The sequence below is a fragment of the Staphylococcus nepalensis genome, assembly GCF_002442935.1.
GTDB classification, from domain to species: Bacteria; Bacillota; Bacilli; order Staphylococcales; family Staphylococcaceae; genus Staphylococcus; species Staphylococcus nepalensis.
In genome coordinates, this window is the sequence record NZ_CP017466.1 from 1,268,774 (window position 1) to 1,499,459 (window position 230,686).

218 protein-coding genes, 1 other RNA gene, 1 riboswitch and 4 other annotated features (2 of these 224 cut by a window edge) are annotated in these 230,686 nt (G+C 32.9%); of the genes, 195 read left to right on the forward strand and 24 right to left on the reverse strand.

The window, feature by feature from the left end; translation table 11 throughout:
• On the forward strand, positions 1 to 1,944 hold the 3' portion of the coding sequence (leuS, locus tag BJG89_RS06020; RefSeq protein ID WP_096809102.1) for a leucine--tRNA ligase. The gene continues 471 nt to the left of window position 1, outside the view; only the last 1,944 of its 2,415 coding nucleotides appear in the window; its start codon lies off the left edge, out of view; it ends in the stop codon at positions 1,942 to 1,944.
• A 21-nt stretch (positions 1,945 to 1,965) separates the two neighbouring features.
• Positions 1,966 to 2,277: a rhodanese-like domain-containing protein gene (locus BJG89_RS06025; RefSeq protein ID WP_096809103.1), complete on the forward strand. Its 312-nt coding sequence runs from the start codon at positions 1,966 to 1,968 to the stop codon at positions 2,275 to 2,277.
• A gap of 515 nt (positions 2,278 to 2,792) precedes the next feature.
• On the opposite strand, the gene BJG89_RS06030 is transcribed toward BJG89_RS06025, so the two are convergent.
• A complete protein-coding gene (locus tag BJG89_RS06030) occupies positions 2,793 to 4,052 on the reverse strand; it encodes a BaiN/RdsA family NAD(P)/FAD-dependent oxidoreductase (protein ID WP_096809105.1) in 1,260 nt (419 codons plus the stop codon).
• 129 nt (positions 4,053 to 4,181) lie between these two features.
• Between BJG89_RS06030 and BJG89_RS06035 the strand changes: the two genes are divergently transcribed.
• From BJG89_RS06035 to BJG89_RS06070, 8 genes are all read left to right on the forward strand, one after another.
• The gene (locus tag BJG89_RS06035) at positions 4,182 to 5,819 is read left to right on the forward strand and encodes a putative polysaccharide biosynthesis protein (RefSeq protein WP_096809107.1); all 1,638 of its coding nucleotides are present in this window, start codon (positions 4,182 to 4,184) and stop codon (positions 5,817 to 5,819) included.
• Entirely contained in the window at positions 5,816 to 6,517 is a 702-nt protein-coding gene (locus tag BJG89_RS06040) for a pseudouridine synthase (RefSeq protein ID WP_096809110.1), read from the forward strand. Before BJG89_RS06035 ends, BJG89_RS06040 begins: the two co-directional genes overlap by 4 nt.
• A 12-nt stretch (positions 6,518 to 6,529) precedes the next feature.
• The gene (locus BJG89_RS06045) at positions 6,530 to 6,931 is read left to right on the forward strand and encodes a YtxH domain-containing protein (RefSeq protein ID WP_096809112.1); all 402 of its coding nucleotides are present in this window, start codon (positions 6,530 to 6,532) and stop codon (positions 6,929 to 6,931) included.
• Positions 6,932 to 7,235: 304 nt separating this feature from the next.
• On the forward strand, positions 7,236 to 8,645 hold the full coding sequence (gene pepV / locus BJG89_RS06050) for a dipeptidase PepV (protein WP_096809114.1): 1,410 nt from the start codon (positions 7,236 to 7,238) through the stop codon (positions 8,643 to 8,645).
• A 2-nt stretch (positions 8,646 to 8,647) separates the two neighbouring features.
• Positions 8,648 to 9,493: a D-amino-acid transaminase gene (gene dat, locus BJG89_RS06055; protein WP_096809116.1), complete on the forward strand. Its 846-nt coding sequence runs from the start codon at positions 8,648 to 8,650 to the stop codon at positions 9,491 to 9,493.
• A 454-nt stretch (positions 9,494 to 9,947) separates the two neighbouring features.
• On the forward strand, positions 9,948 to 10,739 hold the full coding sequence (locus BJG89_RS06060; protein WP_096809118.1) for a phosphotransferase family protein: 792 nt from the start codon (positions 9,948 to 9,950) through the stop codon (positions 10,737 to 10,739).
• Between the two features lie 12 nt (positions 10,740 to 10,751).
• On the forward strand, positions 10,752 to 11,393 hold the full coding sequence (gene trmB, locus BJG89_RS06065; RefSeq protein ID WP_096809120.1) for a tRNA (guanosine(46)-N7)-methyltransferase TrmB: 642 nt from the start codon (positions 10,752 to 10,754) through the stop codon (positions 11,391 to 11,393).
• Positions 11,394 to 12,036: 643 nt separating this feature from the next.
• A complete protein-coding gene (locus BJG89_RS06070) occupies positions 12,037 to 12,864 on the forward strand; it encodes a YtnP family quorum-quenching lactonase (protein WP_174221768.1) in 828 nt (275 codons plus the stop codon).
• A gap of 175 nt (positions 12,865 to 13,039) precedes the next feature.
• Here the strand turns inward: BJG89_RS06070 and BJG89_RS06075 are convergent, their stop codons facing one another.
• Positions 13,040 to 13,357, reverse strand: a complete 318-nt coding sequence (locus BJG89_RS06075; protein ID WP_096809123.1) for a hypothetical protein — start codon at positions 13,355 to 13,357, stop codon at positions 13,040 to 13,042.
• 82 nt (positions 13,358 to 13,439) lie between these two features.
• Here BJG89_RS06075 and BJG89_RS06080 point away from each other — a divergent pair, with 82 nt between their 5' ends.
• The 10 genes from BJG89_RS06080 (at position 13,440) to ccpA (ending at position 26,516) form a co-directional block, all read left to right on the forward strand.
• A complete protein-coding gene (locus BJG89_RS06080) occupies positions 13,440 to 14,516 on the forward strand; it encodes a M42 family metallopeptidase (protein ID WP_096809125.1) in 1,077 nt (358 codons plus the stop codon).
• Positions 14,517 to 14,533: 17 nt separating this feature from the next.
• The gene (locus BJG89_RS06085; protein WP_096809128.1) at positions 14,534 to 14,842 is read left to right on the forward strand and encodes a thioredoxin family protein; all 309 of its coding nucleotides are present in this window, start codon (positions 14,534 to 14,536) and stop codon (positions 14,840 to 14,842) included.
• A gap of 128 nt (positions 14,843 to 14,970) precedes the next feature.
• Positions 14,971 to 15,834, forward strand: coding sequence for a DUF1444 domain-containing protein (locus tag BJG89_RS06090; RefSeq protein WP_096809129.1), 864 nt, complete (start codon positions 14,971 to 14,973; stop codon positions 15,832 to 15,834).
• Between the two features lie 13 nt (positions 15,835 to 15,847).
• Complete coding sequence (gene ytpR, locus BJG89_RS06095) at positions 15,848 to 16,447, forward strand: YtpR family tRNA-binding protein (protein ID WP_096809132.1); 600 nt, start codon at positions 15,848 to 15,850, stop codon at positions 16,445 to 16,447.
• Positions 16,448 to 16,464: 17 nt separating this feature from the next.
• Positions 16,465 to 20,166 (forward strand): DNA translocase FtsK, encoded by a 3,702-nt coding sequence (locus BJG89_RS06100; RefSeq protein ID WP_096809134.1) that lies wholly within the window; start codon positions 16,465 to 16,467, stop codon positions 20,164 to 20,166.
• Between the two features lie 23 nt (positions 20,167 to 20,189).
• The gene (gene murC, locus BJG89_RS06105) at positions 20,190 to 21,503 is read left to right on the forward strand and encodes a UDP-N-acetylmuramate--L-alanine ligase (protein WP_096809136.1); all 1,314 of its coding nucleotides are present in this window, start codon (positions 20,190 to 20,192) and stop codon (positions 21,501 to 21,503) included.
• Between the two features lie 70 nt (positions 21,504 to 21,573).
• On the forward strand, positions 21,574 to 22,065 hold the full coding sequence (locus BJG89_RS06110; RefSeq protein ID WP_096809138.1) for a DUF948 domain-containing protein: 492 nt from the start codon (positions 21,574 to 21,576) through the stop codon (positions 22,063 to 22,065).
• Between the two features lie 82 nt (positions 22,066 to 22,147).
• Entirely contained in the window at positions 22,148 to 23,368 is a 1,221-nt protein-coding gene (locus BJG89_RS06115) for a hypothetical protein (RefSeq protein WP_096809140.1), read from the forward strand.
• Between the two features lie 761 nt (positions 23,369 to 24,129).
• Entirely contained in the window at positions 24,130 to 25,221 is a 1,092-nt protein-coding gene (locus BJG89_RS06120) for a bifunctional 3-deoxy-7-phosphoheptulonate synthase/chorismate mutase (RefSeq protein ID WP_096809142.1), read from the forward strand.
• Between the two features lie 305 nt (positions 25,222 to 25,526).
• A complete protein-coding gene (ccpA, locus tag BJG89_RS06125; RefSeq protein ID WP_096809144.1) occupies positions 25,527 to 26,516 on the forward strand; it encodes a catabolite control protein A in 990 nt (329 codons plus the stop codon).
• A gap of 135 nt (positions 26,517 to 26,651) precedes the next feature.
• Here ccpA and BJG89_RS06130 read toward each other — a convergent pair whose 3' ends face one another.
• Together BJG89_RS06130 and BJG89_RS06135 are read right to left on the reverse strand one after the other, a co-directional pair.
• A complete protein-coding gene (locus tag BJG89_RS06130; RefSeq protein WP_096809145.1) occupies positions 26,652 to 27,806 on the reverse strand; it encodes an acetoin utilization protein AcuC in 1,155 nt (384 codons plus the stop codon).
• 17 nt (positions 27,807 to 27,823) lie between these two features.
• The gene (locus BJG89_RS06135; RefSeq protein ID WP_096809147.1) at positions 27,824 to 28,456 is read right to left on the reverse strand and encodes an N-acetyltransferase; all 633 of its coding nucleotides are present in this window, start codon (positions 28,454 to 28,456) and stop codon (positions 27,824 to 27,826) included.
• Positions 28,457 to 28,637: 181 nt separating this feature from the next.
• Between BJG89_RS06135 and acsA the strand changes: the two genes are divergently transcribed.
• Both acsA and BJG89_RS06145 read left to right on the forward strand, forming a co-directional pair.
• On the forward strand, positions 28,638 to 30,347 hold the full coding sequence (acsA, locus tag BJG89_RS06140) for an acetate--CoA ligase (RefSeq protein ID WP_096809149.1): 1,710 nt from the start codon (positions 28,638 to 28,640) through the stop codon (positions 30,345 to 30,347).
• A 310-nt stretch (positions 30,348 to 30,657) separates the two neighbouring features.
• Positions 30,658 to 32,325 (forward strand): formate--tetrahydrofolate ligase, encoded by a 1,668-nt coding sequence (locus BJG89_RS06145; RefSeq protein ID WP_096809150.1) that lies wholly within the window; start codon positions 30,658 to 30,660, stop codon positions 32,323 to 32,325.
• A 145-nt stretch (positions 32,326 to 32,470) separates the two neighbouring features.
• On the opposite strand, the gene BJG89_RS06150 is transcribed toward BJG89_RS06145, so the two are convergent.
• Complete coding sequence (locus BJG89_RS06150; RefSeq protein WP_096809152.1) at positions 32,471 to 33,382, reverse strand: biosynthetic peptidoglycan transglycosylase; 912 nt, start codon at positions 33,380 to 33,382, stop codon at positions 32,471 to 32,473.
• A gap of 395 nt (positions 33,383 to 33,777) precedes the next feature.
• Between BJG89_RS06150 and tyrS the strand changes: the two genes are divergently transcribed.
• Complete coding sequence (gene tyrS / locus BJG89_RS06155; RefSeq protein WP_096809155.1) at positions 33,778 to 35,040, forward strand: tyrosine--tRNA ligase; 1,263 nt, start codon at positions 33,778 to 33,780, stop codon at positions 35,038 to 35,040.
• Positions 35,041 to 35,314: 274 nt separating this feature from the next.
• On the opposite strand, the gene BJG89_RS06160 is transcribed toward tyrS, so the two are convergent.
• Complete coding sequence (locus BJG89_RS06160) at positions 35,315 to 36,601, reverse strand: S1C family serine protease (RefSeq protein WP_096809157.1); 1,287 nt, start codon at positions 36,599 to 36,601, stop codon at positions 35,315 to 35,317.
• Between the two features lie 166 nt (positions 36,602 to 36,767).
• Here BJG89_RS06160 and BJG89_RS06165 point away from each other — a divergent pair, with 166 nt between their 5' ends.
• From BJG89_RS06165 to BJG89_RS06175, 3 genes are all read left to right on the forward strand, one after another.
• A complete protein-coding gene (locus BJG89_RS06165; RefSeq protein ID WP_096809159.1) occupies positions 36,768 to 37,391 on the forward strand; it encodes a lysophospholipid acyltransferase family protein in 624 nt (207 codons plus the stop codon).
• Between the two features lie 173 nt (positions 37,392 to 37,564).
• The gene (nagE, locus tag BJG89_RS06170; protein ID WP_096811206.1) at positions 37,565 to 39,067 is read left to right on the forward strand and encodes an N-acetylglucosamine-specific PTS transporter subunit IIBC; all 1,503 of its coding nucleotides are present in this window, start codon (positions 37,565 to 37,567) and stop codon (positions 39,065 to 39,067) included.
• 221 nt (positions 39,068 to 39,288) lie between these two features.
• Positions 39,289 to 40,410: an HAD family hydrolase gene (locus BJG89_RS06175; RefSeq protein ID WP_096809160.1), complete on the forward strand. Its 1,122-nt coding sequence runs from the start codon at positions 39,289 to 39,291 to the stop codon at positions 40,408 to 40,410.
• 262 nt (positions 40,411 to 40,672) lie between these two features.
• Here the strand turns inward: BJG89_RS06175 and serA are convergent, their stop codons facing one another.
• The 3 genes from serA to BJG89_RS06190 form a co-directional block, all read right to left on the reverse strand.
• Complete coding sequence (gene serA / locus BJG89_RS06180) at positions 40,673 to 42,313, reverse strand: phosphoglycerate dehydrogenase (protein ID WP_096809161.1); 1,641 nt, start codon at positions 42,311 to 42,313, stop codon at positions 40,673 to 40,675.
• Entirely contained in the window at positions 42,306 to 43,466 is a 1,161-nt protein-coding gene (locus BJG89_RS06185) for a pyridoxal-phosphate-dependent aminotransferase family protein (protein WP_096809163.1), read from the reverse strand. Before BJG89_RS06185 ends, serA begins: the two co-directional genes overlap by 8 nt.
• Before the next feature lie 164 nt (positions 43,467 to 43,630).
• Positions 43,631 to 44,071 carry an SACOL1771 family peroxiredoxin gene (locus BJG89_RS06190; protein WP_096809165.1) on the reverse strand — a complete coding sequence of 147 codons (441 nt, stop codon included), beginning with the start codon at positions 44,069 to 44,071 and terminating at the stop codon, positions 43,631 to 43,633.
• A 78-nt stretch (positions 44,072 to 44,149) separates the two neighbouring features.
• Between BJG89_RS06190 and BJG89_RS06195 the strand changes: the two genes are divergently transcribed.
• Positions 44,150 to 44,893, forward strand: coding sequence for a glycerophosphodiester phosphodiesterase (locus BJG89_RS06195; protein WP_096809167.1), 744 nt, complete (start codon positions 44,150 to 44,152; stop codon positions 44,891 to 44,893).
• 195 nt (positions 44,894 to 45,088) lie between these two features.
• On the opposite strand, the gene BJG89_RS06200 is transcribed toward BJG89_RS06195, so the two are convergent.
• The 3 genes from BJG89_RS06200 to BJG89_RS06215 all read right to left on the reverse strand — a co-directional run bounded on the left by BJG89_RS06200 (position 45,089) and on the right by BJG89_RS06215 (position 47,278).
• The gene (locus BJG89_RS06200) at positions 45,089 to 45,610 is read right to left on the reverse strand and encodes a GNAT family N-acetyltransferase (RefSeq protein WP_096809168.1); all 522 of its coding nucleotides are present in this window, start codon (positions 45,608 to 45,610) and stop codon (positions 45,089 to 45,091) included.
• 361 nt (positions 45,611 to 45,971) lie between these two features.
• Entirely contained in the window at positions 45,972 to 46,574 is a 603-nt protein-coding gene (rpsD, locus tag BJG89_RS06205; RefSeq protein ID WP_096809170.1) for a 30S ribosomal protein S4, read from the reverse strand.
• A 239-nt stretch (positions 46,575 to 46,813) separates the two neighbouring features.
• Positions 46,814 to 47,278, reverse strand: coding sequence for a GAF domain-containing protein (locus tag BJG89_RS06215; RefSeq protein ID WP_096809173.1), 465 nt, complete (start codon positions 47,276 to 47,278; stop codon positions 46,814 to 46,816).
• A gap of 224 nt (positions 47,279 to 47,502) precedes the next feature.
• Between BJG89_RS06215 and ezrA the strand changes: the two genes are divergently transcribed.
• The 9 genes from ezrA to BJG89_RS06260 all read left to right on the forward strand — a co-directional run bounded on the left by ezrA (position 47,503) and on the right by BJG89_RS06260 (position 57,469).
• Positions 47,503 to 49,194 carry a septation ring formation regulator EzrA gene (ezrA, locus tag BJG89_RS06220; RefSeq protein WP_096809176.1) on the forward strand — a complete coding sequence of 564 codons (1,692 nt, stop codon included), beginning with the start codon at positions 47,503 to 47,505 and terminating at the stop codon, positions 49,192 to 49,194.
• Between the two features lie 336 nt (positions 49,195 to 49,530).
• Entirely contained in the window at positions 49,531 to 50,667 is a 1,137-nt protein-coding gene (locus tag BJG89_RS06225; protein WP_096809178.1) for a cysteine desulfurase family protein, read from the forward strand.
• Positions 50,664 to 51,887, forward strand: a complete 1,224-nt coding sequence (thiI, locus tag BJG89_RS06230) for a tRNA uracil 4-sulfurtransferase ThiI (protein ID WP_096809179.1) — start codon at positions 50,664 to 50,666, stop codon at positions 51,885 to 51,887. Before BJG89_RS06225 ends, thiI begins: the two co-directional genes overlap by 4 nt.
• Positions 51,888 to 51,962: 75 nt before the next feature.
• Positions 51,963 to 52,739, forward strand: coding sequence for a sulfite exporter TauE/SafE family protein (locus BJG89_RS06235; RefSeq protein ID WP_096809181.1), 777 nt, complete (start codon positions 51,963 to 51,965; stop codon positions 52,737 to 52,739).
• A 213-nt stretch (positions 52,740 to 52,952) separates the two neighbouring features.
• On the forward strand, positions 52,953 to 53,945 hold the full coding sequence (gene sppA / locus BJG89_RS06240; RefSeq protein WP_096809182.1) for a signal peptide peptidase SppA: 993 nt from the start codon (positions 52,953 to 52,955) through the stop codon (positions 53,943 to 53,945).
• A 9-nt stretch (positions 53,946 to 53,954) separates the two neighbouring features.
• On the forward strand, positions 53,955 to 54,506 hold the full coding sequence (locus BJG89_RS06245; protein WP_096809184.1) for an RDD family protein: 552 nt from the start codon (positions 53,955 to 53,957) through the stop codon (positions 54,504 to 54,506).
• A gap of 76 nt (positions 54,507 to 54,582) precedes the next feature.
• The gene (gene tpx, locus BJG89_RS06250) at positions 54,583 to 55,077 is read left to right on the forward strand and encodes a thiol peroxidase (protein ID WP_096809186.1); all 495 of its coding nucleotides are present in this window, start codon (positions 54,583 to 54,585) and stop codon (positions 55,075 to 55,077) included.
• A 158-nt stretch (positions 55,078 to 55,235) separates the two neighbouring features.
• Complete coding sequence (locus BJG89_RS06255; protein WP_096809188.1) at positions 55,236 to 56,183, forward strand: class I SAM-dependent methyltransferase; 948 nt, start codon at positions 55,236 to 55,238, stop codon at positions 56,181 to 56,183.
• Positions 56,184 to 56,269: 86 nt separating this feature from the next.
• Positions 56,270 to 57,469, forward strand: a complete 1,200-nt coding sequence (locus BJG89_RS06260) for an acetate kinase (RefSeq protein WP_096809191.1) — start codon at positions 56,270 to 56,272, stop codon at positions 57,467 to 57,469.
• A 407-nt stretch (positions 57,470 to 57,876) separates the two neighbouring features.
• Here BJG89_RS06260 and BJG89_RS06265 read toward each other — a convergent pair whose 3' ends face one another.
• Positions 57,877 to 59,055 carry an esterase-like activity of phytase family protein gene (locus BJG89_RS06265; protein ID WP_096809192.1) on the reverse strand — a complete coding sequence of 393 codons (1,179 nt, stop codon included), beginning with the start codon at positions 59,053 to 59,055 and terminating at the stop codon, positions 57,877 to 57,879.
• A gap of 227 nt (positions 59,056 to 59,282) precedes the next feature.
• Complete coding sequence (locus BJG89_RS06270) at positions 59,283 to 59,786, reverse strand: universal stress protein (protein WP_096809194.1); 504 nt, start codon at positions 59,784 to 59,786, stop codon at positions 59,283 to 59,285.
• A gap of 150 nt (positions 59,787 to 59,936) precedes the next feature.
• Here BJG89_RS06270 and ald point away from each other — a divergent pair, with 150 nt between their 5' ends.
• Positions 59,937 to 61,052: an alanine dehydrogenase gene (gene ald / locus BJG89_RS06275; protein ID WP_096809197.1), complete on the forward strand. Its 1,116-nt coding sequence runs from the start codon at positions 59,937 to 59,939 to the stop codon at positions 61,050 to 61,052.
• Positions 61,053 to 61,322: 270 nt separating this feature from the next.
• Here ald and BJG89_RS06280 read toward each other — a convergent pair whose 3' ends face one another.
• Entirely contained in the window at positions 61,323 to 61,952 is a 630-nt protein-coding gene (locus BJG89_RS06280) for a copper homeostasis protein CutC (RefSeq protein ID WP_096809198.1), read from the reverse strand.
• The gene (locus tag BJG89_RS06285; protein WP_096809200.1) at positions 61,949 to 63,001 is read right to left on the reverse strand and encodes a M24 family metallopeptidase; all 1,053 of its coding nucleotides are present in this window, start codon (positions 62,999 to 63,001) and stop codon (positions 61,949 to 61,951) included. Before BJG89_RS06285 ends, BJG89_RS06280 begins: the two co-directional genes overlap by 4 nt.
• A gap of 206 nt (positions 63,002 to 63,207) precedes the next feature.
• On the opposite strand from BJG89_RS06285, the gene BJG89_RS06290 reads away from it, so the two are divergent.
• Positions 63,208 to 63,897 carry a metal-dependent hydrolase gene (locus tag BJG89_RS06290; protein WP_096809202.1) on the forward strand — a complete coding sequence of 230 codons (690 nt, stop codon included), beginning with the start codon at positions 63,208 to 63,210 and terminating at the stop codon, positions 63,895 to 63,897.
• Between the two features lie 304 nt (positions 63,898 to 64,201).
• Here BJG89_RS06290 and BJG89_RS06295 read toward each other — a convergent pair whose 3' ends face one another.
• On the reverse strand, positions 64,202 to 64,615 hold the full coding sequence (locus tag BJG89_RS06295; RefSeq protein WP_096809204.1) for a universal stress protein: 414 nt from the start codon (positions 64,613 to 64,615) through the stop codon (positions 64,202 to 64,204).
• Positions 64,616 to 64,838: 223 nt separating this feature from the next.
• On the opposite strand from BJG89_RS06295, the gene BJG89_RS06300 reads away from it, so the two are divergent.
• The 8 genes from BJG89_RS06300 to pyk all read left to right on the forward strand — a co-directional run bounded on the left by BJG89_RS06300 (position 64,839) and on the right by pyk (position 76,828).
• On the forward strand, positions 64,839 to 66,131 hold the full coding sequence (locus tag BJG89_RS06300) for a DRTGG domain-containing protein (RefSeq protein ID WP_096809206.1): 1,293 nt from the start codon (positions 64,839 to 64,841) through the stop codon (positions 66,129 to 66,131).
• Between the two features lie 36 nt (positions 66,132 to 66,167).
• Positions 66,168 to 67,103 (forward strand): DHH family phosphoesterase, encoded by a 936-nt coding sequence (locus BJG89_RS06305; protein WP_096809208.1) that lies wholly within the window; start codon positions 66,168 to 66,170, stop codon positions 67,101 to 67,103.
• A 21-nt stretch (positions 67,104 to 67,124) separates the two neighbouring features.
• The gene (locus BJG89_RS06310; protein ID WP_096809210.1) at positions 67,125 to 70,328 is read left to right on the forward strand and encodes a DNA polymerase III subunit alpha; all 3,204 of its coding nucleotides are present in this window, start codon (positions 67,125 to 67,127) and stop codon (positions 70,326 to 70,328) included.
• Between the two features lie 237 nt (positions 70,329 to 70,565).
• Positions 70,566 to 71,798, forward strand: a complete 1,233-nt coding sequence (ystJ, locus tag BJG89_RS06315) for an NADP-dependent malic enzyme (RefSeq protein WP_096809212.1) — start codon at positions 70,566 to 70,568, stop codon at positions 71,796 to 71,798.
• Positions 71,799 to 71,874: 76 nt separating this feature from the next.
• Positions 71,875 to 72,741, forward strand: a complete 867-nt coding sequence (gene accD, locus BJG89_RS06320; protein ID WP_096809214.1) for an acetyl-CoA carboxylase, carboxyltransferase subunit beta — start codon at positions 71,875 to 71,877, stop codon at positions 72,739 to 72,741.
• Positions 72,734 to 73,678, forward strand: a complete 945-nt coding sequence (locus BJG89_RS06325) for an acetyl-CoA carboxylase carboxyltransferase subunit alpha (protein WP_096809216.1) — start codon at positions 72,734 to 72,736, stop codon at positions 73,676 to 73,678. Before accD ends, BJG89_RS06325 begins: the two co-directional genes overlap by 8 nt.
• A 400-nt stretch (positions 73,679 to 74,078) precedes the next feature.
• Positions 74,079 to 75,047, forward strand: coding sequence for a 6-phosphofructokinase (gene pfkA / locus BJG89_RS06330; RefSeq protein WP_096809218.1), 969 nt, complete (start codon positions 74,079 to 74,081; stop codon positions 75,045 to 75,047).
• A gap of 20 nt (positions 75,048 to 75,067) precedes the next feature.
• Positions 75,068 to 76,828 carry a pyruvate kinase gene (pyk, locus tag BJG89_RS06335; RefSeq protein ID WP_096809220.1) on the forward strand — a complete coding sequence of 587 codons (1,761 nt, stop codon included), beginning with the start codon at positions 75,068 to 75,070 and terminating at the stop codon, positions 76,826 to 76,828.
• 354 nt (positions 76,829 to 77,182) lie between these two features.
• On the opposite strand, the gene BJG89_RS06340 is transcribed toward pyk, so the two are convergent.
• Entirely contained in the window at positions 77,183 to 78,547 is a 1,365-nt protein-coding gene (locus BJG89_RS06340; RefSeq protein WP_096809222.1) for an amino acid permease, read from the reverse strand.
• A gap of 348 nt (positions 78,548 to 78,895) precedes the next feature.
• Between BJG89_RS06340 and BJG89_RS06345 the strand changes: the two genes are divergently transcribed.
• From BJG89_RS06345 to BJG89_RS06485, 29 genes are all read left to right on the forward strand, one after another.
• On the forward strand, positions 78,896 to 80,014 hold the full coding sequence (locus BJG89_RS06345; RefSeq protein ID WP_096809224.1) for a citrate synthase: 1,119 nt from the start codon (positions 78,896 to 78,898) through the stop codon (positions 80,012 to 80,014).
• 77 nt (positions 80,015 to 80,091) lie between these two features.
• Complete coding sequence (gene icd, locus BJG89_RS06350; protein ID WP_096809226.1) at positions 80,092 to 81,360, forward strand: NADP-dependent isocitrate dehydrogenase; 1,269 nt, start codon at positions 80,092 to 80,094, stop codon at positions 81,358 to 81,360.
• A gap of 413 nt (positions 81,361 to 81,773) precedes the next feature.
• Positions 81,774 to 82,484 (forward strand): response regulator transcription factor, encoded by a 711-nt coding sequence (locus tag BJG89_RS06355; protein WP_096809229.1) that lies wholly within the window; start codon positions 81,774 to 81,776, stop codon positions 82,482 to 82,484.
• Positions 82,484 to 84,172, forward strand: a complete 1,689-nt coding sequence (gene pnpS, locus BJG89_RS06360; RefSeq protein WP_096809231.1) for a two-component system histidine kinase PnpS — start codon at positions 82,484 to 82,486, stop codon at positions 84,170 to 84,172. Before BJG89_RS06355 ends, pnpS begins: the two co-directional genes overlap by 1 nt.
• A 199-nt stretch (positions 84,173 to 84,371) precedes the next feature.
• Entirely contained in the window at positions 84,372 to 84,848 is a 477-nt protein-coding gene (gene tnpA, locus BJG89_RS06365) for an IS200/IS605 family transposase (protein ID WP_039069888.1), read from the forward strand.
• 241 nt (positions 84,849 to 85,089) lie between these two features.
• Complete coding sequence (gene polA, locus BJG89_RS06370; protein WP_096809233.1) at positions 85,090 to 87,720, forward strand: DNA polymerase I; 2,631 nt, start codon at positions 85,090 to 85,092, stop codon at positions 87,718 to 87,720.
• 15 nt (positions 87,721 to 87,735) lie between these two features.
• Positions 87,736 to 88,608, forward strand: coding sequence for a bifunctional DNA-formamidopyrimidine glycosylase/DNA-(apurinic or apyrimidinic site) lyase (mutM, locus tag BJG89_RS06375; RefSeq protein ID WP_096809234.1), 873 nt, complete (start codon positions 87,736 to 87,738; stop codon positions 88,606 to 88,608).
• Between the two features lie 15 nt (positions 88,609 to 88,623).
• Positions 88,624 to 89,250: a dephospho-CoA kinase gene (gene coaE, locus BJG89_RS06380; RefSeq protein WP_096809236.1), complete on the forward strand. Its 627-nt coding sequence runs from the start codon at positions 88,624 to 88,626 to the stop codon at positions 89,248 to 89,250.
• 297 nt (positions 89,251 to 89,547) lie between these two features.
• Positions 89,548 to 90,573: a type I glyceraldehyde-3-phosphate dehydrogenase gene (gene gap, locus BJG89_RS06385; protein ID WP_096809238.1), complete on the forward strand. Its 1,026-nt coding sequence runs from the start codon at positions 89,548 to 89,550 to the stop codon at positions 90,571 to 90,573.
• Between the two features lie 263 nt (positions 90,574 to 90,836).
• Positions 90,837 to 91,307, forward strand: coding sequence for a transcriptional regulator NrdR (nrdR, locus tag BJG89_RS06390; RefSeq protein ID WP_096809240.1), 471 nt, complete (start codon positions 90,837 to 90,839; stop codon positions 91,305 to 91,307).
• Positions 91,308 to 92,699: a replicative helicase loading/DNA remodeling protein DnaB gene (locus BJG89_RS06395; RefSeq protein WP_096809242.1), complete on the forward strand. Its 1,392-nt coding sequence runs from the start codon at positions 91,308 to 91,310 to the stop codon at positions 92,697 to 92,699. It abuts the gene before it with no gap.
• Positions 92,700 to 92,702: 3 nt separating this feature from the next.
• On the forward strand, positions 92,703 to 93,626 hold the full coding sequence (gene dnaI, locus BJG89_RS06400; RefSeq protein WP_096809244.1) for a primosomal protein DnaI: 924 nt from the start codon (positions 92,703 to 92,705) through the stop codon (positions 93,624 to 93,626).
• A gap of 47 nt (positions 93,627 to 93,673) precedes the next feature.
• Positions 93,674 to 93,882, forward strand: a binding site (T-box leader).
• An 82-nt stretch (positions 93,883 to 93,964) separates the two neighbouring features.
• Positions 93,965 to 95,902: a threonine--tRNA ligase gene (gene thrS / locus BJG89_RS06405; protein WP_096809246.1), complete on the forward strand. Its 1,938-nt coding sequence runs from the start codon at positions 93,965 to 93,967 to the stop codon at positions 95,900 to 95,902.
• Positions 95,903 to 95,960: 58 nt separating this feature from the next.
• Positions 95,961 to 96,133, forward strand: a riboswitch (Lysine riboswitch).
• A gap of 212 nt (positions 96,134 to 96,345) precedes the next feature.
• Positions 96,346 to 97,833: an amino acid permease gene (locus BJG89_RS06410; protein ID WP_096809249.1), complete on the forward strand. Its 1,488-nt coding sequence runs from the start codon at positions 96,346 to 96,348 to the stop codon at positions 97,831 to 97,833.
• 64 nt (positions 97,834 to 97,897) lie between these two features.
• Positions 97,898 to 98,026: a sequence feature (ribosomal protein L20 leader region), on the forward strand.
• A 23-nt stretch (positions 98,027 to 98,049) separates the two neighbouring features.
• Positions 98,050 to 98,577 carry a translation initiation factor IF-3 gene (gene infC / locus BJG89_RS06415; RefSeq protein ID WP_096811207.1) on the forward strand — a complete coding sequence of 176 codons (528 nt, stop codon included), beginning with the start codon at positions 98,050 to 98,052 and terminating at the stop codon, positions 98,575 to 98,577.
• 28 nt (positions 98,578 to 98,605) lie between these two features.
• On the forward strand, positions 98,606 to 98,806 hold the full coding sequence (gene rpmI, locus BJG89_RS06420; protein WP_096809251.1) for a 50S ribosomal protein L35: 201 nt from the start codon (positions 98,606 to 98,608) through the stop codon (positions 98,804 to 98,806).
• A 66-nt stretch (positions 98,807 to 98,872) separates the two neighbouring features.
• A complete protein-coding gene (gene rplT, locus BJG89_RS06425) occupies positions 98,873 to 99,229 on the forward strand; it encodes a 50S ribosomal protein L20 (RefSeq protein ID WP_096809253.1) in 357 nt (118 codons plus the stop codon).
• A gap of 516 nt (positions 99,230 to 99,745) precedes the next feature.
• Positions 99,746 to 100,357: an NUDIX domain-containing protein gene (locus BJG89_RS06430; RefSeq protein WP_096809256.1), complete on the forward strand. Its 612-nt coding sequence runs from the start codon at positions 99,746 to 99,748 to the stop codon at positions 100,355 to 100,357.
• Positions 100,358 to 100,369: 12 nt separating this feature from the next.
• Entirely contained in the window at positions 100,370 to 101,293 is a 924-nt protein-coding gene (locus tag BJG89_RS06435) for a hypothetical protein (protein WP_096809258.1), read from the forward strand.
• A 183-nt stretch (positions 101,294 to 101,476) separates the two neighbouring features.
• Positions 101,477 to 102,787 (forward strand): trigger factor, encoded by a 1,311-nt coding sequence (gene tig / locus BJG89_RS06440; RefSeq protein WP_096809261.1) that lies wholly within the window; start codon positions 101,477 to 101,479, stop codon positions 102,785 to 102,787.
• A 186-nt stretch (positions 102,788 to 102,973) separates the two neighbouring features.
• Positions 102,974 to 104,236, forward strand: a complete 1,263-nt coding sequence (gene clpX / locus BJG89_RS06445; protein WP_096809263.1) for an ATP-dependent Clp protease ATP-binding subunit ClpX — start codon at positions 102,974 to 102,976, stop codon at positions 104,234 to 104,236.
• 272 nt (positions 104,237 to 104,508) lie between these two features.
• The gene (yihA, locus tag BJG89_RS06450) at positions 104,509 to 105,096 is read left to right on the forward strand and encodes a ribosome biogenesis GTP-binding protein YihA/YsxC (protein WP_096809265.1); all 588 of its coding nucleotides are present in this window, start codon (positions 104,509 to 104,511) and stop codon (positions 105,094 to 105,096) included.
• 159 nt (positions 105,097 to 105,255) lie between these two features.
• Positions 105,256 to 106,590 carry a glutamyl-tRNA reductase gene (gene hemA / locus BJG89_RS06455; protein ID WP_096809269.1) on the forward strand — a complete coding sequence of 445 codons (1,335 nt, stop codon included), beginning with the start codon at positions 105,256 to 105,258 and terminating at the stop codon, positions 106,588 to 106,590.
• A gap of 21 nt (positions 106,591 to 106,611) precedes the next feature.
• Entirely contained in the window at positions 106,612 to 107,448 is an 837-nt protein-coding gene (gene ccsA / locus BJG89_RS06460; RefSeq protein WP_096809272.1) for a cytochrome c biogenesis protein, read from the forward strand.
• A gap of 47 nt (positions 107,449 to 107,495) precedes the next feature.
• On the forward strand, positions 107,496 to 108,422 hold the full coding sequence (gene hemC, locus BJG89_RS06465; RefSeq protein WP_096809274.1) for a hydroxymethylbilane synthase: 927 nt from the start codon (positions 107,496 to 107,498) through the stop codon (positions 108,420 to 108,422).
• Between the two features lie 18 nt (positions 108,423 to 108,440).
• Positions 108,441 to 109,127, forward strand: coding sequence for a uroporphyrinogen-III synthase (locus BJG89_RS06470; RefSeq protein WP_096809276.1), 687 nt, complete (start codon positions 108,441 to 108,443; stop codon positions 109,125 to 109,127).
• On the forward strand, positions 109,117 to 110,094 hold the full coding sequence (gene hemB / locus BJG89_RS06475) for a porphobilinogen synthase (RefSeq protein ID WP_096811208.1): 978 nt from the start codon (positions 109,117 to 109,119) through the stop codon (positions 110,092 to 110,094). The genes BJG89_RS06470 and hemB overlap by 11 nt, the downstream gene beginning before the upstream one ends.
• A 13-nt stretch (positions 110,095 to 110,107) precedes the next feature.
• Positions 110,108 to 111,391 (forward strand): glutamate-1-semialdehyde 2,1-aminomutase, encoded by a 1,284-nt coding sequence (gene hemL, locus BJG89_RS06480; RefSeq protein ID WP_096809278.1) that lies wholly within the window; start codon positions 110,108 to 110,110, stop codon positions 111,389 to 111,391.
• A 210-nt stretch (positions 111,392 to 111,601) separates the two neighbouring features.
• Positions 111,602 to 112,684, forward strand: a complete 1,083-nt coding sequence (locus tag BJG89_RS06485; protein ID WP_096809280.1) for an AbrB family transcriptional regulator — start codon at positions 111,602 to 111,604, stop codon at positions 112,682 to 112,684.
• Between the two features lie 396 nt (positions 112,685 to 113,080).
• Here BJG89_RS06485 and BJG89_RS06490 read toward each other — a convergent pair whose 3' ends face one another.
• Positions 113,081 to 113,659: a DNA-3-methyladenine glycosylase I gene (locus BJG89_RS06490; RefSeq protein WP_096809282.1), complete on the reverse strand. Its 579-nt coding sequence runs from the start codon at positions 113,657 to 113,659 to the stop codon at positions 113,081 to 113,083.
• 61 nt (positions 113,660 to 113,720) lie between these two features.
• Positions 113,721 to 113,959, forward strand: a binding site (T-box leader).
• A 41-nt stretch (positions 113,960 to 114,000) separates the two neighbouring features.
• On the opposite strand from BJG89_RS06490, the gene BJG89_RS06495 reads away from it, so the two are divergent.
• The 14 genes from BJG89_RS06495 to BJG89_RS06550 all read left to right on the forward strand — a co-directional run bounded on the left by BJG89_RS06495 (position 114,001) and on the right by BJG89_RS06550 (position 126,446).
• Positions 114,001 to 116,631, forward strand: a complete 2,631-nt coding sequence (locus tag BJG89_RS06495) for a valine--tRNA ligase (protein ID WP_096809283.1) — start codon at positions 114,001 to 114,003, stop codon at positions 116,629 to 116,631.
• 11 nt (positions 116,632 to 116,642) lie between these two features.
• Positions 116,643 to 117,905: a bifunctional folylpolyglutamate synthase/dihydrofolate synthase gene (locus tag BJG89_RS06500; protein WP_096809284.1), complete on the forward strand. Its 1,263-nt coding sequence runs from the start codon at positions 116,643 to 116,645 to the stop codon at positions 117,903 to 117,905.
• A gap of 186 nt (positions 117,906 to 118,091) precedes the next feature.
• Positions 118,092 to 118,799 (forward strand): prepilin peptidase, encoded by a 708-nt coding sequence (locus BJG89_RS15045; RefSeq protein ID WP_096809285.1) that lies wholly within the window; start codon positions 118,092 to 118,094, stop codon positions 118,797 to 118,799.
• A gap of 179 nt (positions 118,800 to 118,978) precedes the next feature.
• Entirely contained in the window at positions 118,979 to 119,788 is an 810-nt protein-coding gene (locus BJG89_RS06510; protein WP_198401699.1) for an aldo/keto reductase, read from the forward strand.
• A 328-nt stretch (positions 119,789 to 120,116) separates the two neighbouring features.
• On the forward strand, positions 120,117 to 120,938 hold the full coding sequence (locus BJG89_RS06515; protein WP_096809289.1) for a squalene/phytoene synthase family protein: 822 nt from the start codon (positions 120,117 to 120,119) through the stop codon (positions 120,936 to 120,938).
• Between the two features lie 621 nt (positions 120,939 to 121,559).
• Entirely contained in the window at positions 121,560 to 121,700 is a 141-nt protein-coding gene (locus tag BJG89_RS14785; protein ID WP_096811209.1) for a DUF2089 family protein, read from the forward strand.
• Between the two features lie 95 nt (positions 121,701 to 121,795).
• Positions 121,796 to 122,092, forward strand: coding sequence for a hypothetical protein (locus tag BJG89_RS06525; RefSeq protein ID WP_096809290.1), 297 nt, complete (start codon positions 121,796 to 121,798; stop codon positions 122,090 to 122,092).
• Between the two features lie 339 nt (positions 122,093 to 122,431).
• A complete protein-coding gene (locus tag BJG89_RS06530) occupies positions 122,432 to 122,704 on the forward strand; it encodes a hypothetical protein (protein ID WP_125147425.1) in 273 nt (90 codons plus the stop codon).
• A 168-nt stretch (positions 122,705 to 122,872) separates the two neighbouring features.
• A complete protein-coding gene (locus BJG89_RS06535) occupies positions 122,873 to 123,733 on the forward strand; it encodes an AraC family transcriptional regulator (RefSeq protein WP_174221769.1) in 861 nt (286 codons plus the stop codon).
• A 36-nt stretch (positions 123,734 to 123,769) separates the two neighbouring features.
• Positions 123,770 to 123,988, forward strand: a complete 219-nt coding sequence (locus BJG89_RS14985; RefSeq protein WP_241966479.1) for a nucleotidyltransferase domain-containing protein — start codon at positions 123,770 to 123,772, stop codon at positions 123,986 to 123,988.
• 41 nt (positions 123,989 to 124,029) lie between these two features.
• Positions 124,030 to 124,449, forward strand: coding sequence for a DUF4037 domain-containing protein (locus BJG89_RS14990; RefSeq protein WP_335682194.1), 420 nt, complete (start codon positions 124,030 to 124,032; stop codon positions 124,447 to 124,449).
• Positions 124,446 to 124,589: a hypothetical protein gene (locus tag BJG89_RS14995; RefSeq protein WP_308669854.1), complete on the forward strand. Its 144-nt coding sequence runs from the start codon at positions 124,446 to 124,448 to the stop codon at positions 124,587 to 124,589. Before BJG89_RS14990 ends, BJG89_RS14995 begins: the two co-directional genes overlap by 4 nt.
• 784 nt (positions 124,590 to 125,373) lie before the next feature.
• Positions 125,374 to 126,051: a RadC family protein gene (gene radC / locus BJG89_RS06545; protein ID WP_096809294.1), complete on the forward strand. Its 678-nt coding sequence runs from the start codon at positions 125,374 to 125,376 to the stop codon at positions 126,049 to 126,051.
• 119 nt (positions 126,052 to 126,170) lie between these two features.
• Positions 126,171 to 126,446: a hypothetical protein gene (locus BJG89_RS06550; protein WP_096809296.1), complete on the forward strand. Its 276-nt coding sequence runs from the start codon at positions 126,171 to 126,173 to the stop codon at positions 126,444 to 126,446.
• Between the two features lie 53 nt (positions 126,447 to 126,499).
• On the opposite strand, the gene BJG89_RS06555 is transcribed toward BJG89_RS06550, so the two are convergent.
• The gene (locus BJG89_RS06555) at positions 126,500 to 126,679 is read right to left on the reverse strand and encodes a hypothetical protein (protein WP_096809298.1); all 180 of its coding nucleotides are present in this window, start codon (positions 126,677 to 126,679) and stop codon (positions 126,500 to 126,502) included.
• A 147-nt stretch (positions 126,680 to 126,826) separates the two neighbouring features.
• Here BJG89_RS06555 and BJG89_RS06560 point away from each other — a divergent pair, with 147 nt between their 5' ends.
• The 24 genes from BJG89_RS06560 (at position 126,827) to BJG89_RS06670 (ending at position 150,454) form a co-directional block, all read left to right on the forward strand.
• Positions 126,827 to 127,285 (forward strand): DUF4930 family protein, encoded by a 459-nt coding sequence (locus tag BJG89_RS06560; RefSeq protein ID WP_096809300.1) that lies wholly within the window; start codon positions 126,827 to 126,829, stop codon positions 127,283 to 127,285.
• A gap of 67 nt (positions 127,286 to 127,352) precedes the next feature.
• Positions 127,353 to 127,511, forward strand: coding sequence for a hypothetical protein (locus tag BJG89_RS14575; RefSeq protein ID WP_170006960.1), 159 nt, complete (start codon positions 127,353 to 127,355; stop codon positions 127,509 to 127,511).
• 483 nt (positions 127,512 to 127,994) lie between these two features.
• A complete protein-coding gene (gene mreC, locus BJG89_RS06565; RefSeq protein ID WP_096809302.1) occupies positions 127,995 to 128,837 on the forward strand; it encodes a rod shape-determining protein MreC in 843 nt (280 codons plus the stop codon).
• Positions 128,837 to 129,361 (forward strand): rod shape-determining protein MreD, encoded by a 525-nt coding sequence (gene mreD, locus BJG89_RS06570; RefSeq protein ID WP_096809304.1) that lies wholly within the window; start codon positions 128,837 to 128,839, stop codon positions 129,359 to 129,361. Before mreC ends, mreD begins: the two co-directional genes overlap by 1 nt.
• Before the next feature lie 29 nt (positions 129,362 to 129,390).
• Positions 129,391 to 129,464: a sequence feature (ribosomal protein L21 leader region), on the forward strand.
• Between the two features lie 12 nt (positions 129,465 to 129,476).
• On the forward strand, positions 129,477 to 129,785 hold the full coding sequence (gene rplU, locus BJG89_RS06575) for a 50S ribosomal protein L21 (protein WP_019468505.1): 309 nt from the start codon (positions 129,477 to 129,479) through the stop codon (positions 129,783 to 129,785).
• A 2-nt stretch (positions 129,786 to 129,787) separates the two neighbouring features.
• Positions 129,788 to 130,108, forward strand: coding sequence for a ribosomal-processing cysteine protease Prp (locus tag BJG89_RS06580; protein ID WP_096809306.1), 321 nt, complete (start codon positions 129,788 to 129,790; stop codon positions 130,106 to 130,108).
• A gap of 11 nt (positions 130,109 to 130,119) precedes the next feature.
• Positions 130,120 to 130,404 (forward strand): 50S ribosomal protein L27, encoded by a 285-nt coding sequence (gene rpmA, locus BJG89_RS06585; protein ID WP_042738496.1) that lies wholly within the window; start codon positions 130,120 to 130,122, stop codon positions 130,402 to 130,404.
• Positions 130,405 to 130,534: 130 nt separating this feature from the next.
• On the forward strand, positions 130,535 to 131,827 hold the full coding sequence (obgE, locus tag BJG89_RS06590; protein ID WP_096809308.1) for a GTPase ObgE: 1,293 nt from the start codon (positions 130,535 to 130,537) through the stop codon (positions 131,825 to 131,827).
• Positions 131,828 to 131,838: 11 nt separating this feature from the next.
• Positions 131,839 to 132,294: an ACT domain-containing protein gene (locus tag BJG89_RS06595; protein WP_096809309.1), complete on the forward strand. Its 456-nt coding sequence runs from the start codon at positions 131,839 to 131,841 to the stop codon at positions 132,292 to 132,294.
• A gap of 12 nt (positions 132,295 to 132,306) precedes the next feature.
• Positions 132,307 to 132,909, forward strand: a complete 603-nt coding sequence (gene ruvA, locus BJG89_RS06600) for a Holliday junction branch migration protein RuvA (protein WP_096809310.1) — start codon at positions 132,307 to 132,309, stop codon at positions 132,907 to 132,909.
• Between the two features lie 35 nt (positions 132,910 to 132,944).
• Positions 132,945 to 133,946 carry a Holliday junction branch migration DNA helicase RuvB gene (ruvB, locus tag BJG89_RS06605; protein ID WP_096809312.1) on the forward strand — a complete coding sequence of 334 codons (1,002 nt, stop codon included), beginning with the start codon at positions 132,945 to 132,947 and terminating at the stop codon, positions 133,944 to 133,946.
• Positions 133,947 to 133,948: 2 nt separating this feature from the next.
• A complete protein-coding gene (queA, locus tag BJG89_RS06610; RefSeq protein WP_096809314.1) occupies positions 133,949 to 134,974 on the forward strand; it encodes a tRNA preQ1(34) S-adenosylmethionine ribosyltransferase-isomerase QueA in 1,026 nt (341 codons plus the stop codon).
• A 20-nt stretch (positions 134,975 to 134,994) separates the two neighbouring features.
• A complete protein-coding gene (gene tgt, locus BJG89_RS06615; protein ID WP_096809316.1) occupies positions 134,995 to 136,134 on the forward strand; it encodes a tRNA guanosine(34) transglycosylase Tgt in 1,140 nt (379 codons plus the stop codon).
• An 18-nt stretch (positions 136,135 to 136,152) separates the two neighbouring features.
• The gene (yajC, locus tag BJG89_RS06620; RefSeq protein ID WP_019468514.1) at positions 136,153 to 136,413 is read left to right on the forward strand and encodes a preprotein translocase subunit YajC; all 261 of its coding nucleotides are present in this window, start codon (positions 136,153 to 136,155) and stop codon (positions 136,411 to 136,413) included.
• A 318-nt stretch (positions 136,414 to 136,731) separates the two neighbouring features.
• The gene (gene secDF / locus BJG89_RS06625; protein ID WP_096809318.1) at positions 136,732 to 139,008 is read left to right on the forward strand and encodes a protein translocase subunit SecDF; all 2,277 of its coding nucleotides are present in this window, start codon (positions 136,732 to 136,734) and stop codon (positions 139,006 to 139,008) included.
• Positions 139,009 to 139,238: 230 nt separating this feature from the next.
• Positions 139,239 to 141,515, forward strand: a complete 2,277-nt coding sequence (recJ, locus tag BJG89_RS06630; protein WP_096809320.1) for a single-stranded-DNA-specific exonuclease RecJ — start codon at positions 139,239 to 139,241, stop codon at positions 141,513 to 141,515.
• Between the two features lie 15 nt (positions 141,516 to 141,530).
• Entirely contained in the window at positions 141,531 to 142,049 is a 519-nt protein-coding gene (locus BJG89_RS06635) for an adenine phosphoribosyltransferase (protein ID WP_096809322.1), read from the forward strand.
• A 313-nt stretch (positions 142,050 to 142,362) separates the two neighbouring features.
• Positions 142,363 to 144,552, forward strand: a complete 2,190-nt coding sequence (locus BJG89_RS06640; RefSeq protein ID WP_096809324.1) for a RelA/SpoT family protein — start codon at positions 142,363 to 142,365, stop codon at positions 144,550 to 144,552.
• A gap of 13 nt (positions 144,553 to 144,565) precedes the next feature.
• Positions 144,566 to 145,018 (forward strand): D-aminoacyl-tRNA deacylase, encoded by a 453-nt coding sequence (gene dtd, locus BJG89_RS06645; protein WP_096809326.1) that lies wholly within the window; start codon positions 144,566 to 144,568, stop codon positions 145,016 to 145,018.
• Positions 145,015 to 145,890: an N-acetylmuramoyl-L-alanine amidase family protein gene (locus tag BJG89_RS06650; RefSeq protein WP_096809328.1), complete on the forward strand. Its 876-nt coding sequence runs from the start codon at positions 145,015 to 145,017 to the stop codon at positions 145,888 to 145,890. The genes dtd and BJG89_RS06650 overlap by 4 nt, the downstream gene beginning before the upstream one ends.
• A gap of 332 nt (positions 145,891 to 146,222) precedes the next feature.
• The gene (gene hisS, locus BJG89_RS06655) at positions 146,223 to 147,485 is read left to right on the forward strand and encodes a histidine--tRNA ligase (RefSeq protein ID WP_096809330.1); all 1,263 of its coding nucleotides are present in this window, start codon (positions 146,223 to 146,225) and stop codon (positions 147,483 to 147,485) included.
• A gap of 12 nt (positions 147,486 to 147,497) precedes the next feature.
• Complete coding sequence (gene aspS / locus BJG89_RS06660; RefSeq protein WP_096809332.1) at positions 147,498 to 149,264, forward strand: aspartate--tRNA ligase; 1,767 nt, start codon at positions 147,498 to 147,500, stop codon at positions 149,262 to 149,264.
• 65 nt (positions 149,265 to 149,329) lie between these two features.
• Positions 149,330 to 149,520: non-coding RNA, 6S RNA (gene ssrS, locus BJG89_RS06665), on the forward strand.
• 163 nt (positions 149,521 to 149,683) lie between these two features.
• Positions 149,684 to 150,454, forward strand: coding sequence for a tRNA threonylcarbamoyladenosine dehydratase (locus tag BJG89_RS06670; protein WP_096809333.1), 771 nt, complete (start codon positions 149,684 to 149,686; stop codon positions 150,452 to 150,454).
• A gap of 78 nt (positions 150,455 to 150,532) precedes the next feature.
• Here the strand turns inward: BJG89_RS06670 and BJG89_RS06675 are convergent, their stop codons facing one another.
• Positions 150,533 to 151,813, reverse strand: a complete 1,281-nt coding sequence (locus tag BJG89_RS06675; protein WP_170006942.1) for a replication-associated recombination protein A — start codon at positions 151,811 to 151,813, stop codon at positions 150,533 to 150,535.
• Positions 151,814 to 151,899: 86 nt separating this feature from the next.
• Here BJG89_RS06675 and cymR point away from each other — a divergent pair, with 86 nt between their 5' ends.
• From cymR to BJG89_RS14580, 3 genes are all read left to right on the forward strand, one after another.
• On the forward strand, positions 151,900 to 152,319 hold the full coding sequence (cymR, locus tag BJG89_RS06680; RefSeq protein ID WP_096809336.1) for a cysteine metabolism transcriptional regulator CymR: 420 nt from the start codon (positions 151,900 to 151,902) through the stop codon (positions 152,317 to 152,319).
• A gap of 133 nt (positions 152,320 to 152,452) precedes the next feature.
• On the forward strand, positions 152,453 to 152,635 hold the full coding sequence (locus BJG89_RS06685) for a CsbD family protein (RefSeq protein WP_096809338.1): 183 nt from the start codon (positions 152,453 to 152,455) through the stop codon (positions 152,633 to 152,635).
• Positions 152,636 to 152,671: 36 nt separating this feature from the next.
• Positions 152,672 to 152,848: a hypothetical protein gene (locus BJG89_RS14580; RefSeq protein ID WP_170006813.1), complete on the forward strand. Its 177-nt coding sequence runs from the start codon at positions 152,672 to 152,674 to the stop codon at positions 152,846 to 152,848.
• Positions 152,849 to 153,050: 202 nt separating this feature from the next.
• Here BJG89_RS14580 and BJG89_RS06690 read toward each other — a convergent pair whose 3' ends face one another.
• Positions 153,051 to 154,052 (reverse strand): LLM class flavin-dependent oxidoreductase, encoded by a 1,002-nt coding sequence (locus BJG89_RS06690; RefSeq protein WP_096809340.1) that lies wholly within the window; start codon positions 154,050 to 154,052, stop codon positions 153,051 to 153,053.
• Positions 154,053 to 154,339: 287 nt separating this feature from the next.
• Between BJG89_RS06690 and sal(E) the strand changes: the two genes are divergently transcribed.
• From sal(E) to holA, 33 genes are all read left to right on the forward strand, one after another.
• Positions 154,340 to 155,971 carry an ABC-F type ribosomal protection protein Sal(E) gene (gene sal(E) / locus BJG89_RS06695; protein WP_096809342.1) on the forward strand — a complete coding sequence of 544 codons (1,632 nt, stop codon included), beginning with the start codon at positions 154,340 to 154,342 and terminating at the stop codon, positions 155,969 to 155,971.
• Between the two features lie 60 nt (positions 155,972 to 156,031).
• The gene (locus tag BJG89_RS06700; protein ID WP_096809344.1) at positions 156,032 to 157,174 is read left to right on the forward strand and encodes a cysteine desulfurase family protein; all 1,143 of its coding nucleotides are present in this window, start codon (positions 156,032 to 156,034) and stop codon (positions 157,172 to 157,174) included.
• The gene (gene mnmA / locus BJG89_RS06705; protein WP_096809345.1) at positions 157,175 to 158,287 is read left to right on the forward strand and encodes a tRNA 2-thiouridine(34) synthase MnmA; all 1,113 of its coding nucleotides are present in this window, start codon (positions 157,175 to 157,177) and stop codon (positions 158,285 to 158,287) included.
• 191 nt (positions 158,288 to 158,478) lie between these two features.
• On the forward strand, positions 158,479 to 159,144 hold the full coding sequence (locus BJG89_RS06710) for a tetratricopeptide repeat protein (protein ID WP_096809347.1): 666 nt from the start codon (positions 158,479 to 158,481) through the stop codon (positions 159,142 to 159,144).
• Between the two features lie 4 nt (positions 159,145 to 159,148).
• Positions 159,149 to 161,536: an SF1B family DNA helicase RecD2 gene (gene recD2, locus BJG89_RS06715; RefSeq protein WP_096809350.1), complete on the forward strand. Its 2,388-nt coding sequence runs from the start codon at positions 159,149 to 159,151 to the stop codon at positions 161,534 to 161,536.
• Positions 161,537 to 161,878: 342 nt separating this feature from the next.
• Positions 161,879 to 164,509: an alanine--tRNA ligase gene (alaS, locus tag BJG89_RS06720; RefSeq protein ID WP_096809351.1), complete on the forward strand. Its 2,631-nt coding sequence runs from the start codon at positions 161,879 to 161,881 to the stop codon at positions 164,507 to 164,509.
• A 68-nt stretch (positions 164,510 to 164,577) separates the two neighbouring features.
• A complete protein-coding gene (locus BJG89_RS06725; RefSeq protein ID WP_096809354.1) occupies positions 164,578 to 164,838 on the forward strand; it encodes an IreB family regulatory phosphoprotein in 261 nt (86 codons plus the stop codon).
• 3 nt (positions 164,839 to 164,841) lie between these two features.
• On the forward strand, positions 164,842 to 165,270 hold the full coding sequence (gene ruvX / locus BJG89_RS06730; RefSeq protein ID WP_096809356.1) for a Holliday junction resolvase RuvX: 429 nt from the start codon (positions 164,842 to 164,844) through the stop codon (positions 165,268 to 165,270).
• A gap of 16 nt (positions 165,271 to 165,286) precedes the next feature.
• Positions 165,287 to 165,613: a DUF1292 domain-containing protein gene (locus BJG89_RS06735; protein WP_096809359.1), complete on the forward strand. Its 327-nt coding sequence runs from the start codon at positions 165,287 to 165,289 to the stop codon at positions 165,611 to 165,613.
• A 598-nt stretch (positions 165,614 to 166,211) separates the two neighbouring features.
• Positions 166,212 to 166,853: an O-methyltransferase gene (locus BJG89_RS06740; protein ID WP_096809361.1), complete on the forward strand. Its 642-nt coding sequence runs from the start codon at positions 166,212 to 166,214 to the stop codon at positions 166,851 to 166,853.
• Positions 166,850 to 167,773 carry a peptidase U32 family protein gene (locus BJG89_RS06745; RefSeq protein ID WP_096809364.1) on the forward strand — a complete coding sequence of 308 codons (924 nt, stop codon included), beginning with the start codon at positions 166,850 to 166,852 and terminating at the stop codon, positions 167,771 to 167,773. The genes BJG89_RS06740 and BJG89_RS06745 overlap by 4 nt, the downstream gene beginning before the upstream one ends.
• Positions 167,774 to 167,788: 15 nt before the next feature.
• A complete protein-coding gene (locus BJG89_RS06750) occupies positions 167,789 to 169,057 on the forward strand; it encodes a peptidase U32 family protein (RefSeq protein ID WP_096809366.1) in 1,269 nt (422 codons plus the stop codon).
• Positions 169,057 to 169,680: a uridine kinase gene (gene udk / locus BJG89_RS06755; RefSeq protein WP_096809368.1), complete on the forward strand. Its 624-nt coding sequence runs from the start codon at positions 169,057 to 169,059 to the stop codon at positions 169,678 to 169,680. Before BJG89_RS06750 ends, udk begins: the two co-directional genes overlap by 1 nt.
• Before the next feature lie 26 nt (positions 169,681 to 169,706).
• Positions 169,707 to 170,183, forward strand: a complete 477-nt coding sequence (greA, locus tag BJG89_RS06760; RefSeq protein ID WP_096809370.1) for a transcription elongation factor GreA — start codon at positions 169,707 to 169,709, stop codon at positions 170,181 to 170,183.
• 304 nt (positions 170,184 to 170,487) lie between these two features.
• Positions 170,488 to 171,219, forward strand: coding sequence for a 5-oxoprolinase subunit PxpB (gene pxpB / locus BJG89_RS06765; RefSeq protein WP_096809371.1), 732 nt, complete (start codon positions 170,488 to 170,490; stop codon positions 171,217 to 171,219).
• A complete protein-coding gene (locus BJG89_RS06770) occupies positions 171,209 to 172,216 on the forward strand; it encodes a 5-oxoprolinase subunit C family protein (RefSeq protein WP_096809372.1) in 1,008 nt (335 codons plus the stop codon). Before pxpB ends, BJG89_RS06770 begins: the two co-directional genes overlap by 11 nt.
• Positions 172,216 to 172,653 (forward strand): acetyl-CoA carboxylase biotin carboxyl carrier protein, encoded by a 438-nt coding sequence (locus BJG89_RS06775; protein ID WP_096809373.1) that lies wholly within the window; start codon positions 172,216 to 172,218, stop codon positions 172,651 to 172,653. Before BJG89_RS06770 ends, BJG89_RS06775 begins: the two co-directional genes overlap by 1 nt.
• 22 nt (positions 172,654 to 172,675) lie before the next feature.
• Positions 172,676 to 174,034: an acetyl-CoA carboxylase biotin carboxylase subunit gene (locus tag BJG89_RS06780; RefSeq protein WP_096809374.1), complete on the forward strand. Its 1,359-nt coding sequence runs from the start codon at positions 172,676 to 172,678 to the stop codon at positions 174,032 to 174,034.
• Positions 174,034 to 174,792 carry a 5-oxoprolinase subunit PxpA gene (pxpA, locus tag BJG89_RS06785; RefSeq protein WP_096809376.1) on the forward strand — a complete coding sequence of 253 codons (759 nt, stop codon included), beginning with the start codon at positions 174,034 to 174,036 and terminating at the stop codon, positions 174,790 to 174,792. The genes BJG89_RS06780 and pxpA overlap by 1 nt, the downstream gene beginning before the upstream one ends.
• A gap of 3 nt (positions 174,793 to 174,795) precedes the next feature.
• Complete coding sequence (locus BJG89_RS06790; protein WP_096809378.1) at positions 174,796 to 176,028, forward strand: NRAMP family divalent metal transporter; 1,233 nt, start codon at positions 174,796 to 174,798, stop codon at positions 176,026 to 176,028.
• Between the two features lie 295 nt (positions 176,029 to 176,323).
• Complete coding sequence (gene mtnN, locus BJG89_RS06795; RefSeq protein WP_096809380.1) at positions 176,324 to 177,010, forward strand: 5'-methylthioadenosine/S-adenosylhomocysteine nucleosidase; 687 nt, start codon at positions 176,324 to 176,326, stop codon at positions 177,008 to 177,010.
• Positions 177,011 to 177,025: 15 nt separating this feature from the next.
• Entirely contained in the window at positions 177,026 to 177,553 is a 528-nt protein-coding gene (locus BJG89_RS06800) for a YqeG family HAD IIIA-type phosphatase (protein ID WP_096809382.1), read from the forward strand.
• Positions 177,554 to 178,660, forward strand: a complete 1,107-nt coding sequence (gene yqeH, locus BJG89_RS06805) for a ribosome biogenesis GTPase YqeH (protein WP_096809383.1) — start codon at positions 177,554 to 177,556, stop codon at positions 178,658 to 178,660.
• A gap of 12 nt (positions 178,661 to 178,672) precedes the next feature.
• Positions 178,673 to 179,470, forward strand: coding sequence for a shikimate dehydrogenase (gene aroE, locus BJG89_RS06810; RefSeq protein ID WP_096809385.1), 798 nt, complete (start codon positions 178,673 to 178,675; stop codon positions 179,468 to 179,470).
• 11 nt (positions 179,471 to 179,481) lie between these two features.
• Positions 179,482 to 179,772 (forward strand): ribosome assembly RNA-binding protein YhbY, encoded by a 291-nt coding sequence (gene yhbY, locus BJG89_RS06815; protein ID WP_096809386.1) that lies wholly within the window; start codon positions 179,482 to 179,484, stop codon positions 179,770 to 179,772.
• Positions 179,772 to 180,347 (forward strand): nicotinate (nicotinamide) nucleotide adenylyltransferase, encoded by a 576-nt coding sequence (nadD, locus tag BJG89_RS06820; protein WP_096809388.1) that lies wholly within the window; start codon positions 179,772 to 179,774, stop codon positions 180,345 to 180,347. The genes yhbY and nadD overlap by 1 nt, the downstream gene beginning before the upstream one ends.
• Positions 180,334 to 180,918: a bis(5'-nucleosyl)-tetraphosphatase (symmetrical) YqeK gene (gene yqeK, locus BJG89_RS06825; RefSeq protein WP_096809390.1), complete on the forward strand. Its 585-nt coding sequence runs from the start codon at positions 180,334 to 180,336 to the stop codon at positions 180,916 to 180,918. Before nadD ends, yqeK begins: the two co-directional genes overlap by 14 nt.
• On the forward strand, positions 180,919 to 181,272 hold the full coding sequence (gene rsfS / locus BJG89_RS06830) for a ribosome silencing factor (RefSeq protein WP_096809391.1): 354 nt from the start codon (positions 180,919 to 180,921) through the stop codon (positions 181,270 to 181,272). It begins immediately after the preceding gene.
• A 2-nt stretch (positions 181,273 to 181,274) separates the two neighbouring features.
• On the forward strand, positions 181,275 to 181,994 hold the full coding sequence (locus tag BJG89_RS06835; RefSeq protein WP_096809393.1) for a class I SAM-dependent DNA methyltransferase: 720 nt from the start codon (positions 181,275 to 181,277) through the stop codon (positions 181,992 to 181,994).
• 48 nt (positions 181,995 to 182,042) lie between these two features.
• Positions 182,043 to 182,765, forward strand: a complete 723-nt coding sequence (locus BJG89_RS06840) for a helix-hairpin-helix domain-containing protein (protein ID WP_096809396.1) — start codon at positions 182,043 to 182,045, stop codon at positions 182,763 to 182,765.
• An 82-nt stretch (positions 182,766 to 182,847) separates the two neighbouring features.
• Positions 182,848 to 183,309: a ComE operon protein 2 gene (locus BJG89_RS06845; protein WP_096809397.1), complete on the forward strand. Its 462-nt coding sequence runs from the start codon at positions 182,848 to 182,850 to the stop codon at positions 183,307 to 183,309.
• Positions 183,310 to 183,404: 95 nt separating this feature from the next.
• Entirely contained in the window at positions 183,405 to 185,519 is a 2,115-nt protein-coding gene (locus tag BJG89_RS06850; RefSeq protein ID WP_232514219.1) for a DNA internalization-related competence protein ComEC/Rec2, read from the forward strand.
• Between the two features lie 67 nt (positions 185,520 to 185,586).
• A complete protein-coding gene (gene holA, locus BJG89_RS06855) occupies positions 185,587 to 186,561 on the forward strand; it encodes a DNA polymerase III subunit delta (protein ID WP_096809399.1) in 975 nt (324 codons plus the stop codon).
• A gap of 130 nt (positions 186,562 to 186,691) precedes the next feature.
• Here holA and rpsT read toward each other — a convergent pair whose 3' ends face one another.
• Complete coding sequence (rpsT, locus tag BJG89_RS06860) at positions 186,692 to 186,943, reverse strand: 30S ribosomal protein S20 (protein ID WP_096809402.1); 252 nt, start codon at positions 186,941 to 186,943, stop codon at positions 186,692 to 186,694.
• A 318-nt stretch (positions 186,944 to 187,261) separates the two neighbouring features.
• Here rpsT and lepA point away from each other — a divergent pair, with 318 nt between their 5' ends.
• The 19 genes from lepA (at position 187,262) to recO (ending at position 205,926) form a co-directional block, all read left to right on the forward strand.
• Complete coding sequence (gene lepA, locus BJG89_RS06865; protein WP_096809406.1) at positions 187,262 to 189,085, forward strand: translation elongation factor 4; 1,824 nt, start codon at positions 187,262 to 187,264, stop codon at positions 189,083 to 189,085.
• Between the two features lie 97 nt (positions 189,086 to 189,182).
• The gene (gene hemW, locus BJG89_RS06870; protein WP_096809410.1) at positions 189,183 to 190,307 is read left to right on the forward strand and encodes a radical SAM family heme chaperone HemW; all 1,125 of its coding nucleotides are present in this window, start codon (positions 189,183 to 189,185) and stop codon (positions 190,305 to 190,307) included.
• A 100-nt stretch (positions 190,308 to 190,407) separates the two neighbouring features.
• A complete protein-coding gene (gene hrcA, locus BJG89_RS06875; RefSeq protein ID WP_096809412.1) occupies positions 190,408 to 191,388 on the forward strand; it encodes a heat-inducible transcriptional repressor HrcA in 981 nt (326 codons plus the stop codon).
• Between the two features lie 26 nt (positions 191,389 to 191,414).
• Positions 191,415 to 192,041, forward strand: coding sequence for a nucleotide exchange factor GrpE (gene grpE, locus BJG89_RS06880; protein ID WP_096809415.1), 627 nt, complete (start codon positions 191,415 to 191,417; stop codon positions 192,039 to 192,041).
• Positions 192,042 to 192,092: 51 nt separating this feature from the next.
• On the forward strand, positions 192,093 to 193,937 hold the full coding sequence (gene dnaK / locus BJG89_RS06885) for a molecular chaperone DnaK (protein ID WP_096809418.1): 1,845 nt from the start codon (positions 192,093 to 192,095) through the stop codon (positions 193,935 to 193,937).
• 145 nt (positions 193,938 to 194,082) lie between these two features.
• Positions 194,083 to 195,213, forward strand: coding sequence for a molecular chaperone DnaJ (gene dnaJ, locus BJG89_RS06890; protein ID WP_096809421.1), 1,131 nt, complete (start codon positions 194,083 to 194,085; stop codon positions 195,211 to 195,213).
• A 3-nt stretch (positions 195,214 to 195,216) separates the two neighbouring features.
• The gene (gene prmA / locus BJG89_RS06895; RefSeq protein WP_096809424.1) at positions 195,217 to 196,155 is read left to right on the forward strand and encodes a 50S ribosomal protein L11 methyltransferase; all 939 of its coding nucleotides are present in this window, start codon (positions 195,217 to 195,219) and stop codon (positions 196,153 to 196,155) included.
• 3 nt (positions 196,156 to 196,158) lie between these two features.
• Positions 196,159 to 196,911: a 16S rRNA (uracil(1498)-N(3))-methyltransferase gene (locus BJG89_RS06900; RefSeq protein WP_096809426.1), complete on the forward strand. Its 753-nt coding sequence runs from the start codon at positions 196,159 to 196,161 to the stop codon at positions 196,909 to 196,911.
• 5 nt (positions 196,912 to 196,916) lie between these two features.
• Positions 196,917 to 198,266 carry a tRNA (N(6)-L-threonylcarbamoyladenosine(37)-C(2))-methylthiotransferase MtaB gene (gene mtaB / locus BJG89_RS06905; RefSeq protein ID WP_096809428.1) on the forward strand — a complete coding sequence of 450 codons (1,350 nt, stop codon included), beginning with the start codon at positions 196,917 to 196,919 and terminating at the stop codon, positions 198,264 to 198,266.
• 449 nt (positions 198,267 to 198,715) lie between these two features.
• The gene (rpsU, locus tag BJG89_RS06910) at positions 198,716 to 198,892 is read left to right on the forward strand and encodes a 30S ribosomal protein S21 (RefSeq protein WP_002483157.1); all 177 of its coding nucleotides are present in this window, start codon (positions 198,716 to 198,718) and stop codon (positions 198,890 to 198,892) included.
• Positions 198,893 to 199,145: 253 nt separating this feature from the next.
• Positions 199,146 to 199,847: an NfeD family protein gene (locus BJG89_RS06915; protein ID WP_096809432.1), complete on the forward strand. Its 702-nt coding sequence runs from the start codon at positions 199,146 to 199,148 to the stop codon at positions 199,845 to 199,847.
• A gap of 12 nt (positions 199,848 to 199,859) precedes the next feature.
• A complete protein-coding gene (floA, locus tag BJG89_RS06920) occupies positions 199,860 to 200,843 on the forward strand; it encodes a flotillin-like protein FloA (RefSeq protein ID WP_170006877.1) in 984 nt (327 codons plus the stop codon).
• Between the two features lie 14 nt (positions 200,844 to 200,857).
• The gene (locus BJG89_RS06925) at positions 200,858 to 201,514 is read left to right on the forward strand and encodes a hypothetical protein (protein ID WP_096809436.1); all 657 of its coding nucleotides are present in this window, start codon (positions 200,858 to 200,860) and stop codon (positions 201,512 to 201,514) included.
• A gap of 470 nt (positions 201,515 to 201,984) precedes the next feature.
• A complete protein-coding gene (locus BJG89_RS06930) occupies positions 201,985 to 202,932 on the forward strand; it encodes a PhoH family protein (protein ID WP_096809439.1) in 948 nt (315 codons plus the stop codon).
• Positions 202,933 to 203,394, forward strand: coding sequence for an rRNA maturation RNase YbeY (ybeY, locus tag BJG89_RS06935; protein ID WP_096809440.1), 462 nt, complete (start codon positions 202,933 to 202,935; stop codon positions 203,392 to 203,394).
• An 8-nt stretch (positions 203,395 to 203,402) separates the two neighbouring features.
• Positions 203,403 to 203,741, forward strand: coding sequence for a diacylglycerol kinase family protein (locus BJG89_RS06940; RefSeq protein ID WP_096809443.1), 339 nt, complete (start codon positions 203,403 to 203,405; stop codon positions 203,739 to 203,741).
• A 101-nt stretch (positions 203,742 to 203,842) separates the two neighbouring features.
• Complete coding sequence (gene cdd, locus BJG89_RS06945; protein WP_096809445.1) at positions 203,843 to 204,247, forward strand: cytidine deaminase; 405 nt, start codon at positions 203,843 to 203,845, stop codon at positions 204,245 to 204,247.
• Positions 204,247 to 205,146: a GTPase Era gene (era, locus tag BJG89_RS06950; RefSeq protein WP_096809448.1), complete on the forward strand. Its 900-nt coding sequence runs from the start codon at positions 204,247 to 204,249 to the stop codon at positions 205,144 to 205,146. Before cdd ends, era begins: the two co-directional genes overlap by 1 nt.
• Before the next feature lie 21 nt (positions 205,147 to 205,167).
• Positions 205,168 to 205,926 carry a DNA repair protein RecO gene (recO, locus tag BJG89_RS06955; RefSeq protein ID WP_096809450.1) on the forward strand — a complete coding sequence of 253 codons (759 nt, stop codon included), beginning with the start codon at positions 205,168 to 205,170 and terminating at the stop codon, positions 205,924 to 205,926.
• A 193-nt stretch (positions 205,927 to 206,119) separates the two neighbouring features.
• Here recO and BJG89_RS06960 read toward each other — a convergent pair whose 3' ends face one another.
• Positions 206,120 to 207,511 (reverse strand): glycine--tRNA ligase, encoded by a 1,392-nt coding sequence (locus BJG89_RS06960; protein ID WP_096809453.1) that lies wholly within the window; start codon positions 207,509 to 207,511, stop codon positions 206,120 to 206,122.
• A 345-nt stretch (positions 207,512 to 207,856) separates the two neighbouring features.
• Between BJG89_RS06960 and BJG89_RS06965 the strand changes: the two genes are divergently transcribed.
• From BJG89_RS06965 to BJG89_RS07100, 27 genes are all read left to right on the forward strand, one after another.
• Entirely contained in the window at positions 207,857 to 208,480 is a 624-nt protein-coding gene (locus tag BJG89_RS06965) for a transcriptional regulator CcpN (RefSeq protein WP_096809455.1), read from the forward strand.
• Positions 208,481 to 208,494: 14 nt separating this feature from the next.
• On the forward strand, positions 208,495 to 209,316 hold the full coding sequence (locus BJG89_RS06970; RefSeq protein ID WP_096809459.1) for a pyruvate, water dikinase regulatory protein: 822 nt from the start codon (positions 208,495 to 208,497) through the stop codon (positions 209,314 to 209,316).
• A 46-nt stretch (positions 209,317 to 209,362) separates the two neighbouring features.
• Positions 209,363 to 211,147 carry a DNA primase gene (gene dnaG / locus BJG89_RS06975; RefSeq protein WP_096809462.1) on the forward strand — a complete coding sequence of 595 codons (1,785 nt, stop codon included), beginning with the start codon at positions 209,363 to 209,365 and terminating at the stop codon, positions 211,145 to 211,147.
• A 136-nt stretch (positions 211,148 to 211,283) separates the two neighbouring features.
• Positions 211,284 to 212,390, forward strand: coding sequence for an RNA polymerase sigma factor RpoD (gene rpoD, locus BJG89_RS06980; RefSeq protein ID WP_096809465.1), 1,107 nt, complete (start codon positions 211,284 to 211,286; stop codon positions 212,388 to 212,390).
• Positions 212,391 to 212,456: 66 nt separating this feature from the next.
• Positions 212,457 to 213,134, forward strand: coding sequence for a tRNA (adenine(22)-N(1))-methyltransferase (locus BJG89_RS06985; RefSeq protein WP_096809468.1), 678 nt, complete (start codon positions 212,457 to 212,459; stop codon positions 213,132 to 213,134).
• Complete coding sequence (locus tag BJG89_RS06990; protein ID WP_096809471.1) at positions 213,135 to 214,238, forward strand: Nif3-like dinuclear metal center hexameric protein; 1,104 nt, start codon at positions 213,135 to 213,137, stop codon at positions 214,236 to 214,238.
• A 275-nt stretch (positions 214,239 to 214,513) separates the two neighbouring features.
• Positions 214,514 to 215,845 carry a DEAD/DEAH box helicase gene (locus BJG89_RS06995; protein WP_096809474.1) on the forward strand — a complete coding sequence of 444 codons (1,332 nt, stop codon included), beginning with the start codon at positions 214,514 to 214,516 and terminating at the stop codon, positions 215,843 to 215,845.
• A 20-nt stretch (positions 215,846 to 215,865) separates the two neighbouring features.
• On the forward strand, positions 215,866 to 216,756 hold the full coding sequence (locus BJG89_RS07000) for a deoxyribonuclease IV (RefSeq protein ID WP_096809476.1): 891 nt from the start codon (positions 215,866 to 215,868) through the stop codon (positions 216,754 to 216,756).
• Positions 216,757 to 216,910: 154 nt separating this feature from the next.
• Entirely contained in the window at positions 216,911 to 217,684 is a 774-nt protein-coding gene (locus BJG89_RS07005) for a metal ABC transporter ATP-binding protein (protein WP_096809479.1), read from the forward strand.
• The gene (locus BJG89_RS07010; RefSeq protein ID WP_096809481.1) at positions 217,681 to 218,544 is read left to right on the forward strand and encodes a metal ABC transporter permease; all 864 of its coding nucleotides are present in this window, start codon (positions 217,681 to 217,683) and stop codon (positions 218,542 to 218,544) included. The genes BJG89_RS07005 and BJG89_RS07010 overlap by 4 nt, the downstream gene beginning before the upstream one ends.
• Positions 218,531 to 218,947: a Fur family transcriptional regulator gene (locus tag BJG89_RS07015; protein WP_096809484.1), complete on the forward strand. Its 417-nt coding sequence runs from the start codon at positions 218,531 to 218,533 to the stop codon at positions 218,945 to 218,947. Before BJG89_RS07010 ends, BJG89_RS07015 begins: the two co-directional genes overlap by 14 nt.
• A 285-nt stretch (positions 218,948 to 219,232) precedes the next feature.
• A complete protein-coding gene (locus BJG89_RS07020) occupies positions 219,233 to 219,832 on the forward strand; it encodes a superoxide dismutase (protein WP_096809487.1) in 600 nt (199 codons plus the stop codon).
• Positions 219,833 to 219,952: 120 nt separating this feature from the next.
• On the forward strand, positions 219,953 to 222,004 hold the full coding sequence (locus tag BJG89_RS07025; protein WP_096809489.1) for a peptidoglycan D,D-transpeptidase FtsI family protein: 2,052 nt from the start codon (positions 219,953 to 219,955) through the stop codon (positions 222,002 to 222,004).
• Between the two features lie 129 nt (positions 222,005 to 222,133).
• The gene (gene rpmG / locus BJG89_RS07030) at positions 222,134 to 222,283 is read left to right on the forward strand and encodes a 50S ribosomal protein L33 (protein ID WP_019469354.1); all 150 of its coding nucleotides are present in this window, start codon (positions 222,134 to 222,136) and stop codon (positions 222,281 to 222,283) included.
• A gap of 143 nt (positions 222,284 to 222,426) precedes the next feature.
• Positions 222,427 to 222,969 carry a 5-formyltetrahydrofolate cyclo-ligase gene (locus BJG89_RS07035; RefSeq protein ID WP_096809492.1) on the forward strand — a complete coding sequence of 181 codons (543 nt, stop codon included), beginning with the start codon at positions 222,427 to 222,429 and terminating at the stop codon, positions 222,967 to 222,969.
• A gap of 11 nt (positions 222,970 to 222,980) precedes the next feature.
• Entirely contained in the window at positions 222,981 to 224,429 is a 1,449-nt protein-coding gene (locus BJG89_RS07040) for a rhomboid family intramembrane serine protease (RefSeq protein WP_096809494.1), read from the forward strand.
• On the forward strand, positions 224,416 to 224,622 hold the full coding sequence (locus BJG89_RS07045) for a YqgQ family protein (RefSeq protein WP_096809496.1): 207 nt from the start codon (positions 224,416 to 224,418) through the stop codon (positions 224,620 to 224,622). The genes BJG89_RS07040 and BJG89_RS07045 overlap by 14 nt, the downstream gene beginning before the upstream one ends.
• Positions 224,623 to 224,921: 299 nt before the next feature.
• Positions 224,922 to 225,908: a glucokinase gene (locus tag BJG89_RS07050; RefSeq protein WP_096809499.1), complete on the forward strand. Its 987-nt coding sequence runs from the start codon at positions 224,922 to 224,924 to the stop codon at positions 225,906 to 225,908.
• Entirely contained in the window at positions 225,908 to 226,234 is a 327-nt protein-coding gene (locus tag BJG89_RS07055; RefSeq protein WP_096809501.1) for an MTH1187 family thiamine-binding protein, read from the forward strand. The genes BJG89_RS07050 and BJG89_RS07055 overlap by 1 nt, the downstream gene beginning before the upstream one ends.
• Complete coding sequence (locus BJG89_RS07060) at positions 226,234 to 226,857, forward strand: MBL fold metallo-hydrolase (protein ID WP_096809503.1); 624 nt, start codon at positions 226,234 to 226,236, stop codon at positions 226,855 to 226,857. The genes BJG89_RS07055 and BJG89_RS07060 overlap by 1 nt, the downstream gene beginning before the upstream one ends.
• Before the next feature lie 61 nt (positions 226,858 to 226,918).
• Positions 226,919 to 227,893, forward strand: coding sequence for a competence type IV pilus ATPase ComGA (comGA, locus tag BJG89_RS07065; protein ID WP_096809505.1), 975 nt, complete (start codon positions 226,919 to 226,921; stop codon positions 227,891 to 227,893).
• Positions 227,865 to 228,932, forward strand: coding sequence for a competence type IV pilus assembly protein ComGB (gene comGB, locus BJG89_RS07070; RefSeq protein ID WP_229719007.1), 1,068 nt, complete (start codon positions 227,865 to 227,867; stop codon positions 228,930 to 228,932). The genes comGA and comGB overlap by 29 nt, the downstream gene beginning before the upstream one ends.
• Positions 228,933 to 228,952: 20 nt before the next feature.
• The gene (gene comGC, locus BJG89_RS07075; RefSeq protein WP_096809507.1) at positions 228,953 to 229,270 is read left to right on the forward strand and encodes a competence type IV pilus major pilin ComGC; all 318 of its coding nucleotides are present in this window, start codon (positions 228,953 to 228,955) and stop codon (positions 229,268 to 229,270) included.
• Positions 229,260 to 229,700 (forward strand): competence type IV pilus minor pilin ComGD, encoded by a 441-nt coding sequence (gene comGD, locus BJG89_RS07080; RefSeq protein ID WP_096809509.1) that lies wholly within the window; start codon positions 229,260 to 229,262, stop codon positions 229,698 to 229,700. The genes comGC and comGD overlap by 11 nt, the downstream gene beginning before the upstream one ends.
• Positions 229,681 to 229,974, forward strand: a complete 294-nt coding sequence (locus BJG89_RS07085; RefSeq protein ID WP_096809511.1) for a hypothetical protein — start codon at positions 229,681 to 229,683, stop codon at positions 229,972 to 229,974. The genes comGD and BJG89_RS07085 overlap by 20 nt, the downstream gene beginning before the upstream one ends.
• Positions 229,952 to 230,395 (forward strand): competence type IV pilus minor pilin ComGF, encoded by a 444-nt coding sequence (locus BJG89_RS07090; protein ID WP_096809514.1) that lies wholly within the window; start codon positions 229,952 to 229,954, stop codon positions 230,393 to 230,395. Before BJG89_RS07085 ends, BJG89_RS07090 begins: the two co-directional genes overlap by 23 nt.
• A gap of 177 nt (positions 230,396 to 230,572) precedes the next feature.
• Positions 230,573 to 230,686, forward strand: partial view of a shikimate kinase gene (locus BJG89_RS07100; RefSeq protein ID WP_174221779.1) — the 5' end (the start) only. It continues 381 nt past the right edge of the window; the window shows 114 of its 495 coding nt (coding positions 1–114); it begins with the start codon at positions 230,573 to 230,575; the stop codon falls past the right edge of the window.

Sequence of the window (230,686 nt, forward strand, 5' to 3'; positions counted from 1 at the left end):
TGTCCTGCGTTAGGCACTGTACTTTCAAATGAAGAAGTAATTGATGGTGTTTCTGAGCGAGGTGGGCACCCTGTATACAGGAGACCAATGAAGCAATGGGTATTAAGAATTACTGAATATGCAGATCGGTTACTTGAAGATTTAGAGGACTTAGACTGGCCAGAATCTTTAAAAGACATGCAACGTAATTGGATTGGGCGTTCAGAAGGGGCATCAGTATCATTCAATGTAGAAGATAGTAATGATCAAATTGAAGTATTTACCACACGTCCTGATACAATCTATGGTGCTACATTCTTAGTATTAAGTCCAGAACATCAGCTTGTAAATCAAATTACAACTTCAGAAAATCAAGAAAGTGTTGAAAAATATCAACAAGAAGCGGCAATGAAATCAGATTTAGAACGTACGGGTCTTGCTAAAGAAAAATCTGGTGTATTTACTGGAGCTTATGCAATCAACCCATTATCTGGTGAAAAAACACCAATTTGGATAGCAGATTATGTATTATCTTCGTACGGTACTGGCGCAGTGATGGCAGTGCCAAGTGGCGACCAAAGAGACTATGAGTTTGCAAAAGCCTTTGATTTACCAATTACAGAAGTCATTGAGGGTGGAGACTTATCTGAAGCAGCTTATGTTGGTGATGGGCCTCATGTTAATTCAGGTGAATTAAATGGATTATATAATAAAGAAGCAATCGAAAAAGCAATTGAATTGTTAGAACGAAATAATGCGGGTACAAGAAAAATAAACTATAAACTTAGAGATTGGTTGTTTAGCCGTCAACGTTATTGGGGCGAACCAATTCCAGTCATTCATTGGGAAGATGGTACGATGTCAACTGTACCTGAAGATGAATTACCTTTACTTTTACCGGAAACAGATGAAATTAAACCATCAGGAACTGGTGAATCACCGTTAGCTAATATTGATGACTTTGTTAATGTAATAGATGAGGAAACTGGCATGAGAGGTCGACGTGAAACCAATACAATGCCACAATGGGCAGGTAGTTGTTGGTACTATTTAAGATTTATTGATCCGGATAACGAACAAATGTTAGCTGACCCAGAAAAATTAAAACACTGGTTGCCAGTCGATTTATATATTGGCGGCGTAGAACATGCAGTGTTACACTTACTCTATGCAAGATTCTGGCATAAAGTACTGTATGATTTAGGCGTAGTGCCAACGAAAGAACCATTCCAAAAATTATTTAACCAAGGTATGATTCTTGGCGAAGGTAATGAAAAAATGAGTAAATCTAAAGGTAATGTTATTAATCCAGATGATATTATTAAATCTCACGGTGCAGATACATTACGACTATATGAAATGTTTATGGGGCCACTTGATGCTGCCATTGCATGGAGCGAAAAAGGTTTAGACGGCTCAAGACGTTTCTTAGATAGAGTTTGGAGACTTTTAGTTACAGAAGATGGTTTGATTTCTGATAAAGTAGTAAATACAAATAATAAAACTTTAGATAAAAGTTACCATCAAACTGTGAAAAAAGTTTCTGAAGACTTTGATACATTGAATTTTAATACAGCAATTAGTCAGTTGATGGTCTTTATCAACGATTGCTATAAAGTAGACGAAATATATAAACCTTACATTGAAGGATTTATCAAAATGTTAGCACCAATCGCACCACATATTGGTGAAGAATTATGGTCACGTTTAGGACATGAAGAAACAATTACTTACCAACCATGGCCTACATTTGATGAATCATTATTAGTTGACGATGAAGTTGAAATCGTCGTTCAAGTAAATGGTAAAGTTCGTGCTAAAATAGATGTACCTAAAGATGTATCAAAAGAAGAAATGGAAGAAATTGCGTTAGATAACGAAAATATCAAAGATGAAATTGAAGGCAAAGATATTAAAAAAGTAATTGCTGTACCTCAAAAACTTGTTAATATTGTTGCCAAATAACTTAAAAGGGGCGTTTATATTATGGAGACAATATCTGTAGATGAATTAAAATCAAAGATTTTAAATTCTAATCCTATTCAAATTATTGATGTGAGAACAGATGAAGAAACTGCGATGGGGGTTATTCCTGAAGCAGAAACAATTCCTATGGATCAAATTCCCGACAATTTAAATCACTTCAATTCAAATGATACGTATTATATTATTTGTAAAGCTGGTGGCAGAAGTGCACAAGTTGTTCAATATTTAGAGCGTAATGGCGTTCATGCGGTAAATGTTGAAGGTGGTATGGATGCTTGGGGAGATGAAGCTTTAGACATTAGAAGCATCTAGCTTTCCAGTCTTTTAATATTCGGATATACCCAATTTGTATTGCGTTTAATACATTGTTCGGTAAGCATAGGTGGATACGTTTTAACTCAATGTGGGTTCATTTAGGATCGTTAATTTTATATTTTAGTATTGTAATGTTGAAATGATGATTAATAAAAATCTCAATATAAATATACCAAGCCCCTCACTATTGCAATAGTGAGGGGCTTTTTTTAGATGTTGGGTTAGTCGCTTATCTATTTATTATAATGAGAATGCGATAAATACGTAAATAGCATCATGAGACCATTATTTATGATTGTCATTGCGGTATGAACAAAGAGGCTAACTACAAAATATACTGCTTCTCTATGTCGACTGATAACTAAAAAACAGGTAAATTTATAATAGCACTTAGATAAAAAAGTTAATCAATTTCAAAAAATATGCTTATATAAAATTTTATAATTTTAATGATCTTTGTTGATGAACAAACTAGGTTATTGTTCTATCTTTTTAATCATGTAGTTAAAGGTTTAAAGTTGAAACTTACTCGCATTAGTGCCTGATATATGACCAGTGACTAAGGCACTAGTAATATTGTAACCTCCAGTATAACCATGAATATCGAGTAGTTCGCCGCACATAAATAAACCTGGTACGTGTTTTGACATCATTGTTTTAGGCTCAATTTCTTTTAGTGAAACGCCACCGCCAGTTACAAAAGCTTTTTCAATTGATAGCGTACCGTTAACTGTAAAGGTAAATGCTTTAAATAAATTTACTAATTTGTTGAATTGTTCGTTTGAAATATGATGTGCAGTTAATTCCTCTGAAATATTTGCTAATTCTAACATATACAGTAAATAGCGTTCTTCGATAAGACCATGTAAACTATTTTTTACATATTTATCGGGTGTATCTTTTAACAATTTACGTATTTTAGCTTCAACTTGTGCTTGGCTCAAATCAGGAAAAACATCTATTTGCATTTTAATATTTTGCTGTTTTTGGTTTTTTTGCTCTTTATATACAAACTGGCTGCATCTTAATGCAGCAGGGCCACTTACCCCAAAATGAGTGAAGATCATATCCATTTGATGCGTAATACGTTTTTTTTCATTTTTTTTCAATACAGATAGTGCTACATTTTTTAAACTTAAGCCTTTTAATCTTCTGTCTTTGATAAATGGTTCAGGAGAAGTGATGGGCACTTCAGTTGGAAATAATTCTGTAATTGTATGGCCTAACTGTTTAGCGAATTTGTAACCATCTCCTGTTGACCCAGTCTTTGGAACGCTTGTGCCACCCGTAGCAATCACTAGGCTATGACTTTCAATTGTTTCTTGGTTATCAGTTGTTATTTTAAAAGTTTGTTTTTGTGTATGTTCGATACCATGTACAACCGTTTCTTGTTTTACAGTTACATTATTTTTTTCTATTGTATGGATCAAAGCATCTACAACATCTTGCGCTTTGTTAGATACTGGAAACATACGACCATGATCTTCTTCTTTTAAAGATACACCCCGGGATTCGAAAAAGTGAATAATAGATTCGTTATCAAATACGGAGAAAGGACTATATAAAAATTTTCCGTTTCCTGGTATATTTTTAATGATTTCTTCATATGGTAAGCGGTTGGTTACATTACACCGGCCGCCACCAGATATTTTTAATTTACGGCCGAGCCCTTTTTTCTTTTCAATGAGCAAGACTTTATTACTGTTTTGACTTGCTGCAGCAGCAGCCATTAAACCGCTAGGGCCGCCACCGATTATGATTGTTTGATACATTTTATTGCCTCGCTTTACTAAATAGTGTTATTTTATAGTTTATAGTAATATAGTTTTGAAAAAAAGTGGTTATAACGTTATTATTGAAGTTATGAGTGTAAAAATTTAATTTGAGATAGGAAGATCTGAATGAGTGAAAGTAAAGAATTAGTTAGGGGTACCTTTTTAATCACCCTTAGTATATTGATTACTAAAGTCTTGGGTGTATTATATATTATTCCATTCTATGCTATTATTGGTGGAGAAGAAAAATTGGCACCTTTTAACTATGCATATACGCCGTATAATATTGCTATTGCAGTTGCGACTGCTGGCGTACCATTAGCGGCATCTAAATATGTATCTAAGTATAATGCTTTAGGTGCATATAAAGTAAGTGAAAAGTTATATAAATCCAGTTTTATCGTTATGACCATTACAGGATTTATAGGATTTTTCATTTTATATTTATTAGCACCGACTATAGCAACAATCACGTTAGCAAATAAATCAGGCGCTAAAGGTGGTTGGTCAGTTGAAGACATTACTTGGATTATTAGAATTATCAGTATGGTTGTTATATTTATACCATTACTTGCGACATGGCGTGGCGTGTTCCAAGGTTATAAATCAATGGGCCCAACGGCAGTGTCGGAAGTTATTGAACAAATTGCACGTATTTTATTTATTTTAATTGGAAGTTATCTAGTGCTCAATGTCTTTAATGGCAGTGTTTTACAAGCCAATGGTATTGCGACATTTGCTGCAGCAATAGGTGCCGTAGCGGGTATTTTCACATTATGGTATTATTGGAAAAAAAGAAAACCTAATATTGAAAAGATGGTTGCAACGGATGTTTCAGGTATCAATGTATCATATGGAAAGATGTATAAAGAAATTATTTCATATAGTATTCCATTTGTTATTGTTAGCTTGAACTTTCCATTATTTAATTTAGTCGATCAATTTACACATAATGGCGCGTTAGATTTAGCAGGCGTACCTAGCCGTCTACATGACTATTTCTTTACAATTTTAAATATGACAACTAATAAAATAGTGATGATTCCAACGTCACTATCAGCTGGCTTTGCAGTAAGCTTAATTCCATTCATTACCAAAACATATGAATCAGGCGAGTTAAGTGAAATGCATAGACAAATTAGAACATCTTTAGGTGTTTTGATGTACATTACGGTGCCAGCAAGTTTAGGAATTATGGCTTTAGCATTACCATTATACACCGTGTTTTATAGTTATAATATAGATGGTAGTCAGTTATTATTCTACTATGCACCTGTGGCTATTTTGATTGGATTGTTAAGCGTAACCGCATCTATGCTACAAGGTATAGATAAACAGAAATTAACTGTATTTGTTATTTTAGTAGCAGTTGTCTTAAAGGTTGTTTTAAATACGCCGCTTATTATGGCATTCCACACGGCTGGCGCAATTTTAAGCACGGCGATTGCGTTACTATTTGCTGTTTTATGTAACTTTTATATACTTAAAAAATATGCAAATTTTGATTTTTCAGAGACATGGTTACACTTCTGTAAAATATTCTTATATGGTTTAATTATGATGGTTGCAGTCGAATTGTCATCATTTTTATTACAAATGTTTATTTCACCAGAAACTAAATTTGGTGCATTAAGTATTTTAATTATCAGTGTTATAATTGGTATGTTAGTTTACGGAGGTATCACGATGAAGACGAAATTAGCTGATCAATTTTTAGGTGAGATTCCTAATAAAGTTAGACGCAAATTAGGTATTATAAAATGAGAATAGATAAATTTTTAGCGAATATGGGCGTGGGTACGCGTACAGAAGTTAAACAATTATTAAAAAGCGGTAGCGTTTTTATTAATGAACAAAAAGAAAAATCACCCAAAAAACAAATTGACCCTAACAATGATATAATCAAAATAAATAATGAGATTATACAATATATAGATAAAGTTTATCTCATGCTGAATAAACCCAAAGGATATATTTCTGCGACAGCAGATAATCAACATCAAACAGTGATAGAATTAGTGAAATCTTATCAGTTTTTAGAAATTTTCCCAGTAGGTCGTCTCGATAAAGATACAGAAGGATTATTATTAATCACTAATGATGGTGCATTTAATCATGAACTTATGAGCCCTACAAAGCATGTTTCTAAAACGTACGAAGTTATTTCTGAAAAAAATATTACAAATAATGATATAAATTCATTCAAAATGGGTATTGAATTGAATGAGGGATTGGCGATGCCTGCAACTTTAGTGAAAAGTGATGAACCATACAAATCATTTGTCACAATTTATGAAGGAAGGTATCATCAAGTTAAGCGCATGTTTCATGCTATAGATAACGAAGTGCTTGCATTGAAACGTGTGAGCATTGGTGAGTTAAAACTTGATGAATCATTGGGTCCAGGTGAATATCGTCATCTAACGCAACAAGATTTTAAACAATTAGGATTAAATTTATAAAGAGGTGTTATTATGTCAAAATTACTAAAAGCAATTATAGGTGTCGGAGGAGCAGCTGCTGCAGTTGTGCTCTCTAAAAAAGAAAATAGAGATAAATTGAAAGATGAGTATAGCAAATACAAGTCAAATCCTGAATCATATAAACAAAACGCTAAAGATATCGCTAGCCAAATAAGTTCAAAAGCCGGGGAAACTTATAACGAAGTGAAACAAGACCCGAAAGGTTATGCGTCAAGAGTGAAACAAGATCCGAAAGGGTTTATAAATGAACAAAAAGACCGTTTTAAAGGCGTTAATGAAAAAGAAGAAGAACACGTAGAAGAAGCTAGATTTACGGATGAAGGTGCAGCAGATCCTTCAAACAATTTGCGTGTAGTTACAGAAGAAGAACTTAAAAATAATAAAAATAAATAATTGTTTATAAAATGTGTAGATTAAGCTACGGATAGACCCACATATTTCTAAAATGGTGGCGTTACCCCGCAAAGGTTAGAAATACTATCTTCATAAATGATTATATAAGCCTGGGACATTTTTATGTCTCAGGTTTTTTAATCTTAATACAGAGTATAAAACCATTCATATAGTGGTGTTTAACTGTTTTTCAATAATGATTACAGTTAAAAATTTTAAATATAAGTTACATCTCACTGTAGTTTCTATACTACTTCATGTAAAATATTAAATATATAAGTAATGAGAAGGAAGTTGATTCTAAATGTGGAAAGATAAAGTTAAAGCATACGAAGAACATATTATAGAAGATTTGAAAGGTTTATTATCTATTGAGAGTGTAAGAGATGATAACAAAGCTTCGTCTGATAATCCAGTCGGACCAGGACCGCGGAAAGCATTAGATTATATGTACCAAATTGCTGAGCGTGATGGATTTAATACACATGACGTAGACCATATTGCAGGTCGTATAGAATCCGGAAAAGGCGAAGATGTTATGGGTATTTTATGTCACGTAGACGTGGTACCAGCTGGCGATGGTTGGGATTCTAATCCATTCGAACCGGTTGTAACTGAGGATAAAGTTATCGCGAGAGGTACGCTTGATGATAAGGGGCCTACCATTGCTGCTTATTATGCAGTCAAAATATTAAATGATATGAAAGTAAACTGGAAAAAGCGTATACATATCATTATAGGTACGGATGAAGAATCAGATTGGCAATGTACAGATTGCTATTTCAAAACGGAAGAAATGCCTACATTAGGTTTTGCCCCTGATGCGGAATTCCCAGCTATCCACGGGGAAAAAGGTATTAGCACTTTCGATGTAGTACAAAATGAAAAAGCAGAAGATAAAGATGAGCCTGAATATGAATTAATTTCATTTACTTCTGGGCAACGTTACAACATGGTTCCTGATGAAGCAAATGCTAAATTAGCGGTTAAAGAAAATATGACAGATGTTATTCAAAATTTCGAACAATATTTATCTGAAAATCAAGTAGATGGTGAAAGCGTCGTTGATAGTGGTGTGTTAGTCCTTAAAACCTATGGTAAAGCAGTGCATGGTATGGATCCGTCTATTGGTGTGAACGCAGGATTGCACTTATTGAACTTCTTATCTAAGCTTGGTTTAGATAAAACAGCTGCCAACTTTACTCAATTTAGCGAACAATATCTATTTAATTCTCACTTTGGCGAAAAAATGGGGATGAAATTCCATACTGATGTGATGGGTGATGTTACAACTAATATTGGTATTATTTCTTACGATAACCAAAATGGAGGCAGATTTGGTATTAATTTAAGATACCCTCATGGTTTTGAATTTGAAGAAGCAATGACTCGATTTAAAGGTGAAATCGAAAAAAACGGTTTTTCTATTGAATTAGGTAAGAATCAAACACCTCACTATGTAGATAAAAATGATCCATTTGTACAAACATTAGTGAAAGCATACCGTAACCAAACAGGTGATCCAACAGAACCATACACTATTGGTGGCGGAACTTACGCACGTAATCTTGATAAAGGTGTTGCATTTGGTGCAATGTTTAACGATTCAGAAGATTTAATGCACCAAAAAAATGAATATATTACGAAAAAACAATTGTTTGATGCAACGAGTATTTATTTAGAAGCTTTATATACATTGTGCGTGGAGGAATAATTATGACTAAAGTATTGATTAACGAACATTTAGTAGATGAACAAGACGCAAGAGTCCCTTACAACGACAGAGGCTATGTTTTCGGCGATGGTATATATGAATATATCAGAACTTATAATAATAATATTTTTACTGCAAAACCACATTTTGAAAGACTGTTAAGAAGTGCTAAAGAGATTGGTTTAGATTTGAAATACAACGTAGATGAACTTACAGAATTAGTACAAGAATTATTAGCAGCTAACGGTGTAGTTAACGGTGGTGTATACATTCAAGTTACGCGTGGCGCTGCCCCAAGAGATCACGCGTTTCCAACGCCATCAGTAGAAGCCAATGTAATGGCATTTACAAAAACATATGAACGTCCATATAAACTATTAGAAGAAGGCATTAATGCTATAACAACAGAAGATATTCGTTGGTTGAGATGTGATATTAAAAGCTTGAATTTATTGGGTAATGTGCTAGCTAAAGAAAGCGCCGTTAAATATAATGCTCAAGAAGCTATCCAGCATCGTGGCGATATCGTTACTGAAGGGTCATCGAGTAATGTATATGCAATTAAAGGTGGGGAAATATACACGCATCCTGTAAATAACTATATATTAAATGGCATTACGCGAATGGTAATTAAAGATATTGCAGAAGCCAAAGGCATTCCATTTAATGAAGGCACTTTCACTGTGGATTTTTTAAGAAATGCGGATGAAATTATCGTATCAAGTACTTCAATTGAAGTAATGCCTGTAATTAAATTAGATGGTGAATTCGTAGGTGAGGGAAAAGTCGGCCCAATAACTAAATCATTACAAGAAGGATTTAACAGATACATTGATGCAGATAGTTAATATTTTCCAAAAAAGGAAATAAAATGTAACATCTATTGAAACTAAATTATGTTATAATGCTTACTGAGCCGATTAATAAAATTTCTGGAAATGTTCGTAGTAAAATGTGACTTTTTGTTTCTCATTATTGGTTGAAATAAACGTCTAAACATTATAAAATCTTTTATGAGACTTGAAATTGGTGTAAAAAATTTCATGAAAAAAAGCAAAGGAATTTTAAAAATTTCATGCTGTTTCGGGTAGATTTATGATATGATGATAAAGTTATAAAAATCCCAATACAGTATTTAATATTTAAATATACAAACTTAAATCTATGGGACAAAATGATGGTCATAACACGTGAGGCTATCATATATGATTTAAGTTTATAATTGTGTTAGAAAATGACTATATTTGGCTCTCGAAATTTGTTTTCTGGAGCCATTTTCTAATTGAAAGTGAGGTGAACGTGTTGGAGCAGTTTTATCAATTAGGATGGACACTTGATTCAGCAGGTGGCGCATCTGGCGAAGCTTATATGGCAGAGCAAGATGGACAGAAATTGTTTTTAAAACGAAATTCTAATCCATTTATTGCAGCTTTGTCTGCTGAAGGTATTGTACCAAAGCTCGTGTGGACGAAACGTATAGAAACAGGGGAAGTTGTAACAGCACAACATTGGAAAAACGGCAGAGAGCTAACTTTCGATGAAATGTATGAACAACGTGTCGCTAATTTGCTAAAAAAAATACATAGTTCAAAAACACTTTTGAATATGTTGAAACGTATGGAAATGAATCCTATTACACCCGATATTTTATTAAATAAAATTAACGCCTCATTATCTAGAGAAGTGTTAACGCATCATGTTATTCGTAAAGCATTGACATATTTAGAAGATCATATGCCTTGTCTTGATCCTAGGTTCTTTACGGTTGTTCACGGAGATGTTAACCATAACAACTGGTTGTTATCTGATCATGATGAATTATTTTTAGTTGATTGGGAAGGTGCAATGATTGCGGATCCAGCTATTGATTTAGGTATGCTGCTATACAATTACGTTCCTGAAAATAAATGGCCTCAATGGTTGAGAGATTATGGTACGAAAGATTCTATAGACTTACAAAAGAGAATGAAATGGTATACTGTTGTTCAGTCAATTGGAATGGTACAGTGGTACGAAGAACAAAAACGCTATAAAGATATGAATATGTGGTTGAAGTTCTTAAACGAAGTAATGAATAACAATGTATTTATATAAGGAGTTATCAAGATGAGAGTGCGTTACAAGCCGTGGGCTGAAGATTATTTAAAGTCGCATCCTAATATTGTAGATACGGATGGTAGCCATGCAGGACATATAAATGAATGGTTTGACAAAGATCAACCGATATATATAGAAATTGGTTCTGGCATGGGTCAATTTATTACAACGCTTGCTGCGCAAAGACCAGAAATTAATTTTATTTCTATGGAACGGGAAAAGAACGTTATGGTCAAAGTGTTAGATAAAGTGAGAGAGCAAAATTTAACCAATATTAAATTGATTTGTAATGATGCGATTGAATTAAATGAATACTTTAAAGATGAAGAAATCTCTCGTATTTATTTAAATTTCTCAGACCCTTGGCCCAAAAGAAGGCATACGAAGCGTAGATTGACTTACCATACATTTTTAGCGTTATATCAACAAGTGCTAAAAAAAGATGGAGAAATCCATTTTAAAACGGATAATAGAGGTTTATTTGCTTATAGTTTAGAAAGTATGTCCCAATTCGGAATGTATTTCACTAAAATAAATTTAAATTTACACCAAGAAGAAAAAGAAAATAATATTGAAACAGAATATGAGCGTAAATTTTCTGATAAAGGCTCAAGGATTTATAGAATGGAAGCTAAATTTCACAATAATTAAATTGTTTTTGTAAATCACTTTATGTAGTTAATCGCCAGTGTATAATATAATACTAAGATGAAATAAAGATGGAAATTTTTTATAAGATTTCATTATTTTATTTTTTTAAGGCTACTATTTTCATAAATGGGAAAGTAGCGCTTATAGATAACCAGAAACCCAATTTGGGTTTCTTTTTTTTATAAGATAAACTAAAGCAAGGGATGTAAGCGTCAGGCTTCCTTACATAAGTGTTATTGAGGTTTAAATGGAATACAAGCACTAAAACATTTACATAAGCACTAATACTGTTAAGAGGATTATATACGTTATGACTCAAGTCTAATTTAATAAATTAAAAAGTAACGCTTTAGCAGTAGTGCTTTAAGAACTGACTTTTAAAAAATAGTTTTCTAAAAAGTAGCGATTTTGAAGCAATAGTTCATTAGCGTACGTTTTAAAACGTATTGATAGCATAGTCATGTGACAACGATCTACGTCAAGTCCAAGAATTAACTTAGAGTATTTGTATCTGAGTTCATTTGTAGGTATGTACGATATTCATCTGTATGTGTGGATTTACAATTTTCATTATTTTACGAGGGAGTTGTATTATATTACTATATTAATAAATAGTATTTAAACAAAGAAACGAGGGATAATCTTGAAATTAGGCAATTTTAAAATGCATTACCTTAATGGCGGGATTACAAATATTGATGGGGGCGCAATGTTCGGCGTTGTACCTAAAGTTTTATGGACAAAAAAATATGAAATCAGCGAGGATAACCGTATTCCTTTACCAACACACCCAATTTTAATTCAAACGGAAGAATTTAATATTATTATTGATACAGGGATTGGTAAGGAAAAGCTTACTGACAAAGAACGCAAGATATTTGGTGTAAATTATGAAAGCCAAATTGAAGAAGATTTAAAATCATTTAATTTAGAGACACAAGATATTGATTATGTACTGATGACACATTTACATTTTGACCATGCTTCAGGTTTAACTGATAATGAAGGGCATGCTGTTTTTGAAAACGCCATTCATGTCATACAACAAGATGAGTGGCACGAGTTTAATAGCCCTAATATACGTAGTAAATCCACTTATTGGAAGAAAAATAATGGAGATTTCACGAAGAAATTAATTTTATTTGAAAATCAATTAGAAGTAGTAAGTGGCATTCATATTTATCATACTGGAGGCCATAGTTATGGTCATTCTATTATTACTATTGAAAGCAAAGGAGAAAAGGCAGTGCATATGGGAGATATTTTCCCAACTATTGCACACAAAAATCCATTATGGGTAACTGCTTATGATGATTATCCAATGCAGTCTATTAGAGAAAAGGAACGGATAATACCTAGATTCATCTTAGAGGATTATTGGTTCTTATATTATCATGATGTAAATTATTTCGCTGTGAAATTTAATCAAACTGAATCTAATGAAATAGCACAATATATTACTAGAAATTAAAATAAGGTTAAAGTTTAGAACATTTGAAATGAAACTATATCTGTTTTAAAGCATTGGTTTTGCTTTATGAATGACTTGAGCAGCGATATATTTTGTTTCATATCATTATTGTACTGCGATAGTTAATAGTTGTTTGCTATCGGGTACGTAAGATGTTCATAACTTTAACCTTCAATCATTTACACTCTATGATGTCGAGGACTTCTCCTGTTTTAGCATTTGCGTAAAAATCGTAATAAATGCGTTTGCCATTGTGAAGTGTAGTGACACCACCCTGAAAAGCTTCTAATTGGTCGTTAGCGTTTTTATACATAATCGTTTCGTTTAATATGTAAGAACCGACAACATTCATAAAATATGTTTTTACTTCAGAAACAATTTTCTCTGGATTTTGATGTTGTATTTGCTTTTGACGTTTATAAAAATAAATTGATCCAACAATAACTGCTAATGAAATAATTGTGATGAAGAACCAACTTTTTTTATTTAACATATTACAATCTACCCCCAATAAAGTCATATTTATAGTTTACCACAATGAAGATGATATAATAAATATTAAGGAGTGAGAGACATTGAGTATAGACAAAAATCAAACATTATCAAGAATGAAAAATTTAACAGAATTACATGGCGCACCTGGCTTTGAAGATGATGTGAAAACCTATTTAAAAAATGAAATGGCACCGTACGTAGATGAATTTGTTTATAATCGTATGGGCGGTTTTTATGGAGTGAAGCGATCCAAAGCTAAAGAACCTAAAAAAGTAATGGTTGCTGCTCATATGGATGAAGTTGGTTTTATGATAACTCATATTACAGATAACGGACTATTGCAATTCACAAACTTAGGTGGCGTTGCTACTGACATATGGCAAGGACAAAGATTAAAAGTGAAATCACGTACCAATGAAGAAATCGTTGGCATCGTTGCAAATATTCCAAAGCACTTTAGAACGGGTAATGAAGGTGCGCCGACGATAGAAGACTTATTATTAGATATCGGTTGTGAAAGTGAAACAGATGTAATAAATCGAGGTATTCAAATAGGGGATACCATTGTTCCTGAAACACCATTTACGCAATTATCTGAACATAGATTTGTAAGCAAGGCCTGGGATAATCGTTATGGTTGTTTAATTGGTTTAGAGTTATTAGAATTATTGAAAGATGTAGAATTAGATTTTGATTTATTTGTTGGAGCGAATGTACAGGAAGAAGTTGGATTAAGAGGAGCAAAAGCTTCCGCCGAATTAATAGATCCAGATATTGCATTTGTAGTTGATTGTTCTCCAGCAAATGATATGAAAGGAAAACAGCATCTTTCAGGAGAACTAGGTAAAGGTACTTTAATCCGTATCAAAGACGGCACGATGATACTCAAACCGACATTTAGAGATTACCTTATAGATTTAACAAAAAAATTTGATATTCCAAACCAATATTATATGTCTCCTGGCGGTACTGATGGCGGAGAAATACACAAAGCAAATATTGGTATTCCAACTGCAGTTATCGGTGTTTGTGCACGCTATATTCACAGTACGAACGCAGTGTTTGATTACCGTGATTATGACGCAGCGCGGAGACTGTTATTCCAATCAATTAAAAACTTAAATGATAAAATAATCGATACGCTACAATATAATTAATATTTAGGAGTGATTTAATGGAACAATTAGAAAATGAACAACAATTTGAAGAATTAAAAAAAGAACAAACTGTGTTTTTATTTACTGCAGACTGGTGTCCCGACTGTAAAGTGATTGAACCAGATCTCCCACAACTGGAAGCAAAATATACGAATTACAAATTTATATCTGTAGATAGAGATAAATTTATAGATATTTGTATTAATCATGGTATTATGGGCATTCCAAGTTTTCTAGTATATAAAGATAATAAACAAATTGGTAGCTATATTGGAAAAGAACGTAAATCAATTGAACAGATAGATGATTTTTTAGCTTCTTTATAAAAGATAAATCAAATCATATTGATTAAAGTGTACTCTAAAAAATATACCCTTAGAACTTACATTTTTTCTGTTCCTAAGGGTATATTTATTGTAAACTGTATTAAGACACGTAAATAGGAGTGTTAACGATGAATGTCTTTCAAATGAGAGATAAATTAAAAGATAGATTGAAACATCTAGACGTTAAGTTTAGTTTTAATCGTGATGAAGAGACGCTACGAGTTTCTAGAAATGATAATGGTAAAGGTGTAACTGTTAAAATTTCAACTATCGTAGCTAAATATAAAGAGCAAAAAGAAAATATAGTAGACGAAATCGTTTATTACGTTGAAGAAGCTATCGAACAAATGAAAGGGGAGGCTTTATCCGATTCAGACCATATTGAGATAATGCCTGTGCTCAGATCACCGAGTTTTGATAAAAAAGACAAATCTGGAAATGCATTTGTTATTGATAAACATACTGCAGAAACTAATATTTACTATGCAGTGGACTTAGGTAAATCTTACCGACTATTAGATGAAACTATGTTAGATAAATTGAATCTCACTAAACAACAAGTGAAAGAAATGGCTTTATTTAACGTTAGAAAGCTTGAAAATAATTATAAAACGGATGAAGTTAAAGGAAATATTTTCTATTTTATTAATTCAAATGATGGTTATGATGCAAGTAGAATTCTAAATACTACTTTTTTAAATGAAATTCAAACTCAATGTGAAGGTGAAATGCTAGTAGCAGTACCACACCAGGATGTGTTAATCATAGCTGATATTCGTAATAAAACAGGTTATGATGTTATGGCTCATTTAACCATGGAATTTTTCACGAAAGGTTTAGTGCCAATTACTTCACTTTCTCTAGCTTATGACAAAGGACATTTTGAACCTATATTTATATTAGGTAAAAACAATAAACAAAAAAGAAATCCTAACGTAATACAAAGGTTAGAGGCGACTAGAAAAAAATATGAGAATAAAGATAAGAAATAAGGAGTCAGTATAAATGAATTTATTTTATAATAAAGAATCTGTGGGAGATGTAGCTTTTTTACAAATTGAACCCACAACTGGTGAATTTACGTATGAAACAAAAGGAAACGTAGTAGAAATTCATCAAGGTAATCAAGTTGTTGGATATAATATATTTGACGCTTCAAATGTATCTAGTATATCTGGAAATGGCCATGTTCAATTAAATGAAACATTAATTAATGAACTACAGCAAGCTATTAAAAATGCAGGGTTTTCATTTGAATTAGAGACAGATTTATCACCAAAATTGGTTGTAGGTTATGTGGCAAACAAAGAAAAGCATCCTAATGCTGATAAGTTAAGTGTATTAAATGTAGACGTAGCTACAGAAAAATTACAAATTGTGTGTGGCGCGCCTAACGTTGAAGCGGGACAAAAGGTTGTAGTCGCAAAAGTTGGTGCAGTAATGCCAAATGGCATGGTAATCAAAGATGCAGAACTTCGTGGCGTTGCTTCAAGTGGTATGATTTGCTCTATGAAAGAATTGAATTTGCCAAACGCACCACAAGAAAAAGGTATTATGGTCTTGTCTGATGATTATAAAGTAGGACAAGCATTTTTTGAAGAATAAAAGGAGGTAATGTCCGAATGAGCTGGTTCGACAAATTATTTGGAGACGAAAATGATCCTAATAAAGATTATCTAAATAAAAGAAACCAACGACGTCAAAAGAATATGCAACAAGAACATAAAGACACATTACTTCCTCAAAACAACGATGTTTATGAGAGGCCGAAAGGGAAATTCAGATTTCCGATGCATGTTATAGAAGAAGAAAATAGATCTGATAGCGCTCATGAAGTATCGTCTGAAAAAGAAGCTAAAGATACTGAAAATATGTCTAACCATACATCATCATCTAACCAAAAACAACGAAGACGTAGACATATGTATAATGAAACAACTTCAGATGAGATGAAGCAGCCAGAAGCTTCTGAGCAATCAACGACACATGATGAAACGTACGATGAAACAAACAGTGAAACAAGAAGAGATAAGAGACAACATAATGGCAAGAGAACAAGAATCCAAACGGACGTTTTAGGCGTGAATGGAAAATCTTCAAAAAAACATGAACACTCTACGCCGCATTATCATAAAAGTGATTTTAAAGCGAGTGAAGTTCCTTCTGCTATTTTTGGTACTCAAAAGCCCCACCCTCTAGATAACGGGGTAATCAAACCCAAAAACAGCGAAGAAGACAATGAAATATTTAACAATGACAAAGATGTTCAAGAAGATAAAACATCAAGCCTCGAATCACAATATAATGAAGCCCAACAACAAAATGATGACGACCAGCTATATCAAGTTGATGATGAGCAACTATCTTCAATAGAAAACGAACCGTCACTACAGAACACGTCAGACCAGTATGAAGACACTACAGAATCAACGACGCAACCTCAAAAAAATAATACAATCAATATAGAAAACATTTATGCGTCTCAAATTGTAGAAGAAATTCGTAGAGAGCGTGAAAGAAAAGTACTTCAAAAACGTCAATTCAAGAAAGCTTTACAACAAAAACGTCAAGAAAATCAACAAAATGATGAAGATACAATTCAAAAAGCAATTGATGAAATGTATGCACAACAAGCCAAACATTATATTGGCGAAAGTTCGTTAGACGAAGAACAATCAAATGATATCTCGGATGTGGATGATTCTGAGGATATCTCTAGTGATAATTTGACTGAAAATAGTAGCCATAATGATCAAAATAACGCTTCAGAATTTAACTACCAAGAAATTGATTTAGATAACGTGAGTTCTGTACATAATATAGACAATAACCAAGTGTATGAGTCTTTAGATGAAACGGCCAATCCTACAGTTAATTTATCAGATGAACCAGAAATAACTGCAATGGATGTAAGCCAAGATGAAGCTGGTTCAGAAAATGAACAACAAAACACATCTTCTGAAGCAGAAAGCCATGTGCAACAAAACGCTTCAAATTTAACTGAAGTTGATGAAAATGTAGCAATTTCAGATGCAAGATACAGAGAATTATCTGAAGCTCAAAAAGATATGTCACAAAGTACAACTGATGTGGATAGTAAGCAAAATGAAGACGTTGAAAAAATGCCACAGACGCAAGATGAATTTTCAGATGATCCCTTTTCAACAAGTACAGCGCGTGACACTGACGATAATCAAAATAGTACATCTCTAACTGATGGATCATATTCAGAAAGCACACAAGATTCAAGTCAATTTAATTCAGAGGAGTATAATCTGTCAGATCAGGATATCAAAGCACCGTCTACAAAAGATAATGATATACAAACGACGAACAGTAGCCAAAATGAAGCGGATGATGCTCAAGTAACTGAATCTGTGCATGCCTTAAGTTCTAGTGAAAAATCAAGTCAACAAAGGAAAAAATCAGCCATAACAAAAGGCAGCAAACCGTTTAATGTTGTTATGACACCATCAGATAAAAAGCGTATGCTCGACGCTAAGAAAAAGCGCCATACAAATTACTCAAGTATGAGCCTTAGTGAAGACAACAAATACCAATCAGAAGACAATACGAATATAAAGGCACCGTCTAATACAGATAAATCATTGTCTTCACCTAAACAACAAGAAGATAATATATACTCAGATCAAAATGCCGAAGCACATTTTTATGATAACAATGAATCAACAATTTCAGATGCACAAGCGATATCATCTGATGATCAAATACATCAAATCAAAGATGATGCTCAACAAAAAAGAGACACAGCATACTCAAACTCAAGCCAAAGTGCTACGCAATCTCAAAATTCAGATAACCAAGAAGCGTTATCACAAAATAAATCGACGACAGATGATACACAGTCTGTAAATCAAGTTGACGATGACGTAGATACCTACCAGGGGACTAAGACAGCGATAAGAAAAGGTCCAAATATCAACCTTCCAAGTATTGACTTACTTGAAGAACCTAAGGCGCATGAAAAAGATAACCAATGGATTGAAGAAAAGAAACATGAATTAAATGAAGCTTTTTATTACTTTAACGTGCCAGCTGAAGTTCAAACAGTTACAGAAGGACCAAGTGTAACGCGTTTTGAATTATCTGTAGAAAAAGGAGTAAAAGTTTCTAGAATTACCAATTTACAGGATGATATCAAAATGGCGTTAGCAGCCAAAGATATACGTATTGAAGCGCCTATCCCAGGTACAAGTTTAGTAGGTATTGAAGTGCCAAACCAATCATCTACACCTGTTAATTTACGTTCCATTATAGAAGACACTACATTTAAAAATGCAGAATCTAAATTAACAGTTGCTATGGGGCTTCGAATTAATAATGAACCACTCGTTATGGATATAGCTAAAACACCTCATGCATTAATTGCAGGCGCAACGGGTTCTGGTAAATCAGTATCTATTAACAGTATTTTAATGTCATTGTTGTATAAAAATCATCCTGAAGAGTTAAGATTATTACTCATTGATCCTAAGATGGTAGAATTGGCGCCATATAATGGGTTGCCTCATTTAGTGTCGCCTGTGATTACTGATGTTAAAGCTGCTACTCAAAGTTTAAAATGGGCAGTAGAAGAAATGGAACGTCGTTACAAAGTATTTGCTAAATACCATGTGAGAAATATTACTGCTTTTAATAAAAAAGCGAATTATGAAGATAGAATGCCCAAAATAGTAATCGTTATTGATGAACTAGCAGATTTAATGATGATGGCACCACAAGAAGTAGAACAATCCATTGCGCGTATTGCTCAAAAAGCACGTGCATGTGGTATTCATATGCTTGTGGCTACGCAAAGACCTTCTGTAAATGTAATTACTGGCTTAATCAAAGCGAATATACCAACACGTATTGCTTTTATGGTTTCTTCAAGCGTAGATTCTCGTACCATTCTAGATAGTGGGGGAGCAGAACGTTTGCTAGGTTATGGCGATATGCTTTATTTAGGCAGCGGTATGAACAAACCTATACGTGTGCAGGGAACGTTTGTATCTGATGAAGAAATTGATGAGGTCGTTGATTTTATTAAACAACAGCGAGACCCTGATTATCTTTTTGAAGAAAAAGAATTATTGAAAAAAGTAGAAAGCCAACCGCAAGACGATTTATTCGAGGATGTTTGTCGATTTATGTTACAAGAAGGCCATATTTCTACTTCATTAATACAAAGACATTTCCAAATAGGATACAATCGAGCCGCTAGAATTGTGGATCAACTAGAACAATTAGGTTATGTTTCAGGAGCAAATGGTTCAAAACCTAGAGATGTATACATTACAGAGTCTGATTTGAATGAGAATTAATATAGAGATAAAGGAGTGTTACAATGACACATTTTCATTTTGTCGGCATTAAAGGCGCCGGTATGAGTTCATTAGCACAAATTATGCATGATCTTGGTCATAAAGTACAAGGATCAGATATAAAAAATTATGTTTTTACAGAAATAGCATTAAAAAACAAAGGTATAGAAATTTTACCATTTGATGCAGATAATATAAAAGAAGATATGGTCATTGTTCAAGGTAACGCCTTTCCTGATACACACGAAGAGGTAATAAGAGCGCATGATTTAAATTTAAAAGTTATTCGTTACCATGATTTTTTAGGACATGTTATCAAACAATACACTTCAGTTGCAGTTACAGGTGCGCATGGCAAAACTTCTACTACTGGGCTGTTATCACATGTTATGAATGGAGACAAAAAAACCTCATTCTTAATTGGTGATGGTACAGGCTTAGGTATACCGGCGAGTGATTACTTTGCTTTTGAAGCATGTGAATACCGTAGACACTTTTTAAGTTATCATCCAGACTATGCAATAATGACTAATATTGATTTTGATCATCCGGATTATTTTAAAGATGTTGATGACGTATTCAATGCTTTTCAAGAAATGGCACGCAATGTAAAAAAAGCGATTATTGCTTGGGGTGATGATACGCATCTGCGCAAATTAAAAGCAGATGTACCTATTTATTATTACGGTTTTTCTGAAAATGACGATATTTATGCAGATAATATACAATTCAGTGAAAAAGGCACACAATTTGATGTCTATATCGATAAAGTGTATTATGATTCTTTTTTATCACCGCAATTTGGTGATCATAATATTTTAAATGCGTTAGCTGTAATAGCGATCAGTTATTTGGAAGGCTTAAATGTTGCTAACATTAAAGAAGCACTAGAAACCTTCGGCGGTGTTAAACGCAGATTTAACGAAACCAAAGTTGGCCAACAAGTATTAGTTGATGATTATGCACACCATCCGAGAGAAATTAGTGCTACAATTGAAACAGCACGAAAAAAATATCCTACCAAGGAAGTTATAGCTGTTTTCCAACCGCATACTTTTAGTCGAACGCAAGCCTTTTTAGAGGAATTTGCAGCGTGTTTAAGTCTTGCTGATAAAACATTTTTATGTGAAATTTTTGGTTCAATAAGAGAAAATAATGGGGATTTAACGATTCAAGACTTAGTTAAAAGGATTGAAGGCGCCACGCTTATTGATGAAAGCACTGTAAATGTTTTAGAAGATTATAGTAATGCAGTTATTTTATTTATGGGTGCGGGCGATATTCAAAAAATCCAGCGTGCATACATGGAAAATATTGGTGTAACTACCTCATTTTAATATGTTTATGTTAAAATGATGGGGGTATTTATATTAAATAACAACATATGTTTTTTAGGAGGCGTTTTTAATGGAATGGATTTTACCTATAGCTGGAATCGTTGCAGCGATTGCATTTTTAATTTTATGTATTGGTATCGTTGTCGTATTAGTTTCAGTTAAGAAAAATTTAGATCACGTTGCAAAAACACTTGATGGCGTGGAAGGACAAATTCAAGGGATTACACGTGAATCTACAGACTTACTTCATAAAGCAAATCGCTTAACTGAAGATATTCAAGATAAATCAGATCGTTTAAACTCTGTCGTTGATGCAGTTAAAGGCATCGGGGATTCAGTTCAAACATTAAATGGTTCTGTTGATCGAGTTACAAATTCAATTACGCACAACATTTCTCAAAACGAAGATAAAATTTCTCAAGTGGTACAATGGTCAAATGTGGCAATGGAAGTTGCTGACAAATGGCAAAATAGAAAAAATCGTAGAGAAAGTGCAAAATACAAAACAAGTAGTGTCGCAAATGACGCAGATCACAGCTACACTACACGTGTTGACCATTAATCATTTATATACTTAAAAAACAAATGCACTTAAATGAGGTATAAACTTATTTAAGTGCATTTGTTATAGGAGGCATTCAATTATGAAGTACTATAACCGAGATGATTATGAAAGAAATTTAGAAAGTTATGAAGTAGAAGACTATTTTACTTCTGGGGCTAGAAACGTATTTGTCTATGGATTTATTGTAGGTGCAGTTATAGGTTCAACTGTTGGATTAATTTCTATTAGTAAATCACGTCAAAGTGATACATCTGTTCCAAAAGCTAATCAAAAATTTAAGTCAAACTTAGTTGAACAAACCGAAAATGAAAAAGCAGCAGCAGAACGTCAAGTTGCACAAATAAAGGATACAACAACTACACACAATGAATTAGATGCACAAAAAGTTGCAATTCAACAAGAAACTTCTGATCATAATTTAGCAGACACATCACCTCAAGCACAGGAGGAAATGAGTAAGCAGGAATCCATGAATGCAGCAGAGCAATTAAGCCACATCAATGAGCAAGCAGAACCAACTGAGCGTGAAATAGAAGCTCAAAAAGATGCGGTAAAAGAAGAAGCAGAAGATCATAATTTATCAGACGCTTCTACGATTTCATCATCTAAGAAAACATCGCGTAATAGTATCATATCACCTAACAATTTAGCAACTGTTGCTAAAGAGAAAAAGAAAATATTAAATAACAACACTCAAGTTTCAAAAAACACATCTGAATTAATAGCTGAAGAAGGCGTAAAATCTAATCCAAATCGTATAGTGCCTAATTTAGTTACTAAAAAAGAGACAAAAAAAGATGAAGATAACCATATCAAAGCAGCTGTTGCCGGCACTGTGACTGCATCCGGTTTAGCTATAGCAGCAAGTCAAAAACGTGATGCAATAGCTAAAAATCCAAAAGTAGCTAAAAATACAGCTGACCTTTTAAAACCTGAAACTTTAACATCGAAAGTAAATAATAATGTACCTAATTTAGTTACTAAAAAAATAGATAACGCAGTAGAATCTAGCAATAAAGTAGAAAATTCTGCAGACAAAGCTAAACAAACTACCAAAAATGCTAAGCCTCAAGCTGCAGAACAACGCGTTAAACAAACACACAATAGCGTATCTTTTAAAGATGGAATTATTGTTCACGATGAAGCTGAAAAAGGTATAAGTAATGAAGCTAAAATCGCTGATAACACTTCTGATTCTCAAACAGAAAATGAAACACCAACGTATTCTAAAAATAGATTACAAAGTAAGAAAACTGAAAAAGCTAAAAGTAAAATTGACAAACGAACGTTTAATGATTAAATGCTTTTATCGTTATGGAAAATATATAGAGCGGGATAACAAAACCTTTTAATAAATTGGTTTTTGTCCCGCTTTTTTCTATAATGGGCTGCTGATTATTAGCAAAATTAGAGGCTTTTAATATAAGTTATCATATTATTTTTTAGATAAACCATTAAGCTATATATCTAATATGGAGAGATTTGATGCTCCTATCGCATACCAAAGTAATAGGTGATAGTATTGTTATACTAAACAATGAGTCATGCAAGCCATGAAACCAAAGTTGTAAGATTTTGATTAGCTACTTTTTAAATTTATAAAATAATTACAATACAATTTAAATATATGTTATCTTCAAATCGCAATAAACCGGCAGTGCATGACTTTTTGATAAACTGCTGCGCATATTGAGATAAACTGGAAAATACTTATGCTATTGTTATATTTTAACTTTTGTAAATTGATAAGAATAAGAAAAGTGTCGTCAAAGTGGTATTTTGGTGTTACTGTTATTGATTTATTATAACAAATAGTGAAATATATCACTATTTAAGCTTGGAATTATTAATTTTAAGATAAATTTTTGTAATAGTGTAAAATACAACTAGTAAATAACAGAAAATTCAGTTATTATAAGACTTATTCACTTTTAAAGTGACTTTTTTGATAATCATACTTGAACTTATAAACAGTTATTGTTAGAATTACGTTTAATAAATATTTTATCGCTTTAAAGCAGAATAAAATATCGATTTAAAATTTTCATAGAGGTGACTAAAATGACAGACAAATTACAAGAATACAGAGACGAAATTGTTGGAATTAATGAACAGATATTAGACCTTTTATCTAAAAGAGGTAAGATTGCTCAAAAAATTGGTGAAGAAAAACGTAAGCAAGGTACAATGGTTTACGACCCTCAACGCGAAAAAGAAATGATTAATCAACTTTTAGATAAAAATGAAGGTCCATTTAATGATAATGTGATCAAACAATTATTCAAAGAAATTTTTAAAGCCTCTACTGACTTACAAAAATCAGAGAATGAAAAACATTTATATGTATCTAGAAAATTAAAACCTGAAGATACAATTGTTCAATTTGATAATGGCGGCATTATTGGAGATGGCAATAAATCATTTGTATTTGGTCCATGTTCAGTAGAATCTCAAGAACAAGTAGATACTGTTGCTGCCAATTTACAAGCCAAAGGTGAGAAATTCATTAGAGGCGGTGCATTTAAACCACGCACATCACCTTATGATTTCCAAGGACTAGGTGAAGAAGGACTTAAAATACTTAAAAATACAAAAGATAAATATAATCTAAATGTAATAAGTGAAATTGTTAATCCTGCAGATTTTGAAGTTGCAGATCAATACTTAGATGTGTTCCAAATCGGAGCCCGTAACATGCAAAACTTTGAATTATTAAAAGAAGCTGGACGCTCTAAAAAACCAGTTCTTTTAAAACGTGGTTTAGCTGCTACGATTGAAGAATTTATTTTCGCAGCTGAATATATTGCTTCTCAAGGTAATGAAAATATCATTTTATGTGAGCGTGGTATCCGTACATATGAAAAAGCTACTAGAAATACATTAGATATTTCTGCTGTACCTGTTTTAAAACAAGGCACACACTTACCAGTATTAGTAGATGTAACGCATAGTACAGGGCGCAAAGATATTATGCTACCAACAGCAAAAGCAGGTTTAGCAGTAGGTGCAGATGGTATTATGGCAGAAGTTCATCCAGATCCTTCGGTAGCACTTAGTGATAGTGGTCAACAAATGGATTTAAATGAATTTGAAAACTTCTATAACGAAATTAAGCCGTTAGCTGATATGTATAATAATAAACAATTAAAATAAAATCGCTGAATAGCTCCTATTTGTTCTCTATTTCTGTAGCGGACAGGTAGGAGTTTTTAATGTTGAATATAAACAGTATAAAAGAGCACGTTAATAATAGGAATTAATCAGGAAATTTATGGAGTTTTAAAATATTAACAAAAAATAGCTTTTTTCTATTAATATAAAATAAAGTATCATGAAAATGACATAATTATGACATTCAAAACAAAATGATTTTACATTTACGAAAAATATGGTAAACTTTGAAAATGTTATGAAAACAGATTATAATAATAAAGAAATCGCTTTCAAGGAGGATGTTTATGACTGTTACAATATATGATGTAGCTAGAGAAGCTAGAGTATCTATGGCTACTGTTTCACGTGTCGTAAATGGTAACCAAAATGTAAAACCAGAAACACGAGATAAAGTAAATGAAGTTATTAAAAAATTAAATTACCGACCAAACGCAGTAGCAAGAGGTTTGGCAAGTAAACGTACAACAACGGTTGGCGTAATTATTCCAGATATTTCAAATGTATACTATTCCCAACTCGCACGTGGTTTAGAAGACATTGCTACAATGTATAAGTACCACTCTATTATTTCAAATTCGGATAATGACCCAAATAAAGAGAAAGAAATATTCAATAATCTATTAAGTAAACAAGTAGATGGTATTATTTTCTTAGGTGGTACAATTTCTGAAGAAATTAAGGAATTGATTAATAAATCATCTGTGCCAGTAGTTGTATCAGGAACTAATGGGAAAGATGAAGGTATTTCATCTGTTAATATTGATTTTCAAACTGCAGCAAAAGAAATTACAGAGCACTTAATTGAAAAAGGTGCAAAACGTTTTGCGTTCGTGGGTGGAGATTATTCTAAAAAAGCACAAGAAGATGTATTAGAAGGTCTAAAAGATGTATTATCAGCTAATCAACTTACATTAGATGATCAATTGATTTTTAATGGAAATGAAACTTATAAAGATGGATTGCGTGCATTTGAGGCATTAAAATCTGGGAAACCGGATGCAATATTGTCAATTAGTGATGAACAAGCTATTGGTTTAGTGCATGCAGCACAAGATGAGGGCGTAACAGTTCCTGAAGACTTACAAATTGTTAGTTTTAATAATACACGCTTAGTAGAAATGGTTAGACCACAATTATCAAGTGTGATTCAACCATTATATGATATAGGCGCAGTTGGTATGAGATTATTAACTAAATATATGAACGAAGAAGAGATTGAAGAACCTAATGTAATTTTACCTCATAGAATTGAATATAGAGGGACAACTAAATAATTTAAATAAACGAGGCTATGACGTGTTAATGTCATAGCCTCGTTTAGCTTATATATGGTAGATGAATGGCATAATGATACAGGTATAGCAAATTTCTGTTTCCTTTTTATGTAGCATCTAATAAACTGTTAGAATTTATTTGAACCAGCTTAATACTTGTGTTGCGTGTTTCATATTTATAGCGCTTATTTCTTGTCGGCGAGGGATAATTTGGTAATCTAACTTTTCATCCTCCCAAGTATTTGGTAAATCACAAGTCGCGTATGGCGACCATTTTGACAACCATTTTTCTGGTAATTGACCATTTTGTTGATCTTCACCAATTAAAGCAAGAAAGACATGTGTCCAAGCACGAGGCACGACTTTCCATATATTATAGCCTCCGCCACCAAACATGATGACCTTACCATCAGTGTATTTATCGGCCAATTGCTTAATTTTATAAGGTATCTCATAAAGTGCATCTAACGTACAGTTCATATGTGTGAGCGGATCTAAATAATGAATATCGACACCATGCACACTGACAATGATATCTGGTTTAAATGATGCAACCACAGGTTCCAGTGTTTGATTCAATACTTCAAGATATGAATCATCCTCAGTATAAGGTTCAAGCGGAATATTAACTGTATAGCCAAAGCCTTGCTCATTACCACGCTCTGTATAATGACCTGATCCAGGAAATAAAAATTTACCAGTTTCATGGATAGAATAAATGAGCGCTTGATCGTTCGTATAAAAACTCCATTGTGTTCCATCGCCATGATGCGCATCTGTATCCACACAAAGGACTCGTAAACAGTATTTCTTAATAAGATAGGCGATTGTAATTGCAACATCATTATAAATACAAAAACCATTTGCGCGACCAGGTAAACTATGATGTAAGCCTCCGCCTAGATGACAACCATTGGTTATAGAACCATCCATGATTTTATCCACTAAATTTAATGCGCCGCCTACAATGCGTGCACTGTGTTTATGCATCATTCTAAACTGCAAAGTGTCCCTGCCATCTAAACCATATTTTTTAGCTTCAGAGTCATTTAAAATGCCATGAGAAGCACGTCTAATAGCTTGTATATAATCAAAACTATGAATTAAGCTGAGTTCATTATCTGTAGCTATGCGTGGTTGAATGATATGCTCTGGCTTTAAGTAACCTAAATCTTTTAATAATTCTGTTGTTAATTTTAATCTCATTTGATTAAATGGATGTTGATTACTAAATCGGTATTGTAATATTTCATTTGAATAAACATAACCAGTTTGTTGGGTATTGTTCATTTATTTTTTACTCCCCTTTAAAAGAAAAAGCGATTCATATATCGAATATCATCGAACGCTTGTAACTGCTCAATAGTAATGCGTGAGCCTATTTTTGCCATTAAACAATTGGCAGGATGGCTTGTGATTTCAGGATCATCTGTCGCAAAGATTTCTAGGCCCCCATAACCCATTAATTTTTGCATTAATTTTTTATATTCAAAAACATCAAGACCAGAATTTTTAAAATCCCAGTGCCAATAATATTCAGTAGTTAAAACAATGTAATCTTCATATTCATCTGCTGCTAAACTAATTTTAATTAGTTCGCTACCTAGATGTAAATGTCTATAGGGTAAACTGATTTCAATCGCACCTAATTCAATTAAATATGCAAGATTCCCACTAGACCATCGCTCTAATGGGTCTGGGTAATGATAAGTGACATAACCGACGATATGTTGATTATTTCGAAGTATAAAAATTCGTCCTTCTGCTAGCTCACTAATTTCTTTAACCGCTTCAAATTGATCTTCAGGTTGACGAAATGCAGTAAGTCCGTCATCAAATGTCATTGAGTCGAGGTGAATCCTTGACACTGGACCTTCAATAATAAATGTGCCTTTATCTAAATGAAAAGTCTGAGATTGATACGTTTTTATATGTTCCATTTTTTCACTCCAAACTACCGCAAATGAATATAGTATGCAATCTTTAATAATTATATTATAAGGGATATGAGCGTAAATTAACACGATATTGTACCCGTTTACACCGATTATTTTGAAAATTGCGATTTTATTAGTTATAATATTTTTTAAGCAAGCGATTTCATTAAGAGGGGGATTTACAATGAAAGTAGAAGTATATAAAGGGGAAGAAGGAAATTTCAACCTTCATAACTATGAAAAGCAATACAACAATTTCGATTGGAAAGAAGTTGAAAAAGCATTTTCATGGTATGACACAGGCAAAATAAATATGGCACATGAATGTATTGATCGCCATGTGGATGAAGGTAAAGGAGAAAAAGTAGCTTTACATTATAAAGATGATAAGCGACAAGAAAGTTTTACTTTCAATGAAATGAAATCAAAATCAAATAAAGCAGCAAATGTTTTAAAAGATAAAGGCAATGTTGAAAAAGGTGATCGTGTATTTATTTTTATGCCCAGAACACCTGAACTATATTTTGCATTATTTGGTATTTTGAAAATAGGTGCTATTGTCGGACCATTATTTGAAGCGTTTATGGAAAAAGCGGTTGGTGATCGTTTAGAAAATAGTGAGGCAAGCGTAATCGTCACTACAAATAATTTATTGCCAAGAATACCCAAAGACAAATTACCAAATTTAGAAAAAATTGTTGTTGTTGACGATGTTGTTGAGAGTGAATACGTAGACTTTAATAAAGAACTTGAAAAAGCGAGTGACCAATTTGATACAGAATGGCTAAATTTAGATGATGGACTCATCCTACATTATACTTCAGGATCAACTGGACAACCAAAAGGTGTATTACATGCACAAAGAGCTATGTTAGTTCACTATATTTCTGGTAAATATGTCCTTGATTTTAAAGATGATGATGTTTATTGGTGTACTGCAGATCCAGGTTGGGTAACTGGTACATCTTATGGCATATTCAGTCCTTGGTTGAATGGTATTACGAATTGCATCGCTGGAGGCAGATTCTCTCCAGAAGCTTGGTATGGTATGATAGAAGAATTTAAAGTGACAATATGGTATACAGCTCCAACAGCGTTAAGAATGTTAATGAGCGCCGGGGATGATATTGTTGAAAAATTTGATTTATCATCTTTAAAAAGTATTTTATCGGTTGGAGAACCGTTAAACCCAGAGGTGATTAAATGGGCAAAAGGCGTATTCGGTCTACGTGTTCTCGATACGTGGTGGATGACTGAAACAGGCGGGCATATGATTGTGAATTATCCGTCCATGGATGTGAAATTGGGCTCAATGGGCAAACCATTGCCTGGTGTTGAAGCGTCAATTATTGATGATCAGGGAAATGAATTACCAGCTAACCGTATGGGAAATCTTGCCATCAAGAAAGGTTGGCCATCTATGATGATTTCAATTTGGAATAACCCTGAAAAATACGACTCTTACTTTATAGGCGATTGGTATGTATCAGGGGATTCTGCTTATAAAGATGAAGATGGGTATTACTGGTTTCAAGGACGCGTTGACGATGTAATTATGACAGCGGGAGAACGTGTCGGCCCATTTGAAGTCGAATCTAAGTTAGTCGAACATGATGCAGTGGCTGAAGCAGGCGTGATAGGTAAACCTGATCCAGTTCGAGGAGAAATTATCAAAGCGTTTGTAGCTTTACGACCTGAATTTGAAGCAAGTGATGAATTGAAAGAGGAAATTCGTAAGTTCGTTAAGGAAGGTTTAGCAGCACATGCTGCGCCTCGTGAAATCGAGTTTAAAGACAAATTACCAAAAACACGTTCCGGTAAAATCATGCGTCGCGTGTTAAAAGCGTGGGAACTTGATTTACCAGAAGGCGACTTAAGTACAATGGAAGATTAATTATAGAAAAAACATAAAATAATTGTTTCAAATTTACTATTAACTTTAAAATGTGCTTTATTGATGAATTTTAAAATCTGCTTTTAAAATTTAGAAATGAAGCACGTTTTTATTGTAATAATACATTTAAAATGTTTTATTATCCACTGTTGTAACAAAAGTAGCTTATAATTTTGAAAGCGCTATCTCTATTAATCGACAATACAACTTTATTTAGTTAATATGAATATGTAAGGAATTTTGAATCACAGCATGAAATTTTACTTTTTTCATATGTGGTTAAAATTTATAAAAGAAGGGGCGAATACATTTGGCACATTTATCAGACTTAGATATTGCTAATCAATCAACACTACAACCAATTGGGGATATTGCTGAAAAAGTAGGTATTCCTACCAATGCTTTAGAACCATACGGACATTACAAAGCTAAGATTGATATCAACCAAGTTAAACAAAAAGATGATAAAGGGAAAGTAGTGTTAGTAACTGCTATGAGTCCAACACCTGCAGGTGAAGGTAAATCAACAGTTACAGTTGGTTTATCTGACGCTTTTAATCAATTAAAGAAAAATGTAATGGTTGCTTTGCGTGAACCTGCGTTAGGGCCTACATTTGGTATTAAAGGCGGCGCAACTGGTGGCGGTTATGCTCAAGTGCTGCCAATGGAAGATATTAATTTACACTTTAACGGTGACTTCCATGCTATTACAACAGCAAACAACGCGTTATCAGCATTTATTGACAACCATATTCATCAAGGAAATGAATTAGGTATTGATCAAAGACGTATTGAATGGAAACGCGTCTTAGACATGAATGACCGCGCTTTAAGAAATGTCATCGTAGGATTAGGTGGGCCAACACAAGGTGTGCCCCGTGAAGATGGGTTCAACATTACAGTAGCTTCTGAAATTATGGCTATTTTATGCTTAGCTAACGATATTAATGACTTAAAAGCTAAAATCAGTAATATTACAATTGGTTATACAAGAGATCGTAAGCCAGTTACAGTAGCAGATTTAAAAGTTGAAGGCGCTTTAGCAATGATACTAAAAGATGCAATTAAACCTAATTTAGTCCAAACAATCGAAGGTACACCAGCATTAGTACATGGTGGGCCGTTTGCAAATATTGCGCATGGCTGTAACTCAATTCTTGCAACACAAACAGCAAGAGAATTGGCTGATATCGTCGTAACAGAAGCTGGTTTTGGATCAGACTTAGGTGCTGAAAAATTCATCAATATTAAAGCACGTGAAGCAGGATTCGAACCCTCGGCAGTTGTGGTTGTTGCTACTATCCGTGCGCTTAAAATGCATGGCGGCGTTGCAAAAGACAATCTTAAAGAAGAAAACGTGGATGCATTGAAAAAAGGTATCGTAAACTTAGAACGCCACGTAAACAATGTAAAAAAATACGGTTTAGAACCGGTTGTTGCATTGAACGCATTTGTTCACGACACAGATGAAGAAACGAAGTTTGTACAAGAATGGGCGAAAGAAAATGGCGTCCGTCTTGCTTTAACTGAGGTTTGGGAAAAAGGTGGCCAAGGCGGTCTCGATTTAGCTAATGAAGTATTAGAAGTGATTAACCAACCACAAAATTTCAAACATTTATATGAACTAGACCAACCACTTGAAGATAAAATTGAAACGATTGTAAAAGAAATTTATGGTGGCAGCAAAGTAACGTTTAGCAGTAAAGCACAAAAACAATTAAAACAATTTAAAGAAAATGGTTGGGATAATTATCCTGTATGTATGGCTAAAACACAATATTCATTCTCTGACGATGCATCATTATTAGGTGCACCAGAAGGATTTGAAATTACAATTCGCGAGCTAGAAGCTAAAACAGGTGCAGGATTTATCGTAGCACTAACTGGTGCGATTATGACAATGCCTGGATTGCCTAAGAAACCAGCTGCATTAAATATGGACGTTACTGATGATGGTCACGCAGTAGGTCTATTCTAATTTAGTGATTATAACATAAAACAACCGAGGCACAGTGGCGCCTCGGTTGTTTTATGTTGTAGATATTTATAGTCTTATTTCTAGTTATCGAAATCTTGTCAAGCTAACAAAATCATATTGAAAATATGATTGCTTTGTTGTTTTTTTACTTTGTCATTAATCGAGATTTAATATCGTAACGTTCCGCACGAACATAATCATATTGTGTAATTTTGTTTTCTACTAGCATGCGTTTTAATACGTAATGTTGTCTATTTAAGCCGATTTGAATTTGATGATTAGGTTTAAGTGATCCATCTTCATTATAAGGCGTGTAGTAGTAAGGACTTTGCAGTAGACCAATGATATACGCAGATTCAGCAATATTTAGATCTTCTGCTGGTTTGCCGAATAAACTGAAAGAAGCTGATCCTATACCTGAAATGTTTAACCCATTATAATCACGACCAAATGGAACAATATTCAAATATGTGTACAATATCTCATCTTTAGTTAAAATTTTTTCAGCACGCATGGAAAGTACAAGCTCATTTGCTTTACGATTATAAGTTTTTTGATTTGTAAGTATTTGATTTTTAATAAGTTGCTGTGTGATTGTACTGCCACCTGTAGCATCGCTAGAATTGAATATATCTTGTCCTATAGCTCGTAAAACAGCTTTTGGTAAAATGCCATTATGTCGAAAAAATAAACTGTCTTCTGAGGCTGTTAAAGCTTTGATCACATTGTTGTTAACATGTTTTGGGCCAACGATGAGCGAATTCATAGAATTATTATACTCTACGAGTAGGTTATCGCTGTTATAATTGATTGCTTCATTTCCAGAAATAACTAATAGCTTGGACTTTAATTCAGCATCTGACATATGGGTAGCTTCTTTGGTTAAACTTTGAAAGTAAAATACAGATATGGCAAGTAAAATAAGCAAAGTGCAACCAAATATGGAAAATAAACCTACGAAAAAATGTTTGAGTTTTTTATAAATAAATTCAAATTGATTTAGTTTTATATGTTGTTTATTTTCTTCAATGTGGCTCTCATATGCATGATTTTTCATCGTGGACCTCCTTATTTAAACAATATTATATCATAATATATAGAGTTGACTTTTAAATTAGAGTTAATTATAATAAATACAATTCGATATCGTTTTTGGATAGAGGAGAAGTAATATAATGTATCATCTACAGAGAGTTAGTGGTTGCTGTGAACTAGCGTTGGTCCTTATATGAATACACCTTTTGATAAGTAATTATCCAAACGTTTTAGTTAATGAACGTATCATTAATAGAGTTGTTTGACTTAAAGTATGGTGGTACCGTGCGTTTGCGCCCTTACAAAAAATGTAAGGGCGCTTTTTTGTGTTCTCTAAAATTACGTGGTTAAAATTTTAAGTGATGCAAATGAATTCTATTCAAAACTTTATCATAATTAAATTAGGAGGCGAATGCAATGACAAATACGTTAATTGAAGATTTAAAATGGAGAGGTTTGATTTATCAACAAACGGATGAAACGGGTATTGAAAACTTACTAAATAAAGAGCAGGTCACACTGTATTGTGGGGCTGATCCAACAGCAGACAGTTTACACATTGGCCATTTATTGCCGTTCTTGACTTTACGTCGTTTTCAAGAGCATGGTCATCGTCCGCTCGTATTAATTGGTGGCGGAACAGGAATGATTGGTGATCCTTCAGGTAAATCAGAAGAAAGAAAATTACAAACAGAAGATCAAGTTGAATTAAATGTGCAAGGCATAAGTGAACAAATGCATAAAATTTTTGAATTTGGTACAGATAAAGGTGCAAAATTAGTTAATAACAAAGATTGGCTTAGCCAAATATCATTAATAGATTTTTTAAGAGATTATGGTAAACACGTGGGTGTCAACTATATGTTAGGTAAAGATTCTATCCAAACGCGTCTAGAACATGGTATTTCATTTACTGAATTTACTTACACTATCTTACAAGCGATTGATTTCGGGCATCTTAATAAAACGTATAATTGTAGGATTCAAGTAGGTGGTTCAGACCAATGGGGTAACATCACAAGTGGTATAGAATTGATGCGTCGTATGTATGGAGAAACTGAAGCGTTTGGACTTACAATTCCATTAGTAGTTAAATCTGATGGTAAGAAATTTGGTAAAACTGAAGGTGGCGCAATATGGTTAGATGCCGATAAGACAAGCCCTTACGAATTTTATCAATTTTGGATTAATACTACAGATGCAGATGTTATTAAATTCTTAAAATACTTTACGTTTTTAAGTAAAGAAGCTATAGATACACTAGAAACTTCATTGAATGAGGCACCTCATTTACGTGAAGCTCAAAAAGCATTAGCTGAAAATGTTACTAGATTCATTCATGGCCAAGCTGCATTAGATGATGCCATCAGGATTTCTCAAGCTTTATTCTCAGGTGATTTGAAATCACTTTCAGCTAGAGAATTAAAAGAAGGCTTTAAAGATGTGCCTCAAGTCGAATTAGATCATCAAACGACGAACATCGTGGAAGCAATTGTGGAAACAGGCATTGCTTCTTCTAAAAGACAAGCACGTGAAGATGTAAATAATGGTGCTATTTATATTAACGGAGAAAGACAACAAGATTTAAATTTTGAATTGTCAAATGAAGATAAAATCGAGAATGAATTTACTATTGTACGTAGAGGCAAGAAAAAATACTTTATGGTTAGTTATAAATAAGTGTGAAAGTTGAACATACCATCGTTTATAAAAAGTAACACGTTCAGCAATACAAAAATACGTTGTGCTGTTTCTAATAATAGTTACTAAGCGTAGAAGTCGTCTATATCAGTATATATTGGTTTCAGAAGTTTGATATATAGGTGTAATAAAAATATTGAAATATGGCTTTATGCTTAGGGCGTATTTTATTATCTGAACACAGTTATAAAATACAATAAAGGCACCAAATCATATTTATGATTTGGTGCCTTTAAGTATTTATAACACTCATTTAATTAAAAGGAACGGCTTGTTCTTTTGATGAATCAGAAGTTTTTGATTTTTGTTCTTTTAATGTTACATCAACAGTTTGTGTTTCACCTTTTCTTTCTACAGTTAATTTAACTGTATCTCCAGGTTTTTTATGTTCATATAGATAAGAGCGTAAATCTGTATCCTCTTTTACTTCTTCATCATCAATTTTAGTGATAATATCTCCTTCTTTTAGATCATTATCAGCGTATACTTTTGCTACATAAATACCATCTTTTCTATCAGTATTTAATTGCTTTTTATACTCATCAGGAATTTCGCTTAAATTAAGTAAACCGATACCGATTGAAGGGCGATCAATTTTGCCATTCTTAACTAATTCTTTAATAGTCACTTTGACTTCATTACTTGGAATAGCAAACCCAATGCCTTCGACTTGTTCGTTCGCTATTTTCATTGAATTAATACCAACTAAATTACCATTTAAATCAACCAATGCCCCGCCTGAGTTACCAGGGTTAATTGCTGCATCTGTTTGTAGTACGTTTACCTTATTAGCACCAGCTGAAGTTTGTGTGTCGATTGTTCGTTCGCTAGCTGAAATAATACCAGACGTCACAGAGTTTGCAAATTCTAAGCCAAGCGGGTTGCCCATAGCGAATACGCTGTCACCAGTTTTTACCTTGGAAGAATTAGCAAATTCTACCGCTTTTGTACCTTTCGTTTCATTTATTTTCAATACTGCAATATCCGTAAGTGCATCTTTGCCAATTAGTTTAGCATCGACTTGCTTAGAATTATGTAATTGAACTTTAATTTCACTTGCACCATCAATGACATGGTTATTTGTAACGATATAAGCTGAGCCGTTATTTTTTTGATAAATTACACCAGATCCAACGCCAGCTTCTTCTGATTTACCTGTTTTACCTTTAAGCAAATCGTCTAAATTTTGAGCTTTTTGCATATTAATTACACCTACAATGGCGGGGGATACATCAGTAATCATTTGATTTACCGAATCGTATTTCTCGCTTTTTCCATCTAAGGAATTACCAGCGCTACTACTATCACTTGTTTCCTTTACTGATGACCCATTATCGTCTAATACTGTACTTTCCATAAATTTCCCCACACCTAAGACAATCAGTGCACCAAGAATACCTGCTACAAGTGCGACGAGTACAGTTTTAAACCATGGGAATTTGGGTTTTGATCGTTTACTATAGTTGGGTTGTGTGTATTTTGATATTTCTTCATCAGGTTGTTTTTTATTTAAATTCTGATCATTATTAAATTCTGACATATTATACCTCCGATTCATTCTTTATAACCTATTATGAAAGGTTTACTCAACTTTTTCTAGTATATCATTATACTACTTTAGACTGAAATATAAATTACCTTGTCCATTGATGTTCTAAATGATAGAATCAATAGGGTAATATAAGGCTAAATAAGTAGGTGAAAAAATGTATAGATTTGTTAGCGGTTTATTAAATTTTATTTTACGCAAAATATGTAAATCATTAGAAGTGCAAGGAAAAGAGCATATCCCACAATTACATCGTTATGTCGTAACTTGTACACATGAAAGTTATAATGAAGTTATTATGCTTGGCATGGCTATTTATCCAAATCAAATCCATTATATGGCTAAAAAAGAACTTTTCTATAATAAATGGTTTGGTAGATTTTTGAGTTCGCTTAATGCATTTCCAGTAGATAGAGATAATCCTGGACCAAGTACATTAAAAAAACCAATTAAATTATTAAAAGAAAATAAAACAGTTGGAATTTTTCCGACAGGGCATCGTATGAAATACGATGAAGGCGCGCCAATGAAACGCGGTGCAGTAACGATAGCGTTAATGGCACAAGCACCTATTTTACCAGCAGCATATGTAGGGCCTAAAGAAATCAAAGGATTAGTTACTGGTAAATCAATTATAAGATTTGGTGAACCAATTGAAACAAAAAATTTACCAAAAGACATGAAACGTAATGAAAAATTAGAATATTTAACTAAAGAATTAGAAAAAAGAACAATACAATTACAAGATGATTTAAATGAGTATGTAACACATAATAAGTAAATTTTACTCATTTTTTTAACTATTGAATCATAATATATATACGAAATTAATATAACTTGTGTTATTATGAAAATGTACAATAACAACAAGTATAACGCTTTCATTTCACCACGTGGACAAATTGTACATGTGGTGATTTTTTGGGTGAATTTATTGTGAAATGGGGAATAATTATGTATAGTTTCTTTCAACGTTTGGGAAGATCTCTTATGCTGCCTGTTGCCGTATTACCAGCAGCCGCAATTATTGTAGGTATAGGGAATGCCTTAACTGCAATTGGTATATGGCCGACTGTAGCTGCTTTTTTCTCGACGGCAGGGTCTACGATTCTTGAACAATTAGGTATTTTATTTGCAATCGGTGTAGCATTAGGGATGGCTAAGAAAAATGATGGGGCTGTGGCACTTGCAGCGGCGGTTGGTTTCTTCTTGACCACAGTCGTACTTAGTCCTGAAAAATTAGCACCATTATTAGGTGTGAAACAGTCATCTTTGAATGACGCATTTGAACAAATGAACAATCAAAACGTGTTAATTGGTCTAGTTATTGGTTTAGTCGCAGCTTATACTTATAATAAATTTAGTAAGACAGAGTTGCCGGCAGCATTGTCATTCTTTAGTGGTAAACGGTTAGTACCAATCATGACCGCATTTTTTAGTATTTTTATAGCGGTTATTATGTTATTTGTTTGGCCCGTTGTATACTCAGCAATCGTTACGTTTGGGACATGGATACTGGATTTAGGTCCAGGTGGCGCATTTTTATATGGTTTTTTCAACCGTTTATTAATTCCAACAGGATTACACCACGCATTAAATGCAGTATTCTGGTTTGATTTAGCAGGCATTAATGATATTGCAAAATTCCAAACGGGTGATGGCGCAATAAAAGGTATAACAGGTCGATATATGGCTGGTTTCTTCCCAGTAATGATGTTTGGGGTTCCAGCAGCAGCGCTAGCAATGTATCATACTGCAGAAACGAAACAGAAGAAACGTGTATATGGTTTAATGTTTGCTGGTGCACTTTCAGCATTTATCGTGGGTGTTACTGAACCAATTGAATTTTCATTTATGTTTGTAGCACCTATACTATTTGTTATTCATGCATTATTAACAGGATTGTCATTATTTATTGCCGCTTTGTTCCATTGGACAGCAGGATTTTCATTTAGTGCGGGATTAATTGATTTCATATTGTCTCTAATTAATCCAGTTGCAAACCATCCGATGATGTTAATAGTACAAGGTATCGTATTCTTTATCATTTACTATGTTGTATTTAGGTTAGCAATAAAATGGTTGAAACTGAGTACACCTGGCCGTGGAGATAACTTGTTACCTGATCCTACATCTGATGAAGCAACAACTGGTGATACAGCTCAAGATGGAGATGGTACAGAAAGTACACCATCAACAAGCAAATATGCGCAAACAGCCAGCCAAATCTTAGAAGGCTTAGGCGGTAAAGAAAATATTACTTCTTTAACAAACTGTGCTACACGTTTACGTATGGAACTTAATGATAACAGCGTGATTGATGAAACTAAGATTAAGGGTGCAGGCGCAGTAGGCGTTACAAAAAGTGGTAAACATAATACGCAAGTTATTATTGGCACACACGTACAACAGGTTGCTGATGAAATAGAAACTCAAATGGAAAATAACAACTCGTAAGTATATTTTAATGTAGTATAAAATAATGTTTTAAGAACGTAATATCACGCATAAAAATAAACGAATTTTTATAATTTCGTTTCATTTCTATGCGTGATTTTTTGTTGTAAGTATAAAGTTTGTTTGCCGTATATTATTATCAAAAATACATTGCTCTTTTAACATGTAAATAGTACGATGTAGTAGTATCAGAATTTTCTGATTAAAGGAGAGGAATGCATATGAAGTCGGTACTATTTGATGTTGATGGTGTATTTTTAAGTGAAGAAAGATGTTTTGATGTTTCTGCGTTAACAGTATATGAAATGTTGATGAGTAAAGACTATATTGGTATAGACCCTAGTATCAATTTTCAAACATTAAATGATAAACAAATATCTGAAATTAGAGATATCGTATTTTACCATGATGAAATTTTAACCAAGTTAAAATCACTTGGTTTAAACTCGAACTGGGATATGCTATTTATCGTGATTGCTCTTCATTTTATTGAATTATGTAAATCTTTATCACCAGATAAATTATCCATTGTATTAGATACAGACAATTTCAATGAACAAACACTGCAATTTCTTGGTGAACATATTTCAGACATAGCGCTTAATTTTGAACTACCGCTATCATTTTTAGACGGTTTAAGTTCGGGTAAAGATCATATTTATCAAGCGCTTGTTACACATGCGAATGATCAATTAAATACAGATAATGATGGATTATTTGAATTAAAAAGCCCGTTTTGGTTGTTAGCACAGGAAATTTATCAGGAATGGTACTTAGGTTACCAATTATATAATGAAGTTGAACAAAAACCGCAGCGTTCTAATTTTAAACAAGGTTATATTTATCAAGAGGTTGCGCTTAGACCAGTTAATGAAATGAAACAGTTGTTAGAAGATTTGAAAGACGCTGGTTACCAAATTGCGATTGCTACAGGACGACCTCGAACAGAAACGCTAGTACCATTTGAAAGTTTAGGTATTAAATCACTGTTTGATGATATACATATTGTTACGGCAAGCGATGTTTTGACAGCAGAAGCACATTTCCCTGAGTTAAAGCCATTAGGGAAGCCTAATCCGTTTAGTTATTTAGCTACATTAGAAGGTAATTATCTTGAAAATTATAAAAAATATGCCACAAACCAGCAAAATCGCGTAAATAAAGATGAAGTGTTTATCGTAGGGGATTCTTTAGCTGATTTGTTGAGTGCTAAAAAGATTGGAGCTACTTTCATTGGCCCATTAACTGGATTGAAAGGGCAAAAAGCACGTAAAGAATTAGAAGATTACGACGCAGAGTATATCGTTAATCATGTGAGCGAAATTAGAGAAATTCTTTTATAAATACAATGAACATGTTGAAAAAGCTGAGACAAAATAAAATGTCTCAGCTTTAAATATATGATCCGCTAACTACCCTTATAATAGTATCGCGAAAAATAGTATGAGTGAGAGCGTTAAAGTATCGAGTTATTTCGTTAGGTGGGTATGAAAGTTTAAAATCAGGGTAATTTAAATACAAAAAGACACCTCCACTCAAATTTATAAATGAAGGTGCCTTTTACTTTAAGAAGCATAGGCGTCTATCTTCTAAAGTTTAAAACTGTTAAATATGATACGTCTCGCTCGCTTTTTCATCTAACTCTATGCTGGATTCCACATTTAATTCTACACTTCTGATAAGGTTAAAGCCTTCAATTTCATATAAAGCTTCAATAACATCTTGAGTGACAGGATGGTCAATGGACAGCACCATTAGTGCATTACCACCTTGGTTGGTACGGCCTAAATGCATTGAGGCGATATTGATATTATATTCGCCTAATATTTGTCCAGTACGTCCAACAATACCTGGTCTATCGTTATGGTTAATTACAAGTTGGTGTTTTTCCGGTTTGAAATCAACAGGATAGTCGTTGATGCGCACAATTCTAGGACCATAACCATTTAATACTGTCGCGCCAATTTTAATTTGTGTGTCTTTATTAATTAATGTTAGTTCAATATAGTTACTAAAACCACGGTGTTTTGTATCTTTCTCTATATTATATGATACACCTTGTTCATTGAGTAATACTAAAGCATTAATTAAATTAACACGTTCCGCTAAATCTTGACGTAAAACGCCAGATACAAGTGTTCTAGTGAGCAAGCTTGTATCATCGATTGCAATATCACCTTTGTACTTAATTTGAAGTTCACGTGGCGCTTTCTCTAATAATTGAATGCCTACTTCACCAGTTAATTTACTTAATTCAATATATGGTTTTAGTTCATCATTGATTTCGTTGAAAGACATTTTTGGAGCGTTAATCGCATTAACGACATTACCCTGTTCAAAGATATCTACAATTTCATTTGCAACAGAAACAGCTACTTTTTCTTGTGCTTCTACAGTTGAAGCGCCTAAATGTGGTGTAACAATAATTTTATCATGTGCTACCAGTGGTGAATCGGTTGCGGGTTCAGTTTCAAATACATCGATTGCAGCGCCTTGAATTTGGTTTGCATCCAGCGCTTCAATGAGGGCATCTTCATCAATAATACCGCCACGTGCCACATTGATAATTTGTAATGTTGGTTTGGCTTTATCGAAAAAGGCTTTATCAACAATGCCTTTTGTTTTTGGTGTGAGTGGCGTATGCACAGTGACAAAATCTGCTTGCTCAGCAATTTCTTCTACAGTAGCACGTGTCACATTAAGTTCTTTGGCTTTGTCTTCAGAAAGATAGGGGTCAAAAGCAAGGATATTCATACCGAAACTTTGCGCTCGTTTTGCTACGCCAATACCAATTCTTCCGGCTCCAATAACGCCTAAAGTTTTATTATAAAGTTCAGTTCCTCTATATATTTTACGATCCCATTTTCCGTTTTTAAGCGATTGGTGTGCTTGTGGCACATTACGTGCCATCGATAAAATCATAGCCATTGAATGTTCAGTAGCTGAAATGGTGTTCCCATCAGGTGCGTTAATAACGATGACACCATGCTTTGTAGCAGCATCTACATCTATATTATCTACCCCAACACCCGCACGTGCAATGACTTTTAGGTTTGGTGCCGCTGATATAATATCTGAAGTGACTTGTGTTTGACTTCTCACTATCAGTCCTTCGTAATTCGTAATAGTTTTTGCTAACTCTGTTTTGCTTAATTCAGTATTGACATCAACTTCAAAGTCTTTATGTTCTGTTAAACTTTTTAAACCTTCTGGTGAAATAGGATCTGAAACTAAAATTTTATACATATGCTTTTACGACCTCCATATATTGCGTAATTGCTTTACCAACATAAGATTCATTTCTAAATTCTGTTAATAATATTTCTAATGCTGAAACGACTTGTAAAATATCAAAGGGTGATATTTGTCCCATATGACCAATACGTAAAATCTGACCTTTTAAGTGACCTTGACCACCAGCAATCGTAATTGCAAAACGCTTTTTCAATTCATTTTTAATATAGTCTAATTCATCTTTGGATTTTGGTACAAAAGCCGTAACAGTAGGTGAAGCATAAGCGTCTTGAACTAATAATTCTAGATTTAGCGCATTTAATGCTTGTCTCAACGCATCACGTATCGCGTAATGTCTAGCGATAACTTGATCCAACCCTTCTTCATTTATGAGGTTAGCATAAGCATTTACACCTCTAAATAAAGATACATTAGGTGTGAAAGGCGTAGAGTTCTCTGTTAATGATTTTAAATACTTATTTAAATCTAAATAAAATCTAGGTGTTGTAACTTGACTAAAACGAGCTTTAGCACGGTCGTTATAAGCTACAAAACCTAACCCAGGCGGAAGCATAATTGCTTTTTGACTTCCTGAAACAAGCACATCAATATTGTCACGATTTAAATCTACATCTACAGCACCAATACAACTGACACCATCGACTACGAAGTAGATATCCTGATCAAAGTTTCTTAGTGCTGTACCCAATTCCTGAACAGGGTGTAAGACTGCCGTTGAAGTTTCACAATATTGGCTAAAAACTGCTGTTATATCTCTTTTTAATGATTTTAAGAAGTCTATAAAGTCCGGTATGTTTACTGCTTGTCCCCATTCAACTTCGAATATATGTACATTATCGTAATATGCTTCTGCTATTTGCTTAAATCTGTTGCCAAAAGCACCTGAAACAATAATAACAATATCTTCTTCTGGGTTTGCAATATTTAACATACTCGCTTCAAGCACACTTGTGCCGCTAGAAGTAAGTATCATGACTTCATTTTCAGAACCAAAGACAGGTTTGAGTGCTTTAAATGCCTGTTCAGCAATTGCTTCAAAATCGCTAGAACGGTGTCCTACCATAGGTAATTGCGTTGCGTATAATATTTGGTCTGGCACTGGTGTAGGTCCTGGTGTTAATAATAAAGGATTATAATAGTTCATATGTAATTCCCCCATTGCTTATGATTGTCAAGTTTAGCAAATTTTCAGAAAATATAAAAGTACAAAAATTAATATTTATTAAAAATAAACACAATTTTAAATAAATGTAAGGGTATACATTGTTATTGTAATCATATTCCGTCATACATAAAATGAATTCAAAATTATTTTATTATGGGCTCTATTTTCACATCAACGTTGCCTCTAATTGAATTGGATATCATACAGTTGTTGTCTGCAATTTTTAGTAATTTAGGGAGTTTCTTTTCTAATAAATCTTTTTGATTTTTGTCAACCGTTATTTCTGGATAGTGTGTAATTGAATCCATTTTAAATTTAGCATTTTCAAATATGGCTAAGCCAATTGAAGATTGTTGTATCTCAATATGATCAAAGCCTGAACGTTCCAGTACTGCTGCTAATGAAATGATATAACATGAAGAGGCGGCAGAAACGAGTAATTCATCGGGATTAGTTCCAGTTCCATTACCTCCTAAACCTGCTGGTATTGATATTTGTTCATCTAAGACATCTCCTATAAGATTTCCTACAGATTCACGGCCATCAGACCATTGTGTGTTAACTTTAAATTGATGTTGAACCATTGCTATTGACCTCCGTTGATTATATGATAACTTAAGTTTAGACGATTCTACCGTATAATGAAAGGGGAGGGGATTTTAATGCAATTAAAAGAGGAACGACAAAACCTTTTGTTAGTTGCACACCGAGGCTTGTCTTCAGAATATCCAGAAAATACATTGATTGCATTTCAAGCAGCATTACAAAGTAATATCGATATGTTAGAAATAGATTTACATAGAACAGCAGATGGCTGTCTAGTTGTTATACATGATGATTCCATTGATAGAACGTCCAATGGCAGTGAAAAAATAAAAGCAGCTACATTGGACGCTTTAAGACAATATGATTTTGGAATAAGTAAAAATAGCCTGTTTGAAAGACAATTGATACCGACATTTGAAGAAGTATTGCAGTTAATTCAATCATTGCCTCAAACACTATTAATTGAAGTGAAACAGCCTAAAAATTATCCAGGTATTGAAAATGATTTGTTTAATAAATTAGAGCAATATAACATAAATAAAGATAAAGTCATTATACAATCATTTGATCAAAACTTTATCGAAGTATTGTATAAAAAGGGCTTTGGGTGTCGATTGGGTGTGTTAATAAGTAGAAAGCGATATTGGTATCACATGCCTAAATTTAGAAAAATATCAGCTTATGCTGATTTTGTTAACCCTCACTATTCATTAGTGACTAAAACTTTTATGAAACAAGCACACCAAAACGGTTTGAAAGTAATGCCATATACGGTAAATGATGGAAATCTTGCTAGGAAATTAGAGCGTCTAGGTGTAGATGGTTTAATCTCAAATAATCCAAATTTATTATTTCATTAATACTATAAACGTTAAGTGTTGGTTACGAATTTTTTAGAAAAATGAAGCATTTTGGTGCAGATATAATTAAAATTTTTTAATCGTACATTTACATAAATATAAATAAAAGACTGATTTCTATTTCATATACTAGAAACCAGTCTTTTTAAATGTTGTACTTTGAAATTTCACGACCAATGTATTAAGGTAAAAAGATTATTGTAGTGGTTCATGTCCACCATAACTAATCCAATTCTTTTTCAATAAACCCATCACATGACAATCATTATATTGTCCTCGTGTATAGAAATGTTCTTGCAAAGTCCCTTCGATTTTAAAATTTTGCTTTTGATAAATATGAACTGCTTTTTCATTAGTGACGTCTACGAACAAATAAATTTTATGCAAGTTTAATACTAGAAAAGCATAATCTATAGCCATTTTAAATGCTTTTGAAGCGTATCCTTTACCACTATATTGGCCATCAACGATAATTTGAATCTCACAGTTACTATGTATAAAATCAATTTCAACTAACTCAACTACACCAATGCGTTCTGATTCTTCTTCTATAATAAATCTTCTCTCAGATTCATCTAAAATATGTTTTTTATAAAGTGATTGTAGTTCACTTAAAGATTGGTATGGCTCCTCAAACCAATAGGACATATTAGCATATTCATTATTTAAACGATGTACAAAGTCTAAATCTGTTTCTTCTAAAGCTCTAATTTTCACTCATAACACTCCTTTATCATATATACTATATATGATAGAGGAAAAAGTAAAAAGTAAAATAGAGCATAATTTATAAATAAGATTGAAATCTATTCAACCAGGGTTTAATTTATGAAAATACAAAAATCACAATGCCAAATTAAACTCAAATCACTTAAAAGTAGGTGGGAGAAGATAAGTGAAAACGATTCGAAGTCCATATCGAAAAGGCAGAAGATGTTGGAAAAGTAAACCATTTTATATTTAGATTTTGACCGCATTGTTCTAACCATCTATACATTAAAAGATATAAGATGGTTTTCAATACTGATATCAATAAAAAACACCAACCATTTTGGTTGGTGTTTTTTATTGAAGACAATTATCTTGAATAGTACTCAACGATAAGTTGTTCATTAATTTCTGCTGGTAATTCACTACGTTCAGGAATACGGATGAATTTACCTTTTAAGTTGTCTGCATCAAATTCTAAGTACTCAGGTACAAAGTTGTTGATTTCAACAGATTCAGCAATGATATCTAATTTAGCAGATTTTTCACGAACTGAAACCTCTTGTCCTGGCTTAAGTGTGTATGATGGAATATCAACACGTTTACCGTCTACTTCGATGTGACCGTGGTTAACGATTTGACGAGCTTGACGACGCGTACGAGCCAAACCTAATGAATATACAACTGCATCTAAACGAGAAGCAAGTAATTGCATGAAGTTTTCACCATGTACACCTTGTTGGTTACCAGCGATTTCGAATGTGTTATGGAATTGTCTTTCAGTTACACCATATAAATAACGTAATTTTTGTTTCTCACGTAATTGTAAACCATACTCAGACATTTTTTTACGTTGGTTTGGACCATGTTGTCCTGGAGCGTATGGGCGTTTTTCTAATTCTTTACCAGTACCACTTAATGAGATACCTAAGCGACGAGATTTTTTCCAATTTGAACCTCTGAATCGAGCCATAATAAGACTCCTCCTTTATCTTTTTTGTTGTTATGAAAAAACAAAAAAGAGTGTTGTATGCTTAACTGGATATATTGTTTTATGTGTCCTCGCCTCATAGCTACGGTTACACGGCACGCCCGCATCGGGAACAATATAGAGCCAATTAATATACAACTGCTAATTTCGTTTATTCACACAAAGAGTATTGTATCATGATATATCGTTCTGTCAACTCTTGAGTTGAAAATAAGTAGAAATTAAGTTAGTTGTTGCTCGATAATCGCTACAACTTTTTCTAAACCTATTTGGTCGTCGTTTCCAAAGCGATTTGTAATTGGCGCATCAATATCTAAAACACCAATTACTTTGTTATTCTTATGAATAGGAACTACAATTTCAGATTTACTATTTGCATCACAAGCGATATGACCTGGAAAGGCATTAACATCTTCGACTAGTTGCGTTTCATTTTCAGCAACAGCTGTACCACACACGCCCTTACCAACAGGGATATGTACACAAGCTGGATGCCCTTGGAACGGACCTAGGATTAATTCATTCTCTTCCATCAAATAAAACCCTACCCAATTAATTTGATCTAATGAATCATTTAGTAGCGCAGATACATTACTTAAAATAGCAATGGTATTTGAGTCGTCTTCAATTAAACTAGACACTTGTTTTTGTAATAAGTCATAATTTGTTACTTTGACTTCTAACATAAAAAAACCTCACTTTTTACTTTTCATTTATTATAAAGACTGTTTTAATAGTAATCAATCAATTAAATTGAAAAGGCTTTATTGAAGATAACATTATACATATTATTAATAGAGAGTGATTTAATACTTATTTTAAATAATTAAGGCGATTAGCTCATTTTCTCTTTTAATGGGTAGGTAACTTACGTTATAATGAATAGTGATAAAATAGGAGGAGAAAACATATGGTATTGTATGTCATTTTAGCAATTATTGTCATTATACTGATTTTTGTCGGTGTATTATTCTATATGCGTTCAAACAAAAGCCAGATGATAGAAAAGGCTGAAACGCGTAAATCAAAAGTAGAGCAATTACCCTATGATGAAAGTCTATCTCAATTATCTGAGTTAACTTTAACTGGCGAAATGAAATCTACTTATAATAATTTAAAACAAAATTCATTAGATAGTAAAAATCAATATTTATTACCAGTAGAAGAAAAAATTCATCAAGCAGAAGGCTTATTGGATAAATTTAAATTTTCACAAGCACAGACTGAAATTGATGAAGCACATGAATTGATGGATAAATATGAAGAAAACTATAACGAACTTAATTCGTATGTGGAAAATGTTTTAGAGTTACATAAAGATAGTGATCATTTATACGAAGCGTGCAAGGTAGACTACCGTGAAATGAAACGTGATGTATTAGCCAATAGACACCAATTTGGTGAAGCAGCAGAACCATTAGAACAAGAAATTGAATCATTTGTTCAAGAAATAGAAACATATGAATCATTGAAAGCAGAAGGTAATTACAATCAAGCGCATGAGCATATCAAAACATTAAATGAAGATATGAATTATTTGAAAAAAGATATGGATGAGATTCCTGAATTAATTAGAGAAGCGCAAAAAGAATTACCAGGCCAATTCCAAGATTTAAAATATGGCTGTAGAGATCTTAAAGTGGAAGGCTATGATTTAGATCATGTCAAAATCGATAGTTCACTTCAAACGCTTAAAACAGAATTAAGTTTTGTGGAACCGATGATTAGTCGATTAGAATTAGACGAAGCAAACGATAAATTAAATAGTATTAATGATCGACTTGATGAAATGTATGAACTCATAGAGCATGAAGTTAAGGCTAAAAATGAAGTAGAAGAAACTAAAGAAGTTATCACTGATAATTTATTTAGAGCAAAAGAAATGAATTACACATTACAAACTGAAATTGAATATGTTCGAGAAAATTATTACATTAATGAAAGCGATGTTCAAAATGTACGACAGTTTGAAAATGAAATTCAAAGTATGATTTCTGTTTATGATGAAATTTTACGAGAGATGGCCAAATCAGCTGTAAGGTATAGTGAAGTTCAAGATAATTTGAAATATATTGAAGAGCATGTTGATGTTATAAATGAAAAACAAGAAAAATTACAGAATCATTTAATTCAACTGCGCGAAGATGAAGCAGAAGCAGAAGAAAATATCTTGCGTATACAAAGTAAAAAAGAAGAAGTTTATAGAAAATTATTAGCTTCTAATTTGCCAAGTGTGCCAGAACGATTTATTATTATGAAAAATGAAATTGATTACGAAGTCCGAGAAGTTAATAAAAAATTCAGTGTAAGACCGATTCATGTTAAACAATTAAAAGATAAAGTATCCAAAGTTGTTTTACAGATGAATAAATTCGAAGATGAGGCTACAGATGTACTTGTAAATGCAGTTTACGCAGAAAAATTAATCGAGTACGGTAACCGTTATCGTAAAGAAAGTTCAAATATTGATAAGAGTCTCAATGAAGCTGAAAGATTATTTAAAAATAATCGCTACAAACGGTCAATTGAAATTTCTGAACAAGCGCTTGAAAGTGTAGAACCTGGCGTTACAAAACATATTGAATCGCAAGTAATCAACTAAGACCAATTTTTAGTGATTGAAAATGTGCAAGGGCTGGGACATTTATCGATGTCGCAGCCTTAAATATGATATAGGCAGTAGACGGCTGGTTTTGAAAATAGACGCATAGCATGCTTTGACAAACCACGTCATAAATGTGGGGGCGGGACAATGAAATCTTTTTAAACAATAGATTTCTGTTCCGCTCCCTTTTCTTTTTATTAAAAGCGAGTATAATGCTAAAAGGAAAACGCTAAAAATATGTTAAAAAGGATAAGTATTTATCCATATTTCGATAATTGCTAAGAACTCAACAAAACAATAAACAATCAACTATACAGAACTGGAGTGAACAAATTGATTTATCTTGATAATGCTGCGACGACTAAGCCGCATCAAGACGTATTAGATACATTTATTACTGTGAATGAATCGCTATACTTTAATCCTAATAGTCCGCATAAAGCTGGCTTACAAGCAGAGCAATTATTACAAAAAACGAAAGCACAAATTAAAGAGCTATTTCATTTAAAAAATAGTTTTGATATTGTGTTTACGAGCGGGGCAACCGAATCAAATAATATAGCAATTAAAGGTATTGCTTATAAGAAAAAAGATTTTGCTAATGTCATTATTACTTCTGTTTTAGAACACCCTTCAGTGTTAGAAGTTGTACGTTCATTAGAAAATGAAGGATTTAATATAGAATATGTAAACGTGACGAAGGAAGGACAACTTGATTTAGAGCATTTAAACTCATTAATGTCAGATAACGTAGCGCTTGTCACTTGTATGCATGTAAATAATATAATGGGGCAAGTTCAACCATTAGAAGAAGTGGCTCAAATTGTACATCAATATCCTAAAGCACATTTACATGTAGATGCAGTGCAAGCAATAGGAAAAGTCCCCTTAAATTTTGAAGCGGCAGATACGTTAAGTTTAAGTGGGCATAAATTTCATGGATTAAAAGGCCAAGGTGTTTTATTTGTGCGTAACTTACATCAGCTTGAACCGATTATTCACGGTGGCGGACAAGAGTATGGCGTCAGAAGTGGGACAGTGAATTTACCTGTAGACATATCCATAGTAAAAGCCTTGAAAATAGCTGTAAATGAAACGAATGAATTGTATAATAAATTAAGTGCATTTAATCTCGAAATCATTCAATTTCTGAAAGGTTACCATGGTGTGCAAGTCAATTCTCCTCTCGGTGCATCGCCGCACATTTTGAATATTGGCCTTCCTGGTGTGAAAGGTGAAGTTTTAGTTAATGCATTTTCTAAAAATGATATTATGCTTTCTACTACAAGCGCTTGCTCATCTAAAAAAGCGTCTTTAAACGAAGTACTTTTAGCAATGAAGATACCCAAAAAACAAATCGAAGGTAGTATTCGAATATCCATGGGTGCTAATACGACCTCTGATGATATTCAAACTTTCAAAGAAAAATTTAAAAATGTATATGAAGAAGTAAGGGAGTTGTTAAGATGATTTATGATCACATATTAGTGAGATATGGCGAACTAACATTAAAAGGCGCTAACCGAAAGATGTTTGTTAATAAATTGCGTGCAAATGTTAAACGTGCTTTAATGCCGTTGCAAGGTTATAAAGTTAAAGCGAATAGAGATAGAATGTACATTGAATTATACGAAGGGGCAGATATAGATGAAATGTGTCGTAGACTGGAAAAAGTATTCGGTATATATTCTATAAGCCCTGTGTTGAAAATTGAGAAAACAGTGGAAGCGGTACGTGATATTGCTGTGAAATTTGCTCGAGATTACGAAAGTGACGATACGTTTAAAATTGACGTCAAACGTTCAGATAAAAACTTTTCATATGATACGTATCAATTGCAAAAGGATATTGGTGGTGCAGTGTTAAATGCGACAGACCATTTAACGGTGGATGTACATCACCCTGATCATACAATTAAAGTAGAAGTACGTTTAGATGCGATTTATGTTTATGATAAAGTGATTTCTGGTTCAGGCGGTCTACCAGTTGGTACAGGCGGCAAGACGTTATTGATGTTATCGGGTGGCATTGATTCTCCGGTAGCAGGTATTGAGGTTATGAGAAGAGGGGTCACTGTCGAAGCAATTCACTTTCATAGCCCACCATTCACAAGTGAAAAAGCGAAAGATAAAGTGATTGAATTAACACGAATTATGTCGACACACGTTGGCCCTATCAAATTACACATTGTGCCATTTACTAACTTACAAAAACAAATTAATAAAGAAGTCCATGAACGATATACGATGACTTCAACGCGACGTATGATGATGCGTGTTGCAGATAAACTTGTGCATGAGATTGGCGCACATGCCATTGTAAATGGGGAAAATTTAGGACAGGTTGCGAGCCAAACATTAAAAAGTATGTACGCAATTAATCGTGTGACATCAACGCCAGTATTACGTCCGCTATTAACTCTAGACAAAGAAGATATTGTCAAAAAATCTAAAGATATCGGTACGTTTGATGTTTCTATTCAGCCATTTGAAGATTGTTGCACAATTTTCACACCCAAAAACCCTGTAACAGAACCAGATATTGAAAAAGTAGAAAAATTTGAAAGCGTCTATGATTTTGAACCTTTAGTGCAAGAAGCGTTTGAACAAATTGAAACTTTAACAATCACACCAGATTATCAAAGTGACAAAGATTCTGAAACACAAGCACTAGCAGATAATTTATTCTAATATAGCCTTACATTTATCTATTAGATATCATAATGAATGCTTATAAATTAGATAATATAGACAGGGGATGGAAACATGTTAGATTGGGATATTTCAATTGTCCTTATAATTATACTTCTAGGTTTTTTAGCAGCTTTTATTGATGCTGTTGTAGGTGGCGGTGGACTAATTTCTATACCAGCGTTATTAGCAGTGGGCATGCCCCCTTCAATGGCATTAGGGACAAATAAGCTAGCAAGTTCTTTTGGTTCTTTAACAAGCGCTTATCGCTTTTTGAGATCAGGTAATGTTGATCTAAAGATTGTAGGAAAACTATTTCCGTTTGTATTTATTTTATCTGTGTGTGGTGCAAGCGTGGCTACGTTTTTACCGGCTGAATTGTTGAAACCACTCGTAATTATAATATTAACAATAGTCATGATTTATACACTTGCCAAAAAAGATTGGGGCAGTGTCCGTACGTACACTAAATTAACGTTTGGAAAAGCAGTCATATTTACCATGCTTATGTCATTAATAGGTTTTTATGATGGATTTTTAGGTGGCGGAACAGGGTCATTTATGCTCTTTATTCTATTAATGTTTGGCTTTGATTTTTTAGGGGCTGCAGGTAATGCTAAAGTATTAAATTTTGCATCCAATTTAGGTGCTTTATTATTATTCATGATACTAGGTCAGGTTGACTATTTTTATGGGTTGATTATGGCTATAAGTATGATTTGTGGCTCTTATGTTGGTGCAGCTTTTGCAATTAAAAAAGGTGTAAGCTATGTCAAAGGTTTGTTTATTATCGTTACAGCAATATTAATTTTAAAAAATGCTTATGACTATATTATACAAGTAATACATTAGGTGAAAGTATAATTTAAATTATAACAATATATTATTTTAATAGCATATTTATAAAAATAATGAAGCAGGCAAGAAAACTAAAATAGAAATATTTGTTTTCGTTAGCCTGCTCCTTTTATATTTAAAAAGTAAATTGAGGTATACACCGTTTAATTGATTATGTTTAAATTGTATTTGGAAAGATTGAAATAAATATTATGGGAGTGAATAGAGATGTCGAAGAAAAGGGTCATAGCAATTGTACTTGCAGTAGTTATTGTACTAGGAGGTGTCGTTATGAGTTCGATTTCGACTGTTATATCTTCGCTTTTTAATGAAGATAGTTCATCGGAAATGGATCCATTTACTGAAACAGTTGAAAAAGAAGGCGACGCTACCAAGAGAATTGCGCATTTAACTTTAAATGGAGAAATAGCTGAAGGAACCGGAGGCGGTATGTTTGGAGGATCTGGTTATAACCACGAAGCATTTCTTAAACAATTAGATAAAGTTAAAAAAGATAGTTCGATTAAAGGTGTGCTGTTAAGTATTAATACACCTGGTGGTGGCACATACCCAAGTGATGAAATTTATAAAAAGATTAAAGAAATAAAACAAAAACATAAAAAGGTTTATGTACATATGGAATCAATGGCCGCTTCAGGTGGTTATTATATAGCTGCACCATCTGATAAAATATACGCTGGTCCTCAAACGACAACTGGTTCCATAGGCGTTATTATGTCAAACGTAGATTATTCAGGTTTACAAGAAAAACTAGGCGTTAAAGAAAATGTAATCAAATCTGGTAAACATAAAGATATTATGAGTAGTTCCAGAGAAATGACTAGTGAAGAAAAAGATATATTGCAGTCAGTATTAGACGATAGTTATGAACGATTTGTTAATATTGTTGAAGATGGCAGAGACATGTCAGAAGAAAAAGTTAAAAAATTGGCTGACGGTCGTATCTATAGTGCGCAACAAGCTAAAGCAAATGGCTTGATAGATGAAATTGGTTATAAAGATAACGCTTTGAAAGCACTAAAAAAAGATATCAATGCTGAAGATGCAGAAGTATTTAAATATAGCGAAGGCGGCGGTTGGTTCAGCTCTCTCTATTCCACTAAAACAACAATAGGTCAATTCAAGAATGACTTAAACGAATTAAAATCAATTATCAAAAATGATACAGAAGCTGAACCGATGTATCTATACGAAGGTTAGGTGTATATAATGGATAAGCACACAAACGAAGAAGCGGTACAAAACGATTCGAAAAATCATACATCTGAAATAGAAACACTCTATCACCAACAATTAGCGAAGTCTTTATACGCCGGGTTTGGGATAAGATTTTGGAGCTTTATTATTGATTTATTAATCATATTTGGTCTTCATAGTTTGGTTTTAAAGCCCATATATCAATTTACTAATATAGATGAAATGAAGTTATGGATTGATTATTTTAGTATCGGTCATATGTTAGATGCACTTATTTTTTATATTTACTTTGTATTAATGACTAAGTTTTTCAAACAAACTATTGGAAAAATGATTTGTAATATTAGAGTAGAACGGTTAGATCGTCAACCGCTTTCATGGTCGGATGTTTTATTTAGAGAATGGATCGGCCGTATTATCAGTGGTGTAATGTTTAACTTACCGTACTTGGTTACATTATTTACTGACAAGCATAGAGGGATTCACGACTTCTTTGCTAGCACGGTAGTAATAAAAAATAAATTCGAAAAAATCTTTTACCTAAAAGAAAGTAACAAACTTTAGTAGGTATAAGTTTATTTTAATACAGCAAACGGGTATACTATTTGATGTAAGTACTTTTTAATAGGAGGCGTGCAATATGGCACAAATTACATTTAAACAGGAACCAGTAACTTTATATGGTTCTCAAGTGAAAAAAGGAGAATTTGCTCCAGAATTTACTGTGTTAGACAACGACTTGAATGAAGTAAATCTAGAAACTTACGATGGACAAAAAAAATTAATCAGTGTGGTTCCATCAATAGACACAGGTGTATGTGATCAACAAACACGTAAATTTAATGAAGAAGCTGCGGAAGAAGATGGCGTTGTATTAACGATTTCTGCAGATCTGCCATTTGCGCAAAAAAGATGGTGTGCATCAAATGGATTAGACAACGTAATCACTTTGAGCGATCATAGAGATTTATCTTTTGGTAAAACATATGGCGTAGTTATGGAAGAATTACGCTTGTTAGCGCGTTCTGTTTTTGTATTAGATAAAAATAATAAAGTAATTTATACTGAAGTTGTTCCTGAAGGCACAGATTTTCCAGATTTTGATGCAGCTTTAGAAGCATACCGAAGCATATAAAAATATAAAATTGTCATAAGCATACGTTTGAACCGACTCATAAACAGTATCATTGACATTATAATTCAAACTGTCCATAATTATTTGGTAATATAAGTTAGGGGTACTGACTTAATTTCAACTTAATTATGGACAGTTTTTTTAGAAAGGACTTTTAAATGGCACAAGAAGAAACAGTAATGGAGAAATTATTTAAAACACTCGATGAAAAAGCTAAGGCTTTGAACGAAGAGAATGGCCAAAGTTTTATGGAAAATTTAGGGCTTGCAATGGAAAACGTTTATACGGAACAAAGATCATTGCTTGAACAGGCAACCTTACAAGATAGACGTAAGGCATTTCAATTTGCTTACCTAAATTTAATGCAAAAAGAAGATATCCAAGCTAATCACCAAATTACGCCTGATTCAATCGGCATGATTTTAGGGTTTCTTGCAGCACGCTTCTTAAAGAATAAAGAAGCATTTCATATTGCGGATATAGCTAGTGGCGCTGGACATTTGAGTGCTTCTGTGCACGAGGTATTATCGGAACATACAATGATGCATCATCTCGTTGAAGTCGACCCAGTATTATCACGCGTAAGTGTACATTTAGCAAACTTTTTAGAAATCCCATTTGATGTGTATCCTCAAGATGCTATCATGCCTTTACCTTTTGAAGATGCCGACGTCGTTATTGGCGATCTACCCATTGGTTATTATCCATTAGATGACAGAAGCAAAGAAATGGAATTAGGGTTTGATGAAGGGCATAGTTTTTCGCACTATTTATTAATTGAACAAGCAATTAGTGCATTAAAAACATCTGGTTATGCATTCTTAGTGGTGCCAAGTGATTTATTTGAAGGTACAAATGTGAAACAGTTGCAAAACTTTATTGCTACAGAAACAGAAATGCAAGCATTTTTAAATTTACCATCTACATTGTTTAAAAATGAAAAGGCACGTAAATCTATCCTTATTTTACAGAAAAAAGAAACTAATGTAACGAAGCCTGTAGAGGTGCTATTAGCAAATATACCTGATTTCAAAAGCCCACAACAGTTCCAAGCATTTTTACAAGATTTAAATGCTTGGATGGCAGAAAATCACCCTGAAAATTAAACTGTAATATTCTTGAATTCGCACTGTATTAATGATTAAATAGATATGGATATTAAAAACTTAATTTAAATTGGAGGCATTATGCTATGTCAAAATTAATTTTGGCCATTAACGCTGGTAGTTCATCATTGAAATTTCAACTTATTGAAATGCCGGAAGAAAAAATTGTTACTAAGGGACTTATTGAACGTATTGGGTTAAAAGACTCTGTATTTACAATTGAAGTAAATGAAGAAAAACATAAAGAAACTTTAGATATTGCAGATCATGAACAAGCGGTTAATATCATGCTAGAAAGCTTCAAGAAACATGGCGTGATTGACAGTATCTACGATATTGATGGCACAGGACACCGTGTTGTACATGGAGGGGAATTATTCCCGAATTCTGTTTACGTTACAGATGAAGTTGAAGAGCAAATTGAATCTCTAAGTGAATTAGCACCACTACACAACCCTGCAAACTTAATGGGTATTCGTGCTTTCCGCAAGTTGTTACCAGAAATCCCACATGTAGCTATATTTGATACTTCATTCCATCAAACAATGCCAGAAAAATCATATTTATATAGTTTACCTTATCAATATTATGAAGATTATGGTATTCGTAAATATGGCTTCCACGGTACAAGTCATAAATATGTATCACAACGCGCTGCTGAAATTTTGGGTAAACCAATTGAAGAGTTGCGTATCATTTCATGTCATATCGGTAATGGTGCGTCAATAGCAGCGATAGATGGAGGCGAATCTGTAGATACTTCAATGGGCTTCACACCATTAGCAGGTGTTACTATGGGCACGCGTTCAGGTAACATTGACCCAGCTTTAATTCCATTTATTATGGAAAAAACTGGTAAAAACGCCGAAGAAGTACTCAACACGCTAAATAAAGAATCTGGTTTATTAGGTATTTCTGGTACTTCAAGTGATTTAAGAGATATTATTGACGATGCTAAATCTGGTAAAGAACGTGCACAGTTAGCGTTAGATGTATTTGCATCTAGAATTCATAAATATATTGGCTCGTATGCTACGCGTATGCACGGTGTAGATGTGATTATCTTTACTGCAGGTGTTGGTGAAAACTCTGATCCTGTTAGAGCAAAAGTATTAGAAGGTTTAGAATTTATGGGTGTTTATTGGGACGCTAAGAAAAATGAAGCGATTCATGGCGAAGAAGGCTTTATTAACTACCCACATTCACCTGTTAAAGTTATCGTGATTCCAACGAACGAAGAAGTAATGATTGCACGCGATGTTGTTAAATTTGGTAATTTAGACTAATGTTACAGAGGACGAGATATCAATTATGTCTCGGCTTCAAAGTAGGATACACAGCGTGAGCGTAAAGTAGCACTTCTTAATTTATGCAGTTAGTGATACTTATGCATATGCTTTAACACATGTATGTGATTTAACTTCACTTTTTACTTATACATGCGAGGGCGAGATAGAATTTATAAATTCTATCTCGCTTTTTTATATACTTAAATTCGGTGTCTCAGCGTATATCATTTAAAAAGGTCATTATTTTCTTTTAATTAAATGCTTATAGCTTAAATCAAGGTCATATATGTTAAAAGATTTTAAACCCATTATACTTTTTGACAACTACTTAAATATTTGGGGCAAAACTAAAAGACGACACAATTGTGTTTAATTCAATAGTTAGTCGTCTTATAGTTTACATATTATTTTTCATCTGTTGGCTCTACATCAAAAGCAATCAGATTCGTTTGCTGTTTGTTATTGAAGTTATTATCTGAAATAAGCACTAAACTGTCATGGCCATTTGGTAGTTTAGGACCGAATGTCATACCTTCAATATTATCAATATGGCCAACATCTTGTTCATTTAAATTTGCAATTAAATGTTTTTTAACTGGTGATATTTTATGATTTTGAATTGAATTCATATTTTTAATGTTTGTGCCACTCGTCACATCCGCTTTATATATACGTATATCATTTTTAAATTGATTATTATTGTTTTGAACACTTGCACGTTCTAATATTAAAAGTTCTTTTTCATTTAACATTAATATTTCGGCGATGCCATTTTCTGCTTCTTTATTTTTACCAGGTTTTTGAGGGATGGCGTCTAGCGGGTAGGCAATTTCAGAGATGGTATCTCCTTGTCTATTATACTGTGTTAAGCGGGTATGGGAACCTGAATTTGTAGTTGGTAATTGATCATCTTGAATAATTGGTGCTTCCATCGATGCCCAAATATGTTTGCCATCTTCAGTAAAGGTACTGCCTTCTAATGCTAGATTATTACGAAAGCCTTGTTTGTTTTGATGATCCATTTTAAGTGGGGTATGTATTGGAATTTCAGAAATAAAATCACCATTTTTAGATGCTATTCTTATGAATGGATTTAACCCCAACTCACGGTCGCCTTCACTGGTGTATAGAATTTGATGATTGTTTAAAGGATTAACGCGAATTGATTCAGGATCGGCTACCGCATGATTTGATTCAGAGGTAAAGTCATTTTTGTTTGGATATGTTGTTTTATCTGGCTGTTTTAGATAATGCATTTGAGTAAACTTAATATGATTAAACTGTTGCTTATTATAATTAATATGTGCTTCATAAAATCTAGCATGGTCTTTTTCTGAACGATCGTCACTAATCATTAGCCATGTGTTACTTTTAGGGTCGTAATCTATGCCAGACAAGCCACCGATACTAGCCCCTTTGTATTTTGTTTGATAGGGGATGGTTTCTGTATCGATGTATGTTAGTTGCGAGGCAGTTTTTTGATTGGATTTCATATTTTTTGTTTCTGCATATGTATTAGAGGAAAGACTTAAAATGGAACAACCTACTATACTCAAAATAATTATCCTTTTAAAAGAATTCATATCATCTACTCCTTTATTTATGTGCTGTTTGATTTAAATTTTAAAATACAAATATGAATTTTGTTTGAAATTGATATAACATGTTTATAACAAATTAATTTAAAAAGCGACCTAAAAGCAGATTATAAAAAAATAGTTTGCTCTCAACATTGAGGCAAACTATTTTTGAGTATTTGTATGATTCACAGGATGACATGGTTTAACAATCCAGTTAAATTACGCTATTATTAACGCGCTTGATATTTTGATCTGAATTCGTCTGTAGCAACTTGTGGTTGGAAATCTTCAGGAAGTTCTTCAGTGCGCACAACTAATACGTCACAAGGTGAGTGGCGAACGATGGCTTCTGATACAGAGCCGACTATGAATCTTTCGACCGCATTAAGGCCTGAAGTACCACACATAATTAAATCTGCTTCGACATCCGCTGCCAATTTTTTAGGTATAATTGCCTTTGGAGAGCCAAATTCTAAACGTGTTTCCACGTCAGTAACGCCAGCATTTGTAGCGACTTCTTTGTAACCTTTCAATAGATCTTCAGAGAAGTTTTTAGATTTTTCGGTAAATTGAGCATCGTAAACTTCATAGGAAGAATAAGTTCTTGAATCAATTACATTTACAATAGTTAATTTTGCTTCATTACGTTTTGCTACGTCTACTGCTTTGTTGAACGCCCATTCAGCTTCATGTGATCCATCTACTGCAATTAATATGTTTTTATAAGTTAGCATCACAATTACCTCCTTCATCTTCTTGATTATATTATACCACTATTTACAGAATATTAACATAATTTGTAGTCGTTAATAATGTAAAAATACTCTAAACTATGATTGCGCTTTCACAAAATACACGTTACTATAAATTTGGAGGTGGATAAAATGATCATAGGTATTCCAAAAGAGATTAAAAACAATGAAAATAGAGTAAGTTTATCCCCAAGTGGTGTACATGCTTTAGTAGAAGAAGGGCACTCTGTCATTGTTGAAAAGTCTGCAGGTTTAGGTTCATATTTTGAAGACGAAGACTATATAACAGCTGGAGCTAAAATTGGTAATGGGCCTGCTGAAGTATGGGATGTTGACATGGTTATGAAAGTTAAAGAACCATTAGAAGAAGAGTTTCAATATTTTAAAGAGGATTTAATTCTATTTACGTATTTACATCTAGCAAATGAAAAGAAATTAACACAAGCTTTATTAGAAAATAAAGTCATTGCAATCGCGTATGAAACGGTTCAGTTGCCTGATAAATCATTACCACTATTGACACCTATGAGTGAAGTGGCTGGTCGTATGTCTGCTCAAATTGGTGCTGAATTTTTACAGAAATACAAGGGGGGCATGGGTATCTTACTTAGCGGTGTGCCTGGCGTAGCTAAAGGTCGTGTAACGATTATTGGCGGCGGCCAAGCGGGTACAAATGCTGCTAAAATCGCTTTAGGTTTAGGCGCGGATGTTACAGTTTTAGATGTTAACCCTAAGCGTTTACAAGAGCTTGAAGATTTATTCGATGGTCGCGTACATACGATTATGTCTAACCCATTAAATATAGAAGAATGTGTTAAAAATAGTGACTTAGTGATTGGGGCGGTGTTAATACCTGGAGCTAAAGCGCCCAATCTAGTTTCTGAAGACATGGTTAAATCGATGAAAGATGGTGCGGTTATCGTAGATATTGCTATTGACCAAGGCGGTATTTTCGAAACAACAGATCGCATTTCAACGCATGATGATCCAACATATAAAAAACATGGTGTCGTACATTATGCAGTAGCGAATATGCCTGGTGCAGTGCCACGTACTTCTACGATTGCATTAAACAATGCGACATTGCCATACGCATTACAAATTGCTGGAAAAGGTTATTTAAAAGCATTACAAGATAATGAGCCTTTATCTTTAGGTTTGAACACAATTAACGGTGTATTAACAAATAAAGGTGTAGGAGAAGCGTTAAATTTAACATATGCCAATATTGAAAGCGTACTAAAATAACTTGATTCAATTTGGAAAATAGTATCAAAATAAAAAACTGGCCATCTCATACGAATCGAAGGGATGGCTAGTTTTTTTAATTAATTAACAATGAATGTCTATACGATTGAGACATAAACAAACAATCTAGTCTCAACTACAATATAGGCCAGTAGTTGGTTAAATCTGACATTGCACTTATAGTTAGCTTTTAAGATTGGTATAATCATGACTAAAAGGCGCAACGAAAATTAAAGCATAAGATCGTTATTCGTTTGTCATCGTTAGGTGCTAAACAATTTGAGTGCCGTGCACTTCTTGGAAAGGAAAGGCAGCTAGGAGCTTTTGTACATTAAATTTGTTCAGACCACCGCCGGGCATAATTTCGATGTCCCCGCCTGAATTGACTACCAATTTACCTAGTTGGTTTAGATTGTCAAATATATCCGAATCAGCTGGACCGCCGTGCGTTAGCAGACGCGTAAAGCCAATATCAATTAATTGATGTAACGCTTTTATTTGGCCTTGTAAATGTATTTGATCAAACGCCATATGACATACAACTTGTTTCGGCGATGCTAGCTGTTTTAATGTCTTCATTTGCCATTCATTTAATGTATCATCATCAGTTAGGCAACCGAAAACAAAATAATCAATATCACAACGTTTGATCGCAGTTATATCGCGTTGCATAATTTCAAAATCATAAAGACTATATACAAAGTTACCGCCACGTGGACGAATCATCACAGCGATTTCTACGTTATTAGCTTTACACATTTCAGTCGCAATTTCTATCATGCCTATACTTGGTGTTGTGCCACCGACACTTAAGTTATCACAAAGTTCAACTCGGTCGGCGCCATGTTTGATAGCATATTCAATTTCCTGTACTGTTTCAACTACAGCTTCTTTAATCATTTTTGATACCCTGTTAAACTTTCGTTCCCATTTTCTGTAACGAGAATATCATCTTCAATACGTACACCAGCAACGCCTGGAACATATATACCAGGTTCCACAGTTACAACCATTCCAGGTACAAATTTATTTGTATTTGTACTAGACACATCTTGATATTCATGTTCTTCTAATCCTAATCCATGACCCAAACGGTGAGGGAAATAGTCACCATAACCAGCGTCACTAATAATGTTACGAGCGATAGCGTCCACGTCTTTAATCGTCACTCCAGGTTTAATTGCCGCAATGGCTTCTTGTTCAGCTTTTAAAACAGTATCGTAAATTGCTTGAGCTTCCGCACTTGGTTGTCCAAATTGTACTGTTCTTGTCATATCACTACAGTAATTTTCGTAAATAACACCTAAATCAAATAATACAAATTCATCATTTTGTAATTGACGGTCTCCTGGAACTCCATGAGGTGAAGCAGCATGGTCACCGAAAAGCACCATAGTATCGAAACTCATTTCATTTACGCCATAAGCTTTAATTTCATATTCGATATGATTAACTACTTGGCGTTCTGTTACGCCTTCTTTTAAAAAGTTGACACCGATTTCAATACATTTATCTGCGAGTTCACATGCTCTTCGAATTTTTGCTATTTCGCTCTCGCTTTTTACATTACGAAGAGATTTGATAATATGGTCAATATCCCCAAATGATTGGACATTGAAAGCTGCGATTAATTCACGCTGGCGTTGTAAAGTTAAATGCGCTGCTTCGACCAGAATCTTATTAATAGCTAGTGGGTATTTATCTAAAGCGTTTTCGGTGTCTAGATAGCCAATGATTTCACCTTCAAAAGGAGAGGCTTTTACTTCTTCTACTTCCAGTTGTGGGCAAAACAGGACTTGCTCACCATTTTCTTTGATAAGTAACGCTAGTAAACGTTCATGAGGATCACTTAAATAACCTGTGAAATAAAAAATATTCAGTGGTGTGGTAATCCATGCTGCGTCAGCATGTTGAGATTTCAGTTCTTCTGTAACTTGTTGTAACTTCATTGTTTCATCCTCCTAAATGTAATATCATACTAATTTTATGTTAGTTTATGAAGGAATTCAAAAATAATATATTAAAATTAAATAGACCGATTATAATTTCGATGAAAGAAAAGGCTATTTGTGTCGATGTTTTACAAAAATGTGTTATAACCAGCTGTAATTGTGGTATATATAAATTAAATAGATTTATGGGAGGAATTATCGATATGAAGTTATCTTTTCATGGACAATCAACGATTTATTTTGAAGCGAATGGTAAAAAAGTTATTGTCGATCCATTTATTACAGGCAATGAGTTGTCTGACTTAGATGCTGAAACGTTAGATGTTGATTATATTATTTTGACACATGGTCATGGAGATCATTTTGGTGATACTGTGGAGTTAGCAAATAGAAATCATGCAACAGTGATTGGTTCTGCAGAATTAGGAGATTATTTGACTACTACAAAAAATGTTGAAAATGTAAGACCTATGAATATTGGCGGTAAGGCTGAATTTGAGTTTGGTACAGTTAAATTTGTGCAAGCATTTCATAGTTCTAGTTTAACTGATGAGAATGGTATCCCAGTTTATTTAGGTATGCCGATGGGTCTAATTCTAGAAATAGAAGGCAAAACAATATATCATACAGGTGATACTGGGTTGTTTGGTGATATGAAATTGATTGCAGAACGTCATCCAGTTGATGTTTGTTTTATACCAATCGGTGACAATTTCACTATGGGAATTGATGATGCTAGCTATGCAATTAATCAATTCATTAAGCCTAGTATTACAGTACCAATCCACTACAATACATTCGATTTGATTAAGCAAAATCCAGATGAATTTAAAGCTGCAGTGTCAGAAGGGGAAGTGCAAGTGCTTAACCCAGGTGATTCAGTAGAATTTTAATTGTGATACGGCAAAGATAGTAGTACAGGATCATATTTTAAAAATCATTTCCATACGCCGCCAAGATTTAGAAAGTTAAGAACAAAGAAGCTAAGTCTTGGCACGTGTACAAGTGTTACTCGTTTTCATAGAAATGGTAGAGGATAGAGCGCTTGGATAAGAACTACTAACGTAAAAGAAGGCATATGAGTGTGCTTTAAAAGTAGTTCTTTAAGAGTAATGTTTAAACATAACACTTTAGCAACCAATTGTTGAGAACAAAGATGAGGCTGAAACGTAAATAAGCGTTCCAGCCTCATCTTTATTATTTTACTATAAGAACAGGGATGCTAGCTCTTTTAGCCACTTTGTGACTCACACTACCTAATACAAATTTTTTCTTTTCTTCAGCACGACGGTTACTAAGAACAATAATTTCATATTTTCCACTATTCGCTTCTTTTACTAATTGCTCTTTTGGATTGCCGCGGACAATGATTTCATCATATTTGATACCATATTCTTCTAAAGCATTACGTGTACTTTCTAAACCTTCACTTCGTTTTTCAACAAGTTTATCTAAATGCACACCAGATTTAATTGAAGCTTGGGCATCTTGTTCACTAATTGTATTCATAATTGTTACAACAGTGTCTTTCCCAGCTAATTTAGAAACTTCTTTAAGTGCTTTTTCGTTTTTAAGTGTTGTATCAACACCAAGTAAAATATTTTTGAACATTGTTCATCCCTCCTTAACTCTATTCTAATTAAAGTTTATCACAAATCAAATTAAAATTTATGTATTTTCATATAAACTGAGTAAAAAACTTTTTAGATATTAATTTATGTAGAAATATATGTCATAATTGTTGTTAAAAAGTGATTTTAACATCATTACTTCGCAATTTTATTTATAAAAAGTTATAATATCATAGAAAATGTCCAAAAATGAGGTTATTACAATGACAAAGCATGAGCAAATTTTATCTTATATAGAATCTTTAGCAGTAGGACAAAAAATTTCTGTTAGGAAAATAGCGAAAGATTTAAGTGTATCTGAAGGAACAGCATACCGTGCTATTAAAGATGCTGGGAGAATAGGTTTAGTAGCGACCATTGATCGAGTTGGAACAGTCCGAATAGAAAAGAAAACACGCGAACAAATCGAACAACTTACATTTGGAGAAATTGTAAAAATAATTGATGGACAAGTGTTAGGCGGTAGAAATGGACTTATCAAAACATTGACAAAATTTGCTATCGGAGCAATGGAAATCGAAGATGTGATAAAGTATTTAAGCCCTCATACATTATTAATTGTTGGAAATAGAAAAGATGTACAATTAGCTGCTTTGAAAAGAGGAAGCGCAGTATTGATCACTGGTGGTTTTAGGACTTCTGATGAAATTGTTAAATATGCAGATGAACATGATTTACCCATACTATCCTCAAATTATGATACATATTTAGTTGCTAATATTATTAACAGAGCAATGTATAACCAAATGATTCGAAAAGAAATTTTGGTTGTTGAAGATATAGTTAAACCTGTTAACGAAGACACTGTAGTGTTTGACCATATGACTTTGCATGATTATAAAGAAAAAGCGAAACACACAGGTCATTCAAGATTTCCGGTGATTGATGAATATTGGCGTTTAGTTGGAATTATTACTAGTAAAGAAATTATTAAAATGGAAGATAATGACACATTGGCACATTTTATGACTAAGACACCCATCAATGTGCAACTTTCCACTACTGTAGCTAATTGTGCCCATATGATGATTTGGGAAGGCATCGAACTTTTGCCTGTTATTTCTCCAAGCAAAAAACTAATTGGTGTTATTACAAGAAAAGATGTACTAACCGCGATGCAATTATTAAGTCGTCAACCGCAAGTAGGAGAAACGATTAATGACCAAATTGCTAAACACATTACAATTACTAATGATGTTATTCAAGTTCAAACTTCACCACTGCTTACAAATCAATTTGGTACTTTAAGTAAGGCAGTATTCGTAGCTATTATTGAGGAAACAGTGCGTTATGAGATGAGAAAATTAAAAAAACTTGAAGTGATGATCGAAAGCTTAAATATTATTTACATTAAAACAGTGCAAATTGAATCTGAAATCAACGTGCATTATGATATGTTAGATGTAGGAAGAAATTTTGCTAAATTAGAGGTGACAATGACGAGAGATGGTAAACATGTCGCCAAAGCAATGATTATTTGTCAGATGATAGATTAAAGAAAATTATATTAATTAAAAAGGAAGATAATAGAAATGACGATAGAATTCAATCGAATTATGGATGAAATAAAAACAGCACAAACGATTATAATACATAGGCACGTAAGACCTGATCCAGATGCGTATGGTTCCCAACTTGGTTTAAAATATTATTTAAACTTAAAATTCCCGGAAAAAAATATTTTTGCCGTAGGAGAAGCAGAATCATCGCTTGATTTCATTGGAACCTTCGATGAAATTAGTGATGAGCAATATAACGATGCATTAGTTATTGTGTGTGATACTGCGAATGCACCAAGAATTAGTGATAACAGATTTAACACAGGCAATCGACTTATTAAAATCGATCACCATCCTGCAGTAGATCAATACGGAGAAATTAATTATGTTAATGATCATGCCTCTTCAACGAGTGAAATTATTTTTGATTTTATAACATATTTTAACGATCAAACGATTATTGATGCTTCAGTGGCTCGTGTACTGTACTTAGGTATTGTAGGAGATACAGGTCGATTCTTATTTAATAATACGACGCCACATACGATGGAAGTAGCGAGTCAATTATTGAAATATCCATTTAATCACCAAAAAGAACTGAATAAATTGGGGGAGAAAGATCCTAAGTTATTACCATTCCAAGGATATGTTTTACAGCATTTTGATTTAAACGAAAAAGGGTTCTGTAAGGTTAAGATTACTAAAGATATATTGGAACAATTTGATATTGCTGCAAATGAAGCATCCTTATTTGTAAATGCCATTGCAGATATTCAAGGATTGAAAATATGGGTGTTCGCAGTTGATGAAGGATCAGAAATCAGATGTCGCATTCGATCTAAAGATGTTGTTATTAATGATATAGCAAACGAATTTGGCGGCGGGGGCCATCCAAATGCGTCAGGAGTTTCTGTAGCAGATTGGGCGCAATTTGAAGTGTTAGCTGAAGCGTTAAATAATAAATTGTAATGACATAGGAGGTATTTGCTAATGGTTGCGCATTTAAATATTCATACATCGTATGATTTGTTGAATTCTAGCATTAAGATAAAAGATTGTATCACAAAAGCGGCAAAAGAAGGCTACACTTCATTAGCAATTACAGACACCAACGTTTTATATGGCTATCCTCAGTTTTATGATGCATGTATAGCAGCAAATATCCATCCTATATTCGGCATGACTACTTATGTGACAGATGGTTTGGTCTCAGTAGAAACAATCATCCTTGCGAAAAACAATCAAGGTTTAAAAGATTTATTTAAATTATCATCTGCAATCAAAATGAAAGAAAAATCAGAAACATCGTTTGAATGGTTGAAAAAATATAATGATAATTTTGTTGTAATATTTAAAAATGTAGTAGAGGAACACCAAAGTTTACTACAAACTTTTTCGAATGATGATGAAGTATTTCTAAATCACACGAGTCAAAAACTATTTGATTTACCGGTTGTTTGGGCACAAAGTACGAGTTATTTAAACCAAGAAGATGGCGATACTTTAACTGCTTTAGCAGCTATTAGAGATAATTCGAAATTAGATTTAGTTAAAGAAGAACACGAATATAACGCACATTTGTTTAGTCTGAATGAATTGGACACATTAGATTTAAGTGACGAAGTTTGGCAAAATACCAACTACATTGAAACGATTTGTAAAGCCGAATTGCAATATCATCAGTCATTATTACCTAAGTTTAAAACACCAGACAATCAATCATCCAAAGATTATCTATATCAAACATTGCAACAAAATTTAAAAAAATTAAATTTATCTTCTGAAATTAAACAAGGCTACAATAAAAGGCTCGTACATGAATATGATATTATTACGCGCATGGGGTTTGAAGATTACTTTCTTATTGTGAGTGACTTAATACACTACGCAAAAACAAATGGTGTATTTGTGGGGCCTGGCCGGGGTTCATCAGCGGGTTCACTTGTCAGTTATTTATTAGATATTACAACCATTGACCCCATCAAATATAACTTATTATTCGAGCGTTTTTTAAACCCAGAACGCGTCACGATGCCTGATATTGATATAGATTTTGAAGATACGCATAGAGAGAAAGTGATTCGCTATGTACAAGAAAAATATGGTGATAACCATGTAGCTGGAATTGTGACATTTGGACATTTATTAGCTAGAGCAGTTTCGAGAGATGTTGGTCGAATTATGGGGTTTGACGAAATTACATTAAACGAAATTTCATCTTTAATTCCTCATAAACTTGGTATTACGTTAGATGAAACTTATGAACGCAACGACTTTAAACAGTTTGTCCATAGAAATCACCGTCATGAACGTTGGTTTGAAATTTGTAAAAAATTAGAAGGCTTACCACGTCATACCTCAACACATGCAGCAGGTATTATCATTAATGATCATCCGTTATATGAGTACACACCATTAACAATAGGTGACGCTGGATTATTAACACAGTGGACAATGACAGAAGCTGAACGTATCGGTCTGTTGAAAATTGATTTTTTAGGTTTGAGAAATTTATCTATTATCCATCAAATTGTTAAACAAGTTAAGAAAGATTTGCGTATTGATATAGATATAGAAGCCATTCCATTTGATGATAAAAAAGTATTTCAACTCCTTTCTCAAGGTAATACAACAGGAATATTTCAATTAGAATCGGATGGTATCAGAAATGTATTGAAAAAATTACAGCCACAGCACTTTGAAGATATTGTAGCTGTAACGTCGTTGTATAGACCAGGTCCTATGGAAGAAATCCCAACCTATATTGCGAGAAGGCACGCTCCAGAGAAAGTACAGTATCTCCATAAAGATTTAGAACCTATTTTAAAAACGACGTACGGCGTCATTATCTATCAAGAACAAATCATGCAAATCGCAAGTAAGTTTGCTAATTTCAGCTATGGAGAAGCCGATATATTAAGACGTGCGATGAGTAAAAAAAACCGCGCAGTGTTAGAAAGCGAACGACAGCATTTTGTTGATGGCGCATTGAAAAATGGTTACGAGACTAGTTTAAGCAAACAAATATTTGATTTGATTTTAAAGTTTGCTGATTACGGATTTGCACGTGCGCATGCTGTTAGTTATTCAAAAATTGCTTATATTATGGGGTATTTAAAGGTACATTATCCGAATTACTTTTATGCAAATATATTAAGCAATTCAATTGGTAGTGAGAAGAAGACGGCACAAATTATTGATGAAGCTAAACATCAACAACTCAAGGTATTGGCACCGAACATCAATGAAAGCCATTGGTTTTACAAAGCTAATAAGAAGGGTATTTATTTATCTTTAGGTGCAATTAAGGGTGTTGGATATCAAAGTGTCAAACTCATTGTTGATGAGCGAAAAGAAAATGGTATATATAAAGACTTTTTTGATTTTACACGTCGCATACCAAAAAGAATCAAGTCTAGAAAATTACTTGAAGCATTAATTTTAGTTGGTGCCTTTGATTCCTTTGGAAAAAACCGTGCTACTTTATTACACTCTATAGACCAAGTGCTTGATGACGTCTCTGACGTGGAACAAGATGGTTTTATTTTTGACGTGTTAACGCCTAAAATTTCATACGAAGAAAAAGAAGAATTGCCGGATAAAGTGCTAAGTGATTATGAAAAAGAATATTTAGGGTTTTATGTATCAACCCATCCAGTAGAAAAAGCATTCGAACAAAAGCAATATCTCGGCATATATAAATTAAATAATGCACGAGATAATCAACCTATATTTGTTCAAATTGATCAGTTAAAACGCATTCGTACTAAAAATGGTCAAAACATGGCGTTTATAACTTTGAACGATGGTATCAATAATCTAGATGGCGTCGTATTTCCTGATGCTTATAAAAAATATGAATCAATTTTAAATACAGAAGATACATTGATAGTAAAGGGTAAATTTGAAAACAGAAATAATAAAAAACAACTTATAATCAATCAAATGGAAGATGTACCAACATTTGAAGATTATAAGTTAACACATGCCGAACAAATTATAATTAGAAATTTAGAAGATTTTACTGAAATAGAACAATGGTTGGAAGAACAAGAAACCACAGGTGATATTCCTGTGACGTATTTTCAAGAAAATCAAAATCAATTTAAAAACATCGGTTTTATCTCTCGTGAAAAAGAGAAAATCAAAATGCTTATTTCTAAATTCTCACCGTGGGATATAAGGATAATTTAGCTTTATCAAGATTGTAAACTATGGTATAGTTAACTGATGGTTAAGTAGATACTTGCCATCAGTTTATAATATGAATAATGCTTCACTTGAATAATTGAAATATATGTTTTTATTACAAAGGTTAACAAAAAAGGTCACTGATTTAATGTTAGCGATATCATTTGTAATTTATGTTAGATTGTAATAAAAATATATATGAGCTGTTTATAATTATTGAATGTAAAGGGGTAGATTTACATGACGTTGAGAGACGATGCATTAGAAATGCATAGAGTAAACCAAGGCAAATTAGAGGTTACACCGAAAGTCCAAGTAACCAATAAAGAAGAATTAAGCTTAGCATATTCACCTGGCGTAGCAGAGCCATGTAAAGAAATACACGAAGACCCACGCAAAGTATTTGAATATACGATGAAAGCCAATACTGTAGCAGTTGTTACTGATGGTACAGCTGTATTAGGGCTCGGTAATATTGGCGCAGAAGCGAGTATTCCAGTCATGGAAGGGAAAGCAGTTTTGTTCAAAAGTTTTTCTGGCATAGACGGCGTGCCAATTGCGTTAAATACAACGGATACAGATGAAATTGTTAATACTGTAAAGTTATTAGAACCTAACTATGGCGGGATTAACCTAGAGGATATTTCAGCCCCACGTTGTTTCGAAATAGAAGAACGTTTAAAAAAAGAGACAAAAATACCTGTTTTTCACGATGACCAACATGGTACAGCAATTGTAACTGTTGCAGGTATGATTAATGCACTTCGTATCGTGGATAAAGATTTGTCAGATATTAAAGTTGTGCTTAACGGTGCAGGCGCTGCAGGTATGGCTATCGTACAATTATTATATTCATATGGTGTTAGAGATATGATCATGTGTGATTCTAAAGGATCTATTTATGAAGGACGTTCATACGGTATGAATGATACTAAATCATTTGTTGCTAAATGGACAAACAGAGAAAAAGTTGAAGGCTCTTTAAATGATGTCATTAAAGATGCTGATGTATTTATTGGTGTTTCTGTTGCTGACTTATTATCAAAAGAAATGGTTGAATCAATGGCTCAAGACCCAATTATCTTCGCAATGGCTAACCCAAATCCTGAAATTAATCCAGAGGTAGCAAAAGAAGCGGGCGCTAAAGTAATTGGTACGGGTCGTTCCGATTTCCCAAACCAAATCAATAATGTGCTTGCTTTCCCAGGTATTTTTAGAGGGGCGTTAGATGTGGAAGCTACTCATATAAATGAAGAAATGAAACAAGCTGCTGTGGAAGCAATTGCTAATTTAATTAAATCGGAAGAATTAAATCCAGATTATTGTATCCCTGGTCCATTTGATAAACGCGTGGCACCTTCAGTTGCTAGAGAAGTTGCAAAAGCTGCAATGGAAACAGGGGTGGCAAGAATAGATATGGATCCAGAAGAAATTTATAATAAAACAATGAAATTAACAGATTTAGACAAATAATATTCATGAATGCTAGTCTTGAAATATTGCGTGTGAAGTATAAGGAAGACAGCAATGGTTATGTGGAGGTTTACCAATGTTTAAAGATTTTTTCAATCGAAGTAGTAAAAAGAAAAAGTATGTAACTGTTTCTGATTCAAAACAAAGTGATGTTCCAGCGGGAATTATGACGAAATGTCCAAAATGTAAAAAAATAATGTATACAAAAGAATTAGCTGAAAATTTAAACGTATGTTTCAACTGTGACCATCATATAGCGCTAACTGCACATAAACGAATTGAAGCTATTTCTGATGAAGGTACATTCACAGAGTTTGATAAAGGCATGACCTCTGCGAATCCATTAGATTTTCCAAGTTATGAAGAAAAAATTCAAAAAGACCAACAGAAAACAGAATTAAATGAGGCTGTTGTCACAGGTACAGCAACTTTAGAAGGTATCGAATATGGCATAGCTGTTATGGACGCTAGATTCAGAATGGGAAGTATGGGGTCCGTTGTAGGTGAAAAAATTTGTAGAATAATTGAACACTGTACGGAACACCGTTTGCCATTTATATTATTTTCTGCTAGTGGTGGCGCCAGAATGCAAGAAGGAATTATCTCATTAATGCAAATGGGTAAAACAAGCGTTACGCTTAAAAAACATATGGATGCAGGTTTGTTATATATTTCTTATATTACAAACCCAACTACAGGTGGAGTGTCAGCTAGTTTTGCTTCCGTTGGTGATATTAATTTAAGTGAACCAAAAGCACTAATAGGTTTTGCAGGTAGACGTGTAATTGAACAAACAATTAACGAGAAATTACCGGATGACTTCCAAACTGCTGAATTTTTATTAGAACATGGACAATTAGATAAAGTGGTACATAGAAAAGAAATGAAAATGACGCTATCTAATATTTTAAAAATGCACCAAGAGGTGAAAACAAATGCTTGATTTTGAAAAGCCACTTTTTGAAATAAAAAATAAAATTGAATCACTGAAAGATTCTCAAGAAAAAAATGATGTGGATTTACAGGAAGAAATTGATATGCTTGAAGCATCGCTGGATCGTGAAACCCAAAAAGTTTATACCAATTTAAAACCTTGGGATCGTGTGCAATTAGCACGCTTACAGGAAAGACCTACCTCGTTAGATTATATTCCATACATTTTTGATTCATTCATGGAATTACATGGTGATCGTAACTTTCGAGATGACCCAGCAATGATTGGTGGTATTGGTTATTTAAATGGACAAGCTGTTACGGTCGTTGGACAACAACGTGGTAAAGATACGAAAGATAATATTTACCGCAACTTCGGAATGGCGCATCCTGAGGGATATAGAAAAGCTTTACGTTTAATGAAACAAGCTGAAAAATTTAACAGACCTGTTTTTACCTTTATTGATACTAAGGGGGCATATCCAGGTAAAGCAGCCGAAGAACGTGGCCAAAGCGAGTCTATTGCTAAAAATTTAATTGAAATGGCTTCGCTTAAAGTTCCCGTTATTGCCATTGTAATTGGTGAAGGTGGCAGCGGCGGCGCTTTAGGTTTAGGCGTGTCTAATCGGTTATTAATGCTTGAAAACAGTACATATTCAGTGATTTCGCCGGAAGGTGCTTCTGCGTTATTATGGAAAGATAGTAATCTTGCACAAATTGCGGCAGAAACAATGAAAATCACAGCAGAAGATTTGCGCGAGTTGAAAATTGCAGACCAAGTCTTGAAAGAGCCTTTAGGCGGCGCTCATCATGATATTGAGACACAAGCTCAAAGTATTAAAGAAGCTTTTTTACAACATTTAAATGAATTAAGTCCACTAGATAAACAACAAATAGTAGATGACCGTTATGATAAATTTAGAAATATTGGGTCATTTAATGAATAATTATTAAAAAAATTATAATACTCATCTACATCGTTTACTTTGCTTCAATGAATAGGTGCATCTATTCTGATAGTAATCTAAACGCCTGCAAAAGAGCGATAATATATAATCAAATCTTTTATTTTGATTATATATTATCGCTCTTATTTTTATTGTAATAATTTAAGATGAAGTATAAAAAATAATATTATTGTTTATTAAATATAAGTTAAAGGTAATGTAAGATATAGTTGGAATATTTTAGGAGGGGTTATGAAAGGAAACGCTTACTAATTGTAAAATTATTTTTTATTATAATTAAAAACGTTTACATTAGTTATGATGCCTTATTTTAATGGCACCTTATATGATTTTATGGTATTTTTAGAATAAGAAATACATGTTAGAAAGGTATGTCGTCATGAAAAAAATTGCAGTGTTGACTAGCGGTGGAGATTCACCAGGCATGAACGCAGCTATAAGAGCTGTTGTTCGAAAAGCGATTTATAATAATATTGAAGTTTATGGTGTCTATCAAGGCTATCAAGGCTTATTAAACGATGATATCGAGAAGTTAGAACTCGGTTCTGTTGGAGATACAATCCAACGCGGCGGAACATTCTTATATTCGGCAAGATGTCCTGAATTTAAAGAACCAGAGGTACGTAAAAAAGCAATAGAAAATTTACGTAAAAGAGGTATTGAAGGCTTAGTAGTTATTGGTGGAGACGGTAGCTATAGAGGTGCACAACGTATAAGCGAAGAATGCCAAGAAATCCAAACGATTGGCGTACCAGGAACGATTGATAATGATATTAACGGTTCGGACTTTACAATTGGTTTTGACACAGCTTTAAATACAATTATTGATTGTGTCGACAAGATACGAGATACGGCTTCAAGCCATGCAAGAACATTTATCATTGAAGTTATGGGTCGCGATTGCGGGGACTTAGCACTTTGGGCAGGCCTTTCAGTAGGTGCAGAAACAATTATTGTTCCTGAAGTTGAAACAGACATTAAAGAAGTCGCTGAAAAGATTGATAATGGTATAAGACGTGGAAAGAAACACTCAATTGTTATGGTAGCTGAAGGATGTATGTCTGGTGAAGATTGCGCGAATGAATTGACTAAATATATTAATGTTGATGCTCGTGTATCTGTATTAGGACATATCCAACGTGGTGGCAGCCCAAGTGGTGCAGATAGAGTGCTCGCTTCACGATTGGGTGGGCATGCTGTAGACTTATTACTTGAAGGAAAAACAGCAATTGGCGTTGGTATCCGCAACAATGAATTAACAGACACATCGTTTGAAGAAATATTCAGAGCTAATGAACACAAGTTTGATTTCGAAACTTATGCTCTAACAAATGAATTATCGATATAAAATACTGGGAGGCATTAATAATGAGAAAAACTAAAATTGTTTGTACAATTGGACCTGCATCAGAATCTGAAGAAATGCTTGAGAAATTAATTAAAGCTGGAATGAACGTAGCAAGATTGAATTTCTCACATGGTGACCATGCAGAACATAAAGCTAGAATTGATAGAATTCGCGAAGTATCACAAAGATTGGGTAAAACAGTTGGGATACTTTTAGATACTAAAGGTCCTGAAATCCGTACTCACAACATGAAAGATGGTGCTATTGAACTTGAAAAAGGTACGGAAGTCATCGTAAGTATGACTGAAGTTGAAGGTACACCAGATAAATTCTCAGTAACTTACGATAATCTAATAAATGATGTTCAAGAAGGGTCATATATTTTATTAGATGATGGTCTCATCGAATTACAAGTAAAACAAATAGATAAAACAAATGGCGAAGTTATTTGTGATGTATTAAATACTGGAGAGTTAAAAAATAAAAAAGGCGTTAACCTACCGGGTGTTAAAGTAAGTTTACCTGGAATTACAGATAAAGATGCTGAAGATATTAAATTTGGTATAAGTGAAAATGTTGATTTCATTGCAGCAAGCTTTGTACGTCGCCCAAGTGATGTGTTAGATATACGTAAATTACTTGAAGAAGGTAAAAATACAAACATCAGCATTATTCCTAAAATTGAAAACCAAGAAGGTATTGATAACATTAAAGAAATACTTGAAGTTTCTGATGGTTTAATGGTTGCGCGCGGTGATATGGGTGTTGAAATACCGCCAGAATCAGTACCAATGGTACAAAAAGACTTAATTAGACAATGTAACAAATTAGGTAAACCAGTTATTACAGCTACTCAAATGCTAGATTCAATGCAACGCAACCCACGTGCTACGCGCGCTGAAGCAAGTGATGTTGCTAATGCTATTTATGATGGTACAGACGCAGTTATGCTTTCAGGTGAAACTGCTGCTGGCCTATATCCAGAAGAAGCTGTTAAAACAATGCGTAATATTGCAATCTCAGCTGAAGCTGCACAAGATTATAAACGTTTATTATCTGACCGTACAAAACTTGTGCAAACTTCACTAGTGAATGCTATTGGTGTATCTGTCGCACATACAGCACTGAATTTAAATGTAAAAGCAATTGTCGCAGCAACTGAAAGTGGTTCTACAGCTAGAACGATTTCTAAATATCGTCCTAAATCAGATATTATTGCAGTTACACCTCACGTTGAAACTGCACGTCAATGTGCACTAGTATGGGGCATTTACCCTGTAGTTAAAGAAGGACGTAAAACAACAGATGCTATGTTGAATACAGCAGTAGCTACAGCTGTTGAGACTGAAAAAGTTCAAAACGGTGATTTAATTATTATTACTGCTGGTGTACCTACAGGTGAGAAAGGCACTACAAACATGATGAAATTACATCTTGTAGGTGATGAATTGGCTAAAGGTCAAGGTATTGGCAGAAACTCAGTTGTAGGAAACACATTAGTTGTCAAAAATGCGAGTGAACTAGAAGGTAAAGATCTATCTGAAACAATTATTGTCACTTCTTCAGTAGATGAAACGCTTGTGCCATATATTGAACAAGCAGGGGGATTAATTGCAGAAGAAAATGGAATTACTTCACCAAGTGCCATTATTGGTTTAGAAAAAGGCATCCCTACTATTGTTGGAGTTGAAAATGCAACAGAAGAAATTCAAAATGATATCTTGATAACTGTAGATGCAAATCAAGGTAAAGTGTTTGAAGGTTATGCTAACGTACTTTAATTAATTGAATCGAAATCAGGCTCAAAGATGAAAATGTGTTGCTTACTTAATAAAGAGAACTCATATAACAACTTAATTTTTCTTAAATGTTTTTAACATACACTTGTTTGAGTGGTAAAAATTAAAAATTTGATATAAGCCTATTTTGATTCCAGTTATCTACTGCTATATCGTTAAAGAGACCGAGACATCTTTTTTATGTCTCGGTCTTTATTTGTTTTTATAAAATCGAAAACGGAATAAAAACTGCATTTTAAACATTCTGTTATATTTTCTGATGCTAATCGCTATAAATAACCAAAATGATAAAATAGATACTATTTACCTTTATCATTTTGAGTTATTATATTATAGTTATTTTAAATTAATATTTGCCACTTTTTTATATCTTAAATACATCAGGCTTAATATGATAAACCATATAGGTGTTAAAAAAACTGCTCTTCTTGTATCTACGTTTACGAACAATAAACAAAATACTAAGCAAAAGAAAATCAAAATGATGTATCCCATATATTTACCACCGATTAATTTATAGGTAGCTTTTTTGTGCAATTCAAGGTTATGGCGATGATAATTAATATACGCCACAATAATTAACGCCCAAACAATTAGAAATAATACCGTAGATACAGTCGTAATATATGTAAATACTAATGTTGCATTTGGAATAATATAATTCAACAATACGGATATTAATAACAGCGCACATGAAACGAAAATGGCTATATGAGGTATGCCGTTTTTGTTTGTTTTTTCAAAAATAGGCGGCGCTTGCTGTTGATTTGATAAGCCAAATAGCATACGACTATTAGAGAATATGCCGCTGTTACAAGATGACGCTGCAGCAGTTAAGACGACAAAGTTAATGATACCGGCTGCAAATGGAATACCGATTAAAGCAAATAGTCTAACAAAAGGGCTTTCGTCAGGATTGATGTTGTTCCAAGGGATGATAGACATAATTACCGTTAAAGCACCGACATAGAATACTAGAATTCTTATAGGCACACTATTGATGGCTTTAGGAATTGTTTTAGTTGGATCTTTTGTCTCTCCAGCAGTAACGCCAATCAATTCAATACCAACAAAAGAAAATAAGGCCATTTGAAATGACATTAGAAATCCACTAACACCTTTAGGAAAAATCCCATTATTATATAAATTTGTTAACGATGTATGACCAAATTGTGTATCGTATGCCATTACAATCATCACAATACCAACGAAAATAAGTGCCAAGATAGTAACTACTTTAATAATTGAAAACCAGAACTCTAATTCTCCGAATAATTTGGCACTAAGCAAATTTAATGACATTAAAATCAGTACACAAAACAAAGCGCTTATCCAGTTAGGGATATGTGGGAACCAAAAACTGACGTATTTAGCCACTGCTGTAACTTCAGCCATACCAGTTATAATCCAACATAGCCAGTATGTCCACCCAGTAACGAATCCAGCAAACGGACCGAGATATTGATTTGTCACATCGGCAAAAGATCTAAAATGAGTGTTTGTTACTAGTATTTCTCCTAATCCTCTCATAAACATAAATAGCATAAACCCGATAATAATGTATGTCAGTAAAATTGAAGGGCCAGTTAAAGCTATTGTTTGTCCAGCTCCTAAAAAGAGACCTGTGCCGATAGCACCTCCGATAGCAATTAACTGAATATGTCGATTGCTCAATTCTCTTTGTAACTGTTGTTTTGACATAAGTTTTAACTCCTTTATTAAGTTATTTATTATTATGATACTCAACTTAAAATAAAACAACTCTTTTTTTATTTTTATAGACTAGTGTTAGTGTAAATTTATATTAACAATTTGTTATTAATCACGATAACCAATTAAAAATCATTATAAATTGAAGAAAGGGTAATTACATATTAGAATGAGAATATAGCAACACGCAATCATATGGCGTGTTTAAGGGCATATAAACTAATTATCATTTCTTAATGATTGGTGTGATTATAAACTGAAATATTCACAAAAACGTAAATATTGTCTATAATGGTCTATGAAAGCCATTTCATTATGAAATAGAAAAGGGGAATATATATGGCAGAGTTACAAAAAGGTTTAGAAGGGGTAATTGCATCAGAAACTAAAGTAAGCTCAATTATTGATAGTCAACTTACATACGCAGGCTATGAAATTGATGACTTAGCTGAAAATGCTGAATTCGAAGAAGTTGTCTTTTTACTATGGCACTATCGATTACCTAATAAAGAGGAACTGCAAGCATTTAAAGAAAAACTCTTTAAATATATGACTTTAAACCCTAGGGTATATAATCATTTCAAAGAGTATGCAACAAGCAATGTACATCCAATGACAGCGCTAAGAACATCAGTGTCTTACATCGCTCACTTTGATGAACATGCCGAGGATGAAAGCGATGATCAGACAATGGAACGTGCCGTACGTATCCAAGCAAAAATTGCGTCTCTTGTTACTGCATACGCCAGAGTAAGAGATGGCAAAGAACCTGTCAAACCGAGCAGTGATTTAAATTATGCCGCAAACTTCTTGTATATGTTGCGTGGTGAATTACCAACAGACATCGAAGTTGAAGCATTTAATAAAGCATTAGTATTACATGCGGATCATGAACTAAATGCTTCTACGTTTACTGCTAGATGTGCAGTATCTTCGTTATCTGATATGTATTCTGGCATTGTAGCAGCTGTTGGTTCATTAAAAGGGCCATTACATGGTGGGGCAAATGAACGTGTAATGAGTATGCTTTCAGAGGTTAAATCAATTGATGAAGTAGATGAGTACATTGATAATAAAATTAAAAATAAAGAAAAAATAATGGGCTTTGGCCATCGTGTGTATAAAAATGGTGACCCAAGAGCTAAATTCTTAAAAGAGATGAGTAAAAAGATAACTTCTGAAACAGGCCAAAGTCAGTTATTTGATATCTCAGTTAAGATAGCTGATAAAATGCAAGAAGAAAAAGGCCTTATCGCAAATGTTGACTTCTATAGTGCGACTGTATACCATAGCATGAATATTGAACATGACTTATTTACACCTATTTTTGCAGTAAGTAGAACTTCCGGGTGGATTGCGCATATACTAGAACAATACAGAGATAATAGAATCATGCGTCCAAGAGCACAATATATTGGTGAAACAAATAGAACTTATGCACCAATAGAAGAAAGATAATCCGAATATTACTCATTTTTTAAAAATTATAAAACTATTGAACTAAAAAACAATTCAAATTACGGAGGTATATTTACATGGCAGGAGAAAAAGTAGTTAAAACATCAGAAGGGTTAACAGTTCCAAACAATCCTATTATTCCTTATATTATCGGTGACGGTATTGGGCCAGATATTTGGTCAGCAGCAAGCAGAGTGATTGATGCAGCAGTTGAAAACGCTTATAACGGCGAAAAGAAAATTGAGTGGAAAGAAGTATTAGCTGGCCAAAAAGCATTCGACGAAACAGGTGAATGGCTACCTAAAGAAACATTAGATACAATTAATGAATATTTAATTGCAATTAAAGGTCCGCTTACGACACCAATTGGTGGTGGTATCCGTTCTTTAAATGTTGCTTTACGTCAAGAACTTGATTTATTTACTTGCCTAAGACCTGTACGTTGGTTCCAAGGTGTGCCTTCACCAGTTAAACGCCCAGAAGATACAGATATGGTTATCTTCCGAGAAAATACTGAAGATATTTATGCGGGTATTGAATTTAAAGAAGGTACGCCAGAAGCTAAAAAGTTAATTGACTTCTTACAAGATGAAATGGGTGCTAAAAATATTAGATTCCCAGAAACTTCAGGCATTGGTGTAAAACCTGTTTCTAAGGAAGGTACAGAGCGTTTAGTGCGTGCAGCGATTCACTATGCATTAGATAACAATCGCAAATCAGTAACTTTAGTGCATAAAGGTAATATCATGAAGTTTACTGAAGGCGCGTTTAAACAATGGGGCTATGATTTAGCACACAATGAATTTGGTGATAAAGTATTTACATGGCAACAATATGATGAAATTGTTGAAAAAGATGGTAAAGAAAAAGCAAATAAAGTTCAAGAACAAGCTGAAAAAGACGGTAAGATTATTATTAAAGATTCAATTGCAGATATTTTCTTACAACAAATTTTAACGCGTCCTGCAGATCATGATGTAGTTGCTACTATGAACCTTAATGGGGATTATGTATCAGACGCATTAGCAGCACAAGTTGGTGGAATTGGAATAGCGCCAGGGGCAAACATTAACTATGAAACGGGTCATGCTATTTTTGAAGCTACACATGGCACTGCTCCTAAATACGCTGGGTTAAATAAGGTGAATCCATCTTCTGAGATTCTAAGTGCATCTTTAATGTTAGAACATTTAGGTTGGCAAGAAGCTGCTGACAAGATAACTGAATCTATTGAGAAAACAATTGCTTCAAAAGTTGTCACTTACGATTTTGCACGTTTAATGGACGGCGCTAGAGAAGTATCAACTTCTGAATTTGCAGACGAACTTATTAAAAACATTAAGTAATATATCATCAAAGTAAGTGTTTATATAAATTGAAATACTTTTACAGGAGTAAGCATAGAAATCAGATGACGTTATGATTTCTATCTTGCTCCTTTTTTATTTAAATTTATCTAAGAAGGAGATATTAAATAGTGATAACTAAATTATTTTTGCTTATAATAGAAAATATAAGCGTTGAAATATAAAGTAAATGTTAAGTAAATATTAACTTTTTAAATACTTAGGCTTAAATTATTTATCTTGAAATCCCTTACTGATTTGTTAAATAAGACAATACAATTTTTTTGTAATTATTTTACAAATAACTAACGATCAATGATTTATTAAGTTTATGTAAAAATATTTTTAAGTATGTTATTTTTATTAAAATATAAGTTATAATTAATTTGTAATCATAAAATTGGAGGTATACTATGTCACAAAAAGTACTTGTAGTAGATGATGAGCAATCAATCGTAACCTTGTTAAAATATAATTTAGAGCAAGCTGGATACATAGTGGAAGTTGCTTATGATGGCGAAGAAGCTTTAGAAAAAGTAAATACTTCAAATCCAGAATTGGTTGTATTGGATGTTATGCTTCCTAAAAAAGACGGTATCGAAGTGTGTAAAACGATTCGTTCAGACAAAAATTTAGTGCCAATTTTAATGTTAACTGCTAAAGATGATGAATTTGATCGCGTGTTAGGCCTAGAGCTTGGCGCAGATGATTATATGACAAAACCATTCTCTCCACGGGAAGTGGTAGCTCGAGTCAAGGCAATTTTAAGGCGCTCAGCAATGATAAGTGAGGCTGTACCAGGTGATGAAGACGAAGATGATATTTTAATTGGTTCAATAAGAATTAGACCTGAATACTTTGAAGTTTATCGTGAAGATGAATTACTCGAATTAACACCTAAAGAATTCGAATTATTGTTATACCTTATAGAAAGACAAGGAAGAGTTATAACGCGTGAACATATGTTAAACTCTGTTTGGAATTATGAATTTGCTGGCGATTCAAGAATTGTGGATGTACATATTAGTCATTTGAGAGATAAATTGGAAGAAAATCCTAAGCAGCCTAAATTGATAAAAACAGTTAGAGGCTTAGGCTATAAGTTGGAAAGACCTAAAGTTTAATGCTGAAGTTTCACCAGAGACTATTATTTTTATTATGTACAATTGTTATCGTTAGTTTTATTGCGTTAGGTGCGATTATTACACATGTTATTTATAATACTGTTATTTCAAACCAAGAAGGCGACTTAGAACATCAAGCACAACATCTCGTAAGCTTATACAATCAAGATAAAACAAATGAAATTAAAGACATTGCTAAGAGTGAAAAATTCACATTATTCATTACTAAAGATAACGACAAAATATTTTCCACAAATGAAGGCACTCATATTAATAAAGATATTAATAATGAAGCGAACCCTTCTAAGTTGATATACGATAAAGTAGGAGACAATCATAGGTACACTTTCAAAACGTCTTTAAAAGATAAAGATATTATAATTAGTAGTATTGATAATGAAATTTTTGAATTACAAGTTGGTATTTGGAAATACGTGGGACTAATCGGTTTGTTTGTTTTAATTATCATTTTCTTTGTTGTTAGAAGCATTAATAGGACTTACATTAGACCTATCAACGAAGTCACATACGCAACAAATCTTTTAGCTGAAGGTTATTACCATGTCAGAGTGCCTGAAAGCAATGTCAAAGAAACAAGAGAGCTATTTGTTACCACAAATGAGTTAGCTAGGAGACTACAGCGATTGAATCACAAACAAAAATTGCAATCTAACCGTTTGAAGACAACAATAGAAAACATACCTAGCTCAATTTTAATGATTGATAAATATGGAGACATCGTAGTAGCTAATAGATCATATTATGATGTATTTAACCCTGAGGATGCAGTAGAACATAAAAATTATATTGATTTTATTGACCCTGAGATACAACCATTGATTGCTGCAGCATTTAAAGTAGAAAAATCTACATATGATCAAATCAAATTAACGATTGACCAAGTACATCAAAAATACTTTGATACAGCGTGTATTCCAATTTTATCTAAAAACAAAAAAAATTTATATGGTATGGTGGTCGTGCTGCATGATATAACAAATTTAAAAAAATTAGAAAATTTAAGACGCGAATTTGTTGCCAATGTATCACATGAATTAAAAACACCTATTACATCAATTAAAGGCTTTGCAGAAACTTTACTAGACGGCGCTAAAGACGATGCACAAACGTTAAACGATTTCCTAGAAATCATTTCAAAAGAATCTAACCGTATTGAAACGTTAGTTTATGATTTGTTAGATTTGTCTCATGTGGAACAGCAGACACAATTAGAAACAGAGCCTACAAGCTTATCCGAAATCGCAGAAACTACAATAAAAAACATGCAAAATATCGCTGAAAATAAAAACATCACAATCGTTAACGAAATTAATCGTGATATTATTATCGAAGCAAATAAGGATAAAGTCTCACAAGTAGCACTTAACCTGCTATCCAATGCGATAAGTTATTCTAAAGTTTCAGAAGAAGTCATTGTGCGTGTTTTTAAAGAAGGCAATAAGCGTATTTTAGAAGTTCAAGATTTTGGTATTGGTATAAGTGAGCAAGACCAAAAACATATATTCGAACGTTTTTACCGTGTAGATAAAGCTCGAAGCAGAGATTCTGGTGGCACAGGACTTGGTCTGTCAATCACTAAACATATTATGGAAGCACACCACGGCAGAATCAATGTATTTAGTGAGCCGGAAAAAGGTTCGACGTTTAGAGTAACATTTTTCGAATAGAATATGTCTATAACCAATCATTTCAATCGATTTAACCCTAGCAATTTAGGGTTAAATCGATTGATTTATTATATAAAAAACCATACGCTATGCGTATGGTGCAGTATGGTTATACCGTTGTATTAAAAATTGCATCTCTACGTGCTAAAATAATATTTGGTCAGCCAACCAAAATTAACAACATGAGGAGATGCAATTTATGTCATCAGACACAAATAGTTTAGCACATACAAAATGGAATTGTAAGTATCACATTGTCTTCGCTCCTAAATATAGAAGGCAAATTATTTATGGAAAAATAAAGAAAGATATTGGATTAATATTGCGACAGTTGTGTGAAAGAAAAGGTGTAGAAATTATTGAAGCTGAAGCATGTAAAGATCATATTCATATGTTAGTTAGTATTCCACCAAAATTAAGTGTTTCCCAATTTGTAGGATATTTAAAAGGGAAGAGTAGTTTATTGATTTTTGATAGACATGCACATTTAAAATATAGATATGGAAATAGAAAATTTTGGTGTAAAGGGTTTTACGTTGATACAGTTGGAAGAAATAAAAAAGTTATAGAAAATTATATTCGTAATCAATTACAAGAGGATATCGTTGCAGAGCAATTAACGCTTGTCGAATATATAGACCCATTTACTGGCGAAGAAACTAGAAAGAAAAAATAAACAACCCTTTTAAGGGTTGCTGGGAAAGTAGTACATATGGCTGATCTTCTCAGAGCCCTTATCAGGGCTGGTCAGTAACAAAGGCTTATAGCCGCAGAACAAACCACCCGTTATACGGGTGGTTTTGATTTTTATTATCGCTTTTAAAAAGCTCTTTTAGAAATCTGTATGTCGAATGAATACTGATTAACATATCATTTATGCTAAAATAGTATATAAATATGTGTTGGAGGTTAAAATATTGAACAAATTAATTTTAATTGATGGTAATAGTTTAAGCTTTAGAGCTTTCTACGCATTACCATTATTACAAAATAAAGCTGGTATCCATACGAATGCCGTTTATGGTTTTGCGATGTTACTAGAAAAAATAATTAAAGAAGAACAGCCTACACATTTTTTAGTTGCTTTCGATGCAGGGAAAACAACATTCAGACATGAACAATACAGTGAATACAAAGGAGGGCGTCAATCCACGCCACCCGAGTTAAGTGAACAATTTCCTTATGTTAGACAACTATTAGATGCATATCAAATCAAACGCTACGAACTTGAAAATTATGAAGCGGACGATATTATTGGCACTTTAAGTAAACAAGCCAATAGTGAAAACTTCCAAACTATTATCATCACCGGTGACCGTGATTTAACACAACTAGCTACAGATGACGTTACAATCTATTATACTAAAAAAGGTGTTACAGACGTAGATCATTACACGCCTGAATTTATCGCTGAAAAGTATGATGGATTAACACCTACACAAATCATTGATATGAAAGGTTTGATGGGTGATACATCAGATAATATCCCAGGCGTAGCAGGGGTAGGTGAAAAAACTGCAATTAAACTGCTGAAGCAATTTTCAAGCGTAGAGAATGTATATAATCATATTGACCAAGTGTCCGGAAAGAAATTAAAAGAAAAACTTGAAAATAGTAAAGACGATGCTTTAATGAGTAAGACGCTTGCGACAATTAATTGTGAAAGCCCTATTGAAGTTGCGCTAGAAGATACAAAATTACCAGATCATCCCCATACTGAGGATAAGGTTGAATTATTTAAAAAGTTAGAGTTTAATCAACTTTTAAATCAAATGGATGTTTCAAATGATACGTCTAGTGCAGAAGAAATGGATATTGAGATAGAGCAAGATTTTTCAAATGTAGATTTCCAAACATTAAGTTCCGCGACAATTCATTTTGAATTAGATGGTGTTAATTATCTAAAAGATAATATTTTAAAATTTGGATTATATGATGGTGAGCATCATGTAGTAATCAATGCAGATCAAATAAAAACATACCCTGCATTAGTAGCGTGGCTAGAAGATGATACTACAGAGAAAATTGTTTATGATGCTAAAAAATCTTATATCGTAGCGCATCGGCTAGATATTAATATCAAACATATCGTTTTTGATGTTATGTTAGCAAGTTATATCATTGACCCTTCACGTACAATCGATGATGTCAATTCTGTAGTGGCAAATTATGGCCAACATTATGTACAATCAAGTGTTGCAATATATGGTAAAGGTAAGAAAAAGCATATTCCTGAAGATGAGGTATTAAACCCATATGTGGGAACAATTATTGAAGCGATTGATCAAGTCAAATCCAAAATTCAAAAACAATTAGATGAATATAATCAGTCTGATTTATTATACGACTTGGAATTACCATTAGCGCGTATATTAAGTGAAATGGAAGAAACTGGTATTTATACAGAAATCAGTGAATTACAAAAAATGGAGAAAGAAATCCAAGGTAAATTAGACGTTTTGATTGAGAATATCTATGATGCAGCAGGTGAAACGTTTAACATTAACTCGCCAAAACAATTAGGCGTTGTGTTATTTGAGACACTTAAATTACCGGTAATTAAAAAGACTAAAACAGGTTATTCGACTGCAGTAGATGTTTTAGAGCAGTTACAAGGTGAACATCCAATTATTGAATATATTTTAGAATACAGACAACTAGCTAAATTACAGTCTACTTACATTGAAGGTTTACAAAAGGTTATCGGTGAAGATAATCGTATTCATACACGCTTTAACCAAACATTGGCTCAAACAGGACGTTTGTCATCAGTTGATCCTAATTTGCAAAATATACCTGTGCGTTTAGACGAAGGTCGAAAAATAAGAAAAGCATTCAAATCTAGTGATGAAAATAATGTTATATTCTCAGCTGACTATTCACAAATTGAACTAAGGGTATTGGCACATATTACGCAAGATGAAAGTTTAAAACAAGCATTTATTAATGATGAAGATATTCATACTGCAACAGCAGTTAAAGTATTTAATGTTGCACCTGAAGAAGTAGATAGTTTAATGCGAAGACAAGCTAAAGCAGTAAATTTTGGTATTGTTTATGGGATTAGTGATTATGGCTTGAGTCAAAGTTTAGGTATAACACGAAAACAAGCTAAAAAATTCATAGATGATTATCTAGATAGCTTCCCGGGTGTGAAACAATATATGGAAGATATCGTTAAGGATTGTAAAGCACAAGGGTTTGTAGAAACATTACTGCATAGACGGAGATATATCCCTGATATCGCAAGCAGAAACTTTAATTTAAGAAGTTTTGCTGAACGAACAGCAATGAATACGCCAATACAGGGAAGTGCAGCAGATATTATCAAACTTGCGATGGTATATTTTGCAAATGAAGCCAAACATACGAATTTCCATGCGCAATTATTGCTGCAAGTTCATGATGAATTGATTTTCGAATTACCAAAAGAAGAAATAAACGATTTTGAAAAATTTATTGAAGAAATAATGGATAATGCACTTAAGTTAGACGTTCCATTGAAAGTGGAATCTAGTTATGGGCAAACATGGTATGATGCAAAATAGAAAGAAGGGAATAACATGCCTGAACTACCTGAGGTTGAACATGTTACAAGGGGGATTAAGCCTTTTGTAAAAGGGCAGAAAATTGAAGAAGTTATCTTTTCTGATAAAGTGATAGAGGGTAAAGATAAAGGCAAAGAAACGATTATAAAAGGTTTAGCATTAGATACATTTAAACGTTATACTGAAGGTTATACGATATATGATATCGAACGACGAAGTAAATATATCGTTTTTTATATTGAAAATAATTCTGAACAAAGAATATTAATTAGTCATCTAGGCATGGCTGGTGGATTTTTTGTTGTAGATAAATTAGAAGACATCAACGTCCCTAATTACCGTAAACATTGGCATGTGATTTTTAAATTAAATAATGATAAACTACTTGTTTATTCAGATATTCGTAGATTTGGAGAAATTAGAAATGTAGCTTCTTTTGACGCATATCCATCATTCTTAGAGATTGCGCCAGAACCTTTTGACAAAGAGGCCTTATCACACTATATGGCTTGGTTTGATAAGAGGTTATATCAAAATAAACCAATCAAACAAATGATTTTAGATCATAGGGTGATTTCTGGTTGTGGTAATATTTATGCTTGTGAAGCATTATTTAGAGCCGGTATTAACCCTGCACGCAAGTCTAAAGAATTGAACCATCAAGAAAAAGAAATGTTATTTTATTATGTTCGTGAAGTATTAGAAGCGGGTATTAAATATGGTGGTACTAGCATTTCAGACTATCGTCATGCTGACGGTAGCACAGGTACGATGCAAATGCATTTAAACGTATATAAACAAAAGACATGTAAAGTGTGCGGAAATGATATTGAAACGCAAGTGATTGCAACACGTAATAGTCATTTCTGCCCGACATGTCAAAAATGAAGGAAGAGTGAAATTATGCCTAAAGTTATTGGATTAACTGGTGGTATCGCATCAGGTAAATCGACTGTTTCAGAATTACTATCTGTGCATGGCTTTAAAATAGTGGATGCTGATATTGCATCACGTAAAGCAGTAGAGAAGGGTTCGAAAGGCCTTGATCAAGTTAGAGCAACATTTGGAGATGAAGCAATTGGTGAAGATGGTAACATGAATCGTTCCTATGTTGGCGATCTTGTCTTTAATCATCCAGAAAAACGGTTAGAATTGAATGAAATCGTACATCCAATTGTGAGAGAAATCATGGAAAAAGAAAAAGAAGCTTATTTAGAAGATGGATATAATGTTATTATGGATATCCCTTTATTATATGAAAATGATTTACAAGATACAGTGGATGAGGTGTGGCTCGTTTACACTTCAGAAAGTATACAGATAGATAGATTAATGCAACGTAACGATATTTCTATGGAAGATGCTAAAGCGCGAGTATATAGCCAAATTTCTATAGATAAAAAACGTAGAATGGCGGATCATGTGATAGATAATAGAGATTCTAAAATAGAGTTGAAACAAAATTTAGAACAATTATTAGTAGATGAAGGTTATATTGAGAATGCAACAGACCATTCTCAAGAAGTTTAAATGATGAACAATGGTTGCGTTCATTGAATCGTTAAATAATGAATTGCAATAATTTATAAATGCGAGTGTAGAGACTAAGTCAAACTAAAACTTTGATTTTGTCCTACTCTCGTTTTTTTTTAGGTTATGAAAATATTAATCAAGCTATTTGGTTGTATGATAAGAATGAATATCGCAAACTTACAATTTTATAAACTTTAAATTTTTTAAAAATTATTCAAGAAAACGCTTTCTCATTCATCTATTTATGTTATACTAATTCCATAAAGTATAACACTAAGACAAGGGGTGCTTTGAATGACGACAAATATTGCAATTAATGGCATGGGTAGAATAGGTAGAATGGTATTAAGGATTGCATTAAAACGTGAGGATATGAATATAGTAGCGATTAATGCTAGCTATCCACCCGAGACAATTGCACACTTAATCAATTATGATACGACACACGGTAACTACGATTTAAAAGTAGAACCGGTGGAGAACGGTATAATGGTCGATAATCATAAAATTAAGCTTGTAGCTGATAGAAACCCAGAAAATTTACCTTGGAAAGCACTAGATATCGACGTTGTAATTGAAGCTACAGGTAAATTCAACCATGGGGATAAAGCTATCGCACATATTAAAGCTGGCGCTAAAAAAGTATTGTTAACAGGGCCTTCTAAAGGCGGTGCTGTGCAAATGATAGTTAAAGGTGTTAATGATGACCAATTAGATATCGAAAAATACGATATCTTTAGCAACGCCTCATGCACAACAAATTGTATCGGACCTGTAGCTAAGGTATTAAATGACCAATTTGGTATTCAAAATGGTTTAATGACAACTGTTCATGCTATTACTAATGACCAAAACAACATTGATAATCCACATAAAGATTTAAGACGTGCACGTTCATGCAATGAAAGCATCATTCCAACTTCCACAGGAGCTGCAAAAGCACTTAAAGAAGTATTACCTGAATTAGAAGGTAAACTACATGGCATGGCGTTAAGAGTGCCAACTAAAAATGTATCTTTAGTAGATTTAGTAGTGGATTTAGATACTTCAGTAACAGCCGAAGAAGTTAACGAAGCATTTAAAAACCACCCGTTAGACCATGTGATTGCAACTGAAGATGCACCGCTTGTATCAATGGACTTTAATACAAACCCACATTCAGCAATTATTGATACGCAAAGTACGATGGTAATGGGCGATAACAAAGTAAAAGTGATTGCTTGGTATGACAATGAATGGGGATACTCAAACAGAGTGGTTGATGTGGCCGAAGAAATTGGTCAGTTATTAAAAAATAATATTTCAACCGTAGCACATTAATACCTTATTTAATAAACACAAAATATAACATTATCTAAATTAATTGATTATGAATGAATATTTATTTATTATTGAAGATAATACAAAACTCCTTTTAAAGTAAGAACAGATATCTTACATTAAAAGGAGTTTTTATTTTCAAATATTTATTATAAACGAAATGCTTTTTAAAACTAATTGCTGAATTGTGTAATAGCAATCTTTTGTGCCTTAAAGATTTGTAGTATAATGTAAGGTAATCAAATTGAGAGGGTGGTAATTCGATGAAATGCCCGAAATGTAGTTCAACGCACTCTCGCGTTGTAGATTCACGACATGCTGATGAAGTAAATGCGATTCGACGTAGAAGAGAATGTGAACAATGTAGCACAAGGTTCACTACGTTCGAACATATTGAAAAACGACCGCTAATCGTTGTGAAAAAAGACGGTACACGAGAACAATTTTTACGTGAAAAAATATTAAATGGTTTAGTGCGTTCATGTGAGAAGAGACCAGTACGCTATCAACAGTTAGAAGATATTACAAATAATGTAGAATGGAAATTGCGAGATGAAGGACATGCAGAAATTTCTTCTAGAGAAATAGGAGAACATGTGATGAATTTATTAATGCATGTCGATCAAGTATCTTACGTACGCTTTGCGTCAGTTTATAAAGAATTTAAAGATGTTGATCAATTATTGCAATCAATGCAAGGGATTTTAGCAGAGAATAAACGGAGTGATTCTTAAATGGGATTACAGCCCTATGATTATGGTTTGAGGCCACATGACGATTTCCATGTCATACGCCGGTTTTATCTAAATCATAAACATTTAGAAATACTAAATAGATTATTTACGCCCATGATAGGATCAAAGGCGATTGGTTTATACCATTATTTAAACCAGTTTGTTGAATTTAAACAAGATATGGTATTGACACATTATATTATCATGAGTGAATTGAAGATAAATTTACTTGAATTTAGAAAAGAAATGGATTTGTTAGAGGGCATAGGATTAGTAAAATCTTATGTTAACCATAATCAGCAACATTCTTCTTTTGTATATCAATTAATTCAACCGCCATCATCTCAGCAATTTTTCAATGACCCTATGCTGTCAGTATATTTATATAGCGAGGTCAGTAAACAACGCTATTTTCAATTAAAGGCACATTTTGAGGATTACGTGTCTATCGATTTAGACCAGTACCAAGATGTCACACGTACTTTTACTGATGTTTTTAAAGTGCCTAATAAATCAATGACTGTAGATACACAACAGATTGAAAGTGAAGAGGCGTATGGTGGTATGGATTTATCACATGTGCACTTTGATTTTGAAACACTATATGATTTATTACAAAACCATTTTATCAGTACAAAGATTATTAATCATGAAGCGAAAATGCTGATAACGCAAATTGCAACTTTATATGGTTTAACACCAGAAGCCATGAAACGTATTATTTTGAAATCAATTACGAGTGCGCAAACACTCTCTTTTGAAGAATTGCGTAAACATGCAAGAACGTACTATCTTATTGAGCATGAACAACAGTTGCCGAAACTGAATGCTCAAGAAACAAACTATCATAATAATGAAAATAGTGGGGAAAATATACAACCATCTGATGCATCTAACAATTGGTTAAAGCAATTAGATGAAACGAGTCCAATTGATATGCTTGCATCTTGGTCTGAATCTGAACCGACAACACAGCAAAAATACATGATTGAAGAATTGATTGAGAGAGAACAGTTGCCATTTGGTGTGATTAATATACTTTTACAATTCGTGATGTTAAAAGAAGATATGAAACTTCCTAAATCATATATTTTTGAAATTGCATCAAATTGGAAGAAAAAGGGAATTAAGACGGCAGAACAGGCTTATCATTACGCGAAGAAGGTAAATCAACCCAAAGACACTCACTCCAATCAAGTTACAAAGGGTAAATATAAACCTAAACAACTTGTTTCTAGAGAAATGACACCGAAATGGTTAGAAGAACGTGATAACAAAGCTTCTAATTCACAAACTTCAGATAATAATGTAAATGCTGATGAAGATGAAACATTAAAAAGAGATCGTGAAGCGTTATTAAAACGATTAAATAGCAAGAGAGAGGAGGAATAATATATGAAGTCTTTCAATCATATTATGGGTGATTCTAAAGATTTAAGTAAACGAATTGAAAAGATTAAAAAAGATGTCATAAACGATCCTGACGTAAAAACATTTTTAGAATTACACCAATCTGAAGTAACAAACGCAATGATCGACCAAGATTTAAATATTTTGCAAGAATATAAAGACCAAGAAAAACATTATGACGGCCACGATTTTAAAGACTGTCCTAACTTTGTTAAAGGTCATATTCCAGAATTATACGTAGAAAATCAACATATCAAGATTCGTTACCTTCCTTGTCCTTGTAAAATAAAATATGACGAAGAGAAATTTAATGCGCATTTAATCTCTTCACATCATATGCAACGTGATACATTGAATGCAAAATTGAGCGATATATATATGGATAGAAGGGATCGTATTGATGTTGCTATGGCAGCAACTGATATTTGTGAAAAAATAGTTAGCAAAACACCACAAGTTAAAGGATTATATATACATGGACCTTTTGGCACTGGGAAGTCATTTATATTAGGTGCAATCGCAAATCAATTAAAAGCTGAAAAAGTCTCGTCGACCATTGTATATTTACCTGAGTTTATTCGCGCTTTAAAAGGTGGATTTAAAGATGGTAGTTTTGAAACCAAATTGGCGAAAGTCCGCGAGTCCCATATCCTTATGTTAGATGATATAGGTGCTGAAGAAATCACCCCATGGGCAAGAGATGAAGTGATTGGACCATTGTTACATTATAGAATGGTCCAAGAATTACCAACATTCTTCAGTTCTAATTTAAGTTTTGAAGAATTAGAATATCACTTATCTGTCACACGTGACGGCACAGAAAAAACAAAAGCAGCTCGAATTATGGAACGGATTAAGTCATTGGCAAAACCCTATTTTTTAGAAGGAAAAAATTATCGAGACGATTGAATTCTTAAAAAAATGTTGTATAATATAGTTAAATCTAAATCAAGCGAAATAAAATGAAGACAAGATGAATAATATCATACTTCACAGAGAGCCAATGTTTGATGAGAAATTGGTAAGTATCATTATTGATTACTACTTCATTATAGATGTTTTAATAAACATCCGGCTCAAGACCGTTACCTTATGCAGAGTTTAGTTGCAATTGATATGATTGTAACTTTAATTAGGGTGGTACCGCGAAGACCTCGTCCCTTTTAGGGATGGGGTCTTTTTATTTTTGTGTAAGTTATAGCTATTCGTGAAGATTTAAGGCAAGTATAGATATAGGAGGAATTTAAATGGATCAAATAAATATTATATTTCCAGATGGTAATTCGAAAGCATTTGATAAGGGTACAACTACTGAAACAATTGCGCATTCTATTAGCCCAGGTTTAAGAAAAAAGGCAGTCGCTGGTAAATTGAACGGACAATTAATTGATTTAACAAGTCCAATTGAAAACGATGGCGAAATTGAAATCGTAACGCCTGGCAGTGAGGAAGCATTAGAAGTGTTGCGTCATTCTACTGCGCATCTTATGGCCCAAGCTTTAAAACGTTTATATGGAGATGTGAAGTTTGGTGTTGGCCCAGTAATTGAAGGCGGATTTTATTATGATTTTGATATGGCAGAAAGCGTTTCCTCTGATGATTTTGAAGAGATAGAAAAAACAATGAAACAAATTGTTAATGAAAACTATCCAATTGAACGTAAAGTAGTTTCAAGAGATGAAGCGAAGACATTTTTTGCTGACGATCCGTATAAGTTAGAGTTAATCGATGCAATCCCATCAGATGAAAATGTTACTTTGTATTCACAAGGCGAATTTACTGATCTTTGTCGCGGTGTCCATGTACCTTCAACGTCAAAAATTAAAGAGTTTAAATTATTATCAACTGCAGGTGCTTATTGGCGTGGCGATAGTGATAATAAAATGCTACAACGTATATACGGTACTGCATTCTTTGATAAAAAAGATTTAAAAGCACATTTAAAAATGCTTGAAGAACGTAAAGAACGTGACCACCGTAAAATTGGTAAAGAATTAGAATTATTCTCGAACAACCAATTAGTAGGTGCAGGTCTACCATTGTGGTTGCCAAACGGAGCAACAATTCGTCGTGAAATTGAACGATATATCGTGGATAAAGAAGTAAGCATGGGTTATGATCATGTTTACACTCCAGTAATGGCAAATGTGGATTTATATAAAACATCAGGCCACTGGGACCACTATCAGGAAGATATGTTCCCAACTATGAAATTAGATGAGAATGAAGAAATGGTCTTAAGACCAATGAACTGTCCGCACCATATGATGATTTATGCAAATAAACCTCATTCTTACCGTGAACTACCAATTAGAATTGCAGAATTAGGCACAATGCATCGCTATGAAGCAAGTGGCGCAGTATCTGGTTTGCAACGTGTGAGAGGTATGACATTGAATGATGCACATATTTTTGTAAGACCAGACCAAATTAAAGAAGAATTCAAACGCGTTGTTAATTTAATCATTGATGTTTATCAGGATTTTGGTTTCGAAAATTATAGCTTCCGTTTAAGTTATAGAGATCCAGAAGATAAAGAAAAATATTTTGATGATGATGAAATGTGGAACAAAGCTGAAAGTATGTTGAAAGAAGCGGTTGATGAACTTGGTTTAGATTATGAAGAAGCCATTGGGGAAGCTGCATTCTATGGTCCGAAATTAGACGTTCAAGTTCAAACTGCTATGGGTAAAGAAGAAACATTATCTACAGCACAATTAGACTTTTTACTTCCTGAAAAATTTGAATTGTCTTATATAGGTAAAGATGGCGAACAACATAGACCTGTTGTCATTCACCGTGGCGTTGTTTCAACAATGGAACGTTTTGTTGCATTCTTAACTGAAGAAACGAAAGGTGCATTTCCAACTTGGTTGGCACCAAAACAAGTCGAAATTATACCAGTTAATGTAGATTTGCATTATGATTATGCTAGACAACTGCAAGATGAGCTTAAATCACAGGGTGTGAGAGTAGAAATCGATGATCGCAATGAAAAAATGGGGTATAAAATAAGAGAAGCTCAAATGCAAAAAATCCCTTACCAACTTGTAGTTGGTGACAAAGAAGTTGAGAACAATGAAGTCAACGTAAGAAAATACGGTTCAAAAGATCAAGAAACTGTTGAAAAAGAAACATTTATTTGGGAACTTGTAGACGAGATTAGACTTAAAAAACAAAGATAGTCTTGAAACTCTTATTGAAATCATGTATATTACAAGTTAGTGAAATAAAAAATATTGAATTTGAGTTAGAGGTTGCGTTTTTAATCAGTAACAGTCCGGTAGCTATTTGGGGCATATGTAGGATTTGTGAAAGGTGAAGACGCCGAAACCAACAGTGACCAGATGCGCTGTTGGTTGGGTCAGTTATCGAAAGAAACTGGACTGTCACATATGTGATGTGCTACCTATATAAATGCTATTATTAAAATGGTTGCATATCTAATAGGTATGCAACCATTTTATTTTAGGTTAAAGATTATCATTCATACAAATACGGGAAAAATTTACGACAAATTGTGTAAACGACATGATTATTCTAGCGGTAATATCACTACTTACTATAAGTTTGCGTTTTTAATTATATTAGTAAGTTAACCTCTAAGTTTAAAAGAAAGGGAGCATCTATGGCAAAAGAAGAAATTCAGAATAATGGAGTAAAAAGGGGATTGAAAGATCGTCATATATCCATGATAGCAATTGGGGGTTGTATTGGGACTGGATTGTTTATGACTTCTGGTGGCGCAATTCATGATGCAGGCGCTTTAGGCGCATTGCTTGCATACGCAATTATTGGAGCAATGGTGTTTTTCCTTATGACATCATTAGGAGAAATGGCTACTTACCTACCCGTATCTGGGTCATTCAGTACGTATGCGACACGCTTTGTTGATCCATCATTAGGGTTTGCACTAGGTTGGAATTATTGGTTTAACTGGGTAATAACAGTTGCAGCTGATGTTACAATTGCAGCCCAAGTTATTCAATATTGGACGCCATTATCAGGTATCCCAGCATGGAGTTGGAGCTGTCTATTTTTAATCATTATATTCGGACTCAATGCATTATCAGTTAGAGTATATGGTGAAAGCGAGTACTGGTTTGCATTAATTAAAGTTGTAACAGTTATTATCTTTATCGCAATAGGATTACTAACCATCTTAGGTATTATGGGCGGAGAATTTGTTGGCTTCGATACATTTACTAATGGTGGCGGCCCAATACTTGGAGATGGATTGGGTGGCAGTCTGCTAACTATTTTAGGTGTATTCTTAGTTGCAGGGTTCTCGTTCCAAGGCACTGAATTGATTGGTATTACAGCGGGTGAATCTGAAAATCCTGAACGTGCTGTGCCAAAAGCCATTAAACAAGTATTTTGGAGAATATTGATTTTCTATATATTAGCTATTTTTGTAATTGGTATGTTGATTCCGTACGATAGCCCATCATTGATGGGTGGCGGTGATGATATTGCAACTTCGCCATTTACGCTTGTATTTCAAAACGCTGGTTTAGCATTTGCGGCATCGTTTATGAATGCGGTCATCTTAACTTCGGTGCTATCAGCGGGTAACTCAGGTATGTACGCTTCTACTAGAATGTTATATTCGATGAGTAAAGATAAATTAGCATACCCTATATTTGGTAAAACAAATAAAAGCGGTGTACCTTATGTATCACTTATCGCAACAGCAATCATTGTGATTGGCATATTTGTTTTACAACATTTAAGTGGCGATGCGTATGAATACATCGTTGCAGCAAGTGGTATGACTGGTTTTATAGCTTGGGTAGGTATCGCGGTCAGCCATTATAGGTTTAGAAAAGCGTTTGATAAACAGAATTATGATAAATCTAAATTGAAATATAAAGCTAAATTATTCCCATTTGGCCCGATTTTCGCAGGCGTACTATGTGTGCTTGTAATCATTGGCCAAGACGTCGATTTTATACAAACGGGCGACTTTAATTTGAATCGCTTTATTATTACTTACATGGGTATCCCAGTATTCCTAGCATTCTTTATTTATCATAAAGTACGCTATAAAACTAAAATTGTACCATTAGAAAAAGTGAACCTTCGCCAAGACGTGGATATGGATGAAATAAAATAATATTCAAACAAAGTATTGACTTATATCAGTATTGTTGCTAAGATAGGTAATGTTGAATACGAAACGAACCAAGTAGAAGCTCCCGCTTCTCACCTGTAGCGACGCTGAATGCAGTTGGCAGGTCTATATATACATGGAAAGATCATGTGTAGAGAAGAGCGGGTATATTATATACTCGCTCTTTTTGCTTGGGATAATTTCGTAAAAATCTTGGAGGTGTCAACCATAGCAAAAGATCAGACTCAAGTTAACGAAAAGATTCGCGCAAAAGAATTACGTTTAATAGGGCAAGATGGAGAACAAATCGGTGTTAAATCGAAATCTGAAGCCTTAGAAATGGCTGAACGAGTTGGTTTAGATTTAGTCATAATGGCTCCAAATGCTAAACCACCTGTTGCAAGAATAATGGATTATGGAAAATATAAATTCGAACAACAGAAAAAAGAAAAAGAAATGAAGAAGAAACAAAAAACAATTAACCTTAAAGAAATTCGTTTAAGTCCAACAATTGAGGAACATGATTTCCAAACTAAATTGAAAAACGGACGTAAATTCTTAGAAAAAGGCGACAAATGTAAAGTTTCAATTCGTTTCAGAGGTCGTGCGATTACGCATAAAGAGATTGGACAACGTGTTTTAGAAAAATTTGCTGAAGAATGCAAAGATATTGCAACTATTGGGCAAAAACCTAAAATGGATGGACGTCAAATGTTCATTATGCTTAACCCAATAAATGAAAAATAATATTTGATAATACAGGAGGAAATGAATCATGCCTAAAATGAAAACACACCGTGGAGCTGCTAAACGTGTTAAAAGAACTGCTTCAGGTCAATTAAAACGTTCAAGAGCTTTCACTTCACATATGTTTGCACACAAAACTACTAAACAAAAACGTAAATTACGTAAAGCTTCATTAGTACACAAATCAGACATGAAACGTGTAAAACAATTATTAACTTATAAAAAATAATTGATGATATAGCTATAAGAAACAACGAAAAATTAAGAATGTACACATTTTGAGGAGGAATTTATTATGCCACGAGTTAAAGGTGGAACGGTAACAAGAGCGCGTCGTAAAAAAACGATTAAATTAGCTAAAGGTTACTTCGGTGCTAAACACACATTATATAAAGTTGCAAAACAACAAGTTATGAAATCAGGACAATACGCTTTCCGTGATCGTCGTCAAAGAAAACGTAATTTCCGTAAATTATGGATTACACGTATCAACGCAGCTGCACGTCAACACGATATGAGTTATTCAAGATTAATGAATGGCTTAAAACAAGCTGGTATTGATGTTAACCGTAAAATGCTTTCTGAGATTGCTATTTCAGATGAAAAAGCTTTTGCTGAATTAGTTGCTAAAGCTAAAGACGCTTTAAAATAATTTTTAAGTTAAAAGAGGCTAAGACATATGTAATGTCTTGGCCTTAAATGATATATAGACAATATAAATAACTAAAATGAAAATGTATTTAATATCAAGCTTGTATACTTTTTTATAACCATCTTATCGGAGCGAGTTAGATAAATCATTTTAGCAAAATGTGATTTCTATCTCGCTCTGTTTTATGTGGTGTCAGCAATGATTATGTAGATGAAACATATGAGTATCAAATGTTTAGAGAACGACGCCTTTTAAAGTAAAGCTTGTGCATGCGTTTTAGTTGACATCTTCTGCTTATGGAAACGAATCGTTTATATATAATGATTGGAACATGCCATTGTGTATGAAAATGCTTCTACGCTTGTGTTTTGTCTCATAGGCAGAAACGTTTTGTGGGAGATCTCGAGGTATTGAAATTTTGTATTTCTGTCTGTACCTTATTAACTGTAGTATCATTTTGAGATATGTAAATGATTTGATAAAATGACAAGGAAGTCACATATGAAGGAGAAACCAATGTCTAAATTTGATGAAATGATTACAGTAGTACCAAGAAAAGTTTTATTTGATAACGAAAATAATCAATTTAATGGTTTTTTAGATAAAAATTCTAATAAAGGTCAAGACATTTTTGAAACACTTTCTAAATATGAAATTAAACGTCGTGGTGACATGGAAGAAGATCCAAGTTACAAACAACTTATTTCATATTGTATCTTAGAAAACGAGCACGATGAAATTTTAGTTTATGAACGTCTTTCTGGCGGTGGAGAATCTCGTTTGCATGGCCAATCTTCTATTGGCGTTGGTGGTCATATGAATGATGTTAAAGGCGCTGAATCTATTAACGAAGTGCTCAGAGTAAATGCTCAAAGAGAATTAGATGAAGAAGTAGGTTTACCAGAGCATAAATCTCAAAATTTAGCATACATAGGTTTTATCAATGATGATACAAATGAAGTTGGTGAAGTCCACTTGGGTGTTGTCTTTAAAATTAAAGTCGATAGTAATGATGTAGAGGCTAAAGAAACAGACACTTTAAAAATCAAATGGGTAAATCATAATAAGATAGAGCAATATGATGATTTTGAAACATGGAGTGCACTCATATTACAGGCAATACAATAGAGGTGTTGATCAATGTCTGATATTATTCCATTTCCACGCTCAAAAGATAAATTGATTAGAGAAATAAAGCAATCATATAATAAGCATGACTTTGAAACAATGTATAATCTGTTTGAGTCACTAGAAGCACAGTTTGAACTTGATGAACAAATGGCTCTGTTGAAATGTGCTATGCTTTATAAGATGGAACATTACTTAGAGTTACGTGAAGAAGCGATCATTTTATTAAAACAAGGCATTTCAAATTACGATGATTTAATCATCTATTATGTACAAAGCTTAAATGGTTTGGGTCAATATTTTGAAGTTGTCGAAATCATCAACCAAATTATCGATGAAGTAAATGACCATAAGACAAGAATGGAACTTTTTCCTATTAAAGAATATGCTTTGAGTCAAATAGATAAGCATAATACACGGGCAGCACAAATGCTACAAAATTTTGATGCTTTAACGTTAAGGGAACAAGTTAATACAATTTTATCGTTAATTGATTATAGTCAATATCGTTACCAAGAAACAGTTATGCATTTATTAAATGACGGACATTTAGCACCAAACGTTGTAAGTATTATGTTAGAATATTTACGGTTTGCTGAATGCGAATCAACAATTCACATCCATAAATTTGGATTTGAAGTTGATGTGATACCATACCAACTTGAAGGGTTGGAACACACGACGTTTAAGACTGATGTTATTCCAAATGTTTTGAAAAATATTGAGGATGACGCAGCGCAACTTATTGAAGAAGCGCTTCACTTATTGAACAATCATGCCATTTTACTTTATCCAATAAATATTGAAAACATTGCAACCAAAGATGCTTGGGTAGAAGCGTATAGTAACTACTTTAAATCTATGGTAGGCTTAGAAATATTAGATGAAACAAACCATGTTATTACATTTATCGTTTCTTTAGATAAAGAAAAATAGTGGATTTTATATTTAACTTATTTGATTCATGGGTAAACGTTAAAAAGGAAATATAAAAGTAAAATAAGTTTCAATTTTTCATTGATTATTCATATAAAGTTCATAATTTGTGTCGAGCTTTGACGTGTGCTATAATAATGAAGTTGAAAAAATAAAATAGGATAATCATGGAGGTTTTTATACATGACAGCAACTTGGGAAAAAAAGGAAGGTAACGAAGGCGTTTTATCTGTTACTGTTCCAGCAGAAAAAGTAGACAAAGCAATTGATCAAGCTTTCAAAAAAGTGGTTAAACAAATTAATGTGCCAGGTTTCCGTAAAGGGAAAGTACCTCGCCAAATTTTTGAACAACGTTTTGGTGTAGAAGCATTGTATCAAGATGCAGTTGATATCTTATTACCAGAAGCTTACGGTGAAGCTATTGACGAAGCTGGAATCAAACCAGTTGATCAACCAGAAATTAACGTGACATCAATTGAAAAAGGTGAAGATATGACATTTGAAGCAAATGTTGTAGTTGAACCTGAAGTAGAATTAGGTGAGTACAAAGGTTTAGAAGTTGAAAAACAAAATACTGAATTAACAGAAGAAGAATTACAAGAATCAATCGATCATCAACTTGGTCATTTAGCAGAAATGGTTGTTAAAGAAGACGGCGCAGTTGAAAACGGTGATACTGTCAATATCGACTTTGATGGTTATGTCGATGGTGAACAATTTGAAGGTGGACAAGCTGAAGGTTATGACCTTGAAATTGGTTCAGGTTCATTCATTCCAGGCTTCGAAGAACAATTAGTAGGCGTGAAAGCTGGCGAAGAAAAAGATGTTACCGTAACTTTCCCAGAAGAATACCACGCTGAAGAATTAGCTGGAAAAGAAGCTACTTTTAAAACAAAAGTAAATGAAATCAAATATAAAGATGTTCCAGAATTAAATGATGAAATTGCGAATGAATTAGATGCAGAAGCTAACTCAGTAGACGAATACAAAGACAATTTACGTAAACGTTTAGCTGAACAAAAAGCAACTGAAGCTGAGAACACTCAAAAAGAGGAAGCTATCAATAAAGCAACTAATAACACAACAATTAATATTCCAGAAGCTATGATTAAAACTGAATTAGACCGTATGGTTCAAGAATTTGGACAACGTATGCAACAACAAGGTCTTAATTTAGAAACTTACTTCCAAATTTCTGGACAAGATGAGTCACAGTTAAGAGAACAAATGAAAGACGACGCAGAAGAACGCGTTAAAACAAACTTAACTTTAACTGCGATTGCTGATGCAGAAGAAGTAGAAGTAACTGACGCTGATATCGATAAAGAATTAGAAAAAATGAGTGAACAATTTAATATCTCAGTTGAAGATATTAAACAAACACTTGGAAATACTGACATTGTGAAAAATGATGTGCGTATCCAAAAAGTAATCGATTTATTAGTTGAAGAAGCAAAATTAGTAGAACCATCTAAAGATGACTCAGAAGCGTAACTAAACATTTCTCAAGCATATTGTTTGTAGGAATATAGATTAGTTGTTTAATATTGTAAATTAGTAGCAGATGCATTTGAACAATGTGTCTGCTACAATGTTTTGTGCAAAAAACTTGAGTTTTCTTCAAGTTGCATATTAAAATGCTATCTAGTATAGTCTTTAGGGAATAGGGGTGTAAATAGAATGTTCAAATTCAATGAAGATGAAGAAAATTTAAAATGCTCTTTCTGTGGTAAAGACCAAGATCAAGTTAAGAAGTTGGTTGCAGGAAGTGGCGTATACATTTGTAATGAATGTATTGAGCTATGCTCAGAAATAGTTGAAGAAGAATTAGCTCAGTCAGAATCTGAGGGGCTAACAGAATTACCAACTCCTAAAGAAATTATGGACCAATTAAATGATTATGTTATCGGCCAAGAAAAAGCTAAAAAGTCTCTAGCAGTTGCAGTGTACAATCATTATAAACGTGTTCAAAATTTAGGTCCAAACGAAGATGATGTTGAATTACAAAAAAGTAATATTGCATTAATCGGACCAACAGGTAGCGGTAAAACGCTTCTAGCTCAAACACTAGCTAAAACTTTAAACGTACCTTTTGCGATTGCAGACGCTACGAGTCTAACTGAAGCCGGGTATGTAGGTGACGATGTTGAAAATATTCTGCTACGCTTAATTCAAGCAGCTGATTTTGATGTAGATAAAGCAGAAAAAGGCATTATTTATGTAGACGAAATTGATAAAATAGCTAGAAAATCAGAGAATACATCTATTACAAGAGATGTGTCTGGTGAAGGTGTGCAACAAGCATTATTAAAAATTCTTGAAGGTACTACTGCAAGCGTGCCGCCACAAGGTGGTCGTAAACATCCAAACCAAGAGTTAATTCAAATTGATACAACGAATATCTTATTTGTACTTGGTGGTGCATTTGATGGTATTGATGAAGTAATCAAACGTAGACTTGGAGAAAAAGTGATTGGCTTTTCAAGTAGCGAAGCATCTAAATATGATGAAGATGCTATCCTTGAACAAATTAGACCTGAAGATTTACAATCATATGGTTTAATCCCTGAATTTATCGGTCGTGTGCCAATTGTTGCTAATTTAGAAACATTAGATGTAGATGCATTGAAAAACATCTTAACGCAACCTAAAAATGCGTTAGTGAAACAATATACTAAAATGTTAGAACTTGATGATGTAGCATTAGAATTTACAGATGAAGCATTATCAGCTATTAGTAATAAAGCCATAGAACGTAAAACAGGCGCACGTGGATTGCGTTCAATTATCGAAGAAGCACTGATTGATATTATGTACGATGTGCCATCTTCTGAAGGTGTTGTAAAAGTAGTTATAACTGAAGAAACAATTAATGAAGAAAAAAATCCTGAACTATACGATAAAGAAGGAAACCTTGTAAACAAGGAACAAACTTCTGCTTAATTTAGTAACACAAAAGAAAACGATACAATTCCAATTTTTCTAAAAAAAGATTGTTTTGTTGTGTAACGGCGAACATGCTAAACTCGAAAAAGTTTGACACAAAATTTATTTTCAAGTAGCGGTAGTGCCGATATGAAATTCGAGGCTGAGACGTATTTATGTCTTAGCCTCTTTCTTTGTTAAAAGGTATAAAATCATAGAAAAATACATATTATTATTTGAAATTGTGTAATATAATAATGGAGTATGTTTAATAGAAAAGAGGGTCGGTAATGAAAATAAATCCTAATAAAATTGAATTACTAATAAGTGCTGTCAAGCCTGAACAATATCCTGAAACAGGTTTGAGTGAAGTTGGGCTGAGTGGCCGATCTAATGTTGGTAAGTCAACGTTTATCAATAGCATGATTGGTCGTAAAAATATGGCTAGAACATCACAACAACCTGGTAAAACGCAGACGCTCAATTTTTATAATATTGATAACCAGCTTGTATTTGTAGATGTACCAGGATATGGTTACGCCAAAGTAAGCAAAAAACAACGTGAAGCGTTTGGGAAAATGATTGAAAAGTATATTTCGCAGAGAGCGTCTCTAAAACTGGTAATTCAACTCGTTGACTTAAGACATAATCCCACAGAAGATGACGTTTTAATGTATAATTATTTGAAATATTTTGATATTCCAATATTGGTTGTTGCAACTAAAGAAGATAAAATCGCAAAAGGTAAAGTCCAAAAACATTTATCCAATGTACAACGGAAACTTGAAATGGAACCTGAAGATGAAATTATAAGTTATTCTTCTATAAAAAATAGTAAGCAACAACAGGTATGGAATATAATTGAAAAATATTTATAAAAATTAATAACAATGATATGGGCAACATTAATTGTACAAATTATGACAACTATTTGAATGTAAATTAGAATATTTCTAATTTACGTGTGCAAGTTGCTTAACTCAAATGATAATTGTGTTATAATTTACTTATTGTAATATGTATGGAGGGCGTTATAAATGCATTTAATTGCGATAAGCATTAATCATCGTACAGCAGATGTAGCACTGAGAGAACAAGTTGCTTTTAAAGATGATGCCATACGTTCAGCCAATGTTGATTTATTCGAAACTAAATCTATTTTAGAAAATGTAATATTATCAACTTGTAATCGTACAGAAGTATATGCGGTTGTTGATCAAATTCATACAGGTCGCTATTATATTCAACGTTTTTTAGCGAGAAATTTTGGATTTGAAGTAGAAGAGATTAAAGCTATGACTGAAGTAACTGTGGGGGACGATGCAGTAAGACACTTATTGCAAGTTACTTCAGGATTAGATTCTGTAGTATTAGGTGAAACTCAAATTCTTGGACAAATCAGAGATGCATTCTTTGTTGCTCAAGAAGAAGATACGACGGGTACTGTATTTAATCACTTATTTAAACAAGCAATTACTTTTGCGAAAAAAGCGCACAATGACACTGATATAGCAGATAATGCAGTAAGTGTTTCATATGCAGCAGTTGAACTCAGTAAGAAAGTGTTTGGCAAAATTAATAATAAAAAAGCTTTGATTATCGGTGCAGGGGAAATGAGTGAATTATCACTCTTAAATTTGATAGGTTCAAATGTAACAGATATTACTATAGTAAATAGAACTGTGAGCAAAGCGCAACAGTTAGCTATAGCACATGATGTTAAATATGAATCTATGGAAGCACTACCACAACTTTTGGCTCATGCCGATATAGTTATAAGTTCAACTAGTTCAGATACGTATATTATTACGGATCACATGATCAGTTCAATACAATCGCAACGAAAAAATGATTCACTTGTGTTAATAGATATTGCAGTTCCAAGAGATATTGAACCTGATATAAATGCTGTTCAAGATGTGTTTAACTATGATGTTGACGATTTGAAAGGATTAGTAGATGCTAACCTTAAAGAACGTCAGAATGCAGCCAATGAAATCTTGCAGAGAATACCAGCAGAAATTGACGCACATAATGAATGGGTTAATATGCTAGGTGTCGTTCCTGTAATTCGTGCGCTTAGAGAAAAAGCAATGAATATACAAGAAGATACAATGAGTAGTATTGATAGAAAACTCCCAGGTTTAACAGAAAGAGAACGCAAAATTATATCAAAACACACCAAAAGTATCATTAACCAAATGTTAAAAGATCCTATTAAGCAGGCTAAAGAGTTGAGTAGTGACAAAAAAGGTAACGAAAAATTAGAGCTATTTCAAAACATTTTTGACATTGAAGCAGAACAAGCTTATGAACCCAAAAAGAAAAAGCGTAATGTAGCTACGACAAGTCAAATTTTTAGTTTTGAATAAGCATATGCAAATGGTGATGATATGCAAGAATTTTTGTTCATTAGACTAAATGAACTTATTTTATTAATTTATTTACTTAGCATTGCTTGTTATTTTTTTGATTTTGTGAGAAAAAACCATAGGATTAAAACGATTGGTTTTGTTACATTAGGGGTTGTTTGGATGTTACAAACAATCTCTTTATCTTTATATATAAATGTGACAAAACAAATCCCCCTAGGAAACATTTTTGATGTGTTCTTTGCATTAGCATGGTTAATCATTTCTATTTCAATAGTGATTAGTGTGATTAAGCAAATTAATTTGTCGATATTTCTATTTAATATTATTGGCTTTCTATTAATTGCTGTTAATACATTCCAACCGATGCGATATCAAAGTACGGGTGAGAAATTAAATATTATAAATGAATTGCTCATAGTCCATATTAGTTTTGCGGTCATTAGCTATGCATTATTTGCATTTGCTTTTGTCAATTGTATATTGTATTTAATACAATATAATAATTTGAAACAAAAGAAATTTGATCAAAAATATTTTAGGATTGGAAGTGTAGCTACACTTGAACAAGTCGTGTTCTATAGTAGTTTAATAGGTTTTACTTTCATTATATTTAGTATCATATTAGGTGCACAATGGGGATTCAATACATTAGGGGGATATATTCTTATAGATCCTAAAGTAATCATGTCGTTAATAATAACGTTATTATATGGAATTTATTTGATTTTTAGAGTGAAAAAAATCATAAATAAGCACAAATTGATTTATTTTAATATCATATTATTTTGTCTTAGTATGATTAATTTATTTTTCGCTTCGCATATATCTGATTTTCATCAATGGACAGGTATTTAATGATGTATGATTAAGTTAAATAGATTTTTTCTAGGAGGTTGCGCATGATGCGTAAATTAGTTGTAGGTTCACGTAGAAGTAAATTAGCTTTAACGCAAAGCAGACAGTTTATTGATAAATTAAAAGCGATTGACCCTAGTTTAGAGATAGAAATTAAAGAAATCGTAACAAAAGGCGACCGTATTATAGATAAACAATTATCTAAAGTTGGAGGCAAAGGCTTATTTGTTAAAGAAATCCAAAATGCCTTGTTTAGTCAAGAAATTGATATGGCTATACATTCTTTAAAAGATGTCCCAAGTGTTATACCTGAAGGATTAACTTTAGGATGTGTGCCCGATCGAGAAAATCCCTATGACGCTTATATAGCAAAAAATCATGTTCCTCTACATGAATTACCTGATAATAGTATAGTTGGTACGAGTTCATTACGACGTGGTGCTCAAATACTTGCTAAATATCCTCATTTACAAATAAAATGGATTCGTGGAAATATAGACACGCGATTAAGTAAATTAGAAAATGAAGATTATGATGCTATACTATTAGCTGCGGCAGGACTTAAGCGTATGGGGTGGTCAGATGACATCGTTACTGACTACTTGGATGAAGATACGCTAATACCAGCAATAGGACAAGGCGCTTTAGGCATTGAATGTCGGTCGGATGATAAAGCATTATTAGACTTATTAACACAAGTCCATAACCATGACGTTGCCGAATGTGTAACCGCTGAACGTACATTTTTAGAGCGTATGAATGGAAGCTGTCAGGTGCCTATCGGAGGCTATGCTAGTAAAAATAGTGATGGTACAATAGTATTTACAGGACTAATCATGTCACCTGATGGTAAAGAACGTTACGAACACACAGAGCGTGGTACAAATCCAGTTGAGCTCGGTGAAAAAGTTACTGAAGTTTTAAATGCGCAAGGCGCATATGAAATAATTAAAGCACTTAACGAAGAACAATAATCGTTCGAGGTGAAAATAATGAGACCAGTGATAGTTATGACACAAACTAACGAATTTAAAAAAGATGGTATAAATATTCTACACAAGCCTTTTATAGATGTGGAACCGTTATCGTTTGATTTAAATTTGTTAAAAGTCGACTATGACTGGCTTATTTTTTCGTCTAAAAACGCAGTCAGATATTTTCAATCATTTTTATCGCAAGTGAAAGTGAAAAAATTTGCTGCAATAGGCGCTAAAACTGCAGAATATTGCAAATCAATCGGGCTTGATGTTCTATATTATCCATCGGATTATTCGCAAGAAGGTTTTCTTAAATCCTTTAAAACTATAAAGGGTAGTAATATTTTGATACCTTCTAGTGCACAAGCGCGTCCTTTATTACAAAATAGTTTAAAACAACAAGGGCATCATGTATGTAAAATTGATTTATACCGACCTATACCACATAAAGATAACATTGAAATGGTTAAACGAATGATGAAATATAATGAATTAGATGCTATCACGTTTGCGAGTTCATCAGCAGTGAAATATTTTTTTGAACAAGGTCCAACGCCTGTATTTAACCATTACTATGCAATAGGTCAGCAAACATTGGATACTATAATGCACTATGGCTATGATGCCACTATTTCAGATATACAAACGTTAGACTCATTAACAAATAAAATCTTAGAAAGTTGGGAAAATGATGCAATTTGATAGACATAGAAGATTACGCAGTAGCAAATCTATGAGAGATATGGTGCGTGAAACACACGTACGTAAAGAAGATTTAATTTATCCAATTTTTGTAGTTGAACGCGACAATGTTAAAGAAGAAATTAAATCTATGCCAGGCGTATACCAATTAAGTTTAAATTTAATTGATGAAGAGATAAAAGAAGCTTATGAATTAGGCATCAGAGGTATTATGTTCTTTGGCGTACCAAACGAAAAGGATGCTGTTGGTACAGGCGCTTATGACCATAATGGTATTGTTCAAGAAGCGACTAGGAAAGCCAAAGCAATGTACAACGATTTACTTATCGTAGCAGATACATGTTTATGTGAATATACAGATCACGGCCATTGTGGCGTCATTAATGAAAAAACGCAAGATGTAGATAATGATAAATCATTACCACTATTAGTTAAAACTGCCATTTCCCAAGTTGAAGCAGGTGCTGACATTATTGCGCCTAGTAATATGATGGACGGTTTTGTTGCTGAAATTAGAGCAGGTCTAGATGAAGCAGGCTATTACAATATACCAATTATGAGTTATGGTATTAAATATGCTTCAAGTTTCTTTGGACCATTCCGTGATGCTGCTGAATCTACACCTCAATTTGGAGATAGAAAAACATACCAAATGGATCCAGCCAATAGAAGAGAAGCATTGAGAGAACTAGAAAGTGATTTACATGAAGGCGCCGATATGATGATTGTTAAACCTGCATTAAGCTTTTTAGATATCATCAGAGATGTAAGAAATACAACCAATGTGCCTGTAGTCGCATATAATGTGAGTGGTGAATACAGTATGACTAAAGCTGCAGCGCTTAACGGTTGGATTGACGAAAAACAAGTAGTGATGGAACAAATGACTTCAATGAAACGTGCAGGCGCTGACATGATTATCACTTATTTCTCTAAAGATATTTGTAAATATATTGATGAACAATAAGGAGGCAATTTTAATGGGATATAATAATTCTATAGAAGCAATGAAGGTAGCCGAACAACTGATGCCAGGCGGCGTAAATAGTCCAGTAAGAGCATTTAAATCAGTAGACACACCTGCTATTTTTATGGATCATGGACAAGGTTCAAAAATATATGATATTGATGGTAATGAATATATTGATTACGTACTAAGTTGGGGTCCCTTAATCTTGGGTCATAAGAATAAGCAAGTAAATGAAAAATTACATGAGGCTGTAGACAATGGGACTAGCTTTGGTGCTTCAACAATTATTGAAAATAAATTAGCTGAACTTGTTATAGACCGCGTTCCTTCTATTGAAAAATTACGTATGGTCTCTTCAGGTACAGAGGCAACGCTAGATACTTTACGTTTAGCCCGAGGTTATACTGGTAGAAATAAAATTGTGAAATTTACTGGTTGTTATCACGGCCATAGTGATTCACTATTAATCAAAGCAGGTTCTGGTGTTGCGACATTAGGGCTACCTGATTCCCCTGGTGTACCAGAAGGCATAGCTAAAAACACAATTTCAGTACCATACAATGATTTAGAATCTATTAAAGTTGCATTTAAAGAATATGGTGACGATATCGCAGGCGTGATTGTAGAACCAGTAGCTGGTAATATGGGCGTTGTGCCACCAGTTGAAGGGTTCTTGCAAGGACTACGAGATATCACAAATGAATACGGCTCATTACTTATCTTTGACGAGGTAATGACTGGTTTCAGAGTAGGTTATAACTGTGCGCAAGGATACTTTAATGTGACACCAGATTTAACGTGTTTAGGTAAAGTGATTGGTGGTGGCTTGCCTGCAGCTGCTTTTGGTGGAAAAAAAGAAATTATGGATCATATAGCACCTTCAGGTAATATTTACCAAGCAGGTACGTTATCAGGTAATCCATTAGCAATGACGAGTGGTTATGAAACACTAAAACAATTAACACCTGAGTCGTATGATTATTTCAATAAACTTGGGGACCTATTAGAAGATGGTTTGAAAACTATTTTTGCAAAACATAATGCTCCAATCACTGTTAATCGTGCTGGTTCTATGATAGGCTATTTCTTAAATGAAGGGCCAGTAACCAATTTTGAAGAGGCGAATCAAAGTGATTTAGAAATGTTTAGCCAAATGTACAGAGAAATGGCTAAAGAAGGTGTCTTTTTACCACCATCTCAATTTGAAGGCACATTCCTTTCAACTGCACACACTGAGGAAGATATCCAAAAAACATTAGAAGCGTTTGATACTGCTTTAAGTCGTATTGTCTAATATATACCAACTTTATTTAACATCAATAATGTACTATACTGATGGAAACAGTAAAGTGTTTTAGATGGCCGGTTTCGTTACAGTAAGTATACTAGTTCTTTTTTACCTTTGGGGGCGGGGATTCGAAATCAAATTAAACATTTTGATTTCTAACTCGCTCCTTTTAAATTTACATAATAGGGTGACGATACTTAAGAAAGTTGTGAGAATATGAATAAGCAATTAAAAGGTAACTTAATCGTATTAATACTAGCACTTATTTTTAGTTTGATACTTAATGCGGCACATGTTTTACTTCCATTCATGTTTGGTCCGATTATTGCTAGTATCGTTTGTATACGTTATTTACACCTAGATGTACAATGGCCATTTTGGTTGAGTCAAATAGGATTAGTATTATTAGGTGTTCAAATCGGTTCTACTTTTACTAAAACTGTTATTTTAGATATTAAAGATGATTGGTTTACCATCGTTATGATTACTGTCATGCTCCTTGTATTAGCGTTAATTATTGCGTATTTCTTTAAAAAAATTGCCAATGTTAATACTGAAACAGCGATACTTAGCGTTATTCCAGGTGCTTTGAGCCAGATGTTAATTATGGCGGAAGAGAATAAAAAAGCGAATATTATGGTAGTGAGTCTAACGCAAACTTCTAGAATTATCTTTGTTGTAATACTCGTACCTTTTTTATCTTACTTTTTTAAAAATCCAGATAATGATGGGGCTCTTGCTACCAATACGACTAAAACTTTAACACAAGCTTTAACCCTCCCTAATATACTTATATTAATTATTGCGATAACTGTTGTTTATTTTGTTATGAAAAAAATAAATTTTCCAACGAAGCAATTACTTGCACCAATACTTGTACTTATTTGTTGGAATTTATTTACTAGTGCGACGTTTACGTTAGATAATTATATTATTGCTGCTGCTCAAATCATATATATGATACGTATAGGTATACAAATTGCAAAACTATTAGATCAAATGAAAGGAAGAATTGCTGTAGCAATCGCTTTTCAAAATATTTTATTGATTTTACTTGCGTTTGTAATGGTACTATTTATATCTTCTGTTTCTCATCACCAAGTAAACGAACTATTCTTAGGTGCAGCGCCTGGGGGAATGAGTCAAATTGTGTTAGTTGCCATTGAAACAGGTGCTGATGTAGCTATGATATCGAGTTATCATATCTTTAGAATATTCTTTATACTATTTTTAATTGCACCGATGTTAAATTATTTTCTTAAATATAGAGCAAGACAAGGTTATCATAATGAAAAATGATTGTTGGATATACAACCTCGCCTAACACTTTAACAAGTTTACAATATTTTAATAATTATTGCGTTGAACAATATAATTTTGTTTGATAATATAAAGGATGAAGTACCTCCAGTACTTCATCCTTTGACCACTCTTCGGAGTGGTTTTTTGTTTGAAATTTGAAATCAGTGATAAGGTTAGAACATAGTTAGGAATAGATTTATAGTTAATTTAAATCATCTTGTAATTGAAATAAATTAAAGAGAGTAGAGCGTTATTGATATAATAGTGTGAAATTAATGAGGCTGTACAAAATAAGCGAGCAGTTATTCTTTTGTATTTTGTCACGCTTGAGAGGCAGAACGGCACAGAACAATGTAGTCGTTTAAGCAATATCGCTGCTATCTAACACCTTGATTATTCAAACCCTTTGCCATTATAATACTTTGGATTGAATGGACAAGATTGTAAATGTGCATTATACAAACCTGCAGCTTCTAAAAATGAATAAACAGTTACAGGACCTAAAAACTTAAAGCCAAACTGTTTTAATTTTTTAGAGAGTTCAGTTGCACGTGCATCGACTGTAACACGCTCACTTGGATTAGTGTACCCACAATCTATAGGTTGAAAATCAACATACGACCATAAAAAATCACTAAAGCTGCCATACACTTTTTCAATTTCAAAATAGCCCTTGGCTTGATTTACAATTGCTTCTAATTTTTTTCGGTTATGTATAATATTTGGAAATACCATTAACCTATCTATATCTTCTGAAGTCATTTGTGCAATTTGTGCTGGGTTAAACTGATAAAAAGCCTGCTCATAAGATGACTTCTTCTTTAGAATAGTTAACCATGAAAGTCCAGCATGTTGGGATTCTAAAGCTATTAGTTTAAATAATTTTAGGTTATCATAAAGTGGGTGGCCCCAACTTTCATCGTGATAATGAATATAAACAGGATCTTTTGTACCGAATGCACATTCGTTCATAAATTTCACTCCATTTTATTGACTTATTTTCATATCCATTATACTATAATCAAGTAAAGGAATATAGTCTACTGGGAAGAGTAAATAAGCTGAAATTTAACAGAGAGTACATGGTTGCTGAAAATGTACAATTTAACTTATTGAAGGTAGCCCACATTGAACTTTGACTGAAATAAATCATTGATTTTGATTATAGATTAAGTTAAAGCGTGTTTGAGCGTTAATCATAATTTTGAGTGCTTGAAATTGGAATGCTAATTTCTTGAATTTAGGTGGTACCACGGAAAACCCGTCCTATTTATAGGATGGGTTTTTTATTTATTTAAGGAGGATTTTAACATATGGAAATGAAACCAAAATATAATCCAAATGAAGTTGAAGCTGGACGTTATGACGAGTGGGTTAATAATGGCTATTTTAAAGCTTCAGAAGATCATTCAAAAGAAACATATACGATTGTCATTCCGCCCCCGAATGTAACAGGAAAATTACATTTAGGACATGCTTGGGATACAACATTACAAGATATTATTACGCGAATGAAACGCATGCAAGGGTACGATACATTATACTTGCCTGGTATGGATCATGCAGGTATTGCTACACAAACTAAAGTAGAAGCAAAACTTAAAGAAGAAGGACTATCTCGTCATGATTTAGGTAGAAGTAAATTCCTAGAAAAGGCATGGGATTGGAAAGAAGAATACGCTACGTTTATCAGACAACAATGGGCTAAATTAGGTTTAGGGCTAGATTATAGTAGAGAACGCTTTACATTAGATGAAGGTTTAAGTAAAGCCGTGAAAAAAGTCTTTGTTGACATGTATAATAAAGGTTTAATTTATCGTGGTGAATATATTATTAATTGGGATCCAATTGCGCGTACAGCTTTATCTGATATAGAAGTTATCCACGAAGATATTCAAGGCAAATTTTATCACTTCAAATACCCTTATGCGGATGGCGAAGGTTATATTGAAATAGCTACTACGCGTCCAGAAACAATGTTAGGTGATACTGCTATCGTGGTAAACCCTAATGATGAACGTTATAAAGATGTTATCGGTAAAAAAGTTATCTTACCAATAGTAGAAAGGGAATTACCTATATTAGCAGATGAATATGTTGATATTGAATTCGGTAGTGGTGCGATGAAAGTAACGCCATCACACGACCCAAATGACTTTGAAATAGGTAACCGACATGATTTAGAACGTATTACTGTTATGGATGAATCTGGCCATATGAATGAATATGCTGGTAAATACCAAGGCATGGATAGATTTGAGTGTCGTGAAGCATTAGTTAAAGATTTACAAGAACAAGACTTAGTGATTAAAATAGAAGAACATGAACACTCAGTAGGGCATTCTGAACGTTCAGGCGCAGTGGTTGAACCTTACTTATCTACACAATGGTTTGTTAAAATGAAACCATTAGCAGAACAAGCCTTAAATAACCAAAAAACAAATAATAGAATTGATTTTGTACCTAATAGATTTGAAAAAACGTTTAACCGTTGGATGGAAGAAATTCGAGATTGGACAATTTCTCGTCAATTATGGTGGGGCCACCAAATACCTGCTTGGTATCATAATGAAACAGGAGAAATCTATGTTGGGGAAGAGCCACCTAAAGATGAAGCAAATTGGACTCAAGATGAAGATGTATTAGATACATGGTTTTCTAGTGCGCTTTGGCCATTTTCAACGTTAGGATGGCCTGATGTTGAAAGCGAGGATTTCCAACGTTATTATCCAACCAATGCGCTTGTAACTGGTTATGACATTATTTTCTTCTGGGTAGCAAGAATGATTTTCCAAGGTTTAGAATTTACTGGCCAACGTCCATTTAATGATGTATTATTACATGGATTAGTACGTGCAGAAGATGGGCGTAAAATGAGTAAATCACTTGGTAATGGTGTGGATCCAATGGATGTTATAGACGAATATGGCGCAGACAGCTTAAGATATTTCTTAGCTACAGGATCTTCACCTGGTCATGATTTACGTTATTCTACAGAAAAAGTTGAATCTGTTTGGAATTTTATCAATAAAATTTGGAATGCTGCTCGTTTCAGTCTTATGAACATTGGTGAGGATTTTAAAGTTGAAGATGTTGATTTAACTGGTAATCTTTCATTAGCAGATAAATGGATTCTAACTCGTTTGAATGAAACAATTGATACAGTAACAGATTTAAGTGAAAAATATGAATTTGGCGAAGTTGGTAGAGCACTTTATAACTTTATTTGGGACGAGTTCTGTGATTGGTATATCGAAATGAGTAAAATACCAATGAACGGCGAAGATGAAACTCAAAAACAAGTAACACGATCTGTATTAACATATGTTTTAGATAATACGATGAGAATGCTACATCCATTTATGCCATTTGTCACAGAACAAATATGGCAAAACTTACCTCATGAAGGTGAGACCATTGTCAATGCGGCTTGGCCTAAAGTAAACAAAGCGCTCGTATTTGATGAGAGTAAAGAAACAATGCAACAACTAGTTGAAATCATTAAATCAGTGAGACAATCCCGATTAGAGGTAGATACACCATTATCAAGAGCAATTCCAATTTTCATTCAAGCTAAAAATGAAAATTTAAAAGATACGTTAACAAATAATTCAAATTACATTGATAGATTCTGTCATCCAAGTGAATTGGTTATCGATACATCTATCACAATTCCTGAAAAAGCAATGACATCCATCACATCTGCAGGTGAAGTTGTATTACCATTAGAAGGCTTAATTGACATGGATAAAGAAATTGAACGACTAGAAAATGAGCTATTAAAATGGGAAAAAGAGTTGGACCGTGTTAATAAAAAATTAGCTAACGAAAACTTTGTTAATAAGGCACCGGAAAAAATTATTAATGAAGAACGTGAAAAAAAACAAACATATCAAGAAAAATATGACGGTGTACAAGAACGTATTAATCAATTAAAAGCATAGGAGTCCTAAACATGAATTACCTAGACAGCTTATATTGGATACATGAACGAACTAAATTTGGCATTAAACCAGGTGTTAAACGCATGGAGTGGATGTTAAATAGATTAAATAACCCACAATTTAATATCAATGGTATTCATGTCGGTGGTACGAATGGTAAAGGGTCAACTGTTGCATATTTAAGATCAGCACTCGTTGATAATGGATATGAGGTCGGTACCTTTACATCGCCTTTTATAGAAACATTTAATGAACGCATAAGTTTAAATGGTACGCCTATTAGTGATGACGCCATCGTAGCATTAGTTCAAAAAGTAAAACCAGTAAGTGAAGCATTAGAAATAGAAACAGAACTTGGCACAGCAACTGAATTTGAAATTATTACAACTATGATGTTTCTTTATTTCGGAGAAATCCATCCAGTAGATTTTGTAATAGTAGAAGCAGGATTAGGTATCAAAAATGATTCAACAAACGTATTTAAACCAATACTTAGTATTTTAACAAGTATTGGTTTAGATCATGTAGATATTTTGGGTGATACTTATGTAGATATTGCAAAAGATAAAGGCGCAATTGTTAAGCCAGATACACCTGTAATCTACGCAGTAAAAAATGAAGACGCACTGAAAGTTATTCGAGATTTTGTAGAACAACAAAATGCAGAAGGTATAGAGTTAGATAGAGATATTAGTGTGATTTCTCAAGGTGATGAGTTTACTTACCGTTATAAAAATTATGAATTAGAAACACTTATTTTAAATATGTTGGGCGAACATCAAAAAGAAAATGCTGCATTAGCAATAACAGCGCTTATAGAATTGAATGAGTCAGGATTAGTCGAGTTAGATTTTAATAAAATGATTGATGGCATTGAATCGGTCAATTGGACAGGAAGAATTGAAAAAGTTAAAGATCAACCACTAATGATTATAGACGGCGCGCATAACTTAGAAAGCGTAGAAGCTCTAATTAAAACTTTAAAAGATTATTACAAATTAGAGTCTGTAGATATCTTATACGCTGCAATTAAAGGAAAACCAATCCATAGCATGGTTGATCAATTGAAAACAGTCGCTTCAACTTTTTATGTAACGGATTTTGATTTTCCCAAAGCGTGTACTAAAGAAACAATATATGACGAAATACGTTTCGAGCAAAAAGAAACTATAGACGACTTTGTTCAATTTATTGAAAATTATAACGGGTCTGGTTTAGTGATTACAGGTAGTTTGTATTTTATCAGTGAAGTTAAATCTAAAGTTAACTTCTAGTTATAATATATTAATTTATGATTTTTTAAAAAGCTAGTAATGATTTAGTGTTTTTTCAATGTTAGTGAGAGAAACACTGAGTGATTAACTAGCTTTTTCATTGCTCTTTTATATTATAATTTAATAAATGACTTTTTTCTTATAACCTTAAATCAAGGGTGATATAATGAGGACAGGAGGCGAACATTGCTACTACTACTCATCGTATGTCCTATACTGTTTAGTTTTCTTTATCACTTGTGTTTCATGAAAAAATTCAATTTAAAATATTTACTTTTGAGATCTAAATGTGATTTTTGCAACCAACAATTAAAATTTAGAGATATGATACCCGTAGTCAGCTATATTAAACTTTGGGGACGCGCTTCATGCTGCTATCAAAAACTCAATAAGTATTATCTTATCGGCGAAATAACGTCACTTATACCAGCATTTTATTTGCTATTCAGTTTTACCTCTGAAGCGTTAACTTCCTTCTTATTGATATATTTATTTCTTCTTATATTTTCGTTATATGATTTACAAACTTTGTCTATCCCTTTACATATGTATTTAATATTTGCCATTAGTAGTATTTTTATTATTGAGGGAAATGTGTATCAATTTTTAGTCATCACGTTTATACTTCATCTCTTTTATATATGCTTTAAAAGTGCGATTGGTTATGGAGATATTTTAATTTGTGCTCTGTTATCTTATTTATTACCTTACATATATTTTATCAATGTGTTATTTTTAACATTTTTAAGCGGTAGTGTTTTTGCTATCATTTTAGTATTAAAGTTGAAGAAAAGAAAAATTAAAATACCGCTTATTCCTTTTATCTATATCGCTTATTGTATAGAAACGGCGTTAGTACATTTAAAAATGCATGAAGTTAACTTGTTCTATTAATATTTAATTAGGCATTATGAAATTCAAATACAGATTAAAAGGTATTAGAAGTGGGTAAACAATAAATATAACTATTAAAAGGTGAAAATAACAATATTCCCTTACTAATTGAATATTATGAATTGAAAGGAAGTTATATTTTGAGTTTATATGAAAAATTTCTATTAAACGATGGCACGATGCTACCACATATAGGGTTAGGCACTGTTAATGTTCAAGGAGGCATCGGCGTTAAACAATTAGAAAATGCGTTGAATCTAGGTTATAGAGTTATTGATACTTCCACAAACTATAACAATGAAGGTATGGTAGGTGAAGCTATTCGTCGTTCAAGTGTTCCAAGAGAAGACATTTATGTAAGTGCTAAATTACCAGGTTCAAGTCATGAATATGATAAAGCCATTAACCTGATACAAGAGTCGCTTTATAGAACGGGCTTAGATTATTTCGATAAATATTTAGTCCATTGGCCTAATCCTAAACAAGGTAAATATGTGGAAGCTTGGCAAGCCTTAGTAGATGCTCAAAAATATGGATTAATTAAAACAATCGGAGTATCTAATTTCATGCCTGAGCATTTAGATGACATTATTGAAGCAACAGGTGTAACACCTGCAACCAATCAAATAGAAATACAACCATACTTTAATAACAACGCATTAATCCAAGAATGCCTTAAACGCGGTGTATTACCCGAAGCTTGGAGCCCATTAGGTCGTGAAATCAACGATGTGTTAACAAACGATACAATCAAAGAAATAGCTCAAAAATATAACCGTTCAACTGCTCAAATTATCATTAATTGGATAAACCAAAAACAAGTTTTTCCAGTAGTTAAAGCTTCTCAATATATACACCAAACAGATAATTTTAATTACTTGGATTTTGAACTTTCAGAAGATGATATACAAACAATTGACGCTTTAGATAAAGGTGAAGACGGACGCGTCGAAGGACAAAATCCATATGAATATGAAGAGTTTGTATAAAATTGCATAAGTATTATCTTGAACTGTAAAACCAAAGTAAAATTTGATTCGCCAAATTTTAGGAATACAGTTATCATTTAAAAGCGGGATTTGAAATCAACTTACTTATTTTTGATTTCATTCTCGCTTTTTAATTTGTTAAAGAAATATCTATTTATAAATAATTAAAAAAGTACATTGCAAGTCCTACAAAATTAAAAATAACAATTTATACTTAAAATCTACACTTTTCGAAAATGATAGTAATAAAAATAACTTCATCATAGCATATGCTATTTTAATATGTAATAATATGATAATATCAAGAAAAGGGAGGGGAAGACATAAAATGGCAGATAAGAAATTCCCAAAAGATGCTATGCGCGTTTTAAAAGAGACAAGCCGTACGTTTTATATTCCAATAACTTTTTTAGAAAAAGAACTAAAACACTCAGTAGCTTGTGCATATTTAGTTATGCGTGCAATAGATGAAATCGAGGATCATGAAGAAATTGAAAATGACTTAAAACATAGCATGTTAATGCAAATCAGTGAATTACTTAAAGCACCTTTTGATGAAGAAAGATATTTAGAGGTTATTAACCCCGTTAAAGACAAATTACCTGAGGTTACAGTAAGTTTAGGGGATTGGTTGGATGCATGCCCAGATCAAACAAGATCGATAGTTATGGCATCTTCTAGTGAAATGGCATATGGTATGGGAAAATGGGCAAAAGCAAACTGGAGCATTAAAACGCGAGAAGATTTAGACGATTATACATATTACGTAGCAGGGCTTGTAGGTGTAATGCTTTCTCAACTATGGGATTTCTGCGCAGGCGTGAAAACAGATAGAGAGCTAGCAATAGGGTATGGTCGTGGTCTTCAAGCAGTAAATATTTTAAGAAATGAAGAAGAAGATCTTGAGGAGCGAGATGTGAGTTTTGTTCCAGACGATTGGACACGTGAAGACTTATTTGCTTATGCCGAAGAAAACCTAGCAAAAGCTGATGCGTACATGAAAGCAATTCATAAAAGAACTATTTTATTATTCTGTCGGTTACCTTTAGCTTTTGCACATAAAACGCTTAAGGCTATGAAAGACGGGCGCGAAAAAATGACCCGTGAAGAAGTTGAAAAAACTGTAGAAGAAGTAAAAAAAGAAGAATAGTGTTATTTAAAGCGTAGCTATTTCAATTTGTATTTTATACATTTGAAAGCAGACTATGCTTTTTTAAGTGGTTGATTGAAATATTAGCAACAGAAAAATCTTGTATATTTTATGGGAAGAAAGAAGATAAATTTATGAATAGAACGACAGTGTTGAATCTTTTGATTTTTATATTAATAATCAATATAAAAATATAATAACGATACTAGTTATTTAAATAAACATAAATTTAAATCGAAATAACAAGGTTCGAATTGAATATTTGAGTCTTGTTTAATCATAAAAAATTAGTTTACTCTTATTTTATAGTTTTTTTAGCCGAAAATCTATAAAGATAATCTCTATCTTTTGGAAGTAATTGAGAAAACACAACATCTAGTACCATAATAAAAATATTTGGAGTAAGTAAGGTTCTTTATTTTTGTATTAGTAAATTCATTCTTCATTAAATATATAAAATGAATTTTATACTTAAATATTATTAATAAATAGTTCAATTATATTTAAGTATAATTGGACTTTATTGAAAAAATTGTTAATGTGCCTGATAGGGAGCGGTTTGATTGAACAATAATGATATATCTAAATGGATAAAAATTTAGAAAAATCAGATTTTAATTCATTAAAAACTTTGTTTTAAACTCTGGATCATTAAAAGCTTTAGCTAAATATTATGAAGTTTCATATCCAACAGTGAGGCAACGGTTAAATAATGTAATTGCAAGTATAGAATCAGTCCAAGACAACGAGAATGTTCATTAGTAAACTAAGAAAGCTAGCGATTGAAAAAAATTAGGCTGGAATGATGCTAAACAATTATTAGAAATTTATAATAATGTAAAGGAGAGCGAATAGATTTGGATAACTTCATGATATTTTTACCAGTTATTTTATATGCGATTTTATTTGCTATACAATACTTCTTATCCAAAACAGGAAATAAGTTAGTGGGGGCCATCGTACCATTCTTATTTGTAATGGCGCTTATATATTTGTATTCAACAGAAAAATTAGGATTAAATATTTGGGGAACTTTAATATTTGGCGTTATTGGTCTTTTATTCCTTTTAGGTCAATGGGAAAATGCTCAAAAAGATAATAAGAAAAAAGCGCAAAAAGAATTACATAAGATGGAAGGAAAGGACCTAAGTTAACATTATATGTAGTTATAGTTAATTAAAGGAGTACAAATAATAAAATCTTTGTTTTGTATTTCGGTAAAAAGAAGTATTTCAATTATATTTAAAAAACTACACATATTAAAAACTAGAAAAGTTAAAAAAATATATTCATATAAGTTATATAGCCAATCAACTTAATTGAATTAACAAAACAGAATTTAAAAACGAACGAAAAGTAATTTAAAAATAGAATGATTTTGGCAGTGTGAATTTAAATTTTGGAAGTGAGGGCACCATAAATAAAGAAACACAAAATATGGCTATGAAATCATTAAATGCTACGTTAAAAAACTAGAAAAAGCTTATATGAGCATGAAGGTTAAAGGTGCAAATACAATCCTTGTAAAAAGAAAGAGAAATGCTTTTGCAGTAGCTTTAAATTTTTTAAGCAATGATTGGGGAAATATTGATTTTAACTATATAGACGAAGATATTGTTTTAGCAATTGAGGCGTTATATTCTTTAAAACTTTCAATTCAAAGACAGATTGATAAAACCGAAGCCCGTAATAGTCAAAAAACACTGAATGAACGACGATTATTAGCGATAAATTTAGGAATTAAATCTATGGAGAAAAGAATATAATTTTTAATTACACACGTTTTTGCTTGATTGGTTGCAAGGTGACGAGCTATGAGTGGCTAAATTTTGCCGCTCTTTTTTAATATAGCAGCATATACGATTATTTTTATATATAAATTGTCGAGTAATCATTTTAGTCATTAGTTATTATAAAGTTGAAAGGTGATGGATATGATTTTAAATGAATTAAACAAATCTATAGATTATATAGATGAAAATTTAACTAAGGAATTAAATTTATTAGATATATCAAATTTTGTTGGTTTACCTGCACAACACTATAGAAATTTATTTATATTCTTAAGTGGTATTGGATTATCTGAATACATTAAAAAAAGAAAATTATATTTTGCTAATAAAGATTTGCTGAATAATGAGTCAGTAACAAATGTGGCTACAAAATATGGTTATTCAATGGATGGTTTCACTAGAACTTTTAAGGCTTGGAGCGGATATTTGCCATCTCAAATTCATGAAAATCAAGTATTAATTTCATATCCAAAACTTTCATTTTTTGTTAATGTTACGGGAGGAATAAATATGAAAACTAGAATTGTACAACAACCAAAATTTAATATAGTAGGAATTCAAAAACGTGTACCTATGCAATTTGAAGGTGTTAATAAAGACATTGATCAATTAGCAAATAGTATAACTGAACAACAAAAAAAAGAAATGCACCATTTACAAGATATGGAACCAAAAGAAATTGTAAATGTTTCTTACAACGCTGATGAAGATTTCACTAAAGAAGAAGGTTATTTGACTCATATGGTAGGCGTTTTAACTACTAAAAATGATATAAGCAGTCAAATGGATGTTATTCATTTCAATGAAAGCAAATGGGTCGTATTTGAAAATGAAGGTGAATTTCCAAAAACTTTACAAGACACTTACGCGAAAATATACTCTGAATGGCTACCAGACACAGAATATACATTATCTGATGTACCGATGTTTTCTTTTACGAAGTTTGATAGTTCAAATAATGATTTTGCTTATAGCGAAATATGGGTAGCAGTTAGTCATTAAATTATTAAATGAACACTAACGCAAGGAGGTGTTAGTTTGGATATTGTAGACAATGTAATAAATAATATAAAAAATGAGTTGGTTGGAGTTCCGGGTATAGTAGGCGATGTTTTAGGCGGTTCTAGGGCAAGAGGAACCCATAGTGCTGATTTCGATATTGATATTGGATTTTATTATGATGAGTCTAAAGAATTTAATATTAATGATATCGAAAATATTGCCTTTAATTTAAATGATGAAAAAAGAAGCATTTAATATCTAATTTGGGAGAATGGATTGATGGCGGTGGTTCGTTAGTGATAGATGGCTATCATGTAGATATTATTTTTCGAGATATTGAAAAGTTAAGACAAGTTATTAATGAATCTTTAGAGGGAAATGTTTCAATTCACTACCAAACTGGCCGCCCCCATGGTTATTTAAATGTTATGTATATGGGAGAACTGTCCATATCACAAATTTTATTAGATTCTAAAAGAATATTGAAAGCATTAAAAAATCGAATAGAGATTTATCCGGAAAAAATGAAACATGCTATTATATCATTTTTCTTATTTGAATCATCTTTTTCTTTGATGTTTATTGAAGCCAACGTAGATAAACAAGATAGTTTTTATGTAACGAGTCATTGCTTTAGAAGTATAGCTTGTTTAAATCAAGTTATTTTTGCAAAAAACAACGCATATTGTATTAATGAAAAAAAGTGTTTTTTATGATTCAAGCATTTATAAACAAACCAGAAAAGTATAAAGAAAGCGTTGAATCAGTTATTACTTTGATTTCAAGTGACTCCGAAAAAATGAAGAAAGCTGCAAAAGATTTAAAGGATTTAGTCGAAGAAGTTAAATCTTTATAGCTTTATATCTTTGTGTAATCGAATTAGGTTAAAGTCCTTTGTTGGCGTTATATTATTAAACAAACATTTTTAAAACAAGGTATATCCCATATGGAAAAGATGGATTTTTTATATAAAAAATATACGCTATGCCTAGGGTGCAAACTGTCGGCAAAGTCTCCGACTTTGTTGGCAGTTTTTTGTGCACGCTTTCCGCGAGCACTATCTTATACTGTAGTCTTCGGCTAGTGCTCTTCCAGCAGGAGCCGGCCTAAATCACTGCCAATATTATACGGAAAATATTATAATATATATAAACTAAACAGCGGTGATGTTTATTAAATTACACGAAAGGCCCTTATTTCTTTATACTAAAATACATCATTTGTAACGATTTTATAACGTGCTGAAGCTCGAGAGAATAGTACGAGTGAGAAACTATAGGTTCGAACCATACTTCAGGCAGGCATGCATAGCCAAAATCGTAAGATATTAAATAATAAGAGAGCTAATACCTAAAGGGTTAGCTCTCTTATTATGAGCATGCGAATTTATATCTCAACTTACTTTTTCATCATTATTAAAAATATATTTGAGTGATTTTAATATATAAAGTAAATACTTGTTGTAACGAACTCTCAATTTTAAAATTAATGAAAAAACTGTCAACAACCGATATTAACTGTAGTAAAATAAATGTATATAAATCATGCGCTCTTCTAAATCCTTCTACCATAAATCGTAATGTCCCATTTTTTAAACAAATCTTTTTCATAATAATATAATAAATAGGAGCTGTTGTTTATTGAGAATAAATGAGCTTGCGGATCATCAGAAACCAAGGGAACGTATGTTAAGCCATGGTGCAGCACGTTTGTCGCACGCGGAATTATTAGCTATTTTAATTAATACAGGTAGAAAAGGGTGTTCAAGTTTAGATATAGCTAATGAATTGTTAAAATCAGTAGGTAGCTTAAAAGAATTAAAAGGGTTATCTGTAAATGATTTGAATAAAATAAAAGGTGTAGGTATATATAAAGCGCTCATATTGAAAGTAGCATTTGAGCTTGGTGAGCGCATGCATTCTGGAAGCGTTGATGACAAAATTCAAATCACTAGTCCTAAAGACGTGGCAGATTTTATGATGGGGAAGATGGAACATTTAACACAAGAAAAATTTATTGCGCTTTTCTTAAATTCCAAAAACGTCATTATAAAAAAGAAAACAATATTTATTGGTACTTTAAATTCTTCAATTGTACATCCACGTGAAATTTTTAGTGAAGCAATCAAATGTGCAAGCAACGCAATTATCGTACTTCATAATCATCCCTCGGGTGATACAACGCCTTCGAAAGAAGATATCAAAACGACTGCACGGTTAAGAGAATGTGGCGCACTTTTAGGTATAGACTTATTAGATCATTTAATTATAGGCGATCATGAATATCTGAGTATGGTGGAAGCGGGTTACTTTGATTAAATTTCAAAATATTTTGTAGTTTTTAAAATAATATTTTCATCACTATATTTGTAAAGATAGCCGTGATATATTTAATTATTATAGTGCATTTGATGTTCTTCGATGCGGGAGGTTAAATATTGGAAAGCATTCTGTTAGTAGCATTATTATTACCTATTATATATTTAATGCAAATTATTAAAATGAAACAAATTATTAGAATGAAGCATGTATATGTTACAGTTATCGTTTCAACGATTGGCGTTACAATTTCTACATTGATACTCAATATGGTAAAAGACTATAATACTTCCTATTTTATTGTTTTACTAAGTGGTATCATTGTTGGGGTAGTATGGGCATTATTATTATGTGGATGTTATTATTGTTATCAAGTCCTTACAAATAGACGTTAGTTTTGCATACATAAAAAGCGCTTAATGGACAAAAGTCTATAAGCGCTAAAATTTTAATTTATAAAATTGAAAAATTGATTATAGTTTTCCATTAACCAAAGAATCCCTTGGTATCCAAGGTAAATACATAATACAATTATACCAATATATATTAAAAATCTTAAAAGTGATAAGCCTACTCTAAATAATAAGATAACTAAGAGTGCAAGCAGGATTATAGATAAAATACTCATTGTCTATTCACTCCCTTTAAATATATTTTAATATTAATGCATAATACATGCATCAGTCTATAGTTAAGATATAAATACACCTATAGTCTGATGATAATTATAATTTAAAATACTATAATTTTGATGAATAAAATAGGAGGATGGTTCATGCGTTTTATATTTAGCATTATCAAAAATATTATAGCAATTATAGCAATTATAGTAATTGTATTTTTCGCGCTCAAATATGCTCCTTTTTTAAAAGATCAAGATTGGAATCCAGTGCATGAAGATGAATCATCCCTACAAAAAAATGCTAATGAAGGACATCTTACTGGTGGACAAAGATATTCAGTTGAAGATAACGATATATTAAACAACGTTCCGCTAAGCCAAACTAAAAACATGTTTGATTGGATTGATAAACGTGAATTTATGTCGGTCTCTGGTATTCAGAGAATGGGATACAACGATGCTTATTTAGCTGGACAGCGTGGAGATGAATTTATAATTTATAAGTTTGGATCTGACTCTATGAGAGTATATAAAACTGAAATAGAAATGAATCAAGACCTTAATCAATTAGGTGAAAATATAGAGCTCAAGCCTACTTCTTATTATGAGTAGTGCGTTTGAATTCTAACAAGAAATAAGTTAGCCTTAAGAAAGTAATATGAAAAGGTTGGTGTTTAATATGAGTGAAAAATCTAATGAAAAAAAAGCGGATGAACAAGCAAAAGCGCAAAATTTATTTGCTCGTTGGCGAAAAGAAGAAACATTATATAAAGATGATGAAAAGGAATCTAATAAATCAAGTGACTCTCAAACATCATCAGATGAAGAAAAACAATAAAAATATTTGTTAAAAAAGACGCAGGAAAGTGGCTAGTATGATACGTAGATCGATCAATAGTAATAAACTAGTTTCTGTATTATGTAGTAACAATGTGGTTGAGGCCATAGATATACATAAGAGTGAGTATATGAAATCAATTCAGCAACGATTGGTTTTTGCTCACTCTTATTTTTTATAAAAGAATAAAACTGGTCCAAAATATAATTAGAGTTTAAGCTATGTTTACTATTTTGCATATTACTCTCATCAATAATTAATTTTAGTGTCTAAATTAATACTAAATAATACACTATTCACCGCAATTATTGCTATAATACTAGATATCATTATGTTTGAATACAAAATAAATAGGGCTTGTGTCTTTTTGATTCACAAGTAAATTTTGTTTTATATTCTTAACGTTCGCGCTTTATTTCATTTATGTAGTAATATAAAATGATAAGAAGAAGATAAAATAGTTGGTTAATAGAGGTGTTTAGGTTGTCAAAGTTTTTTAGAAACAACAAATTGATTGTCATATTATGTGCAATCATCGTGTTTATCGCCTTAATTGGTGTATCATTGCGATCGCAATCACAATCGTATGTTGAACAGTACGTAGGGGATACAGTGGCTTTTGGTCAAAAAGCCGTAAGTTATCCTGTTCATTTTATTACTGGGTCAATAAACAATATTTTTTCGAATGGTGATTCAAAAAATCAATCAAACAAAATTAAACAGTTAGAAGCAGAAAATGAAAGATTAAAGTCAGAAAATAAAAAGTATAAAAAAGAATTAGATATAGAAGATATATCTAAATTCGAACCGATTTCTAGTACAGTTTTATCTAGAAACCCCGATCAATGGATGAACACCTTAGTTATTAATCAAGGTAAAAAAGATGGGATTAAAAACAACATGGCAGTAATGACTTCAGACGGTTTAGTTGGTCGTATATCTAAAGTGAACCAATTCTCTTCTCAAGTGGATTTAATATCAACTAACACTAGAGCTAACCGTTTGTCAGTTAATATCCAACATGATGATAAAAATGTGTTCGGCCTTATTGATCATTATGACTCAAAAACGGAAGAACTCGTTATTTCAGATATAAATAATAAAGACAGTGTTAAAAAAGGAGACAAAGTTGTTACAAGCGGTTTAGCTGATCAACTTCCAACAGGTTTATACATAGGCGAAGTATCTAAGGTAGAAAATGATGAATATGGATTATCTAAAGAGGTTAGAGTGAAGACTGGTACTGATTTAGCTGATTTAAGTCATGTTTATGTAGCAAAAAGAAACCCTAATACAGTACCTGATACCGAAAGTGGTGAGAATTAATGAGAGCTTTTTACTACTTTATAATTGGTATTATCCTCTTTTATGTAGATACTGCAATCGCACTTGTTATACCTATGCAAATCTCTGGGAAAGAAATTATATTCGTGCCGCACTTAACCATCATGTACATTTTGATCATGAGTGTTTACAGAAGCGCTGGTGTGGCCGTTATATTGTCGGTCGTGTTCGGACTTATGACTGATTTATATTTTGGTAGTTTTTACGGGCTGTATTTATTTGGTTACATATTATTAGTTGTGATTATGGATTTCTTCTTTAAAGTGTTTTATAGAGATCATTCAATGCTGTTTGCTATTATTCTATTGAGTACGATCGTATTAGAAATGTATGCAGCAATTATATATAGCGTATTAGGCTTAGTCCATTTTAACCTATTTGAGTTTATTGTTTTTAGATTAGTACCTACACTTATACTAAACTTTATTTTGTTAATTATTTTATACCCACTAATTGCAAAATTTCTTGAAAAACTGCAATTGAAGATTGACAGTAAAAGGTCGTAATGCTAAAATGCAGTAGTTGAGTAGTTTCTAGCTACATACAACCGCTCGGATTCAGGTTTAAGTACATTGGTGTCACCTGGATTTGGCGTGACTTAAATTATAGGAGGTGCAAAGTATGTTTGCTATTATTGAAACAGGTGGAAAACAAGTAAAAGTTGAAGAAGGACAAGAAATTTTCGTCGAAAAATTAGACGTAAATGAAGGTGATTCTTTCACTTTTGATAAAGTACTATTTGTAGGTGGAGATTCAGTTAAAGTTGGCGCGCCAACAGTTGAAGGTGCAACAGTTACTGCAACAGTAAATAAACAAGGTCGCGGTAAAAAAATCACTGTTTTCACTTACAGACGTCGTAAAGACTCTAAACGTAAAAAAGGTCACCGTCAACCTTACACTAAATTAACAATCGACAAAATCAACGCGTAATTATGATTAATGTAGATATTACATTGAACGATTCGGGTCAAGTAACGGATGTTATCATGGACGGCCATGCCGAACATGGCGAGTATGGTTATGATATCGTATGTGCCGGAGCATCTGCAGTTATTTTTGGCAGTGTTAATGCTATAATAGGATTAACCTCTGAGAAACCTGATATTGATTACAGTGAAGACGGCGGACACTTTCATGTCAGAAGTGTCGATACGAATAATGAACAAGCGCAATTAATTCTTCAAGCAATGTTAGTTTCCTTGCAAACCATTGAGGAAGAATACAATGAAAATATTAGATTAAATTATAAGTGAGGTGCAACCAAATGTTAAAATTAAACTTACAGTTCTTCGCATCTAAAAAAGGGGTAAGTTCTACAAAAAACGGACGTGACTCTGAGTCTAAACGTTTAGGTGCTAAACGTGCTGATGGTCAATACGTTACTGGCGGTTCTATTTTATTCCGTCAACGTGGTACTAAAATTTATCCTGGTGAAAATGTTGGTCGCGGTGGCGACGATACATTATTCGCTAAAATCGACGGCGTTGTTAAATTTGAACGTAAAGGTCGAGACAAAAAACAAGTTTCTGTTTATGCAGCAGCTGAGTAATTTTTGTTAATGTTAACACCAGAAGTGATGACTTCTGGTGTTTATTTTTTGTCTTTATTTTCTAGTTATCTAGAAAATGCTATAATATAAAAGATATGTAAATTAAGTTTTATAAAAAAGAGGTGAAATCATGTTTGTCGATCAAGTTAAAATATCACTTAAAGCAGGTGATGGCGGTAATGGTATAACTGCCTATAGAAGAGAAAAATATGTGCCATTTGGTGGTCCGGCTGGTGGCGACGGCGGTGACGGTGCTTCAATTGTTTTTGAGGTGGATGAAGGTCTAAGAACACTATTAGATTTTAGATACCAAACACATTTCAAAGCTAAAAGAGGCGAAGGTGGCCAGAGTAGTAATATGCACGGTAAAAATGCTGAACACTTAGTTTTAAAAGTACCACCAGGCACGATTATTAAAAGTGTTGATACTGAAGAAGTGTTAGCTGATTTAGTAGAAAACGGGCAACGCGCAACAGTAGCTAGAGGCGGCAGAGGAGGCCGTGGTAATTCACGTTTCGCTTCTCCGAGAAACCCAGCGCCTGATTTCAGCGAGAATGGCGAGCCAGGAGAAGAAATCGAGGTTACTTTAGAATTAAAATTACTGGCGGATGTCGGATTAGTTGGTTTCCCAAGTGTAGGTAAATCTACGTTATTGTCTACAGTTTCAAAAGCAAAACCCAAAATCGGCGCTTATCACTTTACGACGATCAAGCCTAATTTAGGCGTGGTATCTACGAAAGATAATAGAAGTTTTGTGATGGCAGATTTGCCTGGGCTTATTGAAGGGGCTTCTGAAGGCATTGGATTAGGACATCAATTTTTAAGACATGTGGAAAGAACTAAAGTTATTGTGCATATGATTGATATGAGTGGTTCTGAAGGTCGTGACCCTTATGAAGATTATCGAGTAATTAATGAAGAATTAAAAGCGTATGAGCATAGATTGGAAGACAGACCACAAATTGTTGTAGCTAATAAAATGGATATACCTGAAGCAGAGGAAAATCTAGCTATTTTTAAAGAAAAACTCAATGACGAACATATCCGTATTGTGCCGTTATCAACAGTTATGCATGACCATATAGATGAATTATTATACGCTATTGCTGAGACATTAGAAGAAGTGAAAGATATTGATTTCAATAAAGAGGAAGAAGATCTAGGCGTAAATAGAGTAGTTTATAAACATACGCCTAGTCAAGACGCGTTTACAATTACGAGAGATGATGATGCCGCTTATGTCGTAAGAGGTAAAGCAATTGAAAGAATGTTCAAAATGACAGACTTTAATAGCGATCCAGCTGTAAGACGTTTTGCTCGTCAAATGCGTTCGATGGGCATCGATGACGCCTTGCGTGCACGTGGATGTAAAAATGGAGACATTGTAAGAATACTTGGCGGAGAATTCGAATTTGTAGAATAGGAGTGCTTAATATGGACAAAAAAGAAAATAAAAGGTTTTATTTAATCCGTGAAGATGTATTACCAGAATCAGTAGTCAAAACTTTACAAATAAAAGAAGTTTTGAAAAACAATCCATCATTGTCCATATTTGAAGCAGTTAAACAATTTGATTTATCTAGAAGTGCATTTTATAAATATCGAGATACTATCTTTCCTATAGATGAAAAACTAGAAGAAACAAGAGAGTTTACTTTGATATTGTATGTCAATGATATTATAGGCATGTTAGCTGAAGTCTTAAATACACTTTCTAAATTAAATTTGTCAGTGTTAACGATTCATCAAAGTATACCAATGGATGGTAGAGCAACTATTACGCTATCGTTAGACGGTAAAGATACAGATTTAGAAATTGATGAAGTGATGGAATCATTAAACATGATTGAGCATATTTCTAATGTTGAATTAATTAGTATGACTATATAAGGAAGTGTGACTGTGTACGCATATATTAAAGGAACATTAACTGTTTTAAATCCTACACACGTAGTGCTTGAAGCTGCTGGTGTAGGTTATGAAATTCAAACACCCAATTCATATCGTTTTCAAAAATATAAAGACCAAGATATATTAATTCATACATCGTTGATTGTAAGAGAAGATGCACAACTACTTTATGGTTTTTATAACCAAGAAGAAAAAGACATGTTTCTCAGTTTGATTAAAGTTACTGGCATTGGACCGAAATCAGCTTTAGCAATTTTAGCTAGTAGTTCACCAAACGAAGTTAAAATAGCGATTGAAAACGAAAATGATGCTTATTTAACAAAATTCCCCGGGATAGGTAAAAAAACTGCTCGCCAAATTGTTTTGGATCTTAAGGGTAAAGTTCAAGTGACTGAAGAAGATAGCGGTCAATTATTAAATGCGAATCAAAACGGACATCAAAATTCTGAAAGCGTAAAAGAAGCCTTACTTGCTTTAGAGGCATTAGGATATTCTAAGAGAGAACTTAATAAAGTAGAAAAAACATTAAACAAAGAAACTTTTGAATCTGTAGATGATGCTGTTAAGCGAGGTTTGCAGTTACTTATATCTTAGTTTTTTGTTGAATTTTAGTGAAGGGGGAATGATCAATGGATGATAGAATGGTAGATCAATCTATGCACGAAGAGGAATCATCATTTGAATTATCTTTAAGGCCAGAAAGATTGCGTCAATATATAGGACAATCAACGATTAAATCAAATTTAGAAGTTTTTATAAAAGCAGCTAAAATTAGGCAAGAACCGTTAGACCACGTTCTATTATTTGGCCCCCCTGGATTAGGAAAAACGACTTTATCTAATATTATTGCCAATGAAATGGAAGTTAATATTAGAACAATTTCTGGTCCCTCTATTGAACGCCCAGGTGACTTAGCAGCTATTCTTTCTAGTTTGCAACCCGGAGACGTATTGTTCATCGACGAAATCCATAGATTAAGTAGCGTAGTTGAAGAAGTGTTATACCCAGCTATGGAAGATTTTTTCTTAGATATTGTTATTGGCAAAGGGGAAGAAGCACGAAGTATACGTATAGATTTACCGCCTTTTACATTGATTGGTGCCACGACTAGAGCGGGTAGTTTAACAGCACCTTTACGTGATAGATTCGGCGTTCATCTCAGATTGGAATATTATAAAGAACCTGAATTAAAAGAAATTATCATTCGTACAGCAGAGGTATTAGGCACATCTATTGATGATGAAAGTGCAATAGAATTAGCTAAGAGAAGTAGAGGTACCCCAAGAGTTGCTAATCGATTATTAAAGCGTGTAAGGGATTTCCAACAAGTTAAAGAAGATGAATTGATTAGTATCGGTACGACGAAACAATCACTAGCATTGCTACAAGTAGATGATGAAGGGTTAGATTATATCGATCATAAAATGATGAATTGTATATTAGAACAATATAATGGTGGACCTGTTGGTTTAGATACAATTGCTGTTTCTATTGGTGAAGAACGCGTTACAATAGAAGATGTTTATGAACCGTTTTTAATACAAAAGGGATTTATCGAACGTACACCTAGAGGGCGTAAAGCAACAGCTTATGCCTATGAACACTTTAGTAAGGATAGAAAGAAGGAATAGTTTTGGATATTGAATCTTTTGATTACCATTTACCAGAATCATTAATTGCACAAACCCCTTTAAAAAATAGAGATGAGAGTAGATTGCTTGTCCTTGGAAGAAAAACGGGAGATATTGAACATAAATACTTTAAAAATGTAATTGACTATTTACAAGCTGGAGATACATTAGTACTCAATGATACGAGAGTTATGCCAGCGCGCTTATTTGGCTTAAAAGAAGAAACTGGTGCGAAAGTAGAAATGTTGATGCTTACACAACTTGAAGACGATGATTGGGAAGTATTATTGAAACCAGCGAAAAGAATAAAAACAGGGGATAAATTATCATTCGGTGATGGTAAAATAATAGCTGAATGTGTGGAAGAATTAAATCAAGGCGGACGCATTATGCGCCTTGATTATGATGGTATATTACAAGAGCGATTAGATGAACTAGGTGAAATGCCATTACCACCATATATAAAAGAGCGGTTAGATGACCCAGATCGTTATCAGACAGTATATGCTAAAGCCTCAGGATCAGCTGCTGCTCCAACGGCTGGACTCCATTTTACAGATGAATTACTTGAACAGATCAAAGCTAAAGGCGTGAATATAACTTTTATTACGTTGCATGTAGGATTAGGTACATTTAGACCTGTAAGTGTTGAAAATATAGATGATCATGAAATGCATAGCGAATATTATCAGATGGATCAAGAAACAGCTGATTTGTTAAATGAGACAAAAGCGAAAGGTCATCGTGTCATTTCAGTAGGTACGACATCTACTAGAACTTTAGAAACAATAAGAGCATCTCATAATGAATTTGTAGCAGATAGTGGTTGGACTGATATTTTTATTTTTCCTGGCTTTGAATTTAAAGCGATAGATGGATTAATCACAAATTTCCATTTACCGAAATCAACGTTAGTCATGTTAGTTTCTGCATTTAGTACAAAAGATTATATTTTAAATGCGTATCATCAAGCCGTGAAATCTGAGTATAGATTCTTTAGTTTTGGCGATGCAATGTTAATTATTTAGGGAATGAAAGGAGCATTTGTATGCCTGCGGTAACATATGAACATATTAAAACATGTAAACAATCTGGAGCTAGATTAGGCATTGTACATACGCCACATGGGTCATTTGAAACACCCATGTTTATGCCCGTAGGTACAAAAGCTACAGTTAAAACGATGAGTCCAGAAGAACTACATCAGATGGAAGCGAAAATTATATTAGGAAACACATATCATTTGTGGTTACAACCAGGAAATGATATTATCAAAAAGAGTGGGGGATTACATCAGTTCATGAACTGGAATGGTCCAATACTGACAGATTCAGGTGGTTTTCAAGTATTCAGTTTAAGTAATTTACGAAAAATTACTGAAGAAGGTGTTGAATTCCGTCATCATACAAATGGTTCTAAACTATTTTTGAGTCCTGAAAAATCAATGCAGATTCAAAATGATTTAGGTTCAGATATTATGATGGCATTTGATGAATGCCCGCCTATGCCAGCTGAATATAAGTACGTGAAAGATTCAATCGAAAGAACAAGTAGATGGGCCGCTAGATGTTTACAAGCACATCAAAGACCTGAAGATCAAGCATTATTTGGTATTATTCAAGGCGGAGAATATAAAGATTTAAGACAACAAAGTGCCGAAGAATTAGTAGCATTGGATTTTCCTGGATATGCCATTGGAGGTTTATCAGTAGGGGAACCAAAACCTGTAATGTACGATATGGTATCACATACACAACAATTTATGCCTAAAGATAAGCCACGTTATTTAATGGGTGTGGGATCGCCAGATGCATTAATAGAATGCAGCATTAGAGGTATGGATATGTTTGACTGTGTTTTACCAACACGTATTGCACGTAATGGTACATGTATGACTTCACATGGCCGTGTGACTATTAAAAATGCTAAATACGCAGAAGATTTAGGCCCGCTTGATGAAAATTGTGACTGCTATACTTGTAAAAATTATAGTAGAGCTTACATAAGACATTTGATAAAAGCAGAAGAAACTTTTGGTATCCGTCTTACTACTTATCATAATTTACATTTCTTGCTGAAATTAATGGAAAACATTCGACAAGCTATTCGCGATGATCGTTTACTTGATTTTAAAGAAGAATTTTTTGAACAGTATGGACTTAATGTAGAAAACCCAAAAAACTTTTAAAAAGGGAGAAATAACTTTATGCAATTTACTTCATTGATATTACCGATTTTATTATTAGTATTAATGTGGTTCTTCTTAATTAGACCACAACAGAAAAAGGCAAAAGAGCATCGTGAAATGATAAGTCAAATTTCATCTGGTCAACATGTAACAACTATTGGTGGCATCAAAGGCACTGTACGTAGCGTCGATGAAACAACTGTTGTATTAACTTTAAATGGTAATGGCACTGAAATTACTTTAGAAAAACCAGCAATTAAACAAGTTGATCCATCATAAAATTGATAATTACGAACTGATATTTACTATCAGTTCGTTTTTTGTTTAATAAAAACCTAAAGTTATTGGACTTTGGAGTCATAGTTGGTGTTATAATAAAAGATAGACAAAATCGCATAAATAACGAAACTAAATAAACATTACATATGAAGCACTTACATTTAAAAAGTAATTACAAATAGGTTAAGTTTGTTTTTACACTAAATGTAATATGTTAAAATATGAAAGGTTATTTAGAAAAGTTTAATCAATTTATTAAACGTAGAGAAACGCGATTGAATTTGAATTGATAACATAAGCTTACAATGAGGTGTTCAAGTGAAGAAAAGTAGTAGAATAGTTGCATTTATATTACTTGTAGTTCTATTGTTAGGCGGAATAGGACTTACATATAAAAATGTAGTTAAGAATGTCAGCCTCGGTTTAGACTTACAAGGTGGCTTTGAAGTCTTATACCAAGTTGATCCTTTACAAGAAGGAGATAAAATTGATGATAAAGCGGTAAAAGCCACAGCAAAAACACTTGAAAACCGTGTGAATGTTTTAGGAGTCTCAGAACCTAAAATTCAAGTGGAAGACAAAAACAGAATTCGGGTACAATTAGCAGGCGTGAAAAACCAATCTCAAGCCAGAGAAATTTTGTCTTCGCAAGCTAATTTAACAATTCGTGACGCAAATGATAACGTCAAATTAACGGGTAAAGATATTCAACAAGGTTCCGCAAAACAAGAGTTTAAACAGAATACAAATGAACCCGCAGTTACATTTAAATTAAAAGATAGTGATAAATTTAAAAAAGTAACTGAAGAAATTTCTAAAAAAGATGAAAATGTCATGGTTGTATGGTTAGATCACGAAAAAGGTGACACTTATCATAAAGAAATGAATAAAGAAGACCCTAAATATGTATCTGCTGCATCAGTAGATAAGCCGATTAATTCAGATAGTGTAGAAATTTCTGGTGGTTTTAAAGGGGAAGAAGGTATTGAAGAAGCTAAACAAATAGCTGATTTATTAAATTCTGGTTCTTTACCTGTAGACTTAAATGAGATTTACTCTAACTCTGTAGGCGCTCAGTTTGGTCAAGATGCGCTAGATAAAACGATACTTGCAGCAGCAATTGGTATAGCTGTTATTTACTTATTTATGCTAGGCTTTTATCGTTTACCAGGTTTAGTTGCAGTTATTGCGCTAACTGTTTATATTTATTTAACATTGGTAGCATTTAATTTCATATCAGGCGTATTAACTTTACCAGGTTTAGCCGCATTAGTACTAGGTGTTGGTATGGCAGTAGATGCTAACATTATTATGTACGAGCGGATTAAAGATGAGCTTAAAATTGGGCGAACCCTTAAACAAGCTTATAAAAAAGCGAATAAGAGTTCCTTCTTAACTATAGTAGATGCGCAACTTACAACAGTAATTGCAGCTGCTGTACTGTTTTTCTTTGGTGAAAGCTCAGTTAAAGGTTTTGCCACAATGTTATTACTTGGTATCTTAATGATATTTGTTACAGCTGTATTCTTATCAAGATGGTTGCTATCACTTCTAGTTTCTTCAAATTACTTTAAAAAATCTACTTGGTTATTTGGAGTTAGTAAGAAAAACATTGCAGATATAAATGAAGGCAAAGAAGTTCATGACCTCAAAACACCATATGAACGTTGGGATTTCATGAAGTTAGCTAAGCCATTACTATCTTTAAGTATTATCATATTGATTATTGGTGCAGTTATATTATTTGTTTTCAAATTAAACTTAGGTATAGATTTTACAAGTGGTACAAGAGTTGACTTCGAATCAAACGATAAAGTCTCTGAAGCAAAAGTGACCCAAACATTGGAAGATGAAAACTTTAAACCAACACAAGTATCATTAGGTGAAAACGGTAAAAACGTTACAGTACAATTTAAAAATGATTTATCAAAAGACGAAGTTTCAAAAATCAAAAATACCATTGATGATTCATTTGGCAATGACCCAACGGTTAACACTGTTTCCCCTGTAATTGGTCAGGAATTAGCTAAAAATGCAATGATGGCCTTATTATATGCCGCGATTGGTATTATCATTTATATTACCTTTAGATTTGAATGGCGCATGGGATTATCATCAGTGCTCGCGTTACTACACGATGCATTTATGATTATCGCTGTGTTCAGTCTGTTTAGACTTGAAATCGATATTACATTTATCGCTGCAGTATTAACAATTATTGGTTATTCCATCAATGACACAATTGTAACGTTTGATAGGGTACGTGAGAACTTGCATAAAATTAAAGTAATCACCAAACCTTCACAAATAGACGATATCGTTAATAGATCGATTCGACAAACAATGACACGCTCCATCAATACAGTATTGACTGTTATAATTGTAGTTGTTGCATTACTTGCATTTGGTGCACCAAGTATCTTTAATTTCTCATTAGCATTGTTAATTGGTCTCATAAGTGGTGTATTCTCATCTGTATTTATTGCCGTGCCACTGTGGGGCATTATGAAAAAACGTCAACTTAAAAAATCAGATGATCATAAACTTATAGTTTATAAAGAGAAAAAATCAAACGATGAAAAAATCTTAGTATAATAACTTGAGTTTTAATTAAAGCGACTAAATTCCAATTTGGAATCTAGTCGCTTTTACTTTTTATGAAACAGGTCAAATCAAATAATTGTATTTAAAAAATTATGGTAAGATTTCATAGATATACCTTAACAGTTAATAAGAAGCTCAAATCTATATCTAAATTAAAGGTTACTACTTTTTATTTTTGAATTTCTTTTGTATAATTGCTTGTGGAAATGAGGGAGAATAGTATGATTAAATCAAAATATAATTGGGACGTTAAATTACCTGAAGTTGAAATTACAGAAGATGTTTCAACAGATTTAAAGCTAACTCCTATTGTAAAAAAAATTCTGGAAAGTAAAGGGATAACAGAAGAAACTGCAATTCGTGAACTTTTAAACGGTACACAAATTGCGCACGATCCGTGGACAATGAGTGATATGCATAAGGCTGTGGAGCGTATTAATCTAGCTATAGATCAAAACCAAAAAATTTTAGTATATGGTGATTACGATGCTGATGGTGTCACTTCTACAACAATATTAGTTTCTACACTTAAAGCACTTGGAGCGCATGTAGGTTGGTATATTCCAAACCGTTTTTCTGAAGGCTATGGACCTAACGAGATGGCCTTTAAAAACGCTTATGAGGAAGGCATTTCACTAATTATAACAGTAGACAATGGCATTCAAGGCCATGATGAAATCCAAATGATTCAAGAATTAGGTGTAGATGTAATTGTTACAGATCATCATGAGATTGGTCGTACAATGCCTAACGCATATGCAATTGTACATCCAATGCATCCTGGGTTTGATTATCCTTTTAAATATTTGTGCGGTGCTGGCGTGGCGTATAAATTGGCACAGTGTTTATTGACTGAACCACCAACCCATTTTCTTGGTTTAGTAGCTATTGGAACGATTGCAGATTTAGTATCATTAACGGATGAAAATCGTTCACTTGTTCAACGCGGTTTAGACGTGTTAAATCAACACTGTCCATTATCAATAAAAGCGATTTTAAAACAAGCAGGTTGCAATGATGAAATCAATGAAGAAACTGTTGGTTTTGTTATCGGCCCGCGTTTAAACGCAGTAGGTCGTTTAGAAGATGCTGCACTAGCTGTCGAGTTATTAATGACAGAAACTGAAGAAGAAGCGGAATTTTTAGCTGAACAAGTTGAATTTTTTAACCAAGAACGTAAAGATATCGTCTCACAAATTACCGAAGAAGCATTAGTAATGGCAGAGCAACAGGTGCAAGATGGTTCTAAGTTCTTATTGTTAGCACAACCGGACTGGCATGAAGGCGTACTCGGAATTGTAGCTTCAAAAATTGTAGAAACATACAGTCTTCCTACATTAATTTTAAACATTGATCAAGCGCAAAACCATGCGAAGGGCTCAGCTCGTAGTATTGACCAAGTTTCGATGTTTGAAATTTTAAGTGCACATTCAGAGTTAATTTCTAAATTTGGCGGTCATCATATGGCAGCGGGTGTTACGATGCCAATCGAAAATATACAAGATCTACAACATGGTTTAAACGGTTGGATGGCTCAATTAGCAGAAACGACTTCTTTAGAACCGCGGAAAAAAGTGGATGTAAAAATATTAGAAAGTGATATTACAATAAAAAATATTAAAGATATTCATAGGCTCCGTCCATTTGGAACAGATTTTTCCAGCCCTTGTTTTGAATTACAAGATATTATTGTTCAACAAGCAAAAGGTATTGGTCAAGACAAAAATCATTTAAAACTTGTATTAGGGGATAGTCAATTACAGGCTATTTTTTGGCAAAATGGCTATTTAGTTAAAGAACTAGGTGTACAACAGCCGATTAATTTAATAGGTACTTTACAAATTAATGAATGGAATGGATTTCAATCTCCACAATTTATGGTTGCAGATTTAGCGAGTAATAATTTGCAGATATTGGATTATAGAAGTAAACGTAAAGTGAGCGAGTTAAATGCTGATGCTGAAGACGTTGCTTATTTAATTCATAAAAAAAGTGAAAAATTAGGTGAGAATTATTACTATTATGGTGAGGACATTATTAATAAATATGATAAATATGTATTTAGAGATTTACCTACATCAATCACTGAATTAAAAACTACTTTAAAAACAGTTGACGTATCTCAAATTTATCTTGTGCTAAATCATGAACGTTCTATATATTTTGAAGGTATGCCAAAAATGGAGACGTTTAAACAATGTTTTAAAGCACTAGCGTCTAAGAAAGAAACAAATTTAGCTAAGGAAGGTATGCAATTAAGCCAGTTTCTTAATATTCAACCGAGTATGCTTAAATTTATCTTAAAAGTTTTCTTAGATTTAGAGTTTATTAAAGATGAAAATGGTATAATAATGCTAAACAGTGTTTCGACAAAACGTGACATTGCAACAAGTAAATATTATCAAAATCGTCTTGATAGGATAGAAGTTGAAAAGTTATTGCTTTATGAAGATTTTAATCGCTTGAAGCAATGGTTTAAGGCTGAATTGGTAGAATAATAGGAGGAAGTTTGAATGGATTTAAAACAATATGTATCTGAGGTTTCAGACTGGCCGCAACCAGGTGTTAACTTCAAAGATATTACTACTATAATGGACAATGGTAAAGCTTATGGCTATGCTACAGATCAAATTGTGGAGTATGCAAAACAAAGAGATGTAGATGTTGTGGTTGGGCCAGAAGCGAGAGGTTTTATCATTGGCTGTCCTGTAGCATATTCAATGGGGATTGGATTTGCGCCAGTTAGAAAAGAAGGCAAACTTCCAAGAGAAGTGATTCGTTATGAATATAACTTAGAATATGGTACTAATGTACTAACAATGCATAGAGACGCAATTAAACCGGGACAACGCGTTTTAATAACAGACGATTTATTAGCAACTGGTGGCACAATAGAGGCAGCAATTAAATTAGTTGAACAATTAGGTGGTATTGTTGTAGGTATTGCTTTTATTATAGAATTGAAATATTTAAAAGGTATTGAAAAAATTAAAGATTACGATGTCATGAGTTTAATATCTTACGACGAATAAATCTCATATATAAATGAATAAGTTTAAAAAGCCAAATGAGCGCATTGGATGTGGATTCATTTGGTTTTTTATATACATTGAAATAATCTTAATAAAGTATTATATTAAAATATATTTTATTTGCATTAAAAAATTGAAATTTAGCTACATTTTTCTAATTGTTATCTGTACTCATTTATTTATTTAATAACATGTAGTATTATATAACTATTATACATAATTTGACCTAATAGCGTAAAAATACGTTACAATCGATATAAAAATAATACTGGGTATGTAATAGCGATTAATATTTAGTATAGGGGTGTCTTAAGTGAACAATGAATATCCATACAGTGTGGACGAAGTATTATCCAAAGCAAAATCATATTTATCAAAGGAAGAATATGAATATGTATTGAAAAGTTACCATCTAGCTTATGAGGCACATGAAGGTCAATTTCGAAAAAACGGTTTACCATATATTATGCATCCCATTCAAGTTGCTGGCATATTAACTGAAATGCATTTAGATGGCCCAACCATCGTAGCAGGCTTTTTACATGATGTTATTGAGGACACGCCTTATACGTTTGATGATGTAAAAGGGATGTTTAACGAAGAAATTGCGGTAATCGTAGAAGGCGTTACTAAGCTTAAAAAAGTTAAATATCGCTCTAAGGAAGAACAACAAGCTGAAAATCACCGTAAACTGTTTATAGCTATTGCAAAAGACGTTCGTGTTATCCTTGTTAAATTAGCAGATCGCTTACATAATATGAGAACATTAAAAGCGATGCCACGGGAAAAACAAATAAGAATATCTAAAGAAACGCTAGAAATCTACGCGCCTTTAGCTCACAGATTAGGGATTAATACAATCAAATGGGAGCTAGAAGATACTGCGCTTAGATATATAGATAGCGTGCAATATTTCCGTATCGTTAATCTCATGAAAAAAAAGCGCAGTGAAAGAGAAGATTATATACAAAATGCCATTAATCGGATAGATGATGAGATGGAACAAATGCAAATAATCGGAGATATAAACGGGCGACCTAAACATATTTATAGCATTTATAGAAAAATGGTTAAACAAAAGAAACAATTCGATCAAATATTTGATTTATTAGCCATTAGAGTTATTGTAAATTCGATTAATGATTGCTATGCCGTTTTAGGACTCGTACATACGTTATGGAAACCAATGCCTGGAAGGTTTAAAGATTATATTGCAATGCCGAAACAAAACATGTATCAATCCTTACATACTACTGTTGTTGGCCCTAATGGTGATCCGCTAGAAATTCAGATTAGAACTTTTGAAATGCATGAAATTGCAGAACACGGGGTAGCAGCACATTGGGCGTACAAAGAAGGCAAAAAAGTTACTGAAAAAACACAAAATTTCAATAAAAAATTAAATTGGATTAAAGAATTAGCAGAAACAGATAGTACTACAACAGATGCAGAAGAGTTTATGGAAACTTTAAAATTTGATTTGCAAAGTGATAAAGTATATGCTTTTACTCCAGAAAGTGATGTAATTGAATTACCATATGGCGCTGTCCCAATTGATTTTGCTTATGCTGTACATAGTGAAGTAGGAAATAAGATGATTGGTGCTAAAGTAAATGGAAAAATTGAACCAATTGATTACGTTTTGCAAACAGGCGATATTGTTGAGATTAGAACGAGCAAACATTCCTATGGGCCAAGTCGTGATTGGCTGAAAATTGTTAAATCTTCGAGCGCTAAGAGTAAAATTCGTAGTTTCTTTAAAAAACAAGATCGTTCTTCTAATATTGAAAAAGGTAAATTTATGGTTGAAGCAGAAATAAAAGACCAAGGTTATAGAATGGATGCTGTTTTGACTGATGATAATATTGAAGTGGTCAAAGATAAATATAATTTTTCTAATGAAGACGATTTATTTGCAGCAGTTGGGTTTGGCGGTGTAACAGCACTACAAATCGTTAATAAGTTAACTGAAAAACAGCGTATACAAGATAAACAAAAAGCATTAAATTCTGTTCAAGAAGTTCAAAAGTCAGTTCCGATTAAAAATGATATTACTACAGATAGCGGTGTATATGTTGAAGGCATCGAAAACGTATTAATTAAATTGTCAAAATGTTGTAATCCAATACCTGGCGATGATATTGTTGGTTATATCACTAAAGGGCACGGTATTAAGGTGCATCGCACAGATTGTCCCAATATCAAAAACGAAAAAGAAAGATTGATTAGTGTCGAATGGGTACGTTCGAAAGATGCAACGCAACGTTACCAGGTTGATTTAGAAGTTACTGCTTACGATAGAAATGGGTTACTAAACGAAGTATTACAAGCAGTTAATTCGACAAAAAGCAATTTAGTGAAAGTTTCTGGGCGTTCAGATATTGACAAAAATGCAGTCATTAATATCGGCGTAATGGTGAAAAATGTAAATGAAGTTTATCAAGTTGTAGATAAAATTAAACAACTTGGAGATGTTTATACAGTAACAAGAGTTTGGAATTAGAGGTGAAACATACATGAAAGTAGTTGTTCAAAGAGTGAAACAAGCATCTGTTTCAAATGGATCTATCGAAAATAAGATAAACAAAGGTTATTGCTTGTTAGTAGGCGTAGGCAAATCATCAACTGAAGCGGATATCGATGTATTAGCGAAAAAAATCGTGAACGCACGTCTATTTGAAGATGAAGATGGCAAACTTAATCTCAACCTACAGCAAGTACAAGGCGAAGTCCTTTCTATCTCGCAATTTACACTTTATGCTGATGTAAAAAAAGGAAATAGACCAGGCTTTACAAATTCAATGCCTCCCGATAAAGCAAATGAATTTTATGAAAAGCTGAATGACGCGATACGCGCATACGGAATTAATGTATTAACTGGTGAATTTGGAACAGACATGCTTGTTAATATTGCCAACGATGGACCAGTGACGATTATATATGAAAGTCAGGACGGCAAAATCGTATGAAAACAGTCAATACTTGGTTAGAAAAACATAATTTGAAGAATTTGCCGACACTCATTGTTATGGTAGCGTTTGTCATTTTTATTTTTATGATTATTGCTTTTTTAAATCATAATGACGAAGAATCTAGTTCGATTTATGTTACAGAAGATACTGATTTAAGAACAGGCCCTAATGCAGTGTATCCTGCGATAAAATCAGTTGATCAAGGACAAAATTTTAATAAAATTGGTAAATCTGGTAAATGGATTGAAGTAGAATCAAGTAATCATAAAGATAAAGGTTGGGTAGCGGGTTGGCACACTAATCTTGATATTCAAGCAGATGCAGATCCTAACGCTAACCCTTTAAAAGATAAAACAATTGTACTTGACCCTGGTCACGGAGGTAGTGATCAGGGAGCATCAAGTAATACCAAAAAGCATAGTACTGAGAAAGTGTATACTTTGAAAACAGCGAAAGAACTCAAAACACTTTTAGAAAAAGAAGGTGCGACCGTAAATATGGCGAGAAGCTCAGATACCTATGTTAGCTTAGATGACCGTAATATTAAAGGCGATGCCTATATCAGTATACACAACGATTCTTTAAAATCTTCTAAAGCCAATGGCACTACAGTATATTGGTTTAAAGATAATCAAAAAGTACTAGCCGAAACATTAAATGCTTACATACAAAAGAAAGCTTTATTAACAAATAAAGGTGCTAGACAAGAAAATTTCCAAGTATTGAGACAGACGGATGTACCAGCTGTTTTATTAGAGTTAGGCTATATCAGTAACCCCACCGATGAAAATATGATAACGAATCAATTGCATCGTCATATTGTAGAACAAGCAGTTGTTGATGGTTTAAGTGCATACTTTTCAGAATAAAAAGGTTGCATATTAATCGATAACTCGTTATTATTAGATATGAATTCTATATTAAAACCGATATCATTCTTGACTATTCTAGATGAAGAGACAGCATTTGCTAATGCGTAGAGACATAATTCGAGGCTGGAAAATTATGCTTAGTAATTTAGAAATTAGAACACAAGAAGAGGTGCTTTATGAAGATAAAGCCGTGTGACGAACGTTATTCGTATAAAGTGGGTTATAGATAGCTATATATAACCAATTAGGGTGGCAACACGGAGATTCGTCCCTTGTATGACTGTTAAGGTCATACAAGGGTTTTTTTATTGTATAAAAGGAGAGATTTCATGATAAATATTCCTAGAGGAACACAAGATATTTTACCAGAAGAAACAAAAAAATGGCGATATATAGAAGCACGATTAGACCAATTAATGGAATTATATAATTATGAAGAAATTCGTACACCAATTTTTGAAAGTACAGAATTATTTGCACGGGGTGTCGGTGATTCCACTGATGTCGTTCAAAAAGAAATGTATACTTTTAAAGATAAAGGCGATCGCAGTATTACATTACGTCCAGAAGGGACTGCTGCTGTTGTACGTTCTTACATTGAAAATAAAATGCAAGGCTTACCTAATCAACCAGTAAAGTTATATTATAACGGGCCGATGTTCCGTTATGAACGAAAACAAAAAGGGCGCTATCGCCAATTTACCCAATTTGGTGTTGAAGCCATAGGCGCAGAGCATCCTAGTATTGATGCTGAAATATTAGCAATGGTCATGCACATTTATCAATCCTTTGGACTTAAACATTTGAAATTGGTTATCAATAGTATTGGTGATATTGATTCTCGTAAAGAATATAACAATGCTTTGGTAAAACATTTTGAACCGGTAATAGAAGATTTTTGTAAAGATTGCCAAGCACGCTTACACACTAATCCAATGAGAATTTTAGATTGTAAAGTTGATAAAGATAAAGAAGCTGTTAAAACAGCGCCACGTATAACAGAATACTTAAATGAAGATTCAAAAGCGTATTTTGCAGAAGTGAAACAACATTTAGACGATTTAGGTATTAAATATGAAGAAGACCCTAACTTAGTAAGAGGATTAGATTATTATACACACACAGCGTTTGAGCTCATGATTGATAACCCTAATTATGATGGCGCTATTACTACATTATGTGGTGGCGGCCGATATAACGGATTATTAGAATTACTTGATGGTCCTAGTCAAACTGGTATTGGTTTTGCGTTAAGTATTGAAAGACTCTTACTTGCTTTAGAAGAAGAAGGCATTGATTTGGATATGGGACATGAGTTTGATTTGTTTATCGTCACAATGGGAGAAGAAGCTGATCGATACGCAGTGAAAATTTTAAATGATTTACGCAGGGATGGTGTCAAAGCCGATAAAGATTATATGGAGCGTAAAGTTAAAGGTCAAATGAAACAGGCTGATAGATTAAATGCTAAATACACGGTAGTTATCGGAGATCAAGAATTAGAAGATAACAAAATAAATGTTAAAGATATGCAATCTGGTGAATCAGACCTGATTGAGTTAAGTAAACTTGTTAATTATTTTAAAAACTAAGGAGAAGATAGCATGAGTAAACGAACAACTTATTGTGGTTTAGTTACTGAATCACTATTAGAACAAGAAGTTATATTGAAAGGTTGGGTACACAACCGTAGAGATTTAGGTGGCCTTATCTTCGTAGACCTTCGTGACCGCGAAGGTTATGTACAAATCGTATTTAACCCAGATTTTTCAAAAGAAGCTTTACAAACAGCTGAAACGATCAGATCTGAATATGTGGTAGAAGTTAAAGGTATTGTGAAAAAACGTGATCCACAAACAGTTAATCCAAAGATTGCAACAGGACAAGTAGAAGTCCAAATTTCTGATATACAAATTATAAATAAAGCTGAAACGCCTCCGTTCGCATTAAATGAAGAAAATCAAAATGTAGATGAAAATATTAGATTAAAATACAGATATCTCGATTTAAGACGTCAAGAATTAGCACAAACTTTTAAAATGAGGCACCAAACAACACGTGCCATTAGACAATATTTAGATGCTGAAGGCTTTTATGATATTGAAACGCCAGTGTTGACAAAATCAACGCCAGAAGGCGCACGTGACTATTTAGTGCCCTCACGCGTACATGAAGGTGAATTTTATGCTTTGCCACAATCACCACAAATATTTAAACAATTGTTAATGATTAGTGGTTTTGATAAGTATTACCAAATTGTAAAATGTTTCCGTGATGAAGACTTACGTGCTGACCGTCAACCAGAATTCACCCAAGTTGATATTGAAATGAGTTTCGTTGACCAAGAAGATGTGATGGGTACAGGCGAAGAAATGTTACAAAAAGTAGTCAAAGATGTTAAAAATGTTGAAGTACCACGTCCATTCCCAAGAATGACTTATAATGAAGCAATGGATCGTTTTGGTTCAGATAAACCAGATACACGCTTTGGTATGGAATTAATAAATGTTTCAGAACTTGGTGAAATGATGGATTTCAAAGTCTTCAAAGATGCAGTGAATAATAATGGCCAAGTAAAAGCAATTGTGGCAGAAGGTGCTTCTGACAATTATACTAGAAAAGATATCGACGCGTTAACTGAATTTGTCAATATTTACGGTGCTAAGGGGTTAGCATGGGTTAAAGTGGTTGATGAAGGTTTAAATGGCCCTATAGCTAAATTCTTTGAACCAGAACATGTTGATAAACTAAAATCATTAACTGGTGCAAATTCAGGAGATTTAGTATTATTTGTAGCAGATAAACCAAGTGTTGTTGCTCAAAGTTTAGGCGCTTTAAGATTGAAATTAGCTAAAGAATTAGATTTGATTGATGAAAGTAAATTAAACTTCTTATGGGTAACAGACTGGCCTTTACTTGAATATGATGAAGACTTGAAACGTTATACAGCAGCACATCATCCATTTACTGCTCCCAAACAAGAAGATATTGAAAAATTAGATAATGAACCTGAAAATGCTCAAGCGAATGCATACGACATTGTGCTAAATGGTTATGAATTAGGTGGAGGATCTATTAGAATCCATAACGCTGATTTACAATCAAAAATGTTTGAAGTATTAGGATTTACTGAAGAACAAGCTAGAGAGCAGTTTGGTTTCTTATTAGATGCATTTAAATATGGTGCGCCACCACATGGCGGTATTGCATTAGGATTAGACCGTTTAGTGATGTTGTTGACAGGTCGCACAAATTTACGTGATACAATCGCGTTCCCTAAAACAGCTTCTGCGACGTGTTTATTAACAAACGCGCCTAGTGAAGTCTCTGAAAGTCAATTAGAAGAATTATCATTAAGAATTAGACATTAATTTTTATGGACCAAGTTTTAATTCTTGCTAAATCCAAATATTATGTTATGATACTTGCATAAGGTAGTCATCTGTAGTGTTCGTAAGTTTGCTTCATATTTGGGCCTAACACTCTTTGATCCGGGAGCCCAATAGGTTTTCTTGCAGCGCACACGCCTCTTAAGGAGGACTTGCAAAACAAGAAACAGGGCACCCACCTGTTAATAGCAGGCCGAATGATCAAGCAATTTATAACTACGGCACTCACGGACTCTATCGGTACGCAAGACTTCGGTCTTGCGTATTTTTTTATAATAAAGTTGATAAGCCGCTGTAAATCCATACATGTTAATGTTTGGTTTATAAAGTGCTTTTAAAATATAAAAAGTATAGTGTTATAATATAATAATAATAGTATTTGTTTAATAAGGAGTTTAGAGATGAAACATCAATTTTCGAGAAATGAATTGGCCTATGGTCAAGAAGGATTAGATTTATTAAAGCAGAAAACAGTTGTTGTTTTAGGCGTTGGTGGTGTCGGTTCTTTCGCAGCTGAAGCATTAGCACGTACGAATATAGGACATATTATTTTAATCGACAAAGACGATGTGGATATCACAAACGTGAATCGTCAATTACATGCGCTCACATCTACGATTGGTCAAAGTAAAGTGACATTAATGGAAGAACGTATCAAGTTAATTAATCCAGACTGTAAAGTCACTTCGCTACATATGTTTTACACGGAAGAAACATACGAGGCTTTATTTAACAACTATAATATTGATTATTTTATAGACGCGAGTGACACACTTATTTACAAGGTTCATTTAATGAAAGAATGCCTTGATAGAGGTATTTCAGTTATCTCAAGTATGGGTGCAGCAAATAAAACAGACCCAACACGTTTTCAAATTGCAGATATATCCAAAACTTATATGGATCCTATGGCCAAATTGATACGTCGTAAATTGAAAAAATTAGGTGTTTATAAAGGCGTCCCTGTAGTGTTTTCAGATGAAAGTCCAATTGTCATTAGAGAAGATGTTAAAGAAACAGTAGGAGATGCCAACGCGCCAACAAGGAAAGCCCAAATGCCTCCGTCATCCAATGCATTTGTTCCTAGTGCGGTAGGATTAATTTGTGCAAGTTATGTAATTAATGACATTTTAAAAGACATACCAGTTACACGTATCAAAGATAAAAAATAAAAAAGACCTTAAAGCTTTTCACTTTATTGTGTAAGCTTTAAGGATTTTTTTTGATGAAATAATGATGTGGCATTAGGATTATTTGTTTTTCTGTTGTGCTTTATTAATATTTTCAAATATAGTTTTAAATTGTTGTTCCGTTTTAGAAGTCATTTTTGGTGTATAATAAATTTTGTTTTTTAGCTTATCGGGTAAATATTGTTGAGATATGAATCCATTCTCATAATTATGAGGATATTTATAACCTATAGCTCTTCCGAGTTCTTTGGCACCTGAATAATGACCATCTTTTAAATAATCAGGAATTTGTCCTACATGTCCTTTACGAATGTCTGATAATGCTGCATCAATGGCAGTAATACCTGAATTAGACTTAGGTGATAAACATAATTCAATAACAGCTTGACTTAATGGGATCCTTGCTTCAGGAAAACCAAGTCGTTCGGCAGATTCGATTGCTGCTAAAGTACGTTGGCCAGCACCTGGCGAAGCCAATCCGACGTCTTCATAACTGATAACCAACAATCTCCTAACAATTGTAGGTAAGTCACCAGCTTCAATTAATCGAGCTAAATAGTGTAAAGCTGCATTAACGTCACTACCTCTAATTGATTTTTGAAATGCACTCATTACGTCATAATGCATATCCCCATCTTTATCACTGACGAATGCGCCTTTTTGTAAACAATCTTTAGCATCTTCTAAAGTAATATGTCTTTGGTTATCTGTTACTTCAGAACTGAGCACAGCTAATTCTAAAGCGTTTAGAGCACTTCTCACGTCGCCTTGACTTTGAGTTGTAAAATAATTCATCGCATCTTTATCAATTATTGGATTAAATGAAGCTAAACCTCGTTCCTCGTCATTTAACGCTCTTTCTAAAGATAATTTAACATCGTCTTCATTTAATGGATATAACTCAAAAATTTGAGCTCTTGAACGAATTGCTGGGTTGATAGCATGATAGGGATTAGAAGTAGTAGCACCAATTAATACAATTTTGCCATTCTCAAGATGGGGCAGTAAGAAATCTTGTTTCGCTTTATCTAACCGATGAATTTCATCTAGCAATAAAATGACTTGCCCGGACATTTTAGCTTCTTCAACAATCAGTTGCATATCTTTTTTAGTATTTGTAACAGCATTTAGTTGGCGAAATTTAAATTGAGTACTGCCTGAAATCGCTTTGGCAATACTTGTCTTGCCGATCCCAGGAGGACCGTAAAAAATCATAGAGGATAATCTTTTAGTTTCTACCATTCGTCGAATAATGCCTTTAGTACCAACTAAATGATCTTGTGAAATAATTTCATCAATCGTATTTGGTCTCATTCTTGAAGCGAGTGGTTCGTTCGTCACAATCTTTCACACCTTTCTAATATTATCTTAACGTAAAAAATGATAGAATGTTAATATATAGTATTCGAATTAAGTGAGGTTATATAATGAAAATATCAACAAAAGGAAGATATGGATTAACATTAATGATATCTTTAGCTAAAAAGCAAGGCCAAGGATGCGTTTCATTAAAATCTATAGCAGAAGAAAATAACTTAAGTGATCTTTATCTAGAGCAACTTGTCGGTCCATTAAGAAATGCTGGTTTAATTCGAAGTGTTCGTGGTGCAAAAGGCGGTTATCAATTAAGAGTGTCAGCTGAAGAAATTACTGCTGGCGATATTATTCGTTTATTAGAAGGACCTATTACATTTGTAGAAAGCATTGATTCTGAACCTCCTGCACAGAAACAACTTTGGATTAGAATGAGAGATGCAGTAAGAGAAGTTTTAGATAATACAACGCTACAATATTTAGCAGATTACAATGATACAAATAATTTAGATGGTTATATGTTCTATATTTAAATTATTTTAAAAATCATCTTTATTAAAGTATTTCCTATGATTTTATTGTGAAATTTTAAATAATTTTGCTTTAAATGTTTATGCTTTCAGTAATGTGGTATTTAATATGTACATTGCTAAGGAGGTATTATTTATGGCAGACGAAAATAAATTTGAACAAGCAAAAGGAAATGTGAAAGAAACAGTTGGTAATGTTACCGATGATAAAAATTTAGAAAAAGAAGGCAAAGAAGATAAAACTTCTGGTAAAGCTAAAGAAGCAGTAGAAAATGCAAAAGAAAAAGCAAATGATGTTATTGATAAATTCAAAAAATAATAATCATTAACTAATACTAAATAAGGTGGTTTTACTATGGCTGGAGATTTTTTAAATAAAGCAAAGGAAACTGCAAAAAATGTTTCTGATAAATTAAAAGATACTGATAACGAAAAAGCAAAACAAGCATCTGAACAAATCGATAAATTCACTGGTGGCAGTGAAGACGATAAAAAAAATGATAAAAAAGACGACAAAAAAGATAAAAAATAATTTTTATCTTTATCGTTGTTTAAACTTATTCATCTAAATATAAAATGAGCCTGGGATATCCATTGATATCCCAGGCTCATTTTATATTTGAAATAATAGATAGCTACAAAGTAAATGTATTTATATCAAGTTTTTACGCATGTATTTCAGCACTTGCGTTTTGCTATTCGTTCTTACTAATCAACCACGCTTGTATTTAAGTTCAATTAAAAGTGGATACCACATTTTTTAATTTGTTATAAGAGTCTAGCTGTGCTTTTTGATCATAGATATAGCTGATTGCCATCAGTTCATCAATATCGCCATATTCATCAATAAAAGCTTGTAATTTACTTTTCACAGTTTCTTCTGATCCAATAAGTGAGCTTTGCATGCGTTGTTTTGCTATTTCGTATTCTGTCGGTGTTAGCAGACCTCTCAAGTCATCTGTAGGAGGTTGTACTGGCTGCATTCTTCCTCGAGTAATACTTACCATCACTTGAGCCTGAGTAGTTGCAAGGTATTCAGCTTGAGCATCTGTATCAGCAACAATAGCATTTAAACATACAATGACATATGGTTCACTTAAAAACGCTGATGGTTCGAATAGCTCTTTATAAATAGCTATTGCTTCCTTCATTTGTTGTGGTGCAAAATGTCCTGCGAATACATATGGTAAACCTTTACGAGCAGCTAAATGAGCAGAATCAGTAGAAGAACCTAATATATATAGGGGCACATTTTTTCCAACTGCTGGATAAGCGCGGACGTAAGCTTGTTGATTAGCTGGGCCAAAATAAGTTGCAAGTTGTTCCACTTCTTCAGGAAATTCATATACACCGTTATGTTGATCTCTACGAAGTGCACTTGCCGTCATCATATCCGTCCCAGGTGCTCTACCTAACCCAAGGTCAACTCTATTTGGAAAAACAGTTTCCATAGTACCAAATTGCTCTGCAACAACAAGCGGTGCATGATTAGGTAACATGATGCCACCAGAACCTACTCTGATTTTTGATGTATGCTCTAATGCGTGTTGTATTAATAACGCAGTCGCGGAACTAACAAGATTTGGCGCGTTATGATGTTCTGCAATCCAATAACGTTCATATTCTAATTCTTCTAAGTTTTGTGCTAATTTGACCATGTCATGAATCGCATCTTGGTCCGTTTGACCTTCTCTTACAGGAACCAGGTTAAGTGCAGATAATTTTATATTGCTCATTATACAGTTTCCTCCTTATGATTATTAATATATTGAAGTATAACAGTTGAATTAAAACTTGCGTAAGAAGTTGCTCACTGGTATACTATATGAAATTAAAAAGTTAGGTGGTCTTATTAAGACAATGGATAAATCTCATAAGGAACAACCAAAACAATTTATTAAATCAGAGAAAATATATGGGATATGAGTATGTCTTAATACGTAAATTAAAATATTAACACCTCACATGTATGGTGTTTCATTTATTATGGCGTGTCATATCTCCTAAGAAAGAGGGAAATGATATGTCTTTTTATTTTGCCCAAAAACCTTTTGAAATGTTTGGAAAAACACTGATTCAGTCAGTGGATTTACAATTTGAAAAGGGTGAACATATTGCTGTGATTGGTAATAATGGCGTTGGGAAAACGACTTTATTAAAAGCATTAAATAATAAGTATAAAGAAGATACTTATTTGATGGACCAAAATATGACTACCTTTGGAAACATGACGGGGATAGACTATGTAATAAGCTTAAACACAGAATTGTTTCATTTAAAACAAGCGTTAATGGATAACTATGAAAAAGTTTCAGATTATATCGCTTTAAATGGCTATGAATTTGAACAAACCATTATAACTAAAGCGAAGCAAATGGCTCTAACGGAAGCAGATCTTGACAAACCAATTAAAGTATTAAGCGGCGGCCAACAAACTAGGCTTGCTTTATTGAGAGCATTTATTTCAAACAAACCATTGATATTGCTGGACGAACCAACCAATCATTTAGACCAAGAAATGATAGACCAATTGATTAACCATATACAACAATCAAAACGCACAATCATATATGTGTCGCATCATAGAGGATTTATAGATCAGACCGCGAGTCATGTTATAGAAATAACACCCGAAAGTACAAGAAAATTTAATGGCAATTATAAGCAATACAAAGAGATAAAAGATTTAGAAAGTCAAACAGAACAACGTATATATAATAAACAACAAAAAGAAATACAAGACCTCGAACGTACGATCAAACGCGTACAAACATGGCATCATTCTGCTCAGCAAAAAGCAAGTGTACGTAATCCGATTGAACAGAAAAAGTTGAGCAAATTAGCGCAAAGGGCAAAGGTGAAGGAAAAACAATTAAACCAAAAATTACAAGAAAAACATATTCAAGAACCGAGTAAAGAAACAAAGTCATATTACTTTAGTCATCAGACTAGCCTTCCTAAACGTTTCTTAATTCGTTTTGAAGATGTTAGCGTTAATATTGATGGACAAGCTATATATAAACACGCTCATTTTGAAATGAAACAAAATGAAAATATATTACTTACTGGTCCAAATGGAAGTGGTAAATCGCTTTTCATCGCTTTGATTAGACAGCATTTATCACCAGACGAAGGTATTATAGAGATTACGCCATCGTTAAAGATAGGTTACTTTGATCATACAAATAACAATCTAAATGAAGCAGAATCTCCATTATCAATGTTGTTAGTAAGAACTAACATAACGCGTAGCCAAGCGCAGACATTACTTGCTTCATTTAATTTTGATAAGGATCAAATCAAAAAACCAATTCGCTATTTGTCTATGGGGGAAAAAAGTCGTTTACAATTTGTATTATTATATTTTTCAGGTGCTAATTTATTAGTATTGGATGAGCCTACGAACTATTTTGATATTGTAACTCAAGATTTAATTTTAAGTATGATTCAAAGTTTTACCGGTCAAGTATTGATTGTTACACATGATTCATATTTACAATCTCAATTTAAAGCTGTACATTGGGAAATAAAAAATCAACAACTTTATAATGTATCTTTAACTCATACGCGTGAATCAAACTTAGATGAAACCCTTAAGTTACTAGGTGAATATAAATTTATAGATGAAAATGGTCATTTTGAAACAGACAACTAGAAAATTTAGTGAGTTGGTGCTATCATTGGAACATTGATAAAATTGTAAGGAGTGTCAAACATGGAAGTATATGCAGACTATGCTGCCACAACGCCAGTTAAGCAACAAGTTATAGATAAGATGATGAATATATATTCAACACATTATGGCAACCCATCTTCTATACATAGTATAGGAAGAGATGCACGTAAATATTTAGATGAATCTCGTCATATTGTAGCCAAGGAACTTAATGCAAAATCTAGCGAAGTGATATTCACAAGTGGTGCAACAGAATCAAATAACACAGCGATTAAAGGCATTGTTTATGCTCATCAGCATAAAGGGAAGCATATTATTACAAGCAAAATAGAGCATCATTCAGTACTCCATGTTTTTGAACAATTAGAGAAAGAAGGCTTTGATGTAACTTATCTTGATGTTGACGAAGAAGGTTTAGTGTCATTGAAACAGTTGCAAAATGCATTGACTGATGAAACCATACTTGTTTCAATTATGTTTGTAAACAATGAAATTGGTACAGTGCAGCCCATGTATGATATTGAAGAAGTCATTAACAATTCTAACGCATTATTCCACGTAGATGCTGTACAAGCAATAGGCCATTTAGAAGTGAATTTTCATGAATTTAATATAGACGCAATGAGTATTACAGCGCATAAATTTGGTGGCCCTAAGGGTGTTGGTGCGTTATTGTTAAAAGAAGGTACAGCGCTTAAGTTTTCTCAATTAGGTGGAGAACAAGAAACGAAAAGAAGGGCAGGTACAGAAAATGTACCCCAAATTGTCGGTTTAGCTGAAGCATTAAAGCTAGCAAATCAATATAGAGATGATAACAATGTACATTTAATGAATTTGAAAAATCAATTTCTTGTTTCATTACAAGAGCGTTCAATTCCATTTGAATTAAACGGATCAATGACAGATACGACTGGCCATATTGTCAATCTGTATTTTCCATTTATAGACGTTGAAACCATGTTAACATTGTTAGATTTATCCAATGTATATGTGTCTTCAGGATCTGCATGCACTGCTGGTTCTACAACACCTTCACATGTATTAGCGGCAATGTATAGTAACGAAGACAGAGCTCAGCATTCAGTAAGATTTAGTTTTAATGAAGCAATGACCGAACAAGAAATAAAATATATAGCTACAGAAATTCATAAAATTTATCATAAATTCAAGGAGGAAGTTTAGTTGTCAAATAAAGATACACGTGTTGTTGTCGGGATGTCAGGTGGCGTAGATAGTTCTGTAACAGCACATTTATTAAAAGAACAAGGTTACGATGTCATAGGTATTTTCATGAAGAACTGGGATGACACAGATGAAAATGGTGTTTGTACAGCAACTGAAGATTATAATGATGTCATTGCTGTTTGTAATCAAATTGGCATTCCATATTATGCAGTTAATTTTGAAAAAGAATATTGGGATAAAGTCTTTACTTATTTCTTAGATGAATATACAAAAGGACGTACGCCTAACCCTGATGTAATGTGTAATAAAGAAATTAAATTCAAAGCATTTTTAGAACATGCGCTTAAGCTAGGTGCAGATTACGTCGCAACAGGACATTATGCATGTGTACGTCGTCGTGAAGATGGTCATGTCGAAATGCTACGTGGCGTCGATAATAATAAAGACCAAACGTATTTCCTAAACCAATTGTCGCAATCTCAATTATCACGTGTGATGTTCCCGCTTGGAGATATTGATAAAAAAGAAGTTCGTAAAATTGCTGAAGAACAAGCTTTAGCAACAGCTAAGAAAAAAGATTCAACTGGTATTTGTTTTATTGGAGAACGTAATTTCAAAACGTTTTTATCTCAGTACTTACCTGCACAATCAGGTGAAATGCGTACACTAAATGGTGAAAAAATTGGTACCCATGCAGGTGTAATGTACTATACAATAGGTCAACGCCATGGTCTAGGAATTGGCGGAGATGGCGATCCTTGGTTTGTTGTAGGTAAAAATTTAAACGATAATGTATTATATGTTGAACAAGGATTCCATCACGAAGCACTTTATAGTGATTATTTGATTGCATCAGATGTTTCATTTGTAAATCCTGTTGACTTAGAAAATGGATTTGAATGTACAGCAAAATTTAGATACCGTCAAAAAGATACAAAAGTATTTGTTCAAAGAGAAAATGAAAATGCAATTCGTGTTACCTTTGACGAACCAGTTCGTGCCATTACCCCCGGTCAATCTGTTGTATTATATGATGGGGACGTTTGTTTAGGCGGCGCAACGATAGATGATGTATATAAAATATCAGGCCAACTAAGCTACGTTGTTTGATCATACGAAAGATACGTTTGTAATCACGTTAACTAATAATATAAAAACCTAAGATAAGGGTTTTGTTAAGGAGTAAGCATACAAAATCAAATTTAAATTTTTTGATTTGTATCTTGCTCCTTTTTGTTGTTTATTATTCTAAAATGATACACAAATGTTATAATAAGATGCTAAGAGAGCGAGGGAATAAAATGAACCAAGAACAGATTTATAACTTGATTAAACAGGGCAATTTTGAAAAAGCATTGTCATCTTTATTTGAAAATATTGAAACAAATCCAAAAGAGGTTGAAAATTACATCAATGCAGGTATTTTGATAGCTGAAGCGGGTGAAATAGAAAAAGCAGAGAAATTTTTCCAAAGAGCTTTAACACTTGATCCAAATAATGGTGCAATTTATTATAATTTAGCGAATGTGTATTATAATGAAGGGCGTTATAAAGAAGCCATCAAATTATACCAACAAGCGTTAAAATATCAGGTGGATATCATCGATACGAACTACATGATTGGTATGTCATTTAATCAATTAGAAGCATTTAATGAAGCATTACCATTTTTAATGACTGCTGCGGAAAAGGACAATCGACAAGATGTAGAAGTTCAATTTCAGTATGGGCTTGTTTTGTGTCATTTAGAGATGTTTGAACAAGCTATTAAGCAATTAAAGTATGTTTTAACTATAGAAAGCGACCATACAGACGCTTTATATAATTTAGGTTTAGCAACTTATATGCAAACAGAAGATACTGAGACAGCTATTCAATATTTTGAACACGCAGTTTCTATAAATCCAGAGCATTTGATGAGTCAACACGCTATCAAAACATTTAAATCTATCGCAGAGGAGGAGTAATTCAATGGATAACCCTACACTATTTAACAACTCAATGATTAAAGGTACTGTAGATGCTATCTTATTCCAGAACAAAGACAATTTTTATACTGTTTTAAAGGTAGATACGATTGAATCTAATGAAACATTTGATTCAATGCCTACAGTTGTAGGGTTCTTTCCAGAAATTGCTGAAGGCGACGTCTACACCTTTAAAGGACAAGTTGTTTCACATCCTAAGTACGGAAAACAATTAAAGGCAGAGACCTTCGAAAAAGAATTACCGCAAACCAAAGAAGCAATCGTTAGCTATTTATCGAGTGATTTATTCAAGGGTATAGGTAAAAAAACAGCACAAAATATTGTGAATGCACTTGGAGAAAACACAATTTCAGATATTTTAAATGATCCATCTGTATTAGAAAAAGTACCAAGTTTACCTAAGAAAAAGCAAAAACAAATTGCTGAACAAATTGCCAGTAATCAAGAAACAGAACAAATTATTATTCGTTTACATGACTTAGGGTTTGGTCCTAAACTTGCTATGGCCATTTATCAAGTTTATCTTGGAGATACGTTGAATGTTGTAGAAAATAAACCATATCAATTAGTATATGATGTCAAAGGTATTGGCTTTAATAAAGCTGATACGTTAGCGCGTAATGTGGGTATTCAATTTAATGATAATGAACGTTTGAAAGCTGGATTATTATATGTGTTAGAAGAAGAATGTATTAAACAAGGACATACTTATTTGCCGACTCAGAATGTATTAGAAATGACACACGATATGCTATCACAGCCACCAAGTGAAATGATTGATCGGCAACAATTAGAAGATATGGTGCAATATCTTGTTGAAGAATCGAAATTAGTTAAACAAGAAAATGAACTTGCTGTGCCAAGTTTATATTATTCAGAGTTGAAAAGTGTACAAAACTTATACCGTAATTACACATATACCAACAAATTAAAAGAAATTGAACAATCGGAATTATTGCTTGAAATTGGCGAAATTGAACAACGTAATGAGGTAACTTATGCAAATTCACAAAGAGAGGCGTTACAAACTGCAATCAATTCCAAAGTCATGCTTTTAACAGGGGGCCCTGGTACAGGGAAAACGACTGTTATTAAAGGTATTGTTGAATTATATGCAGAAATTCATGGTTTATCTCTCGATTATGATGACTATCAAAATGATGATTACCCAGTTGTATTAGCAGCACCAACTGGAAGAGCTTCAAAACGCTTGGCTGAGTCCACAGGATTAGAAGCAATGACTATACATCGTTTGATTGGATGGAACCAAGATACACAACCAGAAGATATATTAGATAATGAAATTTCGGCAAAGCTGATTATCATTGATGAAATGTCTATGGTAGATACATGGTTATTCCATCAATTTTTGAGCGCTGTCCCGATTGACGCTCAAGTTATATTAGTAGGCGATGAAGATCAATTGCCTTCAGTTGGTCCAGGGCAAGTGTTTAAAGACTTGATTGATTCTAAAGTGATACCAAGAGTCAATTTAACCGAAGTGTATAGACAACAAGATGGCTCGAGTATTATAGAACTCGCACATAGAATGAAATTAGGTGAGTCTATAGACATTACACAACGATTCCATGATCGTAACTTTATAAACTGTTCAACAGAACAAATTCCAACAGTAGTTGAAAAAGTCGTCTCAAGTGCTGTCAACAAAGGTTATGACATGAGTGATATACAAGTATTAGCTCCCATGTATAAAGGCTCTGCAGGTATTAAAAAATTAAATGCTGTATTACAAACTATTTTAAATCCTAAAGATAAAGACACACGAGAGATTGAATTTGGAGAAGTTGTTTTCAGAAAAGGAGACAAAGTATTACAACTGGTAAATAGACCGAGCGATAATATATTTAATGGTGATATAGGTGTCATTGTTGGCATATTTTGGGCAAAAGAAAACGCGTTAAATAAAGACGTTTTGGTTGTTGATTTCGATGGTAATGAGATTACATTCGTTAGAAAAGATTTATTAGAGTTGACACATGCATACTGTACATCTATTCATAAATCACAAGGTTCTGAATTTCCAATTGTAATCATGCCAATGGTTAAACAATATTATAGAATGTTACAAAAACCCATATTATATACAGGGTTAACAAGAGCAAAGCAATCGCTTGTCTTTTTGGGAGACCCAAAAGCTTTTGAAATAGGTTTGAACACACATGGCCAAGTAAGAATGACACAGTTATGTACATTTTTAAAAACGTATTTTAATAACGAAGATACTGATGAAGCGGTAGACGTTGGTGATACGTTTGATTCAACCATTGTTTTAACAGAAGAAAATATTTATAATATTAACCCGATGATTAATATGGGAGATATTTCTCCCTATGATTTTGTTGAACATTGACAACAGAGGTGAAAGTAAATACAATATAGTTGATTGTGCATAAAGATGAGTAAACTATTCTAGACATATAGAGATACACTGGTTGGTGAAAAGTGTAGATAGTATAGTTGAATGCTACTTTATGTTAATAGAAAATATACTGATTGAGTGATAAGTGATGTGAGTAATGATTTTAAAAATAGTATGCTTTTTGAGTGCAAATGTACTATAGAATCATTATGAATGCTTATAACTAGGGTGGTACCGCGAAACGTTCGTCCCTTTTGATAGGATGGGCGTTTTTTATTTTCATTTTTATCAAATAACTGATATAACTTGAGTTGAGATGGAGGAATTTTAAGTATGAAAAACTTAAAAGCAAGCGAAATTAGACAAAACTTTATAGATTATTTTGTAGAGAAAGGACATATGGTTGAACCGTCTGCGCCATTAGTCCCAATTGATGATGATTCTTTATTATGGATTAACTCCGGTGTTGCGACATTAAAAAAATATTTTGACGGTAGAGAAACGCCTAAAAAGCCACGTATTGTTAATTCTCAAAAAGCGATTAGAACAAATGATATTGAAAATGTAGGTTTTACAGCAAGACATCATACATTTTTTGAAATGTTAGGAAATTTCTCAATTGGTGATTACTTTAAAAAAGAAGCGATTGAATTTGCTTGGGAATTTTTAACAAGTGAAAAATGGATGGCGATGGACCCTAAATTATTATATGTAACGATTCATCCTGAAGATACAGAAGCATATAAAATATGGAATGAAATGATAGGTTTAGAAGAAAGTAGAATTATCCGTATCGAAGGGAATTTCTGGGATATTGGAGAAGGCCCTTCAGGCCCTAATACGGAGATTTTTTATGATCGCGGGAATCAATTTGGACAAAATGACCCAGTTGAAGAAATGTATCCAGGTGGAGAAAATGAACGTTTCTTAGAAGTTTGGAATTTAGTTTTTAGTGAGTTTAACCATAATAAAGATCATACTTATACACCATTACCAAATAAAAATATTGATACAGGTATGGGTCTTGAAAGAATGGCTTCCATTGCCCAAAATGTACGTACTAATTATGAAACAGATTTGTTTATGCCTATTATACGTGAAGTTGAGGCAGTTTCGGGTAAAAAATATCTAAAGCATGATGCACATGATGTTGCATTTAAAGTGATTGCTGATCATATACGTACCATTTCATTTGCAATTGCTGATGGTGCGTTGCCTGCAAATGAAGGCAGAGGCTATGTACTACGAAGACTTTTACGTCGCGCAGTAAGGTTTAGTCAATCATTAGATATTAACGAACCATTTATGTATAAATTAGTTGATATCGTCGCAGATATTATGAAGCCGTATTACCCGAATGTTCAAGAAAAAGCTGATTTTATAAAACGTGTAATTAAATCAGAAGAAGAACGTTTCCACGAAACATTAGAAGAAGGACTCGCTATATTAAATAATTTAATTGCTAAAGCACAAAATGCAACGAATGAAATAAGTGGTAAAGATGCATTTAAGTTATACGACACATATGGTTTCCCAGTTGAATTAACTGTAGAAATTGCTAATCAAGAAAATTTAACAGTTGATATGGCAACGTTCGGGGAAGAAATGCAAAAACAAAGAGATAGAGCTAGACAAGCACGTCAAAACGCACAATCAATGCAAATACAAAGCGGCGTTTTGAAGAAAATTACGACTGAAAGCAAATTTGTCGGTTATGATGTTATGGATCAAGAAACAAAAATAACTGATATTATTTTTGATGGTGAATTAGTAAATGAGGCTGAAGCTGGTGACACAATCTATTTCATTTTAGAAGAAACACCGTTCTACGCTGTTAGCGGTGGCCAAGTTGCTGATGAAGGTACGATAAGTAATGAACAATTTGAAATATATGTGGATGAAGTTACAAAAGCGCCTAACGGTCAAAATTTACACAAAGGTGAAATACAATTTGGAACTGTCAAAGTAAATTCTGAAGTTTTGGCCAGTGTAAATCATAAAGAGCGTAGAGACATCAAAAAAAATCACAGCGCAACGCATTTATTACATGCCGCTTTAAAAGAAGTGCTTGGAGATCATGTAAACCAAGCTGGTTCACTTGTTGAGGCTGATCGTTTAAGGTTTGATTTCTCTCATTTTGGTCCTTTAACAGAGGCCGAAATAGAGCAAGTAGAGCGCAGAGTCAATGAAGAAATATGGAATAGCATAGACGTAAACATTCAAGAAATGCCAATAGAAGATGCTAAAAAGTTAGGCGCTATGGCATTATTTGGTGAAAAATATGGAGATGTCGTTCGCGTTGTAAATATGGCGCCTTTCTCTATTGAACTTTGTGGCGGTATCCATGTAAATAACACATCTGAAATAGGGTTGTTTAAAATAGTAACCGAGTCTGGAACGGGCGCAGGAGTTCGACGTATAGAAGCGTTAACTGGTAAATCAGCATTTTTATATTTAGAGACAATACAAGAACAATTTAATGCTGTCAAAGCTCAAGTCAAAGTGAAATCTGATGAACAAGTATTAGAAAAAGTTATGCAAATGCAAACAGACGAAAAAGAGTTGTCTAAACAACTTGAACAAAAAAACAAAGAGATTACTTCATTAAAAATGGGTGATGTAACGAATCAAGTTGAAGAAGTTAATGGATTTAAAGTACTTGCTACCGAAGTAGAAGTAGCAAATGCGAAAGCAATTCGAGAAACAATGGATGATTTTAAATCTAAACTTCAAGACACGATTATTATTCTAATCAGTAATATAGATGGAAAAGTATCGCTAGTTGCAACCGTACCTAAAGATTTAACAGATCGTGTTAAAGCTGGTGACATTATTAAAAATATGGCGCCAATCGTAGGTGGTAAAGGTGGTGGCCGTCCTGATATGGCTCAGGGTGGAGGAACACAACCTGAAAACATAACAGAATCATTACGTTTCATTAAAGATTACATTAAATCTCTATAAGTTCAATGCATTGTAATGTAGAATATACAATAAGAACTTTTTTACTCGAACAAAGGAGTGTTAAAAAAATGGAAAACTTTGATAAAACAATGAAATTTAATTATGATGAAATTCCAAAAGAAGATGTCAAAACAGTACTTCAAAATGTCTATAATACGCTTAATGAACGCGGTTATAATCCGGTTAACCAAATAGTCGGCTATTTACTATCAGGCGACCCAGCTTATATCCCGCGTAATAATGAAGCTAGAAACCAAATACGTCGAATTGATCGTGATGATATTATGGAAGAATTAGTTTCGAATTATTTACAAGAGAATTCCAATTAATATATGTTAAAACATAAAATATTAGGCTTAGATGTAGGAAGTAAAACTGTTGGCATTGCTGTTAGTGATCTCATGGGTTGGACAGCCCAAGGATTAGATACACTCCATATAAACGAAGATAAGAATGAATTAGGTATAGATAGATTAGTAAATATAATAGAGAAAGAGAAAGTTGGGACCGTTGTTATAGGTTTACCAAAAAATATGAACAATTCTATTGGATTTCGAGGCGAGGCTTCGTTACAATACAAGGAGCAACTTCAAGAAGCATTGCCATCTGTAGAGATTATCATGTGGGATGAGCGTTTAAGTACCATGGCCGCAGAACGTTCTTTACTTGAAGCTGATGTTTCTAGACAAAAACGAAAAAAAGTAATAGATAAAATGGCTGCCGTATTTATATTACAAGGCTATTTAGATTCTATACAATAAAAAGGAGCGTTTTATAATGACTGAACACAACCATGAATCTGAATTAGAAATCAATAACCAAGAGGAATTATTAACTTTATATGACGAAGATGGAAATGAAGTACTATATCGCAAAGTTTTAGAATTTTTCCATCCAGAATTCAAAAAAGAGTATGTTATTCTTGCTGAAGAAGGCGCAGAATCAGATGATGATGATCTCATTGAATTAGTACCAATGATTAATGATCCAGATGAAGACGGAGAAGGTGGAAAATTCTTACCTGTGGAAACAGATGAAGAATGGGATATGATTGAAGAAGTAGTTAATACCGAAATGGACGATCACGATCATAATCACGAATAATTTTTATATAGATTAAAATATTTGTATATAACTTTAAAAATACAATGTTTGGGTGTGATACCCACACTTAACATCAATGCACTTTCATTTTTGAATGAAGGTGCATTTTTTATATTCAAAGTTTCACGATTAGAAACATACTACGTGTTTGTTTCAATTATAGTTCGACTTTGTAGTAATTATAAATGTACACGCCAACTTTTATATTTTTCTAGTTATCAACAAACCTTGAGAGTAAAATTTTTCAACTTGCTCTAATTTACTGGTGTAGGTTATCAATAGAAGAATAAGTGTAAATATAATTTTTCTATCTTTTGTATTAATACCCAACTTGTTAGAAATTATAAGTGTAGGACTGTGTTAGTAAACACAATTTACACTTATAATCTATGTAGCTTTGTGGTAAAATATATAAAGTTAAAATTAAATCATAAGAAATGATTTCAAAGCATTTTATAATAAATCTATTTAGTATTTCATAATATAAAAACATAGTATGCGTTTATGAATTAAATATAATCAGTCACAGTAACCTTGACTGATTATATTTAATTTGTAAAAAACGCTTGAATCATTTTACGTTGAAGGAAGTTTTAAAATGAATAATAACCAGTCATATTTATTAGAATTGCATAAACAAAATGCTGAACCGATTGAAATGCTTAGGCAATACGCCGAAGCAAATCAAGTTCCTATTGTTGATAGGCTTACATTAGAAATGATAAAACAGCTTATTCGATTACATAAACCACAGCGCATTTTAGAAATTGGTACTGCTATTGCATATAGCAGTATGCAGTTCGCTTCTGTTTCTAATAAAATTAAAGTTACTACAATTGAGCGTAATAGTGAAATGCAATTAAAAGCTAAAGAAAACATTATAAAATTTGGATATGGAGAACAAATTGAATTGGTGGAAGAAGATGCACTAGAAGCATTTGACAACATTAAACACCTTTCATTTGATATGATTTTTATTGATGCTGCGAAAGCACAATCCAAAAAATTCTTTACGCTTTACGCCCCTTTATTGAAAGAGGGCGGCGTTATTGTCACTGATAATGTGCTGTATCATGGTTTTGTTTCAGACATTTCAGTAGTACGAAGTAGAAATGTAAAGCAGATGGTAAAAAAAGTGCAACAGTATAACGAATGGCTTATGGCTCAACCTGACTTTACTACTAATTTCTTAAATATGGATGATGGGTTAGCTATTTCAATTAAAGGAGAATCAAAATGACAGAACTATTAGTGACACCTAAATCTGTTAAACACATTGAAGTATTAATTGAAAAAGGCGCAGATGCTTTCGTCATTGGGGAACAAAAATTTGGCCTAAGGTTAGCTGGAGAATTTAAAAAAGAAGCTATGAAAGAAGCAGTAGAATTAATACATAGTCACGGAAAAAAGGTCTACGCAGCAGTTAATGGTATCTTTCACAATTACCATTTAAACGCAGTAGAAGCATATATCAACTTTTTGCATGAAATTAGAGTCGATCGTATTATTTTTGGAGATCCTGCAGTGGTTATGTATGTCAAAGAACAAGAAAACCCAATACCACTAAATTGGGATGCAGAAGCATTAGTGACGAATTATTTTCAATGTAATTATTGGGGAAGAAAAGGTGCAAAACGTGCGCAACTAGCCAGAGAACTTAGTTTAGATGAAATTTTAAATATTAAAAAACATGCCGATGTTGAAATTGAAGTTCAAGTACACGGCATGACTTGCATGTTCCAATCTAAACGCATGCTTTTAGGTAATTACTTTACTTTCCAAGAACGTCAAATGAAAATTCAAAGAAACAAAGAAGCGAATGAATTATTATTATATGATGCAGAACGTGATAATAAATATCCAGTTTTTGAAGATTATAATGGGACACATATTATGTCTCCGAATGATATATGTTTGATTGAAGAATTAGAACCCCTTTTAGCAAATGGTATAGATGCATTAAAAATCGATGGTGTATTACAAACGGAAACATATATCAATGTTTGTACAGAGCAATATAGAGAAGCTATTGATTTATACAATGAAGATCCAGAAGCTTATGAGGATGAAAAATTTATGCTTGTCGATCCTATTGAAGCGATACAACCAGAACACCGTCCATTTGATGAAGGTTTCTTATATAAACAAACTGTATATTAAGGGAGGTATATGAGGATGAAAATCTTAGAAGAAGTTGTAGAAAAAAGCAAAAATAAAATGAAAAAACCTGAGCTTCTTGCCCCCGCTGGTAATTTAGAAAAACTAAAAATAGCTGTTCATTATGGTGCTGATGCTGTATTTTTAGGTGGGCAAGCGTACGGTTTGAGATCTAACGCTGACAATTTTACCATGGAAGAAATAGTTGAAGGCGTATCATTCGCAAACCAATATGGAGCCAAAATATATGTAACTACGAATATTATTGCTCATGATGAAAATATAGAGGGATTAGATCAATATTTACAAGATTTAGAGTCAACTGGTGCTACCGGCATCATTGTAGCGGATCCGCTGATCATTGAAACATGTAAACGTGTCGCGCCTAAATTAGAAATACATCTATCTACACAACAATCACTTTCGAATTATAAAGCTGTTGAATTTTGGAAACAGGAAGGCTTGGATCGTGTTGTCTTAGCTCGTGAAACAGGTGCTATGGAAATGAGAGAAATGAAAGAGAAAGTTGATATTGAAATTGAATCTTTTATACATGGTGCAATGTGTATTGCTTATTCTGGAAGATGTACTTTAAGTAATCATATGACAGCACGTGATTCTAACAGAGGCGGGTGTTGTCAAAGTTGTCGCTGGGATTATGATTTATTAGAAGTAGATGAAGATGGCGAGTTAGATTTGTATTACGATGAGAATGAAGCCACACCATTTGCAATGAGTCCAAAAGATTTGAAATTGATTGAGTCCATCCCTAAAATGATGGATATTGGTGTAGATTCGCTTAAAATTGAAGGACGAATGAAGTCAATACATTATATCGCTACAGTAGTCTCAGTATATAGAAAAGTGATAGATGCATACGCTGAAGATCCAGATAACTTTAAAATTCAGCCTGAATGGTTAATTGAGTTAGACAAATGCGCTAATAGAGACACCGCGCCTGCATTTATAGAGGGGACGCCAGGTTATGAAGAGCAAATGTATGGTCAACAAAATAAAAAAAACGCTGCATACGATTTCTGTGGATTAGTTTTGGATTATGACAAGATTTCGAAAATAGCTACTATACAGCAACGAAATAAATTTGAACCTGGGCAAGAAATAGAGTTTTTTGGTCCTGAAATTAATACATTTAGACAAGTTGTTGAGACTATTTATGATGAAGAAGGTAATGAACTTGATGCTGCACGGCACCCATTACAAATCGTGCAAATTAAAGTTGACCATCCAATTTATACCAACAACATGATGAGAAAGGAAATTGGATAATGAAAGGTACGACAATAATTGGAATTGCTGGTGGTTCAGGTTCAGGTAAAACCTCAGTAACTAACGAAATAATGAAAAATTTAGAAGGTCATAGTGTTGCATTATTAGCGCAAGACTATTATTATAAGGACCAATCCCATTTAAGTTTTGAAGAACGTTTAGAAACGAATTATGACCATCCATTTGCTTTTGATAATGATTTATTAATTGAAAATTTAAACGATTTGAGAAACGGTAAGCAGATTGAAGTGCCCACTTATGATTATACAAATCATACTCGAAGCGATGAAACGATTGCATTTAAACCAAAAGATGTTATTATCGTAGAAGGTATATTTGCGCTTGAAAATAAAATGTTAAGAGATTTAATGGATGTTAAGATTTATGTTGATACGGACGCAGATTTACGAATCTTGCGACGCTTGCTTCGTGATACTGAAGAAAGAGGACGTACAATGGATTCGGTAATCAATCAATATCTAAATGTAGTTCGACCAATGCACAACCAATTTATCGAACCTACTAAAAGATATGCGGATATTATTATCCCAGAAGGTGGAAGTAATAAAGTGGCTATCGATATAATGACAACAAAAATCCAAACATTAGTTAGTACACAATAGTATTTTAGTAAAGGAAGATGACAAATATGGAAAACCAAAAACAATACCCAATGACTCAAGAGGGTTTTGAAAAATTAGAAAACGAATTAGAAGAATTAAAAACTGTAAAAAGACCAGAAGTCGTTGAAAAAATAAAAGTAGCACGCTCATTTGGTGATTTATCTGAGAACTCCGAGTATGATGCTGCTAAAGATGAACAAGGATTTATTGAACAAGATATACAGAGAATTGAACACATGTTACGTAATGCGCTAATCATCGAAGACACAGGAGACAATAATCAAGTACAAATTGGTAAAACCGTAACATTTGTTGAATTACCTGGTGACGACGAGGAAGAATATCAAATCGTTGGGTCAGCAGAATCTGATGCATTTAATGGTAAGATTTCAAATGAATCACCTATGGCACAAAGTTTAATTGGTAAAAAATTAAATGAAGAAGTACGTGTGCCACTACCAAATGGTGCTGAAATTAACGTAAAAATTGTAAACATTAAATAATTGTAACTAATCCCCTTAACTTATTGAGTTAGGGGGATTTTACACTTTCAATATAAAAATATATACTTATTGGCGACTATTTGATAAATTAATATCATTCAAAAAAATATCGGAAAATTAAGACTACTTTGTAAGATGACATGTGAATTAATAAGTCATTTATGATTGTAGTTTATTATCAACAATTATAACTATTTTTTATTAAACATAAATTAAGTATTAATGATATAATACTAATATTGCGTGTTTAATAATCTTTGTTTTAAGGTTTAATTGTGCGTAATATAAAAGGGGGGGCGCAATAGTGGAATATAAATTGATTAATGAAGAAACAATTATGATTTATTTTGAACAACAGATTGATCCTGCAACATTTAAAAAAGTTCAAAAAGTTGAAAAATATATAAAAGAACAACAGCATAAAGCAATTATTGAAATTATCCCTTCTTATTGTTCTATAATGTTACATATTGATATTACAAAGCAAAAATTAATAGATATAGTTAATCAGTTGAATTTAGAACAATTAAATCAAATTGATTTGGATGACCAACCAAAAAACATAAAAACAATCAGTTTGCCAGTTTTATACGATGGTGAATATGGGCCAGATATTCAAGAGGTAGCAACACATAATCAATTATCTGTAGAAGAAGTCATCCATTTACATACAAAAGATGCTTATTTAATTTATATGTTAGGGTTTATGCCAGGTTTCCCTTTTTTGGGTGGGCTAAATTCCCAACTACACACACCTAGACGACAAGAACCTAGAACGCATATTCCTGCTGGTTCTGTTGGTATTGCAAATAATCAAACTGGATTATACCCTAAACAATCGCCAGGAGGATGGCAAATTATAGGCCGCACACCTATTACTGTATTTGATATTTTTAGAACGCCTATGTGTTTATATAAATCTGGAGATTATATAAAGTTTTATTCTATAGATGAAACAACATTTGAACAGATTATTGCTGAACAACAAGGTGAATTTGATATTGAAAAGTGGGTGAAAGTTCAATATGAGCATTAAAATTTTAACTCCAGGTTTATTTAGTACCATTCAAGATTTAGGGAGAATTGGTTATCAAGATCAAGGTTTTTCTTCTGCAGGCGTGTTAGATAACTATGCTTATAGAATGGGTCAAATATTAATTGGGAATAGGGGACCAGCCATTGAATGTACTATTATTGGCCCAACAGTTGAATTTTTGGAAGACAATACATTTGTACTTACAGGCGCTAAATTTAAGGCGACATTAAATGATACATTCATTGATGGATCGACAGTTATAGCGGTGAAAAAAGGCGATGTTTTAAAAGTTGGACAAGTAAACGAAGGTGCACGAGGGTATTTATTATTTGGTAAACCATTAGATATATCTAAAGTTGCAGATAGTTTTTCAACACATACGCGTAGTCAAATTGGTGGCTTTAAAGGACGTGCTTTAAAATCTGGTGATTTAATTGGATGTCTTTATAATACATCATATAAGGAAAGACTAGGTATTAGTTTACCTTTTAATTTAGCAAAAAATAATAATAAACCTATTCAAATTATCGAGGGGCCACAAATTGATCATTTTAGTAAAGAGGCGCAACAAAAATTAGTATCTAAAAATTTCGAAATATCAGAAAAATCAGATCGCATGGGATATCGTTTACAAGGAGAAAACATACCACCTATAGGATCGGCTGATATTATATCGGAACCAGTTGCATTAGGAAGTATCCAAGTCCCAAACGATGGCAATCCAATTATTTTATTAAATGATAAACAAACAGTTGGGGGTTATACAAAAATCGCAACAGTTTGTGCATCAGATTTGCATAGATTAGCTCAAATGCAACCTAATGAGATAATTCGTTTTGAATGGACTACAGTCGAAACAGCAGTAACCAAATTAGAACAACAAGAAAAAGATTTTAACGACAAAATAGAAAATTTACTTAATCAACCCATATTCGATGTTGCTCAAATGAGAAACACATCAGCACGTATTAATAAATTATTGAAAGGGGAATTATGATGAACTTTGATAAACTAGAGCAATTAATTCAATTAGTAAAAGATAATGGAGTAAAGAAATTTAATTATAAAGATTATGAAAACGAAATTTCTATAGATTTCACAGATAATACTTTTAATGGCGGGCAAACGCAACAAAATGCAGTCGCAAATCATACTTCAAATTCTGATCAACAAAGTATTTCAAATGAAGTAAAATCAAATCAAGTTGTTAAATCACCTATGGTTGGTACATTTTATTTACAGGATGAAAAAGAATTATCAAAGCCGTTAATTAAAGAAGGCGACGAAATTAAAGAAGGCGACGTCATTGGCTATATAGAAGCAATGAAAGTGATGAACGAGGTCAAAAGTGATGTGAGTGGTGTAGTAGAATCCATACTTATTAGCCACGGTTCAAGCGTGGAATACGACCAAACAATTATAACAGTAAAATAAGATTGAATAGGGGGTATTTGTATTGTACCGTTGTTTAATTGCAAATAGAGGAGAAATTGCGGTAAGAATCATTCGGGCCTGCAGAGAAATGGATATTGAAACGGTTGCAATTTACGCTTTAGGTGATGAATCAAGTCTTCATGTAAGTTTAGCTGATCAAGCGGTTTGCATTGGTGATGCAAATCCATTAGATAGTTACTTAAATCAAGAGAGGATTATTAGCGCAGCCAAAATAACTGGCGCGAATGCGATTCATCCAGGGTACGGGTTTTTATCAGAAAGTGCATCCTTTGCTAAAAACGTAGAACAAAACAATATTCATTTTATAGGGCCAACTGATACGACCATGGAATTAATGGGAGATAAAATTACAGCTCGGCAAACAGTAGACCGGGCTGGCGTGCCAATCATACCAGGTTCAACAGCTGCTGTAGAATCGGTGGAAGCAGTTAAAGAAATCGCAAATGATATTGGTTATCCACTTGTGTTAAAAGCTGCTAGCGGTGGTGGAGGAAAAGGTATAAGAATTGTTAAAACTGAAGAAAATTTGGAAAAAGCTTTTAAAGAAGCAAAGAATGAAGGTAAAAAATATTTTGATGATGATCGTGTGTATGTAGAAACATTTATACCTGTAGCTAAACACGTAGAAGTTCAAGTACTTGGAGATGGCTACGATAATTACATACATTTAGGAGAGCGTGATTGTTCAGTACAACGCAAAAATCAAAAATTAATTGAGGAATCACCTTGTGCTGCGTTATCTGAAGCAATGAGGGCTTCTATGTGTAATGATGCTGTAAAAGTAGCTAGAGCATCCAATTATAGAAGTGCAGGTACAATCGAATATTTAGTGACAGATGACGCTTATTATTTCATTGAAATGAACGCACGCATCCAAGTAGAACATACTGTTACGGAAATGAGATCAAATCGTGATTTATTACAAGCACAACTTTATTTAATGAAGCATGGTGCATTGCCATTTACGCAAGAAGATATTTTATTTGATGGTCACGTGATTGAAGCGAGAATCAATGCTGAAAACCCTCAGAAACAATTTCAACCTTCTCCAGGAAAAGTAAAAGCACTACATTTGCCACAGGGATTTAATGTTCGTATTGATAGTTTGCTTTATCAAGGTTATACTGTTTCTCCAAACTACGATTCACTAGTGGCAAAAGTGATTGTGAAAGCATCAAATCGAGCATTAGCTATTAAAAAATTGAAAGTTACATTAGATGAAATGGTTATAGATGGATTTACAACCACAGCTGACTTTTTATATGCTGTTTTATCGTATCCACTATACGCAGATGGTGATGCTAATGAAGTCGATATTAAATTCTTAGATAGACATAAGATTATCAAGGAGGAATCATAATGAAAGTCGATTTAAACTGTGATTTAGGTGAAGCTTTTGGAAATTATTCTTTTGGCGGGGATGAGCAAATCATTCCGCTAATTACCTCAGCTAATATTGCTTGTGGGTTTCATGCAGGTGATCAACATGTCATGCATCAAACTGTAAAATTAGCTAAATCAAATGAGATTGGTATAGGAGCACATCCAGGTCTGCCAGATTTACAAGGATTTGGACGCAGAAACATGGATTTATCGCCTGATGAGATTTATGATATTGTAATTTATCAGCTTGGTGCTTTAAGTGGTTTTTGTAACATTCATGAGGTTAAGATAAATCACGTAAAACCACATGGAGCACTTTACCAAATGGGGGCACGTAATAAATCAATTGCTCATGCTATTGCGCAAGCGGTATACGATTTTGATCAATCGTTAATTTATGTAGGATTATCCAATACGTTACTTATTTCAGAAGCCCAGGCCATAGGATTAACGACCGCTTCAGAAGTATTTGCTGACAGACGTTATGAAGATGATGGTCAATTAGTGAGCAGAAAGGAAAATGATGCCCTCATTACGGATACAGAAGAAGCGATTGAACAAGTTATTAAAATGGTGAAATCACAAAGCGTCATGACTAAAAATAACAAAGAAATAGATATTCAAGCAGATACGATTTGTGTTCATGGAGATGGTGAACATGCATTAGAATTTGTTACAAAAATAAGAGAGAGACTATCGAAAGAAGGCGTTTCTATAACAAAGCTGGGAGGCTAATACATGGGAGATAAATTAAAAACAGAATCAAAGGATTTTGAGTTTACAAAAAATCATAAAAGATTGTTATTAGGTTCTGTATTTTTAATGGCAACATCAGCAATAGGACCTGCGTTTTTAACGCAAACAGCAGTATTTACTGCTCAGTTTACTTCAAGTTTTGCTTTTGCAATTTTACTATCAATATTAATTGATATAGGGGCGCAAATTAATATTTGGAGAGTATTGGTAGTTACAGGTAAACGTGGTCAAGAAGTAGCGAATGAAATATTTAACGGGCTTGGCACATTTATTTCATTGCTGATTGCCATTGGTGGACTTGCATTTAATATTGGTAATATTGCTGGTGCAGGATTAGGGTTAAATGCCATTTTTGGTTTAGACGTTAAAATAGGAGCAGCTATCACAGCTGTATTAGCCATACTTATTTTTGTAAGTAAAAGTGGTCAAAAAATCATGGATGTTGTCACTATGTTTTTAGGTATACTTACGATTGTAGTAGTTGCATTTGTTATGTTTAAAGCAAATCCACCTTATGCTGAAGCGGCTAAACATCTGGTGATGCCAGAGCAACCATTAGCGCTTGTTTTACCAATTATTACATTGGTTGGTGGAACTGTAGGTGGTTATATTACATTTGCTGGCGCACATAGAATTTTAGATTCAGGCATAAAAGGTAAACATTACTTACCGTTTGTAAACAAAGCAGCTATTTCGGGGATATTAACAACTGGCGTGCTAAGAGCATTATTATTTCTAGCTGTACTTGGAGTAGTTGTAACAGGGGTAACTTTAAATTCTACAAACCCACCAGCATCTGTATTTGAACATGTGCTCGGGCCGATAGGTAAAAACATATTCGGCATTGTATTATTTGCGGCAGCGATGTCTTCTGTGATTGGATCCGCTTATACAAGCGCAACATTTTTAAAGACGATGCATAAATCTATTTACAATAAAATAAATATAATAGTAATTACATTTATCGTTGTATCCACATTGGTTTTCTTATTCTTAGGTAAACCAGTTACACTATTGATTGTTGCTGGTGCTTTAAATGGTTTAATATTACCAATAATATTAACTACCATACTAATTGCTAGTAAACGAAAATCAATCGTTGGAGATTACCATCACCCCACCTGGATGCTCTGGTTTGGTATTTTAGCTGTTATAGTCACTGTTGTTACAGGCGTTTATTCGTTACAAGGTTTAACACAATTAATGGGCAGTTAAAAATTATAATAGTTACTGTATAAACATTCTCTAGTTCTTAATCTAAACATTAATGGACTTGAGAATGTTTATTTGTTTAATACAAAAATTTACTTTACTAGCTTCACTTAAATAAGTGTCGAGGAAAAAGCATTAAACATACGAAGCGTAATGAGGAGTTAAAATATTAAAATGCCTCTGTATAAATCTGAAAATTGGTTTAATATTTTAGTATAATTATTATTCAATCGTCGAGGTATCGCTTTAAATGTGGTAGAATAACTAAGGTTAGGATTTTAAAATGAGGTGAATTATAATGATAGGTATTATAGGTGCTATGGAAGAGGAAGTAGCAATCCTTAAAGATAAACTCGTAAATTTAGAAGAAATTAATATTGCACATGTTTATTTTTATAAAGGCTATTTAAATGATAAAGAAGTTGTTTTAACTCAAAGTGGAATCGGTAAAGTTAATGTAGCCATTTCAACAACATTATTAATTGAAAAATTCAGACCGCGATTGATTATAAATACGGGGTCAGCAGGTGCTTTAGATAAGTCATTAAATATAGGTGATGTCATTGTAAGTGATATGGTTGCTTATCATGACGCTGATGCTAGAGCATTTGGATATCAGTTAGGGCAAATTCCTCAAATGCCAGCACAATTTATAGCGGATAAATCATTAGTTCATAAAGCAACACAAGTGATAACTGATCAACAATTGATAGCTAAAACAGGTCTTATCGTAAGTGGTGATAGCTTTATTGGAACGAGTCGTCAACGAATGGAAATTAAGACAAACTTCCCTCAAGCAATGGCTGCCGAGATGGAAGCAACGGCAATCGCACAAACATGCTATCAATTCAATTTACCATTTATTATCACACGTGCCATATCAGATTTAGCAGATGGAGATGCTGGTATTACATTTGATGAATTTTTAGACAAAGCTGCGAAATCATCTAGTAAAACCGTAGAAGCGTTAATTAAAATGATATAAAAAGGTGAATAGATAATGGGTATGATAAAGAAATATTTTATGCCAAACGAATACGTGCAATCTATTTTTCAAATAGACATAGATAAACTTGCAGAATCTGGTGTAAAAGGTATAGTAACTGATTTAGATAATACACTTGTTGGGTGGGACGTTGCTGACCCGACAGAAGCAGTTAAAAACTGGTTTGAAGAAGCGAAACAAAGAGGTATTACCATTACAATTGTTTCTAATAACAGTGAAAAAAGAGTTGGCAGTTTTTCAAAATCTTTAAAAGTCGATTATATATTTAAAGCAAAAAAACCAAGAGGCCGTGCATTTAATCGTGCGATGACCTCTATGGATTTAAAACCATCTGAAGTTGTAGTCATAGGAGACCAAATGTTAACGGATGTGTTTGGTGGCAATCGACGTGGTCTGTTTACAATTATGGTGGTGCCTGTTAAGCAAACAGATGGTTTTATAACTAAATTTAATCGACTAATAGAGCGACGTTTATTACAGCACTTTAGAAAAAAAGGCTATATCAAGTGGGAGGAAAACTGATTGAGTGAGACGGAATTATTAAAATGTATTGGTTGCGGTGCGCCATTACAATCTGAAGATTCAGACGCGCCAGGTTATGTGCCGGAACACAATTTGTTTCGTGAAGATGTAATATGTAAACGGTGTTTTAGGTTGAAAAATTATAACGAAGTTCAAGATGTCGGATTAGATAGTGAAGATTTTTTAAATCTACTGAATGGATTAAGTGAGAAAAAAGGCATAATCGTAAATGTCGTAGATGTTTTTGACTTTGAGGGCTCTTTTATTAATGCTATAAAACGAATCGTTGGAAATAAAAAAATTATTTTAGTAGCTAACAAAATAGATTTATTACCAAAACAAATCAATAAACGTCGTGTAAAAGAATGGTTAAAAAGAACGGCGAAAAAATATGGACTTGAAGCCGAAGACGTAGTGCTCATATCTGCAGAAAAAAATGAAGGCATTGAAAATTTATTAGAGTCTATTGATCGCATTCGAAACCATGAAGATGTATATATTGTAGGCACGACAAATGTAGGGAAATCGACTTTAATTAATAAATTAATAGAACGTAGTGTAGGAGAAAAGGATGTTGTTACGACATCAAGGTTTCCTGGTACAACGTTAGATATGATTGACATACCATTAGATGAAACAACTTTCATGTATGATACACCAGGTGTAATCCAAGATCACCAAATGACGCATTTAGTTTCAGAAGATGAACTTAAAGTTGTCATACCTAAAAAAGAGATTAAGCAACGAATTTACCAACTTAACGAAGGGCAAACTTTATTTTTTGGTGGTCTTGCACGTATTGATTATATAAGTGGAGGGAAACGTCCATTAATTTGTTATTTTTCAAATGAATTAAACATTCACAGAACTAAAACAGAAAACGCTAATGAACTATGGCGCAATCAATTAGGCTCGCTCTTAGCGCCACCTCATAATCCTGAGAACTTTGACTTAAAAGATGTTAAAGCCGTAAGATTAGAAACAGGTAAAGAAAAAAGAGATGTCATGATTTCTGGTTTAGGTTTCATCACAATAGATGCAGGTGCAAAAGTGATTGTTCGAGTGCCTAAAAATGTTGATGTTATTTTAAGAAATTCAATTATGTAAGGTGTGTTAAATATGAAATTTGCAGTAATTGGCAACCCTATTGATCATTCGTTATCGCCTGCAATGCATAACGCTAATTTTAAAGCATTAGATTACCATGCAACGTACGAAGCTATTAATATCTCTGAAAAAGATTTCCATCTTATAAAGGAAATTACTTCAGAAAAAGATTTATCTGGTTTTAATGTTACCATTCCTCATAAAGAGCGTATTATACCTTTCCTAGATGAAATTGACGAACAGTCTGAAACTGTTGGCGCCGTTAATACAGTTAAAATTAGAAATGGTAAATGGATTGGCTATAATACAGATGGCATTGGCTATGTCAAAGGGTTACAGCAAGTTTATCCAGATTTAAACAATGCATATATACTAATCTTGGGAGCAGGCGGAGCAAGTAAAGGTATTGCTAATGAATTAACTAAGTATGTAAAGCCTAAACTTACTATAGCGAATAGATCGATGAATAGATTTGAACAGTGGAATTTAAATGTTAATAAAGTTCATTTATCAGAAGCTGAAGTGGCATTATCAGAATTTGATATTATTATTAATACGACGCCTGCTGGTATGAATACAAATCAAGAAATTCCAATTAGTTTAAAAAATTTAGAACCTGATACATTAATAAGTGACATTGTGTATGTCCCATTTAAGACACCCATTTTACAACAAGCTGAAGCGCAAGGTAATCCGGTCTATAATGGCTTAGACATGTTTATTTATCAAGGAGCCGAAAGCTTTAAAATATGGACGGCCACTGAACCAAATATACAAATTATGAAACAAACAGTTTTAGAATATTTATAAAGGAGTATTTTATGTTAACAGGTAAACAAAAAAGGTTTTTAAGAAGCAAAGCACATAATATAGATCCAACTTTCCAAATCGGAAAAGCTGGTCTTGGAGATAACATGATAGATCAATTAAAAGATATTTTAGAAAATAGAGAATTAATAAAGATACATGTTTTGCAAAATAATTTTGAAGACAAAAATGACTTAGCACAGTCATTAAGCGATGCAACGCATAGTGAAATTGTTCAAGTAATCGGGTCTATGATTGTGTTGTATAAAGAATCACAAGATAACAAACAGATTCAATTACCTTAATGGCGCAATCTATTGTTTTATATGGTGGGCAGTTTAACCCGATTCATACAGCTCACATGGTTGTTGCTAGTGAAGTGAATCATGTTATTCAACCAGATATATTTTATTTTATACCAAGTTATATGTCGCCACTAAAAGCGCATACAGATTATTTAGACGCGAGATATAGGATAGATATGATTCAATGTGCGATTAATGAATTGGGGTTTGGATCAATTTGTTTAGATGAAATAGAACGCAAAGGTCAAAGTTATACGTATCATACGATAAAACATATCCTAGATAAGCATCCGAATGCTAAATTGTATTTTGTCATAGGCACTGATCAGTATAATCAATTAGAAAAGTGGTATAAAATTGAAGCATTGAAATCAATCGTCACGTTTGTAATTGTTAACAGAGAAAAATCAAATCAAGAAGTAACATCGAACATGTTAGCAATCAATATACCACGTGTAGATATTAGTTCCACGCTTATAAGGAATAGAGTGAAACAAAATAATAATATTCAAATGCTTGTTTCTCAAAGTGTAGAAAAATATATCAGAGAGGAAGGATTATATGAAAACGGATGAAGCCGTCTCCTTAGTGAAAGCAAAATTACCTGAGAAAAGATTTAATCACTCACTTAGAGTAGCAGAAACAGCTGTGAAATTAGCTGAAATATATGATGGTGATAAAGATAAAGCAGAACTTGCTGGCATTTTACATGATTACAGTAAGTATGATGATTTAGGCTCAATGTATCAAATGGTTAGACAATATGATTTAGATAGTGATTTACTCAGTTATGGTTCGGAAATTTTACATGGTCCTGTTTGTGCAGTTATAATGGAAAATCAATTTGGCGTGACTGATGAAGAAGTCTTATTGGCTATCAAAAATCATACAACTGGACGTGCTCAAATGTCCAAAACTGAAAAATTAGTTTTTATTGCAGATTATATAGAACCTGGTCGTCAGACCCCAGGCGTTGAAGAAATTAGAGATTTAGCATACAATCAAGGTAGCTTAGATAATACAATTTATGAAATTTCTAAGCGAACTGTTTTATATTTAATCACAAAAGATATTACCGTTTATAATGCCACGATTGCTTGCTTGAATTATTACAATTATAGTGACGAAAGAGTAAAGGATGATTAAATGAATTCAGATCAATTATTAAACATAGCTGTCAAAGCAACTGAAGATAAAAAGGCAGAAGATATTATTTCTTTAAATATGCAAGGTATCAGTGATATGACAGATTATTTTATAGTTTGTCATGGTAACAATGAAAGACAAGTTCAATCCATTGCACGTGCAGTTAAAGACGCTGCAAATGAAGCTGAAATTGAAGTTAAACGAATGGAAGGTTTTAACGAGGCAAGATGGATTTTAATTGACTTAGCTAATGTTGTTGTTCACGTCTTCCATAAAGATGAACGTGATTATTACAATCTTGAAAAATTATATCGAGATGCGCCTTTAGCATCTTATGGACAGGCAGTTTATTAATAATGGTTCAATATGAAGAAATGAGCTTTTACTACGATCAATTGACTTTAGACCAGCCTTACGAATCTTGGCTTAATCTTGTAGATTATTTTGCCAATAACAAAACATCTATCTTAGATATTGGTTGTGGGACAGGCAGTTTCACTTCAAAATTAGACGGATTTGATCATATAACTGGGATGGATTTAAGCGTTGATATGCTTTCTATAGCAATGCAAAAATCCAATAAAGTGAACTGGATAGAAGGAGATATGACTGAATTCGAACTTAATCGACAATTCGATGTGATTACCATTTTTTGCGATTCTTTAAATTATTTACCCGAAAAAGAAGATGTAACGGCGACGTTCCATCAAGTGTATAATCATTTAGAAACGGATAGTGGCGTGTTTATGTTTGATGTTCACACAGAACACAAAATGACAACGCTATTCAATAATGAAAGTTATATTGATGAAACTGAAAATGTATTTTTAGGTTGGGAAGCTGTTCGAGGCGAAGCCCCTTTAAGCGTATGGCATGACATGACTTTTTTTATAAAAAAGGGTGAAAATCAATATATCAGATTTGATGAATCACATTATCAAAGAACGTATACAGAAGAAATTTACACAAGCATGCTTGAAGCTTGTGGTTTTAAAAATATAACAACTTTTGTTGATTTTGAAATAGATAATCATGATAAAGATGGGGAACGTTTGTTTTTCATCGCAAAAAAATAAAGAGTAAAATCACTCCCTTATGCGTGTATAGTATAAAGGAGTGATTTTTTGTTACATCAATGGGAATTAATCAAAGACATTTGCCACAAATATCGAGCTTTAATCATAGTGAGTGCGATTTCAGTTTTGCTAATTGTTTCAATATTGTTTCTTATATTTAACGCGCATAGTAACGAAAATGAATTTAAACAAACTGATGAAAACAAATTAATTGGAACAAACACACATATGCCATCTTTATTAAAGGAGGATAATGGAACTTCATTAAATAATAAGACAAACCAAAGACAAAATAATACAAAGCATGCCACCATTTACGTAGATATTAAAGGTGCAGTGAAACATCCTAATATTTACAAAATGGCAAGCGATGATCGTATGAAACAGTTATTGGATAAAGCAGTTGTCTCAGTTAATGCAGATCTATCAAATATTAATTTATCAGAAAAATTAGTAGATCAAAAAATGGTATACATTCCTGAAAAAGGGGAGGATTTAAATACACAGAATGACAAAAAAACCAGTCATAACGTGAATTATGCAACGCATTTAGTAGAAGCAAGTAAAAATAGCAATGATGCAGCAATCAACATCAATACTGCAACAGAAAGTCAACTTATTTCTATTCCTGGAATAGGGCAAACGAAAGCTAAATCTATTATTGAATATAGGGAGCAAAACGGCGATTTCAAATCTTTAGACCAATTGAAAGAAATTAATGGAATTGGTGCTAAGACAGTTGAAAAATTAAGTTCTTATTTATCAATCTAAAATATTGTTGCATTATTAAGAAAAGCCAATTAATCTAGAATTATTCACAATAAAAATGACATACTATTGGAGGTTTAACATCATGGAACGAATCAAATGGGAAGAATATTTTATGGCTCAAAGTCATTTACTAGCGTTACGTTCTACTTGTGAAAGATTGTCAGTAGGCGCCACTATCGTCAAAGATAACAGAATAATTGCCGGAGGCTATAATGGTTCGGTATCAGGAGAAGTGCATTGTATCGATGAAGGATGTCTGTTAGAAGATGGACATTGTATTCGCACGATACATGCAGAGATGAATGCATTGCTACAATGCGCGAAACAAGGTGTGTCAACCGAGGGTGCTACGATTTATGTAACTCATTTTCCTTGTTTAAACTGTACAAAATCGATCATTCAAGCGGGTATTAAAAATATTTATTATGCAGAAGATTATCATAACCACCACTATGCTTTAGAATTGTTAGATCAGTCAGGTATTGTATATAAAAAAATCCCTTTTAACCCGAAACACGTAGCGCAATACTTAATCAATAAGTAAATTTGATTTACTATGCATTAGCTTTTTTAGCTGGTATCTTGGTTTTGTATACTAAAACTTTATCACTCATTATATTAATAGGATTAATCGTTATAATGATGCGTAAACGTTTTAGTTATTTTCAATATTTTATTATTATTATAATCCCTTTAATTAGCTTTATGGTGTTTCAAAAAGATTTGGATTCGACGATTAAAAATCGTTATTCAATGATAAATAAAAATTTTCAAGTAGAAGCGAAATTTATGAGTCACCCTTTTTTGGAACATCATCGTATTAAAGGAGAAATAATGATAAATAAAACGTTTTATAAATATATTTATCATCCAGAAAATGTTGAAACAAAGGCTATATCAAATTTTTTATGGCAAAAAAGTTGTAATGTGAATGGCCAATTTAAAGCTGTTAACCCTAATTTCAAAAGTAATCTTACCTTTTTTATTCAAAATATAGAGTTTTCAAGTTGTAAAAGCTACTCTAGCACATTAATCGATTTATTACATAGGCATAAAGCATTTATCTATAAAAAGTTACGGCAATGGGATATCAATTCACCTGAGAAAGCAATAGCATTTATAACAGGTAATACGGCACAAATGGAAAAAGATGAAATAGAAAAAATTAAAGATATCGGTATATATCATTTATTAGCTATCAGTGGTACACATATTGCTATCATTATAGGAATTGTATTTTATATGTGTAATTTATTCAAATGCCCGTTATTATTCATCAAAATGATATTATTGTTTTTATTACCTGTTTACTGTTTTTATACAAATATGTCACCAAGTGCTATTAGAGCTGTCTCAATGAGCTTGATTATATTAATATTTCCGAAATATATTATGAAAAATGCTATGGATGTGCTAGGTGGTCTATTTATCGTTTTAACTTTAATAAACCCTTCGCTAATCTACCATATTGGATTTCAATTTTCTTTTTTAATTACTTTTTTTATACTTTTTTCTAGTCCTTTACTAACAAACGTGTCACCATTTAAATCACTTATTTATATCACCTTGATTGCTCAATTAGGTTCATTTATTATAAGTGCGATTCATTTTCACCAAATTCAATGGATTGGCTTAATATCAAATTTATTTTTTGTGCCTTTTTATTCATTTATATTATTTCCACTAGTCATTATTCTTACTTGTTTTATCCATTTTCCTTTTAAAATAAGCATGTTATCCATACTATATAATAATGTCGTATTTATACATGATAAGTTTGTAGAAAATTTCGAAAAAATCAATAGTTTTAAATGGTATATCCCTGTATTGAACGATCTACAAATAACTGGCATATGTATTATTTTATTTGTTAATTTATTGCTATTAGTAAATAAACATTTTAAAATGTTTATCTTTGCCCTGGTTATTTTATACATTTTTTCTACTGTAATACCTCAATCTAAGGACTATCAATTAACTATGCTAAATGTAGGACAGGGTGATGCTTTTTTATTTGAAACACAAAAACACGAGGTATTATTAATTGATACTGGAGGGCAATTCAATTCAAAACAAACAACGCCCAATCATAATATTTCTAAATATCATATACTCCCAACTTTAAAACGCCATAATATCAAAAAGATTGATTACGTGGTAATTACACACCCTCACATAGACCATATGGGTGAGTTAGAATATTTAATTCAAAAACAACCTATTGAAAATATCATTATTAATCAAAAAAGCTTTAAACCAGAGGAATTAAATCATTTGAGAGAAACTTCACAAAAGTATAATGTAAAACTTTTAGATTTTAAAAATAAACCGCGATTTTTAATGGACAAAGCTCATATTAATCTTTTAGATGCTACGATTCTCAATTCAGATAATTTAAATGAGCAATCGATTATTATACTGATACAATACAGAAAATACAAAATATTATTAATGGGCGACGCAACTATGAACAATGAATCTATATTAATGCAAAAATATAATTTATATAATGTGGATGTTTTAAAGGTAGGTCATCATGGTAGTAAAACGAGTACGAGCGAGGCACTTCTTCAAGCTACTAAACCGAAAATAGCTCTGATATCAGTGGGAAACAACAATAGGTATGGCTTACCTAATAAACTGGTTATTAACAAGTTACAATCTTTAGGAGCTAAAATATTACAAACTCATACAGATGGTGAAGTCAGTATTTTGTTTAGAGATAATATTTTATTACAAACTCATACAGATTAAATTAGTTAGAAAATATTAGACATGTTATAATTATGAAATGTGCAATAGTAATGAAAGGGTGCTAAGAATGAGTAATAATATAATAACAATATACGGAGAAGTGCCTGAACTTATTGAAAAAAAAGCTTCCGAAATGATTGATAAATATTTAGATGCGCCAAAAGACGACTTTAATTTCATAAAATATAATTTATATGAAAGTGATTTAGCTCCAATAATTGAAGAATCGCTTACTATGCCTTTCTTTTCTGATAAAAAAGTGGTTCTGGTACAAAATGCGTATGTATTTACTGGCGAGAAAGCACCTAAAGAACTTAATCATAATATCGACCAACTTATGAAATTTATAGAAAAATATGATGGTGAGACCTTAATTATATTTGAAGTGAATCATGCTAAATTAGATGAAAGAAAAAAAGTAGTTAAATCTTTGAAAAAACATGCTCAAATTATAAAGATAGAGCAAATGTCTGAAGAAGAATTGAAAAATTGGATAAAAAGTCAACTACATGAAAATTATAAAGATATTAAACAAGACGCACTTGAGTTAATTCTAGAATTGACCGGTGTAAATTTTAATGTTATTAAACAGGAAATTGAAAAATTAATACTATTTTTAGGTGAGAGAACTACAATTAACAAACAAGATGTGCATCAAATCGTTAATAGAAGTTTAGAACAAAATGTTTTTTTATTAACCGAATATATTCAAAAAAATAAAAAGACCGAAGCGATTCAATTAGTTAAAGACTTAACAGCGATGAAAGAGGAACCTATCAAATTGTTAGCATTAGTGACGAGTAATTACCGTCTGTTTTATCAAAGCAAAATATTAGGACAAAAGGGGTACAGCGGCCAACAAATAGCTAAAACGATAAATGTTCATCCTTATAGAGTCAAATTAGCTTTAAATCAAGCAAGGCATTACCAATTAGAAAGTTTGTTGAACATCATTGATAATTGTGCAGAGACTGATTATAAATTAAAGTCTTCCTATATGGATAAACAATTAATCCTTGAGTTATTTATTTTATCGCTCTAACACCGATAATTGCTGTTTTTGAATCATTTTAAGCATTAACCACTAAAATAAAAGACCATAAAAGATGATTAGGATCATCTTTACGGCCTTTTATTCATAAAAAAGTTCAAGCTAATGCTTGAACTTTTAATTATTTAGCAGCTGTCATTAAAGAAGATTTAATTCTAGCAGCTTTGTTAGAATGTATTAAGTTGCGTTGAGAAGCTTTATCTACTTTTTTCAATGCAAAGCTTACTAATTGAGATTTGTCATCAGCATTTGCTTCGATTGCTGAATGAGCTCTCTTAACAGCTGTACGCATTGCATTTTTTTGTGAAATATTACGTTCCTCAGTTACACGAGTTGAATTAACACGTTTGATTGCAGATTTAATGTTTGGCATGTCTGTCACCTCCTAAAAGTGTGATCTTCGCTATCAAAAATAATTTGATTACAACAAGAAATATTTTATCAAAACAAGCAACTTTCTGCAATCATTTATTTATAATAAGGCGCGTAAACACGCGATAAATGTTACAATAATATTTATAATAGAACAAATTCAACTTTTAAATTTGTTTGGAAGTTGAATTTAAACACTTTAATTTAAATATTACACTTGGTTATCACAAGTTTGCAATTAGTAAACAAAAACGTTATTATATCAAAGAATGTCATACATATTTACGGGCTAGAATTATGAAAGTGAGAATGATAATACATGGATAAAGAAAATCGTTTAAGTAAGCGTGAAAATATAAGAAATTTTTCTATTATCGCACATATTGACCATGGTAAATCCACGTTAGCTGATAGAATTTTAGAAAACACTAAATCCGTCGAATCACGTGAAATGCAATCACAGTTATTAGATTCCATGGATTTAGAAAGAGAACGAGGTATAACAATTAAGTTAAATGCTGTGCGTTTAAAATATGATGCAAAAGACGGGGAAACATATACATTTCATTTAATTGATACACCTGGACACGTAGATTTTACCTATGAAGTTTCTAGATCGTTAGCAGCCTGTGAAGGTGCAATTTTAATTGTAGATGCTGCTCAAGGTATAGAAGCTCAAACATTAGCTAATGTTTATTTAGCATTAGATAATGATTTGGAATTATTACCAGTTGTAAATAAAATCGATTTACCAGCAGCAGAACCTGAACGTGTGAAACAAGAGGTAGAGGATGTTATAGGTCTCGATCAAGACGATGTTGTCTTAGCAAGTGCAAAATCGAATATTGGTATTGAAGATATATTAGAAAAAATAGTAGAAGTAGTTCCTCCACCAGAAGGCGATCCGGAAGCACCGTTGAGAGCGCTAATTTTTGATTCTGAATATGATCCGTACAGAGGTGTTATATCTTCCATCAGAATTGTTGAAGGTACATTGAAAAACGGAGATCAAATAAAAATGATGGCTACAGGAAAATCTTTTGAAGTAACTGAAGTAGGTTTCAACACACCGAAACAATTACCTGTAGATGCTTTAACAGTTGGTGATGTCGGGTATGTTATCGCCAATATTAAAAATGTGGATGATTCTCGAGTTGGGGACACGATTACACATGTGCAACGTCCGGCCGCAGAACCCTTAAAAGGTTATAAAAAGATGAACCCAATGGTTTTTTGTGGTTTATTCCCAATAGATAATAAAGATTATAATGACTTGCGTGAAGCGTTAGAAAAATTACAATTAAATGATGCTTCATTGGAATTTGAGCCTGAATCATCTCAAGCGCTAGGATTTGGTTACAGAACAGGCTTCTTAGGTATGTTACATATGGAGATTATCCAAGAACGTATTGAACGTGAGTTTGGGATAGAACTTATTGCTACAGCGCCGTCAGTGATTTATGAATGTATCATGAAAAATGGCGATGAAATTTCTGTTGATAATCCTGCGCATATGCCTGAAAGAGATCAAATTGATACAATATATGAACCGTTTGTAAGAGCGACTATGATGGTACCAAATGATTACGTAGGTGCTGTTATGGAACTATGTCAACGTAAACGTGGTCAATTCATTAACATGGAATATTTAGATGATATTCGAGTTAATATTATATATGAAATCCCCTTATCAGAAGTCGTATTTGATTTCTTTGACCAACTTAAATCAAATACAAAAGGATATGCTTCATTTGATTATGAATTTATAGATAATAAAGAAAGTGATTTAGTCAAAATGGACATATTGTTAAATGGCGAGAAGGTTGATGCACTTAGCTTCATAGTTCATAAAGAATTTGCTTACGAAAGAGGTAAGGCGTTAGTCGAAAAATTAAAAACCCTAATACCAAGACAGCAATTTGAAGTACCTGTTCAAGCAGCAGTTGGTCAAAAAATCATAGCGCGTACAAACATTAAGTCGATGGGTAAAAATGTATTGTCGAAATGCTATGGTGGCGACATCAGCCGTAAAAGAAAATTATTAGAAAAACAAAAAGCCGGTAAAGCAAAAATGAAAGCGGTAGGGAACGTAGAAATTCCTCAAGATGCTTTCTTAGCAGTGCTTAAAATGGACGAAGATTAATATAAATTTAACATTGGGGCCTTAAATCCATTCGATTTATGCCCCAGTTTTTTGTTATAATCATTAAATTTTATTTATGAAAGAAGGTAATCGCAAAATGGAAGTGAAAAGCGCATATATTCATATCCCTTTCTGTGTGAGAATTTGTACTTATTGCGATTTCAATAAATACTTTATACAAAACCAGCCAGTCGACCAATACTTAGATTGTTTGATTACGGAAATGAACCAAAGTGAAGTTAGAACATTAGATACAGTTTTTGTTGGCGGGGGAACGCCTACTGCATTGTCACATGAGCAGTTAGAAAAACTATTAGTCGCTATCACTGATATATTTGAGATTAAAGGTGAATTTAGTTTTGAAGCTAATCCAGACGAATTGACGCTAGATAAAGTTCAACTTCTGAAAGATTATGGTGTTAATAGACTTTCTATGGGTGTTCAAACATTTAAACCTGAATTACTAGAAATTTTAGGTAGATCACATCAAACTGAAGATATCTATAATGCGGTAACTAATGCTAGAAAAGTTGGTATTCCTTCAATAAGTTTAGATTTAATGTATCACTTACCAAAACAAACTTTAGAAGACTTTAAAGATAGTTTAGAAAAAGCGCTATCTATGGGCATTGATCATATTTCTAGTTACGGGTTGATTTTAGAGCCTAAAACACAGTTTTATAATATGTATCGCAAGGGACAGTTAAAAATTCCAAATGAAGATATCGGGGAAGAAATGTATGAGTATTTATTAAATAGAATGAACCAATCTGAATTGCATCAATATGAAATTTCAAACTTTGGTAAAGCAGGACACGAATCTGAACATAATAAAGTTTATTGGAAAAACGAAGGATATTACGGATTTGGCGCAGGAGCGAGCGGTTATGTTAATGGAGAACGTTATAATAATGTAAACCCAGTAAACCATTATATTAAAAAAATACAAAATAATGAAAGACCTATCCTAGATTCAACTTACCCTACAGAAAATGAACAAATGGAAGAAGAAATGTTTCTAGGATTAAGAATGAACCAAGGTGTTAGCCGAGAACGTTTTTATCAAAAATTTAATAAAACGGTGGACGATGTATATAGTGAAGCAATACAAGATTTACTTCAACGTGAACTTATTCTCGATAATGGTGGGTATATCTCATTGACAGAAAGAGGAAAGGTAATAGGGAATCTAGTGTTTGAATCATTTTTATTAAATGTTTAATTTTTTTGAAAAACTGAGCCTTTAACGTTGACTTACTTTGACCAATTTGATAAATTATAATTAGCACTTGAAACAGAAGAGTGCTAATGAGGTGAATAACATGATTAGTGATAGGCAATTGAGCATTTTAAATGCAATTGTTGAAGATTATGTTGATTTAGGTCAACCAATTGGTTCAAAAACACTGATTGAACGACATAAATTAAATGTTAGTCCTGCTACTATTAGAAATGAGATGAAACAACTAGAAGAACTTCGTTTAATAGAGAAAACACATACTTCATCAGGACGTTCTCCATCAGAGTCAGGCATCAGATACTATGTGAATCAATTATTGCAGCAAACATCTCATCATCGACACAAAAAAATGCAACGTTTAAGAGAATTGTTGGTGGAAAACCATTATGATATTTCCTCAGCTTTGAGCGAATTTGCAAATGAACTTTCAATCGCTTCTCAATATACAACGTTGGTAATGCGTCCAAATCACAAAAAAGATATTATTAATAACATTCACTTGATTCGAGCAAATGCTTATTTGGTCATTATGGTTGTTGTTTTTACTTCAGGTCATGTGGAAAATTTGCATTTGGTATCTAAGGTGCCCTTATCGAGTGATGAATTGACGAATATAGCTAACTTTGTGACTGCGACCTATAATGAATTAAACAACCAGCGCTTTGAAAATGAACTTAATGCTTTTGTAAAATCAGACTTTGAAAAAGATTTTATAAAAGATATGCTAGATACTATAGAAGTTCATTTTGATAATCAAAGTAATGGCATTTATATGGGTGGAAAGGTTAAACTAATTGATGCGTTAAATGAATCAAACGTGGCATCTATTCAACCTATATTGCAGTATATCGAATCAAATAAGATTACTCAGTTGCTTGATGAAATGTCAAATTCATCAATAAATGTTAAGATTGGACACGAAATTGAATCAAGTTTAAGTGACATTTCTATCGTCACAACGCAATATCACATTGACGATAGACTTAAAGGTCAAATCGCTGTTATCGGACCAACAGCAATGAATTATCAGAATGTAATACGATTACTAAATACGATTTGGTAATTAAGAATTGTATTGGAGGGCAGACAATGGCAGAAAAAAATGAATCAGTATTCGAAGAAAACGAAAAAACTGAAGATATGCAACAAGAATCTAGCGAAGACCAAATTACTTCAGTTGAAGATACTGAGGAAACGACAGATGAACCACAAGAAAATCTGCAGGAGGAGAATTCTGAAGAAACTGAAACAGAAATCGATCCTAAAGATGAAGAAATTCAACAGTTAAAAAACAATGTTCAAGAACAAGAAGAAAAATATTTGAGATTGTATGCTGAATTTGAAAATTACAAGCGTAGAATCCAAAAAGAAAATCAAACGATGAAAGAATATAAAGCACAAGATGTTTTAAATGATATTTTACCTACTATAGATAATATTGAACGTGCTTTACAAATTGAAGGCGAAGATGAGCAATTTAAATCACTACAAAAAGGTGTAGATATGGTTTATGAAAGCTTATTGAGCGCCCTAAAAAACAACGGTTTAGAAAAAATTGAAGCTGAAGGTCAACAATTTGATCCGAATGTACACCAAGCTGTAGTTCAAGATGACAACCCAGATTTTGAATCAGGAGAAATCACGCAGGAATTACAAACTGGTTACAAGTTGAAGGATCGAGTATTAAGACCTTCAATGGTTAAAGTAAATCAATAATTTTTATTGATGAAAACACCAAATTTTTAAACAAACAGGAGGAAATTATTTATGAGTAAAGTAATAGGTATTGACTTAGGTACAACAAATTCATGTGTAGCAATCTTAGAAGGTGACGAACCTAAAGTAGTTCAAAACCCTGAAGGCGCAAGAACAACACCATCTGTTGTTGCATTTAAAAATGATGAAACACAAGTAGGTGAAGTTGCTAAACGTCAAGCAATCACAAACCCTAATACAATCCAATCTATTAAACGTCATATGGGTACAGATTATAAAGTTGACGTGGAAGGTAAATCATACACACCTCAAGAAATTTCAGCTATGGTTTTACAAAACTTAAAAGGTACAGCTGAAGATTATTTGGGTGAAAAAGTTGAAAAAGCAGTTATTACTGTGCCTGCATACTTTAATGACAGTGAACGTCAAGCAACAAAAGATGCTGGTAAAATTGCTGGTTTAGAAGTTGAACGTATCATTAACGAACCAACAGCAGCAGCTTTAGCTTATGGTTTAGACAAAACTGAACAAGATCAAAAAGTTTTAGTCTTTGACCTTGGTGGGGGTACTTTTGACGTATCTATCCTTGAATTAGGCGATGGTGTGTTTGAAGTACTTTCTACAGCAGGCGATAATAAATTAGGTGGGGATGACTTTGACCAAGTTATTATCGACTATTTAGTTGCAGAATTCAAAAAAGAAAATGGTGTGGATTTATCTCAAGATAAAATGGCATTACAACGTCTAAAAGACGCTGCAGAAAAAGCTAAAAAAGACTTGTCAGGTGTATCTCAAACACAAATTTCCCTACCATTTATTTCTGCTGGCGAAAGTGGCCCGTTACACTTAGAATTAAGCTTAACACGTTCTAAATTTGAAGAATTATCTGATTCATTAATTAGAAGAACAATGGATCCAACTCGTCAAGCTATGAAAGATGCTGGTTTATCAAGTTCTGATATTGACGAAGTTATTTTAGTTGGTGGTTCAACAAGAATTCCAGCAGTTCAAGAAGCTGTAAAAAAAGAAGTAGGCAAAGATCCTCATAAAGGTGTTAACCCAGACGAAGTAGTAGCAATGGGTGCTGCAATTCAAGGTGGCGTTATCACAGGCGATGTTAAAGACGTAGTGCTATTAGATGTGACACCATTATCATTAGGTATTGAAATTATGGGTGGACGTATGAATACGCTTATCGAAAGAAATACAACAATCCCAACATCTAAATCACAAGTTTATTCAACAGCAGCAGACAATCAACCAGCAGTTGATATCCATGTGTTACAAGGTGAACGTCCAATGGCTTCTGACAACAAAACTCTTGGCAGATTCCAATTAACTGATATTCCACCAGCTCCACGTGGCGTACCTCAAATTGAAGTAACTTTCGATATTGATAAAAACGGTATTGTAAATGTTACTGCAAAAGATTTAGGTACAAATAAAGAACAAAACATTACAATTCAATCAAGCTCTTCACTTTCAGATGAAGAAATTGATCGTATGGTTAAAGATGCTGAAGAAAATGAAGAAGCAGACAAAAAACGTCGTGAAGAAAGTGATTTAAGAAACGAAGCAGACAGCTTAGTATTCCAAGTTGAAAAAACAATCACTGACTTAGGTGAAAATATCAGCGAAGAAGATAAAAATAATGCAGAAGAGAAAAAAGAAGCTCTAAAATCTGCTCTTGAAGGCGAAGATATGGACGACATTAAAGCTAAAAAAGAAGAGTTAGAAAAAGTAGTTCAAGATTTATCTGCTAAAGTTTACGAACAAGCTGCTCAAGCGCAACAACAAGCACAAGGAGAACAAGCAAGTGATTCAAATGATAGCAATGTTGAAGACGCTGATTTCACAGAAGTAAACGATGATGATAACCAAGACGACAAAAAATAAGTTTAGTCATTATCTAATTAATTGTTATTGATAGTAAAATATGACACAATTGCTTAGCCAAATTAAGTCAAAGTCAATTGAACATTGGCTTTGACTTTTTCCTTTTTAATAAGTGATTTAATAAAATGTAAAAGGAGAGATAAAAGTGGCCAAAAGAGATTATTATGAAGTCTTAGGTGTTAGTAAAGACGCTTCTAAAGATGAAATAAAAAAGGCTTACCGTAAATTATCAAAAAAATATCATCCAGATATTAATAAAGAAGAAGGCGCAGATGCAAAATTCAAAGAAATATCAGAAGCTTATGAAGTTTTAAGTGATGAAAACAAACGTGCCAATTACGACCAATTTGGTCATGACGGACCACAAGGTGGTTTTGGTGGCCAAGGATTTGGCGGTCAAGATTTTGGTGGTTTCGGCGGCGGCTTCGAAGATATATTCAGCTCATTCTTTGGAGGCGGACGTCAACGTGACCCGAATGCTCCTAGAAAAGGTGATGACCTACAGTACACAATGACGGTAACGTTTGAAGAAGCTGTGTTTGGTACAGATAAAGAGATTTCCATACGTAAAGACGTAACTTGTCACACTTGTGATGGCGAAGGTGCTAAACCAGGAACTAAAAAGAAAACATGTCACTATTGTAATGGTTCGGGCCATGTAGCAGTTGAACAAAATACTATTTTAGGTCGAGTGAGAACTGAAAAAGTTTGTCCAGTATGTAGCGGTTCAGGTCAAGAATTTGAAGAACCTTGTCCAACTTGCCATGGTAAAGGAACTGAAAATAAAACAGTTAAAATTAACGTGACTGTACCTGAAGGTGTAGACAATGAGCAACAAATTAGATTAGCTGGCGAAGGTGCACCAGGAGAAAACGGTGGACCGCAAGGTGATTTATACATTGTATTTAGAGTTAAACCTTCAGAAACTTTTGAAAGAGATGGCGATGATATCTATTTCTTACAAAGTATTAGTATCGCGCAAGCAACGCTTGGTGATGAAGTGAAGGTGCCTACATTAAAAGGACATGTTATGTTAGCAATACCTGCTGGTACGCAGTCTGGAAAACAATTCCGGCTTAAAGAAAAAGGTATCAAAAATGTTCATGGTTATGGCTATGGTGACTTGTTCGTTAATGTGAAAGTAGTTACACCAACTAAAATTAATGAACGCCAAAAAGAATTATTACGAGAATTTGCTGAAATTGATGGTGAATCATTAAGTGAACAACCTTCAAATTTTAAAGATAAAGCAAAAAGATTCTTTAAAGGAGAATAAAATATGAACTGGACCGAAATTTCAATCACTGCAAATCATCAAGCAGTACCAATCATTTCCAATATTTTGGAAGAATTCGGATCAAATGGCGTTGTAATTGAAGATTCTCAAGATCTTCAAAATGGACTGACAGACAAATTTGGTGAGATTTATGAATTAAATCCTGAAGATTATCCAGCTAATGGTGTTAGAGTTAAAGCATATTTTAATGAAATTAAATATACTCAAGATTTTGAACATAAATTAATTCGTAAAATAAAAAGTATTGAAGTATTAGATGCTAAATTGTTTGAATATGAACAACAAACGATTCAAGAACATGATTGGGAAAATGAATGGAAAAATTATTTTCACCCATTTCGAGCTTCTGAAAAATTTACAATTGTCCCAAGTTGGGAAACGTACCAAAAAGAAGACGCAAACGAAATGTGTATTGAATTAGACCCTGGAATGGCTTTTGGTACAGGTGATCATCCTACTACAAGTATGTGTCTAAAAGCGATTGAGAAATTTGTTAAACCAGAGGATTCAGTGATTGATGTTGGAACAGGTTCAGGTATATTAAGCATTGCATCTCATTTATTAGGCGTAAAACGTATCAAAGCTTTAGATGTTGATGAAATGGCAATTAAAGTAGCAAAAGAAAATTTTGAAAAAAATCATTGCGAAGCAGCGATTGAGGCTGTGCCGGGAAATTTACTCACAGAAGAAACAGAAAAATTTGATGTCGTTATTGCTAATATTCTAGCTCATATTATTGAAGAAATGATAGAAGATGCTTATAATACGTTAAATAAAGAGGGTTATTTTATAACTTCAGGTATTATTGTTGAGAAACATGAAGCAATTTTAAATCAAATGAAGCGCATAGGTTTTAAAATCAATTCTATTAATCATGACAACGGTTGGGTATGTATCGTTGGACAGAAAGTGAGCGAATAAGCAATGCAGAGATATTTTATTGACCAAAACGCTGATATACATCAGCGTTTTTTTATTACAGATTCAAATGATATTCACCACATCACTAATGTAATGCGATATCAAAAAAACGATAAGATTATAATTACTTTTGCAGATCAAAAAGTTTATAAATGTCAAATTGAAGTGATAGAGCCAAATCGTATTGGAATAAATTTAATTGAAGCAGTTGATATAAATACAGAACTGCCACAACATATAACACTCTGTAGTGGGTTAATTAAGGCTGATAAATATGAATGGATGATCCAAAAATCTACAGAATTAGGAGCAAGTCAATTTATTGCTGTAGGTATGCAAAGGTCAGTTGTAAAACTAAACGATAGTAAAATAACAAAGAAATTAGAACGTTGGCAAAAAATTATAAAAGAGGCTGCTGAACAAAGTTATCGATTAATCATCCCAGAAATAGAGTACAAGTCGAATTTAAAAGAAATCTATGGTATTATTGATGAATATGATTATGTATTGATTGCCTATGAAGAATCTGCTAAGTGTGGGGAATTAAGTAATTTTAAAGCAGTTGTTCAGAGATTTAAACCTGGTGATCGCGTATTAATCATTTTCGGACCAGAAGGCGGTTTTGCTGAAGAAGAAATTAAGTTATTTGAAAATTCAGCATATCAGATTGGTCTTGGTCCTAGAATATTAAGAGCTGAAACAGCACCTTTATATACTTTAAGTGCGGTAAGCTTTCAAAAAGATTTATTGGGGTGATATTTATGTCAACAGTTGCATTTCATACATTAGGTTGTAAAGTGAATCACTATGAGACTGAAGCAATTTGGCAATTATTTAAAGAAGCAGATTACGAACGTGTTGATTTTGAAACAAACGCTGATGTGTTTGTTATTAATACGTGTACTGTAACAAATACGGGTGATAAAAAAAGTAGACAAGTGATTAGACGGGCTATTAGACAAAACCCGGAAGCAGTAGTTTGCGTCACTGGTTGTTACGCACAAACATCTTCTGCAGAAATAATGGAAATTCCTGGTGTAGATGTGGTAGTTGGAACACAAGACCGAACAAAACTGATTGGGTATATTGAAGCATTTAAAAAAGAAAGACAACCGATTAACGGTGTAGGAAACATCATGAAAAATCGTACATATGAAGAGCTAGAAGTACCTTATTTTACGGATAGAACACGTGCATCATTAAAAATACAGGAAGGCTGCAATAACTTCTGTACATTTTGTATTATTCCATGGGCTCGTGGGTTAATGCGTTCAAGAGATCCGGAAAAAGTAATTGAACAAGCAATAAAGCTTGTTGATTCGGGTTACAAAGAAATTGTTTTAACTGGTATTCATACTGGTGGATACGGTCAAGATTTGAAAGATTATAATTTAGCCCAATTATTACGAGACTTAGAAACAGTAAACGGCTTAGAAAGAATTAGAATTTCATCAATTGAAGCTAGTCAGCTAACAGATGAAGTTATCAGTGTAATTGAACGATCAGAAAAGGTTGTTCGTCATCTTCATATACCATTACAATCTGGTTCAGATTCTGTTTTAAAAAGAATGAGAAGAAAGTATACGATGGCGCATTTTTCAGAACGTTTAACGCGTTTACATGAAGCGTTACCTGGATTAGCCGTTACAAGTGATGTTATTGTTGGTTTCCCAGGTGAAACTGAAGAAGAATTCCAAGAAACTTATGATTTTATCGTAGATCATCAATTTTCAGAATTACACGTCTTCCCTTATTCTTCAAGAATCGGCACGCCAGCTGCAAGAATGGATAATCAAGTAGATGAAAATATTAAAAACGAGCGTGTTCATCGTCTAATTAATTTAAGTGATCAGCTTGCTAAGGCTTATGCTTCTAAATTTAACCATGAAGTGCTCGAAGTGATACCAGAAGAAGCTGGTAGCACACCTGGGACGTTGGTAGGCTTTGCAGATAATTATATGAAAGTCGAATTTGAAGGCGACGAATCATTGATTGGCGAACTAGTAAAAGTTAAGATTATTCAACCTGATTATCCAATTAATAAAGGTGAGGTACTTAGAGTAGTGAGCCATGCAACTAATACTACTGAACATGTGGTAACAACATCATAATGGATGAGTGACAGAGAGATATTAAATATTTCTGAATTATTCCTGGATGAGAATGAACTTAAGCCAAGTGTGTGGCTTGTGTTTTGTCTAGTGTGTAAACGCTATTACTCTTTATGAGTAGGACTTTATAAGTTTGATATTAGCGCATATTTCCATGTCAATTAATCATTGCCTATGTCATATTTCTGATGGGACACGATTCTGTTTCACTCTCATTTCTACCCTTGTGGCGTATTCATGTGTCTTACATCTAACATGTAAGTTTAATAGTATTTTGAAGTATAACTACTGCAAAAGCATGGATTTGCAGTAGTAGTGTAAAATGAATCAAGAAATTGGAATTTTAGTAATTGACCACATTAATCAGATATATTATACTAATAAATACATGGTAATTACCGTGTAATGATTATAAAGTTTCGTTGATATTTGGAGGGAGGGAAATACACATGTCTAAAACAGTAGTCAAAAAGAACGAATCACTTGAAGATGCGTTACGTCGTTTCAAACGTACGGTTTCTAAAAGCGGTACAATTCAAGAAGTACGTAAACGTGAATTTTACGAAAAACCTAGCGTTAAACGTAAAAAGAAATCAGAAGCTGCACGTAAACGTAAATTCAAATAATTAATTGTTTCGTTGACTCCCTCAACACCAACATTAATTATAAACCATAATAGCCTTAGTTGTAGTTTTCAGCTAAGGCTATTATTTTTTTATATTGAAGCTATTTAAAAGCAATTTATTCTAAATTACAATAGAAATTAAACTCCAAACAATTTATTTATAATAATTTGAATTTTATTGTGTAAACGCTATAATCATATATTCATTTCATGTATAATTAAATGGAGAGCGAGGTGATAAATTGATTCCTTCGATGAGTAGCATACATACAAACGTTTCATCCAAACTTGTTGAAAATGGAACTTGGGTAGACAGTATTTCTGATTTTATTGTTAGCCCAATAGGTGCTTTGATATTAACTTGTATTATCTTTTTAGGATTCTTGTACCAATTATACTCAAATAGGATAAATATTGTTGGTATTATATCCACATTAGCGTTATTCATTTTCTTTTTAGGATTCTTTATAAAAGGGGATGTCAATTTCTATTCCGTTGTACTATTTGGTATTGGTGTTATATTTGTAATCATAGAATTATTTGTAGTTGGTGCAATTATTGGAATTATAGGAATGGCACTAATTGTTTTTAGTATTATTACTTTAGGCGACAATTTAGTTTATATGATTGCTAGCGTTGTCGTAGCTTTAATATTATCAATCATAGAATGGGTGATACTTGTGAAGTTTTTCAAACGCAAAATTCCGTTTTTAGATAAAGTTGTATTGAAGGATTCTACAAATGCAGAAGCAGGTTATACATCACACGAAGATCGCTCTCATTTAGTTGGAGAAATTGCAACAACATCAACGGATTTAAGACCAGCAGGAATAATTACTTACAACAATGAGCGTATTGATGCAGTTTCAGATGGTTCTTTTATATTGCGAAATAAAAAAGTGACTATTCTTGAAGTAGAAGGTACACGCGTGGTTGTTAGAGAAATCGAATCATAAAGGAGAATTAGTATGATCGGAGTATTAATTATAGCAGTTATCGTCGTAATTGCATTATTATTATTATTTTCATTTGTACCAGTAGGATTGTGGATTTCAGCAATCGCTGCAGGTGTTAAAGTGGGAATTGGTACATTGGTGGGTATGAGACTACGTAGAGTTTCTCCTCGTAAAGTTATCGCCCCGTTAATCAAAGCGCATAAAGCAGGGTTGAACTTAACAACAAATCAACTTGAATCACACTATTTAGCTGGTGGTAATGTTGATCGTGTAGTTGATGCGAATATCGCAGCTCAAAGGGCGGATATCAATTTACCATTCGAACGTGGCGCAGCTATTGACTTAGCGGGCCGTGATGTTTTAGAAGCAGTTCAAATGTCCGTAAATCCAAAAGTGATTGAAACACCATTTATAGCTGGTGTTGCGATGAATGGTATTGAAGTTAAAGCAAAAGCAAGAATTACTGTGCGTGCTAATATTGCTAGATTAGTTGGTGGTGCTGGTGAAGAAACAATCATCGCACGTGTGGGTGAAGGTATTGTATCGACAATCGGTTCAAGCGAACATCATACACAAGTACTTGAAAATCCAGACAACATCTCTAAAACAGTTTTAAGTAAAGGACTAGATTCTGGTACAGCATTTGAAATTTTATCAATTGACATTGCAGACGTAGATATTAGCAAGAACATTGGTGCAGATTTACAAACTGAACAAGCGCTTGCTGATAAAAATATCGCACAAGCTAAAGCAGAAGAACGTAGAGCAATGGCTGTTGCTCAAGAACAAGAAATGAAAGCGAAAGTTCAAGAAATGCGTTCTAAAGTTGTTGAAGCTGAAGCTGAAGTACCATTAGCTATGGCAGAAGCATTACGTTCAGGAAATCTTGGTGTCAAAGATTATTATAACCTTAAAAATGTAGAAGCAGACACTGGTATGAGAAACTCAATTAACCAACGAACTAAACAAGAAGATGATGAATCACCGGAACAATAAATAGGGGTGATTAAATGAATATAGGTATTATTATCTTTGTAGTATCTGTCATTTTTACAATAATTGGTGCTATTAATGATGATAGTCATAAAAAGCGCAAAAACCAAAAGCCACCAATCAATAAGCAACCTAATCAATCTGAAGCTCAACCTAAGAAACGCGGTTTTCTTGAAGAAATCGGTAAAACTTTTTCAGATCTTGAAAAACAATTAAATGAAGGGCCATTTTCAGAAGAAAAACGTTCGCCACAACAAGACAAACCTGTTGAAACCCGTGCTGAGAAGATGGAAAATCAAACCACCCAACAAGATAGCCCATCGACACAGAACCATAGAGAAACTGAAGCAGATAAATTAAAAGGTGAGCAAAAACAACAAGATGACAAAATTCAAAAAGAGCTTGAAGATGAGTTAATGGGTAGAATACAAAATGTGCGTAATGAAATCGATCGTGAAACTGAAAATAAGATACAACGAACTGAGAAACAAGCACGTGCTATTATTTCTGATAAATATTTATCAGAAAGAACAAAACGTTACCGCTTAAAACAATTAATGAATGCCCATTCAGTTCAAAGTTCTGGCACGAATGCCCAGTATAGGTTTGCAGAAGATGAAGTGGTTAATGGTATCATTTGGTCTGAAGTATTGGAAAGACCTAAAAAACTATAGTTTTTCGAATAAACATCTTATAAAGTTAGAAATTTTGACTTTATAAGATGTTTTTACTTTTGCTTTGAATTTTGATTTGAAAATGAGTTGGTATCTTTATACTTGGGTCCATATTTTAGGAACCCTTAAAATGTGTAGTTGTTATCTAAATAAGGAATACATTTATATTCATTTAATGTCAAATCTAGTCCATTTCTCTAGGTGGGTTAAAATGAATGTTTATTTGAAAAATAGATTTATTTGTATGATTACAACCAAAATTTAACAATTACGATTAATTTTTAATTCACTTTAAAATAATATATGAATATTTCATGCTATAATAGCAGTGAAGATGCGAAATGGTTTATTTACATGGTTACTTATCAAATATTGTATAACTCATTTCTAGCATAATAATTAATTTTTGTAACTTAAAATCTAATAGGATAAAATAAAAGAAACGAATATATTTGTAAAGGAGTAACTATATGCCTGGAATTATTCAAATAGATGACATCAATGAAGCACAAGCACTCATCGGTAATAACGATGAAAATCTTAAATCAATAGAAGAAGGATTTGATGTCATAGTACATGCTCGAGGACAAGAAATAGCTGTAAGAGGTGAAAAAGTTGAGCATGTAGAACAAGCAGAATCAGTGCTTATCAATTTATTAAAAGTGATACAACAAGGTGTTACTATATCACTTAAAGATGTAGAAGCTGCTGTTAAAATGGCTAAAAACGGCACGGTTCAATACTTATTAGATTTATATGAAGATGAAATTACTAAAGACGCATTCGGCAAAATAATCCGTGCTAAAACAATGGGACAAAGATTATACGTCAATGCCATGTATCATAACGATTTAGTGTTTGGTGTTGGGCCTGCCGGTACAGGTAAAACTTTTTTAGCGGTGGTTTATGCAGCTAAACAATTACGAAAAGGCAATGTTAAACGTATCGTTTTAACGAGACCAGCAGTTGAAGCGGGTGAATCATTAGGCTTCTTACCCGGAGATTTAAAAGAAAAGGTTGATCCTTATTTACGCCCACTTTATGATGGTTTAAATACCGTCTTAGGTCGAGAGCAAACTGCTAGATTTATCGAACGCGGTATTATCGAAATAGCGCCACTAGCTTATATGAGAGGAAGAACACTGGATGATGCGTTTGTCATTTTAGATGAAGCACAAAATACAACGCATGCCCAAATGAAAATGTTCTTAACGAGATTAGGTTTCGGTTCGAAAATGGTAGTTACAGGTGATAAAACACAAATTGATTTACCCAAAGGCGTTAAAAGTGGTCTTAAAGAAGCGATTGCTAAACTTCAAAACGTTAAAGGTTTAAGTATTCATCATTTAGATCAAAGCGATGTTGTCCGTCATCCACTTGTAAGTAAAATAATCGATCGTTATGAGGGAGAAGAGTAAATGTTTACAATAGATTTTAATGACCATACAGGATTAGTTGATAATAGTTGGTTCGAGCAAATTGATAAACTACTCACATTTGCAAAAGAACAAGAAGGCATAGATAGTGAAGCAGAGTTATCTGTAACTTTTGTAGATAAAGAAGAAATTCAACAAATGAATAAAATGTATCGTGATAAAGATAAAGTAACAGATGTGATTTCATTTGCATTAGAAGAAGAAGAACCTGAAATCATCGGCTTAGATATTCCACGTGTGTTGGGTGACATTATCATATGTACAGATGTCGCACGAGAACAAGCAGAGACATTCGGGCATTCTTTTGATAGAGAACTTGGTTTCCTTGCACTTCACGGATTTCTTCATTTATTAGGTTACGATCATATGACTGAAACTGATGAGAAGCAAATGTTCGGTCGTCAAGATGAAATCTTAAATGCATATGGTTTACCAAGAGAATAGAGGCAGTTATGAAACGATTCAATTATGCTTTTCAAGGATTATTTGTACTCTTTAGTAAAGATAGTAAATTTTTAATCCATTCTATATTTGCGATTATTGCAATTATATTAGGACTTATATTAGGTATAACCGCTATTGAATGGCTTTTGATTATTATTGCTATTGGTTTAGTGTTAGCATTTGAAGCAATGAATACTGCAGTCGAATTTGTAGTAGATTTAATTACAAAGGATTATCATGAATTAGCCAAAAAAGCTAAAGATACAGCAGCTTCTAGTGTAGTACTTGCTTCGATTGTAGCGTTAGCAATTGGGGTTATTGTTTTTTTACCATATTTAATAAAATAAGTAGTGCATTTTTTGCAATTTGTATATACTAAGATAGCATTAAATTTAAATGGTTTTAATAACTATTAAAAAAATTAATCTTTGAATAGGAGAGATGAACTATGGCTTACCAACCTCATTATTATACTGAAGTAAGAAAAGCACAAGAGAATGCATATGCCCCATATAGTCAATTTAAAGTTGGCGCATATTTGATTACAAAAGACGGTAAAACATACCGCGGTGGGAATGTAGAGAACGCTGCCTATCCTTTAGGTATTTGTGCGGAAAGATCAAGTCTTGTTGCGGCAATTGCAGATGGATATCGTCCTGGTGATTTTGAATCTATCACGGTAACAGTGGATACTGATGAACCTTCTTCCCCTTGTGGTGCCTGCAGGCAAGTATTAAAGGAACTTTGTGATGACGATATGCCAGTTTATATGACGAATCATAAAGAGGATATGATTCAATCAACAGTAAGTGATTTACTACCATTAGGATTTTCTGGAAAGGATTTAAATTAATGACAGAACATAAATCAGGATTTGTAACAATAATAGGTAGACCCAATGTAGGAAAGTCTACATTCGTCAATCGTGTTATCGGACATAAAATTGCAATCATGTCTGATAAAGCACAAACGACAAGAAATAAAATACAAGGTGTTATGACTCAAGAAGATGCGCAAATTATTTTCTTAGACACACCTGGCATACACAAACCGAAACATAAATTAGGCGATTATATGATGCGTGTTGCTACCAATACACTATCAGAAATTGATGCCATTATGTTTATGGTCAACGTCAATGAAGATATTGGCCGTGGCGATGAATATATTATGGAAATGTTGAAGACAGTTAAAACCCCTGTGTTTTTAGTATTAAATAAAATTGATTTAGTACACCCAGATGAACTCATGCCTAAAATTGAGAAGTATAAAAAACATATGGATTTCACTGAAGTCGTGCCTATTTCAGCATTAGAAGGTCTCAATGTAGAACATTTTATTGACGTAATTAAATCTTATTTACCTGCTGGGCCTAAATACTATCCAGATGATCAGATATCTGATCATCCTGAACAATTTGTAGTAAGTGAGTTAATACGTGAGAAAATATTACATCTTACAAGTGAAGAAATTCCGCATGCTATCGGAGTAAATGTTGACCGCATGATTAAAGAAGATGAAGATCGAGTAAGAATTGAAGCTACTATTTTTGTTGAACGTGACTCACAAAAAGGTATTGTCATAGGTAAAGGTGGCAAAAAACTTAAAGAAGTAGGTAAACGCGCACGTCAAGATATTGAAAGATTGCTAGGTTCAAAAGTTTATTTAGAACTGTGGGTAAAAGTTCAAAGAGATTGGCGTAATAAAGTTAATTTTATTCGTCAAATGGGTTATTTAGAAGATCAAGATTAATTCGGGAGTCGGTGAGCTAATGTGTTAATCAAACAAAAAGGTATCATTATAAAAACAGTTGATTATGGCGAATCCGATAAAATTATCACAATTTTAAATGAATACGGTGCAAAAGTCCCACTAATGGTACGTCGCGCAAAAAAAAGCAAGAGTGGTTTACAAGCTAATACACAATTATTTGTATTTGGCTTGTTTATTTATTCTAAATGGAAAGGTATGGGGACTTTAAGTTCTGTGGATGTTATTGAACAAAATTATCATCTACGCTTAGATATTTATGAAAGTAGCTATGCTAGTCTATGTGCTGAAACCATAGATCGTTCAATTGAAAATGATGAAATATCTCAATTTAGCTATAAACTACTACATTTTGTACTAGATAAAATTAAAGATGGTGTGTCTGCGCAATTGATGTCAGTTGTCGTACTTATCAAGTGTATGACAACATTTGGATTTAATGCAGTTTTTAATCAATGTGTCATTACTGGAGATCGTGATCAATCTAAGTTGATTGGCTATAGCTTTAAATTTGATGGCGCGATATCAAATCATGCAAAATATCAAGACACGAACGCTTTAATACTTTCTAATAAAACACTTTACTTATTAGATATTTTACAAAAATTACCTATAAGTAAAATGAATGCATTGACAATTCATCACGATATTGTAGATGAGATGTCACAATTGATGATTATGTTATATAGTGAGTATGCTGGTATGTATTTTAAAAGTCAAAAGCTTATTAACCAATTGCGAAGATTAGATAACCCAAATTAAATACAAAAACAGGATAGAAAAAGCATTTTTTAAATGATTCCTATCCTGTACTGACAACGCAAATACTATTAATGACTACGTAAGTTTGATTCATCCAGTCCTATGCCATATTTAAAGCCGAGACATTATGTATGTCTCGGCTTTTTTGCTAATTAAACTAAAATGAGTGAATTAGCGTTTATATTGTAAAGCATTAAAATTTAACTTTTTCAGCTAAGAAACTTTCTAATTCAGCAATTGGCATACGTACTTGTTCCATTGTATCTCTATCACGTACAGTTACTTGTTGGTCTTCTAATGAATCAAAGTCAAAAGTAATACAATACGGTGTACCAATCTCGTCTTGACGACGATAACGTTTACCAATTGATTGTGACTCATCAAAATCAATTGAGAAGTTTGCACTTAATTGTTCAAATATTTTAATTGCATCACCTGATAGCTTTTTGCTTAAAGGTAATACTGCCGCTTTATAAGGTGCTAACGCAGGGTGGAAATGTAATACAGTTCTTGAATCTTTACTGCCTTCAACACCTTCTTCTGCATAAGCATCACAAAGGAATGCTAGAGTTACACGATCAGCGCCAAGCGAAGGTTCGATACAGTATGGTAAATATTTTTCACCAGTCTCTTGATCATGATACTGGAAGTCTTCACCAGAATGCTCACTATGTTGTTTCAAATCATAATCTGTACGGCTTGCAATACCCCAGAGTTCTCCCCAACCAAATGGGAAACGGTATTCAATATCAGTTGTGGCATTTGAATAGTGAGATAATTCGTCTGCATCATGATCACGTAAACGTGTTGCTTCTTCACTTAAGTTTAAATCTTTTAACCATTGACTAGCAAAAGTTTTCCAGTAATTTTGCCATTCGATTTCTTCACCTGGTTTACAGAAAAATTCTAATTCCATCTGCTCAAATTCGCGTGTTCTAAAGATAAAGTTACCTGGCGTAATTTCGTTACGGAAGGATTTACCAACTTGACCAATACCAAATGGTAATTTTTTACGCATCGTACGTTGTACATTTTTGTAATTTACGAAAATACCTTGTGCAGTTTCAGGACGTAAGAAAATTTCATTCGTTGAATCTTCTGTAACGCCTTGGAAAGTTTTAAACATTAAATTAAATTGACGAATATCTGTCCAATTAGCAGTTCCACTTACAGGACACACGATGCCTTCTTCATCGATAATACGTTTCATTTCATCAAAACTTAAACCATCAGCTACAAAATTTTCATCGCCTTTTTCATTAGCCATGTAATCTTCAATGATTTTATCGGCACGGTAACGAATTTTACTGTCTTTGTTATCAATCATTGGATCGTTAAAGTTACCTAAATGGCCAGAAGCTTCCCAAGTTTTAGGATTCATAAGAATTGCGGCGTCAATCCCAACGTTGTACGGTGATTGCGTAATAAATTTTTGCCACCATGCTTTTTTAATATTATTTTTTAATTCAACACCTAATGGGCCGTAATCCCATGTATTTGATAAACCACCATAAATATCACTACCTGGGAATACAAACCCCCTGTGTTTTGCTAACTGTACTATTGTTTCCATATCTTTTGCCATAAAAAATACACTCCTTTTAACATAAAAACGCCCCAAGACAAAGAAAAAGCTTAAAAACTTAATCAATGTCTTGGGACGAGTTAATCATTTTTAATCACATATGTAATATGTGTTTTTTTAATAAATCATTATTAACCCGCGGTTCCACCCAAATTAGTGTGTGCACTCGCTTTTGAAAGTCATTTAAAATTGTAGCCAATAATTTTGTTAAGCTCTCACCAACCTTAACTCGCTTTAAATACAATTTTAATGTATTGGTTGATTATTAGCAAGTAAATATATGTATTTGTAGCAATTTATGATTCAATGTATAATTATAGGTAATGAGTGAAGGGGTGAAGTCTTATAGAACTGAGTAAAAGACAACAACAAATCGTTGAAATTGTCAAAAATAATGGACCTATTACTGGTGAACATATAGCGGAACAACTAAGTCTTACTAGAGCAACATTGAGACCAGATTTAGCTATACTTACAATGTCTGGCATTTTAGAAGCGCGCCCACGTGTAGGCTACTACTATTCTGGAAAACCCAAGAATAAATTAATCGCTGATCAATTAAAACAATATATTGTTAAAGATTACGCGTCACACCCTGTAGTAGTAAAAAACGAGATGTCAGTTTACGATGCGATTTGCACAATCTTCTTAGAAGATGTTAGTACATTATTTGTCATAAATGATAACGGAGATTTTATGGGGGTATGTTCGCGTAAAGATTTATTACGTGCTTCGATGATAGGTAAAGATATACATACCATGCCTGTAGATATTATCATGACACGCATGCCTAATTTAAGTTTTGTCCTTGAAGACGAGCGAGTGATATTCGCAGCAAACTTGATGATTGAAAAAGAAATTGATTCCTTACCAATTGTTATTAAAAAAGAAAACGGCAAGTATGAAGTGAAAGGACGTATCTCTAAAACAACGATTACAAAAATTTTTGTATCTTTACTAAATGAATAGGTGGTATGAATTAAATGGAAAATATTAAAATTATTGTTGCTTCTGATTCAGTAGGTGAAACTGCTGAACTAGTAGCAAGAGCCTGTATTTCACAATTTAATCCAAATCAATGTGAAAGTGAAATTAACAGATATCCATATATAGAAGCTTTAGAAAATGTCGATGAAGTCATTTCAGTCGCTAAAGATACTGAAGCGATAGTGGTTTATACACTAGTTAAACCAGAAATAAGGAAATATATGGAATCAAAAATTAAAGAATTTCAAATTAAATCGGTTGATATTATGGGACCTTTAATGAATATATTATTAGATAAAATAGATGAACAACCCTATTTTGAACCAGGACTTGTTCATCAATTAGATGAGGCTTATTTTAAAAAAATTGATGCAATTGAATTTGCAGTAAAATATGATGACGGAAAAGATCCCAAAGGTTTGGCTAAAGCCGATATTGTACTATTAGGTATATCTCGAACTTCAAAAACGCCATTATCACAATATCTAGCTCACAAAAGTTATAAAGTGATGAATATTCCAATTGTCCCTGAAGTGACGCCTCCAGATGATTTATTTAATATTGATGCTTCAAAGTGTATCGCTTTAAAAATTAGTGAAGACAAGTTAAACCGCATTCGTAAAGAACGGTTAAAGCAACTCGGGCTAGGCGATAGTGCGAGATACGCAACAGAACAAAGAATCGAAGAAGAATTAAATTATTTTCATGAATTAGTTGAAAAAATTGGTTGTCCAGTCATAGATGTTTCTGATAAAGCTATCGAAGAAACTGCTAACGATATTATAAGCATCATTGAGCAAAATAGTTTCTTAAATTAGCCAAAACTAATATAATGTTATAACTACTGTCTAATAGGTGATAATTTTGCGAATTGAACAAGCAACGATTAATGAAATAAAAGATAAAACGGATATACTTGACTTGGTAAGTGAATATGTCAAATTAGAAAAAAGAGGACGCAATTATATTGGTTTGTGTCCTTTTCATGATGAAAAAACACCTTCATTTACTGTTTCTGAAGATAAACAAATATGCCATTGTTTTGGCTGTAAAAAAGGTGGGAATGTTTTCCAATTTACGCAAGAAATCAAAGATGTTTCTTTTACTGAAGCGGTAAAGTTACTAGGTGAACGCGTCAATATTGAAATTGAAACGCCACAGCAATCTGCTGGTCAAAATGCAAATCACCAAATTGCTTCAGAAGATTTACAAATGATTGAAATGCATGAATTAATGCAAGAATATTATCACTATGCATTAAAAAAAACAGTTGAGGGTGAAGCGGCTTTAACCTATTTAAAAGAGCGTGGTTTCACTGATGAGCTCATAGATGGACGAAAAATAGGGTATGCCCCAAACAATGCTCACTTTTGTCATGATTTTTTACAGAAAAAAGGATACGATATTCAGTTAGCTTATGAAGCTGGTTTACTTTCAAGAAATGAAGAAAACTTTAGTTATTATGATCGGTTTAGAGATAGAATTATGTTTCCATTAACAAATGCACAAGGACGAACTGTTGGTTATTCTGGTCGGACTTATACAGATCAAGAACCTAAATACCTTAATAGCCCAGAAACACCTATATTTCAAAAAAGAAGATTACTATACAACGTTGATCATGCTAGAAAAGCCATTCGAAAAAATGATGAAATTATTTTACTAGAAGGGTTTATGGACGTTATAAAAGCGGATTACGCAGGTTTAAAACAAGTAGTGGCTAGTATGGGAACACAGATTTCTCAAGAGCATATAGCGTTTATGAAAAAACTAACCTCTAATGTGACGCTGATGTTTGATGGTGATTTTGCTGGTAGTGAAGCTACTTTGAAATCCGGTCAAATTTTGTTACAGCAAGGGTTTAATGTGTTTGTTGTACAATTACCAAAAAACATGGATCCAGATGAATACATTGGTAAACACGGTGCCGATGCTTTTAACTATTACGTCGAACATGAAAAAAAAGCATTTATACTATATAAAGTGCATATGCACCAAGAGGAAATAGAAAATAATGATTTAGCTTACGAGAAATATTTAAAAGAAATTACGCATGACATTTCTTTGATGCAGTCATCTATTTTACGCAAAAAGATATTGCAAGACGTATCAGAATTGTTTAAAGTAAGCATGGATAGTTTAAATATTGAAATAGGACAACGACAAGATTATTATCAACCACAGTCTTACCAAACGCCTAGTGTCCCGCAATTCACTAATTTAAATAAACAAGAAAAAGCAGAGCGCGCTTTATTAAAACATTTTATGAATGATAAAGACACTTTTTTAAATTATCATAAATTACTTTACTCAGAAGACTTTACAAATCATTATTTTAAGCGTATATTTAATGTTTTACATGAGTTTTATTCTGGGAACGATACGTTCAATATTAGTGACGTTTTACAATATATCGATAATAATGAAATTAAAGAAGCATTTATATCATTGGATAATTATATGATAAATGAAGAACCTTACGAACATGAAATCGATGATTATTTAAACATGCTAATAACAAATAGAAACGAAGAAACGATTGAATCGCTTAATCATAAGCTACGGGAGGCTTCTAGATTAGGTGATTTAGAGTTGCAAAAATATTACCTAGAAAAAATTGTAGACTATAATAAAAATAGAATGAATTAACTTAACAATGAATATATCTGTATATTATTGGGTTTAACAACTTGCATAAATCGTATAGATAGTGGGTAGATAATAATAAGTTCATCTATCAAAATATCACGATGCTAAGTTGATATTATATTCGGGAGGCCTTTTCATGTCTGGAAATAAAGTTACACTTAAAAAGCAAACCATTGACCCATCTCTAACTTTAGAAGATGTAAAAAAACGATTAATTGAAAAAGGTAAAAAAGAAGGGCATCTAAGCCACGAAGAAATTGCAGAGAAATTACAAAATTTCGAGATGGATTCTGATCAAATGGATGAACTATTTGACCAATTAACTGATAATGATATCAGTTTAGTAAATGAGAAAGATAGTTCAGATAAAGATTCGAAGTTGAACCCTAATGATTTAAGTGCACCTCCAGGTGTTAAAATTAATGACCCTGTACGTATGTATCTTAAAGAAATTGGGCGCGTTGATTTATTAAACGCACAAGAAGAAATTGAATTGGCTAAAAGAATTGAACAAGGTGATGAAGTTGCTAAGTCTAGATTGGCAGAAGCAAACTTACGTCTAGTTGTAAGTATAGCTAAAAGATATGTTGGACGTGGCATGCTTTTCTTAGATTTAATCCAAGAAGGTAATATGGGATTAATTAAAGCGGTAGAAAAATTCGATTTCAATAAAGGATTTAAATTTTCAACTTACGCAACTTGGTGGATACGTCAAGCAATCACACGTGCTATAGCTGACCAAGCTCGTACGATTCGTATTCCAGTGCATATGGTAGAAACGATCAATAAATTAATTCGTGTCCAAAGACAATTATTACAAGATTTAGGACGTGATCCAGCACCAGAAGAAATTGGTGAAGAAATGGATTTACCACCTGAAAAAGTAAGAGAAATATTAAAAATAGCTCAAGAGCCTGTTTCATTAGAAACCCCAATTGGCGAAGAAGACGATAGTCATTTAGGTGATTTTATAGAAGATCAAGAAGCTCAAAGCCCTTCAGATCATGCTGCTTACGAATTATTAAAAGAACAATTGGAAGACGTTTTAGATACATTAACTGATAGAGAAGAAAATGTATTACGTTTACGTTTTGGCCTTGATGATGGTAGAACGCGTACTTTAGAAGAAGTAGGTAAAGTTTTTGGTGTTACAAGAGAACGAATTCGTCAGATAGAAGCCAAAGCATTAAGAAAATTAAGACACCCAAGTAGAAGTAAACGTCTAAAAGACTTTATGGATTAATTTTTCAGCTCTTTTGTACCTTGATGTGCAAAAGAGCTTTTTACATATATATAGAGGAGCGCTTTTATGGTTACATTAAATCAAAGATTAAAAAAAGTGAGTACTTATATAACAGGAGAAACATTAGCAGATATCGGCTCAGACCACGCTTATCTACCTATTTATGCTCTTGAAAATAATTTGGTTAAAAAAGCAATTGCAGGAGAAGTAATAAAGGGGCCATTTGAAGCTTCAGTAAAAAATGTCATAGAGCATAAATTAAGTCCCTACATCGATGTTAGACTTGGTGATGGCTTATCAGTGCTAAACCCTAACGAGCAGATTAATTGTGTTACAATTTGTGGCATGGGCGGCCCCTTAATAGCAAAAATCATTAAAAATGGACAAGCAAAATTGACCTCTCACCCGAGACTTATTTTACAAAGTAATATACAGTCAAGTGCGATCAGGCGCTTGCTCATACACATGAATTATGTAATTGTGGAAGAAGCCATTTTAGAAGAAAAAGGTCATATTTATGAAATTATTGTTGCTGATTATTCTGAAACTAAACAGAAACTTTCAGAGTCAGAGATAAAATTCGGCCCAATACTTTTGAAAAATAAGACCGACTTATTCTTCAAAAAATGGGAACATGAATGCGCGTCGCTTAATAAAATTAAAAGCCATCTCGATCATCATAAACATAATAATCGATTAATAGAAATTAACAATGAAATCAACTTAATTAATGAGGTGTTGTAAATGAATGTTAAAAAGTTACTTCAAGTTATAAATCAAAACGCACCCTTGAAAACAGCAGAATCATGGGATAACGTAGGATTACTAATTGGTGATGAATTTTCTGAAATAACTGGAATCTTAACAGCGTTAGATTGTACCGATGAAGTTGTAGATGAGGCAATCAACCATAATTATAATACGATTATCTGCCATCATCCCCTTATTTTTAAAGGAATAAAAAATATTATTGATCAAGATGGTTATGGAGCTATATTACGTAAATTAATAAAAAATGATATTAATTTAATCGCCTTACATACCAATTTAGATGTTTATTCCAAAGGCGTTAACGCAATGTTAGCAGATAAACTTCAACTAAATCATCAACGTGTTTTAAATCCAGAAACTTTAAATTACTATAAAGTACAAGTTTTTATCCCTGAATCAAATCTTAAATCATTTAAAGAAACTTTAAGTGATGCTGGTTTAGCTCAAGAAGGAAATTATGCATATTGTTTCTTCGAAAGCCTAGGCAACGGGCAATTTAAACCCACAGGTGATGCTAAGCCACATATTGGTTCAATAGATAAAATTGAAGAAGTTAATGAATTTAAATTAGAATTTATGATAGAAGCGCATCAAAGAGTACTTGCTGAGCAATTAATTATTGAAAACCATCCTTATGAAACACCTGTCTTTGATTTTATAAAATTAGAAAAGCAAGCAGATTATGGTTTGGGAATGATGGGTAAACTTAACACAGAAATGAACGTCCGTGATTTCGTGAATCATGTGAAAACAAAGTTAGCCATGCCTAGCGTTAGATTTATTGGAAATTTAGAAGATACAATTAAAACAGTTGCAATTATTGGCGGTTCTGGAATTGGATTTGAATACAATGCAGCACAACAAGGCGCAGATATATTTATTACTGGAGATATTAAACACCATGATGCGCTAGACGCAAAAATCGCCGGCATCAATTTATTAGATATTAATCATTATAGTGAATATGTAATGAAAGATGGTTTAAGCCAATTATTGCAAGATTGGCTTAAATTTAGCCACGTTTCATTTGGAATTAAGCCATCTAAATTAAACACTGACCCTTTTGATTATTTCTAGCTTAACATTTATATAAAAATTATTTTTTGTATAAATTGTAGGCGAGTTGATTTTCCTTATATTAATATTTTTGTGAAAATAGTTTGGCACAAGCGCTTTACCATTCTAGTTTTCTACTACCAATATGAAATACAAGACCGAAACATTATTTATGTTTCGGTCTCTATTAGATTTATTTGTTTTTACTCACGGTTCAGTCTGCTTAAAATATTTAGTTCAAAATTAAGAAAGAATGCTTTATAATAGAAAAGATGAAGATTTAAGGAGGCCAAAACATGGCAAATCACCCATTTGATAAGTTTAATTTAGAACCGACTTTAATAGAGGCGGTACAAAATTTGAACTTTAATCAACCAACAGAAGTTCAAAACCGCGTTATTCCCAAAATATTAAAGCAAGTCAATTTAATCGGACAATCCCAGACAGGCACAGGCAAATCACATGCCTTTTTATTACCATTGGTACACTTGATTAATATAGATATTAAAGAACCTCAGGCTATTATTGTAGCGCCAACTCGAGAATTAGCACAGCAACTCTTTGATGTTGCAAATCATTTAGCAGAATATAAAAAAGGTGTATCAGTTAAACTTTTTATAGGTGGTACTGATATTGAGAAAGATCGTCAACGTGCTAAAAATCAACCACAGCTTGTTATCGGAACGCCAACACGGATAAATGATTTAGCCAAACATGGCGATTTGCATGTCCATTTGGCATCTTATTTAGTAGTTGATGAAGCTGACTTAATGATTGATTTAGGATTAATAGACGAAGTAGATCACATTGCTACAAGATTAGATGACGGGTCTCATTTAGCAGTATTTAGTGCTACTATCCCTAAGTCACTGCATCCATTTTTAAATAAATATTTAGAAAACCCTGACTATGTAGAAATTGAAAGCACACAAAAAAATAAAAAGAATATCGAATTCTATTTGATCCCTACGAAAGGTGAAGCAAAAATAGAAAAAACAATTAAATTAATCGATATCTTAAATCCGTATTTATGTATTATATTTTGCAATAGTCGCGATAGCGCTGATGAACTTGCTGATCAATTAAACACTGCTGGACTGAAATTAGGTATGATACATGGTGGCTTAACACCTAGAGAACGTAAACAACAAATGAAACGTATCCGAAACTTAGAATTTCAATATGTGATTGCAAGTGATTTAGCTTCCCGTGGTATAGATATTGAAGGTGTGAGTCATGTCATTAATTTTGATGTACCGAACGACATTGATTTCTTTACACATCGAGTTGGCCGTACAGGTCGTGGCCAATATAAAGGGGTTGCTATTACACTATATAGTCCTGAAGAAGAAGAAAACATAGCATTAATAGAGCAACGTGGTTATCATTTCGAAAACGTTGATATTAAAAATGATGAAATAAAATCGATTAAAGCACACAATACACGCCAATCGCGTAAAAACAAAGATGATCATTTAACTAATGAATTGAAATATAAAGTAAAAAGAAACAAGAAAAAGGTTAAACCTGGTTATAAGAAAAAATTCCAACGTGATTTAGAACATTTAAAACGTCAAGAACGTAAAAAATTTAGCAAAAAGCAAAATCGTCAAGCCAGAAAAAAATAAATAAAGGATTGGTGGTAACTATGTTATTAGGATCTCACGTATCTATGAATGGTAAAAAAATGTTAGCAGGATCAGCAGAAGAGGCACATAAATTTGGTGAATCTACTTTTATGATTTATACGGGTGCACCGCAAAATACAAGACGAAAGCCTATAGAAGAATTGAATATTGAACAAGGTCAAGAATTAATGCAAACATATGGGCTTTCAAACATCGTAGTTCATGCACCTTATATTATTAATATAGCTAACACAGTGAAGCCACATGTATTTAATTTAGGTGTTGAATTTCTTCAAAGTGAAATTGAACGAACACAAGCTATCGGCGCTAAAGATATTGTATTACATCCAGGGTCACATGTAGGAGAAGGGGCTGATGCCGGCATTAAAAAAATAATCGAAGGATTAAACGAAGTGTTAACAAATGATAACAATGTCAGAATTGCACTTGAAACGATGGCTGGTAAAGGTTCTGAAATTGGTAGAAACTTTGAAGAAATTGCTAAAATCATTGATGGCGTGAATCATAATGAACGTTTATCAGTTTGCTTTGACACATGTCATACCCATGATGCTGGTTACAATGTTAAAGAAGATTTTGATGGTGTACTAAATGAATTTGATAAAATTGTCGGTGTCGATAGAATTAAAGTTGTCCATGTAAACGATAGTAAAAATGATATTGGCGCTCACAAAGATAGACATGAAAATATCGGTTTTGGCTATATTGGTTTTGATGCATTAAATTATATTGTTCATCATGACACATTTAAAGATATACCAAAAATACTTGAAACACCGTATGTTGGTGAAGATAAAAAGAATAAAAAACCACCTTATAAATTTGAAATCGAAATGCTTAAACAACAAAAATTCGATGAAAATTTAAAAGATAAAATTTTAACGCAATAATATTTCAACCAATTATTAAATATTATTGCCATTAACAGAGCGAGACGTGAAATCACTTAAAATTAGATTTCTAGTTCGCTCTTTTTTTTAATTCGTAAACATTACTATTTACATAATTGTCCACAAGTTGTATAGTATAGAACGAGGTGAAAAGATGACTACTGCAGTATTTGAATTAAAAAATATTGATTATTATTTTGATAACAAGAAAGTTTTGGAAAATATAAACATAAAAATTAATAAAGGTGAATTTTTAGCGATTGTTGGACCGAACGGCGCAGGTAAATCAACCTTATTAAAAATAATTTTAGGTTTATTACCATTGCAAAAAGGTCAAATTTTTGTAGACGGTAAGGTGTATAATGGAAAGCAATCTTTATATAAAATCAGTTATGTTTCTCAAAAAGCACAAGCATTTAAAGCAGGGTTTCCTGCGAGCGTTAAAGAAGTCGTCATGAGTGGGCTTACAAAGCGTAAGAAATTATTTCAATGGTTTAACAAAAAGGATGAAAATCAGGTTGAGGCAGTATTAGATCGGTTAAATATTAGCCATTTAATGCATAAAAATATTGCAGAATTATCTGGTGGACAACAACAGCGCGTGTTGATTGCCAGAGCGTTAATTAGCAATCCTTCTGTGCTCATATTAGATGAGCCAACGAATGGTATAGACGCTAAACACGTTAATGAATTTTATGAAACTTTAGAAACATTGAAAAAAGAAGGTGTGACTATTATTTTAGTTACCCACGATATAGGCGTTGTGGCAGATACTGCTACTGAAGTAGCTTGTTTAAACAAACATTTACATTTCCACGGTACGACTGAAGATTTTAAATCATTAGATGAAGTAGAAATTTCAAAAATTTATGGACATCCCATCCAATTCGTAGACCATCAACATAATAGGGAGTGTTGTTCATCATGATTGAGGCGTTATTAAATTTTGATTTTATGCGTTACTCTTTTATTAGTGGTATTTTAATTGGATTTATTGCGCCATTAATCGGAGCTTTTATCGTGGTACGAAGATTATCTTTAATTGCAGACGCATTAAGTCACGTTACACTTGGGGGCATTTCTTTTGGCATGTTCGTTGTTACGATTGCACCAGCATTAGCGTTCATAAATCCAATGTGGTTTGGTATTCTCTTTGCAATCGTAGGTGCGCTGTTAATCGAAAACCTTAGAACTTCGTATAGTAATTATCAAGAAATCGCGATACCAATTATCATGAGTGCAGGTATAGCATTAAGTGCAATATTCATTTCATTAGCTGATGGTTTCAACCAAGAAATTGTAGGTTTATTATTTGGTTCAATAAGCGCCGTAACGGTTAGTGATTTATCAACAATTATTGTGATTGTCGTTATTGTATTAGCTTTCATTCTTTTATTTTATAAAGAATTATTTATTCTTTCTTTTGATGAGGAATATAGTAAAGTTATTGGCATACCAAAATGGATACAATTTTTATTTATTATCATTGTAGCATTAGTCATATCTGCATCTATGAGAGTTGTGGGTATATTATTAGTGAGCGCATTGATTACACTTCCTATAGCTATAGCTATGCGTATGACAAAAGGGTTTAAACAATTAATCACCCTGAGCGTTGTCATTGGTGAATTTTCCGTTATTGCTGGGTTAGTTTTAGCTTTTTATATGAATATTTCTCCTGGCGGTGTGATTGTAGTATTACTTGTACTTTTATTAGCAATCATGATGTTATATCAAAAAATTAAAGTAAGAACTGTGAAAGGGGCTATTAATAATGAAGACAGATGAAGCTATTAATATTCTAAAAACAGAAGGTCATAAATATACGAATAAAAGAAGAGATATGATTAATATTTTTGTAAATGAAGATAAATACATTAACGCAAAGCATATCCAACAAAAATTAGATGAAAGTTATCCGGGTATCTCATTTGATACTATATACCGTAACTTACACCTGTTTAAAGATTTAGGTATTGTAGAAGGAACTGAGCTTGATGGGGAAATGAAATTTAGAATCGCGTGTACGGACCACCATCATCATCATTTTATTTGTGAATCATGCGGTGACACAAAAGTAATTGATTTTTGCCCTATTGAACAAATTAAATCTTTTTTACCAAAAGTTGATATTCACAGACATAAATTGGAAGTTTATGGCATATGTGAAGCTTGCCAACGCGTGCAATAATTGTAAACAAAGTTGTAATGATTTGCTTGTAAAATAGCACAATATGTCGCTTATTACTAAAAACCTTCCTTCTAAGCATAGGTCATTAGTATGAATTACTTAGAATTTTTAAAATACTTAGCCAAAGATGTTTAAATTGCAGTGATTTGAGATATACTAATAAAGTAACTAAAGATAACAAATATTATTTTATGACTTTTGAATTAATATATAAGCATATTAATTGTTGTCATCATTTTTAGTTGTTATGCTTTATTTAAAGATTAATTAGGAGGATGATTATTTATGGCTTTTGAATTACCAAATTTACCTTATGGTTCTGATGCTTTAGAACCACATATTGATCAACAAACAATGGAAATTCACCATGACAAGCACCACAACACTTACGTAACTAAATTAAATGCAGCAATTGAAGGAACTGATTTAGAATCTAAATCAATCGAAGAAATTATTGCTAATTTAGATAGTGTACCAGAAGACATTCAAACAGCTGTTAGAAATAATGGTGGCGGACATTTAAACCATTCATTATTCTGGGAATTGTTAACTCCAAATTCTGAAGAAAAAGGAACTGTAGTTGATAAAATTAAAGAACAATGGGGTTCTTTAGATGCGTTTAAAGAAGAATTTGCTGATAAAGCTGCAGCTCGCTTTGGTTCAGGTTGGGCTTGGCTAGTTGTTAATAACGGTGACTTAGAAATCGTTACAACACCAAACCAAGATAATCCATTAACTGAAGGCAAAACGCCAATCCTAGGCTTAGACGTTTGGGAACATGCTTACTATCTTAAATACCAAAACAAACGCCCAGAATATATTAGTGCTTTCTGGAATGTTGTAAATTGGGAAAAAGCAGACGAATTATATAACGCTGCTAAATAATTAAGCTTCAATTTTTGACGGCCTTTTAAAGGCCGTCATTTTTTTAATTAAAATAATAGAAATCTCCGCCAATTTCATATATCATTTAAAGTGATCACTTTTGAATAGAGGTATGTTGTTTTGCTAAAAAGATTAAAAGAAAAATCAAATGATGAAAAAATAAGAAATACCATGAACAAAAGAATAAGTTTTGTATTTGGCGTCATTGTATTTATTTTTGCAATAATTGTATTACGTTTAGGTTACTTGCAAATAGCACAGGGCTCTCATTACAAGCAATTAATTAAAAACAGTGAAAATTTAACCGTCAATGAAGCGGTCCCACGCGGAAGAATTTTGGATAGAAATGGTAAAGTACTCGTAGATAACGCATCTAAAAAAGCAATTACATATTCCCGCGGACGGAAGACTTCTCAATCTGAAGTGTTAGATATTGCTGAAAAATTATCCAAATTAATCAAGATGGATACTGCTAAAATCACTGAGCGAGATAAACAAGATTTTTGGATTTTAAAACATCCAAATAAAGCGGAACAATTAATGAAAAACGAACAATCACTATTAGATGATGGCAGTATTTCTCAAGATGAGTATGATGATGCATTACATAAAAAAATTGGCGAAAAACAATTTGATTCGTTCTCGGACAAAGATTTACAAGTGTTAGCCATATATCGTGAGATGATGGCTGGTTCAGCATTAGATCCTCAAATGATTAAAAATGAAGATGTTACAGACGAGGAGTATGCAGCAGTATCACAAAAACTTTCTGATTTACCAGGCGTTAATACAACTATGGATTGGGATAGAAAATATCCATACAAAGATACATTAAGAGGTATTTTTGGTGATGTTTCTACTACACAAGAAGGTATTCCTAAAGAACTCACGGAACAGTATTTGTCAAAAGGTTATTCAAGAAATGATCGTGTTGGTAAATCTTATTTAGAGTATCAATATGATGATATCCTTAAAGGGAAAAAGAAAGAAATGAAATATACTACGGATAAATCTGGCGAAGTAATAGATTCACAAGTCATTCATCCAGGTTCACGAGGCGATGACCTCGTATTAAGTATTGATATTGATTTACAAAAGAAAACAGAAGAATATTTAGAAAAACAAATAAGTAAATTACGTAGCGAAGGCGCTAAAAATATGGATAATGCGTTAGTCGTCGTTCAAAATCCAAATAACGGTGATATTTTAGCGATGGCAGGTAAACAAATTGATAAAAATGGTGATCTCACGGATTATGATATTGGTAATTTCACTTCTCAATATGCAGTAGGGTCTTCTGTTAAGGGTGGAACGTTATTAGCAGGTTATCAAAACGACGCAATTAAAGTTGGCGAAGAAATGGTTGATGAACCTTTAACTTTCTCTGGTGGGCTTTCCAAGCGTTCGTACTTTAACCAAGATGGTAAAGTCACAATCGATGATAAAGAAGCATTAATGCATTCATCAAACGTTTATATGATTAAAACGGCATTGAAGATTGCAGGCTCTCCATACACACCTAATATGTCATTGCCAACAGATATTTCTGAAGCTGGCCAAAAATTACGTAAAGGTTTAAACCAAGTTGGATTAGGTGTTAAAACAGGTATCGATTTACCAAATGAAACAAGTGGTCAAATTGAACCATTGACTGATAACCCCGGTAATTTCTTAGACTTATCTATTGGTCAATATGATACTTATACACCACTTCAATTATCTCAATATGTTTCTACAATTGCTAATAACGGCTATAGAATTCAACCGCATATTGGTTTAGAAATCAGGAAAGCAACAAATAAAGATACACTAGGACCTGTTAAAGAAAAAGTTAAAGGCAACGTATTGAATAAAGTTAATAATACTTCTGATCAAATAAAACAAGTTCAAGAAGGCTTTAAAATGGCTTTTAATGAAAAAGAAGGTACGGGTTACCAAAGCTTTAATGATACTACTGTCCCATCTGCTGGTAAAACAGGTACAGCAGAAGTATTCCAAGATGGAGAACCAAGAGTCAATTCAACTTATGTCGGTTACGCTCCAATAGAAAATCCTAAATTAGCGTTTTCTATTGTCTACACAAATCACCCAGTCCCAGAACCTTGGTTGAACGGCGGGGACTTAGGAAGAGATATTATAAACTATTATTTTAAAGAAAAAGATAAAAATTAACAAAATACTTTCATATTTTAATGAAAAATCCTTTTGTTATGGTCTCTATTGAAAATTAATACTTTTCAATTTTATAACTAAATGGTATGATAAATAAGTCGTATTTTGAAAAGGTAAGGAGGAATTAGCATGCGCGTAAACGTAACACTAGCTTGCACAGAATGTGGAGAAAGAAACTACATCACAACAAAAAATAAACGTACTAATCCTGAACGTATTGAAATGAAAAAACACTGTGCTCGTGATAACAAACATACATTGCACCGTGAAACAAAATAATTTATATTTTAAACCAGATTCTAACTATAGAGTCTGGTTATTTTTTCGAAAAATAATAAGAGTGCTTGAAATAGCAGTTTAATGACATTATATTTTTAAAACGTTATAATAAAATGAGTATATCTAACGGGAAGGTGTCAAAATTGGATAAAAAATCATTAAGACAAGAAAAAATAAAATTAATGAAAGCATTTGCTGTAGAAGACCAGAAACCATCTGCCGATCAATACTTAACAGAAGCACTGATGCATACGAGCGAATATGAATCAGCAAAACGTATAGGTATAGTGCTTTCAATGCCCCATGAAGTGGATACATACCCAATTATTTCTAAGATGATTAGTGATAACAAAAAAGTATACGTCCCTGAAACAAACTATAAGGCTAAAGAAATGTCCTTTAAACACGTGGATGATTTATCTAATATTGGACCTGATGATAAAGGAATTAACCACGTCATATCCGATACAGAAATTTCAAATGACTTAGATTTACTCATTGTCCCTGGTTTAGCTTTTAATGATGCAGGTTATAGAATTGGATATGGCGGGGGCTATTTTGATAAATTTTTAACACACCATCAACAGTCAACGATAAGTTTAATTTACGACTTCCAGCTTGATGATTTCGAAATTGAAGCACATGATCAACCAGTACAAGCACTAATTATAGCAACAACAAAATAATGGAGGCTAAAATGATTACAGAAAAACATTATTGGAAGTCAATCTTTACTTGGGTTAAATATTTAAATTATCAAATAGTGCATCGCAATCAAGACGATACAGAAATTTGGTTGGCAAATAAGAAAAAACAATCCGTTGTTATATTTAAATTTGGAGCCAACTCCACACAAGAAGTTAGATTTGATAAAAGTAGAATCCAAGACCATGAAGAAGATATTATAGCATTTTTAGATTTCAAACCTAAAAGTTATAACTTATTTATTTATACTGATAAAACATTTACTGATGAAAATTTAGATGAACTGAAATCAATAAAGTTCAAAGTAAAAATTATCCGTCAAGCTGATCAAATTGAAAAAATAATGCCAAATTTTTTTATAAAAAGTGTTTTCAATCAAAGTTCTAATCAAACGAAATCATATTATAAGCAAAGAGCTTTAAACAATAATCCTATTGAAAAACATATGCTGAAATTTGCACCAATTACATACACATTAATTGCAATTAATATCATTATTTGGCTTTCTATGGTTTTATTTTTAAACCGATTTTCTGATTTGAAACTTTTAGACGTAGGCGGTCTAGTACATTTTAATGTAGTTCATGGTGAGTGGTATAGGGTAATTTCTTCTATATTCTTACACTATAATTTTGAGCATATACTAATGAATATGTTAACTTTATTCATATTTGGAAAAATAGTTGAATCTATAGTAGGACACTGGCGATTCTTAGTCATTTATTTTGTCGCTGGTTTATTTGGTAATTTTGCTTCATTATCTTTTAATACTGATACTGTGTCCGTCGGGGCAAGTGGGGCTATTTTTGGCTTAATTGGTGCTATTTTTGCGTTTATGTATATTGGGAAACAATATAATCGAAAATTAATAGGACAATTGTTAATCGTACTTGTCATCTTAATCGGTGTGTCATTGCTTATGCAAAACGTAAATATAGTAGCACATATCGGTGGATTTATTGGTGGATTACTTATCACATTAATAGGCTATTATTTTAAACTAAACCAGAATAAATTTTGGATATTCCTTATTTTGCTTATTGTATTATTCATAGGATTTCAAATACGCATTTTCACCATACAGGAAGATAATATATATAATACAATCATTGAAAAAGAAATGAAAAGCGGTAACTATAAAGATGCTAAAGACATGGTTCAGCATACAATAAATAAAAATTACGCAGACGATGAGACATATTATTTAAAAGGATTTATCAGTGCGACAACTGACTCAAAAGCTGAAGGCATGGCAACATGGGAGCGAGGTTTAAGACATTTCCCTGATTCTGCAATATTAAACTATCAACTAGCTGTTGCAAATAGGTCCATCGATAATAAAGATAAAGCTCAAAAATATATTAAAACTGCATTAAAAAATGATCCAAGTAATAGAGATTATATCAATTTAAATAAAGAATTGAGCGATGATAGTGATTGAGGAAATAAAAACATTTTATGACGTTCAACAACTTTTGAAAAAATTTGGTTTTATTATTTATTTCAAAGATAAAGAAGATGTATATGAAATGATGGCACAAGAAATACATTCGTTGTATGAATATAACTTAATTACACAAGATAGGTATATCAAATGCAAATTAATTATTAATCAAAGAAGAAGTGAACAATAACTATATCATTTAAACTTAAAGGAGCGGGATAATGAAATCTTTAAAGGAAAATAGATTTCTATATCGCGCCTTTGTTCATTATTATTGCAATTGTGAAACGAATAATATTAAAATAGAAGTATATGTTTTTAACAAAGATACTAAATAAAATTTAAGGAAAAGAACAGTTATTTTCAACGTACTAAATGGATTTTAAAGTAGTAATATACACTTATTTTAACTAGAATTTTAATAGTTTGTTGCCATTACTATTATTAGAACTAACGTTTCCTTAAACTCAGAGAAGGATGAATAAATAAATGAAAAAAATTATCTTAGCAGCAGATATTGGTGGAACAACTTGTAAGCTCGGAATATTCGATCAGCAACTTGAACAAATAGAGAAATGGTCTATTGAAACTGATACTTCAGATACTACAGGTTATGCACTGTTAAAAAATGTTTATGATTCTTTCGTTGAACATATCGACAATTCTGAATTTACTTTTTCAGATGTATTGGGAGTTGGTATCGGAGTGCCAGGGCCAGTTAATTTTGAAACTGGTGAAGTTAATGGTGCCGTTAACCTATATTGGAAAGATACGGTAAATGTGAGACATATCTTTAAACAATTTGTAGATTGTCCTGTTTATGTTGATAATGATGCGAATGTTGCAGCATTAGGCGAAAAACATAAAGGTGCAGGCCAAGGTTCGGATGAAGTGGTTGCAATTACATTAGGTACTGGTCTCGGTGGTGGTATTATTTCTAATGGTGAAATTGTCCATGGTCACAACGGTTCAGGTGCTGAGATAGGTCATTTTAGAGTAGACCATGATCAACGCTTTAAATGTAACTGTGGGAAGTCTGGTTGTATCGAAACTGTTGCTTCTGCCACTGGTGTAGTCAATTTAGTTAATTTTTATTATCCAAAATTAACATTCAAATCATCAATATTACAACTCATTAAAGATAATGAAGTTACTGCCAAAGCTGTATTTGATGCAGCTAAAGCAGGAGATCAATTCTGTATTTTTATTACAGAACGTGTTGCAAATTATATTGCTTATTTATGTAGTATCATTAGTGTGACAAGCAACCCTAAATATATTGTTTTAGGTGGTGGTATGTCTACAGCAGGATTGATTTTAATTGAAAATATTAAAACAGAATATCATAATTTAACATTTACGCCAGCACAACAAGGTACAGAAATTGTGCAAGCTAAACTAGGTAATGACGCTGGTATTACAGGTGCTGCTGGTTTAATTTATACTTATATCATCGAAAAGGAAGGTGTTAAATAATGGCTATCGTAGATGTAGTTGTTATACCTGTCGGAACAGAAGGGCCAAGTGTAAGTAAATATATTGCTGAGATACAAACAAAATTAAAAGAATATAAAGCGCAAGGTAAAATTGATTATCAGTTAACTCCTATGAATACTTTGATTGAAGGCGATTTAAAAGATTTATTTGAAGTAGTTCAAGCCATTCATGAATTACCTTTTAATAAAGGTGTCGATAGAGTGTGTACGAATATTAGAATTGACGAGCGAAGAGATAAATCTCGTAAAATGAATGACAAATTGGCATCTGTTGAAAAACATTTGGATAATGGAGGGCAAGAATAGTGCAAATATCGAGTTTAGCATTGGGTCTAGTTAAGACGAATACTTATTTCATTGAGAATGAAAAAAGCGTTATTTTAGTTGACCCTGCAAGTGATTATGATTTGATTAAAAAAAAATTAAATCAAATTAATAAACCGTTAAAAGCAATTTTATTAACACATGCTCATTTTGATCATATTGGCGCTTTAGATGACGTCGTAGCAAAATATCAAGTCCCAGTTTATATGCATCGACTTGAATTTGATTTTTTAACTGACACATATAAAAATGGTTCAGAGAAATTCAAGCAATATGGTCTTGAGCCAATAACTAGCAACGTATCTCCAAACCAACTTGATGAAGGTTCGGTAGAGATAGAAGGTTTCCAATTTAATGTGCTCCATACACCTGGACATTCACCTGGTAGTTTGTCATTTGTCTTTGATGAATTTGCAGTTGTCGGAGATACTTTATTTAAGCAAGGTATAGGTAGAACTGATTTATATAAAGGAGACTATGAAACACTCGTAGCTTCTATACTAGATAAAATATTTGAATTAGATGAAGACTTACCACTATTCCCTGGTCACGGACCATATACAACAATTAAAGACGAACAAGTTAACCCATATTTACATGGCTAATTTTTAATTAACCAAAGTAATTTAAACACCTCTTACGTGTATAAGTGTAGGAGGTGTTTTTTTGAAGTTATTATTTAAAAATATTTTTGACAAGGCAATTCATGAAAATGTTACAGATGTACATTTTATACCAAACCAAAATAAAGTAAAAATTAAATTCAGAAAGAAAGCATTTTTAGTTACAGTAGAAACAATAGAAATCAACACTTATAAGAAATTACTTACCTATATGAAATATCAAGCAGGATTAGATGTTTCTAAACACAATGCTGCCCAAAGTGGTAGATATGCATATAAATTAAAACAACTATATTATTTAAGAATTTCTACTTTGCCATTGTCTTTAGGTTATGAGAGTTGTGTAGTTAGGATTATTCCTCAATATTTTCAAAAAACAGCAAAAATTCAAAGTCTCAATCAATTATTCAAATTAATGAATAAACAACAAGGTTTACTACTATTTAGTGGTCCAACTGGATCAGGAAAAAGCACATTAATGTATCAAATGATTTTACACGCAAAAGAACAATTAAATGTGAATATTATAACAGTTGAAGATCCTGTGGAACGATTAATTGAAGGTATTACACAAGTTTCTATCAATGAAAAGGCAGGTATTAATTATGCTAACTCCTTTAAAGCAATTTTAAGATGTGACCCAGATATTATTCTTATAGGAGAAATTAAAGATGCAACTATCGCTAAACAGGTCATACATGCTAGTTTAAGTGGGCATTTAGTGCTTTCAACTATCCACTCTAATAACTGTAAAGGCGCATTATGCAGGTTATTAGAAATGGGGATAAGTGTTCAAGAACTACGTCAAACGATCTTAAGTATTATTAATCAACGACTTATCGTTACATCAAAAGAAGAGCGTTCATTAATATATGAACAACTAACACGAGAAGATATACAATTTTATTTCGAAAACCAGCTTACGCTTCCAAACACATTTCAAAATTTATCTTTTAAATTACACGAAATGGCTAAAGAAGGAGAAATTTGTGAAGAAACACTTAATAGATATATTTAGCATATCTCAATTTATGATTATTAACGAAAAAACGCGAATTGAATTACTCCAAAGGTTACAAAATTTGCTTGAACATGGTTTCACATTATCTGAATCATTTAATTTTTTACTTCAACATATAAGTATTAAATCCCCAAAATTAACCGCACAAATAAAAGCGCAATTAGAACAAGGTGCACAATGTTATCAAATACTTTTATTATTAAACTATCCTAAAATTATCATCATGATCATCTATTTTGCAGAAATGTTTAGCGAACTTACTTCAACATTGCCACATGCTCAAGATTATTTACTTAGAAATTATAAAGCTAAACAACAACTTCTTAAAACGCTCCAATATCCACTTTTACTTATGGCTATTTTTATCATTATGTTAATTGTTTTAAACCACACAATCATACCAGAATTCCAATTACTATATAAAAATTTTGATGTAGAACTCTCTACAATACAATTTATTTTATCTTCGATATTAACTCACTTACCTAAGACACTTCTCGTTACTTTATTAATGATATTACTTTGCATATTACTATTTTATAAATATATTAAAAAATTACCAATTAAAGCGAAATATAAAATCATCTTACGCATACCCATTGTACGTAAATTTTTCAAATTTTATAAAACTTATAGATTATCTACAGAATTTGCATTGTTCTATAAAAACGGCGTGAACTTGTATTCTATTGTCGATATTTATTCAAAGCAAAAAAAGGACCCATATCTAGTTTATCTTGCATCAGAATTATCAAGTGGAACGCAACAAGGTTATAAACTAAGCGAAATATTAAATAATATTTCTTGGTTTGAAAAAGGACTCATTACTTTTATAGCAGAGGGCGAAAAGAAAGGTAAATTAGAGATTGAATTAAAATTATATAGCGATATTATTTTTACAAAAATTGAACAATATACGCAAATTTTAATAAAATTTATACAACCAATCTTATTTACAGTATTAGGTTTATTCATCATTGCCTTATATTTAGTCATTATGTTACCTATGTTTGACTTAATGCAAACGATTAAATAACTACACTAGGAGCGCATTCAATGCATAAAATAAAAAAACTATACAATAAAAAAGCATTCACATTGATTGAAATGCTACTTGTTCTATTAATTATTAGTTTATTACTTATCCTTATTATACCTAATATCGCTAAACAATCATCACATATCCAAAGCACTGGTTGTGAAGCACAAATAAAAATGGTAGAAAGTCAAGTTGAAGCTTACACATTAAAACATAATAAAAAACCACAATCTATAGAGGAACTTATTTCAGATGGTTATATCAAAGAAAATCAGAAATATTGTAAATCAGGTGCTACTATCCATATTAATAACGGTGAAGTAGTTGCAAACTAGCAAGGCATTTACATTAACCGAAATATTGTTTGTTATGGGTATCATAAGTGTTTTATTAATTGTTCAAGTAAATCACTTGTCAAGTAAAAAAGAAACGCGTGAAACAGCCAATCCTTTTATGAATTCCTTAATATTGAAACTTAATTATTTAAAATCAAAAGCCATTAAAGATGGAAAGCCTATTACACTGATATTCAATCATTACTCAAATAAAATAACCGTTAAAGAACCGTCGATTGAAAATAACGATATAAAATTGCCAGATCATTCATTTATCTATCCTCAAACTAATATCAATTACTTAACTTTTGATAGTAAGGGAAATACAAATAAATTTGGCACTGTCTATATATCTGTAAATAAAGTGATTTATAAAGTGGTTTTTCATATTGAAAAAGGGAGAATGAGATATGAAAAAAAGAAAAATTAAAGCTAGCATACTCATAGATTCAATGTTAAGTTTTACGATTATGATCGCAATGTGCAGTTTGTTACTACCAATGATCTTACAACTAAACTATTCTTTTAAAAATAAATTAGACTATATTAATATGAAACGCGTGATGCTACTCACGTTAAAACATAATGATCAAAAAGATTTAAACAAAGGTGTGAAAATAGCCGACTATGAAATAAAATTAGACAATTATAAAATTTGTATAAAATCGAAGGACTATTTAAATGAAAAATGCTATTACAAATAAAGTTACTGGTTTTACTTATATCGAAGTATTATTTGCATTATTTATTACCATAGTTGTATTTACAATGCTGCCACTATTATACAAATCCATCGTTCCATTGAAGCATCAATCAAATTTTGCTTCTTCTATTGATTTAGAATTTTTTGCAAGGGATTTAACAGAAGAGTTGTTACTTAACAAATCGCAATTTTTTAATATAGAAAATCGGGGACATAGATTAAAAATTACAAACAAGGAAAAAAATATTTATTACGAATTTAAAAATCGTAAAATAATTAAAACCATAAACCATAGCGGCAATATCACTTTATTAAATAATGTTATAGAAGCTCAATTTACAATGTTAAAAAATAAACGAATGAAATTATATGTAAAATTATATAATGAGGGAACTTACTTTGAAAAAGAAATTTACTTTTAATACAAAAGGCTATATATATCCTTTTGTGATGGTGGTTTATATGCTATATTTATCATTGATAGCGATTTATACAGCTCATTTTAACATTCAATTGAAAACACTTGATAATATTGAATCATATTATGAAAAGCAAATTCAAATACTTTTGCATAAAGGAAGATATTTTTGAAAAACAAGATGAATACCCCACTTATTTTAGTAGGATTTATGGGAACAGGAAAGACAACTTTAGGTAAACATATTGCTGAAAAGGACCAGTTAACTTATGTAGATTTAGATGAATTCATTGTA

Bases quoted from the DNA above. Each gene is read 5' to 3' on its own strand.
- BJG89_RS06025 (WP_096809103.1), top strand. From the start codon at position 1,966: ATGGAGACAATATCTGTAGATGAATTAAAATCAAAGATTTTAAATTCT.
- BJG89_RS06030 (WP_096809105.1), bottom strand. From the start codon at position 4,052: ATGTATCAAACAATCATAATCGGTGGCGGCCCTAGCGGTTTAATGGCT.
- BJG89_RS06035 (WP_096809107.1), top strand. From the start codon at position 4,182: ATGAGTGAAAGTAAAGAATTAGTTAGGGGTACCTTTTTAATCACCCTT.
- BJG89_RS06040 (WP_096809110.1), top strand. From the start codon at position 5,816: ATGAGAATAGATAAATTTTTAGCGAATATGGGCGTGGGTACGCGTACA.
- BJG89_RS06045 (WP_096809112.1), top strand. From the start codon at position 6,530: ATGTCAAAATTACTAAAAGCAATTATAGGTGTCGGAGGAGCAGCTGCT.
- pepV (WP_096809114.1), top strand. From the start codon at position 7,236: ATGTGGAAAGATAAAGTTAAAGCATACGAAGAACATATTATAGAAGAT.
- dat (WP_096809116.1), top strand. From the start codon at position 8,648: ATGACTAAAGTATTGATTAACGAACATTTAGTAGATGAACAAGACGCA.
- trmB (WP_096809120.1), top strand. From the start codon at position 10,752: ATGAGAGTGCGTTACAAGCCGTGGGCTGAAGATTATTTAAAGTCGCAT.
- BJG89_RS06075 (WP_096809123.1), bottom strand. From the start codon at position 13,357: ATGTTAAATAAAAAAAGTTGGTTCTTCATCACAATTATTTCATTAGCA.
- BJG89_RS06085 (WP_096809128.1), top strand. From the start codon at position 14,534: ATGGAACAATTAGAAAATGAACAACAATTTGAAGAATTAAAAAAAGAA.
- BJG89_RS06090 (WP_096809129.1), top strand. From the start codon at position 14,971: ATGAATGTCTTTCAAATGAGAGATAAATTAAAAGATAGATTGAAACAT.
- ytpR (WP_096809132.1), top strand. From the start codon at position 15,848: ATGAATTTATTTTATAATAAAGAATCTGTGGGAGATGTAGCTTTTTTA.
- BJG89_RS06100 (WP_096809134.1), top strand. From the start codon at position 16,465: ATGAGCTGGTTCGACAAATTATTTGGAGACGAAAATGATCCTAATAAA.
- murC (WP_096809136.1), top strand. From the start codon at position 20,190: ATGACACATTTTCATTTTGTCGGCATTAAAGGCGCCGGTATGAGTTCA.
- BJG89_RS06110 (WP_096809138.1), top strand. From the start codon at position 21,574: ATGGAATGGATTTTACCTATAGCTGGAATCGTTGCAGCGATTGCATTT.
- BJG89_RS06115 (WP_096809140.1), top strand. From the start codon at position 22,148: ATGAAGTACTATAACCGAGATGATTATGAAAGAAATTTAGAAAGTTAT.
- BJG89_RS06120 (WP_096809142.1), top strand. From the start codon at position 24,130: ATGACAGACAAATTACAAGAATACAGAGACGAAATTGTTGGAATTAAT.
- ccpA (WP_096809144.1), top strand. From the start codon at position 25,527: ATGACTGTTACAATATATGATGTAGCTAGAGAAGCTAGAGTATCTATG.
- BJG89_RS06130 (WP_096809145.1), bottom strand. From the start codon at position 27,806: ATGAACAATACCCAACAAACTGGTTATGTTTATTCAAATGAAATATTA.
- BJG89_RS06135 (WP_096809147.1), bottom strand. From the start codon at position 28,456: ATGGAACATATAAAAACGTATCAATCTCAGACTTTTCATTTAGATAAA.
- acsA (WP_096809149.1), top strand. From the start codon at position 28,638: ATGAAAGTAGAAGTATATAAAGGGGAAGAAGGAAATTTCAACCTTCAT.
- BJG89_RS06150 (WP_096809152.1), bottom strand. From the start codon at position 33,382: ATGAAAAATCATGCATATGAGAGCCACATTGAAGAAAATAAACAACAT.
- tyrS (WP_096809155.1), top strand. From the start codon at position 33,778: ATGACAAATACGTTAATTGAAGATTTAAAATGGAGAGGTTTGATTTAT.
- BJG89_RS06160 (WP_096809157.1), bottom strand. From the start codon at position 36,601: ATGTCAGAATTTAATAATGATCAGAATTTAAATAAAAAACAACCTGAT.
- BJG89_RS06165 (WP_096809159.1), top strand. From the start codon at position 36,768: ATGTATAGATTTGTTAGCGGTTTATTAAATTTTATTTTACGCAAAATA.
- nagE (WP_096811206.1), top strand. From the start codon at position 37,565: ATGTATAGTTTCTTTCAACGTTTGGGAAGATCTCTTATGCTGCCTGTT.
- BJG89_RS06175 (WP_096809160.1), top strand. From the start codon at position 39,289: ATGAAGTCGGTACTATTTGATGTTGATGGTGTATTTTTAAGTGAAGAA.
- serA (WP_096809161.1), bottom strand. From the start codon at position 42,313: ATGTATAAAATTTTAGTTTCAGATCCTATTTCACCAGAAGGTTTAAAA.
- BJG89_RS06185 (WP_096809163.1), bottom strand. From the start codon at position 43,466: ATGAACTATTATAATCCTTTATTATTAACACCAGGACCTACACCAGTG.
- BJG89_RS06190 (WP_096809165.1), bottom strand. From the start codon at position 44,071: ATGGTTCAACATCAATTTAAAGTTAACACACAATGGTCTGATGGCCGT.
- BJG89_RS06195 (WP_096809167.1), top strand. From the start codon at position 44,150: ATGCAATTAAAAGAGGAACGACAAAACCTTTTGTTAGTTGCACACCGA.
- rpsD (WP_096809170.1), bottom strand. From the start codon at position 46,574: ATGGCTCGATTCAGAGGTTCAAATTGGAAAAAATCTCGTCGCTTAGGT.
- BJG89_RS06215 (WP_096809173.1), bottom strand. From the start codon at position 47,278: ATGTTAGAAGTCAAAGTAACAAATTATGACTTATTACAAAAACAAGTG.
- ezrA (WP_096809176.1), top strand. From the start codon at position 47,503: ATGGTATTGTATGTCATTTTAGCAATTATTGTCATTATACTGATTTTT.
- thiI (WP_096809179.1), top strand. From the start codon at position 50,664: ATGATTTATGATCACATATTAGTGAGATATGGCGAACTAACATTAAAA.
- BJG89_RS06235 (WP_096809181.1), top strand. From the start codon at position 51,963: ATGTTAGATTGGGATATTTCAATTGTCCTTATAATTATACTTCTAGGT.
- sppA (WP_096809182.1), top strand. From the start codon at position 52,953: ATGTCGAAGAAAAGGGTCATAGCAATTGTACTTGCAGTAGTTATTGTA.
- BJG89_RS06245 (WP_096809184.1), top strand. From the start codon at position 53,955: ATGGATAAGCACACAAACGAAGAAGCGGTACAAAACGATTCGAAAAAT.
- tpx (WP_096809186.1), top strand. From the start codon at position 54,583: ATGGCACAAATTACATTTAAACAGGAACCAGTAACTTTATATGGTTCT.
- BJG89_RS06255 (WP_096809188.1), top strand. From the start codon at position 55,236: ATGGCACAAGAAGAAACAGTAATGGAGAAATTATTTAAAACACTCGAT.
- BJG89_RS06260 (WP_096809191.1), top strand. From the start codon at position 56,270: ATGTCAAAATTAATTTTGGCCATTAACGCTGGTAGTTCATCATTGAAA.
- BJG89_RS06265 (WP_096809192.1), bottom strand. From the start codon at position 59,055: ATGAATTCTTTTAAAAGGATAATTATTTTGAGTATAGTAGGTTGTTCC.
- BJG89_RS06270 (WP_096809194.1), bottom strand. From the start codon at position 59,786: ATGCTAACTTATAAAAACATATTAATTGCAGTAGATGGATCACATGAA.
- ald (WP_096809197.1), top strand. From the start codon at position 59,937: ATGATCATAGGTATTCCAAAAGAGATTAAAAACAATGAAAATAGAGTA.
- BJG89_RS06280 (WP_096809198.1), bottom strand. From the start codon at position 61,952: ATGATTAAAGAAGCTGTAGTTGAAACAGTACAGGAAATTGAATATGCT.
- BJG89_RS06285 (WP_096809200.1), bottom strand. From the start codon at position 63,001: ATGAAGTTACAACAAGTTACAGAAGAACTGAAATCTCAACATGCTGAC.
- BJG89_RS06290 (WP_096809202.1), top strand. From the start codon at position 63,208: ATGAAGTTATCTTTTCATGGACAATCAACGATTTATTTTGAAGCGAAT.
- BJG89_RS06295 (WP_096809204.1), bottom strand. From the start codon at position 64,615: ATGTTCAAAAATATTTTACTTGGTGTTGATACAACACTTAAAAACGAA.
- BJG89_RS06300 (WP_096809206.1), top strand. From the start codon at position 64,839: ATGACAAAGCATGAGCAAATTTTATCTTATATAGAATCTTTAGCAGTA.
- BJG89_RS06305 (WP_096809208.1), top strand. From the start codon at position 66,168: ATGACGATAGAATTCAATCGAATTATGGATGAAATAAAAACAGCACAA.
- BJG89_RS06310 (WP_096809210.1), top strand. From the start codon at position 67,125: ATGGTTGCGCATTTAAATATTCATACATCGTATGATTTGTTGAATTCT.
- ystJ (WP_096809212.1), top strand. From the start codon at position 70,566: ATGACGTTGAGAGACGATGCATTAGAAATGCATAGAGTAAACCAAGGC.
- accD (WP_096809214.1), top strand. From the start codon at position 71,875: ATGTTTAAAGATTTTTTCAATCGAAGTAGTAAAAAGAAAAAGTATGTA.
- BJG89_RS06325 (WP_096809216.1), top strand. From the start codon at position 72,734: ATGCTTGATTTTGAAAAGCCACTTTTTGAAATAAAAAATAAAATTGAA.
- pfkA (WP_096809218.1), top strand. From the start codon at position 74,079: ATGAAAAAAATTGCAGTGTTGACTAGCGGTGGAGATTCACCAGGCATG.
- pyk (WP_096809220.1), top strand. From the start codon at position 75,068: ATGAGAAAAACTAAAATTGTTTGTACAATTGGACCTGCATCAGAATCT.
- BJG89_RS06340 (WP_096809222.1), bottom strand. From the start codon at position 78,547: ATGTCAAAACAACAGTTACAAAGAGAATTGAGCAATCGACATATTCAG.
- BJG89_RS06345 (WP_096809224.1), top strand. From the start codon at position 78,896: ATGGCAGAGTTACAAAAAGGTTTAGAAGGGGTAATTGCATCAGAAACT.
- icd (WP_096809226.1), top strand. From the start codon at position 80,092: ATGGCAGGAGAAAAAGTAGTTAAAACATCAGAAGGGTTAACAGTTCCA.
- BJG89_RS06355 (WP_096809229.1), top strand. From the start codon at position 81,774: ATGTCACAAAAAGTACTTGTAGTAGATGATGAGCAATCAATCGTAACC.
- pnpS (WP_096809231.1), top strand. From the start codon at position 82,484: ATGCTGAAGTTTCACCAGAGACTATTATTTTTATTATGTACAATTGTT.
- tnpA (WP_039069888.1), top strand. From the start codon at position 84,372: ATGTCATCAGACACAAATAGTTTAGCACATACAAAATGGAATTGTAAG.
- mutM (WP_096809234.1), top strand. From the start codon at position 87,736: ATGCCTGAACTACCTGAGGTTGAACATGTTACAAGGGGGATTAAGCCT.
- coaE (WP_096809236.1), top strand. From the start codon at position 88,624: ATGCCTAAAGTTATTGGATTAACTGGTGGTATCGCATCAGGTAAATCG.
- gap (WP_096809238.1), top strand. From the start codon at position 89,548: ATGACGACAAATATTGCAATTAATGGCATGGGTAGAATAGGTAGAATG.
- nrdR (WP_096809240.1), top strand. From the start codon at position 90,837: ATGAAATGCCCGAAATGTAGTTCAACGCACTCTCGCGTTGTAGATTCA.
- BJG89_RS06395 (WP_096809242.1), top strand. From the start codon at position 91,308: ATGGGATTACAGCCCTATGATTATGGTTTGAGGCCACATGACGATTTC.
- dnaI (WP_096809244.1), top strand. From the start codon at position 92,703: ATGAAGTCTTTCAATCATATTATGGGTGATTCTAAAGATTTAAGTAAA.
- thrS (WP_096809246.1), top strand. From the start codon at position 93,965: ATGGATCAAATAAATATTATATTTCCAGATGGTAATTCGAAAGCATTT.
- BJG89_RS06410 (WP_096809249.1), top strand. From the start codon at position 96,346: ATGGCAAAAGAAGAAATTCAGAATAATGGAGTAAAAAGGGGATTGAAA.
- rpmI (WP_096809251.1), top strand. From the start codon at position 98,606: ATGCCTAAAATGAAAACACACCGTGGAGCTGCTAAACGTGTTAAAAGA.
- rplT (WP_096809253.1), top strand. From the start codon at position 98,873: ATGCCACGAGTTAAAGGTGGAACGGTAACAAGAGCGCGTCGTAAAAAA.
- BJG89_RS06430 (WP_096809256.1), top strand. From the start codon at position 99,746: ATGTCTAAATTTGATGAAATGATTACAGTAGTACCAAGAAAAGTTTTA.
- BJG89_RS06435 (WP_096809258.1), top strand. From the start codon at position 100,370: ATGTCTGATATTATTCCATTTCCACGCTCAAAAGATAAATTGATTAGA.
- tig (WP_096809261.1), top strand. From the start codon at position 101,477: ATGACAGCAACTTGGGAAAAAAAGGAAGGTAACGAAGGCGTTTTATCT.
- clpX (WP_096809263.1), top strand. From the start codon at position 102,974: ATGTTCAAATTCAATGAAGATGAAGAAAATTTAAAATGCTCTTTCTGT.
- yihA (WP_096809265.1), top strand. From the start codon at position 104,509: ATGAAAATAAATCCTAATAAAATTGAATTACTAATAAGTGCTGTCAAG.
- hemA (WP_096809269.1), top strand. From the start codon at position 105,256: ATGCATTTAATTGCGATAAGCATTAATCATCGTACAGCAGATGTAGCA.
- ccsA (WP_096809272.1), top strand. From the start codon at position 106,612: ATGCAAGAATTTTTGTTCATTAGACTAAATGAACTTATTTTATTAATT.
- hemC (WP_096809274.1), top strand. From the start codon at position 107,496: ATGCGTAAATTAGTTGTAGGTTCACGTAGAAGTAAATTAGCTTTAACG.
- BJG89_RS06470 (WP_096809276.1), top strand. From the start codon at position 108,441: ATGAGACCAGTGATAGTTATGACACAAACTAACGAATTTAAAAAAGAT.
- hemB (WP_096811208.1), top strand. From the start codon at position 109,117: ATGCAATTTGATAGACATAGAAGATTACGCAGTAGCAAATCTATGAGA.
- hemL (WP_096809278.1), top strand. From the start codon at position 110,108: ATGGGATATAATAATTCTATAGAAGCAATGAAGGTAGCCGAACAACTG.
- BJG89_RS06485 (WP_096809280.1), top strand. From the start codon at position 111,602: ATGAATAAGCAATTAAAAGGTAACTTAATCGTATTAATACTAGCACTT.
- BJG89_RS06490 (WP_096809282.1), bottom strand. From the start codon at position 113,659: ATGAACGAATGTGCATTCGGTACAAAAGATCCTGTTTATATTCATTAT.
- BJG89_RS06495 (WP_096809283.1), top strand. From the start codon at position 114,001: ATGGAAATGAAACCAAAATATAATCCAAATGAAGTTGAAGCTGGACGT.
- BJG89_RS06500 (WP_096809284.1), top strand. From the start codon at position 116,643: ATGAATTACCTAGACAGCTTATATTGGATACATGAACGAACTAAATTT.
- BJG89_RS06510 (WP_198401699.1), top strand. From the start codon at position 118,979: ATGCTACCACATATAGGGTTAGGCACTGTTAATGTTCAAGGAGGCATC.
- BJG89_RS06515 (WP_096809289.1), top strand. From the start codon at position 120,117: ATGGCAGATAAGAAATTCCCAAAAGATGCTATGCGCGTTTTAAAAGAG.
- BJG89_RS06530 (WP_125147425.1), top strand. From the start codon at position 122,432: ATGAAGGTTAAAGGTGCAAATACAATCCTTGTAAAAAGAAAGAGAAAT.
- BJG89_RS06535 (WP_174221769.1), top strand. From the start codon at position 122,873: ATGATTTTAAATGAATTAAACAAATCTATAGATTATATAGATGAAAAT.
- BJG89_RS14995 (WP_308669854.1), top strand. From the start codon at position 124,446: ATGATTCAAGCATTTATAAACAAACCAGAAAAGTATAAAGAAAGCGTT.
- BJG89_RS06555 (WP_096809298.1), bottom strand. From the start codon at position 126,679: ATGAGTATTTTATCTATAATCCTGCTTGCACTCTTAGTTATCTTATTA.
- BJG89_RS06560 (WP_096809300.1), top strand. From the start codon at position 126,827: ATGCGTTTTATATTTAGCATTATCAAAAATATTATAGCAATTATAGCA.
- BJG89_RS14575 (WP_170006960.1), top strand. From the start codon at position 127,353: ATGAGTGAAAAATCTAATGAAAAAAAAGCGGATGAACAAGCAAAAGCG.
- mreD (WP_096809304.1), top strand. From the start codon at position 128,837: ATGAGAGCTTTTTACTACTTTATAATTGGTATTATCCTCTTTTATGTA.
- rplU (WP_019468505.1), top strand. From the start codon at position 129,477: ATGTTTGCTATTATTGAAACAGGTGGAAAACAAGTAAAAGTTGAAGAA.
- BJG89_RS06580 (WP_096809306.1), top strand. From the start codon at position 129,788: ATGATTAATGTAGATATTACATTGAACGATTCGGGTCAAGTAACGGAT.
- rpmA (WP_042738496.1), top strand. From the start codon at position 130,120: ATGTTAAAATTAAACTTACAGTTCTTCGCATCTAAAAAAGGGGTAAGT.
- obgE (WP_096809308.1), top strand. From the start codon at position 130,535: ATGTTTGTCGATCAAGTTAAAATATCACTTAAAGCAGGTGATGGCGGT.
- BJG89_RS06595 (WP_096809309.1), top strand. From the start codon at position 131,839: ATGGACAAAAAAGAAAATAAAAGGTTTTATTTAATCCGTGAAGATGTA.
- ruvB (WP_096809312.1), top strand. From the start codon at position 132,945: ATGGATGATAGAATGGTAGATCAATCTATGCACGAAGAGGAATCATCA.
- tgt (WP_096809316.1), top strand. From the start codon at position 134,995: ATGCCTGCGGTAACATATGAACATATTAAAACATGTAAACAATCTGGA.
- yajC (WP_019468514.1), top strand. From the start codon at position 136,153: ATGCAATTTACTTCATTGATATTACCGATTTTATTATTAGTATTAATG.
- recJ (WP_096809320.1), top strand. From the start codon at position 139,239: ATGATTAAATCAAAATATAATTGGGACGTTAAATTACCTGAAGTTGAA.
- BJG89_RS06635 (WP_096809322.1), top strand. From the start codon at position 141,531: ATGGATTTAAAACAATATGTATCTGAGGTTTCAGACTGGCCGCAACCA.
- dtd (WP_096809326.1), top strand. From the start codon at position 144,566: ATGAAAGTAGTTGTTCAAAGAGTGAAACAAGCATCTGTTTCAAATGGA.
- BJG89_RS06650 (WP_096809328.1), top strand. From the start codon at position 145,015: ATGAAAACAGTCAATACTTGGTTAGAAAAACATAATTTGAAGAATTTG.
- hisS (WP_096809330.1), top strand. From the start codon at position 146,223: ATGATAAATATTCCTAGAGGAACACAAGATATTTTACCAGAAGAAACA.
- aspS (WP_096809332.1), top strand. From the start codon at position 147,498: ATGAGTAAACGAACAACTTATTGTGGTTTAGTTACTGAATCACTATTA.
- BJG89_RS06670 (WP_096809333.1), top strand. From the start codon at position 149,684: ATGAAACATCAATTTTCGAGAAATGAATTGGCCTATGGTCAAGAAGGA.
- cymR (WP_096809336.1), top strand. From the start codon at position 151,900: ATGAAAATATCAACAAAAGGAAGATATGGATTAACATTAATGATATCT.
- BJG89_RS06685 (WP_096809338.1), top strand. From the start codon at position 152,453: ATGGCAGACGAAAATAAATTTGAACAAGCAAAAGGAAATGTGAAAGAA.
- BJG89_RS14580 (WP_170006813.1), top strand. From the start codon at position 152,672: ATGGCTGGAGATTTTTTAAATAAAGCAAAGGAAACTGCAAAAAATGTT.
- BJG89_RS06690 (WP_096809340.1), bottom strand. From the start codon at position 154,052: ATGAGCAATATAAAATTATCTGCACTTAACCTGGTTCCTGTAAGAGAA.
- BJG89_RS06700 (WP_096809344.1), top strand. From the start codon at position 156,032: ATGGAAGTATATGCAGACTATGCTGCCACAACGCCAGTTAAGCAACAA.
- BJG89_RS06710 (WP_096809347.1), top strand. From the start codon at position 158,479: ATGAACCAAGAACAGATTTATAACTTGATTAAACAGGGCAATTTTGAA.
- recD2 (WP_096809350.1), top strand. From the start codon at position 159,149: ATGGATAACCCTACACTATTTAACAACTCAATGATTAAAGGTACTGTA.
- alaS (WP_096809351.1), top strand. From the start codon at position 161,879: ATGAAAAACTTAAAAGCAAGCGAAATTAGACAAAACTTTATAGATTAT.
- BJG89_RS06725 (WP_096809354.1), top strand. From the start codon at position 164,578: ATGGAAAACTTTGATAAAACAATGAAATTTAATTATGATGAAATTCCA.
- ruvX (WP_096809356.1), top strand. From the start codon at position 164,842: ATGTTAAAACATAAAATATTAGGCTTAGATGTAGGAAGTAAAACTGTT.
- BJG89_RS06735 (WP_096809359.1), top strand. From the start codon at position 165,287: ATGACTGAACACAACCATGAATCTGAATTAGAAATCAATAACCAAGAG.
- BJG89_RS06740 (WP_096809361.1), top strand. From the start codon at position 166,212: ATGAATAATAACCAGTCATATTTATTAGAATTGCATAAACAAAATGCT.
- BJG89_RS06745 (WP_096809364.1), top strand. From the start codon at position 166,850: ATGACAGAACTATTAGTGACACCTAAATCTGTTAAACACATTGAAGTA.
- BJG89_RS06750 (WP_096809366.1), top strand. From the start codon at position 167,789: ATGAAAATCTTAGAAGAAGTTGTAGAAAAAAGCAAAAATAAAATGAAA.
- udk (WP_096809368.1), top strand. From the start codon at position 169,057: ATGAAAGGTACGACAATAATTGGAATTGCTGGTGGTTCAGGTTCAGGT.
- greA (WP_096809370.1), top strand. From the start codon at position 169,707: ATGGAAAACCAAAAACAATACCCAATGACTCAAGAGGGTTTTGAAAAA.
- BJG89_RS06770 (WP_096809372.1), top strand. From the start codon at position 171,209: ATGAGCATTAAAATTTTAACTCCAGGTTTATTTAGTACCATTCAAGAT.
- BJG89_RS06775 (WP_096809373.1), top strand. From the start codon at position 172,216: ATGAACTTTGATAAACTAGAGCAATTAATTCAATTAGTAAAAGATAAT.
- pxpA (WP_096809376.1), top strand. From the start codon at position 174,034: ATGAAAGTCGATTTAAACTGTGATTTAGGTGAAGCTTTTGGAAATTAT.
- BJG89_RS06790 (WP_096809378.1), top strand. From the start codon at position 174,796: ATGGGAGATAAATTAAAAACAGAATCAAAGGATTTTGAGTTTACAAAA.
- mtnN (WP_096809380.1), top strand. From the start codon at position 176,324: ATGATAGGTATTATAGGTGCTATGGAAGAGGAAGTAGCAATCCTTAAA.
- BJG89_RS06800 (WP_096809382.1), top strand. From the start codon at position 177,026: ATGGGTATGATAAAGAAATATTTTATGCCAAACGAATACGTGCAATCT.
- aroE (WP_096809385.1), top strand. From the start codon at position 178,673: ATGAAATTTGCAGTAATTGGCAACCCTATTGATCATTCGTTATCGCCT.
- yhbY (WP_096809386.1), top strand. From the start codon at position 179,482: ATGTTAACAGGTAAACAAAAAAGGTTTTTAAGAAGCAAAGCACATAAT.
- nadD (WP_096809388.1), top strand. From the start codon at position 179,772: ATGGCGCAATCTATTGTTTTATATGGTGGGCAGTTTAACCCGATTCAT.
- yqeK (WP_096809390.1), top strand. From the start codon at position 180,334: ATGAAAACGGATGAAGCCGTCTCCTTAGTGAAAGCAAAATTACCTGAG.
- rsfS (WP_096809391.1), top strand. From the start codon at position 180,919: ATGAATTCAGATCAATTATTAAACATAGCTGTCAAAGCAACTGAAGAT.
- BJG89_RS06835 (WP_096809393.1), top strand. From the start codon at position 181,275: ATGGTTCAATATGAAGAAATGAGCTTTTACTACGATCAATTGACTTTA.
- BJG89_RS06845 (WP_096809397.1), top strand. From the start codon at position 182,848: ATGGAACGAATCAAATGGGAAGAATATTTTATGGCTCAAAGTCATTTA.
- BJG89_RS06850 (WP_232514219.1), top strand. From the start codon at position 183,405: ATGATGCGTAAACGTTTTAGTTATTTTCAATATTTTATTATTATTATA.
- holA (WP_096809399.1), top strand. From the start codon at position 185,587: ATGAGTAATAATATAATAACAATATACGGAGAAGTGCCTGAACTTATT.
- rpsT (WP_096809402.1), bottom strand. From the start codon at position 186,943: ATGCCAAACATTAAATCTGCAATCAAACGTGTTAATTCAACTCGTGTA.
- lepA (WP_096809406.1), top strand. From the start codon at position 187,262: ATGGATAAAGAAAATCGTTTAAGTAAGCGTGAAAATATAAGAAATTTT.
- hemW (WP_096809410.1), top strand. From the start codon at position 189,183: ATGGAAGTGAAAAGCGCATATATTCATATCCCTTTCTGTGTGAGAATT.
- hrcA (WP_096809412.1), top strand. From the start codon at position 190,408: ATGATTAGTGATAGGCAATTGAGCATTTTAAATGCAATTGTTGAAGAT.
- grpE (WP_096809415.1), top strand. From the start codon at position 191,415: ATGGCAGAAAAAAATGAATCAGTATTCGAAGAAAACGAAAAAACTGAA.
- dnaK (WP_096809418.1), top strand. From the start codon at position 192,093: ATGAGTAAAGTAATAGGTATTGACTTAGGTACAACAAATTCATGTGTA.
- prmA (WP_096809424.1), top strand. From the start codon at position 195,217: ATGAACTGGACCGAAATTTCAATCACTGCAAATCATCAAGCAGTACCA.
- BJG89_RS06900 (WP_096809426.1), top strand. From the start codon at position 196,159: ATGCAGAGATATTTTATTGACCAAAACGCTGATATACATCAGCGTTTT.
- mtaB (WP_096809428.1), top strand. From the start codon at position 196,917: ATGTCAACAGTTGCATTTCATACATTAGGTTGTAAAGTGAATCACTAT.
- rpsU (WP_002483157.1), top strand. From the start codon at position 198,716: ATGTCTAAAACAGTAGTCAAAAAGAACGAATCACTTGAAGATGCGTTA.
- BJG89_RS06915 (WP_096809432.1), top strand. From the start codon at position 199,146: ATGAGTAGCATACATACAAACGTTTCATCCAAACTTGTTGAAAATGGA.
- floA (WP_170006877.1), top strand. From the start codon at position 199,860: ATGATCGGAGTATTAATTATAGCAGTTATCGTCGTAATTGCATTATTA.
- BJG89_RS06925 (WP_096809436.1), top strand. From the start codon at position 200,858: ATGAATATAGGTATTATTATCTTTGTAGTATCTGTCATTTTTACAATA.
- BJG89_RS06930 (WP_096809439.1), top strand. From the start codon at position 201,985: ATGCCTGGAATTATTCAAATAGATGACATCAATGAAGCACAAGCACTC.
- ybeY (WP_096809440.1), top strand. From the start codon at position 202,933: ATGTTTACAATAGATTTTAATGACCATACAGGATTAGTTGATAATAGT.
- BJG89_RS06940 (WP_096809443.1), top strand. From the start codon at position 203,403: ATGAAACGATTCAATTATGCTTTTCAAGGATTATTTGTACTCTTTAGT.
- cdd (WP_096809445.1), top strand. From the start codon at position 203,843: ATGGCTTACCAACCTCATTATTATACTGAAGTAAGAAAAGCACAAGAG.
- era (WP_096809448.1), top strand. From the start codon at position 204,247: ATGACAGAACATAAATCAGGATTTGTAACAATAATAGGTAGACCCAAT.
- BJG89_RS06960 (WP_096809453.1), bottom strand. From the start codon at position 207,511: ATGGCAAAAGATATGGAAACAATAGTACAGTTAGCAAAACACAGGGGG.
- BJG89_RS06970 (WP_096809459.1), top strand. From the start codon at position 208,495: ATGGAAAATATTAAAATTATTGTTGCTTCTGATTCAGTAGGTGAAACT.
- rpoD (WP_096809465.1), top strand. From the start codon at position 211,284: ATGTCTGGAAATAAAGTTACACTTAAAAAGCAAACCATTGACCCATCT.
- BJG89_RS06985 (WP_096809468.1), top strand. From the start codon at position 212,457: ATGGTTACATTAAATCAAAGATTAAAAAAAGTGAGTACTTATATAACA.
- BJG89_RS06990 (WP_096809471.1), top strand. From the start codon at position 213,135: ATGAATGTTAAAAAGTTACTTCAAGTTATAAATCAAAACGCACCCTTG.
- BJG89_RS06995 (WP_096809474.1), top strand. From the start codon at position 214,514: ATGGCAAATCACCCATTTGATAAGTTTAATTTAGAACCGACTTTAATA.
- BJG89_RS07000 (WP_096809476.1), top strand. From the start codon at position 215,866: ATGTTATTAGGATCTCACGTATCTATGAATGGTAAAAAAATGTTAGCA.
- BJG89_RS07005 (WP_096809479.1), top strand. From the start codon at position 216,911: ATGACTACTGCAGTATTTGAATTAAAAAATATTGATTATTATTTTGAT.
- BJG89_RS07010 (WP_096809481.1), top strand. From the start codon at position 217,681: ATGATTGAGGCGTTATTAAATTTTGATTTTATGCGTTACTCTTTTATT.
- BJG89_RS07015 (WP_096809484.1), top strand. From the start codon at position 218,531: ATGAAGACAGATGAAGCTATTAATATTCTAAAAACAGAAGGTCATAAA.
- BJG89_RS07020 (WP_096809487.1), top strand. From the start codon at position 219,233: ATGGCTTTTGAATTACCAAATTTACCTTATGGTTCTGATGCTTTAGAA.
- rpmG (WP_019469354.1), top strand. From the start codon at position 222,134: ATGCGCGTAAACGTAACACTAGCTTGCACAGAATGTGGAGAAAGAAAC.
- BJG89_RS07040 (WP_096809494.1), top strand. From the start codon at position 222,981: ATGATTACAGAAAAACATTATTGGAAGTCAATCTTTACTTGGGTTAAA.
- BJG89_RS07045 (WP_096809496.1), top strand. From the start codon at position 224,416: ATGATAGTGATTGAGGAAATAAAAACATTTTATGACGTTCAACAACTT.
- BJG89_RS07050 (WP_096809499.1), top strand. From the start codon at position 224,922: ATGAAAAAAATTATCTTAGCAGCAGATATTGGTGGAACAACTTGTAAG.
- BJG89_RS07055 (WP_096809501.1), top strand. From the start codon at position 225,908: ATGGCTATCGTAGATGTAGTTGTTATACCTGTCGGAACAGAAGGGCCA.
- comGC (WP_096809507.1), top strand. From the start codon at position 228,953: ATGCATAAAATAAAAAAACTATACAATAAAAAAGCATTCACATTGATT.
- BJG89_RS07085 (WP_096809511.1), top strand. From the start codon at position 229,681: ATGAAAAAAAGAAAAATTAAAGCTAGCATACTCATAGATTCAATGTTA.
- BJG89_RS07090 (WP_096809514.1), top strand. From the start codon at position 229,952: ATGAAAAATGCTATTACAAATAAAGTTACTGGTTTTACTTATATCGAA.